This window comes from Paraburkholderia sp. RCC_158, assembly GCF_041355255.1.
GTDB classification, from domain to species: domain Bacteria; phylum Pseudomonadota; class Gammaproteobacteria; order Burkholderiales; family Burkholderiaceae; genus Paraburkholderia; species Paraburkholderia graminis.
On record NZ_JBFUPM010000001.1, the window covers coordinates 576716 to 807401 of the forward strand.

General features: G+C 61.9%; 222 protein-coding genes, 1 tRNA gene and 2 pseudogenes (2 of these 225 cut by a window edge). 119 read left to right on the forward strand and 106 right to left on the reverse strand.

The features are described 5' to 3' along the window. Positions 1-825, forward strand: partial view of an epoxide hydrolase family protein gene (locus AB6809_RS02545; protein ID WP_029966934.1) — the 3' portion only. 447 nt of this gene lie to the left of the window's left edge; 825 of the gene's 1272 nt are visible here — the last part of the coding sequence; its start codon lies off the left edge, out of view; its stop codon occupies positions 823-825. 96 nt (positions 826-921) lie between these two features. Here the strand turns inward: AB6809_RS02545 and AB6809_RS02550 are convergent, their stop codons facing one another. The 5 genes from AB6809_RS02550 to AB6809_RS02570 form a co-directional block, all read right to left on the reverse strand. Then, positions 922-1962, reverse strand: coding sequence for a sensor histidine kinase KdpD (locus AB6809_RS02550; protein ID WP_029966935.1), 1041 nt, complete (start codon positions 1960-1962; stop codon positions 922-924). Between the two features lie 295 nt (positions 1963-2257). After that, entirely contained in the window at positions 2258-3037 is a 780-nt protein-coding gene (locus AB6809_RS02555; protein ID WP_029966937.1) for an alpha/beta fold hydrolase, read from the reverse strand. Positions 3038-3103: 66 nt separating this feature from the next. After that, on the reverse strand, positions 3104-3439 hold the full coding sequence (locus AB6809_RS02560; RefSeq protein WP_029966938.1) for a DUF4148 domain-containing protein: 336 nt from the start codon (positions 3437-3439) through the stop codon (positions 3104-3106). Positions 3440-3678: 239 nt separating this feature from the next. Then, positions 3679-5187, reverse strand: a complete 1509-nt coding sequence (locus tag AB6809_RS02565) for a M81 family metallopeptidase (protein WP_029966939.1) — start codon at positions 5185-5187, stop codon at positions 3679-3681. A gap of 118 nt (positions 5188-5305) precedes the next feature. Further along, positions 5306-6595, reverse strand: coding sequence for an MFS transporter (locus AB6809_RS02570; RefSeq protein WP_107706968.1), 1290 nt, complete (start codon positions 6593-6595; stop codon positions 5306-5308). A 162-nt stretch (positions 6596-6757) separates the two neighbouring features. On the opposite strand from AB6809_RS02570, the gene AB6809_RS02575 reads away from it, so the two are divergent. Beyond that, complete coding sequence (locus tag AB6809_RS02575) at positions 6758-7702, forward strand: LysR family transcriptional regulator (RefSeq protein WP_029966941.1); 945 nt, start codon at positions 6758-6760, stop codon at positions 7700-7702. Positions 7703-7721: 19 nt separating this feature from the next. On the opposite strand, the gene AB6809_RS02580 is transcribed toward AB6809_RS02575, so the two are convergent. Next, positions 7722-8120 carry a BON domain-containing protein gene (locus AB6809_RS02580; protein ID WP_006047170.1) on the reverse strand — a complete coding sequence of 133 codons (399 nt, stop codon included), beginning with the start codon at positions 8118-8120 and terminating at the stop codon, positions 7722-7724. A 350-nt stretch (positions 8121-8470) separates the two neighbouring features. On the opposite strand from AB6809_RS02580, the gene AB6809_RS02585 reads away from it, so the two are divergent. From AB6809_RS02585 to AB6809_RS02625, 9 genes are all read left to right on the forward strand, one after another. Beyond that, positions 8471-9745, forward strand: a complete 1275-nt coding sequence (locus tag AB6809_RS02585; protein ID WP_029966943.1) for a sugar ABC transporter substrate-binding protein — start codon at positions 8471-8473, stop codon at positions 9743-9745. 28 nt (positions 9746-9773) lie between these two features. After that, on the forward strand, positions 9774-10652 hold the full coding sequence (locus AB6809_RS02590) for a carbohydrate ABC transporter permease (RefSeq protein WP_006047172.1): 879 nt from the start codon (positions 9774-9776) through the stop codon (positions 10650-10652). Continuing rightward, a complete protein-coding gene (locus AB6809_RS02595; RefSeq protein WP_029966944.1) occupies positions 10640-11452 on the forward strand; it encodes a carbohydrate ABC transporter permease in 813 nt (270 codons plus the stop codon). The genes AB6809_RS02590 and AB6809_RS02595 overlap by 13 nt, the downstream gene beginning before the upstream one ends. 10 nt (positions 11453-11462) lie before the next feature. Next, positions 11463-12497, forward strand: coding sequence for an NAD(P)-dependent alcohol dehydrogenase (locus tag AB6809_RS02600; protein ID WP_029966947.1), 1035 nt, complete (start codon positions 11463-11465; stop codon positions 12495-12497). A gap of 3 nt (positions 12498-12500) precedes the next feature. Beyond that, positions 12501-13676, forward strand: coding sequence for an ABC transporter ATP-binding protein (locus tag AB6809_RS02605; RefSeq protein WP_029966949.1), 1176 nt, complete (start codon positions 12501-12503; stop codon positions 13674-13676). Positions 13677-13720: 44 nt separating this feature from the next. Beyond that, positions 13721-14623 carry an AraC family transcriptional regulator gene (locus tag AB6809_RS02610; RefSeq protein ID WP_029966950.1) on the forward strand — a complete coding sequence of 301 codons (903 nt, stop codon included), beginning with the start codon at positions 13721-13723 and terminating at the stop codon, positions 14621-14623. A gap of 49 nt (positions 14624-14672) precedes the next feature. Then, entirely contained in the window at positions 14673-16133 is a 1461-nt protein-coding gene (xylB, locus tag AB6809_RS02615) for a xylulokinase (RefSeq protein WP_029966952.1), read from the forward strand. Positions 16134-16215: 82 nt separating this feature from the next. Next, on the forward strand, positions 16216-16485 hold the full coding sequence (locus AB6809_RS02620; RefSeq protein WP_307260189.1) for a hypothetical protein: 270 nt from the start codon (positions 16216-16218) through the stop codon (positions 16483-16485). A gap of 242 nt (positions 16486-16727) precedes the next feature. Beyond that, positions 16728-18227 (forward strand): GGDEF domain-containing protein, encoded by a 1500-nt coding sequence (locus AB6809_RS02625; RefSeq protein WP_029966954.1) that lies wholly within the window; start codon positions 16728-16730, stop codon positions 18225-18227. 41 nt (positions 18228-18268) lie between these two features. Here AB6809_RS02625 and AB6809_RS02630 read toward each other — a convergent pair. From AB6809_RS02630 to AB6809_RS02645, 4 genes are all read right to left on the reverse strand, one after another. Continuing rightward, positions 18269-18344: transfer RNA gene (locus AB6809_RS02630), tRNA-Lys, on the reverse strand. A 91-nt stretch (positions 18345-18435) separates the two neighbouring features. Continuing rightward, positions 18436-18999: an Hsp20/alpha crystallin family protein gene (locus tag AB6809_RS02635; RefSeq protein ID WP_371025976.1), complete on the reverse strand. Its 564-nt coding sequence runs from the start codon at positions 18997-18999 to the stop codon at positions 18436-18438. Between the two features lie 152 nt (positions 19000-19151). Further along, positions 19152-19583: an Hsp20/alpha crystallin family protein gene (locus AB6809_RS02640; RefSeq protein WP_029966956.1), complete on the reverse strand. Its 432-nt coding sequence runs from the start codon at positions 19581-19583 to the stop codon at positions 19152-19154. A 50-nt stretch (positions 19584-19633) separates the two neighbouring features. After that, positions 19634-20077, reverse strand: a complete 444-nt coding sequence (locus AB6809_RS02645) for an Hsp20/alpha crystallin family protein (protein ID WP_029966958.1) — start codon at positions 20075-20077, stop codon at positions 19634-19636. Between the two features lie 392 nt (positions 20078-20469). Here AB6809_RS02645 and groES point away from each other — a divergent pair, with 392 nt between their 5' ends. The 3 genes from groES to AB6809_RS02660 all read left to right on the forward strand — a co-directional run bounded on the left by groES (position 20470) and on the right by AB6809_RS02660 (position 22879). Beyond that, positions 20470-20787, forward strand: a complete 318-nt coding sequence (gene groES / locus AB6809_RS02650; RefSeq protein ID WP_029966959.1) for a co-chaperone GroES — start codon at positions 20470-20472, stop codon at positions 20785-20787. Positions 20788-20820: 33 nt separating this feature from the next. Further along, entirely contained in the window at positions 20821-22443 is a 1623-nt protein-coding gene (groL, locus tag AB6809_RS02655) for a chaperonin GroEL (protein WP_029966961.1), read from the forward strand. 175 nt (positions 22444-22618) lie between these two features. After that, on the forward strand, positions 22619-22879 hold the full coding sequence (locus AB6809_RS02660) for a hypothetical protein (protein WP_029966963.1): 261 nt from the start codon (positions 22619-22621) through the stop codon (positions 22877-22879). Positions 22880-22902: 23 nt separating this feature from the next. Here the strand turns inward: AB6809_RS02660 and AB6809_RS02665 are convergent, their stop codons facing one another. Further along, on the reverse strand, positions 22903-23934 hold the full coding sequence (locus AB6809_RS02665; protein WP_029966965.1) for a transporter: 1032 nt from the start codon (positions 23932-23934) through the stop codon (positions 22903-22905). Positions 23935-24270: 336 nt separating this feature from the next. Between AB6809_RS02665 and AB6809_RS02670 the strand changes: the two genes are divergently transcribed. Beyond that, positions 24271-25845, forward strand: coding sequence for a methyl-accepting chemotaxis protein (locus tag AB6809_RS02670; RefSeq protein WP_035569668.1), 1575 nt, complete (start codon positions 24271-24273; stop codon positions 25843-25845). A gap of 14 nt (positions 25846-25859) precedes the next feature. Here AB6809_RS02670 and AB6809_RS02675 read toward each other — a convergent pair whose 3' ends face one another. Next, entirely contained in the window at positions 25860-26822 is a 963-nt protein-coding gene (locus AB6809_RS02675; protein ID WP_029966969.1) for a substrate-binding domain-containing protein, read from the reverse strand. Between the two features lie 94 nt (positions 26823-26916). Beyond that, a complete protein-coding gene (locus AB6809_RS02680; protein WP_029966970.1) occupies positions 26917-28257 on the reverse strand; it encodes a leucine-rich repeat-containing protein kinase family protein in 1341 nt (446 codons plus the stop codon). Between the two features lie 155 nt (positions 28258-28412). On the opposite strand from AB6809_RS02680, the gene AB6809_RS02685 reads away from it, so the two are divergent. After that, the gene (locus AB6809_RS02685; RefSeq protein ID WP_029966971.1) at positions 28413-29015 is read left to right on the forward strand and encodes a methylated-DNA--[protein]-cysteine S-methyltransferase; all 603 of its coding nucleotides are present in this window, start codon (positions 28413-28415) and stop codon (positions 29013-29015) included. Positions 29016-29058: 43 nt separating this feature from the next. On the opposite strand, the gene AB6809_RS02690 is transcribed toward AB6809_RS02685, so the two are convergent. From AB6809_RS02690 to AB6809_RS02700, 3 genes are all read right to left on the reverse strand, one after another. Next, positions 29059-30642, reverse strand: coding sequence for a S9 family peptidase (locus tag AB6809_RS02690; RefSeq protein ID WP_029966974.1), 1584 nt, complete (start codon positions 30640-30642; stop codon positions 29059-29061). Between the two features lie 124 nt (positions 30643-30766). Next, entirely contained in the window at positions 30767-32404 is a 1638-nt protein-coding gene (locus AB6809_RS02695) for a methyl-accepting chemotaxis protein (protein ID WP_029966976.1), read from the reverse strand. 312 nt (positions 32405-32716) lie between these two features. After that, positions 32717-32863: a hypothetical protein gene (locus AB6809_RS02700; RefSeq protein WP_307260199.1), complete on the reverse strand. Its 147-nt coding sequence runs from the start codon at positions 32861-32863 to the stop codon at positions 32717-32719. Between AB6809_RS02700 and AB6809_RS02705 the strand changes: the two genes are divergently transcribed. Then, complete coding sequence (locus tag AB6809_RS02705) at positions 32862-33449, forward strand: hypothetical protein (protein ID WP_232292224.1); 588 nt, start codon at positions 32862-32864, stop codon at positions 33447-33449. The genes AB6809_RS02700 and AB6809_RS02705 overlap by 2 nt on opposite strands. Before the next feature lie 261 nt (positions 33450-33710). After that, a complete protein-coding gene (locus AB6809_RS02710) occupies positions 33711-35219 on the forward strand; it encodes an MFS transporter (protein WP_006047195.1) in 1509 nt (502 codons plus the stop codon). Positions 35220-35282: 63 nt separating this feature from the next. Here the strand turns inward: AB6809_RS02710 and kdgD are convergent, their stop codons facing one another. From kdgD to AB6809_RS02725, 3 genes are all read right to left on the reverse strand, one after another. Beyond that, positions 35283-36200 carry a 5-dehydro-4-deoxyglucarate dehydratase gene (gene kdgD, locus AB6809_RS02715; protein ID WP_006047196.1) on the reverse strand — a complete coding sequence of 306 codons (918 nt, stop codon included), beginning with the start codon at positions 36198-36200 and terminating at the stop codon, positions 35283-35285. A 98-nt stretch (positions 36201-36298) separates the two neighbouring features. Then, positions 36299-37648: a glucarate dehydratase gene (gene gudD / locus AB6809_RS02720; protein ID WP_029966982.1), complete on the reverse strand. Its 1350-nt coding sequence runs from the start codon at positions 37646-37648 to the stop codon at positions 36299-36301. A 45-nt stretch (positions 37649-37693) separates the two neighbouring features. Continuing rightward, positions 37694-39025 (reverse strand): MFS transporter, encoded by a 1332-nt coding sequence (locus AB6809_RS02725; RefSeq protein ID WP_029966984.1) that lies wholly within the window; start codon positions 39023-39025, stop codon positions 37694-37696. Positions 39026-39444: 419 nt separating this feature from the next. Between AB6809_RS02725 and AB6809_RS02730 the strand changes: the two genes are divergently transcribed. Further along, positions 39445-40164: a FadR/GntR family transcriptional regulator gene (locus AB6809_RS02730; protein ID WP_006047199.1), complete on the forward strand. Its 720-nt coding sequence runs from the start codon at positions 39445-39447 to the stop codon at positions 40162-40164. Positions 40165-40236: 72 nt separating this feature from the next. Here AB6809_RS02730 and AB6809_RS02735 read toward each other — a convergent pair whose 3' ends face one another. From AB6809_RS02735 to AB6809_RS02745, 3 genes are read right to left on the reverse strand one after another with little or no spacing between them, the layout of a single operon-like run. Continuing rightward, the gene (locus AB6809_RS02735) at positions 40237-40554 is read right to left on the reverse strand and encodes a hypothetical protein (protein WP_029966987.1); all 318 of its coding nucleotides are present in this window, start codon (positions 40552-40554) and stop codon (positions 40237-40239) included. 1 nt (position 40555) lies between these two features. Then, complete coding sequence (locus AB6809_RS02740) at positions 40556-41914, reverse strand: acyclic terpene utilization AtuA family protein (protein WP_029966989.1); 1359 nt, start codon at positions 41912-41914, stop codon at positions 40556-40558. A 26-nt stretch (positions 41915-41940) separates the two neighbouring features. Then, positions 41941-43245: a CitMHS family transporter gene (locus AB6809_RS02745; RefSeq protein ID WP_029966992.1), complete on the reverse strand. Its 1305-nt coding sequence runs from the start codon at positions 43243-43245 to the stop codon at positions 41941-41943. 99 nt (positions 43246-43344) lie between these two features. Here AB6809_RS02745 and AB6809_RS02750 point away from each other — a divergent pair, with 99 nt between their 5' ends. From AB6809_RS02750 to AB6809_RS02760, 3 genes are all read left to right on the forward strand, one after another. Further along, on the forward strand, positions 43345-44241 hold the full coding sequence (locus tag AB6809_RS02750) for a LysR family transcriptional regulator (RefSeq protein WP_029966994.1): 897 nt from the start codon (positions 43345-43347) through the stop codon (positions 44239-44241). A gap of 110 nt (positions 44242-44351) precedes the next feature. After that, on the forward strand, positions 44352-45170 hold the full coding sequence (locus AB6809_RS02755; protein ID WP_029966996.1) for an alpha/beta fold hydrolase: 819 nt from the start codon (positions 44352-44354) through the stop codon (positions 45168-45170). 381 nt (positions 45171-45551) lie between these two features. Further along, positions 45552-45779, forward strand: coding sequence for a hypothetical protein (locus tag AB6809_RS02760; protein WP_006047206.1), 228 nt, complete (start codon positions 45552-45554; stop codon positions 45777-45779). Positions 45780-45943: 164 nt separating this feature from the next. Here AB6809_RS02760 and AB6809_RS02765 read toward each other — a convergent pair whose 3' ends face one another. The 3 genes from AB6809_RS02765 to AB6809_RS02775 form a co-directional block, all read right to left on the reverse strand. After that, positions 45944-48172 (reverse strand): NADP-dependent isocitrate dehydrogenase, encoded by a 2229-nt coding sequence (locus tag AB6809_RS02765; protein WP_371025977.1) that lies wholly within the window; start codon positions 48170-48172, stop codon positions 45944-45946. Between the two features lie 334 nt (positions 48173-48506). Continuing rightward, entirely contained in the window at positions 48507-49556 is a 1050-nt protein-coding gene (locus AB6809_RS02770; RefSeq protein ID WP_371025978.1) for a TauD/TfdA family dioxygenase, read from the reverse strand. A 102-nt stretch (positions 49557-49658) separates the two neighbouring features. Beyond that, the gene (locus AB6809_RS02775) at positions 49659-49877 is read right to left on the reverse strand and encodes a hypothetical protein (RefSeq protein ID WP_029967002.1); all 219 of its coding nucleotides are present in this window, start codon (positions 49875-49877) and stop codon (positions 49659-49661) included. On the opposite strand from AB6809_RS02775, the gene AB6809_RS02780 reads away from it, so the two are divergent. The 5 genes from AB6809_RS02780 to AB6809_RS02800 all read left to right on the forward strand — a co-directional run bounded on the left by AB6809_RS02780 (position 49876) and on the right by AB6809_RS02800 (position 55101). Next, positions 49876-50184 carry a putative quinol monooxygenase gene (locus tag AB6809_RS02780; protein WP_371025979.1) on the forward strand — a complete coding sequence of 103 codons (309 nt, stop codon included), beginning with the start codon at positions 49876-49878 and terminating at the stop codon, positions 50182-50184. The genes AB6809_RS02775 and AB6809_RS02780 overlap by 2 nt on opposite strands. Beyond that, a complete protein-coding gene (locus tag AB6809_RS02785) occupies positions 50181-51344 on the forward strand; it encodes an iron-containing alcohol dehydrogenase (RefSeq protein WP_029967006.1) in 1164 nt (387 codons plus the stop codon). The genes AB6809_RS02780 and AB6809_RS02785 overlap by 4 nt, the downstream gene beginning before the upstream one ends. Positions 51345-51618: 274 nt before the next feature. Continuing rightward, entirely contained in the window at positions 51619-53367 is a 1749-nt protein-coding gene (locus AB6809_RS02790; protein ID WP_371025980.1) for a collagen-like triple helix repeat-containing protein, read from the forward strand. A 76-nt stretch (positions 53368-53443) separates the two neighbouring features. Beyond that, positions 53444-54712 carry an isoprenylcysteine carboxylmethyltransferase family protein gene (locus AB6809_RS02795; protein WP_371025981.1) on the forward strand — a complete coding sequence of 423 codons (1269 nt, stop codon included), beginning with the start codon at positions 53444-53446 and terminating at the stop codon, positions 54710-54712. A gap of 101 nt (positions 54713-54813) precedes the next feature. Beyond that, the gene (locus AB6809_RS02800) at positions 54814-55101 is read left to right on the forward strand and encodes a transposase (protein WP_006047215.1); all 288 of its coding nucleotides are present in this window, start codon (positions 54814-54816) and stop codon (positions 55099-55101) included. Positions 55102-55108: 7 nt separating this feature from the next. On the opposite strand, the gene AB6809_RS02805 is transcribed toward AB6809_RS02800, so the two are convergent. Together AB6809_RS02805 and AB6809_RS02810 are read right to left on the reverse strand one after the other, a co-directional pair. Then, on the reverse strand, positions 55109-56506 hold the full coding sequence (locus tag AB6809_RS02805) for a sensor histidine kinase (protein WP_029967016.1): 1398 nt from the start codon (positions 56504-56506) through the stop codon (positions 55109-55111). After that, complete coding sequence (locus tag AB6809_RS02810; protein ID WP_029967018.1) at positions 56496-57173, reverse strand: response regulator; 678 nt, start codon at positions 57171-57173, stop codon at positions 56496-56498. The genes AB6809_RS02805 and AB6809_RS02810 overlap by 11 nt, the downstream gene beginning before the upstream one ends. 241 nt (positions 57174-57414) lie before the next feature. Between AB6809_RS02810 and AB6809_RS02815 the strand changes: the two genes are divergently transcribed. The 5 genes from AB6809_RS02815 to AB6809_RS02835 all read left to right on the forward strand — a co-directional run bounded on the left by AB6809_RS02815 (position 57415) and on the right by AB6809_RS02835 (position 62387). Beyond that, positions 57415-58434, forward strand: a complete 1020-nt coding sequence (locus AB6809_RS02815; protein WP_029967020.1) for an ABC transporter substrate-binding protein — start codon at positions 57415-57417, stop codon at positions 58432-58434. A 38-nt stretch (positions 58435-58472) separates the two neighbouring features. Further along, complete coding sequence (locus AB6809_RS02820) at positions 58473-59267, forward strand: ABC transporter ATP-binding protein (protein ID WP_006047219.1); 795 nt, start codon at positions 58473-58475, stop codon at positions 59265-59267. Between the two features lie 16 nt (positions 59268-59283). Further along, entirely contained in the window at positions 59284-60147 is an 864-nt protein-coding gene (locus tag AB6809_RS02825) for an ABC transporter permease (RefSeq protein WP_006047220.1), read from the forward strand. Positions 60148-60374: 227 nt separating this feature from the next. Then, complete coding sequence (locus AB6809_RS02830) at positions 60375-61904, forward strand: alkaline phosphatase family protein (RefSeq protein WP_035569673.1); 1530 nt, start codon at positions 60375-60377, stop codon at positions 61902-61904. A 165-nt stretch (positions 61905-62069) separates the two neighbouring features. After that, entirely contained in the window at positions 62070-62387 is a 318-nt protein-coding gene (locus AB6809_RS02835) for a DUF4148 domain-containing protein (RefSeq protein ID WP_029967025.1), read from the forward strand. Between the two features lie 213 nt (positions 62388-62600). Here AB6809_RS02835 and AB6809_RS02840 read toward each other — a convergent pair whose 3' ends face one another. Next, positions 62601-62849 carry a hypothetical protein gene (locus tag AB6809_RS02840; protein ID WP_029967027.1) on the reverse strand — a complete coding sequence of 83 codons (249 nt, stop codon included), beginning with the start codon at positions 62847-62849 and terminating at the stop codon, positions 62601-62603. Positions 62850-62967: 118 nt separating this feature from the next. Next, positions 62968-64014 carry a squalene/phytoene synthase family protein gene (locus AB6809_RS02845; RefSeq protein ID WP_029967029.1) on the reverse strand — a complete coding sequence of 349 codons (1047 nt, stop codon included), beginning with the start codon at positions 64012-64014 and terminating at the stop codon, positions 62968-62970. A gap of 95 nt (positions 64015-64109) precedes the next feature. On the opposite strand from AB6809_RS02845, the gene AB6809_RS02850 reads away from it, so the two are divergent. The 3 genes from AB6809_RS02850 (at position 64110) to AB6809_RS02860 (ending at position 66652) form a co-directional block, all read left to right on the forward strand. Then, complete coding sequence (locus AB6809_RS02850) at positions 64110-64580, forward strand: MarR family winged helix-turn-helix transcriptional regulator (RefSeq protein WP_044020370.1); 471 nt, start codon at positions 64110-64112, stop codon at positions 64578-64580. Between the two features lie 243 nt (positions 64581-64823). Beyond that, the gene (locus tag AB6809_RS02855; RefSeq protein ID WP_029967032.1) at positions 64824-66296 is read left to right on the forward strand and encodes an ATPase domain-containing protein; all 1473 of its coding nucleotides are present in this window, start codon (positions 64824-64826) and stop codon (positions 66294-66296) included. 5 nt (positions 66297-66301) lie between these two features. Beyond that, positions 66302-66652, forward strand: a complete 351-nt coding sequence (locus tag AB6809_RS02860; RefSeq protein ID WP_006047227.1) for a response regulator — start codon at positions 66302-66304, stop codon at positions 66650-66652. 37 nt (positions 66653-66689) lie between these two features. Here the strand turns inward: AB6809_RS02860 and bla are convergent, their stop codons facing one another. Next, the gene (gene bla / locus AB6809_RS02865) at positions 66690-67637 is read right to left on the reverse strand and encodes a class A beta-lactamase (protein ID WP_029967034.1); all 948 of its coding nucleotides are present in this window, start codon (positions 67635-67637) and stop codon (positions 66690-66692) included. A gap of 99 nt (positions 67638-67736) precedes the next feature. Between bla and AB6809_RS02870 the strand changes: the two genes are divergently transcribed. Then, positions 67737-68615 (forward strand): LysR family transcriptional regulator, encoded by an 879-nt coding sequence (locus AB6809_RS02870; RefSeq protein WP_006047229.1) that lies wholly within the window; start codon positions 67737-67739, stop codon positions 68613-68615. Here the strand turns inward: AB6809_RS02870 and AB6809_RS02875 are convergent. Further along, a complete protein-coding gene (locus AB6809_RS02875; protein ID WP_006047230.1) occupies positions 68612-68866 on the reverse strand; it encodes a hypothetical protein in 255 nt (84 codons plus the stop codon). The two genes, AB6809_RS02870 and AB6809_RS02875, sit on opposite strands and share 4 nt — an antisense overlap. A gap of 40 nt (positions 68867-68906) precedes the next feature. Next, on the reverse strand, positions 68907-69401 hold the full coding sequence (locus AB6809_RS02880; protein ID WP_006047231.1) for a lecithin retinol acyltransferase family protein: 495 nt from the start codon (positions 69399-69401) through the stop codon (positions 68907-68909). 461 nt (positions 69402-69862) lie between these two features. On the opposite strand from AB6809_RS02880, the gene AB6809_RS02885 reads away from it, so the two are divergent. Beyond that, positions 69863-70150 carry a hypothetical protein gene (locus AB6809_RS02885; RefSeq protein WP_006047232.1) on the forward strand — a complete coding sequence of 96 codons (288 nt, stop codon included), beginning with the start codon at positions 69863-69865 and terminating at the stop codon, positions 70148-70150. 5 nt (positions 70151-70155) lie between these two features. After that, positions 70156-70926 (forward strand): PP2C family serine/threonine-protein phosphatase, encoded by a 771-nt coding sequence (locus AB6809_RS02890; protein WP_029967036.1) that lies wholly within the window; start codon positions 70156-70158, stop codon positions 70924-70926. A 19-nt stretch (positions 70927-70945) separates the two neighbouring features. Here the strand turns inward: AB6809_RS02890 and AB6809_RS02895 are convergent, their stop codons facing one another. The 9 genes from AB6809_RS02895 to AB6809_RS02935 form a co-directional block, all read right to left on the reverse strand. Continuing rightward, positions 70946-72304: a sigma-54-dependent Fis family transcriptional regulator gene (locus AB6809_RS02895; protein ID WP_006047234.1), complete on the reverse strand. Its 1359-nt coding sequence runs from the start codon at positions 72302-72304 to the stop codon at positions 70946-70948. Beyond that, complete coding sequence (locus AB6809_RS02900; RefSeq protein WP_029967038.1) at positions 72304-75360, reverse strand: peptidase domain-containing ABC transporter; 3057 nt, start codon at positions 75358-75360, stop codon at positions 72304-72306. The genes AB6809_RS02895 and AB6809_RS02900 overlap by 1 nt, the downstream gene beginning before the upstream one ends. A gap of 42 nt (positions 75361-75402) precedes the next feature. Next, on the reverse strand, positions 75403-76155 hold the full coding sequence (locus tag AB6809_RS02905) for a peptidylprolyl isomerase (RefSeq protein WP_029967041.1): 753 nt from the start codon (positions 76153-76155) through the stop codon (positions 75403-75405). A gap of 37 nt (positions 76156-76192) precedes the next feature. Further along, a complete protein-coding gene (locus tag AB6809_RS02910) occupies positions 76193-77566 on the reverse strand; it encodes an HlyD family efflux transporter periplasmic adaptor subunit (protein ID WP_371025983.1) in 1374 nt (457 codons plus the stop codon). Then, on the reverse strand, positions 77544-80171 hold the full coding sequence (locus AB6809_RS02915; protein WP_371025984.1) for an FHA domain-containing protein: 2628 nt from the start codon (positions 80169-80171) through the stop codon (positions 77544-77546). The genes AB6809_RS02910 and AB6809_RS02915 overlap by 23 nt, the downstream gene beginning before the upstream one ends. Before the next feature lie 259 nt (positions 80172-80430). Further along, positions 80431-81870 (reverse strand): efflux transporter outer membrane subunit, encoded by a 1440-nt coding sequence (locus AB6809_RS02920; RefSeq protein ID WP_044020371.1) that lies wholly within the window; start codon positions 81868-81870, stop codon positions 80431-80433. 215 nt (positions 81871-82085) lie between these two features. After that, on the reverse strand, positions 82086-82367 hold the full coding sequence (locus AB6809_RS02925) for a hypothetical protein (protein ID WP_006047240.1): 282 nt from the start codon (positions 82365-82367) through the stop codon (positions 82086-82088). A gap of 265 nt (positions 82368-82632) precedes the next feature. After that, positions 82633-83067: a DUF4399 domain-containing protein gene (locus AB6809_RS02930; protein WP_006047241.1), complete on the reverse strand. Its 435-nt coding sequence runs from the start codon at positions 83065-83067 to the stop codon at positions 82633-82635. A 38-nt stretch (positions 83068-83105) separates the two neighbouring features. Next, complete coding sequence (locus tag AB6809_RS02935; protein WP_029967044.1) at positions 83106-83609, reverse strand: DUF4399 domain-containing protein; 504 nt, start codon at positions 83607-83609, stop codon at positions 83106-83108. 379 nt (positions 83610-83988) lie between these two features. Between AB6809_RS02935 and AB6809_RS02940 the strand changes: the two genes are divergently transcribed. After that, positions 83989-85983 (forward strand): SUMF1/EgtB/PvdO family nonheme iron enzyme, encoded by a 1995-nt coding sequence (locus tag AB6809_RS02940; RefSeq protein WP_029967045.1) that lies wholly within the window; start codon positions 83989-83991, stop codon positions 85981-85983. 67 nt (positions 85984-86050) lie between these two features. On the opposite strand, the gene AB6809_RS02945 is transcribed toward AB6809_RS02940, so the two are convergent. Beyond that, on the reverse strand, positions 86051-88234 hold the full coding sequence (locus AB6809_RS02945) for a serine/threonine protein kinase (RefSeq protein WP_029967046.1): 2184 nt from the start codon (positions 88232-88234) through the stop codon (positions 86051-86053). Between the two features lie 482 nt (positions 88235-88716). On the opposite strand from AB6809_RS02945, the gene AB6809_RS02950 reads away from it, so the two are divergent. The 7 genes from AB6809_RS02950 (at position 88717) to AB6809_RS02980 (ending at position 93841) form a co-directional block, all read left to right on the forward strand. Next, the gene (locus tag AB6809_RS02950; protein ID WP_006047245.1) at positions 88717-88935 is read left to right on the forward strand and encodes a hypothetical protein; all 219 of its coding nucleotides are present in this window, start codon (positions 88717-88719) and stop codon (positions 88933-88935) included. 343 nt (positions 88936-89278) lie between these two features. Further along, positions 89279-89485: a hypothetical protein gene (locus AB6809_RS02955; RefSeq protein WP_029967048.1), complete on the forward strand. Its 207-nt coding sequence runs from the start codon at positions 89279-89281 to the stop codon at positions 89483-89485. 177 nt (positions 89486-89662) lie between these two features. Continuing rightward, positions 89663-90289 carry a TetR/AcrR family transcriptional regulator gene (locus tag AB6809_RS02960; RefSeq protein ID WP_029967049.1) on the forward strand — a complete coding sequence of 209 codons (627 nt, stop codon included), beginning with the start codon at positions 89663-89665 and terminating at the stop codon, positions 90287-90289. A gap of 76 nt (positions 90290-90365) precedes the next feature. Then, positions 90366-91595 carry a YbfB/YjiJ family MFS transporter gene (locus AB6809_RS02965; RefSeq protein WP_029967051.1) on the forward strand — a complete coding sequence of 410 codons (1230 nt, stop codon included), beginning with the start codon at positions 90366-90368 and terminating at the stop codon, positions 91593-91595. 143 nt (positions 91596-91738) lie between these two features. Continuing rightward, the gene (locus AB6809_RS02970) at positions 91739-91894 is read left to right on the forward strand and encodes a DUF3309 family protein (protein WP_006047249.1); all 156 of its coding nucleotides are present in this window, start codon (positions 91739-91741) and stop codon (positions 91892-91894) included. Between the two features lie 141 nt (positions 91895-92035). After that, positions 92036-92836 carry an SDR family oxidoreductase gene (locus tag AB6809_RS02975; protein WP_029967052.1) on the forward strand — a complete coding sequence of 267 codons (801 nt, stop codon included), beginning with the start codon at positions 92036-92038 and terminating at the stop codon, positions 92834-92836. 531 nt (positions 92837-93367) lie between these two features. Further along, entirely contained in the window at positions 93368-93841 is a 474-nt protein-coding gene (locus AB6809_RS02980; RefSeq protein WP_029967054.1) for an Lrp/AsnC family transcriptional regulator, read from the forward strand. A 124-nt stretch (positions 93842-93965) separates the two neighbouring features. On the opposite strand, the gene AB6809_RS02985 is transcribed toward AB6809_RS02980, so the two are convergent. The 5 genes from AB6809_RS02985 to AB6809_RS03005 all read right to left on the reverse strand — a co-directional run bounded on the left by AB6809_RS02985 (position 93966) and on the right by AB6809_RS03005 (position 99199). Beyond that, positions 93966-94667, reverse strand: a complete 702-nt coding sequence (locus AB6809_RS02985) for a 4'-phosphopantetheinyl transferase superfamily protein (RefSeq protein WP_029967056.1) — start codon at positions 94665-94667, stop codon at positions 93966-93968. Between the two features lie 69 nt (positions 94668-94736). Beyond that, positions 94737-96077: an MFS transporter gene (locus AB6809_RS02990; protein WP_307260238.1), complete on the reverse strand. Its 1341-nt coding sequence runs from the start codon at positions 96075-96077 to the stop codon at positions 94737-94739. A 102-nt stretch (positions 96078-96179) separates the two neighbouring features. Further along, a complete protein-coding gene (locus AB6809_RS02995; RefSeq protein WP_006047255.1) occupies positions 96180-96416 on the reverse strand; it encodes a DUF2783 domain-containing protein in 237 nt (78 codons plus the stop codon). A 48-nt stretch (positions 96417-96464) separates the two neighbouring features. Next, positions 96465-98174, reverse strand: coding sequence for an FAD-dependent oxidoreductase (locus AB6809_RS03000; protein WP_371025986.1), 1710 nt, complete (start codon positions 98172-98174; stop codon positions 96465-96467). Between the two features lie 65 nt (positions 98175-98239). Next, the gene (locus AB6809_RS03005) at positions 98240-99199 is read right to left on the reverse strand and encodes an MBL fold metallo-hydrolase (RefSeq protein ID WP_029967060.1); all 960 of its coding nucleotides are present in this window, start codon (positions 99197-99199) and stop codon (positions 98240-98242) included. Between the two features lie 277 nt (positions 99200-99476). Here AB6809_RS03005 and AB6809_RS03010 point away from each other — a divergent pair, with 277 nt between their 5' ends. The 3 genes from AB6809_RS03010 (at position 99477) to AB6809_RS03020 (ending at position 102978) form a co-directional block, all read left to right on the forward strand. Next, the gene (locus AB6809_RS03010) at positions 99477-100331 is read left to right on the forward strand and encodes an IclR family transcriptional regulator (protein ID WP_029967062.1); all 855 of its coding nucleotides are present in this window, start codon (positions 99477-99479) and stop codon (positions 100329-100331) included. After that, positions 100328-101194: an IclR family transcriptional regulator gene (locus tag AB6809_RS03015; protein ID WP_029967063.1), complete on the forward strand. Its 867-nt coding sequence runs from the start codon at positions 100328-100330 to the stop codon at positions 101192-101194. The genes AB6809_RS03010 and AB6809_RS03015 overlap by 4 nt, the downstream gene beginning before the upstream one ends. 245 nt (positions 101195-101439) lie before the next feature. After that, complete coding sequence (locus tag AB6809_RS03020; RefSeq protein WP_029967064.1) at positions 101440-102978, forward strand: Fic family protein; 1539 nt, start codon at positions 101440-101442, stop codon at positions 102976-102978. On the opposite strand, the gene AB6809_RS03025 is transcribed toward AB6809_RS03020, so the two are convergent. From AB6809_RS03025 to AB6809_RS03035, 3 genes are all read right to left on the reverse strand, one after another. Then, positions 102975-103835 carry a MurR/RpiR family transcriptional regulator gene (locus tag AB6809_RS03025; protein WP_006047261.1) on the reverse strand — a complete coding sequence of 287 codons (861 nt, stop codon included), beginning with the start codon at positions 103833-103835 and terminating at the stop codon, positions 102975-102977. The genes AB6809_RS03020 and AB6809_RS03025 overlap by 4 nt on opposite strands. 63 nt (positions 103836-103898) lie before the next feature. Further along, positions 103899-104975 carry an ABC transporter ATP-binding protein gene (locus AB6809_RS03030; protein WP_029967065.1) on the reverse strand — a complete coding sequence of 359 codons (1077 nt, stop codon included), beginning with the start codon at positions 104973-104975 and terminating at the stop codon, positions 103899-103901. 27 nt (positions 104976-105002) lie between these two features. Next, on the reverse strand, positions 105003-105776 hold the full coding sequence (locus AB6809_RS03035) for an SDR family oxidoreductase (RefSeq protein ID WP_307260244.1): 774 nt from the start codon (positions 105774-105776) through the stop codon (positions 105003-105005). A 277-nt stretch (positions 105777-106053) separates the two neighbouring features. Between AB6809_RS03035 and AB6809_RS03040 the strand changes: the two genes are divergently transcribed. The 3 genes from AB6809_RS03040 to AB6809_RS03050 all read left to right on the forward strand — a co-directional run bounded on the left by AB6809_RS03040 (position 106054) and on the right by AB6809_RS03050 (position 109123). Continuing rightward, the gene (locus AB6809_RS03040; RefSeq protein ID WP_006047264.1) at positions 106054-107286 is read left to right on the forward strand and encodes an ABC transporter substrate-binding protein; all 1233 of its coding nucleotides are present in this window, start codon (positions 106054-106056) and stop codon (positions 107284-107286) included. Between the two features lie 98 nt (positions 107287-107384). Beyond that, positions 107385-108275, forward strand: a complete 891-nt coding sequence (locus AB6809_RS03045; protein ID WP_029967068.1) for a carbohydrate ABC transporter permease — start codon at positions 107385-107387, stop codon at positions 108273-108275. Continuing rightward, positions 108272-109123 carry a carbohydrate ABC transporter permease gene (locus tag AB6809_RS03050; protein ID WP_006047266.1) on the forward strand — a complete coding sequence of 284 codons (852 nt, stop codon included), beginning with the start codon at positions 108272-108274 and terminating at the stop codon, positions 109121-109123. The genes AB6809_RS03045 and AB6809_RS03050 overlap by 4 nt, the downstream gene beginning before the upstream one ends. Positions 109124-109238: 115 nt before the next feature. Here AB6809_RS03050 and AB6809_RS03055 read toward each other — a convergent pair whose 3' ends face one another. After that, entirely contained in the window at positions 109239-109532 is a 294-nt protein-coding gene (locus AB6809_RS03055) for a DUF1330 domain-containing protein (RefSeq protein WP_006047268.1), read from the reverse strand. 352 nt (positions 109533-109884) lie between these two features. Here AB6809_RS03055 and AB6809_RS03060 point away from each other — a divergent pair, with 352 nt between their 5' ends. Continuing rightward, positions 109885-110652 carry a hypothetical protein gene (locus AB6809_RS03060; protein ID WP_307260250.1) on the forward strand — a complete coding sequence of 256 codons (768 nt, stop codon included), beginning with the start codon at positions 109885-109887 and terminating at the stop codon, positions 110650-110652. A gap of 161 nt (positions 110653-110813) precedes the next feature. Here the strand turns inward: AB6809_RS03060 and AB6809_RS03065 are convergent, their stop codons facing one another. Then, the gene (locus AB6809_RS03065; protein WP_029967070.1) at positions 110814-112127 is read right to left on the reverse strand and encodes an MFS transporter; all 1314 of its coding nucleotides are present in this window, start codon (positions 112125-112127) and stop codon (positions 110814-110816) included. Between the two features lie 250 nt (positions 112128-112377). Between AB6809_RS03065 and AB6809_RS03070 the strand changes: the two genes are divergently transcribed. The 6 genes from AB6809_RS03070 to glnQ all read left to right on the forward strand — a co-directional run bounded on the left by AB6809_RS03070 (position 112378) and on the right by glnQ (position 117799). Next, a complete protein-coding gene (locus AB6809_RS03070; protein WP_307260254.1) occupies positions 112378-113265 on the forward strand; it encodes a LysR family transcriptional regulator in 888 nt (295 codons plus the stop codon). Between the two features lie 146 nt (positions 113266-113411). Further along, a complete protein-coding gene (locus AB6809_RS03075) occupies positions 113412-114578 on the forward strand; it encodes a CaiB/BaiF CoA-transferase family protein (RefSeq protein ID WP_029967073.1) in 1167 nt (388 codons plus the stop codon). Further along, the gene (locus AB6809_RS03080; RefSeq protein ID WP_029967075.1) at positions 114575-115330 is read left to right on the forward strand and encodes an enoyl-CoA hydratase; all 756 of its coding nucleotides are present in this window, start codon (positions 114575-114577) and stop codon (positions 115328-115330) included. The genes AB6809_RS03075 and AB6809_RS03080 overlap by 4 nt, the downstream gene beginning before the upstream one ends. Positions 115331-115601: 271 nt before the next feature. Further along, complete coding sequence (gene glnH / locus AB6809_RS03085; RefSeq protein ID WP_006047274.1) at positions 115602-116354, forward strand: glutamine ABC transporter substrate-binding protein GlnH; 753 nt, start codon at positions 115602-115604, stop codon at positions 116352-116354. Between the two features lie 63 nt (positions 116355-116417). Beyond that, positions 116418-117074 carry a glutamine ABC transporter permease GlnP gene (gene glnP / locus AB6809_RS03090; protein ID WP_029967077.1) on the forward strand — a complete coding sequence of 219 codons (657 nt, stop codon included), beginning with the start codon at positions 116418-116420 and terminating at the stop codon, positions 117072-117074. Continuing rightward, positions 117071-117799 carry a glutamine ABC transporter ATP-binding protein GlnQ gene (gene glnQ / locus AB6809_RS03095; RefSeq protein ID WP_006047276.1) on the forward strand — a complete coding sequence of 243 codons (729 nt, stop codon included), beginning with the start codon at positions 117071-117073 and terminating at the stop codon, positions 117797-117799. The genes glnP and glnQ overlap by 4 nt, the downstream gene beginning before the upstream one ends. A gap of 92 nt (positions 117800-117891) precedes the next feature. Here the strand turns inward: glnQ and AB6809_RS03100 are convergent, their stop codons facing one another. From AB6809_RS03100 to AB6809_RS03115, 4 genes and pseudogenes are all read right to left on the reverse strand, one after another. Next, positions 117892-118332 (reverse strand): hypothetical protein, encoded by a 441-nt coding sequence (locus AB6809_RS03100; RefSeq protein WP_006047277.1) that lies wholly within the window; start codon positions 118330-118332, stop codon positions 117892-117894. 142 nt (positions 118333-118474) lie between these two features. Next, positions 118475-120162 (reverse strand): annotated as a pseudogene (locus tag AB6809_RS03105) (purple acid phosphatase family protein). Positions 120163-120287: 125 nt separating this feature from the next. Next, positions 120288-120716 (reverse strand): hypothetical protein, encoded by a 429-nt coding sequence (locus AB6809_RS03110; protein WP_307260260.1) that lies wholly within the window; start codon positions 120714-120716, stop codon positions 120288-120290. Positions 120717-120775: 59 nt separating this feature from the next. Next, a complete protein-coding gene (locus AB6809_RS03115) occupies positions 120776-122719 on the reverse strand; it encodes an EAL domain-containing protein (protein WP_029967083.1) in 1944 nt (647 codons plus the stop codon). Positions 122720-123062: 343 nt separating this feature from the next. Here AB6809_RS03115 and AB6809_RS03120 point away from each other — a divergent pair, with 343 nt between their 5' ends. The 6 genes from AB6809_RS03120 to AB6809_RS03145 all read left to right on the forward strand — a co-directional run bounded on the left by AB6809_RS03120 (position 123063) and on the right by AB6809_RS03145 (position 129090). Then, positions 123063-124157: an ABC transporter ATP-binding protein gene (locus AB6809_RS03120; protein WP_029967084.1), complete on the forward strand. Its 1095-nt coding sequence runs from the start codon at positions 123063-123065 to the stop codon at positions 124155-124157. After that, positions 124144-125268, forward strand: a complete 1125-nt coding sequence (locus tag AB6809_RS03125; protein WP_029967085.1) for an ABC transporter ATP-binding protein — start codon at positions 124144-124146, stop codon at positions 125266-125268. The genes AB6809_RS03120 and AB6809_RS03125 overlap by 14 nt, the downstream gene beginning before the upstream one ends. Beyond that, entirely contained in the window at positions 125265-126161 is an 897-nt protein-coding gene (locus tag AB6809_RS03130) for a carbohydrate ABC transporter permease (RefSeq protein ID WP_029967086.1), read from the forward strand. Before AB6809_RS03125 ends, AB6809_RS03130 begins: the two co-directional genes overlap by 4 nt. Further along, complete coding sequence (locus AB6809_RS03135) at positions 126151-126963, forward strand: carbohydrate ABC transporter permease (RefSeq protein WP_006047284.1); 813 nt, start codon at positions 126151-126153, stop codon at positions 126961-126963. Before AB6809_RS03130 ends, AB6809_RS03135 begins: the two co-directional genes overlap by 11 nt. Further along, positions 126963-127244, forward strand: coding sequence for a DUF2160 domain-containing protein (locus tag AB6809_RS03140; protein WP_006047285.1), 282 nt, complete (start codon positions 126963-126965; stop codon positions 127242-127244). The genes AB6809_RS03135 and AB6809_RS03140 overlap by 1 nt, the downstream gene beginning before the upstream one ends. 106 nt (positions 127245-127350) lie before the next feature. Next, positions 127351-129090: an ABC transporter substrate-binding protein gene (locus tag AB6809_RS03145; RefSeq protein WP_006047286.1), complete on the forward strand. Its 1740-nt coding sequence runs from the start codon at positions 127351-127353 to the stop codon at positions 129088-129090. A gap of 105 nt (positions 129091-129195) precedes the next feature. On the opposite strand, the gene AB6809_RS03150 is transcribed toward AB6809_RS03145, so the two are convergent. The 3 genes from AB6809_RS03150 to AB6809_RS03160 are packed head-to-tail and all read right to left on the reverse strand — an operon-like array spanning position 129196 to position 131355. Continuing rightward, positions 129196-129705, reverse strand: coding sequence for a DUF1697 domain-containing protein (locus AB6809_RS03150; protein WP_029967091.1), 510 nt, complete (start codon positions 129703-129705; stop codon positions 129196-129198). Positions 129706-129745: 40 nt separating this feature from the next. Further along, on the reverse strand, positions 129746-130579 hold the full coding sequence (locus tag AB6809_RS03155; RefSeq protein ID WP_029967093.1) for a DUF2182 domain-containing protein: 834 nt from the start codon (positions 130577-130579) through the stop codon (positions 129746-129748). Positions 130580-130587: 8 nt separating this feature from the next. Beyond that, complete coding sequence (locus tag AB6809_RS03160; protein WP_371025987.1) at positions 130588-131355, reverse strand: DUF899 domain-containing protein; 768 nt, start codon at positions 131353-131355, stop codon at positions 130588-130590. A gap of 123 nt (positions 131356-131478) precedes the next feature. On the opposite strand from AB6809_RS03160, the gene AB6809_RS03165 reads away from it, so the two are divergent. Next, positions 131479-132705: a hypothetical protein gene (locus tag AB6809_RS03165; RefSeq protein WP_029967097.1), complete on the forward strand. Its 1227-nt coding sequence runs from the start codon at positions 131479-131481 to the stop codon at positions 132703-132705. Between the two features lie 9 nt (positions 132706-132714). Further along, positions 132715-133368, forward strand: coding sequence for a PQQ-binding-like beta-propeller repeat protein (locus tag AB6809_RS03170; RefSeq protein WP_029967099.1), 654 nt, complete (start codon positions 132715-132717; stop codon positions 133366-133368). 41 nt (positions 133369-133409) lie between these two features. Here the strand turns inward: AB6809_RS03170 and AB6809_RS03175 are convergent, their stop codons facing one another. Beyond that, on the reverse strand, positions 133410-134780 hold the full coding sequence (locus tag AB6809_RS03175; RefSeq protein ID WP_029967101.1) for an MFS transporter: 1371 nt from the start codon (positions 134778-134780) through the stop codon (positions 133410-133412). A gap of 592 nt (positions 134781-135372) precedes the next feature. Here AB6809_RS03175 and AB6809_RS03180 point away from each other — a divergent pair. From AB6809_RS03180 to AB6809_RS03190, 3 genes are all read left to right on the forward strand, one after another. Next, the gene (locus AB6809_RS03180; RefSeq protein WP_029967103.1) at positions 135373-135720 is read left to right on the forward strand and encodes a hypothetical protein; all 348 of its coding nucleotides are present in this window, start codon (positions 135373-135375) and stop codon (positions 135718-135720) included. Between the two features lie 104 nt (positions 135721-135824). Then, positions 135825-136745 (forward strand): hypothetical protein, encoded by a 921-nt coding sequence (locus AB6809_RS03185; protein ID WP_051153897.1) that lies wholly within the window; start codon positions 135825-135827, stop codon positions 136743-136745. Positions 136746-136799: 54 nt separating this feature from the next. Continuing rightward, positions 136800-137411, forward strand: a complete 612-nt coding sequence (locus AB6809_RS03190) for a hypothetical protein (RefSeq protein WP_029967107.1) — start codon at positions 136800-136802, stop codon at positions 137409-137411. Between the two features lie 64 nt (positions 137412-137475). On the opposite strand, the gene catA is transcribed toward AB6809_RS03190, so the two are convergent. The 4 genes from catA to AB6809_RS03210 form a co-directional block, all read right to left on the reverse strand. Next, positions 137476-138411, reverse strand: a complete 936-nt coding sequence (gene catA, locus AB6809_RS03195; RefSeq protein ID WP_029967109.1) for a catechol 1,2-dioxygenase — start codon at positions 138409-138411, stop codon at positions 137476-137478. A 70-nt stretch (positions 138412-138481) separates the two neighbouring features. Next, on the reverse strand, positions 138482-138772 hold the full coding sequence (gene catC / locus AB6809_RS03200; RefSeq protein ID WP_006047295.1) for a muconolactone Delta-isomerase: 291 nt from the start codon (positions 138770-138772) through the stop codon (positions 138482-138484). Between the two features lie 24 nt (positions 138773-138796). Further along, on the reverse strand, positions 138797-139933 hold the full coding sequence (locus tag AB6809_RS03205; protein WP_029967111.1) for a muconate/chloromuconate family cycloisomerase: 1137 nt from the start codon (positions 139931-139933) through the stop codon (positions 138797-138799). Next, the gene (locus tag AB6809_RS03210) at positions 139905-140117 is read right to left on the reverse strand and encodes a hypothetical protein (RefSeq protein WP_307260274.1); all 213 of its coding nucleotides are present in this window, start codon (positions 140115-140117) and stop codon (positions 139905-139907) included. The genes AB6809_RS03205 and AB6809_RS03210 overlap by 29 nt, the downstream gene beginning before the upstream one ends. 106 nt (positions 140118-140223) lie before the next feature. Between AB6809_RS03210 and AB6809_RS03215 the strand changes: the two genes are divergently transcribed. The 7 genes from AB6809_RS03215 (at position 140224) to AB6809_RS03245 (ending at position 147471) form a co-directional block, all read left to right on the forward strand. Beyond that, positions 140224-141582, forward strand: coding sequence for an MFS transporter (locus AB6809_RS03215; protein WP_029967114.1), 1359 nt, complete (start codon positions 140224-140226; stop codon positions 141580-141582). 32 nt (positions 141583-141614) lie between these two features. After that, positions 141615-142829 (forward strand): acyl-CoA dehydrogenase family protein, encoded by a 1215-nt coding sequence (locus AB6809_RS03220; protein ID WP_029967116.1) that lies wholly within the window; start codon positions 141615-141617, stop codon positions 142827-142829. A gap of 21 nt (positions 142830-142850) precedes the next feature. After that, positions 142851-143354: a 4-hydroxyphenylacetate 3-monooxygenase, reductase component gene (hpaC, locus tag AB6809_RS03225; protein WP_029967118.1), complete on the forward strand. Its 504-nt coding sequence runs from the start codon at positions 142851-142853 to the stop codon at positions 143352-143354. A gap of 2 nt (positions 143355-143356) precedes the next feature. Next, on the forward strand, positions 143357-144046 hold the full coding sequence (locus tag AB6809_RS03230) for an EthD family reductase (RefSeq protein ID WP_035569714.1): 690 nt from the start codon (positions 143357-143359) through the stop codon (positions 144044-144046). Positions 144047-144094: 48 nt separating this feature from the next. After that, a complete protein-coding gene (locus AB6809_RS03235; RefSeq protein ID WP_029967122.1) occupies positions 144095-145015 on the forward strand; it encodes a LysR family transcriptional regulator in 921 nt (306 codons plus the stop codon). 142 nt (positions 145016-145157) lie between these two features. Then, entirely contained in the window at positions 145158-146462 is a 1305-nt protein-coding gene (locus AB6809_RS03240; protein ID WP_006047302.1) for an MFS transporter, read from the forward strand. Between the two features lie 40 nt (positions 146463-146502). Continuing rightward, positions 146503-147471 (forward strand): PDR/VanB family oxidoreductase, encoded by a 969-nt coding sequence (locus tag AB6809_RS03245; protein ID WP_029967124.1) that lies wholly within the window; start codon positions 146503-146505, stop codon positions 147469-147471. Positions 147472-147489: 18 nt separating this feature from the next. On the opposite strand, the gene AB6809_RS03250 is transcribed toward AB6809_RS03245, so the two are convergent. Continuing rightward, entirely contained in the window at positions 147490-148410 is a 921-nt protein-coding gene (locus AB6809_RS03250; protein ID WP_006047304.1) for a LysR family transcriptional regulator, read from the reverse strand. A 155-nt stretch (positions 148411-148565) separates the two neighbouring features. On the opposite strand from AB6809_RS03250, the gene AB6809_RS03255 reads away from it, so the two are divergent. The 17 genes from AB6809_RS03255 to AB6809_RS03335 all read left to right on the forward strand — a co-directional run bounded on the left by AB6809_RS03255 (position 148566) and on the right by AB6809_RS03335 (position 164149). Continuing rightward, a complete protein-coding gene (locus AB6809_RS03255) occupies positions 148566-149849 on the forward strand; it encodes a Rieske 2Fe-2S domain-containing protein (RefSeq protein ID WP_029967125.1) in 1284 nt (427 codons plus the stop codon). Further along, complete coding sequence (locus AB6809_RS03260) at positions 149846-150346, forward strand: aromatic-ring-hydroxylating dioxygenase subunit beta (RefSeq protein WP_029967127.1); 501 nt, start codon at positions 149846-149848, stop codon at positions 150344-150346. The genes AB6809_RS03255 and AB6809_RS03260 overlap by 4 nt, the downstream gene beginning before the upstream one ends. Before the next feature lie 54 nt (positions 150347-150400). Next, positions 150401-150775 carry a tautomerase family protein gene (locus AB6809_RS03265; protein WP_029967129.1) on the forward strand — a complete coding sequence of 125 codons (375 nt, stop codon included), beginning with the start codon at positions 150401-150403 and terminating at the stop codon, positions 150773-150775. A 53-nt stretch (positions 150776-150828) separates the two neighbouring features. Then, complete coding sequence (locus AB6809_RS03270) at positions 150829-151209, forward strand: hypothetical protein (protein WP_029967131.1); 381 nt, start codon at positions 150829-150831, stop codon at positions 151207-151209. 4 nt (positions 151210-151213) lie between these two features. Beyond that, the gene (locus AB6809_RS03275; protein WP_029967133.1) at positions 151214-151729 is read left to right on the forward strand and encodes a nuclear transport factor 2 family protein; all 516 of its coding nucleotides are present in this window, start codon (positions 151214-151216) and stop codon (positions 151727-151729) included. Then, a complete protein-coding gene (locus tag AB6809_RS03280) occupies positions 151726-152862 on the forward strand; it encodes an amidase (RefSeq protein WP_029967135.1) in 1137 nt (378 codons plus the stop codon). Before AB6809_RS03275 ends, AB6809_RS03280 begins: the two co-directional genes overlap by 4 nt. A 32-nt stretch (positions 152863-152894) precedes the next feature. Further along, positions 152895-153638 carry an SDR family NAD(P)-dependent oxidoreductase gene (locus tag AB6809_RS03285; protein WP_029967137.1) on the forward strand — a complete coding sequence of 248 codons (744 nt, stop codon included), beginning with the start codon at positions 152895-152897 and terminating at the stop codon, positions 153636-153638. Positions 153639-153756: 118 nt separating this feature from the next. Continuing rightward, entirely contained in the window at positions 153757-156129 is a 2373-nt protein-coding gene (locus tag AB6809_RS03290) for a bifunctional salicylyl-CoA 5-hydroxylase/oxidoreductase (protein ID WP_371025989.1), read from the forward strand. After that, positions 156126-156899 (forward strand): SDR family NAD(P)-dependent oxidoreductase, encoded by a 774-nt coding sequence (locus tag AB6809_RS03295; protein WP_029967139.1) that lies wholly within the window; start codon positions 156126-156128, stop codon positions 156897-156899. The genes AB6809_RS03290 and AB6809_RS03295 overlap by 4 nt, the downstream gene beginning before the upstream one ends. After that, the gene (locus tag AB6809_RS03300; protein ID WP_029967140.1) at positions 156896-157468 is read left to right on the forward strand and encodes a MarR family winged helix-turn-helix transcriptional regulator; all 573 of its coding nucleotides are present in this window, start codon (positions 156896-156898) and stop codon (positions 157466-157468) included. Before AB6809_RS03295 ends, AB6809_RS03300 begins: the two co-directional genes overlap by 4 nt. 31 nt (positions 157469-157499) lie before the next feature. After that, positions 157500-158351, forward strand: a complete 852-nt coding sequence (locus tag AB6809_RS03305; protein ID WP_029967141.1) for an enoyl-CoA hydratase family protein — start codon at positions 157500-157502, stop codon at positions 158349-158351. 1 nt (position 158352) lies between these two features. Continuing rightward, positions 158353-159585 (forward strand): acyl-CoA dehydrogenase family protein, encoded by a 1233-nt coding sequence (locus AB6809_RS03310; protein ID WP_029967142.1) that lies wholly within the window; start codon positions 158353-158355, stop codon positions 159583-159585. Then, complete coding sequence (locus tag AB6809_RS03315; RefSeq protein WP_029967143.1) at positions 159582-160025, forward strand: thioesterase family protein; 444 nt, start codon at positions 159582-159584, stop codon at positions 160023-160025. The genes AB6809_RS03310 and AB6809_RS03315 overlap by 4 nt, the downstream gene beginning before the upstream one ends. Continuing rightward, positions 160022-160417 carry a RidA family protein gene (locus AB6809_RS03320; RefSeq protein ID WP_006047318.1) on the forward strand — a complete coding sequence of 132 codons (396 nt, stop codon included), beginning with the start codon at positions 160022-160024 and terminating at the stop codon, positions 160415-160417. The genes AB6809_RS03315 and AB6809_RS03320 overlap by 4 nt, the downstream gene beginning before the upstream one ends. 61 nt (positions 160418-160478) lie before the next feature. After that, complete coding sequence (locus AB6809_RS03325; protein ID WP_029967145.1) at positions 160479-162119, forward strand: AMP-binding protein; 1641 nt, start codon at positions 160479-160481, stop codon at positions 162117-162119. Between the two features lie 43 nt (positions 162120-162162). Then, a complete protein-coding gene (locus tag AB6809_RS03330) occupies positions 162163-163386 on the forward strand; it encodes a dienelactone hydrolase family protein (protein ID WP_029967147.1) in 1224 nt (407 codons plus the stop codon). A gap of 91 nt (positions 163387-163477) precedes the next feature. Next, a complete protein-coding gene (locus AB6809_RS03335) occupies positions 163478-164149 on the forward strand; it encodes a glutathione S-transferase (RefSeq protein WP_029967149.1) in 672 nt (223 codons plus the stop codon). A 94-nt stretch (positions 164150-164243) separates the two neighbouring features. On the opposite strand, the gene AB6809_RS03340 is transcribed toward AB6809_RS03335, so the two are convergent. Next, positions 164244-164501, reverse strand: coding sequence for a hypothetical protein (locus AB6809_RS03340; protein ID WP_029967151.1), 258 nt, complete (start codon positions 164499-164501; stop codon positions 164244-164246). A gap of 468 nt (positions 164502-164969) precedes the next feature. On the opposite strand from AB6809_RS03340, the gene AB6809_RS03345 reads away from it, so the two are divergent. The 5 genes from AB6809_RS03345 to AB6809_RS03365 all read left to right on the forward strand — a co-directional run bounded on the left by AB6809_RS03345 (position 164970) and on the right by AB6809_RS03365 (position 170670). Continuing rightward, complete coding sequence (locus AB6809_RS03345) at positions 164970-165791, forward strand: DUF6531 domain-containing protein (protein ID WP_307260294.1); 822 nt, start codon at positions 164970-164972, stop codon at positions 165789-165791. A gap of 3 nt (positions 165792-165794) precedes the next feature. Continuing rightward, positions 165795-167411, forward strand: a complete 1617-nt coding sequence (locus AB6809_RS03350; RefSeq protein WP_371025991.1) for a hypothetical protein — start codon at positions 165795-165797, stop codon at positions 167409-167411. Between the two features lie 7 nt (positions 167412-167418). After that, complete coding sequence (locus AB6809_RS03355) at positions 167419-167853, forward strand: DUF3658 domain-containing protein (protein WP_081652983.1); 435 nt, start codon at positions 167419-167421, stop codon at positions 167851-167853. 273 nt (positions 167854-168126) lie between these two features. Next, on the forward strand, positions 168127-169638 hold the full coding sequence (locus AB6809_RS03360) for a DHA2 family efflux MFS transporter permease subunit (RefSeq protein ID WP_029967156.1): 1512 nt from the start codon (positions 168127-168129) through the stop codon (positions 169636-169638). A 198-nt stretch (positions 169639-169836) separates the two neighbouring features. Further along, on the forward strand, positions 169837-170670 hold the full coding sequence (locus AB6809_RS03365) for an AraC family transcriptional regulator (protein ID WP_029967158.1): 834 nt from the start codon (positions 169837-169839) through the stop codon (positions 170668-170670). Between the two features lie 90 nt (positions 170671-170760). Here the strand turns inward: AB6809_RS03365 and AB6809_RS03370 are convergent. Together AB6809_RS03370 and AB6809_RS03375 are read right to left on the reverse strand one after the other, a co-directional pair. After that, positions 170761-171238 (reverse strand): annotated as a pseudogene (locus AB6809_RS03370) (hypothetical protein). Between the two features lie 871 nt (positions 171239-172109). Further along, positions 172110-173126, reverse strand: coding sequence for a hypothetical protein (locus AB6809_RS03375; RefSeq protein WP_035569684.1), 1017 nt, complete (start codon positions 173124-173126; stop codon positions 172110-172112). A 416-nt stretch (positions 173127-173542) separates the two neighbouring features. On the opposite strand from AB6809_RS03375, the gene AB6809_RS03380 reads away from it, so the two are divergent. Then, on the forward strand, positions 173543-174070 hold the full coding sequence (locus tag AB6809_RS03380) for a GNAT family N-acetyltransferase (RefSeq protein ID WP_029967164.1): 528 nt from the start codon (positions 173543-173545) through the stop codon (positions 174068-174070). Here the strand turns inward: AB6809_RS03380 and AB6809_RS03385 are convergent. From AB6809_RS03385 to AB6809_RS03395, 3 genes are all read right to left on the reverse strand, one after another. Next, on the reverse strand, positions 173977-174576 hold the full coding sequence (locus AB6809_RS03385) for a flavin reductase family protein (RefSeq protein WP_029967167.1): 600 nt from the start codon (positions 174574-174576) through the stop codon (positions 173977-173979). The genes AB6809_RS03380 and AB6809_RS03385 overlap by 94 nt on opposite strands. A 67-nt stretch (positions 174577-174643) precedes the next feature. After that, positions 174644-175045 (reverse strand): hypothetical protein, encoded by a 402-nt coding sequence (locus AB6809_RS03390; protein ID WP_107707068.1) that lies wholly within the window; start codon positions 175043-175045, stop codon positions 174644-174646. Positions 175046-175244: 199 nt separating this feature from the next. Next, a complete protein-coding gene (locus tag AB6809_RS03395; protein ID WP_029967170.1) occupies positions 175245-176759 on the reverse strand; it encodes a PLP-dependent aminotransferase family protein in 1515 nt (504 codons plus the stop codon). A 116-nt stretch (positions 176760-176875) separates the two neighbouring features. Between AB6809_RS03395 and AB6809_RS03400 the strand changes: the two genes are divergently transcribed. Further along, positions 176876-177604, forward strand: coding sequence for a GNAT family N-acetyltransferase (locus AB6809_RS03400; RefSeq protein ID WP_371025992.1), 729 nt, complete (start codon positions 176876-176878; stop codon positions 177602-177604). Positions 177605-177666: 62 nt separating this feature from the next. On the opposite strand, the gene AB6809_RS03405 is transcribed toward AB6809_RS03400, so the two are convergent. Further along, on the reverse strand, positions 177667-178206 hold the full coding sequence (locus tag AB6809_RS03405) for a GNAT family N-acetyltransferase (RefSeq protein WP_029967172.1): 540 nt from the start codon (positions 178204-178206) through the stop codon (positions 177667-177669). A 135-nt stretch (positions 178207-178341) separates the two neighbouring features. Then, positions 178342-179208 carry a LysR family transcriptional regulator gene (locus AB6809_RS03410; RefSeq protein ID WP_029967173.1) on the reverse strand — a complete coding sequence of 289 codons (867 nt, stop codon included), beginning with the start codon at positions 179206-179208 and terminating at the stop codon, positions 178342-178344. A 137-nt stretch (positions 179209-179345) separates the two neighbouring features. Here AB6809_RS03410 and AB6809_RS03415 point away from each other — a divergent pair, with 137 nt between their 5' ends. From AB6809_RS03415 to AB6809_RS03425, 3 genes are all read left to right on the forward strand, one after another. After that, the gene (locus AB6809_RS03415; protein WP_006047336.1) at positions 179346-180290 is read left to right on the forward strand and encodes an AEC family transporter; all 945 of its coding nucleotides are present in this window, start codon (positions 179346-179348) and stop codon (positions 180288-180290) included. A 134-nt stretch (positions 180291-180424) separates the two neighbouring features. Next, positions 180425-181003 (forward strand): DUF4337 domain-containing protein, encoded by a 579-nt coding sequence (locus AB6809_RS03420; protein ID WP_307260310.1) that lies wholly within the window; start codon positions 180425-180427, stop codon positions 181001-181003. A gap of 12 nt (positions 181004-181015) precedes the next feature. Continuing rightward, positions 181016-181633: a LysE family translocator gene (locus tag AB6809_RS03425; RefSeq protein ID WP_029967175.1), complete on the forward strand. Its 618-nt coding sequence runs from the start codon at positions 181016-181018 to the stop codon at positions 181631-181633. 87 nt (positions 181634-181720) lie between these two features. Here the strand turns inward: AB6809_RS03425 and AB6809_RS03430 are convergent, their stop codons facing one another. The 5 genes from AB6809_RS03430 to AB6809_RS03450 all read right to left on the reverse strand — a co-directional run bounded on the left by AB6809_RS03430 (position 181721) and on the right by AB6809_RS03450 (position 185214). Next, positions 181721-182995 (reverse strand): RNA polymerase sigma factor, encoded by a 1275-nt coding sequence (locus tag AB6809_RS03430; RefSeq protein ID WP_006047339.1) that lies wholly within the window; start codon positions 182993-182995, stop codon positions 181721-181723. Between the two features lie 4 nt (positions 182996-182999). Continuing rightward, a complete protein-coding gene (locus AB6809_RS03435) occupies positions 183000-183407 on the reverse strand; it encodes a VOC family protein (RefSeq protein WP_006047340.1) in 408 nt (135 codons plus the stop codon). A 41-nt stretch (positions 183408-183448) separates the two neighbouring features. After that, positions 183449-183862: a YciI family protein gene (locus AB6809_RS03440; RefSeq protein WP_029967178.1), complete on the reverse strand. Its 414-nt coding sequence runs from the start codon at positions 183860-183862 to the stop codon at positions 183449-183451. Between the two features lie 143 nt (positions 183863-184005). Beyond that, complete coding sequence (locus AB6809_RS03445; protein WP_006047342.1) at positions 184006-184359, reverse strand: YciI family protein; 354 nt, start codon at positions 184357-184359, stop codon at positions 184006-184008. A 381-nt stretch (positions 184360-184740) separates the two neighbouring features. Beyond that, positions 184741-185214, reverse strand: a complete 474-nt coding sequence (locus AB6809_RS03450) for a hypothetical protein (protein ID WP_107707075.1) — start codon at positions 185212-185214, stop codon at positions 184741-184743. Between the two features lie 286 nt (positions 185215-185500). Here AB6809_RS03450 and AB6809_RS03455 point away from each other — a divergent pair, with 286 nt between their 5' ends. Next, positions 185501-185890, forward strand: a complete 390-nt coding sequence (locus AB6809_RS03455) for a hypothetical protein (protein WP_307260316.1) — start codon at positions 185501-185503, stop codon at positions 185888-185890. Positions 185891-186075: 185 nt separating this feature from the next. Here the strand turns inward: AB6809_RS03455 and AB6809_RS03460 are convergent, their stop codons facing one another. Beyond that, complete coding sequence (locus AB6809_RS03460) at positions 186076-186345, reverse strand: DUF1488 domain-containing protein (RefSeq protein WP_006047345.1); 270 nt, start codon at positions 186343-186345, stop codon at positions 186076-186078. 876 nt (positions 186346-187221) lie between these two features. Between AB6809_RS03460 and AB6809_RS03465 the strand changes: the two genes are divergently transcribed. Beyond that, positions 187222-187695 carry an N-acetyltransferase gene (locus AB6809_RS03465; protein ID WP_029967181.1) on the forward strand — a complete coding sequence of 158 codons (474 nt, stop codon included), beginning with the start codon at positions 187222-187224 and terminating at the stop codon, positions 187693-187695. A gap of 120 nt (positions 187696-187815) precedes the next feature. Here the strand turns inward: AB6809_RS03465 and AB6809_RS03470 are convergent, their stop codons facing one another. Further along, positions 187816-188133, reverse strand: coding sequence for a high-potential iron-sulfur protein (locus AB6809_RS03470; protein ID WP_029967183.1), 318 nt, complete (start codon positions 188131-188133; stop codon positions 187816-187818). 222 nt (positions 188134-188355) lie between these two features. Between AB6809_RS03470 and AB6809_RS03475 the strand changes: the two genes are divergently transcribed. After that, positions 188356-189351: an aldo/keto reductase gene (locus AB6809_RS03475; protein ID WP_006047349.1), complete on the forward strand. Its 996-nt coding sequence runs from the start codon at positions 188356-188358 to the stop codon at positions 189349-189351. A 56-nt stretch (positions 189352-189407) separates the two neighbouring features. Here the strand turns inward: AB6809_RS03475 and AB6809_RS03480 are convergent, their stop codons facing one another. The 5 genes from AB6809_RS03480 to AB6809_RS03500 all read right to left on the reverse strand — a co-directional run bounded on the left by AB6809_RS03480 (position 189408) and on the right by AB6809_RS03500 (position 197384). After that, the gene (locus tag AB6809_RS03480) at positions 189408-189941 is read right to left on the reverse strand and encodes a YbhB/YbcL family Raf kinase inhibitor-like protein (RefSeq protein ID WP_371025993.1); all 534 of its coding nucleotides are present in this window, start codon (positions 189939-189941) and stop codon (positions 189408-189410) included. Between the two features lie 72 nt (positions 189942-190013). Continuing rightward, a complete protein-coding gene (locus AB6809_RS03485) occupies positions 190014-190814 on the reverse strand; it encodes an ROK family protein (RefSeq protein ID WP_006047351.1) in 801 nt (266 codons plus the stop codon). Positions 190815-190849: 35 nt separating this feature from the next. After that, positions 190850-192469 (reverse strand): glucose-6-phosphate dehydrogenase, encoded by a 1620-nt coding sequence (zwf, locus tag AB6809_RS03490; protein WP_029967187.1) that lies wholly within the window; start codon positions 192467-192469, stop codon positions 190850-190852. Between the two features lie 88 nt (positions 192470-192557). Continuing rightward, positions 192558-195365, reverse strand: a complete 2808-nt coding sequence (locus tag AB6809_RS03495) for a glucosidase (protein WP_029967189.1) — start codon at positions 195363-195365, stop codon at positions 192558-192560. Positions 195366-195416: 51 nt separating this feature from the next. Beyond that, positions 195417-197384, reverse strand: a complete 1968-nt coding sequence (locus AB6809_RS03500; protein ID WP_371025996.1) for an amylo-alpha-1,6-glucosidase — start codon at positions 197382-197384, stop codon at positions 195417-195419. A gap of 176 nt (positions 197385-197560) precedes the next feature. Between AB6809_RS03500 and AB6809_RS03505 the strand changes: the two genes are divergently transcribed. Together AB6809_RS03505 and AB6809_RS03510 are read left to right on the forward strand one after the other, a co-directional pair. After that, positions 197561-197887, forward strand: coding sequence for a hypothetical protein (locus tag AB6809_RS03505; RefSeq protein ID WP_029967194.1), 327 nt, complete (start codon positions 197561-197563; stop codon positions 197885-197887). Positions 197888-197944: 57 nt separating this feature from the next. After that, positions 197945-200107: a phosphocholine-specific phospholipase C gene (locus AB6809_RS03510; RefSeq protein WP_029967196.1), complete on the forward strand. Its 2163-nt coding sequence runs from the start codon at positions 197945-197947 to the stop codon at positions 200105-200107. Positions 200108-200213: 106 nt separating this feature from the next. On the opposite strand, the gene AB6809_RS03515 is transcribed toward AB6809_RS03510, so the two are convergent. Both AB6809_RS03515 and AB6809_RS03520 read right to left on the reverse strand, forming a co-directional pair. Further along, entirely contained in the window at positions 200214-201329 is a 1116-nt protein-coding gene (locus tag AB6809_RS03515; RefSeq protein WP_029967197.1) for a succinylglutamate desuccinylase/aspartoacylase family protein, read from the reverse strand. Positions 201330-201369: 40 nt separating this feature from the next. Then, the gene (locus AB6809_RS03520; RefSeq protein WP_371025997.1) at positions 201370-202140 is read right to left on the reverse strand and encodes a transporter substrate-binding domain-containing protein; all 771 of its coding nucleotides are present in this window, start codon (positions 202138-202140) and stop codon (positions 201370-201372) included. 132 nt (positions 202141-202272) lie between these two features. On the opposite strand from AB6809_RS03520, the gene AB6809_RS03525 reads away from it, so the two are divergent. Next, a complete protein-coding gene (locus AB6809_RS03525) occupies positions 202273-203193 on the forward strand; it encodes a LysR substrate-binding domain-containing protein (protein WP_029967201.1) in 921 nt (306 codons plus the stop codon). A gap of 135 nt (positions 203194-203328) precedes the next feature. Beyond that, positions 203329-204177 carry an oxidoreductase gene (locus AB6809_RS03530; RefSeq protein ID WP_029967203.1) on the forward strand — a complete coding sequence of 283 codons (849 nt, stop codon included), beginning with the start codon at positions 203329-203331 and terminating at the stop codon, positions 204175-204177. Here AB6809_RS03530 and AB6809_RS03535 read toward each other — a convergent pair. The 4 genes from AB6809_RS03535 to AB6809_RS03550 form a co-directional block, all read right to left on the reverse strand. Beyond that, positions 204174-204626: a rubredoxin gene (locus AB6809_RS03535; protein ID WP_081652984.1), complete on the reverse strand. Its 453-nt coding sequence runs from the start codon at positions 204624-204626 to the stop codon at positions 204174-204176. The genes AB6809_RS03530 and AB6809_RS03535 overlap by 4 nt on opposite strands. 352 nt (positions 204627-204978) lie before the next feature. Next, positions 204979-206187, reverse strand: a complete 1209-nt coding sequence (locus AB6809_RS03540; protein ID WP_006047362.1) for an aromatic ring-hydroxylating dioxygenase subunit alpha — start codon at positions 206185-206187, stop codon at positions 204979-204981. A 144-nt stretch (positions 206188-206331) separates the two neighbouring features. Then, entirely contained in the window at positions 206332-207783 is a 1452-nt protein-coding gene (locus AB6809_RS03545; RefSeq protein ID WP_029967207.1) for a glycosyltransferase family 2 protein, read from the reverse strand. Positions 207784-207836: 53 nt separating this feature from the next. Further along, positions 207837-208436 carry a cytochrome b gene (locus AB6809_RS03550; RefSeq protein WP_029967208.1) on the reverse strand — a complete coding sequence of 200 codons (600 nt, stop codon included), beginning with the start codon at positions 208434-208436 and terminating at the stop codon, positions 207837-207839. Between the two features lie 339 nt (positions 208437-208775). Between AB6809_RS03550 and AB6809_RS03555 the strand changes: the two genes are divergently transcribed. The 3 genes from AB6809_RS03555 (at position 208776) to AB6809_RS03565 (ending at position 210836) form a co-directional block, all read left to right on the forward strand. After that, on the forward strand, positions 208776-208979 hold the full coding sequence (locus AB6809_RS03555) for a DUF3562 domain-containing protein (RefSeq protein ID WP_029967210.1): 204 nt from the start codon (positions 208776-208778) through the stop codon (positions 208977-208979). 153 nt (positions 208980-209132) lie between these two features. Beyond that, positions 209133-210236 carry an FAD-dependent oxidoreductase gene (locus AB6809_RS03560; protein ID WP_029967212.1) on the forward strand — a complete coding sequence of 368 codons (1104 nt, stop codon included), beginning with the start codon at positions 209133-209135 and terminating at the stop codon, positions 210234-210236. 138 nt (positions 210237-210374) lie between these two features. Continuing rightward, the gene (locus AB6809_RS03565) at positions 210375-210836 is read left to right on the forward strand and encodes a GNAT family N-acetyltransferase (RefSeq protein ID WP_029967215.1); all 462 of its coding nucleotides are present in this window, start codon (positions 210375-210377) and stop codon (positions 210834-210836) included. 118 nt (positions 210837-210954) lie between these two features. Here AB6809_RS03565 and AB6809_RS03570 read toward each other — a convergent pair whose 3' ends face one another. Genes AB6809_RS03570 through AB6809_RS03635 form a run of 14 tightly spaced genes read right to left on the reverse strand, consistent with a single transcriptional unit; the run spans position 210955 to position 224362 of the window. After that, positions 210955-212358, reverse strand: coding sequence for an MFS transporter (locus AB6809_RS03570; RefSeq protein WP_371025998.1), 1404 nt, complete (start codon positions 212356-212358; stop codon positions 210955-210957). Positions 212359-212383: 25 nt separating this feature from the next. Next, positions 212384-213649, reverse strand: a complete 1266-nt coding sequence (locus AB6809_RS03575) for an NAD(P)/FAD-dependent oxidoreductase (protein WP_029967219.1) — start codon at positions 213647-213649, stop codon at positions 212384-212386. Further along, positions 213642-214607, reverse strand: a complete 966-nt coding sequence (locus AB6809_RS03580; RefSeq protein WP_029967220.1) for a VOC family protein — start codon at positions 214605-214607, stop codon at positions 213642-213644. Before AB6809_RS03580 ends, AB6809_RS03575 begins: the two co-directional genes overlap by 8 nt. A gap of 27 nt (positions 214608-214634) precedes the next feature. Continuing rightward, positions 214635-216125, reverse strand: a complete 1491-nt coding sequence (locus AB6809_RS03585; protein ID WP_371026037.1) for an aldehyde dehydrogenase — start codon at positions 216123-216125, stop codon at positions 214635-214637. A gap of 48 nt (positions 216126-216173) precedes the next feature. Further along, positions 216174-217004, reverse strand: coding sequence for an aspartate dehydrogenase (locus AB6809_RS03590; RefSeq protein WP_029967225.1), 831 nt, complete (start codon positions 217002-217004; stop codon positions 216174-216176). Next, complete coding sequence (locus tag AB6809_RS03595) at positions 216997-218655, reverse strand: thiamine pyrophosphate-binding protein (protein ID WP_029967226.1); 1659 nt, start codon at positions 218653-218655, stop codon at positions 216997-216999. Before AB6809_RS03595 ends, AB6809_RS03590 begins: the two co-directional genes overlap by 8 nt. Next, a complete protein-coding gene (locus tag AB6809_RS03600; protein ID WP_006047374.1) occupies positions 218648-219460 on the reverse strand; it encodes an SDR family oxidoreductase in 813 nt (270 codons plus the stop codon). The genes AB6809_RS03595 and AB6809_RS03600 overlap by 8 nt, the downstream gene beginning before the upstream one ends. Beyond that, the gene (locus tag AB6809_RS03605) at positions 219457-220350 is read right to left on the reverse strand and encodes an IclR family transcriptional regulator (RefSeq protein WP_371025999.1); all 894 of its coding nucleotides are present in this window, start codon (positions 220348-220350) and stop codon (positions 219457-219459) included. Before AB6809_RS03605 ends, AB6809_RS03600 begins: the two co-directional genes overlap by 4 nt. Continuing rightward, positions 220351-221253, reverse strand: a complete 903-nt coding sequence (locus AB6809_RS03610; RefSeq protein ID WP_029967229.1) for an alpha/beta fold hydrolase — start codon at positions 221251-221253, stop codon at positions 220351-220353. It lies immediately after the preceding gene. Between the two features lie 33 nt (positions 221254-221286). Continuing rightward, on the reverse strand, positions 221287-221814 hold the full coding sequence (locus AB6809_RS03615) for a cupin domain-containing protein (protein ID WP_029967230.1): 528 nt from the start codon (positions 221812-221814) through the stop codon (positions 221287-221289). Positions 221815-221840: 26 nt separating this feature from the next. Further along, the gene (locus AB6809_RS03620) at positions 221841-222608 is read right to left on the reverse strand and encodes an SDR family oxidoreductase (RefSeq protein ID WP_029967231.1); all 768 of its coding nucleotides are present in this window, start codon (positions 222606-222608) and stop codon (positions 221841-221843) included. Further along, complete coding sequence (locus tag AB6809_RS03625) at positions 222601-223680, reverse strand: aromatic ring-hydroxylating dioxygenase subunit alpha (RefSeq protein ID WP_029967233.1); 1080 nt, start codon at positions 223678-223680, stop codon at positions 222601-222603. Before AB6809_RS03625 ends, AB6809_RS03620 begins: the two co-directional genes overlap by 8 nt. Positions 223681-223734: 54 nt before the next feature. Then, the gene (locus AB6809_RS03630) at positions 223735-224046 is read right to left on the reverse strand and encodes a recombinase-like helix-turn-helix domain-containing protein (protein WP_006047380.1); all 312 of its coding nucleotides are present in this window, start codon (positions 224044-224046) and stop codon (positions 223735-223737) included. Between the two features lies 1 nt (position 224047). Beyond that, positions 224048-224362 (reverse strand): non-heme iron oxygenase ferredoxin subunit, encoded by a 315-nt coding sequence (locus AB6809_RS03635; RefSeq protein ID WP_006047381.1) that lies wholly within the window; start codon positions 224360-224362, stop codon positions 224048-224050. Positions 224363-224792: 430 nt separating this feature from the next. On the opposite strand from AB6809_RS03635, the gene AB6809_RS03640 reads away from it, so the two are divergent. Further along, complete coding sequence (locus AB6809_RS03640) at positions 224793-225866, forward strand: porin (RefSeq protein ID WP_006047382.1); 1074 nt, start codon at positions 224793-224795, stop codon at positions 225864-225866. Between the two features lie 30 nt (positions 225867-225896). Here the strand turns inward: AB6809_RS03640 and AB6809_RS03645 are convergent, their stop codons facing one another. Then, positions 225897-226853 carry an IclR family transcriptional regulator gene (locus AB6809_RS03645; RefSeq protein ID WP_029967239.1) on the reverse strand — a complete coding sequence of 319 codons (957 nt, stop codon included), beginning with the start codon at positions 226851-226853 and terminating at the stop codon, positions 225897-225899. Positions 226854-226993: 140 nt separating this feature from the next. Between AB6809_RS03645 and AB6809_RS03650 the strand changes: the two genes are divergently transcribed. The 4 genes from AB6809_RS03650 to AB6809_RS03665 all read left to right on the forward strand — a co-directional run. Next, positions 226994-227281 (forward strand): hypothetical protein, encoded by a 288-nt coding sequence (locus AB6809_RS03650; protein WP_006047384.1) that lies wholly within the window; start codon positions 226994-226996, stop codon positions 227279-227281. A 129-nt stretch (positions 227282-227410) separates the two neighbouring features. Next, complete coding sequence (locus tag AB6809_RS03655) at positions 227411-229126, forward strand: acid phosphatase (protein ID WP_029967241.1); 1716 nt, start codon at positions 227411-227413, stop codon at positions 229124-229126. A 191-nt stretch (positions 229127-229317) separates the two neighbouring features. Next, positions 229318-229677, forward strand: coding sequence for a DUF3564 domain-containing protein (locus tag AB6809_RS03660; RefSeq protein ID WP_006047386.1), 360 nt, complete (start codon positions 229318-229320; stop codon positions 229675-229677). Positions 229678-229992: 315 nt separating this feature from the next. Further along, positions 229993-230686 carry the 5' portion of a DNA/RNA non-specific endonuclease gene (locus AB6809_RS03665; RefSeq protein ID WP_053859779.1) on the forward strand. 56 nt of this gene lie beyond the right edge of the window, so only the first 694 of its 750 coding nucleotides appear in the window; its start codon is at positions 229993-229995; its stop codon lies beyond the right edge, outside the window.

Consider the following 230686-nt stretch of genomic DNA (forward strand, 5'->3'; position numbering starts at 1 on the left):
CCGCTCACCGATCCGACCGCGTATGGCGGCAGCGCTGACGACGCGTTTCACGTCGTCGTTCCTTCGCTGCCCGGTTTTGGCTTCTCCGAACAACCGAAGAAGACCGGCTGGGGATCGGATCACATTGCGCGTGCATGGGGTGAACTGATGGCGCGGCTCGGCTACACGCGCTTCGTTTCGCAAGGCGGCGATTGCGGATCGGTGATCTCGCACCGCATGGCGATGCAGAAGGTCAAAGGGCTGATCGGTATTCACGTCAACATGCCGGCGACCGTGCCGCCGGACATCGCGACGCTGCTCACGCTGGGCGAACCCGCGCCGGCCAATCTGTCGCCGAAAGAGAAAGCGGCGTATGACTCGCTGAATGTTTTCTATCGCGACAATTGCGGCTATGCGCAGATGATGGTGACGCGGCCGCAGACCGTCGGCTACGCACTCGCGGATTCGCCTGTCGGCCAGGCCGCATGGATGTACGACAAGATTTCGCAATGGACGTATAGCGGCGGCGTGCCGGAACGCTCGCTCACGCGCGACGGAATTCTCGACGACATCTCGCTCTACTGGCTGACCGACAGCGCGACGTCCGCTGCACAAATCTACTGGGAAGATCATTCGAACAACTTCAACGCGGTCGATATCTCGTTGCCTGCGGCGGTGACGGTCTTTCCTGGAGAGATCTATCAGGCGCCGCGTAGCTGGACCGAGCGCGCCTATCACAATCTGATCTATTTCAACGAAGTCGATAAAGGAGGCCACTTCGCCGCGTGGGAACAGCCGCAACTCTTCGCGACTGAGGTTCGCGCTGCGTTCCGCAGTCTGCGTTAGGCGGCGCGTGAGTCACGGCGACTGCATTGCGCGTGCATTGCGCGCACATTGCGCGGTCGCCGTGACGTTTGCATGCCACCAAGGAACGGTGCGAGTTCACGCCGCGAGAGGCAGCGTCAATCTCGCTTCGAGTCCGCCGCTATGGCGATTTTCCAGTTGCAGTTCGCCCTGCATCGCGAGTGTCAGGCGCCGAGCGATTGCGAGTCCCAGGCCCGATCCCGGCGCACGCGCTGCCGTCTGCGGCGCACGATACCAGGGCGCGAATACCGCTTCCATTTCGGCCGGCACAATGCCCGGCCCCGAATCGACGACCGCGACCACCACGCGATGCGCATCGACGCGCACGCACAGGCGCACGTCGTTGCCATAGCGCAATCCGTTGTCGATCAGATTGACGAGCACACGGCGCAGCGCGTGCGGACACGTCACGACCGGATGGCCGACCTCGCCTTCGAGTTCGACGGAGCGGCCCATGTCCTTGTAGTTATCGACGAGCGCGCCAAGCAGTCCGTCCGCATCGAAGCGCCGCAGCGGAGCGCCGGCGCAGCATTGCATCCGCGCACAAGCGAGACTCGCTTCGACCAGTTCGTTCATCTCGGCGATGTCACGCTCTATTGCGCTGCGCAACTCTCCTTCGTCGACTCTCTCGCAACGCAGCGCCATGCGGGTCAGCGGCGTGCGCAGATCGTGTGCATAGGCCGCCAGCACGTCGAGCAGTTCGGCGACGCGCTCGGCCTCGCAGCGCTGCGCACCGTTGATCGCACGCGCGAGCCGCGCGACCGTGGGCGGCCCGAACTCCGGCAAACTTTGTGGCAAGGTGCCCGTGCTGCTGCGTTGCTCGATCGCGGCGGCAAGCCGCGCGATGCTCGAACGTTGCTCGTAAGCATGCACCGCCAAAGCCGCCGCGAGCAGCGCGAAGCCCGTTGCGAGCAGCCAGAGAAGCGGCAGCAGATAGCCGCCGGCGCGGTACGGCTGTGCGTAGAGCATCGCTGCATGGGCCGCGGGCATGCTTATCGCTATGAATACGGCAAGCACGCGAGCCGTCCAGAGCAATAAACGTCTTGCCGCGCGAGTTCGGATTTTCAGCAGGGAGTTGGGCGAGACTTCACGCGACACGGTCCAATGGATGAAGGTCATCTTCGTTCTCCTGGCACCGCCACGTCGGACGGCTTGGCAGAATAAGATCATGCGGGGCGGGGTTCGCACCATCAGACATGGGGTCGTCTACCCCCTACTAAGGTTTGCCCTCGTCATGCGGCGGTGTACTTTCGGTTAGCCGTGCCCGAGCGCGCGAGGCCGCTGGCGGCGGCCCGCACGGAAGGGATCATCGTCGGTAACGACAACGAGTTGTTCGGGCGCCCCGACATGCGGGCGCCCGAACAACTCATTAAGCTGACGTTTGTATGTGCACGGCCTGCAAGCCCGCCTGCTGCTATTGCGCCGCTTTCGCTGCCGCGATGATCGTGTCGGCGACCAGCTTGGGCTGGCTGACCATTACGACGTGGCTCGCATTAGCCATCGTGACGTGCGCGCCGATGTTCTTCGCCATCGCCTGTTGCAGATGCGGGTCGATCATGCGGTCCTGCCCGGTCACCACGAAATACGACGGCTTGTCGTGCCACGCCGCTTTCGTGACCTTCTCGCCGATACATGCGGAAGCCCACGGACCTTGCGTGGCCGCGATCACACGGCGTTGCGGCAAAGGCAGGTCCTGCGCGAAATCCTCGAGTACGGCTTTCGTCGATAGCGTCAGATAGCCGGCCGAGTCTTTCTGCAACTCGCCGGCCCACACGGGCGCCGGCTTTCCTTTGGTGATGTCGTCGATGGACTGACCGCTGTCCGGCGCGAACGCGGCGACATAGACGAGGTTTTTGACCTTCTCTTCGTTGCCTGCTTCACTGATGACCACGCCTGCCCACGAATGGCCGACCAGCACCACAGGTCCGTCCTGCTGATCGATCACGCGTTTGGTCGCAGCGACGTCGTCGGCCAGCGAGCTGAGCGGATTTTGCACGGCGACCACGTGCGCCCCTCGCGCTTCGAGTAGCGAAATCACTTTGTCCCAACTGGAACCGTCGGCGAACGCACCGTGCACGAGCACGACGTTCTTGCCCTTCAGGTCCTGCGGCGGCGCGGCGTGCGAAGCCTGCAGCGCGAACAGGCCGCCGAGCAACAGCGCGGCACCGGCGAATTTCTTGAGAAGTCTTGTCATTTGTTTTTCCGACGAGAGAGTTGACGACGCGCGCTTTACGCCCGGTTAAGCGCGCCGTCGCGTGAATCACGAATGCGCGTAGATCGGGCCGAGACCGACCACGTCTTGCTGCGAAGTCGACACGTGGCTCACCGACGAGTGCGAACCCGCCGCCGAACGGCTTTGCTCGACGCCGCCATATGCAGCGGATGCCGAGCCGTTCTGGGCGGCAATGCGGGCTTCGGCCGCTTCGATGTTGCTCGGATATTGCGTGTTGTCGCTGGCCGGGTTGTAGCCGGCCTTCTGCAACTGGACGAGTTCCGCGCGCACATCGGCACGCGTCAACGCGTGAGTCGATTGAGCGAACGAGACGGCAGGAACGGCAACGAGTGCTGCAACGAGAAGGGATTGAACGAGTTTCATGAGCTTTCTCCAGATAAAGACGGCATATAAAGGTCGAGGTTCGGTTGAAACACGCGGCAGCAGGAAGCTGCGAGCTAGCGTGTCACCCGAATCCGGCGCAGTGTTGCGAATCAACCTTGCGTGTAGACATTTAACCCCGCCGACGTATCTGCAATGTTTTCGCAAAGCCGTTTAATGCAACGGCGTTTATCTCGACACGGCGTGGATACACTGCGATACAAAAACCTCTGCGAATCGAATCAGCCGGCTACCGTATTCAACTCGCTGAACGACGGTCCGAGCGGCCGCACGCGCATGTCCGGGGCGAGATGTTCCCACGGCAGATCGGCCGGATCGGCGGCCATCGGGCCAGGCGCTTTGGCGACGAGAATCGCCTCGGCGATCGCTTCGAAATCCGCGCGAAAATGCACCGAACTCTTGTTGACGAGGATCTTCATTTGCTCCGGCTCGATGCCCGCCACGCGGAACAGGTTGCGGTCGAAGATCTGCATCTTCACGGAGCTCACGGCAATGCGCACGCCTTCTATCCGCAAGCAGGCGACCGGTCCCAATTCCCCTTCCATGCCGTTCAGCATCGGGCCGTCGAAGCGGAAGCGCCCGTCCGACAAGTGCTCGACTTCGAACTCGGCTTCGAGCGGCGAGTCGCCTTCCACACCGGAACCGCCGCCGAGCCGCAGCGCAATCTTCGCGCTGACACCCGCACGATGCGCCGCCGCCGCGGCCTGCGCGTCCCAGATCACGCCCACGGCCGCATCGGTCGCACCGTGGCGCAACAGCGCACGCACCATGCCCATGGTGTTCGAATCGCCGCCCACGCCGGGGTTGTCCTGCGTATCCGCGATGATGACCGGGCGCGTTGCGGACGCGCTCAGGCGGATCGCCTCGAGCGCGGCTTCATCGGGCGAGAGAAAGGGCACGTCCCAGCGCGCTTCTTCGCCGACGATCTTCGCGAACAAGGCATCGGCGGCTTGCGCGGCTGCTTCTTCGTCGAACGAATAGGCCCAGATCGTCGGGCCGCACTCGGGAAAATCCGCCGCCGGGAAACCCGGCGCGAACGACACCGAGACTACCGGCCGTTTCTCCAGCTCGGCGAGCATGCGATACATGTCGTTCGCGGGCTCGACGAGCGTGCACATGCCGTTCACCGGAATCAGGAAAGGAACGCGGCGCACCGCGCGATGCAACGGCCGCCGCTCGCGCATCAGGTCTTCGAGAATGCGCGCGGCGCGCTCGCCGGTTTCCGCCATGTCGACGTGCGGATACGTGCGATACGCGACGAGCGCGCTCGCGTGCGCGAACATGCGCGCGGTGACGTTCGCATGCAGATCGAGCGACACGACCACCGGCATCCGCTCGCCGACGACCCGCCGCACGCGCTCGAGCAACTCGCCCTCGCCATCGTCGTGTTGCTCGGTCACCATCGCGCCGTGCAGGTCGAGATAGATCGCATCGAAGCCGCCTTGTTCGACCGCCGCGATAATCTCGCCGCCGATGCGCTCGAAGGCGTCGGTGGTGACATGCGCCGACGCGCTCGCGCCCGCCCAGATCACCGGCTTCAACTCGCGGCCATTCGCTTCCATGACCTTGATGAAACCGCCGATCGGCACGTTGACGTCGCGCAGATTGAGCACGCTGGCGCCGCGCACCATCGGCGGGAATCCCTCGCCTTGAACGAAACTCTCGTACGATGCCTTGGTCGGCGCAAAGGTATTGGTTTCGTGCTGGAAACCGGCGATCAGGATTTTCATTGAAGTCACCTTGCTATGTTTGACTCGTGCGCGAACGCACTCGGGCGCATCCACGAATTAATTCGGATGCCTATTTGTCATGTCGTTAGAGATCTGAGCAAATACAGCTTCGAAGCAGCTATTCCTGCTTGAGCGTCAGCTTGCCCTTGAGGATGAGAACGGCGGCCAGCGCGGCCGCGCAAGCCATGACGAAGAGTCCCGCATGCATGCTGCCGGTCCCCGCCTTCGTCCAGCCGACTACTGCCGGGCCCCAGAAACCGCCCGACAATCCGACCGTATTGATGAGCGCGATTCCGCCCGCCGCGGCCGTTCCTTCGACGAGTTGCGACGGGATCGCCCAGAACACCGTGTAGGCCATCCACAGGCAAGCGGTGCCGAGCGTCAGCGCGACAAGCGTGAGCGGCAGATTGCCGTCGGCAAGGATCGCTGCGATCAGGAAGACCGCGGCGCCCAGTGCGGGAATCGCGAAGTGATAGCGTCGCTCGCCGAGCCGGTCGGAACTGCGGCCGGCGAGATACATGCAGACGGCCGCGGCCACATAAGGAATTGCCGTGTACCAGCCTAGCCGCAGCGTGTCTTTGACGCCCTGCTCCTTGAGCAGCGTCGGCAGCCAGAAACTGATCGCGTAGATCGGAAAAATGACGCTGAAGTAAGCCAGCGCAAGCACATACACGCGCGGGCTTTTCAGCACCGCCTTGAACGAATCCGCGCGATGCTGGGTCGGCGCGGTTTCGCCGTCGAGCAAGGCTCTTTCACGGTCGTTGAGCCAGCGTGCTTCGGCGGGCCGATCGGAGATCACGCGCAGCGTCAGCAGGCCGAGCACGATGCACGGCAAGCCTTCGACGAGAAACATCCACTGCCAGCCCGCGAGGCCGCCGACGCCGGCGAGATTCGTCATCAGCCACGCCGACACCGGGCCGCCGACAATGCCGCCCAGCGGTCCCGCGACGAACACGAGCGCAATGGCTCGCGCCATGCGCGCCGGTCCATACCAGCACGACAGGTAATAGATCATGCCCGGCGCAAAGCCCGCTTCGAATACGCCGAGCAGAAAGCGCATCGCGTAAAACGCCGGCACGCTGCGCACGAACAGCATGCACGCGGATGTGATGCCCCACAGCACCAGAATGCGGCTGAAGGTCTTGCGCGCGCCGACCTTCGGCAGCATCAGGTTGCTCGGCAATTCGAACAGCACGTAGCCGATGAAGAAGATGCCGGCGCCCACGCCGTACGCGGCGTCGGAGAAACCGAGGTCGGTCTGCATCTGCAATTTCGCGAAGCCGACGTTCACGCGATCCAGATACGCAAACATGTAGCAGGTCACCAGAAACGGCAGAAGCCGCCAGTTGAGCTTGCTGTACAGCGCGGCGGCGGGATCGCCGGCGGCCGATGGATGAATTGCTGACATGGTTGTCTCCGAATGTCTCACTGGACCCGTCGCAGGGGTTGAGTCGATGGTGGCAGCGCAAAAGTCGGCTAGCAAGAGCAACTAAGTTCACGTGTCGTTGCCTTTTAAGCAACGCAACGGCGATCGCCATGAAAACGCCAATGCGGCGTTAGGAGCGGTGAAATGCGAGAAATCAACCAGCAGCGTCTACGCTATTTCCATGAAGTGCTGACTCATGGCACCGTTCGCGGCGCGGCCGAGCACATCAACACGTCGCCGTCGGTCATTACGCGGCAGATCAAATTGCTCGAAGACGAACTTGGCGCCGTGCTGTTCGAGCGACAGGCGCGCGGCGTGAAGCCGACCGAAGCCGCGATGCATCTCCTCGAATTCTGGCGCGGCTATCGCTCGCAACAGGAGAAGCTCGAAGACCAGTTGCACGCGCTAAAAGGTCTGCGCACCGGGCAAATTCAACTGGCCGTCAGCGAAGGATTTGTCGATATCTTTGTGGACGATGTGCTGGCGCCGTTCTGCACGCGCTATCCCGGTCTCGAAGTCAGTATGACGATGCTGGCGGTGGACGCGTTGCTCGACGAGGTCGCGGAGAATCGCGCTCATATCGGGCTCGCCTATAACCCGCCGCCGCACGCGCGCATCGCATATCGAGCGAGTTCGGCGCAGCCGGTTGTGCTGTTGCTGAGAAAGGACCATCCATTAGCGAAACGGGGCGGCCCGGCGAGTCTCAATGACTTGCAGGCGTATCCGCTTGCGCTGATGCCATCCACGTTCGGCATCGGCCATGTCGTTTCGATGGCGCAGGTGGCCGCGAACGTGTCGATCCGCCCCACGCTCGTCACGAACTCGTTGAGCGCGCTGAAGCGCTTCGTCACCGCGGAAAACTTCATGACGCTGGTCGGAGAATTTGCCGCGTACCGCGAACTCGGAAGTGAGGAACTCACCACGGTTGCGGTCGCTCATCCGCTATTCGAGAGCGCGCAGGCGAGAGTGCTGGTCAAAGCGGACCGGCCGCTTGCCGCCGGGCCGCTGGAACTATTGAAATGGATCGAGGAACGCATGCCGATGTTCGCGCCGGTGAAACGGCCGGCGCGCCGGAAACCCATACGCTGAATCGAAACGCTGTGTTCGTTCAGCCTCCGCCTTGCTCGCGCAGCGTCAGTTTGCTGCTGACCGAGGTCACGCCTTGTACTTTCTTCGCGGCGTCTACTGCCAGACCTTCCTGATCGTCGCTCTCGATCTGTCCGGCCAGCGTCACGTGACCCGTCTTTGCGTTGCCGAACACGGCGATGGTTGTGTCTTCAAGACCCTTGGTCCGGAACAGGGCTTTCTGGACCGTCTTCGAAAATGTACGATTAGCTGCCCGAACTGATTTCTTGCTCGGCGCCGGGTTGCTGGGTGACACGCTGCTGGCGGACACGCTGCTGCCCGATGCCGCTGCTACGGCGTCCGCGGCGAATGCCGGCGTGTATGCGAATGCTGCTGCAGCTAACGCGAGGCCGCTGCTCACAACGAGATGTCGAAGTTTCATGATTGATCCTTTTGAGGTTGGAGAGAACAACGTTTTGGTTTTTTAGAACGATCACTGCAACTGGCTACGCTTGCGCCGTATAGACATTAGAAGCGCGGAATGTATCTGGTGTGTGTCGGCGACGTATCGGAACGTATCGCCCAGATACTGGCACGCGCGCGCCGCCATCACTGACACATTTTGTGCGCCGCATCCAACGCGCGAGCAAAAAGTATCAGCGCCTTCGACCTTTTGCAGTGGCCCGCACTCGACCGCGACTACTACAGTTCTCGTCACCGTACGTCTGCTCTGCTGCCAACCGCAGCGCCCGTATGGCGATGACAAGAACATTCCAAAATGCGGAGACGAGCATGAAAGCGATTCGATTGTTGACGGCCTGCACCGTGCTGGGCGCAGGCTTTCCCCTGCTGGCGGCGGCCCAGACCTGCAACGTTCCCGTGCTCAAGGTGCTCGCGCAAAAGAGCCTGGGCCTCACGGTCATGGAGAAGTCGCTGCCCGATTATCAGAAGCGCAGCGGCACCCGGATTGAAATCAATTACTTTGGCGAGAACGACCGTCGTTCGAAATCGCGGCTCGACGCGTCGACGGGTGCCGGTTCCTATCAGATCTACTACATCGACGAGGCGAACGTCGCCGAGTTCGCATCGGCGGGCTGGGTCGTGCCGCTTCTCAAGTACTACCCGAAAGACGCCGACTACGACGACTTTCTGCCCGGCCGCCGCGCGGTGGCAAGCTATAAGAACGTCGCGTATTTCGCTCCGCTGATCGGCGGCGGCGACTTTCTGTTTTACCGGCGCGACATCCTCGAGAAAGCGCATATACCCGTGCCGAAGACGCTCGACGAACTCGTCGCGGCCATCAAGAAGCTCAATGCACCGCCGAACATGTACGGCTGGGTCGCACGCGGTCAACGCGGCTCGGGCATGAACGTGTGGCGCTGGGCGCCCTTCATGCTCGCCGAGGGCGGCACATGGACCGGCAAGAACCAGGCGCCGGACTTCAATTCGCCGGCCGCGGTGAAAGCCACGCTGCTCTATCGCGACCTCTTCAAATATGCGCCTCCGGGCGCGGCGACCTACGACTGGAGCAACGCGCTCGAAGCGTTCCGTTCCGGCAAGGTCGCCTTCATGATCGAATCGACGCCGTTCGCCGACTGGATGGAAGACCCCACGAAATCCAGTGTGGCCGACAAGGTCGGCTACGTCAGGCCGCCCTCACCCTTGCCCTCCGCTGCCTATGGCCACGGTCTCGCGATTTCTTCTGTCGGCGCAAAGGACGAATGCACGCGCCAGGCGGCCGGCAAATTCATTGCGTGGGCGACGGGCAAGGACCAGGAGCAGGCGCGCCTGCGCGAGAACGTCTTTAGCGACTACAACCGCACGAGCACGATCAAAAGCGATTACTTCCAGAAGCATGTGAAGCCGCAGATCCTCGCCGGACTGAACGACACGAATCCGGTGACGAAGGTCACGATCTGGTCGAGTCCGCAATGGCCGGACATCGGCGACAACCTGGGCATCGCGCTCGAAGAAGTATTCACGGGCACGCAACCGGACGCTCAGGCAAGCCTCAACGACGCCGTTCAGTATGCCGAGGACGCGATGCAACACGGCGCGAAGAAGTAACGCCGACGCCACGCTGTTGGAGACGTCAATGTTCAATCGGGGCAAAACCAGCCTTCCGTTCGTGTTCCTTGGACCGCCTCTTGCCGTGATGGCGGTCCTCGGTCTCGTTCCTACCATCGCGGCCATCAATCTCGCGTTGAAGAACCGCGTGCTGCGCTACGCCGATAGCGACTACGTGTGGCTGCGCAATTTCGCGCGCCTGTTTTCGGACAGGCGCTTTGTCAACGCCATCGAAGTGTCGGCGATCTGGGAAATCGTCACCGTGCTGGGCGCGGTCGTGGTGGGCGTGGTGATCGCCATCTATCTGTTCGAGCAGGTGCATGGCCGCATGCGCGCCGTGATTTCGTTATTGCTGATCGTGCCGGTGCTGCTGCCGCGCGTGTCGGCGGCCTTCATCTGGAAGTTCATGTATTCGCCGCTGACCGGCATTCTTAGCTGGTTTCTCGGCTTGCTGGGCGTCGAGAACACCGCGTTTCTGTCCGATCCGCATCTTGCGTTGTATGCGGTGGCGCTAGTCGATATCTGGCAATGGGGGCTGTTCTTCGCCGTGGTCGTATTGAAACTGCTCGAGACGCTGCCGCCCGAGCCGCTAGAAGCTGCGCGGCTCGACTATGCGCGCACCTGGCAGGTCTATGCGTACATCGCGCTGCCGATGCTGAAGGTGCCGATCATGAGCCTCGTGTTCATCAAGATGGTCGAATCGCTGCGCTCGTTCGATCTCGTCTATGTGATGACCAAGGGCGGACCCGGCATCACCACGGAAACGCTGGACATGTATGCGTATTCGCAAGGCATCGGCTTGTCGGGCAAAGTCTCGTATGCGTCGAGTATGGCCGTCCTGATGATGGTCGCGACCACGCTCATCTTCACTTTCATCTGGAAGCGGGTGAACAAATGGGAAGACTGATTTCGCGCAGCGCCGCGTGGTCGTTCGGCGTGGCGCTCGCGCTCGTTGCCGTCTTTCCGGTGTTATGGGCTTTCCTCAATTCGTTGAAGAGCCTGCTCGCTATCGTCACGCCGACGCCGCGCTTTATCTTCTCGCCGACGCTCGAGAACTACCGGCAAGTCGTGTCGAGTCCCGAGGTGCTGATCGGACTCGGCAATAGCCTGTCTATCGTGGGCTTTGCCGTCATGCTCGGCGCGCTGCTCGGCGTACCGGCCGCGTATGTCATCGCTCGCTATCACGTACCGGGAAAGCGCGACATCCAGTTCTTTCTGCTGTCGCTGCGATTCCTGCCGCCTGTGGCCGTCGCAATTCCGCTGATCGCTATCTGGGTCGACCTCGGTCTGTACGACACGAAGTTGTCGATGGTGGTCACGTATCTGCTCGTCACGCTATCGACCATCACATGGCTGTCCATTCCGGTCTTCCAGCGTCTGCCGCGCGAAGTGGAAGAGGCCGCCACGCTCGACGGCTACGGCCCCTACGCGGTGTTCTGGCGGATCGCCTTGCCGATCAGCGCGACCACGTTGATGGGCGGCATCGTGTTCAGCTTCGTGCTGGTGTGGAACGAACTGATGATCGCGCTCGCCCTCACGTCGTCGAGAAGCGCCACGCTGCCGGTCGTCGCATCCGCGTTCACGTCGCTCGGACAGGAAGTGCCGTGGGGCGTGATCAACGCGTCGACGGTGCTGCTCGCGCTGCCTCCGATTATTTTTGTCGGCGTACTCGGCCGGCTGTTGAACTCAATGCTCAAAGGCAAGTAAGGAGACTCTTTTGAAAGCCCTCGTACTCGAAGAAGCACGGCAACTCGCGCTGCGCGATATCGACCTGCCGCTCGAAGTCGGTCCGCGCGATGTCAAGATCAAGATTCATACGGTGGGCGTGTGCGGAAGCGACGTGCATTACTACACGCACGGACGTATCGGTCCGTTCAAGGTCGACGCGCCGATGGTGCTCGGCCACGAAGCATCCGGCACGGTAGTCGAAACCGGAAGCGAGGTGACGCATCTGCGCGTCGGCGACCGCGTCTGCATGGAACCGGGCGTTCCGCAATTCGACTCGCCCGCCACCATGCGCGGCCTGTACAACCTGGACCCCGCCGTGCGCTTCTGGGCCACGCCGCCCATTCATGGCTGCTTGACGCCGTATGTCGTGCATCCGGCCGCTTTTACGTTCCGGCTTCCAGACAATGTGTCGTTCGCGGAAGGCGCGATTGTCGAGCCGCTCTCGATCGGCCTGCAAGCCGCGAAGAAGGCTTCGATGAAACCGGGCGATGTCGCCGTGGTCATCGGCGCGGGGACGATCGGCGCGATGACCGCGCTCGCCGCGCTCGCAGGCGGCGCGTCGCGCGTGATTCTCGCCGATGTCATCAAGGAAAAGCTCGCGCTGTTCGCCGGCAATCCCGCGGTGACGACCGTCGATGTACGCGAGCAGCGGCTCGCCGATGTGGTTCGCGAAGTCACCACAAACTGGGGCGCCGATGTGGTATTCGAGGCGAGCGGCAACGCGCGCGTCTACGACGACCTGTTCGATCTGCTGTGTCCCGGCGGCTGCGCGGTGCTCGTCGGAATGCCGGTGGATCGCGTGCCGCTGGATGTCGTCGCGATGCAGGCGAAGGAGGCGCGCCTCGAATCGGTGTTCCGTTATGCGAATGTGTTTGCGCGCGCTCTCGCATTGATCAGCTCGGGCATGATCGACGTGAAGCCGTTCATCTCGCGCAAGTTCGCTTTCGCCGACGGCCTGAAGGCATTCGAGGAAGCGGCGGCAGCGCGCCCGCACGATGTGAAGATCCAGATAGAGATGGACTGAGTCATGGCGAAGATCGTTTGCAAGGGCCTTACCAAGCGTTATGACGGCGGACCGCCGGTGCTGCATCCGCTCGACATGGAAATCGACGACGGCGAGTTCGTCGTGCTGCTCGGGCCATCCGGCTGCGGCAAGTCCACGATGCTGCGCATGATCGCGGGTCTCGAAGGCATCAGCGGCGGCGACCTGGCGATCGGCGACAAGGTCGTGAACGATCTGCCGGCGCGCGAGCGCAACGTCGCAATGGTGTTCCAGAACTACGCGCTGTATCCGCACATGACCGTGTATGAGAACGTCGCGTTCGGCTTGCGGCGGCTGAAGGTGCCGGCGGCGGAGATCGACCGCCGCGTGCGCGAAGTCGCCGCGATGCTGAATCTCGATGCCTTGCTCGACCGCAAGCCACGCGCGATGTCGGGTGGTCAGCAGCAGCGCGCCGCCATCGCACGGGCCATGATCAAGACGCCTGAAGTGTTTTTATTCGACGAGCCGCTGTCCAATCTCGACGCGAAACTACGTGCGCAGTTGCGCGGCGACATCAAGCGCTTGCATCAGCGGCTGAAGACCACAACGGTGTATGTGACGCACGACCAGCTCGAAGCCATGACGCTCGCCGACCGCGTGATCCTGATGCGAGGCGGACGTATCGAGCAGGCCGGCACACCGTCCGATCTCTACCACTTTCCGCATACGCTGTTCGCTGCGGGCTTCATCGGCACACCCGCGATGAACTTCATGTCCGGGACCATTGAACGCACCGGCGACACCTGTTTCGTTCAGGTGCAAGGTCAGCGCTGGGCGCTTGCCGGGCCGCGCTTTGCGAAGTTGCAGTCGGGCCAGGCGGTCAAGCTCGCGATCAGGCCGAACTATCTGAAGGTCGCCTCCGCGGACGACGACATCGCGATGCTCAAGCTGCGCGGCAAAGTGGAACTGATCGAACTGCTGGGCGCGGAGGCGCTCGTCACGCTCGAATTCGCCGGCGAACGGCTTGCGGCTCTTGTGCCGGCGAGTGAATTGCCGGCGCTGGATAGCGTGGTAACGTTTCAGTTCAAACTAGCCGACCTGCACGTTTTCGACGCGCAGACGGAGCAGAATGTGTCCTTGCCCGTTGCTCACATGAGAGCGACATCGCCGGTTGATCCGCTGCATCGGACCACGGGCGTGCAAGGAGCGGCTGTACATTGACGCAATAAGACGCGGCCCCGAGACAGCCGCCAAGGAGAAGCGCGATGAATCCGGACCTCGAACTGGTGCACACGCGGCGCGACGAGTCGTTCCGCGCCTGGGTGCATGACTATCCGCACACGGTGGCGAAGTGGCACTTTCATCCGGAGTACGAGATTCACGTCATACGCGCGTCGTCGGGCAAGTTCTTTGTTGGCGACTTTATCGGCGACTTTGCGCCAGGCAATCTTGTGATCACCGGGCCGAATCTGCCGCACAACTGGATCAGCGAAATCGGCGAACGCCAAACGGTGCCCTCGCGTGATGTTGTGCTGCAGTTTTCGCGCGATGCGATCGAACGCATGGCGGCCGCGTTCAATGAATTGCACTCCATTGTCAGTCTCGTCGACGACGCCGCGCGCGGCATCCAGTTTCCCGATGCCGTGGGTCTCGCCATCGCGCCGATGATGATGGAACTCGCCGCGTCGCACGGCTGCCGCCGCGTCGAACTATTGATGTCGATCTTCGACAGGTTGTCGTCGTGCAACGAGCGCACCTTGCTCGCAGGGCCCGCCTACGACGTCAACGCGCATCGCTACATGCAGTCCACGATCAACCAGGTGCTGTCGTACATTCAGCAGAATCTTCCGGGCACTTTGCGCGAGGCCGACGTTGCCGAACTCGCCGGCATGAGCGTGAGTACCTTCACTCGCTTTTTCCGCCGTCATACGGGGTGCACATTCGTGCAGTACCTGAACCGTTTGCGCATCAACGAGGCGTGCGAACTGCTGATGTGTTCGACGCTTAGCGTGACGGACATCTGCTATCGCGTCGGCTTTAACAACCTGTCGAATTTCAATCGCCAGTTTCTTTCGACGAAGGGGATGCCGCCGTCGAAGTTTCGCGCGCTGCATCAACTGAACGAACACGTGAACGAACACATCAACGAACACATGATCGCGGCCTGACGTCTTGCCTCGGCAACACACGACGGCCGCCACAACCGGGACGACACTCTTGACTTTCCTTGGAATCGACCTTGGGACATCCGAGGTCAAGGTACTGCTCACCGACGACGAATCGCAAACGCTGGCCACCGGCAGCGCACGGCTCGAAGTCGAAAAACTCCATGCTCACTGGTCCGAACAGAGCCCGCAGTCGTGGTGGCATGCCACGCTCGATGCCATCGCGCAGGTGCGGGCGTCGAATCCGGCGGGCTTCGCGGCGCTGCGCGGCATCGGCTTGTCCGGCCAGATGCATGGCGCGACGCTGCTCGATCGCGCGGGCCAGGTGCTGCGTCCAGCGATTCTCTGGAACGACACGCGCGCGGCTGCGGAATGCGTCGAACTCGAAGCGCTGGTGCCCGAATCGCGCTCGATCACCGGCAACCTCGCCATGCCGGGCTTCACCGCGCCGAAGCTTCTGTGGCTGTCCAAGTACGAGCCGGCCGTGTTCCGCGCAGCGCACAAGGTGCTGTTGCCGAAAGACTATCTCGCGTGGCGGCTCACGGGAGAGTTCGTCTCGGACATGTCGGATGCGTCGGGCACGCTATGGCTCGACGTGGCGAAGCGCGACTGGTCGGACAGAATGCTTCACGCCACCGGGCTTTCGCGTGAACATATGCCGAGGCTCGTCGAGGGCAGCGACGCAGCGGCACAGTTGAACGATACGTTGCGGCGCGAATGGGGCATCGCGAACCCGGTGCTGCTGTGCGGCGGTGCGGGCGACAACGCGGCGAGTGCGATCGGCATGGGCGTCGCCGAAGCCGGTAGCGCGTTCTTGTCGTTGGGTACATCGGGCGTTCTGTTTGCGGGCACCGACCGCTTTGCGCCGAATCCCGCGCAGGCGGTACACGCGTTCTGCCATTGCTTGCCGGACCGCTGGCATCAGATGAGCGTGATCTTGTCGGCGGCTTCGAGTCTCTCATGGTTGTCCGGCGTGCTGAAGACCGACGTCGCCGAGCTTGCGGCCTCGGCCGAAACCGCCGATGTACGCAGCGCACCGCTGTTCCTGCCGTATCTGAGCGGCGAGCGCACGCCGCACAACGACGCGAACGCGAAGGGCGTGTTCTGGGGACTCACCGGCGCTCACACGAACGCCGACCTCGCGTACGGCGTGATGGAAGGCGTGGCCTTCGCGATGGCCGACGGTTATGCGGCGCTACAGGGCGCGGGGACCACGCTGGACACCGCGTCGTTCATCGGCGGCGGCTCGCGTAGCCGCTTCTGGGCCCAGCTTTGTGCAACCGCTACGGGCGTTGCCATGCGCCGTCACCAGGGCGGCGATGTCGGCGGAGCGTTGGGCGCCGCGCGGCTTGCGCGTCTGGCCGTGACGAAGGAGAGCGTCGCGCAGGTGTGTACATCGCCGGCGACGATCGAAGTATGCGCGCCTGACGCGGCGCAACGAGGCTTAATCGAAGAGCGGCTTGCGCGGTATCGCAGGATCTATGCGGCGCTTAAGGACGAGTTCTCCCGATAGCGGTTCGTTACGTTCCAAGTCGCTCAATGTTTCGACAACGCAACCGCGCTTCAATGACCGAGGCGCGGCTGCGGTATTCCACATGGCAAGGGTTCCTGCCTACACCACACCGTTGACCCAACGCGGGCCACGGCTAAAGACTCCTGTCACCGAACGCCGCGAGAAGCATCGCGGCCTCCTCGCGAAGCTCCGCACACTGCCGCACCGCGTCGTCAGCGGGGTTCGCTCTTCCGATCGCGTCGAAAGCGGCCATCGCTACGCACAGTTCGTGGAGCAGGTCATCGGTTATGAAGGGGAGTTCGGAATCCATGCCCGCATTAACGACATTCCAACGGCCGACTTTAACGGCTAACTAGCCGGGCGCGTTTTTTCGGCGATATCCGCATTGCATGGGTGTCGCACACCGCTCCGCTAGAATGCGGGGGAACCCCACATGTAAAACCGGCGCTCTCCCCTGGTCGGTGAGCCGATCGATCGGCTCACCGACCAGGGCAAACCCGGCATCAAGGAAATCGCATCGATGTTCGGCATTCACCGGTCCACTCTTTTTCGTCTCCCGGGTCAGCGCCAGAGCCCAACAATAACGAGGTGAACATGCTGTCGCTGCGTAACAACAAAAACATCGCTGCATGGCACCTGGGACCGCGTGCCGTTTTTTATGGCGGCTTCTTCATCGCCATCGTGATGGTGTCGCTATGCGCCGCTTCGCTGTACCAGAGCCGGCAGGACGCGCTCGATCGGGCGCGCGAGACGTCGCGCAACGTCGCACTGATCGCGGAGCGTGACATCGAGCGCAATTTCGAGTTGTACGGGCTTTCGCTTCAGTCGGTGGTCGACGGGCTCGGCAACCGGGACGTGATGGCCTTGCCGCCCCGTCTGCGAAACCAGATCCTGTTCGACGGCGCCACCGCCGCAAAAAATCTCGGCTCGATGCTCGTGTTCGATGCGTCGGGCAAGATCATCATCGACGCGGGGAACGACGCGCCGCGCACCGGCAACTTTGCCGACCGCGATTACTTCGTCGTGCAGCGCGACAACCCCAACGCCGGCCTGTACGTCAGCGCACCGTTTCATTCGCGTCTGCGCAATGGTGCGCCCAGCATCGCGTTGAGCCGCCGCATATCGAACCCGGATGGTTCGTTCGCCGGCATCGCGCTGATGGCGATCAACCTCCAATATTTCCACGACCTGTTCGGCGGATTGTCGCTCGGACAGCACGGCGCCATTTCGCTGATCGCCCGCAATGGCCTGATGATCATGCGGCACCCTTACGATCCGAAGGTGATCGGACGCGACATCAGCAAGGCCAGCACTTTCAGGCAGTTCATGACCGCCGAGGAGGGCAGCTTTTCCGACACGTCGTCGATTGACGGCGTGCGTCGGCTCTACTACTTCCGCAACTTCCCGCACCTGCCGTTGATCATCATGGTGGCCGAAGCGGAGCCGGACATCTACGCGGCCTGGCATCGGCGGGCGCTCACAATCGGCTCGCTGATGAGCGCGTTCGCTGTGGGATTCGTCGCGCTGTCGTTCGTGTTGGGCACGCAACTGCAGCGTCGGCTGCGCGCCGAATCGGAGCTGCAATTGCTCGCCCGAACGGACAGTCTCACCGGTTTGCATAACCGGCGCACGCTTGGGGAGATTCTCGAACAGGAGTGGCGCCGCGCGAGGCGCACGCACAGCGTGTTCTCGCTGCTCTTTGTGGACATCGACCGCTTCAAGGCCTACAACGACACGTACGGCCATCAGGCCGGCGACGATGCGCTGGCCGCGGTCGCGCGCTGCATCGGCGATAACATCCGGCGGCCGGCCGACACTGCCGCCCGCTATGGCGGTGAGGAGTTCATTGTCGTTCTGCCGGATACGCCGCCGCAAGGGGCGTCCGTTATCGCGGAGAAAATCCGGTCCGCGATCAACGAACTCGCGATCGAGCATGCAGGCAGCGAATACGGACGCGTGACCGCGAGTATCGGGTCCGCAAGCTGGTCGCCCGACCACGACGCCGATGTGACAACGGTCATCAAGGCCGCCGATGAGGCGCTCTATAACGCGAAGGCGACCGGGCGTAATCGTGTTGCTAGCTGCTCGGAGTAAGGTGCGGGGTGCGGCTTCCTTGGACGCCATGAAAAAAAGATTGGTAGGCCGTGGCGGATTCGAACCGCCGACCAACGGATTAAAAGTCCGCTGCTCTACCAGCTGAGCTAACGACCCACTCTCAACACGCCCGTTCGCCGCGAGCGTTTTTCAGGCCAAGGCGAACAGACAGCCGACAGCCGATAGCCGATAGCCGATGCCGCCCGCGCTAGCCAATCTCGATTGTCCGGGTAGCGGTTCGCGGCCGCTCCTGCTTCGGCACCGTTAAAGTTAGCACGCCTTTGTCGAATTTGGCCAGTGCGCGGTCCGGGTCCGCCTCCTCCGGCATCGGGATCGTGCGCACAAAAGCGCCGTATGCACGCTCGAGCCGGTAGCAACCGTCTTCCTCGCTGTGCACGTCCTGCTTTTTCTCGCCGCGCAACACGAGCGCGCCATCCTCGACACTCACGGTCAGATCCTCGCGCGCCATGCCCGGCAACTCGGCGGTCACGCGCAACACCTTGCCTTCGTCGACCACGTCGATGCGCGGCTGGAAACGCGACGAACTAAAGTCGCCGAACCATCGTTCGAGCGCGCCGCGGCCCGCGAACGGATCGTGGAAAAACTCCTCGACCGCACGCCACGGATCGCGCGGAAAAAGCCGCGAAATATCGGGCCACGCGGCACGCCACTGCTCGCTCGCCGGCGTATCCGGCGCACTGTCCGCTTGCTGCTTGCGCGCCGAGCCGCGAAGAAACTTGAAAGGGTTCCACTTTTTCGGATCGGTGTTCATCGCATCCTCCTTTACGTCTGGTACGAGAACCGCATATTCACCATAGCGCCGACGCCATGCCATCGCAAACATGGCGGACGTGGCGGAAGTGGCGGAAGTGGCGACATAACGCCGCCACCCGTTTCTCCTGTCGTCGTTGCGAATGCGCCGGGTCAGTTCGTCCGCACTTCGATGCGGCGCGGACGCGCTTCGTCGTGACGCGGAATCGTCAACTTCAACACGCCGTCCTTCAGATTCGCATCGATCTTCGACGTGTCGAAGTCGGCGCCGAGCGAAAACGCCCGCGCAAACCGCGGTTCGCGAATTTCCGCGTGCTGCAGACGCAGCCCGGCCGGTGTCGGCACCATCGCCTCGGCCTCGATATACAGATTGCCATCGTGGACTTTCACACTCAACCGCTCCTTCGTCACACCCGGCAAATCGGCCCACAGCGTAATGCCCTGACTGTCCTCGGACACGTCGACGGGCGGCGTCAGCGTGACGCGGCTTTGCGCGCGCTCGTCGTCGCGGCGCGTCACCGCGGTTTCGCTCGCCGTTTCGCTCGTGGCTTCATCTTTTCTCGCAAGTTCGGTTGTGTCGCTCATGATTGCCTCCTTACTTCACGATCTTCACGATTCGGTTCTCACCCAAAACATCATTGAACGGCAATGGCGCGCGGCTTCGACGACTCGCGCTTCGCCACGCTCACGACCAGACAGCCGTCGACATAGCGTGCGCTGGCCTTGTCCGGGTCCGCATGCTGCGGCAATTCGATCGCGCGCCGGAACCGGCCGGCAAAACGCTCCTGCGCATAAGTGCGCGTGTCGTCGCCGGCGGCTTGCGTCTGCGGGAATTCGCGCTCGCCGCTGATCGTCAGCAGACGCTTGTCGATCGATACATCGAGTTTCGCCGGGTCGACGCCCGGCGCGAACGCGACGATCTCGATGGACTCGTCGGTGCTGCCGATATTGATCCGCGGAAACGTGCCTGAACCCGCGGCGCGAATGCTCGTGGGAAAGCCGTCGAAGAGACTCGCGACCTGCCGTTGCAGGCGTTCGATATCGCCGGTCAACCCGGCGCTTGAGAAGAGATCGCTCATGGTGTTGCTCCTTCGCCCTAGGGCGAACCGGACCACGCGCTCCAGTTCGCCCGCCAGGGACATTCATCCACTGACAAACAAATCGAAACACGCAGCGCGTGCAACGCGACTGCTGAGCCGACAATAAAATAGGTCGGCGCCGAACGAATTTCAAGTACGGTTTTTGCACAGTTGCCTGACGAAAAACCGGCGCGAAAACGCGCGACTCGCGCTGAAAAATTTTGTTACAAAGAGCCCGCTCGACACGCTCTTGAAGTCCCGCAACGAACCCCTATTTCGCTTTCCGCCAGGACACTGGCAACGGCTGCGCCCCAACGCGGGCGTCATCCATCTCGCTGTTCGCGCGCAGCCGGATTCCTTTTTGGTGATCTGTTATCGCACAGGAGATGGAAATGAAAATTCGTCCCCTCTACGACCGGGTTGTCGTCAAGCGAATCGAGCGGCAACGCACGACGGCATCCGGCATCGTCATCCCGGACTCCGCCGCCGAAAAGCCCGAACAGGGCGAGGTGATCGCGGTCGGTGACGGGCGTCTGCTGAAGGACGGCACCCGGCGTCCTCTCCAACTCAAGGTCGGCGACCACGTACTCTTCGGCAAATATGCAGGCCAGACCGTCAAGATCGACGGCGAGGAACTGCTCGTGATGCGCGAAGAAGACGTGATTGGCGTATTCGAAGCCGACGCGGCCGCGCAGCGCAAAGCCGCGTGATAAACGTTCAAAGACTTTTGCCGGAGCAACAAGATGAGTGCGAAAGATGTCAGGTTTCACGACAGCGCCCGTAACCGGATCGTCAAGGGCGTGAACGTGCTGGCCGATGCGGTGAAAGTGACGCTCGGCCCCAAAGGCCGCAACGTCGTTATCGAGCGCAGCTTCGGCGCGCCGGTCATCACGAAAGACGGCGTGTCGGTGGCGAAAGAAATCGAACTGAAGGACCGCTTCGAGAACATGGGCGCGCAAGTCGTGAAGCAGGTCGCGTCTAAAACCGCCGACGTGGCCGGCGACGGCACCACGACCGCGACCGTGCTCGCGCAATCCATCGTGCAGGAAGGCATGAAGCACGTCGCCGCGGGCATGAATCCAATGGACCTGAAGCGCGGCATCGACAAGGCGGTTGCGGCCGTGCTGGACGAATTGCTGAAGACGTCCAAGCGTATTTCGACGAGCAAGGAAATCGCGCAGGTGGCGTCGATCTCCGCGAACGCCGACGAAGCGATCGGCAAGATCATCGCCGATGCAATGGACAAGGTCGGCAAGGAAGGCGTGATCACGGTCGAAGACGGCAAGTCGCTCGACAATGAACTCGACGTGGTCGAGGGCATGCAGTTCGATCGCGGCTATCTGAGTCCGTACTTCATCAACAATCCGGACAGGCAGGCCGCGTATCTCGACGATCCGCTGATCCTCGTGTACGACAAGAAGATCTCGGCGATCCGCGATTTGCTGCCGATACTCGAAGCATCGGCGAAGGCAAGCAAGCCGCTTTTCATCATCGCGGAAGACGTCGAAGGCGAGGCGCTCGCCACGCTCGTCGTCAATTCGATGCGCGGCGTGCTGAAGGTCGCGGCCGTCAAGGCGCCGGGATTCGGCGATCGCCGCAAGGCGATGCTCGAGGACATCGCGGTGCTCACGGGCGCCACCGTCATCTCCGAAGAAACCGGCAAGCAGCTCGAGAAAGCGACGCTCGAAGATCTCGGCAGCGCGAAGCGTGTGGAAGTGCGCAAGGACGACACGATCATCATCGACGGCGCCGGTGACCAGCAGCAAATCGAGGCGCGCGTGAAGGCGATTCGCGCGCAGATCGCCGGGACCACCAGCGACTACGACCGCGAGAAGCTGCAGGAACGCGTGGCGAAGCTCGCGGGCGGCGTCGCGGTCATCAAGGTGGGCGCGGCGACCGAAGTCGAGATGAAGGAAAAGAAAGACCGCGTCGACGATGCGTTGCACGCGACGCGCGCCGCTGTGGAAGAAGGCATCGTGCCGGGCGGCGGCGTGGCGCTGTTGCGTGCGCGTGCGGCCATCGCGGACCTGAAGGGCGCCAACGCCGATCAGGATGCCGGTATTCGCATCGTGCTGCGCGCGCTCGAAGCGCCGCTGCGCGTAATCGCTTCGAACGCGGGCGACGAGCCGTCGGTGGTCATCGCGAAGGTGCTCGAAGGCAAGGGCAATTTCGGTTACGACGCGGCCACGGGTCAGTACGGCGACCTCGTGGAAGCAGGTGTCGTCGATCCGACGAAGGTGACGCGCACGGCGCTGCAAAACGCGGCGTCGGTCGCCGGCCTCATTCTCACGACGGATGCGACCGTCGCCGAAGCACCGAAGGAAGAGAAGCCCGCCGCGGCGAACGCGCCCGAACTCGAGTACTAGGCAGAGTACCAAGCAAAGTACTGAGCAGAGTACAAAGGAGAAGGTTCGGCTGCCATTGCCGGGCTCACGTCCGGCACGGCTCCAGTTCGGCTCCGCTGTCCGTTCGCGGCTGGCGGAGCCGCTTTTTGCATGAGCCGCAGCCGGTTTGCGTGGGATTCGAAACGATCGAATACGTATGGAACTGACGCTCACTATCGACTCGCGTCCACTGGCGCTCGAACTGGACGACGTGGTGGCGGGCCTGCTTGCCGCTCGCCTGAACCTGCCCTCGAACACCGACACGCGCGCGGCGCTCTCGCGCTATCTGAGCGATGCCGGCGGGCCGTGGATGCTCGACGAAAATCACATGCGCAAGCGCATCATGCGCCGCCTCATACTCGACATCGCCGATCCCGCGCTGGTGATCCGCTATCTGATGATCGAGCAACCGCATTGAACGGCGCGGGTCTGTCTATGCGGCTATCGTTCCTTCCTTCGACGAAACGCCCACCATGCCGCCAGTCCCGTGAAGCAGGCCACGAGCACGACCAACACCCAGAAGCCGTGATGGTTCTCGGCAAACGGAATGCCGCCCACGTTCATACCGAAGAAGCCCGCGACGATGTTGATCGGCATCGCGAGAACCGTGACCAGCGTCAGCGTAAACAGCGTGCGGTTATTCTGTTCTTCGAGCCGCGAAATAATCTCTTCCTGCAATAGCCTGACGCGTTCGATCAGCCCGGCCATGTCGGAGAGCACCACGGAGAACTCTTCCGTCGACTCGCGCAAATCCTGTACGTCTTCCGGATGAAGCCAGCGCGGCGGTCTCGCGAGCAGACGGAAGATCGCGCCCGGCTCCGGCGCGAGCATCCGTTGCAAGCGCGTCAGCATGCGTCGCATGGCGCCCAGATCGAGCCGGTTTTGCGTGGGCCGCTGCGAGAGAAAACGGTCTTCGATACGGTCGATATCGGCGCTCGTGCGTCGAACGATCTGCACGAGCAGATCCGCCTGATCGCGCATCAGATGAACCAGCAGTTCGACCGGCGAGCGGAAAATTTCGCCCTCTTTCACCGACGCGCGCAAGCGGTCCACCGAACGCAGCGGCTTGAGCCGCGCCGTCACGATGATCCGCTGATGTGCGTAAATCCAGAGTGTCGCAATCTCGGACGGCGTGAACTCGAGGTTGAACATCACGTCGTTGACCACGGCGCGCAATGCACCGTCGGCCTGCTCGATACGCGTGGAATGCGAGCCTTCACGCAACGCGTCGAAAAACGTCTCGGGCAGATCGAGTTGCGCGTGCATCCAACGCTCGGCCGCGCTGTGCGCGAGATTGAAATGCAGCCACAGAAATTCGTCCGCATGCGAAGCGCCGTTTTGCTGCGCGCGCAGCCATTCGAGCGCTTCGTCGGCGGAAATGGGCCGGCCCGCTTGCGTGGGCGAAAAGACGAAGCCGCACACAATGCCGGACGAATCCGAGCCATAGGTTTGCAGCAGAAGTTCAGATTTCATAAGTCTTTCAGACCTTGCTTTCCGCTTGCGGTTTGTGATGACACTCGCAATTTACCAGTCGAACATGAAGCCGCAATGGCCGTCATATTGCCTCAACTCGAGCGTCGCCACGACGCTTGAGCGATTGCTTCATAGCGAATATCAATCATGCGCAAACCTTTGCGGCCTCTTACCTGGGAGTAACCGCCCTACGGTCACGAAGAAGCGCGCCGTTATTGCGTGTGGCGCCAGCGAAAACCGATTTCCAACCGTCTGCTGCTGACCCCGGATTGTCCGGGCATCCGAAGTCTTCAAATAGTTTTCGGCCAAACATGTGGGCGACTGGAGTCCCGAATCATGAACTTTCATAATCTGTCGGAAAAGGCGAAGCTGACTGCCGCGTTCGGTTCGCTTGCGGTCGTCGTGATGATCGTCTCCGGCATATCGCTGATCGCGCTTAACGACGCGAACGAGCGCTTCGCCGGGTTCATCAGCGGCATCAATGCGCGTGCGCAGATGGCCGAGTCGGTGCGAAACGCGGTCAGCGACCGCGCGATTGCAGTGCGTAATCTCGTGCTTGTTTCATCGCCGGCGGATATCGATGTCGAGAAGGCCGCGGTGCTCGACGCGGAGAAGCGCGTCGAGAGCCGCCTCGACAAATTCAACGCGATGGTGGCCAGCGCGAAAGACATCAGCGAAAACGCGCGCACGCTCGCCGCGGAAATATCGCGTATCGAACAGCTTTATCGGCCCGTCGCGCTCGAGATCGACCGGCTCGCGGCGAGCGGACAGCGCGATGCCGCCATCGCCGACATCGCCAGCAAATGCCGTCCGCTGTTGACCGCATTGACGAAAGCGGCGAACGCGTACCTGGACGCCACGCATGAACGCGCTGTAGAAATGGCGAAGGAGTCGGCCGAGCGCCTGGCGCATGAGCGCAATCTGCTGATTGCCTTCTGCGTTGCCGCGATGGCGCTTGCAATCGGCGCCGGCATCGTCATCACGCGCGGTCTGATGCGTGCGCTTGGCGCCGAACCGGTCGCGCTCGCCGAAGTCACGCGGCGCGTCGCGGAAGGCGATCTGCGCGCGGTGCCCGGCGCCAGCAATGCGCCGGCAGGGAGCGTGCTTGCATCGATGGGCGAAATGCAGTCGAGCCTCGTTCGTCTGATCGGCAACGTTCGCCATGCCGCCGACAGCATCGCGACCGGTTCAAGCCAGATCGCGTCGGGCAACGTCGATCTGTCGTCGCGCACGGAACAGCAGGCGTCGTCCCTCCAGGAGACCGCATCGAGCATGGAAGAACTGACGACCACGGTGAAGCAGAACGCGGAAAACGCGCAGCAGGCGAGCACCTTGTCGGCCAATGCGTCCGACGTGGCGTCGAAGGGCAATGGCGTCGTCGGTGAAATGGTGGGCACGATGGGCGAGATCAGCGAAAACTCAACGCGCATCGCCGAGATCACCGGCATGATCGAAGGCATTGCGTTTCAGACGAATATCCTCGCGCTCAATGCCGCTGTCGAAGCGGCGCGTGCCGGCGAGCAGGGCCGCGGCTTCGCCGTGGTGGCAAGCGAAGTGCGCAATCTTGCGCAGCGTTCGTCGAGCGCGGCAAAGGAGATCAAAGATCTGATCAGCACATCCGTGCAGAAGATCCGCGACGGTTCGTCGCTCGCGGACAAGGCAGGCATGACGATGGCCGAAGTCACTCAGGCAGTCGCTCGCGTGACGGACATCATGGGAGAAATCGCGGCGGCCTCTGCGGAACAGAGCCGCGGTATCGAACAGGTCAATCAGGCGATCACGCAGATGGACGAGGTCACGCAACAGAACGCCGCGCTGGTGGAAGAAGCCGCGGCTGCATCGAAGTCGCTCGAAGACCAGGGCCGGCAATTGAATCAGTCGGTGTCGTTCTTCCGTCTTGAAGGCGTATAACGGCGGCTGCCGAACTACCGCTTCGCGGCGGTGACGAGCTGCAGTGGCGTCTCTATCGTTCGCGATAATTCGCCCTGCTTTCTCTGCTCCGTCACCGCCTTTAGCGCGACGTCCATGCCGAACACCGCTTGCCGGTCGGCGAACTGATTGACGGTGGCAAGTACGTGGCCGTCCGCGATCAACGGCTTGATCGCTTCAATCGCGTTATAGCCGGTGATGTACACGCCGCCCGTTCGGCCCGCGTCGCGAACGGCGTCCGCCGCGCCCATTGCCATGTTGTCGTTCGCACATAGCAAGCCGCGAATCTGCGGATGCTGGCCGAGTATTTTCGACGCAATGTCGCGGCCTTTGCCATATTCCCAGTCGCCGGCCTCGGTCGCGACGAGCTGCATGCCCGCCGCGTTCATCGCTTCCTTGTAGCCGGCCGTGCGTTGCTGCGCGTTGCGATCCGCTGCGATGCCTTCGATGATCGCGACCTGATCGCCGGGCTTCAGCCGCTCGACGAGATAGTTCGCCACCAGCATCGCGCCCTTGCGATTGTCGGGGCCGACAAACGGCACAGAGATTTTCGCTGCGTCCTGCAAGGCGTCGTCGAGCGGATTGTCGATGCTGACCACGATGATGCCCGCCTTGATCGCGCGCGCGACCACCGACGTCAATCCTTTCGAGCCCGACGGCGCAATCACGATCGCGTTCATCTTCGCGCGGATCAGGTCCTCGACAATGCGTATCTGTCCCGCCGTGTCGGGCTCCGTCGCGGTTCCGCGCACCGTCAACGCGAATTGCGACGCGTAGTGCTGTTGATAATTTTTGGCCGCGTTCGCCATCGCGGCGGTGAAGGGATCGCTGAGCGACTTCAGCACGAGCGCGATCTTCGGCATGCCGCCTTCCACGGTTGCCGCGCCGGCCGCACGCGTGAAACCGGCCGCAGCCAGTGCACCGGCGATCAGCACGCGGCGGCGCATTCTCTGCGTCATCGTTTCTCTCCTTCGTGGCGGCGCCCGTCAATTGCATGAACGCCAACGGATGAACGCGGACCGATAGGACCGCAAGCGGCTTGCCTGTTCGACATCAACGAGCTTTCAGCACGAGCAGCTCGGATGCGATCTGCTCGAATAACGGCCGCTTGTCGACGTCTTCGCTCAGGCAACTGTCGCGCAAGCTCGCGAGCTTGACGGCGACATCTGCTTGCACACGCGAATCGCTCCAGTGGCAGCGGGTCATCAATTCCTCGAGCAGGCAACCATATGCTCTCACTTCGAGACGCTCCAGCGCCACGCCTGCTTCGCGGTTCTCCGTCGAATAGAAAGAAGCCGCGCCGAAGTCTCCTAACAATACACGTGCCTGGCCGTCATGCAGAATGTTATGCGCGTACAGGTCGCCGTGCATGACGCCTCGCCGATGCAAATGACTGGCCGCCGATGCAATGCCGTGCGCCATGTCGACCACGTCGGCTGCGTTGAAACACACGTCGGCCGCGTAGATGTCGCGCGTGCACGATTCGAAGCTCGGCGGCCCCGCCAGATTGCGGTATTGCGGGTCGATCAGTTCCATCACGAGTCCGTGCGCGTTGTCCGGATGGTCCTTCACTTTTCCGGCTACTGCAATCAGGTTGGGATGATCGCCGGATCGAATGCAAGCGGCCATTTCGCAGTCGGGCAAACCATCGCTCGTAACGGCGCCCTTGAACAGCTTGACCGCGACGCGCCGCGCGGTGTTCTCGTGCGTGCGCAGTTCGGCGCGATAGATCACGCCCGAAGCGCCCTCGCCCAGTTGCTCATGCAAACGCAGATCGTTCCAGCCAATTTCGGCGATGGGCGTATCGTCCAAAGCCGCCGCTTCGAGTGCTTCGCCAAATGGGTTGCCCGCATAGGCGAGCCATGCGAGCCGCGGCATATGAAATAACCATGCCGGCAATTCATCGAGTCGATTGGCGGCAAGCCGCAGCAACTCGAGCCGCGAACACGCAGCCAGTTGTTCGGGAAGAAAGCGCAGACGATTGCCTGCCAGCATCAATTTCTGCAAATGCGTGCAGTGACCGATTTCTGGCGGCAGCGCGTCGACCTCGTTGTCGGTGAGAATCAGCCAGCGCAGACGCGGCGGCAACGCAGTCCCCGCGACGGTGCGAATGCGATTCGCCTTGAAGCCGATCATGCTCAATTGCGGGCATTGTCCGAGCACCGGCGGCAACTCGGTGAACGGGTTGTTCGACGCAAACAGAATGCGCAGTTTGCGTAGCCGCGCGAAATCGTCGGGCAAGGTGGTGAGCGCGTTGCCGGAAAGATCGAGAACTTCGAGCGTGTCGGCGAGATCGAAAATCTCACGCGGAAATTCGCTGAGCCCGCACGCAAGTTTCAAGCGGCGCGTGCCCGCGAGTTGTCCCGCTCTCAGTTGTTCAAGTGTCGTGGTCACAGTGGTAGAAATATCCGGTGGCTGCGGTCCGTCGTGCTGGTAGGGTCGATTTTACTGGGTGACGTGCGGCGCGGCTTGCGGCGTGATGGCAATGGCTCACCGTCTGCTGCACAAATCCTTCATACTTGACGACGAAAGTACGCAGGAGCAGACAAGTGACTTACGCCTACAAGCTGATGGATTCTCCGGTCGGCCAATTGAAGCTCGTCGCCCGCGGCGATCGGTTGACCGCCATTCTGTGGGAGAACGACAAGCCGAACCGCGTGCGGCTCGGTGAGTTGGTGCTCGCCGACGATCGGCCGATCCTGCTCGAAACCGAGCGTCAGTTGCACGAGTACTTCGCGGGCAACAGAGACGCGTTCGATCTCGCACTCGACTTTCAGGGCACCGAGTTTCAGAAGAAAGTGTGGGCCGCGTTGTTGACGATCCCATTTGGCCAGACACGTACTTATGCCCAGATCGCCGCGCAGATCGGCAATGTCAACGCCGTGCGTGCAGTGGGTGCCGCCAACGGTCGGAATCCTGTTTCGATTGTGGCGCCGTGCCACCGCGTGATAGGCGCATCCGGCGACCTCACGGGCTTTGCCGGCGGGCTGGCGAACAAGATGCTGTTGCTCTCGCTGGAAGCAGGGCAAACGTCGCTTGAAGCCGCCGCCGATGTGCAAACGCAAGTCACTGCAGCGACTACCAAAGCTGCCGCAAAACGCTCACGCGCTGCGGCGCCCCGCGGCATGCAGGGTTCGTTATTCGGCAATTGACGGCATCGGCGGAATGCGTGGCGGAAGCTAGAAACAGGCACGTTCAGAAGTTCGAGAAGAACGCCCGTGCCGCGAGCATGCAAGAGCCCGCAACCAGTTCTCCATGATAAGAACGCAATACCGCTGACGCGCCGCCGTCCGTTGCGCCTGCGGCCACCGCTTGTTTCGAAACGTCGGCCTTCGCGTTCGCAAAACCGCGCTTGAGCGCCGCGAACGAATCGTCGGCTCCGGTGACGGGCGAGTCGACATCCAGCACCGAAGTGAGTCCCGCCGGCACTTTCGCGTTGAGCCAATACGCCTGCTCGATGCGTGCGTTGAAGAAGTACACCATCGGATCGGCTCCGCCGCCGCACAGTAGCACTGGCGTCTTTGGCACCCAGTTGCGCAAATCATTACGCTTGAACGCCTGTCGCAGCGGATGCAGCGGATTTGCCGCGGGCTCGACGCTTGCCGTTGCGTTGGGGAACGCGCCGTCAGGATTCGCCGCGGCGTCTTCGAGAAGCGCGCGGCGATAGCTGTTGCGCACGAGATTGGCGTCGCCGAAACCGGCTACGAATAGCCGTGTCAACGGAGGTGGCGGGAGTGCCGGCGATGCGGGCGGCGTCATCGACTGAAACTGCGCGGCAGGCGGCGTGCTGCTGAAAAGATGCGACGGCGGCAACTTTCGCTGCGAGAAAATGGTGTCGAGCGATTGCTCGCTCGGCAGCAGTTGTTCGATGTTGGGTGCGTAGGCGGCTTCGAAGAAGTCGTCCGGCTTGCGGTACAGGTTCTTATAGGCATGCTGATAACCGGTCACGACCAATGTCGTGAAGAGCGTCGAGCCGAGACTGACCTGGCCTGCGCTGATGGCGTCGGCAGTAGCGGCAAGCGCATACGGGCCCGAACCTGGCGCGGAGGCTGTCACACTAACGCCCGCTGCCTGCAACGCGCGATGCGTTGCGAGCGCAACGAAACCGCCTTGCGAATAGCCGGTGATGAACAGCTTGCCGTTCTCGCGAATTGCTGCCCGTTTGCCTTCGTCGTTGAGCACGACGCGCGCCGCCCGCAGCGAGTCGATCATATCGGCGGACTGCTGGTCGGCGTTCAGATAAGGATGGTACGGAAGATCGGAACCGGCATAGCCCGCATAGTTGCTCGCCGCGACGATGTAGCCGTGAGCCGCGTACATCGCGGCGACGCTGAGGCCTTCGCCCGCGCCGCCGTTCTCCGGGTCGCTTTGCGTCACGTCGGCGAGGTTGTACTTGCGATACGCGGTGGTGCCGTGCGCATACAACATCATGGGACGCGGCCCGCTGCACGTCGCGGACTCGCCGTGCGGGATCATCAGTGCGCCGCTCGCTGTTGCCGGTTCGCCGGCAGCGCCGATGGTGCGATAACGGTAATAGACGATCTGCACGCCGCAAGCAGGCGCGCCCGCCATTTGCATGAGTTGCTGTCCGGAGGGGCTTGACGAAAGCAGCTTCGACAACGCTGCAGCATTCAACCGCGAGGTGACCCGATGATCGAGCAGTTGGCCGCGCGCGCGGCATGCTTTATCGCACGACGAGTCGGCTTGCGCTGGGCCGCCCGCGGTCAACGCAATACATGACAGCAGTGCCAGGGCTGCGATGCGGGTGGGTTGTGGCATGCGGGGTTGCTCCGGGACATGGATTGGCTTCACACGCGTCAATATGCCCGGTTGGTGCTGATGGGACAATACCGCTCGCTTCGTCCGATCGCCCTAACCCAATTCGCAACACCACCTTCCCCAATCACAACGCCCGAAGTCGCGAACCCGCCCACTTGCTTTTCCCCGCACGCCCCGCCGCCAAACCCGCCGCCTCCCCTCGCCCATCCGACTGAACCTGGAACGTATGAATCGACGCCTCCAGCAGCCTCGCCTGCTCGGTCAACGTCTGCGCGACCGCGGCGGCCTGCTCGACGAGCGCGGCGTTCTGTTGCGTCACGCTGTCCATCTGCGAGACCGCGTCGCCGACCTGATCGATGCCTGCGCTCTGCTCCGACGCAGCCGCGGCGATGTCGCGCATCACGCCCGAGAGCCTTCCAATCGCCTCGCTCGCCGCCTGAATCGTGGTGCCGGTTTTGTCGACCAGTTCGACGCCGTTCTCCACGCGCCCCACCGCGCGGCTGATCAGCGTGCGAATTTCCTTCGCGGCGGCCGCGCTGCGCTGCGCCAGCGTGCGCACCTCGCCCGCCACCACCGCGAAGCCGCGCCCCTCGTCGCCCGCGCGAGCCGCTTCGACGGCTGCGTTCAGCGCGAGAATGTTGGTCTGAAAGGCAATGCCTTCGATCACCGAGATGATCTCCACCATCTTGTGCGATTCCGTCGATATTTCCTGCATCGTCGACACCGCTTCGGCCGCCATCTGTCCGCCATGCGTGACGATCTGCTCGGCGCTCGCCGTCAGTTCGCTCGCCGTCTGCGCGTTCTCCGACGTCTGCCGGACCATCGCGGTCATCTGCTCCATGCTGGCCGCGGTCTCTTCGAGCGAAGCGGCCTGGCTCTCCGTCCGCGCGGACAGATCCGTATTACCGGCGGCAATTTCGCGCGCGCCCGTCGCGACCTTGTCGGCCGCGCCGCTGATCTGCACGATGGTGTTCGCAAGCGCGTCGCGCATCTGCCGCATGGTGTGCAAAAGGCTCGAATCGTCGCCGGTGCGAATGTCGATCGGAATGACGAGATTGCCTTGGGCGATTTCACCGGCGACATGCGCGACGTAGGCCGGGTCGCCGCCAATCGTGCGTTGAATGCTGCGATTCGTGAACGCGACGAGCGCGGACAGCAGCAGCGCCACCGAGGCGAACATGCCGCCAAGCACATAGAGCGACTGCATGAACGCGGCGTCGATATCATCGACATAAGCGCCGGTCGCGATGATCCAGTCCCACGGCGCGTAACGCACGACGTAACCGATCTTGCCGACCGCGGCGGACGGCGGATTGCCTGGATGCGGAAACACATAATCGACGAAGCCGCCCTCTGGCGCCTGCGCCACCGAGGCGAAGGTCACGTAGTGATGACGGCCGTCGGCATCCTCGACGCCTGCAAGGTCCTTGCCGTTCGTCGCGGGTTTCATCGCGTGCATGATCATGCGCGGCTTCGAATCGAGCACGAGGAAGTAGCCGTCCTCGCCGTAACGCACGTTGCGCAGACGCTCGAGCGCCTGCTTGCGCGCGTCGGCCTCGCTCAGCGCCCCGCTTTGCGCGAGCGACGCGTACTCCTTCACGATGCTGAGCCCGACGTGGCCCACGTTTACGAGGTCGTGCTTGCGCTCTTCGATGCGCGTCTCGCGCGACAACCACGCCGCCGACACCGACACGGCGAGCAGCGCGAGCAGGCTGACGACGAGCGGCAACCAGAGCTTCTGCTTGAAATTCAATCGGTGCATGCTCACGTCCCTGTTTCGTCCGGTTCAGGAAGGTCGATGACCGGCTGCACGAACCGCCGATGATTCCGGCCGCCATGCCGCATCACACGACCACTCGACCTGTTTATCGGCAGCGATAAGGGCGGCATGTGTAGAGACAAACCCTTTCGGTGCGCGCCCTCAGTTGAAAGCGCGCATTGCCGCGGACGCGACGCAAGCCGCTCGACGTTTTCGCATGAAGCAAACCCTTAAGTTCCATCAAGCGCTGTCGTTTACATGGCATGCGGCCGTTATTCGATATTCGCGTCGCATATGGAAACGTCAACAGTTCGCTCATCCGGCAGTTTCTTTACCGGATAAGAACATTAAAAAATAGTCCCTACTCGAAATGAAAAAACTCTTCGCCAGTTTCGCTATTGCCGGCACTTTGCTGACCACGGGTTGTGCAACTGTTGCGCCAATGTCGCCGACCACGGCCATGAGCTCCGTCGATACGAGCAAAAACTCCTACGCATTGATGACGGTGACGCTTAAAAACGCTTATCACACGAGCTATCAGCCGAGTCCCATCGTCGTGCACATGGAGCGCGGCGCCGCGGATAGCCGCGCCGACCGCCTCAATTTCAAGTTCGACGATCAGGCGACCACGACGAGCGACAACGGTAATCACTATTTCGTCCGAATTCCGCTCGCGCCCGGAAAATATGTGATGCGCGGCATCACCGGACAAAGCGGCATATTCCCATTTCACGGCATGTTCTTTACGCCGCTTCACGAAACCGTGGAAATCAAACCGAATTCGATCGTGTACCTTGGCCACGTCGACGCCACCGTGGTCGAACGCAAGGACGGTGAGTTGCGCGCGGGGCCGGTTATTCCACTAATCGATCAGGCAGCAACCGGTTTTAGCGGCGGCACCTGGGATATTCGCGTCAGCGACGAGTTCGATCAGGACGTGGCGGAATTCAAAAAGGATTTCCCGGCGCTGACGAACGCTTCGATCGAGCGCGAAGTTCTCCCCGCGTGGGACAAGCAGAAAGCGACCGAATGGTGGGCCAATCACTAAAGCCTTTGCCTGATCGATGAACCGCGTGCGAGCGCGCTGCTGGTTTGATGCGCTCGCACGCTTTCCTCTGAACAAAAACCCACCACCAATAGTTTCAATTAAGGGCTAACCCGTATAATGACGAAGTGGTCAGACAACTCGGCTCACGGTTGTCTCGATCTCGCGCGGTCCCGCGCTCCATCGTCAATCGTTCTCCTGCCCAGATCCGTGACTACCACTGCCGCTGCTGCCGCGCTGCCCTTCCGGAACGCCCTCTTCGCGATGCTCGGCATCGGTCTCGTCAACATGCTGGTCGCGCTCGATCAAACGGTCGTCAGTACCGCGCTGCCGTCGATCGTCGCGGAACTGCACGGCTTCGAGTACTACGCGTGGATTGCGAGCGCGTATCTGCTGGCGTCGGTCGTGACGGTGCCCGTGTTCGGGCGTCTCGGCGATTACTTCGGCCGCAAGCGCTTCGTGATCGCAGCGGTCATCACGTTCACGGTGGCGTCGGTGCTGTGCGGCGTCGCGAACGACATGCTGTTTCTCGTGATCGCGCGCGGCCTGCAAGGCGTGGGCGGCGGCATGATGGTCGGCACGGCGTTCGCGTCGATACCGGACCTGTTCCCCGATCCGCGCGCCCGCGTGCGCTGGCAAGTGGTGATGGCCGCGGCCTACGGCATCGGCACCGCCGCGGGGCCGTCGCTTGGCGGCTGGATGAGCGAGCATCTCGGCTGGCGCTCCACGTTCCTGATCAATCTGCCGGTGGGCGCCGCGGCGCTGTACTTCATCTGGGCGCATCTGCCGAGCTTTCAGCGTCCGCATGAAGGCGAAGTCAAGATCGACTGGCTCGGCGCCGGACTGGTGGCGGCTGTGTTGGGCGGCCTTCAGGCGTTTATCGAAGCCGTGCCGAAAGACGGTCTGACCGCGGGCAACGTGACGCTCGCCGTGTGCGTGGTCGTCGGCGCGATCGCGTTGTTCGTGTGCGAGAAGCGCGCCACGCATCCCATCATTCCGCTCGATCTCTTCAAGGACTCGCAGCTCGTCACGCTGTTCACGCTCGGCATGCTGTCGGGCTTCGTGATGTTCTCGCTGATCTTTTTCGCGCCGCTGCTTCTGCAAGGCGGGTTCGGTCTTTCTCCGCAACAGGCCGGGCTGCTTGCCACGCCGATTGCCGCATGTATCGCGCTTGGCAGCGTGCTCAATACACGCATCGTTATTCACATGAAGAAGCCGACGCGCATTCTTTCCATTGGCTTCGGGCTACTGTTGTTCGCGTCCGTCGGCATTGCGTTCGCGAACGCGGACACGCCGCATCTATGGCTTGAATTGCCGATGGCCGCGGTCGGCGTCGGCCTCGGCTTCATCCTCAACAATCTGAATGTGTTCGGCCAGGAGATTGCGGGCCGCGAGCGCTTCGGCATCACGACCGCGCTGTTGCAGTCCACGCGAATGGTCGGCGGCATGCTGGGCACGAGCATCGTGGCGACTGTCGTGCAGCATCACTATCGCGATGTGGTCACGCGCACGATGAGCGTGCTCGGTGAGCCGGCGGCCTCGCAATGGCGGCCGCGTTTCGTCGATCTGCGGATTCTGATCGACGACGCTTCGCGCCTGAAGCTGATCGCGGACATGAAGCCGTCGGGGCTCAACACGCTCGCCTTGATCGACACGGCGCGCGATGCGCTCGTGCAGTCGATTCACATCGGCGTATGGCTGACGGCCGTCGCGGCGCTTGCCGCCGCATTGCTCGTGCAGCGGATTTCGCATGTCGTGTTCCGCCGCGGTTGAACGTTGGCTCGAAGCATAAGCATCGCGCTTTGTGCCTCGAGCTGGCGGAACACGTGGCCCGCCTTACTGCGGGCCGAGCTTCCTTATCAGCGCGTCGAGCTGCGCGAGTTCTTCTTCGGTGAGATCGGTCAGCGGGGCGCGCACAGGACCGGCGTCGCGCCCGACGAGTTTCGCGCCCGCCTTCACGATACTCACCGCATAACCCGCGCGACGATTGCGAATCGCCAGATACGGCAGGAAGAATTCGTCGATCAAACGTGACGTGGTCGCGTGATCGTCCGCGGCAATCGCGCGATAGAACTGCATCGCGGTCTTCGGAATAAAGTTGAATACCGCCGACGAATACACCGGCACGCCGAGCGCCTTATACGCTGCCGCATAAACTTCCGCGGTCGGCAGGCCGCCGAGATACGAGAAGCGATCGCCCAAGCGACGGCGAATCGTCACCATCGCTTCGATTTCGCCGACGCCGTCCTTGAAGCCGATCAGGTTCGGGCAGCGATCCGCGAGCCGCTCAAGCATGTCCGCGTTCAGCTTCGAATTCGCGCGGTTGTACACGATCACGCCCATGTTCTTCACCGCGTTGCACACCTGCTCGACGTGCGCGGCAATGCCTTCCTGCGAAGCCTCGGTCAGATAATGCGGCATCAGCAGCACGCCGCTCGCGCCGAGGCGCTCCGCTTCCTTCGCATATTCGATCGCCACGCGCGTCGGGCCGCCTGCGCCCGCGAGAATCGGCACCTTGCCTTTGCAGGTTTCGGTCGCCGTGCGGATCACGTTCGTGTAGTCGGTTTTGGTGAGCGAAAAGAATTCGCCCGTGCCGCCCGCCGCGAACAGCGCGGTCGCGCCATACGGCGCCAGCCATTCGAGCCGCTCGGCGTACGTGTCGGCGCGGAAGTCGCCTTGCGCGTCGAAGTCAGTGACGGGAAAAGACAACAGGCCTTCGGATACGATCGCTTTGAGTTCTTGCGGTGAAGTCATGATTGGGTTGCGTGAAGATCGTCAATAGTGGAATGAGCGCGCCGCTCGTTCGCGTGGTTCACGTGGTTCACGTGGTTCGCGTGGCGCGCAGGCACGCATCAGCGCACGAGGCACGGACGCTTGTTGTCGAATGTCCAATTAGGAATCAGGTACTGCATCGCAACGCCGTCATCACGCGCGCCCAGGCCGTGCTGCTGATAAAGCGCGTGCGCTTTCTCGAGCTCGTCCATATCCACTTCGACGCCGAGGCCCGGCTTCTGCGGCACCTTCACCTTGCCGCCGACAATCTGCAACGGCTCGCGCGTCAAACGCTGGCCGTCTTGCCAGATCCAGTGCGTGTCGATCGCGGTGATCTTGCCGGGCGCGGCGGCCGCGACCTGCGTGAACATCGCAAGCGAGATGTCGAAGTGGTTGTTCGAATGCGAGCCCCACGTGAGGCCCCAGTCGTTGCACATCTGCGCGACGCGCACCGAGCCTTGCATGGTCCAGAAGTGCGGATCGGCAAGCGGAATGTCCACGGACTGCAACTGGATCGCGTGACCCATCTGGCGCCAGTCGGTTGCGATCATGTTGGTCGCCGTCGGCAAGCCCGTCGCGCGGCGGAATTCGGCCATCACTTCGCGGCCGGAATAGCCGTTCTCCGCGCCGCATGGGTCTTCTGCATACGCGAGCACGTCGTGTTTGTCGCGGCACAGGCGCACGGCTTCGGCGAGCGACCACGCGCCGTTCGGGTCCAACGTGACGCGCGCGTTCGGGAAGCGTTCGGCGAGGGCGGTCACCGCTTCGATTTCGGCGTCGCCCGACAGCACGCCGCCTTTCAACTTAAAGTCGTTAAAGCCATAGCGCGCTTGCGCGGCTTCGGCGAGGCGCACCACCGCTTCCGGCGTCAGCGCTTCTTCAGTGCGCAGGCCCTCCCAGTCGTCGCGCCCTTCAGCGCCGCTTGCGTACGGCAAGTCGGTCTTCTTGCGATCGCCGATATAGAACAGATAGCCGAGCATTTCCACTTCGTCGCGTTGCTGGCCTTCGCCGAGAAGCGCCGCAACCGGCACGCCGAGATGCTGACCGAGCAGATCGAGCAACGCTGCTTCGAGCGCGGTCACCGCGTGAATCGTCGTGCGCAGATCGAACGTCTGCAAGCCACGGCCGCCGGCATCGCGGTCGGCGAACTGCGTGCGCACTTTGTTCAGGATAGCTTGCAAATTACCGATCGACTGGCCGACGACGAACGGACGCGCATCGTCGATCGTCTTGCGGATATTCTCGCCGCCCGGCACTTCACCCACGCCGACACGACCGGCGCTGTCGCGCAGAATCACGACGTTGCGCGTGAAGAACGGACCGTGCGCGCCGCTCAGATTCATCAGCATGCTGTCGCGGCCCGCAACGGGCACGACGCGAAGTTCGGTGACGGTGGGCGTATCGTTTGAATTCGAAGGTTTCGTGGACATATCAACTGGACCTGGTAAGTGAATGGGCCTGACGGTGACGAGCGGTCAGTGTGCGTTGCCTCGCAGCGGATCGCGCAAGGCGTTGCCGTCGCCGCGCCGGTTGCGCGCGAGGAACGCCGCCGCGGCTGCGATCAGCGACGCAACGCCGAGGCCATAAAGACCGCCGGTAATCGAACCGGTGTGCTGCTGCAAATAGCCGAACGTGGCGGGCGCGAAGAAGCCGCCCAGATTGCCGATGGAATTGATCAACGCGATCACCGCCGCGGCGACGCGTGCATCCAGATAGCCTTGCGGAATCGGCCAGAACAGCGAGGCGGCCGCCTTGAAGCCGATCGCTGAAAAGCAGATTGCGACGAACGACAGAACCGGATTACCCGACGTCGACGCGAACAGGCCGCACGCAGCGATCACGAGCGCGACGGCCAGCCATGCCTGCTGGAAACGCCACTTCGCCGAGAGCAACGCGAAGCAGTACATCGCGACCATCGCGATGAGCCAGGGAATCGCGTTGAGCATGCCGACTTCGAAATCGGACAGACCGCCGATCTTGCGGATGATGGTCGGCAGCCAGAACGTGGCCGCGTAAATCGTCAACTGGATCGCGAAGTACAGCAGGCAGAACAGAACGATCTGCGGGTCCTTCAACAGCTTGATGGCCGGCAGATGCGCGCCGCCGTGCGCGACGCGCTCGGCCTGTTCAGCGGCGATCGCGCCTTCGAGCACGCGTTGCTCGTCGGCCGTGAGCCACGACGCGTCGCGAATGCGCGACTTCAGGAAGATCCAGCTCACCGCGCACAGCGCGATTGAGAAGCCGCCTTCGATCAGGAACATCCACTGCCAGCCGTGCAGGCCGAGTCCGCGAATCGACAGAAGGCTGCCGGTGATCGGACCGGACACCACCGACGCGATCGCCGAGCCGGACAGGAAAATCGCCACGGCCTTGCCGCGCTCTTTCTGCGGCAGCCACTGCGTGAAATAGAACACCACGCCGGGGAAGAAACCTGCCTCGGCCACGCCGAGCAGGAAGCGCAAGACATAGAACGAGGTTTCGTTGGAGACGAAGGCCATGCACGCCGCGACGACGCCCCACGTGCCCATGATGCGAGTGAGCCACGCGCGCGCGCCGTACTTCTGCATCAACACGTTTGACGGCACTTCGAACAGCGCATAGCCGATGAAGAAAAGGCCGCTGCCGAGGCCGTATGCCGCCGCGCCGATGCCGAGGTCGGTCTTCATGTGAGCGTTGACGAAGCCGATGTTCACGCGGTCGATATAGTTCGCGATGAACATGATCAGGAAAAGCGGCAACACGTGCCGCTTGACCTTCGAGACGGCGGACGCGAGAGGATCGAGTGCCGTGGTGAGAGCAGAGTTCAAGGGAGTCTCCGGTGTCGGCCGTCGGGCGGCCGTGGTCTGACGTCGCGTGCGGTTTGACGGGTCTGCTGAGGCCCAGTCAGGCCGCACGAGATATGTTGTCTGATGACAGTCTACAGCCGTTCGGAGTGGGTTTCCAATGTGGTGTTTACCCTGCGTTTCGCCGTGAATACGCTTGGTTGCAGCGTCGGCGCGGGTCTTGTCCCAGCGGAAATGGCGGCCCTTTGGCAAAATAAGACGTCTGATGTCTAGTTGAGTACCAGCCCGTCGAGAATTGCCCGGTCAATTCGCGCGCTTCATCCAACGCGTCATGGATTTTCGCGACAGACGCTATGATGGCTAATGTCCAGACGTCACCAGACGTCGCGCGCGCACGCGAGGCGCGCGTTTTCAGCCAATGATCAACCAGCCACAACACAGAAATGAGCAGCCTGACTGAGAAAGTGGTGGCCACCCTTTCCGATGAAATCCGTCGCGGCGTCCTGAGACCCGGCGACCGCATACCCACAGAAGTCGCGATGATGAAGCAGTTGTCGGTGAGCCGCTCCGTCGTCCGCGAAGCGATCTCGCGCCTGCAGGCGGCGCGGGTGGTCGAAACGCGCCACGGCATCGGCACGTTTGTGCTCGCGCCCGCCGCCGAGAAAACCATGGAACTGCCCGCCGCCGATCTGTCGAGCATGCTCGACGTGATGGCGATCATCGAATTCCGTATCGATGTGGAAGCGGCGTCGGCCGCGCTCGCCGCAGCGCGGCGCACCGAGCAGAGCCTGAAGCAGATGCGCGCGGCGCTTCTGCGCTTCGAGTCGGAACTCGAGCGCGGCAGTACCGACACGCTCGCGCATGACGTCGAGTTTCATTTGCAGATTGCGCGCGCAAGCGGCAATCGTTATTTTTTCGACGTGTTGAGCCAGTTAGGAAGCGGAGTCAGTCCGCGCACGCGCCTCGGGTCAGCGGAGATCGCGAAGCTCGATCAGATCGAAACCCTGCGCAACGTGCTCAACGAGCATCAACTGATTTATCGCGCGATCGAGCGTCAGGACCCCGACGACGCGCGCGCCGCCATGCGCATGCATCTGAGCAACAGCCGCGAACGGCTGCGCCGCGCGCATGAGTCGAGTGAGGCGGAGAGTAGGGGGCGGTGATGCGGCGAGGGCCGACCGTTTCGACTTACGGCAAGTTTGTGCAGCAAGCTGCTGCACAAACTTGCCGTGGTTTCATGTCGCAACCGGCGCCTCCACATCCAGCCCCATCAACGCGGAACTCAGCGATTTGCCGTGCGCGTCGAGCGCCAGCGAACGCGTCACGCCGCCGCCGAGCGCATCGCCGAGCACAAAATTGAATGCGGCAATGGCGGGCAGTTCATAGCGCATCACATTGCCACGCACGACGTCGCCGAGATGCGCTTTCACGCGCTCCGGCGTCAGCACGGCGCGCAAATGCTCGTAGTGCCGCGCGTCGTAACAGATGACCGAAATGTTCAGCGTGTTGCCCTTATCGCCGGTTCGGGAATGAGCAAGCTCACGTAGTTTCATCTCACGCCTCCACCATCGTGAACGCCGGCTTCACCTGCGCGCGCGGCAACAGCACCGACTGAACCGCAACCACTTCGCGCGCCGACTTCGTCACGCCGCCGCCGCCGGCCGGACCATTCGTGTACAGCGTCTCGACTTCATTGCCGATTCGCACGGCCTGCGCGAGCGATGCAGTGCGTCCGGTCACGCGCGCCCGCACTTCGTACGGCTCGCCGGAACCGGCAGCGAGCGCTTCGCCGTGCAACGCATTCACGCCGATCAGATCGAAGCGCAATTCATGCGTCTGCACGCCGGTCAACGCAAGCCGCTCGCGCACGATGTGGAGCGCGAGGCGAGCACGCGCGAGCGCACCCGGACCCGCATACGAAATCTGCCCCTCGCCGATGAAACCGTCGAAATAAGCCACCGACACTTTCAACGTATCGGTGCGCGGCGCGCCGTTGCCGCCGCTCACGCGCACACGGTCGGGGCCTTCCTGCTCGATATGCACGGCCGAGAAGTCCGCGACCACGTCCGGTTGCAAATAGCGCCGCGGGTCGTGAATCTCGTATAGCAACTGCTCCTTGCAAGTCGCCTCGGTCACGCGTCCGCCCGCTTGCGCGAGCTTCGTGATGACCACCGCGCCGTCCGGCCCGACTTCGGCGATGGGAAAGCCGAGTCTCGCGAGCGCGGGCACGTCCTTGAAACCTGGGTCAGCGAAGTAGCCGCCGGTGACCTGGCCCGCGCATTCGAGCAGATGGCCGATCACCGTCGCCTGCCCGAGCGTCGGCCAGTCGTCCATGCGCCAGCCGAATTCGTGGATCAGCGGCGCGACGAATAGCGATGGATCGGCCACGCGTCCGGTCAGAACGATCTGCGCGCCGGCCGACAGCGCGTCGACGATCGCGCCAGCGCCGAGATAAGCGTTCGCCGAGACAAGCCGCGTGTCGTAGTCCGCGACGCGCTCGCCCGATTCCTCGAAGCGGTAGTCGCCGCTGCGCACGGCGTCGAGCACATCGTCGCCCGTGATCGCTGCAATACGGATGCCGCCGAGGCCGAGCGAGCGCGCGATTTCGGCCGTCTTGCGCGCCGCCGCGAGCGGATTGGCCGCGCCCATGTTCGAGACGATGCGCACGCCATTGCGCGACGCCGCGGGCAACACCGCGTGCATGCGCGTTTCGAGCAATGGGTCGTAGCCGAGTTCGGGATCTTTGCTGCGCGCCTGTTGCGCGATAGCGATGGTCCGTTCGGCGAGACATTCGAACACGAGGTAATCGAGCGCGCCGTGTTCCGCGAGTTCGACTGCGGGCTCGATGCGATCGCCCGAATAACCGGCGCCCGCGCCGATCCGGACAACACGTTCATGCTGAGTGACTGTCATGCTGCTCACACCTGTTTGCGTCAAGCTCACAATGAGAATATCCCCAGCGCAACGCACGCAATCGTCATCACGATGCTCGCGCCGAACAACAAGGGGAACGTGAACCGCTGATGGTCGGCGAGATCGATGCCGCACAAGCCGACAACGAGAAACGTCGCGGGCGTCAACGGGCTCACCGGAAAGCCGGTCGTCATCTGACCGAGCAGCGCGGCCTGGCCGACCTGCACGGCGGGCACGCCAAGCTGCCCCGCCACTTCGGCGATGACCGGCAGGACCCCGAAGTAAAACGAGTCGGGATCGAACAGCATGCTCAGCGGCATCGACAGAATGCCGAGCGCGACCGGAATGTGGCTTGCCATCGCGGGCGGGACAAAGCCGACCGCGGCTTGCGCCATCGCCTTCAACATGCCGCTGCCCTGCATGACGCCGGTGAAGACACCGGCCGCGAGCAGAATGCCGGCCATCATCAACGCGGCGCGCGCGTGTGCGTCGATCCGTTTGCGCTGCATGTCGACGTTCGGGTAGTTGACCATCAACGCGACGCACAGGCCGACCATGAACATGATGGCGGGCGGAATTTTTTCGCCCATCACGACCATCGTGCCCAATACGACGAGCGTCAGCACGATGTTGAACCAGAAGTTTTTCGGACGACGCAAGGCCTGCTCGTCGGCTGTCAATTCGCGCTTTGGCATCGGCACCGAACCGCTTGCGGCGGTAAGACCAAGCCGCTTTTCCTCGCGGCGTCCGAGCCAGAATGCGACGCCGAATACGAACACGAGGCCGATCGCCTGAACCGGAATCAGCGGATTGAACAGCGATGAGATGGGCAGATGCAATGAAGCGGACGCGCGGATCATCGGGCCGGTCCACGGCAGAAAGTTGATGCCCGCGGCCATCGACACCGCCGCGGCCAGCACGCGCCGGTCCATCTTCAGACGATCGTAAAGCGGCAGCATCGCCGGAATGGTGACGAGAAAACAGACCGCGCCGGAGCCGTCGAGATGAATCAGCAGCGCAAGCAGCGTCGTGCCCATCACAATGCGCGTCGGCCGCGTGCCGACCGCGCGCAGAATGCGGTCGATGATCGGGTCGAGCGTGCCCGCGTCGGTGATGGTGCCGAAATAGAGAATCGCGAACACGAACATGCCGACGACGGGCGCAAGGCCCTTCAGTCCGTCGATCACGAACTTGCTCGTTTGAAAACCGAATCCGCCGATCAGCGACGCGGCGATCGGCACGATGATGAGCGCCACCAGCGGCGACATGCGTTTCGACAGAATGGCGCCGAGCAGCACGACGATGGTGGCCAGCCCCAGGAATGGCAGCATGTGCTTGTCTCCGATGTTGTTTTTTACTGCGATCCAGCGTAATTTCCATGCAGCGATAAATCAATTGAAATGAATTGATCGCAGCAATTACGGGTTGATATGGATCTGAACCTCCGGGACATTCGCGCCTTTATCGCCGTCGCGCAAACGGGCAGCTTCACGCAGGCGGCCACGCGCCTGCATCTTTCGCAGCCGGCGCTGACGGTGCAAATCCGGCGGCTCGAGGAAACGCTGGGCTTGCGGCTTTTCGACCGCAACAGCCGCAAGGTGGCGCTGACGCCCACCGGCCGCGACGTGCTGCCGCTTCTGCAGAAGTCACTGCACGACATGGAGCATGTGCTGATCGACGCGCGGGCGCTCGGCGACGGCGCGAGCGGCACCGTGCGTATCGCGTGCCTGCCGACGTTCGCGGCGAGCTCGCTGCCCGAGCTGGTGCAGGCGCTAAAGGAAGCGGTGCCGCGTGTGAGGTTTCAGGTGCGCGATGTCGTCGCGAGCATGGTCAATACGCTGGTGCGCAATGAGGAGGCTGACATTGGACTGACGGGCGGCGAACTCGACGACGCGAATCTCGAAGTGCTGCATGCGGGCATCGACAGGCTCGTGGTTGTTTGCCCGAAACGCCATACGCTCGCTAAACAGCGGCGCAAGATCACGCTCGCCGACCTTGCCGCGACGCCGCTCGTGCTGACCGCGCAAGGCACGAGCGTGCGGGCGGTTGTCGATAGCGCGTTTGCCAATGCGCGTTGCGTCCCGGAGATTGCCTGCGAGCCGACTTACATGATGAGCGCGGTCGCGATGGTTCGCGCGGGGCTCGGCGTGACGATACTGCCGGCGTCCGCGCGCGAAGTGCGAGCCGAGCCGGAGCTGGTGGCGCGTCCCGTCGACGATCCCGCGTTCACGCGGCCCATTGCGCTCATCAAGAAGCGTGGCCGAACGTTGCCGCGTGTGACGGAAGCCTTCGTTGCGATGCTGATTGCGAAGCTTGATGCGGAGTGAAGCGCGATCCGGCTAGCTAAATCTCGTAGGCTTGTTGCTTTGCGTGCCGCGATGCTGGCACGCTGGCGTATCCAGCCGCCAACCCAGTACAAAAAACGGAGACAGCCGCGATGACCTCTTTAGCCGATCCACACGACGACGCCCTCGAACATTTCGAAGCGCACGGCGCGCCGCCGCTGCCGGCATCGAACGAGTCGGGCTGGATCGAGCACGAGGGCGCGCGCATCTGGTACGCGTCTCATGGCAAAGGCGCGCCGGTGATTCTGCTGCATGGCGGCCTGGGCCATAGCGGCAACTGGGGTTATCAGATGCCGGCCCTGCTCGATGCAGGCCACCGTGTGATCGTGATCGACAGCCGCGGTCATGGCCGCAGCACGCGCGATGCGCGGCCATACAAATATGAGCTGATGGCTTCCGACGTGCTCGCGGTCATGGACGCGCTGTCGGTCGAGCGAGCGGCAATCGCCGGCTGGAGCGACGGCGCTTGCGTGGCGATGGTGCTGGGCATGGCGGCGCCCGAGCGCGTCGCGGGCGTGTTCTTCTTCGGCTGCAATATGGACCCGAGCGGCACGAAGGAATTTGTGGCGACGCCGGTGATCGATCGGTGTTTTAGCCGTCATCGCCAGGACTATGCGCGGCTATCCGCTACGCCCGACAACTTCGATGCGTTCGTCGCGGCCGTCAGCGAAATGATGAGGACCGAGCCGAACTACGCCGCGCCTGATCTCGCTCGCATCCGCGTGCCGGTGCTTATCGTGCAGAGCGAGCACGACGAGTTCATCAAGCCGGAGCACGCCGAATATCTCGCGCGCAGCATTCCCGGCGCGCAATTGCGCGTGCTGCCAGGCGTGAGTCACTTCGCGCCGCTGCAGCGGCCCGCGTTGTTTAATAAGGTGATGCTCGGGTTCGTCGCGCGCGCGTTTTCGTGAAGTTTTCACGAAGGCCGCGTTCACGGCACATACCTGTCCGCATCGCGCAGGCCCCAAATTTCACGATGTGACACGCGCCCTTGCTTCGTAAAAAACCGTGGTGCGTGGCACAAATCCGCCATTTCGCAATGCCGCCCCGCGTTGCACATTGCAAAACGAAGCGCGTAAGTCACTGTTTCTAAGGCGACTTTTTACTTCGAACCAACCATCTAACTCCGGCTTGCGGCCCCGACTGCTGACGTAGACTCTTTTACAAGAGCACGCGGTTCATGCGGTGCAGTGAGTTCGATGGGACGAAACGCAATCTGACGACCCCTCGCACTCCCACCCATGACGCCGCCAACGCACCACGGTTTTTTATTGGCAATTGGGAGACGAAAAATGAAAGGCTTTCGCTTTGGATCGGCTCAGGGAGCGTTCTATATTCTGCCCGGCCACGACGGTTGGGAAGCAACCTACGGCAACGACAAGCTCGGCGAGTTCTCGAGCCCGCAACAGGCGGCCGACGATCTCGCGCGCGGCTTGACCTGCCCGCATCTGTCGGAAGTCGATACGTCGACGCTGGAAATTCCCGAGAAACTGAGCGACTGGGAAATCGTTCACGTTTGAGGGACCGCATGACGCGCGTCCGCTTGGTGGAGCCAGAAACGACGATGGCGCTCGAGAGCGCCATCGTCTTGCTTACCGCTTACTTTTGGGCGTGCGTAGGTGCGTGCACCCGTGCTTTGGCGCGCGCGTCATTCCGCACACCCGTCAGCACATCGCCCAACACATCACGCGATCGAGTCGACGATCTGGTTCAGCGTCGCGCTCGGGCGCATCGCCTTGCTCGTCAGGTCGACGTTCGGACGGTAGTAACCGCCAATGTCTACCGGCTTGCCTTGCGCTGCACGCAGTTCGTCGAGAATCTTCGCTTCGTTGTCGGCCATTGCCTTCGCCACGCCGGCGAACTGAGCCTGCAACGCGGCGTCTTCGGTTTGCGCGGCCAATGCTTCGGCCCAGTACATCGCGAGGTAGAAGTGGCTGCCGCGATTGTCGAGACCGCCAACCTTGCGCGCTGGCGACTTGTCGTTATCGAGGAACTTGCCGGTTGCCTGATCCAGCGTCTTGGCCAGAACCTGCGCCTTCGGGTTGTGATACGCGTTGCTCAGATGTTCGAGCGACGCGGCCAGCGCCAGGAATTCACCCAGCGAGTCCCAACGCAGGAAGCCTTCTTCGACCAGTTGCTGAACGTGCTTCGGCGCCGAACCGCCCGCGCCCGTTTCGAACATGCCGCCGCCAGCCATCAGCGGGACGATGGACAGCATCTTCGCGCTCGTGCCCAGTTCCATGATCGGGAACAGGTCGGTCAGGTAGTCGCGCAGCACGTTGCCGGTGACCGAGATAGTGTCCTTGCCGGCGCGGATGCGTTCGAGCGAGAACTTCGTTGCGTCGACCGGCGTCATGATGCGAATGTCGAGACCGTTCGTGTCGTGATCTTTCAGATACTGCTCGACCTTCTTGATGATCTGCGCGTCGTGCGCACGAGCCGCGTCGAGCCAGAAGACGGCCGGCGTGCTGGTAGCGCGCGCGCGGTTCACGGCGAGCTTGACCCAGTCCTGCACCGGGGCGTCCTTGGTCTGGCACATACGCCAGATGTCGCCCGCTTCCACCGCCTGCTCGATCAGCACCGCGCCGCTCGCGTCGGTCACGCGGACCACGCCGTTCGCCGGAATCTGGAACGTCTTGTCGTGCGAGCCGTATTCCTCGGCGGCTTGCGCCATCAGGCCGACGTTCGGCACTGTGCCCATCGTGACCGGATCGAATGCGCCGTTCTTCTTGCAGTCTTCGATCACTGCCTGATACACGCCCGCATAGCAGCGGTCCGGAATCACCGCCTTGGCGTCGTGCAGCGCGCCGTCGGCGCCCCACATCTTGCCCGACTCGCGAATCATGGCGGGCATGGATGCGTCGACGATCACGTCGCTCGGCACGTGCAGGCTCGTGATGCCCTTGTCCGAATTGACCATGGCCAGTTGCGGACGCTGTTCGTATTGAGCCTTGATGTCGGCTTCGATCTGCGCGGCGGTCTCAGCCGGCAGATCCTTCAGGCGCGCGTACAGATCGCCGATACCGTTGTTCGGGTTGAAGCCGGCTTGCGCCAGCGCGTCGGCATGCTTGGCCAGCACGTCTTTATAGAACACCGATACCACCTGGCCGAAGATGATCGGATCGGACACCTTCATCATGGTGGCCTTCAGGTGGACGGAGAACAGCACGCCCTTCGCCTTGGCGTCGTTGATTTCCGACTCGATGAAGCTGCGCAGCGCGTTCTTGCTGAGCACCGAAGCGTCGATGATCTCGCCCGCCTGCACCGGCGTCTTTTCCTTCAGGACCGTCTTCGTGCCGTCGGCGGCCGTCAGTTCGATCTTCACCGTGCCGGCCGCTGCGATCAGCGCCGACTTTTCGCTGCCGTAGAAGTCGCCGCCGCTCATGTGCGCCACATGCGACTTCGAGTCCGCGGACCATACGCCCATCTTGTGCGGATGCTTGCGTGCGTAGTTCTTGACCGACAGCGGCGCGCGGCGGTCCGAGTTGCCCTCGCGCAGCACCGGGTTCACCGCGCTGCCCTTGATCTTGTCGTAGCGTGCCTTGACGTCTTTTTCAGTGTCCGTCGTGGCGACGTCCGGATACGGCGGCAGCTTGTAGCCCTGGTCGCGCAATTCGGTGATCGCGGCCTTCAGTTGCGGCACCGAAGCGCTGATGTTCGGCAGCTTGACGATGTTCGCTTCAGGACGCGTGGTAAGTCCACCCAGCTCCGCCAGATCGTCGGAACCCTTTTGTTCCGCGGTCAGGTAGTCCGGAAATGCAGCGATGATCCGGCCAGCAAGCGAAATATCGCGCGTTTCAACGATCACGTCGGACGAGCGCGTGAACGCCTTGACGATCGGCAGCAGCGAATAAGTCGCCAGAGCAGGCGCTTCGTCGGTGAGGGTGTAGATGATCTTCGGCGGTGTGGACATGTTTGATGCTTTGCTAGGTGAAGTGAGAGACACAGCGTGGGAAGCGCTGAGCCAGCGAGTTGCGACGAAGCAGCAAAACGCAGCGCGACCCGCGGCACTACTTTTTACGGCCCGACCGTGAGTATATGCGTGTTTTCGTCCGTCCGCTGCTAAACAAACAGGCCGAAGAACCGGGTCAAACTAGCCGGATCCCCGCCAGATAAGGGTTTTAACGATTTGCCCTAGGCCGAAAGACATATGTCTTATAGATGACTCAGCACCCACAAGCTCGCGATCAATGAGAATCGCTCTCAACTATCGCCGCCCACCGCGCCTGGATGATGTAATCGGCCGCTTAACAGTCGGCGGAATGTCCGACCGCACCTTCAATCGCACCTTCGACCGCATCGCGCTCGCGGTAGCTCTGCGCCATCGCGACCACCACCTTGCGCGGTCCTTCGAACGGATCGCGCGCGTGCGCCGTCAGCATGTTGTCGAGCATCAGCACGTCGCCGGTCCGCCACGGAAACACGATGCGCTGTTCGTCCAGCACGCCGCGAATCTGCGCGAGCGCGTCGGCTTCGAGCGGCGCGCCGTCGCCGTAATAGACATTGCGCGGCACGTTTTCGATGCCGACGGAATCGATCAGCACCTCCTGCATGTCTTCATCGAGCGACGAAAGGTGGAACAGGTTTGCCTGATTGAACCAGACGCGCTCGCCCGTGCGCGGATGCCGCGCGACCGCCTGGCAGCGCTCGCGCGTGCGCAGAAGCAGTTCGCCGTCTTCGCTGTTGCGCCATTCGCATTCGATGCCGCGAGCGCGGCACACGCGCTCCACCACGCGCGGATCGTCCGAGCCGAACGCTTGCTGCCACGGCAAGTCCAGCCCTTGTCCGAAGTTGCGCACGTAAAGCAGTTCGCGGCTCGCAAAGCGCGCGACCAGCGCCGGATCGAGTGCGCGGTAGATCGCGCGGCTATCCACGATCGGCGTCGCGCCGCCGGAACGGGCGGCGAGCGCGCAGTGAAACCAGATGCGCAACGGCCATTCGCGCGTGTACGATTGTTCGTTATGCAAAGGAATCGAACGATGCGGCGGATATTCCGTCGACGTGTACACCGCCCCCTCAACCTGGCTGCGCGGCGTCGACGCAAATTCATAGCCGATCAGCGGATGCCCGAACGACGCCGCGAAAGCCTGAAACGCGTCGATCGATTCGACGCGGAAGCCGGTGAAGAGCACGCCGCCCGCGCGCTCGAGGTGTTCATCGACGATTGCATGCAGCAGCGGCGCCGCCTCGTGCAGCGACATAGTGGCGGCGCCCGCGCGCGGCGAAACGACGGCCGGCAGCCCCGGCTCGATGGAGAAATCCGCGAGCGAGGGCCGCGGCATCGAAAGCATGGTCATACGAGTCCTCTTGCAGAAGCGGCGCGCCGGCTGCATCCAGAGCCGCAGACGAGCAACTGCGCCGACGATACGATGACAATCTAACGCAAACGCGAATCATTCTCAATAAACATGTGAAATAAACTTAAACTCCAACACCCTTTGGCTGAAGAGAATGTCGAACAGCGTCGACTTCGCGGCCGAGCTGCCTAGCGGCGGATTCGAATCTGGTACAACTGAGAACTGCGCGGCGCTTTCGCCGCCTGCCCAAACTACCGTGGCGAGCGGATGCCGCGCGCTGCCCACAAAAAGACCCACTACGTTCTTGCTGGAGTAAGTCATGGCTAATGCCTACCTGCAGGTAATCGCGCATTTCTTCGCGAAGCCCGGCCACGGCGACGCGATCGTCAAGCATCTCGCCGAACTCGCCGAGGCGACCCGCGCCGAGCCGAAGAATCTCTACTACGAATTTTTCCGCTCGCCGCTCGAGCCCGATCATTTTGTGATCCTCGAGCAGTACAGCGACGCGAACGGCCTCGCCGAGCATCGCGAGACCGAACATTTTCAGCATCTTGGCTTCGGCGCGATCATTCCGTTGCTCGAGCGGCGCGAGGTGTCGAGCCACATGGTGCCGGGAGACGCAGCATGACGAACGCATTCCGTTTTCAAACGGTGCCGACGCTCGTCGTCGAATTCGGCGTGGCGCGACGGCTGGGCGCTTTGTTGCGCGCGCAATTTCCCACGCTTCACACTGTGTGCGTGGTGACCGACGGCTTTCTGCACAAGAGCGGCCTGCTGAAGCCCGCACTCGCGGACCTCGCGGCGCATGGCTGGAATGCGACCGTGATCGACGACGTCATCGCCGATCCGCCCGAACATATCGTGCTCGAAGCGACAGCGCGGGCGCGCAGCGCCGGTGCCGAGATCGTGCTCGGGCTGGGCGGCGGCTCGTCGATGGACGTCGCCAAGCTCATCGCCGTGCTCGCGCCACAGCAGGAGCAGCCGCTCAGCGACATGTATGGCGTGAACAAGGTCACGGTGTCGCGCTTGCCGCTCGTGCAGATGCCGACGACCGCCGGGACCGGCTCCGAAGTCACGGCTGTGTCGATCGTGACCATCGGCGAGGCGAAGAAGATGGGCGTGGTTGCCCCGCAGTTGATCGCGGACCTCGCCATTCTCGACGCCGAACTCACGCTCGGGCTTCCGGTGGCGGCAACGGCCGCGACGGGCATCGACGCGATGGTTCACGCGATCGAAGCCTATACGTCCGCGCATTTGAAGAACCCCATCTCGGACATGCTCGCGATCAAAGCGCTGGACCTGCTGTCGCGCAACCTGCTGCCCGCCTGCGAAGACGGCAGCAATCGCGGCGCGCGCGAGGCGATGCTGCTCGGCGCGACCTTCGCCGGACAGGCGTTTGCGAACTCGCCGGTGGCCGCCGTGCATGCGCTCGCGTATCCGATCGGCGGCATTTATCACGTGCCGCACGGGCTTTCCAACGCGCTCGTGTTGCCGCATGTTTTGCGCTTCAACGCTGAATCGGCGGCGACGCTTTATGCGGAACTCGCGGATGTCGTGGTGCCGGGCGTAACGGGCAGCGCTGAAAGCAAGACGAATGCGCTGATCGAAAAGCTCGAGCAGATGATCGCCGCCACGGCGATTCCGGCCCGATTGCGCGATGTCGGCATCGAGCGCGAAGGCCTTCCGCGGATGGCCAGCGACGCCATGTTGCAAACGCGCCTGCTCGTGAATAATCCGCGGCCGGTCGCTGAAGAAGATGCGCTGGCGATTTATACCGCTGCGTTTTGAGGTTCCGTTGGGCTTCGCGGTTTGACCGTGGGCTCACGCGCTTAGTGCTGTCGGTAGGTGCGCGCGCCGTTACGACGGAGCTGGGCGTTACGTAGCGTGCGCGGGAACATCGGCGCGTGGACCTTTGGTTTTCAGATCGTTTTTGGCATTTAATTCTATGCGTGGCGCCGAAACATTGTTTTGATGCCTCGTTTGTGCAATTTCGCGCCAGGCTCAGCCTATGGCGCGGAGCTTGCAGATATGTCCCCGTTAATAGTCGTTCAACGGGGACATCATGCTCAAATTTGCCAGCCGCACTGCTATCGCCGTCGCGGCATCGACATTACTCGCGCTCTACGGCTGCGGTTCCACGCTTAATACGCCGACCAAGAGTCCGCTTACGCCCAACACCAGTGGACTCGGTGGCGGAGGACTTGGTGGGACTTCGGGGAGTTCGGGCGGGTCGGGGACGTCTGGAAGTTCGGGGACTTCGGGGACTTCGGGGACTTCGGGGACTTCGGGGACTTCGGGGACTTCGGGGACTTCGGGGACTTCGGGGACTTCCGGTACTTCCGGTACTTCCGGTACTTCCGGTACTTCCGGTACTTCCGGTACTTCCGGTACTTCCGGTACTTCGGGTACTTCCGGTACTTCGGGGACTTCCGGTACTTCGGGGACTTCAGGTACTTCAGGTACTTCAGGTACTTCAGGTACTTCAGGTACTTCAGGTACTTCAGGTACTTCAGGTACTTCGGGTACCTCAGGCACTTCCGGCACTTCGTCCGGCACAACCTCAGGCACTGGCACTTCAGGCACTTCAGGTACTTCCGGCACCTCCTCGACGCCGATAGGCCAGGTCGTCATCAACGCCAGCAACCTCATTACCGCTGTCGGCACAACCGTCGCCGATACCGGCAGTAAAGTCACCGGCACATCCGTGCCCGGCGTCAACAACGCAACCACCGCGGGCCTCGGCAACGCCGTGACCGATCTTGGCAATGCCGTCAAAGCTCTCGGGGACGGCAGCGCCGCCGGCCTCGGCACGTTGGGCAGCTCGGCCAATCCGCTCAACCCGACACTCGGTTCGACGTCAGGCGTCGTGTCCAACGCGGCCGCCGCGGTGACGTCGCTTGGCAACGCGGTCACGAGCATCGGCAGCGGACCGCTCGCGCCGGCTTCGCCGCTGACGTCGACGCTCGGCAGTGTCGTCGGCGGTGTCGGAAGCGGCCTGAATGCGGTCGGCTCGGGGCTCGGCACCACGCTGGCCGGCGCGCCCGTGCAACAGGTCGAGACTCAACTCAGCTCGGTCATCAATCCGATAACGGTCGCCGTGTCGAATACGACGCAGACCGTCGGCAATGCAACCGGCCTCGGCTCGCCGCTCAACGCGCTGCTGAACACGGTCGGCAATGGACTCAACTCCGCGGGACTCAGCGTGTCGGCCGCGACCGGCGATCAGGTCGGCAAAGACGTCGGCGGAGTCGTGAGTCAATTGGGCAAGACAGTCACGACCACGGGCGGACTGCTCACGGGAGCGACGACAAATCCGCTTGCGCCACTGACCGGCGTGCTCGGCCCGCTAGGCGGCGCGAGCGCAAGCGGCAGCGTATCCATCCCGCCGTTGACGGGCCTGATCGGCAACCTGGGCTCGCTCGGCGGCAATGCAGGCGCGAGCACGCCAGGCAGCGCTGCGGGGCTGCTCGCGCCCGTGACCGCGCTTCTCGGCACTGCGGGCTCGCTCGGCGGCGCGGGTGGCGGGACGGGTAGCACGGGCAGCAGCGCAAGCGGCCCGCTTGCCCCCGTCACGACGCTTCTGGGATCGCTGACATCGGCAGTCGGCGCGGCCGGCGCGACCGGTGCAACGGGTGCCCCGGGTGCGGCCGGCGGTTCGCAAGCCGGCACGGCCGCGAATCCGGTCACCGGCCTCATCACCGGATTGACAGGCGGTTCGAGCGGCGGCACGTCGTCCAGCACCAACCCGCTTGCGCCAGTGACAAACCTCGTCGGCGGATTGCTCGGCGGCGTCGCGCCTGCGAAGAAATAACCACTAGCCTGAAGCGGCCGGGACCCAAAACAAAATAACGCCCGGCCGCCGCTTATGTCATGACGACGAGGATGACATGACCTCCAGCATCGAGACCTTTGCGCGTGCCGACGATCCGGCTCCGCGTTCGGCAACGCCGTTTTCCGTGGGCTTATTGGGCATGCTCGCCGGCCTGCTGACGCTGTGGCTCGTGCGCGATAGCACCGCGCTGGACGGCGCCACGCGCAGCACCGTGGCCTGCTTCGCGATCATCGCGACCGTGGGCGCTTACGAGCTGCTTGTCGCGCGCGTCTATTTGCGTCCGAGCGCGGGGCTCACGCGTCGCGCGCTACGGTCGCTCAGCATCGCGCGTGTCGCAATGCGTCTTGCGTCCCTGGCCTGTATCTATGCAGGCATCGGCGCGCTTTACTGGCTATTGCCCGAATACCACGGTTCGTTCTATCACCCGTTCTGGTCGCTGATTGGAACGCTCGCACCTTACGTGGCAGTGGCCGCGCCGTTTTACTTTGCGTGGATGGACACGCATCAGCGCGAAACCGACGACGCCTATCTGCTGCTCGCGCGTCTGCTGTTACGCGGCGAACGTCCGTCGAACTGGCGGCCCCTACGCGAAATGCTGGCCGGCTGGATGGTGAAAGCGTTCTTCCTTCCGCTGATGACCGTCTATCTCTCGACCAACGCAGCCCAACTCAACGCTTCGCTTTCCGCCGCATTGAACGCGCCGTTCTCTCTTGCAACGTTTCGCTTCATGTACGACCTCTCGTTTGCAATGGATCTGATGTTCGGCACCGTCGGCTATTTATGCACGCTTCGCATTCTGGACAGTCATGTGCGCAGCGCGGAGCCGACCACGCTCGGCTGGCTCGTTGCGCTCATCTGCTATCAGCCGTTCTGGTCGCTGATTTCCAGTCAGTACATTCGCTACGAAGGCTCGATGTTCTGGGACAACTGGCTTATTTCGATGCCGGTATTACGGATAGTTTGGGGCTCTGTGATCGTTGCGCTACTGCTGTGCTATGCCTGCGCCACGATGTCTTTTGGCTTGCGCTTCTCGAATCTGACCAACCGGGGAATCATCACCTCCGGACCTTATCGCTTGACGAAGCATCCTGCCTATATTGCCAAGCACCTGTCGTACTGGATGGTGAGCGTGCCGTTCATCGAGCCTTTGGGTTGGCAAGTCGCACTCATGCATTGCGCAGCACTCGTTGCAGTCAATCTTCTCTATTTCGTGCGGGCGAAAACAGAAGAAAAGCATCTGATGAACGACCCCGACTATCGTGCATACGCCGAATGGATCGCGAGAAACGGCGTCTTTGCAAAGATAACGCGCGCGTTCCGATAGAAGACGCAGGAGGCAATTTGACCGGACACAGAACTTTTACTAGCATCGTCAGCCACGCAACTCAACGACTGCGTCCTGCACACAGTCAATCAAGCTGGCCGATGCTAGAAATTCCCCTCTCCGACGCCGATTGGGCGCGAGTCCAGAGTCTATTTCCGGAGCCGGTTGCCACTCGCGGGCGCCCGCGCCGCAGCGACCGCGAGATTCTCAATGCAATACTCTGGTTGCAGCAGAGAAATGAAAAATGGCACCGGCTGCCCGCAACGTTTCCGCCACAGCAAACGTGTTATCTCCGGTATATGGCGTGGAAGAAGTCGGGCGTGCTCGATCAGGTGAATGAGCGCTTGCCTGAGTGCAATGCGGAATACGCTGACGGCTGCGATACGTAACGCATTATCAAGCGGCGCGTGAATGCACTGCCGCTGCCGCACGCGGAAAAGACACGCGCATATGCACGCCCTTGCCGCCCTCGCCCGTGTCGAGTGCGATATTGCCTGCATGTGCGTCCGCTATTTCGCGCACGATGGCGAGTCCGAGACCGGTGCCCTCCGTATCCGTCGACGCGCGAAAGAACGGTTCGAATATGCGGCTACGGGACTCAGCGGGAATGCCTGGACCGTCGTCGACCACGCTAACGGTGACGCTATCGGCATCGGCTTTCACTGACACGGTGACATGCCCGCCGCTGCCGGTATAGCGAATCGCGTTCTCCACGAGGTTCGCAATCAGCGCTTGCAACAGGCCGCGGTGTCCTGCCACTGGCGCGCTATCGCAAAGCTCCGCGCCCAGGTCAATCTCGCGGCCTTGTGCGAGCAGCGCGAGATCTTCGACTACTTCAAGGGCTAACGGCAGGAGGTCGACTGTCTCGACAACGAGCTGACTGTTGTCCGCCGCCTCTGCTTGCGCAAGCAACAGCAACTTGTTGGTGAGCCCGACCATCGACCGGTTACTGCGATGCATGGCGGCGAGCGCTTCGTCGAGCGCGGGATTGACGCCGCCCTGTTGCCGCGCAAACTGCAATTGCGTGCCGAGCAACGTAAGCGGCGTGCGCAACTGATGCGCGGCGTCGGCGATAAAACGGCGTTGCGCGGCAACCTGCACGCCGAGGCGCGCAATGCATTGGTTAATCGCCTCGACAATGGGCCGCAATTCAGTGTGCAAACGGTCTACGCGAATCGGTTCGAGTTGCATCGGGTCGCGATCGGCAACCTCTTCTTTCACCTTCATCAGCGGACGCAGTTCGAACGTCAAGCCGATGCACACGAGCGCAACGGCCAGTGCGATCATTTCGATCTGCCGCACGAGTTGCGGTTGCCATAACTGCTCGGCCATCGCGTCGCGCGAACGCACGGTCTTGCCGACGGTGACGCGCACGCGGCGTGTCGCGCCGTTGTCGTACATGAGCCGCACGATTCCCACAGCACGCACGTCCTGGCCGTAGAGCGTGGTGTCGTAGTGGTCGGGCGTATCGGCCGCTTGCGTGGGGCGCGGCGGAAAGTCCGGCGTGCCCGCAAGCAAATGCCGGCCGTCGACATTGACGCTGTAGAACACCTGATCGCGATAAGGCGACGCGAAAATTTCGAGCGCCGCAGGCGGTACATCCACGCGCAAAAAGCCGTCTACCCATTCCACTTCGCCGGCAATCATTCGCGCGGAAGAAATGAGCTGATTGTCCTGCACGAGATCGGCGGTTTGCCTCGCATTGTCGTAGGCTGCCTTGCCGGTCACGAACACGTACAGTGCAAGCGGCACCAGCAACCACCATAACAAGCGGACCCGCAAACTATTGGTCATCTTCTTTCTTGCGCAGCAGATAACCGAGTCCGCGCAGCGTGACGATAGCCGCCGAACTGCCGTCGAGCTTCTTGCGCAATCGCGAGATGTAGATCTCCACCGCGTCTTCGCTCGGCTCATCGGCGAGCGTGAAAATGGCGTCGACGAGCGCGGGCTTCGTCACCGTTTTGCCGAGCCTCAAGATGAGCGTTTCGAGCACCGAGCGCTCGCGCGGCGTCACATTGAGCGGCGCACCCCTCAGCGTGAACTGGCGCGTGTCGATGTCGAACGCGAGATCGCCGCACACCACTTCGCTCGCCTTGGAGGGCGACTGCCGCCGGATCGCCACCTTGATTCGCGCGATCAGCTCGCGCACTTCGAATGGCTTCACGAGGTAGTCGTCCGCACCGGCGCCGAGCAATTCCACTTTTTCGTCGATGGAACCGCTCGCCGTCAGAATCAGAACCGGCGTGGCGTCACCTCGTTGACGCAGCCGACGCAGCACGTTCTTGCCCGACAGCTTCGGCAGATTCAGGTCGAGCAGAATGACGTCGTAGTGATTCGACTGCAGCAAACGGTCTGCCGCGTCGCCGTCCTGCACGGCGTCGAGCGCGAATGCCTCCTGCTCGAGCATCTTCGCGAGCCAGTGCGCGAGCGTGGGATTGTCTTCGATGAGCAGCAGCTTCATGGCGGGAACGGCAAAAGTCAGGGCGTCGATTGTGCCGCAAAAAAAGGGCTTTGCGCGTATTGCGAGCCGATGTGCCGCGCGGCGCGCGACGCACGCCTCGCGGCACTTCGGGGTTAACACTCATGGTTTCCCTACAGCGCCGAAAGCTCGCAGAAGGTTTTCAATTTCTATAATCGCCGTCATTCATCCAAAAAGCGCCGCGCGCAACATCGGGCGGCGACTAAACCCAGGAGACTGCCTCATGCGTACCTTGCGCCAGATTGCCGCCGTGTCCAGTGTTGCGTTTGCCCTCGCCGCTGCTTCGACCGCCGCTCATGCGGAGAAAATCACGATCATGGTCGGCGGCGCCGCCAAGATCATCTACCTGCCGGCGCGGCTCACCGAGCAACTCGGGTACTTCAAGGACGAAGGCCTCGACGTCGAAATTCTTTCGCAGCCGGCCGGCGTGGACGCGGAAAACGAACTGCTCGCGGGCGCGGTGCAAGGCGTGGTGGGCTTCTACGATCACACCATCGACCTGCAGAGCAAAGGCAAGGAAGTCGAGGCGCTGGTGATCTTCGGGCAGGTGCCCGGTGAAGTGGAGATGGTTTCCACGAAAGCCGCGGACAGCTTCAAAAGCATGGCCGACGCAAAGGGCAAGACGCTGGGCGTAACGGGCCTGGGCTCATCGACGAGTTTCCTCACGCAGTACCTCGCACAACGCGCGGGCGTGCCGTCCACGCAATACACGCTGCTGCCGGTGGGCGCGGACAACAGCTTCATCGCGGCCATCAAGCAGAACCGGATCGACGCCGGCATGACCACGGAGCCGACAGTCTCGCAGTTGCTGAAGACCGGCGATGCAAAAGTACTGATCGACATGCGCACGCTCGAAGGCACGCGTGCCGCGCTTGGCGGCACCTATCCGGCTTCCAGCTTCTACGTGCAACGCGCGTGGGCCGAATCGCACAAGAGCGACGCCGCCAAACTCTCGCACGCTTTCGCAAAGACGCTGAACTTCATCGCCACGCATAGCGCCGAAGACATCGCCGCGAAGATGCCGAAGGACTACTACGGCAGCAACAAGGATCTGTATATCGGCGCATTGAAGGCCTCGCTGCCGATGTTCACGAAGGACGGCAAGATGCCCGCCGACGGCCCAGAGACCGTGCTGCGAGTACTTTCCGCATTCAATCCTTCGGTGAAGGGCAAGCATATCGACCTCGCCAAGACCTACACGAACGACTTCGTGGCGGCGCCGGTCAAGACCGCGGCGAAGTAACGCCGATCAACAACAAGAGAACTGCGAGGCATCAGCCGATGAATCAACCCATGTCACGCGAGACGCCTGCGATTGAGTTGCGCAACGTGTCTTGCCGTTTCATTTCTCCGGACGGCAAGGCCACCGTTGCGTTGCGCGACTTCAGCATGTCGGTGGCGCGCGGCGAGTTTGTCGCTATCGTCGGCCCGACGGGTTGCGGCAAATCCACGACGCTCAGCATGATTACCGGCTTGCTGAAGCCCACTACCGGCGAAGTTCGCGTGATGGGCGCGCCCGTTGACGGCATCGATCCGCGCATCGGCTTCGTGTTCCAGGCGGACGCGGTGTTCCCGTGGCGCTCGGTCATCGACAACGTCGCGGCCGGTCCGCTGTATCGCGGCCGCTCGAAATCCGCCGCCTACGACGAAGCGAACGAATGGCTGCGCCGCGTGGGCCTCGACAAGTTCAGCAAGCATTATCCGCATCAACTTTCGGGTGGCATGCGCAAACGCGTGGCGCTCGCGCAGACCTTCATCAACCGCCCCGAGATCCTGTTGATGGACGAGCCGTTCTCGGCGCTCGATATGCAAACGCGCACGTTGATGCAGGATGAACTGCTGCAATTGTGGGGCGGCGCGGGGTCGGTGGTGTTCGTCACGCACGATCTCGAGGAAGCGATTGCACTCGCCGATCGCGTGTTCGTGCTGACCGCGCGGCCCGCTACGCTGAAGAAGGTTTACGAAATCGACCTGCCGCGTCCGCGCGTCACGTCGGAAGTTCGCTACGACCCGCGTTTCATCGAAATCTCGCGAGACATCTGGCACGACCTGCGCGAAGAAGTGCAGATCGGTTAATCAAGGAAAGGCAAACATGTCGACAACTCCTCAACAGACCATGCCTACCGGCATCGACACTGCTTCGCTCGAACACGTCGAACGGGTCGCGCAAAAACGTATTCGCCAACGTCAACTACTGGTGATTTCTCTGCGTATCGCGGTGCTCGTGGTCGTGCTCGGCGGTTGGGAACTGTCCGCTCGCCTGAAGTGGATCGACCCGTTCTTCTTTTCGATGCCGAGCGCGATTTTCGATCAGATCGTCGACTGGTTCGTGAACGGCACCTCGCAAGGGCCGCTTCTCACGCAGGTCTGGGTCACGCTTGAAGAGACCGGACTCGGCTTCATTATCGGTTCGGTTGCCGGCATATTCTGCGGCATCGTGCTCGGACGTAACAAGCTGCTGTCGGACGTGTTCAGCCTGTACATCAAGATCGCGAACTCGATTCCGCGTGTGGTGCTGGGTTCCGTATTCGTGATCGCGTTGGGCCTCGGCATGGCTTCCAAAGTCGCGCTCGCGGTGGTCATGGTGTTCTTCGTTGTGTTCGCGAATGCCTTTCAGGGCGTGCGCGAAGCGGATCGCTACATGATTGCGAACGCGCAGATTCTCGGTGCGTCTCGCCGCCAGGTGACGACGTCGGTTGTGATTCCCTCGGCATTGAGCTGGATTCTCGCGAGCTTGCACGTGAGCTTCGGCTTTGCGCTCGTCGGCGCAGTGGTCGGCGAATTCCTGGGCTCGAAGCAAGGTATTGGCCTCCTGATTTCCACTGCGCAAGGCGCGTTCAACGCAAGCGGCGTGTTCGCGGCGATGATCGTGCTCGCCGTCGTCGCACTCGCAGCGGACTATCTGTTGACGGCCGTCGAACAACGCTTGTTGAAATGGCGCCCCGCCGCGGTTTGAAGTTCAGCCGCGTTGCCGTGGTGTAAAAGCACGGCTTGGCAGTAAAAGAAATGCCGTTCGGTCGCCGACCGAGCGGCATTTTTTCTTTGCATCGTTGAGTTGTTGCAAGCGCCGCGCGCGTGCGGGCCTTTCCATGGGACGCTTTCACTAGCGTGCGTTTTGCGCTACGTTTGCAAGCTCACGCATGACAAGTTCAGTCTTGCGTACTTCCTGCTGGAGCGATGCACATGGACGACGTCCAATTCGGCAAAGCGGCACAACAGCAAACCCCTGAGCAGAACGACCCGATTCGCCACGTAGTCGTTCTGCTCATGGAAAACCATTCCTTCGATCAGATGCTCGGCTGCCTCGACGAAGTCCACAAGGATCTGGACGGCGTACGCAACGCTGCGGCGAAAACAAATGACGACGGCAAAGGCCACGTCTTCTCACCTCGCCCCACGTACGCGCGACAAATGAAGCTCGATCCGGATCACCGGCATTCGGCGGTGTTAAGGCAGATCGACGGGGACAACAGCGGCTTCGTGCACTCCTTCACGGACGATTATCCCAAGAGCAGTCTTGCCGCGCGGCAAGACATCATGGGCTACTATCCACGCGGCTTCCTGCCGGCGCTGCATACGCTCGGCGAGCACTTCACCGTTTGCGACCGATGGTTTTCGTCGATGCCCGGCCCGACCTGGCCTAACCGCTACTTCGCGCTTAGCGGCACTTCGAAAGGCCGGGTTGGTATGCCGTCCGGCCTCGATGCACTTAATCCGAAGTGGTACACCGAACAGGATCAGGACACGATTTTCGACCGCCTGAACGAGGCGCAAAAAAACTGGCGAGTTTATTTCTACGACTTTCCCGCGTCGTTGTTGTTGAAGAATCAACGCAAGCCCGAGAACCTCGCGAATTACCGCTACTTCGATACGTTCTTCCGCGATGCCGCCGGGGCCGAAGACGCATTTCCCGAGTTTGCACTGATAGAGCCGAAGTACTTCGGCGAGGCGCAAAACGACGACCATCCGCCGCACAACATCATGAAAGCGGAAAAGCTGATCGCGGATACCTACAATGCACTGCGCTCGAACCAGCCGTTGTGGGAAAGCACTTTATTTGTGATTCTTTACGACGAGCATGGCGGCTTTTATGACCACGTCGTGCCGCCGCCAGATGCAGTGGCGCCGGACGAACATACAAACGCGTTCGACTTCAAGCGCCTCGGCGTGCGCGTGCCCGCCATTCTCGTTTCGCCGTGGTGCGATAGCGGCGTCTGTGATGCGCAATTCGATCATTGCAGCCTGCTGAAGTATCTCTGCGACAAGTGGAAGATGGCGCCGCTCGGCAAGCGCACTGAAGCTTCGGCAAGCGTCGGACTCGCAATCCGCGCGACCGGCGCGGCGCGTGCCGATACACCGCCGTTCATTCGCGTGAGCAATCAATCGCTCATTCCGGAGCACGTGGAACTGGAAAAGAAGTCGTCGAATAACAATCAGCAGGGGCTGCACCATTTCGCGGACTTTCTGCACGCGGAACTGGATCGATTGACGACGGAGGCGGTCGTGTCGGCGGCGAATGTCGCGCGTGCGCAGAACGGCTGGGTGCGCATGAAAAGCGCATTAGGTTCGGCGATGATCGGCGTCGGACAGTGGCTTAGCAAAGACTTCTATCGGGCGCGCGATCAACGCGACGCGCGCACGAACCACGCATTCACACGGCTGTCGGAAGTCGCGCATGAGGCTCATGACGCTCTCAATACGCGCGGCGATTGAGAGCGCATATAGGCACGATAGCTCCAGACGTTTATCTCATTTCCAGCAACGAAGTTTACCGAAATGCGCCATTACTCTCTCCAGTTTGCGAACCTACAATGTAATCACTGGCTGCGAACAACAAGGTTCGTAGCGCAATAAACACCGAACTGGAGGTAGTTAATCATGAAATCGCTCATTCAAGCCGTTGTTGTCGCCACCGTGTTGGCCGCTCCTGTCGCTTCGTTTGCGCAGTCCAATGAGCCGGTGACTCGCGCTCAAGTGCGCGCCGAACTGGTTCAACTGGAAAAGGCCGGCTACGAGCCGAGCCGTGCCGACCGTTACTATCCTGCCGATCTACAGGCTGCACAAAACCGCGTTGCCGAGCAAAATGGCACCGCGCAGCCGGCGATATCGAGCTACGGCGGCGCGACCACCGGCTCATCGCAATCGGGCCGCACGGGGTCTGCTAATGGCGCGAAGTCCATTTACTTCGGCAACTAAGAAGGAACGGTTCGCGGTTTATCGCGCCGCCAGGGCGCATCCCGTTTGATCCGTTCCAAACGAACTGGCCCGCGACCGGTTGTTCCGATCGCGGGCCAGTTCGTTATGTGTTACCTCCGTCATCGGCTACCGATGACTTCGCCTGGATCGCACCGGTCCAGGCGCTTTTTTGCCAATGCCGACAGTTGTGCGTGCAACGAGCCGACTGGCGAATCAGTCGCGAGCGATCAGCTCGCCCACCTGGCCGCGGCCCGTGACGAGGCAGTTCGACAGGAAATTTTCACCCTGGCTGCTTGCGCCGGCTTCTCCGAAACCCTTCTTGAACGCGTTTGCCTTGACGAGTTCCGCGCCCTGATGGCACGTGATCGTCCCTACTTCACCGGCCTGCGCGCGCATGAGCGCGCGGTCGGCCAGCAGATAGCCAAGCAACAGCACCACCGCAATATTGAACGCCTGTCTCATGGATCGTCTCCTCCTTCGAGGAGACTAACGCGAACCCTCTGCGCGCGGTGTTAGGGGTTTCCCGATTCTCGGGTGTCTTCTGACGCAGGTTAAATCGCGCGATCACAGGGAGGCCGCGTCAGAAGCGCGCTTCGATGTCCCGAATGCGCTGCTCGATTGATCGACGCACCAATGTATTGGACGAAACCAAAACCAGCGACGACGCGATGATCCCATACACCTTGTTTCGCCGCACCTTGGAGACCTGCTGCGGATCGAGCCACGCCTTGTTGTCCACGAGCAGCAGCAGCGTTTCGAGGCCGATCAGAATCGGCCACAAGCATGCGAGCCGCAGACGCACGGAAAAAGCGGGAATCGCGAGTGTGTAATCGAGCGCCTCACGGAAATGATCGAGCGTCTTGCGCAACAACTCGACCATCAGCGGACGCGCGCGCAGCGAATTGGCCGGCAGCAAAAGATCTTGCGGGCTAAGGCCGTGCTGTTCCAGCATCGTTTGCGGAAGATAGCAGCGGCCGATCCGCAGGTCTTTGCCGCAATCGCGCAATACGTTGGTCATTTGCAGCGCCTTGCCGAAGCGCACACCGCGGGCGGCCATGATGTCCGGCCGCTCCTTCAGCGTGCCGGGCATATGCGCGTAGGTCATCGTGGTCCAGAATTCGCCGACGCAACCCGCCACCAGATACGTATAACGGTCGAGCTCGCCATATTCGCGCAGCGCCGCGATGCGGCCCGAGCGTTCGTCGGGGAACGTGCGCAGATCGAATTCCATGCCTTCGGTCAACGTCGACACAATCGCGCGCACGGCGTTGCGGTCCGGCTCGCTCAATTGCGTCAGCACGTCTAGCGCGGGACCGAGCGATTCGAGCAGCAGCTTCTCGTCCGACTGGCTCTGCTGACCCGCCACTTCAGCGGCCATGCGCTGAAACAGCGCGCCGTCGTTTGCCGCGCCGTTGATCTGATCGCGCAATGACAGCAGCAATTGGAGCCGCTGTTCCGGCGCGATCAGTGAGGTATCCGCGATGGTATCGGCGGCACGCGCGAGCAGATAGGCGAGGCCGATTGGATCGCGCATGCCCACCGGCAACACGCGAAGCGTAAGGTAGAACGAGCGTGATACGCCTTTCAGGAGCGGACCGAGAAGAAAGGCCCGGGTCGGAGTCGGCATGGGTGCGATATCAGTATTGGCAAAATTCAGGCGGTGGGCAATTGTATACGGCAAGCCGCGCTAAGATGCGGGATAGCCTGAATCTCGTGCCGACAATGAGCAAAAACCAGAATTCGACTCTTGAACCCAGCGCCACGCGTACTCGCCGACCCAGCCTGCGGCTCACCTATGTGATCGGCAGCCTCGACCGTATCTTGCGGCGTCGTATGAGCGAAGCCCTCGCGCCGCTCGGCTTGACCCTCGCGCAATTTACCGCGCTCTCCGTGCTTGAAGCGAAAGGGCAAGCGTCGAACGCGCAGCTTGCCGAGCGCTCGTTCATCACACCGCAATCAGCCAACGAAGTGATGAACGCGATGGCGAGCCGCAACTGGGTGAGCCGCGAGCCCGATCCCACGCATGGCCGCATCGTGCTGCTGCAACTGACCGACGAGGGCCGTACCGTACTGCGCCAATGCGAGCAGGCGGTGAAAGCCATTGAAAAGCAGATGCTCGAAGGCATCGAACTGGAAACAGCCGGCACGGTGCAGCGGCACCTCGAAAGTTTCGTACGCAATTTGCGCGGGTAGCGTCGGCAAGCAGTGGCGTCTGATAATGGCGATGGACTTCATGCCTCCGCGCCCGATATGCCACGTCGCACGTACTTCTTTTGTACTTTCGGGCGTTTGCCGAACACAACTTTTCAATCTTCGCTGCTTCGTATTCACGCCACTGCGGGTAAACAGCGGGAACGCACTTTGCTGACGTAGTTAGCTTAAGCAACGCACTGACGTCAGCGAGCGCCGCTAGTCGCAGTCCAACCACACACGATAATGAACATTCACGAATCGCCGCCCCTCTCTCGCACTAACGTCGAAACGGGCGTGCCCGGCCTTGACGAGATCCTGGGCGGCGGTCTCGTGCGCGGCGGCGTTTATCTTCTCGAAGGCATGGCCGGCGCCGGCAAGACGATCCTGTCGAGCCAGATCGGCTTTCATCGCGTAAGCCGCGGCGAGAAGGTGCTGTACATGACGCTCATCGCCGAATCGCACGACAAGTTGCTCGCGCACCTGAAAGGCCTGACTTTCTTCGACGAAAAAGCCGTCGCGCAGCAAATGCTTTTTGTCTCTGGCTATCACGAACTGATGCAGGACGGCCTGGACGGCTTTCTGAAACTCATTGCGTCGAGCATTTACGATTACCGCCCGAGCCTGATGATCATCGACGGCTTTCGTAGCGCCCGCGAGTTCAGCGAGACGGAGCTGTCGTTGTCCAAGTTCATTCATGAGTTGAACGCTCTCGTCGCGGCAATGGACTGCACGACGCTGTTGCTCGCGCCGCTGTCCGGCAACGAGCCGCATCCGGAACATACGCTTGTCGACGGTCTGATCGAACTCAACCGCTATAGCGACGGCATGCGCCGCGCGCGCGAAATCGAAGTGCACAAGATGCGTGCGCGCAATCATCTGATGGGCAAGCACTACTTTCGCATCGCCGAAAGCGGGCTTCTGATGTTCCCGCGTCTCGAAGCACAATGCGCCGCGCCGAGTGGACCGGTCGATCTTAAAGCACGGGTCGGTTTCGACTTGCCGCATCTCGATGTCATGTTCGGCGGCGGTCTGTCGCAAGGCTCGACCGCGACGTTGATTGGACCGTCGGGCGTCGGCAAGACGATGCTCAGTTTGCAGTTTCTCGCAGCGGGCGTCGCGCGCGGCGAACGTTGTCTGTATCTCGGCTTTTACGAAGGACCGCAACGGCTCCTCGGCAAAGCCGAGGCCGTTTCGATCCCGCTGAACGAAGCGTATGAAGACGGCCGTCTCCTGATTCAATGGCAGCCCGCCATTGAACTCGCCGTCGACGAAATCGCCGCGAAGGCGCTCGCCACCGCGAAGAACATGAGGGCGACGCGCATGGTGATCGACGGAGTGGAAGGCTTCCGCGATTCCGCGTTGCGCGTCGAGCGCTTCGGGCTGTTCCTTAACGCATTGCTGCATCAATTGCGCGAGGCCGGCATCACGACGCTGGTCATAGAAGAAATGCCGCTCCATTCCGATCACGGCCATTCGAGAACCACGCGCGTTTCGGCACTCACCGAGAACCTCGTGCTGCTGCGTTACGCTGAGACAGACGCGGGACTGCGGCGCGCGATCTCCATCGTCAAGCAGCGCGAAAGCGCACATGATCCGTCCACGCATGAGCTGGTGATCTCATCGCAAGGGCTCGATGTTATCGAAAGCCCGCTCAGCGCCACGGTTTCTTCGGCATCAGGTCTGTCCGCGACGTTGCAGCCGCGGCGACCGGCGTAGCACCCATGAAAACCATTCTGGTCGTGGATGACGAATTCGACATCCTCACGGTATGGCGGCTGCTGCTCGAGCGCCACGGCTATACGGTATTGACCGCATCGAATGGCGCCGTCGCGCTCGAGCAGATACGCAGAACGAGGCCCGACATCATCGTATCGGACTGCATGATGCCGGTCATGTCGGGGCTGCAACTGTGCGCGGCGCTTTACGCCGATCCCGAACTGCGCGACATTCCGATCATTCTATGCAGCGCGGCCGCGGATATTCCGGTGCAACCCAATCCGTCTATCGAATACGCGCGCAAGCCGATCGCGTTCGACGCGTTGCTCGCAATGCTCAAGCGGATGTCGGTGTAGCGCTTCTCTTACTGCGGCTCACCACCGCCTTGCAGCGTCAAACCGACTCCACCACCAGCGCGCCGACGTTTGCAATCGCCGCGTTGTTGCGCGCGGCGTCGCCCGCAGTGCCGGTCAGATAAACGGCCACGAGAACCGGGCCGCGTCCCGGCGGCCAGAAAATCGCCACGTCGTTCGCGGTGCCGTGATCGCCCGTGCCGGTCTTGTCGCCCACGCCCCAATCTTTCGGCAGCTTTGCGCGCAGACGCGCGCCGCCGGTCTCATTGCCCGCGAGCCACGCGAGCAATTGCACTCTCGATGACGACTTCAAACGCTCGCCAAGCAGGAGTTCGCGCATATTGCCGAGCATTGCATTCGGTGTCGTCGTATCGCGCGGATCGCCAGGCGTCGCCTCGTTCAACGTCGGCTCATTGCGGTCCAGCCGCGTGATGCCGTCGCCGAGACTACGCGCGAATGCAGTCAGTGCAGCAGGACTGCCGAAGCTTTGCAGCAGCAGATTAGCCGCGGTGTTGTCGCTGAGCGTGATCGCCGCCTTGCACAACTCCGCGATACTCATGCCCGCGTTGCCGGTGCGCTCGCGAGTGTGCTTCGACGTCGCCGGCGAGTACGGCACCAGTTCGCTTTCCGGATAGACGATGCGCCGCTGCAGATCTTCTTCGCCGCGATCGACACGCGCGAGGATCGCCCCCGCGGCGAGCAGTTTGAACGTGCTGCACATCGGAAAGCGCTCGTCCGCATGCAAGCCGGCGTGCAGTCCCGAGGTCGTGTCGACGATCGACACGCCGAGCCGTCCACCGCTTTGTGCTTCGATCTCTTCGAGCCGCGCGCGAATCGCATCGGCTTTCGCGAACTGTCGCCGCTGCCGCGTTCCATTGATTGCCTTGCCCGATTCCGCGTTCTTGGCCCACGCGCCGCCGTTGCCGAACGCAACCCCAGCTATCGAAACGCCCAGCATCGTACCCGCGAATTTTCTTCTCGTGATCATTGCCGCTCCTTGTGTGAAGCCGCAACTATCGGTTTTCCCGCCGCCGCTGACAAACGATGATAAGTTAATGCGCTCACAAGAAAAACTTATGCCTCGGCCATGAGACCTTATCTCCCGCTTAACGCGCTGCGCGCTTTTGAATCGTCCGCCCGGCACTTGAGCTTTACGCGCGCGGCACTCGAACTGAATGTCACCCAGGCCGCTGTCAGCCAGCAGGTCAGATCGCTCGAAGAACGTCTCGGCACCACGCTATTCAAGCGCTTGCCGCGCGGTCTCGCGATGACCGACGAGGGTCTTGCATTGCGTCCCGTCCTGACTGACGCATTCGATCGCATCGAAGCCGTGCTCAAGCAATTCGAAGGCGGCCACTTTCATGAAGTGCTGACGGTCGGCGTGGTGGGTACGTTCGCGGTCGGCTGGCTCATGCCGCGGCTGAAATCGTTTCGAGAGGCTCATCCCTTCGTCGAATTGCGGCTTCTGACGAACAACAATCTCGTGGATCTCGCGACCGAAGGGCTCGACTTCGCAATCCGTTTCGGCGACGGCACGTGGCCCGGTTCACTCGCGACGCGCCTGCTCGATGCACCGCTCGCGCTCTTATGCACGCCGGAAATTGCAGCGCGTCTGTCGACGCCCGCGGATCTCGCCGACCAAACGCTGCTGCGTTCCTATCGCGCGGATGACTGGAGCAACTGGTTCGCCGCTGCGGGCATTCCACCGCGGCCCATTCGCGGACCCGTGTTCGATTCTTCGCGATTGATGGTCGAAGCGGCGATGCAGGGCGCGGGCATCGCACTCGCGCCCGCGCTGATGTTCGATCGAGAGATCAATACGGGCCGCCTCGTGCGTCCGTTCGATGTCGAAGTCCATGCCGGCAGTTACTGGCTCACATGGCTAAAGGGCAAGCCGATGACGCCCGCGATGCTGCTGTTCAGTCAATGGCTCATCAAGGAAGCGGCCACACACACGCCGGATTAGCACAGGCCCGTGCGGCGATAGCCGTTCATCGCGGGGCGCTCGGCTTGCGGCGGGAATACGTTCCACGAGCCGTCGTCGTGACGGAAGAAGAAGATGGACAGCAGGCCGCCCGGACGCAGCGCCTCAACGCGCACGAAACGCTGATGCAGTGACGCGCGGTGGCAGAACTCGACCACTCGTGCCGGCATCGACGGCGTAGGTGCAAGCCATTTGTCGACGGCCCAGTGCAAGGTCTTTTCGGCAGCAGCCATGATGTTCTCCTCGGTTCCTTCACTCATCTCTTTCGATAACTCACGCCACTTGCGCGGCGAACTGCCTGTTCTTCGCGCCGGCCTCGACGAATGCCTTCACGAGGCACATCAGCACATGCATGCCCGTGCGCGGATGGCGCAAGCTGCAATGCACCTGTTCGCTGCGGCTTTCGCCAAGCAGCACCCACGCGCAGAAGTGTTCGCAGTTGTTGGTCAAGAGGCGGTAGCGGTTCTCGCCGAGACGTGAGCGCGCGCGGCGCACTGCTTCTTCGCCGAGGTAGCGCGCGCCGAGCGTCGCTCTGATCGTCAGCGGATGCCCGGCGGCGAAGCGGTCGAGTTCGACTTCTTCAACCGGGCCGCGATGCGCCGAACCGGCAAAGCCCGCGTAATGAACCACACGGCCATTGCCCACATAAATGCCGTGATGTTCGTAACCGCAGCGGGTGGAGACCAGATGCGAACCGATCGGCAAGTCGATGGTGGACGACGGTTCATCGGCCGCATCGCTTGTCGTCTGAAGAGAGTTCGTGTTCATGGCTTGCCTCGTTTGTTTCCAACACTGTTGCGAGGTCTTTTGCATCATCCGGGCCATGCGCTCGGAAGCCCTTGTTTATAGGGCTTTGCGCGAAAATGCGCGGCTTTTAACGACGCGAGTGTGTGCGCTGAACCGACAGAAATCGGGTCGATGTGTTGGCGATTCCCGATCTTTTGTCACGTCACGAGCTGTGCTTTGGAGAGCTTTTTGGAAGCCTCGCGATGCGTTGAGAAAGTGTTGGGCGCCACACCGGTTGCGGCGCATGGATGTTGGCTACCGCCCGACCTATCGCTTTGCACGCGACTCGCCTAACACGCTCCGAGCGGCCCGCAGTCCCACGCCAGTCAACGCATCACAGAAGAACGCAGGACGTCGCGTACGAATTGGCATAGCGCTTGCACTATCTCGCCCAGATCCATAAAAACCGCGCGCGTCGCGCACGCGGTCAACCGGAGAACGACATGGCTTCTATTTCTGTGAACGATCTTTCGCTGAACCTCGCACTCGACCGCAAAGCAATGGCGGCGATTCGCGGCGGAGGCGGTGCGCCGTGGGTCTATGGATGGATTCAGCCTTATGTGCGGGAAACGCCGAGCATTGGGCCGGTCGTGAACCTGTACGAGGTGTCCAACAACTTCTATGCTAACCAGATGATCAACCAGTTCCAGTCGGTCGACGTGCGCAATACCGGCGCGAACTCGAACATTAGCGTCGCTCCCGACGCACGCAGCAGAAACGATATGGTGTAGCCGTTGTGACTTGCGCGAGCCAATTCCGCTGGACGTCGTGCGCGCGTTCCGACGCGGGATGCGTGCGCGAAGTCAATGAAGATGCCTGCCTCGACGACGCCGAACTGGGACGCTGGGCCGTCGCGGACGGCATGGGCGGGCACGCGGTCGGCGACCTCGCGAGCCGCCTCGTGATCGACGCGCTAAAGCGGCTCGCGCCGCCCGTCAGCATGAAGGCGTTTATCGCGGACGCACGCGCGCATTTGCAGGTCGCGAATCGTCAGTTGAGAGAAGAGGCCGCGCGCCGCCAGGTGCAGCGCATCGGCAGCACTGTCGTCGTGCTTCTCGCGTGCGATCGCTTTTGCGGCTATGTGTGGGCCGGCGACAGCCGCCTCTATCTCGTTCGCGACGGACAACTGCGCCAACTCACGCGCGATCACAGTCAGGTTGAAGCACTCAAGTCGCTCGGCGTGATTACCGATGAAGAAGCGCGGCATCATCCCGCGCAGCATATGATTACGCGTGCCGTGGGCGCGACCGATCTGCTCGAACTCGACGACGATGCAATCGAAGTCGCGGACGGCGACATCTTCCTGCTGTGCAGCGACGGCCTGAGCAACGAGGTCGACGAAGCCGACATGCTGGCGGTGCTCAACACAGCCGCCCACGCCGACGCGCCGGATCTACTCGTGAGCCTCGCGCTCGAGCGCGGCGGCCGGGACAACATCACGGCAGTCGTCGTGCGCGCGGAAGATCCTTATGCCGCCGACAAAACGCTGCTGAATCCCGCGCCATGACAGAGCGGACATCGTCGCTTTATGTCTCGCCATCGTCTTCTTCGCGCTCGTCTGCGCCGTTCCGGTCCAAAGGCACGACATTGCGATTGCGAAACTCCTTCGAATGAAGCCCGTGTTTTTTCAGCAGCATTTGCAGATGCGAGCGGTTCATGTCGATACGGCGCGCCAGTTCCGCGACGGTGCCATTCACTTCGCGTAGTCCGCGTTCGAGAAAGGCTTTTTCCGCGTCGTCACTCGCCGCGCGCTTTGCGTCGCTGAGCGACATGAGATTCGCCACGCTGATCGGCTGCTGTCCCGAGCCATTCGCGACGCCTTGCAAGGCCGCCGCCGAACCTGGCGCTGCGGGCCGCATGTCGGTCGGCAAGTGGTCGACATCCGCCATGTCGCCGGCGAGACACGAGATGCGGTACATCACGTTACGCAATTCGCGGATATTGCCGGGATAAGCGTAGTTAAGCAGAAAGTCCCGTAAACGAGGGGTTAATCTCACTGGTCTGCGCTTGAGCGTGCCGGCAGCTTCGTCGCCGAACCAGGCAATCAGCAGCGGAATTTCATCGCGCCGTTCGCGCAGCGGCGGCAACGTGACGTGAATCACACTAAGCCGGTAGAACAGATCTTCCCGGAATCTGCCTTCCTCGCTCAGCTTGCGCAGATTGCGATTCGTTGCCGCGACAATGCGCGTATCCACCGCAATGGTTTCGTCGGAGCCGACGCGTTGAATCTCGTGCGCTTCGAGCACGCGCAACAGTTTCACCTGACCGGCGAGCGGCAACTCGCCGATCTCGTCGAGAAAAATCGTACCCGTGTGGGCACTTTCGAATTTACCTTTGCGGTCATTCGAAGCGCCCGTAAACGCACCCTTGCGATGCCCGAACAATTCCGACTCCAATAGATTGTCCGGAATCGCACCGCAGTTCACGGAAATAAATGGCTTATCCGCACGCGAGCCGTTGGCATGAATGACCTTCGCCATCAGTTCCTTGCCGGTGCCGCTTTCGCCGTCGATCAGAACCGGCAAGTCTGTCGGCGCGGCCTTCTCGGCAATTTCCAGCGATTCCAGGAGCCGCGCATTGTCGCCGAACGTGCCTTCGAAAATGAAGCTGCGCGCGAGCAGTGCCTGCCTGCGCGCCCCGCGCGACTGCTCGGCGCGCTGCTCCGGCTCCGCCGACGTCGCGGCCTGCACGAAGCGCTCCTTGTGCGATAGCTGCATGACTTCATCGCGCAGCGACGTGGCCTGCCTCAACAGCTTGTCGATGTCGGTGCGTTCGAGTCGCGACGACCATCGCAGCGTCGAGCGCAGAATTTCAATCCGCTCGATTAAACCCGCATACGAAATCGCCGGACTGATGTCTTCAATCTGGTCGAGTATCTTCATCATCACGCACTCAGTTGTTTCTGCACGAGTTGGTAGTACATGCCACCGCGTTGCAGCAGTTCTTCGTGACGGCCCTGTTCGACAATCGCCCCTTCATAAAGAACAAGGATCTTGTCGGCACGCATGATCGTACTCAGCCGATGCGCGATGATCACCGCCGTGCGGCCTTTCAGAATGTCATGCATATTGCCGAGGATGTTGCTTTCCGACTGCGAATCGAGCGCGGACGTCGCCTCGTCGAATACGAGCAGACGCGGATCGTGATACAGCGCGCGCGCAATGCACAGCCGCTGTATCTGACCGCCCGACAAACCAATTCCGCGTTCGCCGACAATCTGCTCATAGCCCAGCGGCATCTTGCTGATGAACGCGTGCGCGTCGGCCATTCTCGCGACTTCTTCTATACGGCGGCGGTCGGGTGCGTCGTCGCCGCTTGCGATGTTCTCGGCAATCGTGCCGGAAAAAAGCAGGTTGCTTTGCATCACATAGCCAATCTGCGCGCGAAAATAGGCTTTGTCGACTACGCTGAGGTCATAACCGTCGATCGACATCTTGCCTTCGCTCGGCGCATAAAAGCCCACCAGCAACTTCGCGAGCGTGGTCTTGCCCGAGCCGCTGCGCCCGACAATCGCGACCAGTTCGCCGGGCTTGATGTCGAAACTGATGTTCTCCAGCACATAGGCGGAATCGTTCTCGCCATAACGGAAGTACACGCCGTTCAGGCTTATTTCGCCTTGCAACTCGGGCAACATCACGCGTGAGGGCAGATCTTCCGGCTTCTGTTCTGGCTCGATGTCGAGCACGTCGCCGAGCCGTTCCATCGCGACGCCCGCATCGTTCAGCATGCTCCATAAGCCGACGAGTCCCATCAACGGGCCTAACACGCTGCCCATGAATGCGTTGAATGCGATCAATTGCCCGATTGTCATTTCGCGCGCAAGCACGAGATTCGCGCCGACCCATAGAATTGCAATCGTCGTGGCGGCGTTCAGCAATTGGCTGCCGAGCCCGACAAGAATATTGAAAGCGTGCGCACGGTACTGCACTTCCAGTGCTTTCGCGTATTTCTTTTCCCAGCGCAAACGCACGGGCCGCTCGATGCCCATGCCCTTGACCGTCTCCACGCCGGCCAGCGCCTCCATGAGAAACGACTTGGATTCCGTCGACGCCGTGAACACCTCGCGTGCATAGTTCTTGATCTTCGGCGTGGCCAACGCGGTCAGCGCCATGATAGGAATAACGAATCCGATCAACACGAGCGTCATCTTCACGTTGTAGACGAACATGATCGTGAAGTAGATGAACACCATCAGCAGGTTCAGTGCGGTCGTCACCGTCGATTCGGTGAGAAATGCGCGAATGGTCTGGTTCTCCTGAAAGCGCGCAAAGATGTCGCCGGTTTTGCGCTTGGCAAAGAACGAGAACGGCAGCGACAACGTGTGCTTGAAGAACTGCGACATCATCGCAAAGTCCATATTGCGCACCATGAAATTCGCGAGGTACGCGCGAATCGACGACATGAGCTGCGAGAACACATTGGCAATGATGAGCCCGCCAATCAGCAGATGCAGCAGGCTCACGTTCTGATGCACGATCACACCGTCAAGAATGTTCTGGATGATGAGCGGCGGAATCACACCCAGCACCTGAATCACGAATGTGGCCAGAAACAGGTGCCCGAGAATCTTTCTGTACGGCTTCAGGTAGCCGACAAAGCGTATCCACGGCGAACGCGCCGCCGACATTTGCACGAGTTGCGGACCGCCCGTAAACAGCAGACATGTGCCGCTCCAGCCGCGCTCGAAGTCTTCGACCGTCAATTTGCGAAAGCCGAGCGCCGGATCGGCGACCCATACATATTCGGTAGAGAGGCCGTACACCACGACATAGTGATAGCCTTCCCAATGCACGATGAACGGCAAATCGAAACCACGCAGCGAATCGAACGTGCACTGCACGCCACGCGCGGTGAAGCCAAGCGATTCGCCCGCGCGCGCGAGACTGTCGAGCGTCGCGCCTTGCGTGGTCACATTCGCGAGCTCGCGCAATTTGCCGAGCGTCATCGGAATGCTGTAATGGCGGCAGATCATCGCGAGACACGCGGCGCCGCAATCCATTTCTTCCGCTTGCTCGACCAACGCGAAGCGCTTGATTATCTTCTCGCCCAACGCGGGCTTGCTCTGCAAATCGAGCATAAGCGGCAGTTTTCGGCGTTGCTCGAGCCGCTTTTGCCGCTGCAATTCGCGATCGCCATAACGAATGCGCTCGTCCAGTACTTCGCGCAGCTTCGGATTGCGTTCGAGTATGAAGTGCACGGTGCGCTCGGGAATCACCAGCAGCCGCGCGTCTGTCGACGCAATCACCGAAGCCATTTGCTCCTGGCGCATCAAGCACGCCTTTTCGCCGAATATCTCGCCTTCGCCGAGCGTGGCGAGCGTGTAGTCGCGCCCTTCTTCGTGCCGGACAATGCGTACCTCGCCTTGGCGCACCACGTATAAGCGCCGGTCGTCGCGTGCGTCCTGCCGCAGGATTTCCTTGCCCGCCGCCACGCGTTTAACGCCGACGCTACGCACGTATTCTTCGAGTTCGGCCTTGTTGAGTTTGCCGCGCAAATCGAATAGCTGCGCGACAAAGCCACCCGCCGAATTGATCGCCACATAGCTCGCGACAAACGCGAGCGCCGCCTGATTTCCGGCCATCACGGGCTCGATTGCCGCGCGCGGAATAAACAGCAATTCCGTTTTCGCCGACGCCCGCACCGACGCCTCATGCACATACGTCCGCAGCATTGCAATATCGGCGAAGATCTCGCCCGACTTGCGCACGCCCATGCTCGTTTCCTTGCCATGCTCCTCGACGAAGATGCGTACCGAGCCCGAGCGGACTATGTATAAACCGTCGGCTGTCTCGCCTGTCGAGCACACGGTTTCGCCAAACGAATAGAAGCGCGCTTGCGCATATTCGGCTAGACGTTCGATCTCGTCGCGCGAGAAAGGCGACAGTATCTCCACCGAGGCAAGAAATTCGGCGGCGGACGGCGCGGTCTGGGGTGCATCCATAAGCGTGCGGACCTCGGTTCTACTTCTGACGGTGGCGCCCGGTTAGCGCGCTTCGATCACATGCTCCTGCGCACGCGCGATCAGCCAGCTTTCGCGCAAAAGGCACCTGACTTCAGCGGCCACGTCGGCGTCGAGCGTCGCTGGGTATTTCGCGGTCACCGCGAAGATCTCGAAGCACGAGCGATCCGCCGACGGAAACGGCCCGAGCAGATCGCCCACCGCCGCGTTAAAGATCTTTGCCTCGATGTCCGGCTTTAACGAGCCACGCAGTACTTTGCCGATCACACCGCCCGCTTCTCGCGTATCGGCAATCGAATGCTCGCGCGCCATGTCGGCGAAACTATCGGGATCGTCGCGCAGATACGAGATCATTTCCTTCGCTTTGCCTTCGCTGTCGAGCACGATATGGCTCACTTCGATTGCATCGAACTTCGGCGAATTGAGCGCGAAGTAGTCTCTGACGGCCGCTTCGTTGCCGACTTGGTCGAGCATCTTCTCCTGATACAGGCCGTCCGTGATGAACGCCTCGAATTCGTCGAGGCTCACGTTCAGCACGTCGAGATACTGGTTCATATCCGTCGCGCGATGCAGCCCTCGCACGCGGCGAAACTGATCGGCGCGCTCCTGAATGTCGTCGGCGGTGACGACGATGCCCTGCTTCTTCGCCGCGTGCACCGTCAGCTTGTCGCGCACTATCTGCTCTATCAGGCTTTCGAACTGGCCAGTCAGTTTGAGAAGCCGGATGAACTCGCCCACATCCACGACTTCATCGTCAATTCGCACTATTGCGGTCATGTTGTCCGCTCCTTTGGTTGATATGTGATCCGCGCGGTCAACCCGCCACCTGTCTGAACGGATCGAGGCCGAGGTCGATCAGGCGCCGCTCGCGCACGACGATTTCCGCGCTCGCGGTCATGCCGTAACGCAACGGATAGTGCGTACCGGCGATCTCGTAGTAGCTTTTGTCGAGCGTGACGCGGCCTTCATAAACCGGCTGCTTGTCCGTCAATGACGGCTTGGTGGCCGGCGAAATATAGGCCAGCGTGCCGTTGATCAATCCATAACGCTGATACGGAAATGCGTTGAACTTCAGTTTGACCGGCAATCCTTCGTGAAGAAACGCGCGATCGTGTTCGGCGATTTCGATCTTCAACACCGGCTTCGCGTCTTTTGGCGCGATGCCTCCGAGCGGCGAATTGGCCTGAATCTTGTCGCCTCGCTGCGTCGACGTGACATCGGTAATCACACCGGAAACGGGCGCGAGAATCAGCAGAAAGTTGTCCTTGTCGATGTTCTCGAAGCGGATTCGCGCGGCGGCTTCCGAGACGAGCCGTGCGCTTTGTAGTTGCAGCCGCACCTTGCCTTCCGCGTCGGCGACGTCGCGCACTGCTGCGTCGTATTGAAGCTGGAGATCCGTAGCTTGCTGCCCGCTCGTTTCCAGTTCCGCATTCGCTTTCGCGTATTCGTGACTCAAGCGGAAATCGAGTTCGGCGAGCTTCGATTGCGCGACACGGTACGCGTTATCCGCTTCCATCGACGCGGTTCTCTTTTGCTCCACCTGCAATTCCGCAATACCGCCGCCGCCCGGCTGCGCGAATAGCCGCGAATAGCGGTCGAGTTCCTGGTGTGCGGCCTCGCGCACCCGTCGCGCGTTGTCGAGCGCGCTGCGCGCTTCGTCGAGTTCGGCCTTCTGTCCTTCGGCGAGCTTGGTCGTGCCTTCCGAAACGCGGTTCTCGTGCAGACGTGCCTCTACTTCCATTTGCGCCTTTAATGCCGCGGCTTTTCTCTCCATCAGCGCTTTCTTCTGCGGAAACTGCTTCCAGTCGCGCTCGGCGTCTTCGAGTTTTAATTGCGCCTGCAATGCATTGCTTGCGGCCTCGATCGCGCCGCGTGCGTTCAATCGCGCGAGTACATCGCCCTTCGACACGGGCTGGCCTTCCGCGATATAGAGGTCGGCCAGTTCGCCGTCGATAGGCGCATAAATGCGGCGCACTTCCGATTCCGGCGATAGCGTGCCCTGTGCGCTGACGATCACATCGGCACGCCCCACGAACGACCACAGCAAGCCTGCGACCACCAGCGCGACCATCGCCCAGATCAGCGCACGCGCGATCCGCACCGGCTCCGCAGTGAGTATCGCAATGCCTTCGACACTGTGGTCTTCCAGCGCTTGCGCCAGCGACCTAGGGTAACTGTCGCGCTTCACTCTGCTCGCCTCCAATTAACGCCAGCTTCGCTTTTAGCAGCGCGGGATCCAGCACCATGCGCAACTCGGTCAGCGAGCGGCGCTGCAATGTTGTTTCCGCTTCTATATCGGCGAGCAAACGGTCGAAATCCGCGGGATATTCCGCCTTCAACTGCGAATAGATGCGCATACCCTGCTGTGCGGCCGTTTGCGCATCGGACAGCAAGCGCGCCTCGTTGCGAAAGCCCGGCGAGATGCCTGCTTCAAGGCGCTGCGTGCCGCCAATCGGACCGCTCGCGCGATACTGCTTCCACAGGCTCTGTGCGCGCAGCATCAGATCTTGCGCGCGTGACAGCGCTTTATCGTGCAACGCGGCGACGTCTTTCTGAATAGACTGGGCGAACCACACATCCGTTGACGAATCGAGGCTCGCATAGAAAGAAAGCAGACGCTGGTCGTAATCTTTTCCGTTGCGCGTTTTCTGCAAGTCGTTGTACTGATCGAGGAGTGCTTTCTTGTGAGCAAACTCGGCGGCCAGTACATCGGACCACGGCCCCGCCGGCATCGACTGCAATCCGGTCAGCGCCTGTTGCGCGTCACCGCGCCGCCACGCAGCGGCGATTGCGTCGTGCCGCTGAACGACATCGGCCGATGGCAAACGCGTCGCGGCCAATTGCCGATATTGCTCCTGAAACGGCGGCGTACTGAAGCGCGCGGTTTTCATCAGCGCGAGCAGAGTACTCAATTGACGGCCAAGCGCGGCTTCCAGCAAAGCCGTGTATTGGCGCAAATCGTCGCGCACGCGGTCGACTCCCGCGAGACGCGGATAGCGCTGCGCATAATCGTCGAGTACCGATGGCAATGCCGCCGGTTTGTCGCGCGCCAACTCGGTGCGAATCGCGCCGTCCAGACGTCCGATTGCCGCGAGATAAACGGAGTCGTCGCTCTCGAGCTTGCGCAAATGACTCATGGCTTGCGCGTACGGTTCTGTGAAGACCGGCACATATGACGCGATTCTGTCGAGCGCGCGCTGATGACTCTTCGGATCGTCGTCCCAGCGTTGCAGCAAACCACCGATAGCCGCTTCATCCTGATACATGCGGATCGGTGCCTCAACACCGCCGCGCCCCGCGACGAAGCGTTCGAGATCGCCCACCCATTGCAATTCGCCGAGAAGCGAAAGTGCGTCGGCGTTATTCGCGGTCAACGACTTCATCTCGGCGAGTTGCGCATCGGCCTGATCGAATTGCGACTTTTGCAGCACGTTGAGCCAATCGGGAAGCTTTGCCTTCAGCAGCGCTTCGCTTGCAAGCGCGCTCACCTTCGTGTCCGCCGGATGAGTCACCAGGTAGTTCTTCGCGGATTGCACAGCACTCGTATAGTCGCCGCTCGCCAGCAGGTTCTTCAGTTCACGTTCGGACGAACCGCGCATGTAAAGCGTGAAGGCGATGGCGCCGAACAACACGACGCCCGCGCCGCCCCACATGGCGATGCGTCGCATGCTCGCGCGATCGTCGCCTGCGAAAGCCTTGCTCAACTCGCTTGCGATGAGGCGCCAGCGCCGCTGCTTGCGCCTGGAAACGCCGGCGACGCGGCCGCCATTCGATTCATTCGTGGCGCTGTCCGCACTATGCGATCCGTTCGCGCTTTTTGCCGATGCAGCAGTCGCTCCGCCACCAGCCGACGGCGTGCGTCCCGCATGTCCAGATGTAACGTGCGCCGCCTCGTTGATTTCGTCCTCGCGTTGCCTCGCTGGGTCGACGCAGAAGATGTCGAGAAACGAATGCGCCGCGCCCACGAACGTCGTTTTGTCGGCGTCGACATCGGCGACATCCGCGAGTTTGGCGACTGAGGGATTGAGGAGCAGCTGAGTCACGGTCGGCTCGACTTCGGGCGGTTTTTGCAGCGTCACCCTGTAGACGAAGTGGTCGCCGCCAAATGCAACGACGTCGCCATCGGCAAGCGGCAGCGCGGATTCGCCGAGCCGTATTCCGCCGACGAATGTGCCGTTCGTGCTGCCGAGATCTTCGACGTAAAGCTCCGCGCCCTTCAGAAAGATGTGCGCATGCCGACGCGAGATGTAATTGACCTGATGCGGATAGCGGTCCTTGTAGCGAGAAAAGACTTCGTCCGCTTTACTGACGAGAAACGGAAACGCCTGCACTTCAACCGGCTGAAGCCCGAGATCGCCGCGCTGCGGCACGAGCAGCAGGCGCGGCGCGACCACCGCGCTGCTTTTCGCGACGATGCGGGCGCGCGGCTCGATACTCACGCGATAACAGAGATCGCCGCCAAAGCACAGTTCGTCCCCTGCTCGCACGCGCGCGGGCGTCTCGCGCACGGCAACGCCGTTGACCGTGGTGCCGTTCTTGCTGCCGAGATCCGCGACATAAACCGCGCCGTGCTCGATGAAAACGCGTGCATGACGGCGCGACAGACGCGCGATCCACTCGGCGGGGTAGTCGTTGAACGGCGCTTCGCTGCGCCCAATGGCGAACAGGCTATCGACAATGCGGATCGCGTCCAGTGCCGGGCGTTGCGCGGACGCAAGCGGAGACAGCAGCACGTCGAAAGCGGTTTCGACTGTCGCGCGCTTCTCGGCAATGGATATTTCGCCGTCGGCCATTTTATCCGGATCACTAATCGTTTACCCGTTGCTGCGAGAGCGCAACGGAGTCAGCACGAAGGACGACGGCGAGAAAATCTTGTTTGAAAGAACCGGCGGAAACACGGTTCCTCAACGATTGTAAGTCACGCATTGCGAGTGTCAATTCCCGGTCGTCGGTGATAAGCCGCTGCACACGATATGAGAAACCGCAACGGGTTTCACATGCGCGCCTGAGCGGATTAGCTCAATGCTCCTTTACTTCTGCTCTGCCTCTTTTCTACTTCTCTTTCACTTGCGCCTGCACATCGACATTCGGCCAGCCGCCGCCGAGCGCCTTATAAAGCAGCACCGTATCGGACAAAATCAGTTGATGATTCGCCAGCAACGACAACTGGGCCTCGAGCAGCGTGCGCTCGGTTTCGAATACTTCCAGTTGCGACACCACGCCGAGCCGCAGTTGCGACTGAATCTGATCGGCCACGATTTGCAGACGATCCACCTGTTGCTGCAATTCAACGCGCTGCGCCTTATGCGCGTTCAGATTCACCAGCGCGTTTTCCACTTCCTCGAACGCGCCCATTACAGTCGCACGGTACTGCTGTTCCGCCACCGTCGATTGCGCCTGCGTCACCTTGACGTGTGCGCGCACACCGGGATCGAGCAGGGGAATGTTGATGCTCGGCATGAAGCCGTAGGTGAACGATTTCAGCAAATCAGTCAGCGCGAAACTCGCCGTGCCGCCGTGCCCGGTCAGGCTGATGGTCGGCAATTGCGCGAGTTTGGCCTGACCCACGAGGTCATACGCCTCGAGTACTCTGAATTCCGCGGCGACCAAGTCTGGGCGCCGCGCGAGCAGTTGTGCGGGCAGACCGTCGGGCACTCCCGGCGATTGCACGCGCTGTTGCAGATGGCCTTTGGGCAATTGAAACTCACCGGCAGGTACACCGGTCAGCGTGCACAGCGCGTTATTCGCGAGGTCACGCGAGCGACGCAGTTCAAGCAACTGATTCGTCAGTCGATTGATTTCGGCCTGCTGCCGCAGCACCTGCGTCTGCGGAACAAGTCCGCTGCGGCGCTGGCCTTCGTAGATCGAGAGAATCTGGCGATTGGTGACGAGTGTCTTTTGCTGCTGTTCGATCTGGTCGTCGAATTGAAGGATCTGGAAATAGGTACTCGACACGTTCGACACCAGTTCGAGATAACCCGCACGCCAGTCGGCTTCGCTCGCGTGGAATTCGGCTTTCTGTGCCTGCACGCCCTTTTCCACTTTGCCCCAGATGTCGATGTCCCAGTTCACCTGCGCCGCGACGTTGTATTGCTTCGCGAAGGTCTGTCCGGTTGTTTTCTGGAAACTCGCGCCGGCGCCGAGGTCCATGGTCGGCAACGCGCCGGCCTTGGCTTCGCCGATCTGCGTGCGCGCGACGTCGATACGCGCAGCCAGTATCTTGATGTCGAAGTTGCCGCCTATGGCTTTGGCAATCAACGAGTCGAGAGCCGGATCGTTAAAGCCTTTCCACCAATCCGGTTCAATGGTGGCCGCCGCGGAAACCGGCGCGCCGCTCTGTCCCGTCCAGGAAGTCTTGCCAGGCGTATCGGGCCGCTTGTAGTCGGGCATGCCGACGTCGACGCAAGCACACAGTGAGGCCGCGCAGATCGTTGCCGCGCACAACCCGCGCAACGCCGCCGTTGTCGAGTGGTTGAAGAAGCGCTGAACCATCTTTGAATCAGGCAACGCTGACACGATTTTCTCCGATGACGCCGACTTCACTGCACAATCCGCGCGCACCATTTAAGTAAAGCATCTCCGACGCCGCTTCACCATCGAAGCGGCGCATGACAAAAGCTCGGGAGATGTGCGGTGAGGAAGTGTCGCGTGAAAAGAACGATTGGGTGCGCGAACTTTTTGAGGACCGCAGCTAGCGGACGCGCCGCTTACGGCATGTAGATGTTGTTGCTCGCGGTCACATGCGGATTGAGGTTGGTCGTCGCGCCCTCAATGAACGCGCCGTTGCTGCCATTGACGCTCTGGATGTTCATCGTCGTGCTGATCAGTTGAGTGGCGTCGACGTTCCTGCTGAAGTTCGGCGCATAGATCGGCGCGAAATTCAGATACGACGGCGGTAACAGGTGGCCGGTGCCGCCGCGCACGGCGCTCATCGCCTTGCTGTCGAGTTGTTCGGTGATGGACAGGTCTTTGATCGTCAGCGTGTTCATGGCAAATCTCCGGAACGGAAGGTCACAGTCTTGCGGTTGGTTTCGAGCAACTTGTCTACTCGAACGTAACTAACGCATGGGCTGTGCCAGTTTCGTTTCCCTATCCAAAGAAATCTATGGAAGTGCCGTGAATAAAGGCTTTGGACAATACGTCGACCGGGCAATACAGCGTGTGACCAGAAAGCATCAGCGTCGATGTGATGGATCGGGGCCAACAGCAGGTGTGAAATGGTTGGCTGCGGCATGACATCGGCGCTAACTAACGTCAACGCGCAATGACCGTGATCTTCTTCGAGTACACCGGTGGGTTGTGCGGAACGTGCATGTCGTCGCCCATCAGCAATTGCAATGTATGTTTGCCGGGCGGCAGTTGAATCATCGTCTCGGTTTCGCCCGCGCCGAAATGCAGGTGATTGCGATCCGAGGGTATCTCCTGGTCCATCGGCGGCAAGTCGGTGTCGATCAGAAGATGATGATGTCCCGTGTTCGGATACTTCACGCCTTTCGGCGCGACGCCCATATAGCGCAAACCGAACCACACGCGAAACGGCTTATTGGCCGTAACCACCTGGCCGTCGTTCGGATAGCCGATATAGGCATGTGCGCCGGAAGGCGACGCCGCCCCAGCCGCCACGGCGAAATCCGCCGCGCCCCATGTCGCCGACGCCACCAGCGCCGCGACTGCAATGAACTTATACATGAAGGTTTCTCCGTCCTGAGCAGGCCGCGATGAACGCGCTAGTCTTTCTGCACGGTGATGGTGATCTTTTTCGAGTACACGGGCGGCGCATGCGGCACGTGATTGTGGTCGCCGAGAATCAGCTGCAACGTGTGCTTGCCTGGCGGCAACTCGATACGCGCGTCGGTCTCGCCCGCGCCGAAGTGCAGGTGATTGCGGTCCGACGGAATCTCCTGATCGAGCGCGGGCAGGTCCGTATCGATCAGCAGATGATGATGCCCGGTGTTGGGAAACGCGACGCCTTTCGGGCACACACCCATATTGCGCAGGCCCATGCGCACCCACAGCTTGCCGCCGTGAATCACGGCGCCGTCGGGCGGCCAGATGATGTACTCCTCCGCACCGGCAGGCGATGCCGTGGAATCCGCGAATGCCGCCACCGGCAAAACCATGCCGACAATCGACACGGCGAGCACCGTCCGCGAAAGCGCACGCAATGCGCACAGCCGCAGCGTGTTTCTTGAACTCGGGTTGGGAACAGCGGGGACGTCGGTTCTTCGCATGGCGCACTCTCCCGAAGAGCGGTCGTGACCATCTCGACTGCGCAAGGCAGCGATGGGTGATTGTGCTTGATCGCGGGCGCGCGCGATGCGCCAGCCGCGTAGTTAAAACGACCGTGCCACGTTGCTTTGTGAATTAGCTTAGGACGTAACTTGCCAAAAAGATACGCCACACTCGTTAACCGTATAGCGCACTCGGTAAAAGTGTTGGTTGTTGCCCGCCATGCGCGTGCTATGGTTGTTGATACGTTGCAACGCGGATGATCGAAAGCGCGTCGATGCTTCGCTTTTCGGGCGGGGGTATCGGCGAATCGCAACGTATTCCAGCGGCAATGCGGTGCGCGAATACCTATGTTCTGTCCGGAACAAACAGGATGCGAAGATGTGGCGAATATTCCTGCTGATGTGGATGGCCGGGGCCATTCTGGTCAATTGCGGCGGTGCATTTGCCGCAACGCCGGGTGAGAGTGCGAGCGTGACAAATTTAGCCGCACCGGCTAATAGCGTGATCGCGCCGTTCGCTCCGCAGCACGACCATGTTGGCGCTTCGCGCATCGCGCTCGTTATCGGCAATGGCGCCTATGGTCCCGATGCGTCGAAAGTCATCGAGCGAAACGCGCCGCGTGATGCTCAAGCGCTGGGCAAGCAATTGCGCGCGCTCGGCTTCGACGTCGTCGTGCTTGCCAATGCAACGCCGCTGCAAATGCGGCGAGCGATTGGCGAATTCCGCGAGCGTCTGCGTGCGGGCGATGTCGGTCTGTTCTATTTCGCCGGTCATGGCATGCGGCTCGGCGGACAAACGCTATTGATTCCTGCCGGTCTCGACGTGCGCTCGCCGGCCTCGCCAATTCGCGAGGGCATCGATCTAGATGACGTGTTGCAGGCAATGCACACGTCGCGCAATGCACCATTGAACATCGCGATTCTGGACACCTGTCTCGACAATCCATTCACGCGCGATGTCACGCAGGCGGCGCCAGCACTGCCGCCGAACACGGTCGTTGCCTATGCAACGGCGCAAGGCGGCTTTGCGGCCGACGGCTACAGCCACGGCATCTATACGCAAGCGTTACTGCGCGCACTCGACGAGAAGCCCACGCAGCCTTTGATGAGCCTGCTCGCGAGCGTCGCTGCGCAAGTAAAAGAGGCGACTGGCGGCGAACAACAACCTTGGGTTGAGTCGTCGTTGCCCGATTCCACCTTAACGACAAGCAACGTAAAGGTTAGGGATACGCGACTCATCGCCAGTAACGAGCATGTCGTCACACTGCACAGCCGAGGCATTCTGCCGAAAGACAGCACCGAGCAATACGAAATCACCTTCTGGAATTCGATCAAGGACAGCAATTACCCCGCCGATTACGAAGCGTATTTGAAGGCCTATCCGAATGGGCGCTTCGCCACGCTCGCGCATGCGCGAATCGATAGGTTGCGGGCGGCGTCGGCGAATGCGCCTGCGCCGAACGCGTCGACACAGCAGGTTGCGCCGTCAGTTGCGCCGCCGCCGACAGCGCGGCCGGCGACACCTGCTGCGCCCACTGCATCGGCGGCGCAAGAGCGCCCGCGTGCCGCTTCCGCACCGCCAGCCGCGAGCACCACTCCACCGCCAGCACCGCCCGCTGCAGCCACCGCGCAAAAGCCTGCAACGCGTGCGCCAGTAGCAGGCGAAAGCCGCGACTGTGCCACGTGTCCGATCATGATCGCGTTGCCCGCAGGCTCGTTCTCGATGGGCAGCAACAGCGACGATCCGTCCGAGAAGCCGGTTCATCACGTGACGATTGGTACGCCGTTCGCTATCGGCAAATACGAAGTGACAGTCGAGCAGTGGAATGCCTGCGTCGCGGCGAATGCATGCCCGAAACTCTCGCCGGAAACGAATGCCAATAAGTCAGCTCCCGCGCGCGACGTGAGTTGGGACGACGCGCAGCAGTACGTGAAGTGGCTCACGCGAACGACGGGCAAACCGTACCGTCTGCCCACGGAAGCCGAGTGGGAATACGCGGTGCGCGGCGGCACGACGAGCGCGTACTGGTGGGGCGATCAGATGCGCAAGGGCAACGCCAATTGCAAGGACTGCGGCGAGCCGTGGCACAAGGAAGGCCCCGAAGCCGCAGGTTCTTTTGCGCCGAATCCGTACGGCCTCTATGACATGAACGGAAGCGTATGGGAATGGACCGCCGACTGCTGGCACAACTCGTATCAGTCAGCGCCCGTCGACGGCCGCGCGTGGGAAAACCCCGGTTGTGACATGCGCGTGATTCGCGGCGGTTCCTGGCGCGAAGGCGGCGGCTACATGCTGAGCGCGACGCGCTTCAAATACAGCGCGGGCGTGCGTCAATCGCAGGATGGTTTCCGCGTAGTCAAAGATCTGAAGTGATCCGCCGCGCCGGCAATTAAACTCATTGCATCAAGCTCCGCAGCACTCGGCTCGCTCGACGAAAACATCATGGCGCATGCGGCTTCGTGGTGATCGGCGCGAAGTCCGCCACGATCCGCTCGCGGCCATACTTCGCGGCTATTTGCGCGAGCCGTGTGTCCAGTGCGCGCAGATAGTCGGCGCGCGATTCGGCTTCCGGGCGCGGCTTGTCGAAGAGCGGCGCGGGCGTGATCAGCAGCACGACCATCTCCGAACCGAACGGCTTTGAAATGACCCAGTCGCCCGCGCTGCCGACCGTCGCCGAATAGTGCGGCGGCGCCTGGTTGTCCTTCGCGCGCGGACTCGGCACCATATGAACGACATTGCCGTCGAGCTGGTAGTAGTCCAGATTCACATACGAGTCGTAGCCGGGCGTGCTCACGTCGACAACCAGTGGATCGCCCTCGTTCAATTGGCCGCTCGGCGGCCGCACCTGCAAGCCCGCGATGTGCCCGGCTTGCCAGTTCTGCGTCCAGTACGGTGCAAGCGCCTTCACGGTGTCGCATTTGTCGTCCGCGACCGGTTCGACGTCGAGCTTTAGCGTGTCCACGCCGGGTAGCGCCGTGAGGCCGTCTTTTAGTCGCGCGACGCCATAGCGTTGCGAAAGATAGCCGCGCACCGTCAGTGTGTGATCCTGCGTCGATGCAGATAACGCCGAGCACGGCACTTGCGCGAGCGTCGGAGCAACCGCTGCGAGTGTCAGTGCGGGCTTGGGTTTGGGTGCAGCAGGCGGGGTGGGGGCTACTACTGCCGCTGAAGCGGTCGCGGATGACGACGTTGCTGTGGTCGGATTCGTTGTTGCTGCACTTGCGGTGCTGGTCGCCGCTGTCGCCGCTGCCTCGCTCGCTTGTGTCGCCGACGACGCCGCTTCCTCCACCCGCCCCTGCGACGTGCCCGTACCCAGTTGCGTTTCGCTATGACGGTTCGGCGCGGAGCGCCACGCATAGACGGCGACCGCCGCCGCGCAAATCACCGCGAAGCCGGCGAGTCCCGCCTTCGCCAATGTCCCCGACTTTTCCGCGCGCGCCTCGTTGTCGAACTCGGCGATGAAGCGCGTGACGCTCGGCATGCGCGTCGCGCGGTCGAAGGAAAGCGCGGCCCGTAATGCACGCCATTGCGTCGCATCGAGATTCGGCGGACGCTGCAGCTTGAATTCGGCATTGCGCGCCTGCGTCGCGGACAAGCGGTCGAACGGATGATGCCCCGTCAGCAACTCATACGTGATACAGCCGAGCGCATAAATATCGTCACGCGGATCGGGCTCGCGATGCTCGATCATCTCCGGGCTCGCATACGCAGGCGTCAACGCGCCGAGGCTGCCTGGATCGAACACGGTTGCATCGCTTTCTTCTTCGGGCCGCTGAAACACGCGGGCAATACCGAAGTCGATGACCTTCACTTCGGCATTCGTCGTGAGAAAAACATTGGCGGGTTTGAAATCGCAATGCACGAAGCCGCGTTCGTGTGCATACGCGAGCGCGCTGCACATGCCGCGCACGATCGGCAGCGCGGCGCGAACCGGCATGCCCTGATAGCCCGGCGTGCGCAGCAACTGGCTGAGCGGCTTGCCCGACAGGTACTCCATCGTCAGATAAACGATGGGGCCGTCGCGATCGAAGTCGTACACCGTGATGATGTTGCGATGCGCGAGCACCTGCGCCTTGCGCGCCTCGCGCTGCAACGCGACGAGCGAATTCGGATTGCCGCGGAACTGAACGTTGAGCACCTTGACGGCAAGGTACGGTTTTCTGTCGGACGCCTCGAGCTTGCGCAGATCGAGCGCCTTATAAACCGTCCCCATTCCGCCGACGCCGAGGCACTCTTCGAGAACGAAGCGGTTATTCAGCGTATCGCCGATACCTTTGATCTGGTCGAAGCCTGCGCCGTTGGGCACGTTCGCGCTACTTGCGGACGCGCCTGTGCGTCCCGCGCCGGCCGGCACCACCGAGGGCATCTCCACCGTGGTCTGTATGCCGGTTTCCTCGCCGCCGGCCACCACATTCGACACGCGCAGTTGCTCGATGCGCCGCCGCACTTCGATATAAAGGTCCTCCGGCAGCGGGGCTTTACGATGCGCGGCGCCAAGCGTCTCCAGCAGCTGCGTCGGACCGAGGCCTTCGGTCACCAACGTGCTGTCGAGTTGAGCGACGAACTCGTCACGCGACAGCTCGCCGTTCTGGAAGTCGTGAATCACACGCGCAAGGCTAGCCATGTTGTGCGAATTGCCGCCGTTGCCGTGAGCCCCGATCGCGTTCGACCAAGGCTCTGCCGGCCGTTAGGAAAGCTGTCGTAACCAGTTACATGTGCCGCTTCGATACTAGCTCCCGGCCTGTTCTTTCGCAAACCAGGATTGCCCCGCGCGATGCGCGGCTCGCGCTTGTCGCGCGTCGTCCAACATAATGCGGCGCGTTGTCGGGTGAATGCCACCACTCGCCTTGCTCGTCGCAGCTTCGACGGATAGGAAAAGACGCGCGGCTTAGCGCTGCAAGCCTTATCCATAAAGGCACCATAACTTTTATTAGGAACCTTGAATAAATCTGGCGCAGGCCGTGCATCCTTGAATCGGGCAGGCAGATTAAAAACAGATTTCCTATACTCATAGTGCGACGAGACCTCAGCACATCTGACGACACCCGCGAGCGCACGCCGGATCATCGCACCGGCCAATCGCTCGACTTTCGCGGCGAACACATCATGGCCAAGCTTCTCATCAACGATCTCGCAGACAACGTCGAACTCGACCGTGAGGCGATGGCCGCCATTGTCGGCGGCGCACGCATTGGGGCGCGGCTCTCGAGCGCCGCGCCGCTCGTGCCGACCGCGACTCGCGTCGTCGAATATCCGCCCGGCTTTCCCGCGGCGCATCAAACCATCGTGAAAGTGGCGGCGACGCGCAATACACGGCGCAGCTAGATTCGCGTTTATCAAGGCAGTACAGCGGCACGCGTCATCGACGCGTGCCGCTTTTGTTGTTGCCGCGACGCGTTTCGGGACGCGTGCGTGTCGCGCGGTGTTCCGCGTACACGCGGCCCAACAGTTCGGGTGCGTTCTGTCTGCTGTGTCCATACATCTGGCCGCTGGTTTTGCATCGTCGCGCTTTGCGATTAAAGGCCGCGCAATGCACATCCTTGCCTGGCCTGGCATCGGCGGACGCGTTGCGGATCGGCTCTTTATCGCGTGCAAATTGGCATATCCCTTGCAGGAACATGAGCGAGCACTCCGCCGTGCTCGCCCATTCACCTCAAGGAGTATCGCCATGAAATCCACCGTCATCATCAAGGACCTGCCTCGCGGCGCCGAGGCCGCCCACGAAGAAGTCACGCTCAGCGCCGAGCAGTTGAAGCTGGTGCGCGGCGGCCGTTCCGTCGTCGTCACCGTCGACGGTGGCGCGCTCGGCCATGTCGACGACTTCTCGATCAACACCGCCATCTTCGAAGGCCGCATCAAAGGCACTTATCTGTAGGACGCTCGAGATGTCCTCAATTGGAAACCGCCGCGCCACGTCATTGCGCTCGTGACGCGGCGGCGTCCATGCGCGCCGCCGCACATCGTCCCTTGCATTCTGTGTCGATCGATATATAATGCGGTTCTATATCGATTGATACAAAACCACCGACGCAGGCGGTAAAGGACACTCATCATGGCGCGACCCCGCGGATTCGACGAGCAAGAGGTGCTCGAAGCAGCAAGCGCAACGTTCTGGCTGAAAGGCTACGAGGCGACGTCCACGCGCGATCTCGTCAAATGCACGGGTCTCACGCAGCCGAGCCTTTACAACGCCTTTGGCGACAAACGCGGGCTGTATCTGCGCGCGCTCGAGCACTACCTGGATCATTCGCTGCGCGAGCGCATCAAGCGCTTTGAAAGCACCATGCCGCCTGCCGATGCCATTACCGGTTTCTTCGAAGAAACCATCGAGCGGTCGGTGTCCGATCCGCACAAGCGCGGCTGCATGCTGGTTAATTCGGCGCTCGAAATTTCATCGGAGGACGAAGCATTTCGTCAGCTCGTCGCAACCGAACTCGCCGAGATCCGCGAGTTCTTTTATCGCTGCCTGGTCGCGGCGCAAAAGAGCGGCGCGATTGCCAAAACCGTTTCCGCCGACGAAACCGCCACTCATCTACTCGCCACCGTGCTAGGCATGCGTGTGCTGGCACGCGTCGATCCGCAGCGTGCCGTGCTGACGAGCGCGGTTGCCGGCGCGCTGAAGCTGCTCGGCTTGCCGGCGCTGCCGGCCAAACACGGCGCGTCAAAGACACGCGTCTAACCTAACGAGCGATCCCTTCGCACTTTCACCGACATCCGGCGCGGCGTCATGCACGTTGGCCGGTAAAGGAACCGTCATGTCCACAGCGCCCTCCTTGTCCTCGTCGAGCTCGACATCGCTCGACGCCCGCGCGCTCTTTGCCACTTTCGCCGGGCTTTCCGGCAGTCTCGTTGCCATCGGCCTCGCGCGCTTTGCGTACACGCCGCTCATTCCGTCTCTGATCCAGGCGCACTGGTTCACGTCGTCGCAAGCAGTCACATTGGGCGCCGCGAATTTCGCGGGCTATCTGATCGGCGCGCTGATCGGCCGTCCGCTTGCGTCCGCGTTATCGAACCGGACCGCGTTGCGCATGCTGATGGCCGTGGTGACCGCGGCGTTCTTCGCGTGTGCGTATCCGCTGTCGATAAGCTGGTTCTTCGTGTGGCGTTTGCTGTCGGGGATCTCCGGCGGCGCCATCATGGTTTTGGTGGCGACCTCGATTCTTCCGCATATTCCCGCAGCGCGCCGTGGCTTTGTCAGCGGCATGATCTTTCTCGGACTCGGGCTCGGCATTGCTGCGTCCGGTACGCTGATTCCCGAGCTGTTGCACTTCGGCCTGCAAACCACATGGCTCGGCCTCGGCGCTGTTGCACTCGTATTGACAGTAGTGAGCTGGTTCGGCTGGCCGTCGACGAATCCGCCTGCTGCCGCCGCGGCGCCCGCTCATCATCATGGCGCGCAGACCAGCACGCTCGCGCTTCGCGTGCTGTACGCGCAATACGCCGCGAACGCACTCGGACTCGTGCCGGCGATGATTCTTCTCGTCGATTACGTGGCGCGCGGTCTGGGCCGAGGCGCGGCAATCGGCGCGAACTATTGGGTGTTGTACGGGCTCGCCGCCATCGCGGGGCCGCTGATCGCGGGCAACGTTGCGCATCGTATCGGTTACGGCAAGGCTTATCGCGTGGCTTTGTTGCTGCAGGCAGTGGCCGTCGCGATGATCGCGCTTTCCGGCAATGCGTGGGTGCTGACACTATCGACCGTTATTCTCGGAGTCTTCACGCCCGGCATCGTGCCGCTCGCGCTCGGTCGCATTCATGAACTCGTGCCGCACGATCACACGGAACAGCGCGCGTCATGGAGCCGCGCGACGACAGCGTTCGCTCTCTTCCAGGCGCTCGGCGGGTATGGCTACTCGTATCTGTTCTCGCATTCACACAACAACTATGCGTTGATCTTCATGTGTGGCGCCGCGGCGCTTGGCGTCGCGTTCATCGCTGATCTGATTGTTTCGCGCATCAGAACCGCGGGTTCTTTAGCGGCGTGACACCGTGTATGTTCCGCGTTGGGCACATGCCTTGCTCCTCAAAGGTGACGATGCTGTCCGGTCCGTCTTCTCTTTGCGCGCTCACTATGTAAGTGCGCAAAGCCGCGGACAGGAGAGCTTCATCAACCAAGCGGAGGTCATACATGTTGGGAACTATTCTTCTGGTTGTGCTGATTCTTCTTCTCCTTGGCGCGTTGCCGACCTGGCCGCATAGCCGTTCGTGGGGCTATGGGCCGACGGGTGGTCTTGGCGTCGTGCTGATCGTCGTGATCGTGCTGCTTGTCGCCGGCGTGATATAGCGATTGCGGTGACACGTTCACATCAGTAAGTCAAACGCAGGCCCGGCCGCCGGATTGCGATGCAGTGAACTGCTCGCAGATCCGGCGGCCTCGCTACATCTGAAGCTAGACGAATGCGCTTTTCAGCGCCGAGGAATTGCGATGGAAAAGTTACTCGCCAATCAGTTTGCGTTGGTCACGGGCGCGAGCTCCGGCATTGGCTATGGCGTTGCGCGAGCGCTTGCGGATGCGGGCGCGTCCGTCGCGCTGAACTATCACTCGCATGCGGAATCGGCGGAGAAGCTCGCTGACGAGATCAACCAGTCGGGTGGCACCGCGTTCGCAGTTAAAGCCGACGTATCGAATCCGGCCGATGTCGATGCGATGTTCGACGCGTGCCGCGCGCGCTTCGGCACACTGGACATCGTCGTCGCGAATTCGGGTTTGCAGAGGGACAGCGCTATTGCCGATATGTCGATGGAAGAATGGCAAACCGTGCTGGGCACCAATTTGACGGGACAGTTTCTCACTGCGCAAGCCGCTGTCAAAGAGTTCCGGCGACGCGGGCCGACCTCCGCATCCAAAGCACTCGGCAAGATCATTTGCATGAGTTCGGTGCACGAAGTCATTCCGTGGGCCGGGCATGTGAACTACGCTGCGTCGAAAGGCGGGATTCAGATGTTCATGAAATCGCTCGCACAGGAAGTCGCGCCCGAGCGCATTCGCGTCAACTCGATTGCGCCCGGCGCGATTCGCACGAAGATCAATCGCGACGCGTGGGAGACTCGCGCGGCAGAGCAAAAGCTACTGCAATTGATTCCTTATGGCCGCGTGGGTGAAGTCGAAGACATCGGCAAGGCGGCCGTGTGGCTCGCATCGGATGAAAGCGACTACGTTGTGGGCACAACGTTATTTGTCGACGGCGGCATGACGCTCTATCCTGGGTTCATCGACAACGGCTAGACGGTGGTGCGGCTTTGACAGACTGATCGCACGAATCCGCGGACACCTCAGGCACGGCCCATGCTGAATGCTCTCCGTATTCCAACTCGATACGAAAGGAGATACATCATGCCTTACCTACTCGGCTGGCTTCTCGGTGTTCCGGTGATCGTGCTGGTCATTCTGTACCTCATCTTCCATTGATCATTCGAAACACGCTCCGTGGCGCGGCCCTTCGGTGGCCGCGCGTCTCTTTCATGTAGTGCAATACATGCGTTCGGGCCCGAGCGAGCGTTCGCTGCGACGGGGTAGCGTCGCGGTTTCCGCTCAGGCTGCTTCGGTAAAAGCAGTGTCATACCGGTAGCGGCTTGTGGCCGCGCGTGGACGCCATAAGATCGGCGATCCGGACGGTTCTCCCGGGCGCGAATGCACCCTAAAAATATACCGGGACGCTCGCTGGATAGGCTTCCTAAAGCGGTGTGCCACGCGGCGACTAACGGAACGTTCTTCCGATAGAATCACGTCTGAACGAACAATCTTCCGAGTCAGCCCATGAACAGCCGGACCCGCGAGCTGGACAATCAGGACCGCAGAATCCTCCGCGCATTGCAAAAGAACGCACGCGTGAGCAATGCGGAACTCGCCGAACTCGTCGGCATGTCGACCACGGCATGCTGGAACCGCACACGCCAACTCGAAACCGAAGGCTACATTCGCGGCTACGTCGCGCTGCTCGATCAGCAGAAGCTCGGCTTGGCGGATATTGTTCTGCTCGAAGTCACGCTCGATCGACACGACGACGACGCGCTCGCGCGTTTCGGCGCGGAACTCGCGACACTCACCGAAGTACTCGAGGCGTATCTCGTCTCCGGCGATTACGACTATCTGGTCAAGGTGGCTGTGGACGGCACGGCGGGTTATGAGCGCTTCCTGCGCGAGAAGCTGTACAAGATCGCGGGCATTCGTCATAGCCGCTCGATGTTCGCGCTGCGCTGCATGAAGAGCATTCCGTCTGTGCAGGTTTAATGCGCGCTGACGAGTCGTTGCGAGCGCTTCCTGCCGTTGTCCGGAGGCGCCGGGCGGGGCTGACCGTTAGTTGCGTCATGGGCGCAATGACAGACGCCGCAAAACGGTCTCAACAGTGGGTTTGCTACGAAGCAAGCGGCGTCGACGACCACGCGACGCATGCCGCGTAGCCGCGCGGCGCGGCTATCCATTGCGCGGCGATCGCACGCATATCATCGGGAATCGGGCCGCGCAGCGTCACGCGCTGGCCCTCGCGCGGCAGCACGCTCAAATGCTGCAACCCGCGCGCGATGCCCGCGCCTGTCGTTTTGACGAGCGCTTCCTTGGCGGTCCATGCATCGTAGAACGCGGCCATTTGCGCGGAACGATCAAGGCGCTCGGTCCACGCCGCCTCGTGCGGATCAAGCGTCAACGTGACGATGGAGCGCCAATCGAACGTATCGCTGCACTGCTCTATATCGACACCCACGCGCCGCGCCGACGACATCGCGATCAAGCCACATGCGCCCGCGTGCGACACGTTGAAGTCGAATGCCGTCGAATCTGCGAGACGCGGTCGCCCGTTTGCATCGACCGTAAAGCGCAGAGCGTGCGCATCGGCGTCAATACGTTCTGCAAGCAACTCGCGCAACGCAGCGCGCGTTGTGGCGAAGCGCAGCGCGTCTTCGGCGCGGCGGAAGCTGCGTGCTCTCGCGCGCTCGTCGTCGGAAAGCGATGCAAAGGACGCGGCGTCGAGCGACGTGTCGAATGACAGATCGACACGCCACAACGACAGGTCATGCGGGCCTTCATGCTGCAGCGGAACGGGGGCGATAATGGCGGACATCGCAAGAGTCGAGGCGCAATGGAATTACCGCGACTCTACACGATGGTCCTTTTATAAAGCACCGCGCCGTTAAACCCGTCTGGATTCCTTCGGCACGCCGAGCAGCAATGCAATCCCGCTTGTGAACAGCAACACGGTCAGCAGATAAAGCGCGTTGTCCATGCTGCCGGTATGCGTCTTGATCTGCCCGATCACCCACGGGCTCACAATGCCGCTCGTAATGCCGATGCTGCTGATCAGCGCAATGCCGCCCGCCGCCGCGGTGCCCGACAGATAGCTCGCCGGCACCGTCCAGAAGATCGGCAACGCGGCGAAAATGAGCACGGCGGCGAGCGAGAGAATCGCGAGCATCGCAGGAAAACTGCTTAAATGCAGGGTCAAAAGCGAAAGCGCGATGCCGCCGCCGATCGTGCATACCGCGAAATGCCGGCGCCGTTCTCCGCGCCGATCGGAATGGCGAGCAATCAGAATCAGCCCGACCGCGCCGACTGCATTTGGAATGACACTGTACAGACTGATCGCAAGAACATCGCGAATGCCGAAGTCGCGGATCATCAACGGCATCCAGAAATTGAGCGTCAACGACGCGCACGTCAGCGAGAAATAGATGAACGCGAACAGATAGACGCGCGGATTACGCAGCGCCTGCGTGAACGAGCGCGATGAATGCGATGCGTGCGACGGCTGCGATAAAGCCGCGCGGTCCTCGTCGCGTTGCGCGATCAATTGCGCTTTCTCATCAGCGGTGAGCCATTGCGCGTGCTGCGGACCGTCGACGAGATAAACCGCGGCGATGAGACCGAGGATAAGCGCGGGCGCCCCTTCGATGATGAACATCCACTGCCAGCCGAACAGGCCGAGCACGCCGCCCATATCGCGCATGATCCAGCCCGACACGAGCCCGCCGAGCACGCCCGCGACCGCCACGCCGGCGAAAAATATCGACAGCACCGCCGCACGCCGCCGCGCCGGATACCAGTACGTCAGATACAGCACGATGCCGGGAAAGAAGCCCGCCTCGAACACGCCGAGCATGAAGCGAAGCACATAGAAATGCGCGGGCGTCGACACCATCATCATGCCGACCGACGCCACGCCCCACAGCAACATGATTCGCGTGAACGTGCGGCGCGCGCCGAACTTCGCAAGCAGCAGGTTGCTTGGCACTTCGCACAGTACATAGCCGATGTAAAACACAGCGGCGCCGAGTCCGTACATTGCGTCGCTGAACCCGAGGTCGTGCTTCATCTGCAACTGCGCGAAGCCGATGTTGATGCGGTCCAGAAACGACACGACGTAGCAAAGAAACAAAAATGGAATGATGCGCAGCGATACCTTGCGGTATAGCAGATCGTCGTGCGCAGCGGCGCTTGAACCAGGCTCGAGCGCTGGCGAGAGGGACTGACTCATCGGTTATCTCCAGACATGAGGCGTGATGGGTCCAACGGACCCGCGGGTCCGGCGTCTTGATGCGCCGCGTTGTGGTTGTCGCTGAGGTGCGCGTGCGGCGGCTCAGGCCGCCAGCGGATGAACTTCGCCGCCTTCCGGCGACACGTCCGCCACGCCTTCGCGCGCGTGCCGGATTGCTTCGAGCAGCGTCGCGTGATCGCCGATATGGTTCGCGAGCAGCAGAATGAGTTGCGCATTCGCCGACTGACTGCGCGCATCGTCGAGGCCGCGATGCATGTCGATCAACGCCTCGTAAAAGTCATCGGGACGCGCGAGGTTCGGTTGCGTGATCAGTGCCATGATGTGTCTCCGGATTCTATTTTTTTGCTGCGAACGCGGGGCGTTCTTTCAGGCTGTGCCTTGCACGCACAACGCGCGCTTTAACGCATGCTCCACAGCGAGCGGTTCGAGTTGCCGCCAACGTGCGCACACATGCTGGTCCGGCCGGATCAGATAGAACGTGCCGGGTCGCGCGTCGTAGCGCGCGCTCGCGAGACCCTCGGCGTCGCGCAGAATCGTCGCATCTGCTATTGCTGCCGGCGGCGTTTCGCTGCGCGCGATCACCACGAGCTTCAACGGAATAGTGCTTGTACGAAGCGCTTTCAGCGCAGTTTCGGTCGCGGCGTCGATGCCTTGATCGCCGCAAAAAAGCACGCCTGTGAATTGCTGACCGAGATGCTGAAGCAGCCACGTCGATTCGCCGGCCGCGTGCACGGGTGCATCGACACACGAGGCGCCCGGCACCATGAGGCCCTCGAAGCTGTCGCTATCCGGCGTATTCAGCGGCGAATCGCTCAACACCGCCGGCACCGACAGGCGACCGCTATTCGTCAGTTGCCGCGCAAACGGATGGTGACGCGCGAGCTTCAGCACGGCATCTCGAAACACGCGGCTAACCGGGCTCTTCGGCGTGATGAAGTCAGTAGAACGCGTGGAGTTGCGGATGTTTTCGTCGGCGGCAAACTCGCGCTCGCTGGCATACGTGTCGAGCAACGCATCCGATGCGTTGCCCTCCAATACCATTGCCAGTTTCCATGCGAGGTTCTCCGCATCCTGCACGCCGCTATTCGCACCGCGTGCGCCGAACGGCGAGACGCCGTGTGCGGAATCGCCCGCGAACAGCACGTTGCCGTGCCGGAAGCGTTCCATGCGCAAACACGAAAACGTATAGACGCTAACCCATTCCAGTTCGAACTTTGCATCCGGTCCGAGCAAGGCACGCACACGCGGAATCACGCGCTCGGGCGTTTTCTCAAGCACCGGATCGGCGTCCCATCCAAGCTGAAAGTCGATTCGCCACACGTTATCCGGCTGACGATGCAGCAACACCGATTGGTTCGGATGGAATGGCGGATCGAACCAGAACCAGCGCTCGGTCGGAAAGTCCGCTTCCATCTTCACGTCGGCGATCAGGAAGCGGTCCTTGAACGTCACGCCTTTACTATCGAGTCCCATCAGATTGCGGATCGGACTGCGCGAACCGTCGGCGGCGACGACATACCGGCCACGCAACGCATATTGCCCGTCGGGCGTTTCCACCGTCAGCGTAACCGACGCGTCGCGCGCGCCTGGCGTTCCGCACTGCTCGATACCGACCACCTTGCTTTTCCAGCGAATCTCGATGTTTGGCATTTGCTGCGCGCGTTCGAGCAGAAAGCCTTCGACGTAGTACTGCTGCAAATTGATAAACGCCGGACGATGATGACCTGCTTCGGGCTGCAGATTGAACGAGTAGACGAGTTCATCCTTGAGGAACACTTTGCCGACATTCCAGCTAATGCCCTTGTCCACCATTCGCTGCCCGCATCCGAGGCGATCGAAAATATCGAGTGAGCGCTTCGAGAAGCAGATCGCGCGCGAACCCGTGGACAACGAGCAGTCGTCGTCCACGAGTATGACGGGCACGCCCTGCTGCGCGATGTCGATTGCGGTGGCAAGACCCACCGGCCCCGCACCGACCACGATCACCGGATAGACCGTCTGCTCCGCGCCGTGGCGCGCGTCCTGTTCGCGGCACGGCTGATATTCGAACGACAGCGTCTGGTAGTTGATGCTCATGTTGTGTCTCCGTCCTGCTCCGCTTTGCTGTGCTGCGCTTGCCTGTTCTTTTGTATGCGATGCCGTCAGGCTTGCAGCGCGTCCCACATTTCCTTGTCGCGCTGCGCGGTCCAGATGCGCGGATGCGTGATGCCGCTTGCTTCGTCGAAAGCGCGCGAAACGTCGAACGGCAAGCAATGTTCGTAGATGAACACGTGGCCGAATTTCGGGTCCATCGCCTTGCGCGTGTGCGCCATCGCGGCCTTCAGATCGAGCTTCTGCTCGACCGCTTCACGGCCTTGCTGCAGCAACGTCGTCACGAAATCCTTCGTGTAATCGAGACCTTTGTTGACGTCTTCCGGCGTGGTCAGCGCGGGGCCGCGGCCCGGCACGAGCTTCTCGGCATTGAGCGCGCGCAGTGCTTCGAGCGTCGCCGGCCATTGTTGGAGCTGCGCGTCGCCGCAATAGCACGCCGCGTCGTATTCGACGAGATCGCCGGAAAACAGCACCTTTTGCGACGGCAGCCACACGACCGTATCGCCCTTCGTATGACCCGCGCCGAGATGCGCGATGCGCACTTCGAGCTTGCCGAGGAACAGCGTCATTTCCTTTTCGAAGACGAGCGTCGGCCACGTGAGGCCCGGCACCGTTTCGACGCCGGCAAAAAGACGCGGAAAGCGTTCGATCTCCGACTTCATGTCCGCTTCGCCGCGCTCGACGATCATCTCGTACGTGCCCCGGCTCGCGATGATTTCCTGCGCGCCTTCCTCGAAATACGCCGACGCGCCGAGCACGCGCACCGCGTGATAGTGCGAGAGCACGACGTATTTGATCGGCTTGTCGGTGACGCTGCGAATCTTCGCGATGAGGTCTTGCGCCATGGCCGGCGTGGCGGTCGTGTCGACGATCAGCACGCCGTCGTCGCCGATGATCACGCCCGAGTTCGGATCGCCTTCGGCCGTGTAGGCGTAGGCGTTCTCGGACAACTTCGTCCACGTGACTTTCTTGACTTCCAGATCGGCCTGCGATGCAAATGCCTTTGCCATGCTCGTCTCCCTCAAAAGTTGGATATGAGGCGAGACGGCCGGCTGCGCGCTGCGGCGCGGGCTGGCGGTATTGAAGGTTGTCTCGCCCCGTTTTTGACTCTGTGACTGCGCCGGTATGTCGGGGTGATTGCATCTTATGGCCGCGCCTGTTTATTTGTCAATAGCGAAATGTATCGCTATACGCAAATCACCAAACGCCTAACATTGAAGCGTGGACGGTGACAGTTCGCAGTCGCGGTTCGGTTAACATGGACCCTTTTTACGGACGAGCGCAGGCGTGAGCAAAGCAGCGAAAGCGGCCCCCGGCAAAGGCGCGAGCGGTACTGAAATAGCGGAAGGCGGCAAGACGCAGCGCGGCATTCAGAGCGTCGAAGTCGGCGGCCGGCTGCTGCTCGCGCTCGCGCAGGCGCGCATGCCGCTCGCGCTGTCGGACCTCGCCATCGCCGCCGATCTGGCGCCCGGACAGGCCCATGCTTATCTCGTGAGCCTAAGCCGGCTTGGTCTCGTCAAGCGCGACGAGTTGTCGGGCCGTTATGAGCCCGGCCCGCTGTCGCTGCGGCTGGGTCTATTGCATCTGGAAAATCAGCCGGCGTTTCGCGCCGCCGTGCCGCGCGTGGCGGCGCTCGCCGAAGCAATCGGCTTTAGCGTCGCGATCTGTATCGCCGGGCCGCAGGGGCCGACCATCGTTCGCTATGAACATGGGGGCTTTCCGCTGCATGTGAATCTGCATGTCGGCACGGTCATGTCGCTGCCGGCGACGTCGACGGGACGCGTGTTCTGCGCATACCTGCCGCGCGAAACGCTCGACGCGATGTGGGCGAATCAGTCGGGCGCCGACCAAAGCGCGACGGCCGCGCCGCGCGACGCCGCGTTCCAGACGTCGCTCGAGAAGATTCGCGCGCGCGGCCTCGAAAGCAGTGTCGATGCGCCGAGTCCTGGCATCAGCAGCCTGAGCGCGCCCGTGTTCGATCCGGACGGGCGACTCGCGCTGGCGCTGACGGTGATCGGCTCGACGGGCTCGATCGACGTGGCCGCCGATGGCCGCATCGCCCGCGCGTTGCTCGGCGCGGCTCGCGAGATCGGCGCCGAGCTTGCCGCCCAACCCTCACTGCTTGCATTGTCCGCATCGTGACCGCTCGTACTGACAACCCTTCTTCCACGCCGCTTTCCGCGCCTGCTTCCACGGCTGTTTCCACGGATACAAAGCCGCAGCGCGGCATCCAGTCGCTCGACAGCACCGGCGAACTGCTGGCCGCGCTCGTCGCGGCGGCGCGGCCGCTGACCTTGCGCGACCTCGCCGCCGCAGCCGGCATGCCGCCGGCGAAAGCGTTTCCGCATCTGGTGAGCCTGCTCAAGACCGGCTTGCTGAGCCGCGGCGCGTCCGGCTGTTTCGAAGCCGGGCCGCTTGCGCTGGAGCTTGGCTTGATCGGCCTGCAGCGTCTTTCGCCGACGCGCGAGGCCGAGCCCGAAGTGGTCGAACTGGCGGCATCGACGGGAATGAGCGTCGCCATGGCGGTGCTCGGTCCGCTCGGACCGACGGTCGTGCGGCTGGAGGAATCGCCGCGTCCCTTGCATGTGAGCTTGCGGGTGGGCACGGTGATGTCGCTGGTGAATACGGCGATCGGGCGCGTTTTCGCCGCCCATGTCGCCGACGACGTGCGTGCCGGGCTGCTCGCGCAGGATCACTTGCGGCTCGCAGGAGCGAACGAGGCCGATGTTTTCGCCGGCAAAAGCGCGCCGCCCACGCTGAACGCAAGCTATGCGCAGCGTCTCGCGCAGATTCGGGCCGACGGAATCGATACCGCGCTGAGCCGGCCCGTGCCGGGCATCGACACGCTCGCGGCGCCCGTGTTCGACCACACGGGCAGCATTTGCCTCGTGCTCGCGCTGATGGGACCGAGCGGCAGCTTCGACAGCGCCGCGGCGGCCGGCCCGGCGCAGACGCTGCGTGCGGCGACGCTGCGGTTGTCGCGGCGGTTTGGCTGGATGGGCTGAATCAAGGGTTCCTGCGCGGCGTCGGCCGCGTCGTCGGCGGCTTCGGCCCGGTAATCGTTTTTTTCGAAAACCGTCGATTTGTAATCGTTTCGGCAGAGAAATAATCGAAACGATGCGGACGGCCGGGGCCAGAATAAGCGTTTTTTTGGAAAAAGCCCTGTTTGTAATCGTTTTGAACGTGGAATAATCGAAACTGATGCAGACGACCTGCTTCCCGCCATCTCAAGCGCACCCGGATCGACCCCATGCCGCACATCGGATATCAATGGCTGGCCAACACGTACGGCGTCGTACCGGTCCACCCGTTCGCCGTTCAGAGCGAAATCGGCCGCACGCGCTCGAGCGCCACCGACGGCGACATCAGCCGCGAGATCTATCCCGCCGCCTATCGCCCCGTTTCGAGCCTGACCGATCATCTGACATTCGCCTTCCGCCACGAAGGCATCCATCTGGAATTCCTCGCGCGGCTGTTCGCGCTGAAGTCCGTACGTGGCGAACTGGAAGCGTGGATCGCAAGAGAACCGACCGGCGCGTATGCGCGCCGCGCGTGCTTTTTCTACGAATGGCTGCGCCCCGAGCGTCTTGATGCGCAAGGCGCATCGCGAGGCAATTACGTCGATGCGCTGAACCCCGACGAGTTCGTCGTGGGCACGACCGTCAACAACTCGCGCTGGCGCGTGCGGGACAATCTGCCGGGCAATCGCGACTTCTGCCCGGTGATCCGGCGCGCGGAGTCGGTGCGGCGCGCCGAAACGTACGACCTTGCGTCGCCACTGGCCGAACTCGAAGCCGATTACGGCGTGGATCTCATCATGCGCAGTGCCGTCTGGCTGACGGTGAAGGAGAGCCGCGCGAGTTTTCTCATTGAGCATGAACAGGACAAGGAGGACCGCATCCGCCGCTTTGCCGCGGTCATGGAAAGCGAGTGCGGCCGGCATGCCAATCCGTTCGATGCCGAGACGCTCGTTGCCCTGCAACGCGGCATCCTCGGGGAGTCGGCGTTGCGCTATGGCATTCGCCGCTCGCCGGTCTATGTGGGACACGTCGCGCGCTATGAGCCGGTGGTCGATTACATTGCTCCGCATTGGCAGCAGGTCGAAGCAATGCTCGCGGGCTTGGGCCAGTTCCTTCAACGCACGCAAGGCGCTGCGCCGATTGTTCGCGCGGCGGCGGCATCGTTCGGCTTTGTCTATGTGCATCCGATGGCCGACGGCAACGGCCGCATCTCGCGCTTTCTGATCAACGACGTATTGCGCCGCGATGGAGCCGTGCCCGCGCCGATCATCCTGCCTGTGTCCGCGACGATCACACAAAGCACGCGCGATCGCGCCGCTTACGACAAGGTGCTCGAACGGTTTTCGCGCCCGCTGATGAAGCACTACGCGGATCAGTACACGTTCGGGAAAACGGAAACGGCCGACGACGGCGTCGAGTTCAACCTGCACTTTCGCGCCTACGACGACGCGTTGCCCGCGTGGCGCTACCCCGATCTCACCGCGCACGTCAGCTATCTCGCGAATGTCATCGACGTGACGCTGCGCCACGAGATGCGCAACGAAGCGCGCTTTCTGCATGCGAACGACACGGCGCGGCGTGCGATCAAAAATTTCCTGGAAGCACCGGACAACGATCTCGACAGCATCATTCGCAGCGTCCGGCAAAACGGCAACAGCATTTCCAACAGCTTGCGCAAACGCTATCCGCTTCTCGATGAGCGGCCGAATCTGGCCGCGCAAATCGTCAATGCGATCACCGAAGCTTTCGCCGAAGAGAACATTCCCTAATCGCCCGTTTGCGGTTCATGCGACGACAACCTCGCCTTCGCATGCCGCATCTTCTCCAGCGTCTTCGGACCCGCTTTGAGTGCGACGCCGATCGCGAGCGCGTCCATGATGCAAAGATGCACGAGGCGCGATACGCCAGGCGTATTCGGATCGATTGGACTCGGCACGCGCAGCAGCAGCGCAATATCCACGAGCCATGCAAGCCGCGAGCCGACATTGGTCAGCGCGATCGTCGTCGCGCCGCGTTCCTTGGCAATCTGAATGCTCTCGTTCACCTCGACGCTGCGGCCCGAATGCGAAATGGCAAAGGCGACGTCGCCGGGCTCCATCATCCCGGCGTAGAGGCGCTGCAAGTGCGCGTCGGTAAACGCAGTGGACGCGATGTCGAGCCGTAGGAACCGCAACGCCGCATCTTGCGCGACGAGACCGGACCCTGAGCCGACGCCGAAAAAGAACACGCGCCGCGCGCTGGACAGCGCTGCAATCGCGCTTTCGACCACCGCCGGATCGAGCGCGCCGCGCGCGTGCGTGATGCCGTCGACGGCGGCTTCGCCTACCTTGTCCATCAGCGTCTGCACGTCGTCGCTGCGCGCAATGGCCGCCGACGAATACGGCATTCCGCCCGCCACGCTCTGCGCCAGTTGCATCTTGAAGTCGCGCAGACCATGCGCGCCGATCGCGCGGCAAAAACGCGTGACCGAAGGCTCGGAGACATCGGCGCGCTGCGCGAGTTCGGTGATGCTCGCGCGCATCGCGAAGTCCACGTCGTTCAGCACCATGTCCGCGACCTTGCGTTCTGCGGGCCGCAAACTGGCGAGTGCGCTGCGGATATGGGGAATCAAGTTCGGTGCGGACACCCGGTGTTCCTTAAGGGTTAAATGAATCCGCGTCGCTCGCAGCTTCAATCGGCAACACGCGGCTCAAACCAGTCTGCGTCCACTCTCCGTATCGAACAGATGAATATGAGCAGCCGGCAAGCGCAACGCGACGCGCTCGCCGGGCTCAACCTTCGAGCGTTGACGCGTCGTCACGCACCACGTGTTGCCGCCTATTTTCCCGTACAAATGCGTCTCGGCGCCAGTCGGTTCGACCACCTCGACTTCCATGATTGCGTCGGGCGTCTGCGTGATCGTCTCGATGTGTTCGGGCCGCACGCCCAACGTGACCCTCGCGCCGACACTCGCCGACAGCGGCGCGCCTTCGAGCACGACCTCGCCACCGTCCGCGAGTTTCAGCGCAAGTCCCTGCGAGTGATCCACTACGATGCCTTCGGCGAAATTCATCGACGGCGAGCCAAGAAAGCTCGCGACGAAAAGATTGGCCGGGAGGTCGTACAGTTCGAGCGGACGCCCGATCTGTTCGATCCGCCCCGCGTTCATCACGACGATGCGGTCGGCCATCGTCATGGCTTCGATCTGATCGTGCGTAACGTAAATCACCGTGTTTTTCAGGCGCTGATGCAGTGCCTTGATCTCCGTGCGCATTTGCACGCGCAGCTTCGCGTCGAGATTGGACAGCGGCTCGTCGAACAGAAACAGCGACGGCTCGCGCACCACCGCGCGGCCCATCGCGACACGCTGACGTTGACCGCCCGACAACGCGCGCGGCAAGCGGTCGAGGTAGCCGCCGAGATTGAGCATCTTCGCCGCGGCCTCGATGCGCGGCTTGAAATTCGCCGGCGACTCTTTACGAATGCGCGGCCCGAACGCGATGTTCTCGTAGACCGAAAGATGCGGATACAGCGCGTAGCTTTGAAACACCATCGAGATATTGCGCTGCTGCGGCGCGAGATGGTTCGCACGCGTTCCGCCGATCATCAAATCGCCGCCGCTGATTTCCTCGAGCCCGGCCACCATCCGCATCAGCGTGCTCTTGCCGCAGCCCGACGGGCCGACGAGCACGACAAACTCACCGTCGTCGATATGAAGGTCGATGCCGTGCACCACCTGCGTGTCGCCGTAGCGTTTGAAGATGCCGCTCAGTTGCACTGCTGCCATGCTGTCCTCGTCGTCTGCAGGTTTCGCTCAAAGCGATTCGAGCGTCAGTTCTTGCGCCATCAGCCGGTTGCCTGCCATCAAGCCACCGTCGACGGGCAGCGCGACGCCGGTAATCACGCGCGCCATAGGCGACGCGAGAAACAGCACGGCATCGGCGATGTCGTCAGGCGTGGCGAAATCGCGCAACGGATACCACTTTTTCAAATCTTCGAAGACCTGCGGGTTCTTGTCGACGCGCGCCTGCCATGCCGGCGTCTTCACCGTGCCCGGACATACGATGTTCGCGCGAATGCCATAGCGGCCCAGTTCGAGCGCGAGCGCCTTCGTGTAACTGATCAAGCCCGCTTTGGCCGCGCTATACGCGGGATGCCCGAGCGCGGCCATGCCATTCACCGAGCCGATCAACACCAACGCGCCCTGCTCGCGCTCGATCATCGACGCGCGCACGGCTTCGACCGTGTTGTATGTGCCGTTCAGGTTCAGATGAATGTCGCGCTGCCAGCTTGCGGCGTCGGTGGTGGCGAGCGTGAGGCCCTCGGCTGCGCCCGCGTTGGCGACCAGCACGTCGACAGGTCCGCACTCGGCCACCGCCGCGGCGACGGCTTGTTGCACCGCGGCGGCGTCGCCGAGATCGACGGCAAGCGGCGTGACCTGCGTTTCACCGAGTTGCTTCGCCAGGCGATCGAGCGCGGCCCCGTCGATGTCGAGCGCCAGCACCGTGTCGCCTTCCTCCACGAAACGCTTGCACAACACGCTGCCGATGCCGCCGCAAGCGCCCGTCACTAATACGACTCGATTCATTTTGCCCTCGCTTTTCCGCACGCCCGGCACTTCGCAGACCGCGTAAATTTCTTACAGCGCGACGCACCGCACAAGCCGCTTCGTCCCGGATATTGGGTAACGGGCGCGCAGCCTGCATCGAGAATATCCCTGTTTTACAGGCATCTTATGCACAAACGCGGGCCAGAAAAAATATCGCAGACCCTACGTGACAACGCATTTTTAGCCGTGTAGGATTTTTTCAAACAATTCAACCCACAGCAGCCGGCGACGGCAGCGGACCTATGAGGAGAGAGAGATGTCGTTGCATGCCCGTGCTTCCCTCGCGCTTGGCAAAGTCGCCGTGGCGCTCGCGTTTGCAGGTATTGCCGTATCGGCTCAGGCCGACACGGTTCGCGTGACCGTCGCGCATTACAGCGACGCAACCGCGCCGTACTTCGAAAAGATGGCTCGCAATTTCGAAAAGGCCAATCCCGGCACCACCATCAAGATCGAAGACGTGAACTGGGACACGTTGCAACAGAAACTGCAAACGGACATCTCCGGCAACGCGAACGCCGACCTCGCGATTGTCGGCACGCGCTGGCTGCTCGACTTCGTGAAGGACGACGTGGCCGAACCGCTCGACGGCTATATGGACGCCAACTTCAAGGGACGTTTTATCGGTCCGTTCCTGGCACCTGGCGAAATCAACGGCAAGGTGTACGGTTTGCCGATCGCCGCGTCCGCACGCGCGCTGTACTACAACAAGGATCTGCTCGCGAAAGCCGGCTATCCGGACGGCCCGAAAACATGGAACGACGTGATTGAAGCGTCGAAGAAACTGAAGGCGCAAGGCATTGCCGGCTTCGGTCTGCAAGGCAAGGAAATCGAAACGGACGTCTATTTTTACTATGCGCTGTGGACGAACGGCGGCGAAGTAGTCGGCAAGGACAACAAGGCGGCGTTCAACTCGGCGGCGGGCGTCAAGGCGGCCACGCTGTATAAATCGCTGATCGATCAGGGTCTGACGCAACCGGGCGTTACCGGTTACAGCCGCGAAGACGTACAGAACCTCTTCAAGCAAGGCCGCGTGGCGATGATGATTTCGGCGCCGTTCCTCGCGAAGCAGATCAAGAAGGAAGCGCCTAACCTGAAGTACGGCATCGATCCGATTCCGATGGGCACCACGCACGCCACTTACGCAGTCACGGACTCGATCGTGATGTTCAAGAACTCGAAGGTGAAGAAGTCCGCGTGGAAGTTCCTCGACTATCTGTTCACCAAAGAACCGCGCGTCGAGTTCACGACGACCGAAGGTTTCCTGCCGACCACCAAGGCGGAATCGTCCGACCCGGCGTTCAATGATCCGGATACCAAAGCATTTGTCGCCTTGCTGCCCACTGCGCGTTTTGCACCGACCGTGACCGGTTGGGAAGACACCGCGAAGGCCGTGACCGACGCGATGCAGTCCATCTACCTGGGCAAGGCCAAGCCCGCCGATGCGCTGAATGCGGCGGCTACGCAAGCCAACAAGTCGCTCGGCCATTGATCGGGGCGACGCTCTGACGTCGCGGTAAGCCGTCACTATCCGGCCCATTCCGACGCGCCCGCATGCTTCATGCGGGCGCGTCTCACGATCGAGCATGTATGAGCCGTTCCGCCTCTTCGCGTCTGCAAGCGCCGTGGTTACTGATTGCACCGAGCCTGGTGCTGGCGCTTTTTATCATCAGCTATCCGATTTTCAACATCGTGTGGCAATCGCTGCATGAAGTATCGCGTTTCGGGGCGATTCGCGACTTCACGGGCTTGCAGAACTTCTATTCGATCTTCAGCGACCCGACGTTTCTGGCGGCCGCGCGCCGCACGATCGTGTGGACCGTGTTCGTGGTGGGCGGCACAGTCGCCATTTCGGTGCCTGTTGCACTGGTGCTGAATCAGGACTTCTATGGGCGCGGCGTCGCGCGAACCATCGTCATGCTGCCGTGGTCGGTTTCCCTCACCATGACCGCGGTTGTCTGGCGCTGGGCGTTTAACGACGACTACGGCATGGTCAATGTCACGCTGCAACGCCTCGGCTTGATCGGCGGCCCGATTCATTGGCTCGCGACTCCGGAACTCGCGTTTCCCGTGGAAATCGCGGTGGGCATTCTCGTGTCGATTCCATTCACGGTGACGATTCTGCTCGGCGGATTGTCCTCTGTGCCCGGCGACATTTACGAAGCGGCGCGCATCGACGGCGCGAGCGCGTGGCAACAGTTTCGCAAGCTGACGCTGCCGTTGATGCGGCCGTTCATCAACATGACCATTCTGTTGAACGTGATCTACGTGTTCAACTCGTTCCCGATCATCTGGGTCATGACGCAAGGCGGCCCGGATAACAGCACGCATATTCTCGTCACGTATCTGTACGAACTCGGCTTCAGGCTCGGACGACCGGGCGAGGCCGCGGCCGTGTCGCTGATCATGCTCGTCATGCTGTTCGTTTTCTCGATGGCGTATTTGCGCATGCAGCCGGCGAAAGAAGGAGAACCGTCATGACGCTCAGCACGAAAACGAAACGCTCCCTGTGGTGCTGGCTCGCGTTGTCGCCGCTGGTGATCGTGGTGCTGTTCCCGTTTGCGGTGATGCTCTTCACCGCACTCAAACCTGCTTCGGAGATTTTCGTTTATCCCGCGCGCTGGTTGCCGGTGCATTGGCAGTGGAGCAACTTCGCCGATATGTGGCAAGCGGCCAATTTCGGCGTGGCGCTGCGCAATAGTGCGGTTATCAGCTTGCTGTCGACATTGCTGGCACTCGCGGTGAGCTTGCCCGCCGCTTACGCCTTGGCGCGCTTCCCGTTCCGTGGACGCGGACCGTATCGCCAGTTCCTGCTCGTCACGCAGATGCTGTCGCCTATCCTGCTGGTCGTCGGGCTATTCCGGCTTGCCGCCATGATCCCTTATGGCGACGGCAATCTCGTCGATTCGAAAATCGGCGTGATCGTTTCGTATGCGGCGTTCAATATTGCGTTCGCCGTATGGATGCTCTCTTCGTATTTTCAAACGGTGCCGCGCGATCTCGAGGAAGCGGCGTGGCTGGAAGGATGTGGACGAACGCGGGCGGTTTTCAAAGTGTTTTTACCGCTTGCCGTGCCGGCAATTGTCGTCACCGCGATCTTCACGTTCATCAACGCGTGGAATGAATTCGCCGTTGTGTATACGCTAATCCGCTCGCCGGAAAACAAAACACTCACGGTGCAGGTCACCGACATGGTCGCCGGCAAGTATGTGGTCCAGTGGCATCTCGTGATGGCCGCGACGCTGTGCGCAACACTACCGGTTTCGGTCGTGTTTGCGTGGTTGCAGCGGTATCTGGTGAAGGGCCTGGCTTTGGGGGCGGTGAAGTAGTACGTTTTTGCGGACCGCGCCGAGGTTTGCAATCTTCGGCGCGGTCATGGTGATGCTGGTGGCCATGGCGGTCAGCGCGTGTTCCGCTGAACCCGCTTGCCGTTATTCCTTGTGCTTATTCCGCGCCGCGCACAATGCGCAGATCGCGTTCTACTGCGTCGCCCAAAGCGTCGAGCGCTTTCTTGTAGTCGTCGCGTGAATACGCTGCGACTGCATCTTCATACGACGGAAACTCGATCACCACCGTCCGCTCCTTCAAGCCCTGCTCATGAACTTCGTCCGCGACGCCGCGCACGAGGAACTTGCCGCCCGCAGCCGCTACTGCCGGCCCGGCCAACTGACCGTAGGCGGCCAGCTTCGACGGATCGTTGATCTTGCGATACGTGGTGACCCAATACCCCTTGCTCATTTGACGCTCCTCGTTAGTGACGGTCATGAATGCAGGAGCGTAACAGAGAACGCCCCGGAGAATACGTGGCGGCCAGTCATGGCCCTATGGCGCAAAGGACTATCGGCGCGGCGGGCCGATCCGAATGTTTGCCCTGCGAATCGCGCCACATGTCCGAAAAAGATGGCCCAAAAAGTTGAACCACGGCGCATGACAAACGGCCAACTTGTATGGAAACTCTTCCCTGCGATCCACGCGACGTGTCGATGGCTGGCCGCTCGTGTTTGAAACGCAGCGACCGCTGTGCGCGGTAAGGCAACGAGTCGTCGTTTATCATGAACCTGTGCCTTTCGATGAAGATTCAGTTTTAGATATGACCAATACCGGAAAGACGTTGATCATCGGCCTTGTGCTGGCTGACCTGGTGATCTGCGCCTATTTGCTCTATCCGCGCGAGGAAAAGAAGTCGGCTGCCGCGCCCGAGGCCGCGCTGACCGCGCCCGAGATTACCGATTCGCGACCTGCCGAGACCCACGTGATTGCGGGCAGCATTGCTCGCCCGGCGTCGCCGGAGACATCGGCGAAGGCCAACAGCAACGCGCCTGGCGGCACGAAGGTGAGCCGCATGGACGTGCGGCCGTCGCCGGCTCCGACCCCGACCGTTGCGCCGCAGCCTGCGCTGCCGGCGGCACCGGCGTTGCAGGGCGTTCCGAACACCAGCGTCGCGAACGTGCCCGCGGCAGACATGCAAACGCAGGCGCTACTCCCACAGGTTCAGCAACCGACGCAGCCGATACAGCAGCAACCGGTGCAAGCGCAGCAGCAGATGCAACCACAACAACCGCAACACGCAAACAACACCAGATCGAAAACCGCGCAGCGCGGTGCCGAAGATTCGCGTGGTCATGATGACCTGCGCCGCCGCGGTTCAAGCGACGTTGGTGCGTTGATGACGGAACTGCTCGTGCGCGAGTCGGCGAAACTCGATCCGTCATTGCCCCCGCCGCCGCCGACCGCTCCGGTCGAACTCAATCGCCGCAGTTCGAACCCGGTCGCGGACGCGATGACCGATCAACTGGTCAAGGAGTCGGCACGAGTTGCGCCCGCGTCCGGCGCGCAAAAGCAGCCGGGCACGCAGTAGACGCGGAGCGCGTTGTGCGCTCGCGCGTCTGGATGGAATCGGCAGATATGCGTTCTCCCGATTCCATCCACTCGCGCCCACACGCATCGAGCGCCACCACGACTCCGCAATACCGCAACGGCGAACTGCCCACATGCCAGTGGTTATCGCCGCGCTACCGCTTACGCAGCCGCATCATCGACAATCGGTTCGCGAGCCATGAACCAGTAGAACAGCGCCGCGCACCCCGCAATCGCGCCGCCTGAAATAAACGCCAGCGCATACGAGCCGGTGCGGTCGACAATAAATCCCGCGACGACCGGCGAAAACGCGCCGCCGAAATAACCGCCGAAGTTCTGGATCGCGCTGACGGAGGCGATCATCGACGAAGGCGCGATGTCCGCCGCGAGCGCCCACGCGGAACCCACCACGGCCGCAATGAACGCCAGCCCGACGGTGAAGAGTGCAAGCGTCACGTTCAACGTATGGCTAAACGGCAACGCAATCGCGCATACAGCGGCGCCCACCGCGCAGCATGCAATCAACAGACGCTTTGCGGCAATCGGCGAAGCGATCTCGCGGTCGACCATCTTCTTCGCCAGATAGCCGATGGCAATCTCGCCCAGCGCGCCGCCTGCCCACGGAATACCCGCATACACGCCAAGCTGTGCGAACGAAATATGAAAGCGGTCGAGTAGATAGAGCGGCAAGAACACGAGGAAAATATTCCACAGCCAGATCGTGCAGAAGTAGCCGAGAATCATGCCCCACACGCTGCGTCGCGCGAATAGCGAACGCCACCGCAGCGATGAATTGGCGAGTGAGCGTTCGTGCCCGCCGCCGCCCGCCTCGATGTACTCGCGCTCATCCTTCGAAAGACGCTTGCTGTCCACGGGGTTGCGATACAACATCAGGAACAGCAACGCGAAGGCAACACCCACCGCGCCTGTCACATGAAAGAGCGAGCGCCAGCCGAATGCGACCATCAACGCGACGAGTACAGCCGGTGCAATGGCCGGTCCCCATTTCGAAGACGAGTCCCACACGCCCGTCGCGAATCCGCGCTCCTTCGCGGGAAACCATGCAGCGGTAATTTTCGCGGATGTCGGCCAGCACGGCGCCTCGCCGACCGCGAGCAACGCGCGCATCACCAGTAGCCCCGAAATGGAACCGACCACGCCAGTGAGCCATGTCGCGACGCTCCACCAGATCATCGCGAGTGCATAGGCGCGCTTTGCGCCAAAGCGGTCGATCACCCAGCCGGCCGGCAATTGCATGACCGCATACGTCCACGCAAACACACTGCCGAGCAGGCCGATTTGCGTGCGAGTCAGTCCGAGTTCGGCAATCATGCCCGGCGCCGCAATCGAAAGACTCGCGCGGTCCATGTAGTTGATAATCCCGCCGATCAGCAGCCAGATAAGCACATGCCAGCGGAAATTGAGGCGAGCGGGCCGCACCGCGGCGGCCGTGAGCGAACCAGTGGGCTTGTCCAAAATCGTGTCTCCGTCCAGATGGCCATCAACGTTGATAAAGGCCATTCGTCGTTGTCGATATGCATCGTGCCGCAGAGCGCGGCACTTGTATGCAGGTGCTGAAGGACAAGTGTACGGATGCAGGCGCGAGAGCTCCAATGTCGAAACCGCATGCCGTGATAGCGTTTTCGTTATTGCCGCAGTTCGCGGCGCACTAAACTAGCGGGCGGCGCATGCACCGATTCATCGTTGAATACCCATTGGAGACCAAGTGAAATTCGACACGACAACTGTCCGGCTGATCCTTGCCATTGCGGAAGAAGGCAGCATCTCGCGCGCCGCGGACAAGCTGAACCTGGCAGTCGCGGCGGCATCGCGGCGCGTGTCGGATCTCGAAGAGCAACTCGGCGCGAAGCTCTTCCAACGCGTGCCGCATGGCGCGCAAATCACCGAGTCCGGCGCGAAGCTGCTCGAGTACGTTCGGCAGATCGACAACCTGATTGACCGCATGGAAGGCGATGCACAGGCCCTCAATCATGGGCTCGAAGGGCGCATCATCATCGGTGCGCCGAAGGCGGTCGTCATTCAGTTTCTGGCGCGTGAAATCGCCGGGATTCAGCGCAAGTATCCGCGCATCGCGCTGAAAATCGTCGAGGAAAACAGCAAGATCGTGCAGCAACTGCTGCGCGACAAAGTGATCGATGTCGGCATCTACGAGAAGAAAAGCGGCTTTCTCGATCTGGACAAATGCGCGTATCGAGAAGATCGCCTCGTGCTGGTTTATAGCCGCGCGCATTTTGAATTCGGCAATGGACCAGTGGGCATCGACGACATTCTCGATCTTCCCATTGTGAGCCTCGGCAAGGGCTCGGCCGTGCTGTCCGCCGTGGAGCGCGCGTATCGCAGCCGCGGCCGGCTGTTTCCGGACAACCTGACCGTCAACGGCTTCGACACCATGCTCGCGATGGTGCGTCACGGCCTCGGCGTCGGCTTCATGCCGCCCGATGTGTTGCAGAGCTTTCATCCCGAGGCATCGCTCGCATCGGTCGAACTCGACGGAGACTGGTCGCGGCGCAGTTACGTGCTGTCCTGCGTCGAGGGGCACGCGCAGGAGCAAACGCTGCGCAACGTCGTCGCGGAGTTGCTGGCGGGTGCCTAGCAGTCTAGCGGTCTAGCTGGAGCACACACGCGCGACGGTTTCGCGATCCGCGAAACCAGCCATGACGTAGCGATTCTTGCGGCAACGCTTCCGCCCGGCGACAGTGGAGTCACAACATGACTCACCGACCGAGGAGGAAGCCCGACATGACGCAATCAACGCATCTACCGCTGCAAGGCATACGCGTGCTCGACGTGAGCCAGGTCATGGCGGGGCCGTTCGCCTGCATGATGCTGGCCGACCTCGGCGCGGACGTCATCAAGGTCGAGCCGCCCGAGGGCGACCAGACGCGCAGTTCGATGGGCTTCAAGATGAAAGGCCCCGACAGCATGGGTTTTCTCAACCTCAACCGCAATAAGCGCTCCGTCACGCTCGATCTGAAAAGCGACGAAGGGCGCGAGATGTTCTACAAGCTCGCGAAAACCGCGGACGTCATCGTCGAGAACTATCGGCCGGGCGTCGTGCAGCGGTTGCGGATCGATTACGAGTCGATCAAGGCGATCAATCCGAAGATCGTCTACGTGAGCATTTCCGGCTTCGGGCAAAGCGGGCCGTGGGCGTCGCGGCCCGGCTTCGATCTGATGGCGCAGGCCATGTCGGGCGTGATGAGCGTGACGGGCTACAAAGGCGGCAAGCCCGTGAAAGCCGGCGTTCCGGTCGCGGATATCGGCTGTGCGATGTTCGCGGTGTTCGGTCTGCTGTCGGCGTATATCGGCGCGCAGCGAAGCGGTGAAGGCCAGCATATCGACGCGTCGCTGTTCGATTCGATCATGGCCTTCTCGATCTGGGACATGTCCGACTATTGGGGCACCGGCGTGCCGCCGACACCGCTCGGCACGAGCAACAAGATGAGCGCACCCTATCAGGCCGTGAAGGCGCGCGACGGTTACTTCGTGATGGGCGCAACCAACCAGAAGCTATGGACCCGGCTGTGCGAAACGCTGGATCGGCGCGATCTGATCAATCACGCGGATTACGCGAGCGTGTCGCTGCGACTGAAAAATCGCGAGGCGATGATCGAAGTGCTGGAACAGGAGTTCGGCAAGCGCGACAGCAGCGAATGGGTCGATCTGCTGCTCGCGGCCGGCATCCCCGCAGGACCAATTCTTTCGTATCCCGAAGCATTTGCAAGCGCGCACGCACAGCATCGCAACATGTGCATGGAGATCGATCACCCGAACGAGGGCAAGGTCAAGAACATCGGCTTTCCGGTCAAACTGCTTGGCACGCCGCCGACCGTGCGCCGCCATCCGCCGCTGCTCGGCGAGCACAACGACGAGATCTTCGCCGAAATCAACGGAGCCGCGTCATGAGCGAACCGGTTCGTCTGACCGTTCACGCTTCGGGCGCGGCGGAAATCCTCATAGACAGACCCGAGCGGCACAACGCGATGACGCTCGACATGTACGAGTCGCTGCTTGCACTCGTGGCGCAATGCGAAGCGAACGACGACGTGCACTGCATTCTGCTGCGCGGCGCGGGCGGCAAGTCGTTCATTTCCGGCACGGACATCGGCTATTTCAAGGACTTCCGCGACGGCCGCGATGGGCTCGCATACGAAGCGTTCGTCGAGCGCGTGATCGACACTGTCGAGCGAATTACCATGCCGACCATTGCGGTGATAGACGGCTGGGCGGTGGGCGGCGGTCTCGCGCTCGCGACGGCCTGCGATTTTCGCGTGTGCACCGACGCTTCGCGCTTCGGCGCACCGATTGCGAAGACGTTGTCGAACACGCTGTCGTCGCGCAATATCGCGCGGCTTCAGGCAGCCTTCGGCACACCGCGCGTGAAGAAGATGCTGATGCTCGCAGACTATCTGAGCGCCGAAGAAGCGCTCGCGTGCGGATACGTGCACGAAATCTGCGGGCGAGACGCATTGCAGGAAGCGGCGCACTCGCTCGCGCAACGTTTGATTGCGCTTTCGCCCGTCACGCAGCACGCGGTGAAAGAAAGCCTGCGCCGCATCGTGATCGATCAGCGGCTCGACGACGAGGATCTGATCGAAAGCGTGTACGGCAGCAGCCGTTTCAGGGAAGCGGTCGCGGCGTTCACGTCGAAGTCATGACGGCGTAGCCGCAGTCGCGATACCTTTGCATAAGAGACTCGCTCGAGGCGCCGCAACAGCGGCGCTTTTTTTATGCCTTTGTTTCGCACGAGCGTCCACCGCGGCGGGCACGTGGCGTCACGCCAGGGTTTTCATCGACAAAAATTCCTGTTGCCAAACTTTTTGATGTCGTAGTATCCGCATTGACAACATATGTTGTCGCTTATGCCGACGGAACACCGCATGTTGTAGACACAACGCGTGTTCATCGTCAATCAATGCGGAGAAAATCATGGTACGTCGCGTCTTCCTCATGTCCGTCGTTGCGGCCGCGCTATTCGGCAGCGCGCTCGCCCGCGCAGACACCAAAGAACTCGTGGTCGGCACGGACACGTCGTTCATGCCGTTCGAATTCAAGCAGGGCGACAAGTACGTCGGCTTCGACCTGGACCTGTGGGCCGAAATCGCGAAAGACCTGGGCTGGAAATACAAGGTCCAGCCGATGGATTTCAGCGGCCTCATTCCCGCGTTGCAGACGCAAAATATCGACGTCGCGCTGTCGGGCATGACGATCAAGGAGGAGCGCAGGAAAGCCATCGACTTCTCCGACCCGTACTACGACAGCGGCCTCGCCGCGATGGTCCAAAGCGGCAACACGAGCATCCGGTCCATCGACGATCTGAACGGCAAGGTGATCGCGGCGAAAACAGGCACGGCCACTATCGACTGGATCAAGGCGCATCTGAAGCCGAAGGAAATCCGCCAGTTCCCGAACATCGACCAGGCGTACCTCGCGCTCGAAGCGGGCCGCGTCGACGCCGCGATGCACGACACGCCCAACGTGCTGTATTTCGCGAGCACGGCCGGTAAAGGCAAGGTCAAGGTCGCCGGCACGCCGGTGAGCGGCGACAAGTACGGCATCGGCTTTCCGAAGGGCAGTCCGCTCGTTGCGAGCGTCAACGCGGAACTCGCGAAGATGAAGGCCGACGGCCGCTATGCGACGCTCTACAAGAAGTGGTTCGGCTCCGAGCCGCCCAAATCGTAATCGTTGCGACGTCCCGTGCGGCAGTTCCCGCCGCGCGGCAGACGCACACCTAAGGAGCGGTTCGTGGAATTCGATTGGACAGTTATCTGGAGTGCGCTTCCAGATCTGATAGACGGCGTGGAGCTGACTGTATTCATCGCCTTCGTGGGCTTGATCGGCGGCTTTATCGTCGGTGTCGTGGCGGGCACGTGCCGCGCCTACGGCCCGCTTGCGCTAAACGTGATTGCGCAGGTTTACGTCGAACTGATACGCGGCACACCGATTGTGGTTCAGGTGATGTTTCTCTACTTCGCGTTGCCGTTGCTTGCGCATTTGCGAATCGACGGGCTGACCGCCGCCATCATCGCCATTACGGTGAATTCGGGCGCCTATCTTGCCGAGGTGGTGCGCGGAGCCTTGCTGTCGATCCCGAAGGGCTTGATGGAAGCAGGCCTCGCGATGGGACTCTCGACGCCGCGCGTGCTGATGAAGATCATCGGGCCGCTCGCATTTCGACGCCTGATTCCGCCATTGGGCAATCAGTGCATCGTCAGCTTGAAGGACACGTCGCTGTTTATCGTGATCGGCGTCGGGGAACTGACGCGCAAGGGTCAGGAGATCATCGCCGGCAACTTTCGCGCGGTGGAAATCTGGTCCGCCGTCGCGGTCATTTATCTGGTCCTGACCGGTGTCATGACGCTGTCGCTGCGCGTCGTCGAAAGAAGGATGCGAATTCTATGAGCATGATCGAATTTCAGCGCGTCTCAAAGAGCTTCGGCCATCTGCCGGTGCTCAACAACATCGATCTTCGCATCGAGAGTTCGGAAGTCGTGGTGGTCGTCGGGCCGTCGGGCTCGGGCAAGTCGACCATGCTCCGCTGCATTAACGCACTCGAAAAAATCAGCGGCGGCGAACTGCTCGTGGACGGCCTGAGCGTGAAAGGCAATGCGTCGGACATCCGCGCGATCCGTCTGGAAGCGGGCATGGTGTTTCAGCAGTTCAACCTGTTCCCGCAAATGACCGCGCTCGAAAACGTGATGTTCGGCCCGATTCAGGTGCGCGGCGCATCGCGAGCCGAAGCGCGCGATCAGGCAATGGCGCTGCTCGACAAGGTCGGGCTCGAATCGCGCGCGAATCACTATCCGTCCGAGTTGTCCGGCGGACAGCAGCAGCGCGTCGCAATTGCGCGCGCGCTGGCGATCAGGCCGAAGCTAATGCTGTTCGACGAGCCGACTTCGGCACTCGATCCCGAGCTTCGTCATGAAGTGCTGAAGGTCATGCAGGATCTCGCGACGGAGGGCATGACGATGATTGTCGTCACGCACGAGATCGGCTTCGCCAAGCGTGTCGGTACGCGCCTGTTGTTCATGGACAACGGCGGCATCGCGGAAGATGGCGCGCCGGGCGAGCTGATCGACAACCCGCCCACGCCGCGCTTGAAGGACTTTTTGAAGCACGTCGGCTGAAAAAGCCCGGCCTCGATTCACCGAAGCAAGCGCCGCTCGCGCGGCGCACCAGGCTTTCGCGGCCTTCACCGCACTACGTTACCACGTGCTGCTTAATCGTAGTGGCGATGCTTATGACGCTTCTTGCCCGAACGATAACCGCGCGAATAGTCGTCGGAATACGAGTTCGAGCGCGAGATGTTGCCGCCGAGCGCCGCGCCCGCGCCGCCACCCAGGGCTGCGCCGACGAGGCCGCCGCCACGGCCGCCCATTGCATTGCCGGCCGCCGTGCCGGCGCCGCCGCCCAGCGCGCCGCCGACGATCGCACCCGTGCGCTCACGGCGGTTCGACGTCACCGCGCCGCCCGCGCCGCCGCCCACGGCGCCGCCGATCACGGCACCCGTGCTGCCACCGACCGCGCCGCCCAGTGCCGCACCCGCAACGCCACCGAGCGCGCCGCCCAGCGCATTGTTCATGTCGCCGGCCACAGCCGACAAGGACGCCGCGCTCGCAAGCGCCGCGACAGCCACAATCTGGAGGATTTTTCTGGACATAAAAGGTCTTTGGTTTTTATGAGACGGCGCCGAGTATAACCGGTGACATGAAAGCCCTCTGTAACCACTGCACGGCTTACCGGTAAGACGTGTAACAAATGATGTAGCGCCGTCATTTTTACCTTTTTACTGTCCGCTGGCCTCAGCGCTTGCGCTTCTTTTTTAGCTCGATCGTTTCGAACAATTCGTAGTTGGCGGTCGGCGTCTGATCGGCGCCGGGCGCATGGTAGTAGTTCATCGTGATCGTCGTCTCGCCGCCCGCGTGACCCGGATCGTGATCGAACACGGCGATGCCGTAGCCCGTGCCCGTATCGCGTTGCGCGGACCAGATCGCATCTTCGACGGCATCGGCGCTCGCACGAACGAAGGTGCCCGCGGCCGTGCCCGGCACCGGACGATTCGGCCGCGTGAAGATGCGCGCTTGCGGCAGTCCGGTGCCTGCATCGACGCCATAGACGTCGAGCGGCGCGCTCGTGCCGCCGCCGCCGAGAATCAGGTGGATCGTGCCCTGGCTCGTATCGAACGTGGACGCGCCCGCAGAGATCGCCGACATCACCGGCTTTGGCTGCAAGGTATCGACCGGATGGCCCGTGGCGATGTCGGTGCCTTGTGATGATTGCAGCCGCGCACGGGGTAGCTGCGCTCGTAGTCGTGATCGTGGCCGCACAGCACGAGGTCCACGCCGTAGCGGTCGAAGAGCGGCAGCCACGCCTCCCGAATGCCTTTGTCGGAACCGTTGCCTGTCTTCGACGAACTCAGCGCGTCCTGGTGCATCTGCACGACGATCCAGTCGATGTCGTGATCGTCGGCCGCGTGGCGCAGTGTCTTTTCGAGCCAGCGCGTCTGTTCGCCATCGCTGTAGCCTCGCACATAAAACGAGGTGCCTGGCTGGATCGGCGGATTGCCGGTGCTTGCGGCCGGCACAAGCGGGGCCGGTCCGGCGACGAAGGCGGCGGCGTCCTGATAGACGACGTCGTCGGCATCGAGCGAAATGAACAGCACCGAGCTTACGCGGAAGCTGTACCAGCGGCCCTGAAAACGCGTGTGATTGTCGGGCAGCGCATAACGCGCGAGATACGACGCGAAGCCTTGCTCGCCGTTATGGAACTCGATTTCATGGTTGCCGGGGCACGGCATCCACGGACGATTCGCCGCCGAGTTCTGGCAGTTGTTGCCGAAGTCGCGCCACACTTGCGGCTGTTGCGTCGGGTTCAGGTTCGCATAGCACAGGTCGCCGTTGAGCAGATGAAACAGCGGCTGAAAGCGCTCGACGGCCTGCACCGCGAAGCGGCTTTGCGGCGACGACAGCACCCAGCCGGTGTTCGGCGTCGCGAGATCGCCATAGCTCGTGAAGCGGAAGGGCGCGCGGCCGCGCGGCGCGGTGCGGAAGCTGCCGGTGAAAGGCTGCGCGGCATTGTTGTCGTTCTCGGCCGTGACCTCGTATTCATAGCTCGTGTCGGGCTTCAGGTCGCGCAGGCGTGCGTGATAGTTGAACACGACGTCGCCGTTCAGGCCGTCGGTGTAAGTGGTCTGCACGCCATGCACGATGTGCTTCGCGTCGCCGATGCGGCCAATGCGCAGATGCGGCTTCACGGCAGCCGCGAGCGACGCCCACGACACGGTGACGTCGCTCGAAGGATCGTTGCCCCACGTCAGATGGATCTGCTCGGGCGTGCCGTCCGGCGTGCTGCTCGCGGCGCGTGCCGTCGACAGCGCGTTGGCCGCGCCGGCAAGACCCGATGCGCCCGCGAACTTCAGAAACCCGCGACGCGAAACGATGGATGCGCCTTGATCGGCTGGCGAGGCATTAGCGTTCTTTGTATTCGACATGTCTGTGTTTGTGGGTAGGAAGGACTGGCGGCTTTGACCAGTGATCCTAGTCGCGAAACGGTGACAGTTGAATGAAAAGAGCTAACCGCTAATGAGCAAGCGACGGGCAAATGACGCGCAAGCGGCTAACGCTTTGGCGGCTGCGGACTATTCGCGGGATTGGTGTCGAACTTCGAAACGCTTTCAATGCCGCGCGGGCTGTCTACGCCGGCGAGTTTCAATAGTTCGTTCTCCATCGCATCGGCGATCTGCTTGTCGTAGATCTGCTCGCCCTTCACATAGACCGTGAACGATCGCAGGTACTTTGCTTTCTTCTCCGGATTCCGGATCGTTTCGCGCGTCCACTGATAAAGCGAGTACTTCTCGGTGCCGAGCCGCTCGGCCTCGCTCACGTAGTCCGCGAATGCGTCGTACTGGCATTTCAGCGTCGCATCATGCCGACGCAAGATCCGTTGCAGTTCCGCGTGCGCCGCGCCCGAACGGGCGGTGCGCAGCGCATCGGCAAGTTCCGGCGATACGGTAAGCCGTAGCTGGAATTTCAAGGTCGAATCCACATTTGCCTCGCCGTTCGCTGTTGGATAAGAACCCTCGCGTTTGCAATACAGGCCGTGGCTCAGGACTGGTTCACGGAGCGCACGGACTGCACGGGCAGCTTGTCGTCGATACGCGCGATCTCACAGCCTTGCACCGGCCTGCCGAGCAGGAAGCCTTGCGCATGCGTGCAGCCGGAGCGCCGCACGAAATCGAGCTGCTCCTGCGTTTCGATGCCTTCGGCCGTGGTCGGCATGCCGATCTCGCGCGCCAATGCGACGATCCCTCGCACCACTGCCGCGGATTCGCGCCGATGCACTGACTCCTTCACGAACGAGCTGTCGATTTTGAGCTTGTCGAACGTGAAGCGCACGAGTGTCGACATGGTCGAGAAGCCGGTGCCGAAATCGTCGAGCGCAAGACCGATGCCCAATGCACGCAGCCGCGAGATGTTGCGCCGGGTCACGACGTCGTCGTTCAGCAGCACGGTCTCCGTCACTTCGATGTTCAGGCGCTCGGGCGGAAGCCGCGTCTTGCGAAGCACGCCCGCCACGATCGACGCAAATGCCTCCTCGCGCAATTGCACCGGCGACACGTTGACCGCGACCGGCACCTTGTCGCGCCACATGACCGCTTCCTTGCACGACTGCAGCAACGCCCACTCGCCGAGCGCGAGGATCAGCCCGGTACGTTCGGCAGTCGGAATGAAAGCGGACGGCGAGAGCTCGCCGCGCGTCGGATGCGTCCAGCGAATCAGCGCTTCGCGGCCCGTCACTTCGCCGCTCGCGAGGTCCAGGATCGGCTGATACTCCATGCGCAGTCCGATGAACGTGCGCAACGCGCCTTCCAGGTCGCTGCGCAACAGGCTCAGGCTTTCGTCGGAGACATGTTCGTGTGCGTCGAAAATCAGATAAGCGCTCTTGCCGCTGCGCTTGACCGCGTACAGCGCACGGTCGGCGCAAATCAGCAATTGCGGTCCCGTGCACGCGTGCTCGGGATACAGCGCCACACCCACGCTCGCGCCGATATGCACGAGCGCTTCCGTCAGTACGAAGGGGCGCGCCAGCGTCTTGACGATGCTGTCCGCGATGAGCCGCACATCGCGGGACGGCTCGGGCGCTTCCGAGATCACCACGAACTCGTCGCCGGCCAGGCGTCCGACGATGTCGGTGGCCGGCATCACTTCACGCAGGCGAACCGCGGCTTCCTGAAGAATCTGATCGCCCGCGGCATGGCCGAGACTGTCGTTGATCGCCTTGAAGCCGTCGAGGTCGATCAATAGAACAGCGAACAATCCGTCGCGTTGCGACGCGCTGACCGCCGTGCGCTCGAACAGCAGTTCGTTGATGCGCGCACGATTCGGCAAGCCGGTGAGGCTGTCGTGATGCGCGAGCCGCTGACTGCTTTCGCGCGCGAGCAGCAGCGCCACCGTATCGCGATTACTGCGCAGCGCAACCGTGAGAAAGCCGGCGGCGCAGAACGGCGCCTGAAACAGAAGCACGAGTTTTCCGGAGCCCGGCGACAGCGCCGCGCCGACGCCCAGCAAACCGATGATGAAGACGATCTGCAGCATCACGAGCCGCGGCGTGGCCGCATTGCGTCCCGCGAGTCCGCCGACAACGCCGACCGCGCAAACATTGCCAAGCAGAAAGAGCGTTGCGTCTCCGCTGATGTTGCACAGCAAAGCGCCCAGGCCAAACAACGCGCTCCACAGAACGCTTGCAAACAGGAAGGCGGCGGTAGGTGTCGGCAGACCCAGCGCGCTGCGGCGGCGGCACGACCAGATGAGCGCGAGCCGCACAATCAGCAGCGCGACGACGGCGCCCGTCCACGTCGCATACAGCAAGCTCGGGTGCAGATAGTAAGCGGTCGCGCAGACGCTGATTTCGCAAATGGATGCGAAGACGATGGACGCGGTGCGTGTGAAAAGATTGGCGAGAAGTATCTGGCGGTTCTCCGCGCTCAGATTCTGAGCCGAAGACACGAGCCACCGGAAAAATGGAGACCTTGGTTCGCTAAAAGCCATGACCCGCGCATTTTTAGTGGTTAGTGGTTCGAAACCGGCAGCGTGCGTACCGATTATCACGTAAACGTTCGGCAAAAGGTTAATTCCGCCAAATAGTGGCGCGAATCCGCTTTCCCACTTGCTGGGTATATGCCCGACAGAAAACGGCTTGGTAGGCCCTTTACGGAGACCCGTATCGACGAGATTCTCTATTTCGGCCTTTCGTAAGGTTAACCCCGATTTAAACGCAAACCAACAAAAGGGAAATTCTGTCTGCTGCGTGTAATAAAAGTGCAACCCAATCGATGCCATCGTCAAGCTGCGGTTTGACGGTCGCATCGCGCGCGCCTGAAAGGAGAACAATTTGGTCCTGGAACTGGAGCAAGTCAGTGTCGTTTCTGGCGGGCAACCGTATCTGTACGGCGTGGATTTGCGTCTTGTGCCAGGCGCTATCAATGTGCTGCTGGGTCCGACCCAGGCGGGAAAGACCACGCTGATGCGCGTGATGGCGGGACTGGACAGGCCGAACGCGGGCCGCGTGCTGGTCGACGGCCAGGACGTGACAGGCGTCAGCGTGCGCCAGCGCAATCTGGCGATGGTCTATCAGCAGTTCATCAATTATCCGGCGATGACCGTGTTCCAGAACATCGCGTCGCCGCTCCAGTTGCAGAAGACCGATTCGGCGGAAATTCGCCGGCGCGTGCTCGAGGTCGCGGGGAAACTGCATATCGAGCATCTGCTCGAGCGGCGGCCGAGCGAACTGTCGGGTGGTCAACAGCAGCGCTGCGCACTCGCGCGTGCGCTCGTGAAGCGCACGTCGCTCGTGCTGCTCGACGAACCTCTCGTGAATCTCGACTACAAGCTGCGCGAGGAATTGCGCATGGAGTTGACCACGCTTTTCGCGGACGGCAAGACGACCGTGGTCTATGCCACCACCGAACCGCTCGAAGCGCTGCTGCTCGGCGGCTATACCGCGATCATCGATAAAGGCCGCGTGCTGCAATTCGGTCCGACGCTCGACGTCTACAACGCGCCGGTCAACGTCGATGCAGCAGCCGTCTTCAACGATCCGCCGATGAACATGCTGACGAGCGAACTCAACGGCAACGGCCGCGCGCGTCTGCCGATCGGCGTCGACGTTCCGCTCCGGCAAGGCACCGCTGCGAACGGCGCATGCCGCATCGGCATACGGCCAGGGCACTTGCGCCTTCACGCGAAAGCGCCGCATGCAGTCGCTGTTCCCTGCCGGCTCGAACTGGCCGAGTTGAGCGGCTCGGAAACCTATCTGCATTTGCGCACGCTGACGGGCGGCATCGACCTCGTCGCGCAGTTGCAGGGCGTGCATCAAATCGAGCTCGGCACCGAACTCAACGTTTTCATCGACCCTGACGAACTGTTCGTGTTCGGCGCGGATACGAAACTGGTATCGAGCCCGGAGGCCGCTCATGGCGCGCATTGAGTTCCAGAATCTCGCGCACGCATATCGTCCGAAGCCCGCGACACTCGACGACTATGCGCTGCAGCCCATGAGCATGGTGTGGGAAGACGGCGGCGCTTATGCGCTGCTCGGGCCGTCGGGCTGCGGCAAGACCACGTTGCTCAATATCGTGTCGGGCCTCGTCAAGCCGTCCGAGGGCAAGGTGCTGTTCGACGGACGCGACGTGACCGCGCTCGGCGCGCGCGAGCGCAACATCGCGCAGGTGTTCCAGTTCCCGGTGATCTACGACACGATGACCGTGTTCGACAACCTCGCGTTTCCGCTGCGCAATCGCAGGATGCCCGCCGCCGAAGTAAAAAAGCGCGTGCACGAAGTCGCGGAAATTCTCGACATGACGCGCGATCTGCCGCACAAGGCCAGCAATCTGGCGGCCGACGCGAAGCAGAAAATATCGCTTGGACGCGGGCTCGTTCGCCAGGACGTCGCGGCGATTCTGTTCGACGAACCGCTGACCGTGATCGATCCGGCGATGAAATGGATGCTGCGCCGGCAGTTGAAAAAGATCCATCAGCAACTGAAGCTCACGCTGATCTACGTCACGCACGATCAGGTCGAGGCGCTCACTTTCGCCGATGAAGTCGTCGTCATGACGAACGGTCGCGTCGTGCAGAAAGGCGGCGCCGATGCGCTGTTTCTGCGGCCGGATCATGCGTTTGTCGGCTACTTCATCGGCAGTCCGGGTATGAATCTTTGTCCGATCGAACTCGACGCCGACGGCGCGCGAATCGGCTCACAGCGTCTCACGCTCGGCGCCGCCACCCTCGCGGCGCTGGGCGACGCGCATCAGCAGGCAAAGAGCCCGCTTACATTGGGCATTCGCCCCGAGTTCGTGCGGCTCGCCCACGAAGGCGAAGCCGGCGCCGTCAGAGTCGAGGTGCTGCGCGCGCAGCAACTCGGCAATTACCAGCTCGTGACCGCGCAATGCGACGGCCATCTCTTCAACGCGAAACTCGAGCCGCATGTGCGCGTGGTGAACGGGCCCGCCTGGCTGCGCGTGGCCGCGCCAGAAACGGTGTTCTTCTGCAATGACGAAAGAATCGATGCACGTAACGCAGAAGGAGCCGCGCAATGAACAAGCCCGTCAATCAGAAAGCGTGGCTGCTCGTAATACCCGTGTTCATCTGCGTGGCCTTCTCCGCGATCTTGCCGCTGATGACGGTCGTCAACTATTCGGTGCAGGACATCATTAGTCCGACGCAGCATGTGTTTGTCGGCACCGAATGGTTTCGCAACATCATGACCGATCCCGATTTGCGCGACGCGCTCGGCAGACAGATCATCTTTTCCGCTTGCGTGTTGCTGTTCGAGATTCCGTTGGGCGTGGGCCTCGCGCTTTCGATGCCCGCTTCCGGATGGCGCGCATCGGCGGCGCTCGTCGTGCTCGCCATGCCGTTGCTGATTCCATGGAACGTGGTCGGCACAATCTGGCAAATCTTTGGACGCCCGGATATCGGCCTGCTCGGTTACTGGCTCAATAGCCTCGGCTTCGATTACAACTACACGGCAAGCCCCACGGCCGCATGGATCACCGTGCTGGTGATGGACATCTGGCACTGGACGCCACTCGTCGCGCTGCTCTGCTACGCGGGCTTGCGCGCCATTCCCGATGCGTTCTATCAGGCCGCCGAAATTGACGGCGCGAGCCGCTTCGCGGTTTTCCGCTACATCGAACTGCCGAAAATGCGCGGCGTGCTGATGATCGCCGTGCTGCTGCGTTTCATGGACAGCTTCATGATCTACACCGAACCGTTCGTGCTGACGGGCGGCGGCCCCGGCGATTCGACAACTTTTCTCAGCCAGTACCTGACGCAAAAAGCGGTCGGCCAGTTCGACCTCGGCCCCGCCGCGGCTTTCTCGCTGATCTATTTCCTCATCATTCTGCTGCTGTGCTTCATTCTCTATAACTGGATGAGCCGCGTAGGCAAAGGCGGCCCCGCTGCGGAAGGAGACGAACATGCAGGATAAGCGCCGCTGGATGCGCACGTTGGTGCTCGTCGTCTATATGCTGTTCGCACTGATTCCGCTTTACTGGATGTTGTCGATCTCGCTGCGCACGAACGAAGAAACCATGTCGACGTTCGCCACGCTGCCGCAGCACATCACGTTCGACAACTACAAGATCATCTTCACCGATCCCTCCTGGTACTGGGGCTACATCAATTCGATCATCTACGTGCTGATGAACACGGTGATGTCCGTGCTCGTCGCGCTGCCCGCCGCTTACGCGTTCTCGCGTTATCGCTTTCTCGGCGACAAGCACATGTTCTTCTGGCTGCTCACCAACCGGATGACGCCGCCCGCCGTGTTTTTACTACCGTTTTTCCAGCTCTATTCGAGCGTCGGTTTAACCGACACGTATATCGCCGTCGCGCTCGCGCACATGCTGTTCAACGTGCCGCTCGCCGTGTGGATTCTCGAAGGCTTCATGTCGGGCGTGTCGCGAGAAATCGACGAGACCGCGTACATCGACGGCTATACGTTCCCTGCTTTCTTCGTGAAGATCTTTCTGCCGCTGATCAAATCGGGCGTCGGCGTCACGGCGTTTTTCTGCTTCATGTTCAGTTGGGTCGAACTGCTGCTCGCGCGCACGCTGACGTCGGTCAACGCGAAGCCGATTGCGGCCGTGATGACGCGCACCGTATCGGCGGCCGGCATGGATTGGGGCGTGCTGTCGGCGGCGGGCGTGCTGACCATCGTGCCTGGCGCGCTGGTGATCTACTTCGTGCGCAACTACATCGCGAAGGGCTTTGCGATGGGGAGAGTCTGATGTTCACGTGGATGTACTGGACGCCCGAGGTGGCGATCTTCTTCGTCTGCATCGTCGTGATGCTGGCCGGCATGACCGTGTGGGAACTGCGCTCGCCGACGCATGAACGCAAGGGCTTTCTGCCTATCGCGACCACGCGCGGCGATCGCCTTTTTATCGGCCTGCTCGCGGCCGCGTATGTGAATCTCGCGTGGATCGGCATTAGCGCCGAAGGCTCGACTTCGTGGCCGGGCTCGCTGGCTTCGCTACTGGTTCTGCTCGCGATCATGTGGAAAGGTTGAATAGAAACGAAACGCACGCAATGAGCACTCGCAATTGCCGGTTCCGCTGATGCCCCAAGCGGGCGCCGGAAAGATCGAAGGGGCACGAAGGACACAGGAGAAGACCATGCAACAGAGGAGACGGATCGTCGCGCTCGCAGTGGCAAGCATCGTGTCGGGTGCCTTTGGGAACCAGGCTATGGCGGGCATACCTGAAGCGCAGAAGTGGGTCGATAGCGAGTTTCAACCTAGCACGCTCTCGAAACAGCAGCAGATGGACGAAATGAAATGGTTCGTCGACACCGCGAACAAACTGAAGTCGCAAGGCGTCAAGGAAATTCACGTCGTGTCGGAAACGATCGACACGCATATCTACGAATCCAAAACGCTCGCGAAAGCCTTCACCGAAATCACCGGCATTCAGGTGAAGCACGACATCATTCAGGAAGGCGATGTCGTCGAAAAATTGCAGACGTCGATGCAATCCGGGCAAAGCATTTACGATGGCTGGATCTCGGACTCCGATCTGATCGGCACGCACTATCGCTATGGCGTCATCATCCCGCTGTCCGATTACATGGAGGGTGAAGGCAAGCAATACACGAATCCTGGGCTCGATATCAAAGACTTTATCGGCACCAGCTTTACGACCGCGCCGGACAAGAAGCTCTATCAACTGCCCGATCAGCAGTTCGCCAATCTTTACTGGTTCCGCGCGGACTGGTTCGCCCGCAAGGACCTGCAGGACAAGTTCAAGGCGAAGTACGGCTATGAGCTGGGCGTGCCGGTGAACTGGTCCGCGTATGAAGACATCGCCGAGTTCTTTACGAATGACGTGAAGAACATCGACGGCGAAAAAGTCTACGGCCATATGGACTACGGCAAGAAAGACCCGTCGCTCGGATGGCGCTTTACCGACGCATGGCTTTCAATGGCGGGCGAAGCCGATAAGGGCATTCCGAACGGCATGCCCGTCGACGAATGGGGCATTCGCGTGACGCCGGACGGTTGCCATCCGGTTGGCGCATCGGTGTCGCGCGGCGGCGGCACCAACAGCCCGGCGGCCGTCTATGCGACGACCAAATACATCGACTGGCTCAAGAAATACGCGCCGCCTGAAGCGTCCGGCATGACCTTCAGCGAGGCCGGCCCCGTGCCCGCGCAAGGGAAGATCGCGCAGCAGGTGTTCTGGTACACCGCGTTCACCGCGTCGATGTTGAAACCCGGCAACGTGACGAACCCGGACGGCACGCCGAAGTGGCGCATGGCGCCCTCGCCGCACGGCGCGTACTGGAAGGACGGCATGCAGAACGGCTATCAGGACGTCGGCTCGTGGACCTTCTTCAAGTCGACGCCGGCCAATCAGCGCGCCGCCGCATGGCTGTATGCGCAGTTCGTGACGTCCAAGAGCGTGTCGCTGAAGAAGTCGATTGTCGGTCTCACGTTCATTCGCGACTCCGATATTCATAGCGACTACTTCACGAAGAACGCGGACAAGTACGGCGGTTTGATCGAGTTCTATCGCAGCCCGGCACGCGTCGCGTGGACGCCGACCGGCAACAATGTGCCGGACTATCCGAAGATGGCGCAGCTCTGGTGGAAGAACGTAGGCACCGCCGTCGCTGGAGAAAAGACGCCACAGGCCGCAATGGATAACCTCGCCAAGGAGATGGACCAGGTGTTGTCGCGCTTGCAGAGAGCCGGCATGAAGGCATGCGCGCCGGAGATGAATGCGGCAAGCGATCCGTCGAAGTGGTTGTCCGATCAGCACGCGCCGTGGAAAAAGCTCGCCAACGAAAAGCCGAAGGGCGAGACGGTCAAGTACGATCAGTTGCTGTCGGCGTGGAAGGCAGGCAAGGTGCGGTAAGCGGCTGACGTCGCGATTGGCAATCCGCAGTCAGTTTGTGAAAGGGCGGCACGATTGATTGTGCCGCCCTTTCCTTTCTTATTAGCGCCGATTGAAGACTTTAAGCTACTCGTTCGCCATCTCGACTAGCTTTGCAACCGTGTTCATGTTGCGCGCGGTTCCCGTTTTGGCCGCGGGAATTTTGAGCTTCGTGTCGGCCATTCCGTTGTTGTAGTGCACGTAAATCTCGCGCGTGCCGAGCGCCATTTCTTCGTCGCGTTGGCCGCTTGCGTGAGCGAGTGCATCGGCGGGCGGCGGTGCGTCGAGAAAGATCGCGACCGTACGATTCGCTGGGGCCGACTTGAACGGATTCGCTGCGAGTACCTGCGCAAGTTCCGCGCTCGTGCGCACCGCGACGCCGACCGGCTTGCCCGCATACGCTTCGAGACAACGCTCGAGCCGGCTCTTCACCGACGCTTCGGCAAGCTTGCTGTCGAACACGACATTGCCGCTCGCGATATACGTGCGGACATTCGTGAAACCAACGGATTCGCACATACTTCGCAACTCAGCCATTGGCAGTTTTCCGGTGCCGCCGACATTCACGGCGCGCAGAAGAGCGATATATCGGGTCATCAGTGTCTTTGTGTTTTATTGAGCGTTGCAACGGATGCTTTTACATGAGCGAAGCGGCTCGCGCGATCATCAGCAAACCCATGCCGACGATTGAATACCCAATACCTCGCGCGACAAGCGGACCACGCGGCGCGAGACGCTCGAGCGTGATCGCCACAGTAAGCGCGGCCATCGCAAGAAGATCCATCACGCCGATCGCGACGAGTACCGCAGTGAAGCTCGCGCAGCAATAGCAGCAATGGAGCCCGAGGCGCAAGCCGTATCGTAACGCGGCGTCCGAGCGCAGCGGCAATACAGCGTGACCGCATTCCTGTGGCTGTTGGCACCAGTCGAGATAATGCGCCTTCCATGCGGAGGATTGCAACGCGCCTGCGAGCAGCACCATTACACCGGCTATAACGGGCACAGCATGCGAAAGCGCCGGCACTCGCATTTGAAGCGTGGCCAAGGCCGCGCCGAGCGCGAACACCACCGCGCCCAATGCAGCCCATACGGCGAAATAGCCGATGCCTGCGAGCCAGGTCAACCATGTGAGCGCGGGTGCCCGCGCGCGCCCGTGCCGCGCGCTGTCGAGCGCTTCGCGATAACGCCACAACACAGGTGCAACGGAAGGCAACATCATCGCGGTCATCATCGCGATCCACATGCCGACGAACGACGCCGCGACGCGCAGCCACGTCTTTCCGCACATGGGCATCCACATCATCGACAAGCTCCAACCGCCGCGCATCGGCAACTCGCCCATTGCCGACATCGACAGACAAGCCGCGATGGTCGCGCCCGCACTGATCGCGAACAGCAAGCCGCAGACGCTGTAGAAAACAGCGCGCGCAGAGCATCGCGCGCCGCTTTCGCCGACGCTAACGAGGTCCATCACGCGCCTCAGCGCTTCTCGTATTCGTCGTGACGGCGCCACCAGATGCCCGTCTCGTTGCGCCCTTTCGGCGCGCGGTCGAGCCATTGGTACATGCCCCACAGTCCGTCGAGTCCGCGCGCATAAGTCGAGTACGTGTGGTACACGTGGCCGTCTTCGAGCACGAACGCGCTCAGTCCTGGCCGGTCGCGCGCGTACGTCGACGGGTCGGTTCCGCAAGTCTCCGCAAACTGAGCGACGGGTTCGGGCGCCGGCACGGCGTCCATTGCGTGACGGCCGCGCTGATAGTTATATTCGACGGTGCCCTCGCGCTGCTGCTGCTCGGTGAACGAGATGTTGAAGTCGAAGTTGAAGTCGCTGCCCGCCGACGACGCCCACGGAAACGTCCAGCCCATGCGCCGTTTATATTCCTGAAGCTTCGCAAGCGGGGCGCGCGAAATCGCCATCAGCCTCACGTCGTGATTCGCGAGATGAACCTCGAAGCCGTCGAATCCGTCCGCAATCGACGAGCACGACGGGCAGCCCGCCTTGTAGTCCGGCCCGAACATGAAGTGATAAACGAGAAGCTGCGAGCGTCCTGCAAACAGATCGGCAAGCGTTGCACTGCCTTGCTCGGTTTCAAATCGATACGTCTTGTCGACGCGAACCCAGGGCGATTCCTGGCGTTGCCGAGCGATCTCGTCGCTGCGCCGCGTCAATTCTTTTTCCGCGTTGAGCAGATCGAGGCGCGCGGCCAGCCATTCTTCGCGTGTCCCGGTCTTATGTGTCGTGGTCATGGCTCTCTCCGTTCGGTTTCCTTCGTCGTTCGATCGCTTTCGATACGACGTACTGGTTAGCGGTCGTGCTAGATTAGTACCGGGATTCCTGACCGTGGGAGTGACAAGTGTGGCGCGATTTCAATGAAGACCGATCCGCTCATTCAAGCCGCGGCGCAGGCACTCGCGGCCGGTGATCCGCTCGGCGCATTGAAGCGCGTCGCCTTGCGCGACGACGCGCCGGCGCTCGCCCTTCGCGGCATCGCCATGGCGCAGCTCGGTGATCTGATTCGGGCGAAGGCGCTGGTGCGAAGTGCCGCGCGCGCGTTCGGCGCCCGGCAAGCCGTCGCGCGTGCGCGATGCGTGGTGGCGGAAGCGGAGATCGCCCTCGCCTCACGCGATCTTGCATGGCCAGCCAAAGCGCTCCGCGACGCGCGCGCGATTCTCGAAGCCCACGGCGACCGCGCCAATGCCGCGCATGCAGCGTATCTGGAGGTGCGGCGGCTCGTGCTGATCGGTCATATCGACGACGCCGAGCGCCTGCTTGCCGCGCTCGATCCCACGCCTTTGCCGCCTGCGTTGCGGGCCGCGCATGAGCTGGTCGTCGCAGGCGTCGCGCTGCGGCGCTTGCAGACTGCCGCGGCTCGCGTCGCATTCGCACGCGCGAAACAGGCCGCCTATGAAGCGCGTATTCCCGCGCTGATCGCCGAAGTGGAAAGCGCTTCGCACACGCTGAAGCTGCCGGCCGCGCGTTTGATCGCAAGCGGCGAAGAGCGGCTTTTACTGCTCGACGAAGTGGAAGCGTTGCTCGCGTCAGAGGCGCTCGTGGTCGACGCATGCCGTCACGTCGTGCAGAAGACCGGCGCGATCGTCTCGCTGACGCGGCGGCCCGTGCTGTTCGATCTCGCGTATCAGCTCGCCGAAGCGTGGCCCGCCGATGTCCCGCGCGACGCGCTGATCGCGCGCGCCTTCAGGACGAGCCACGCCGACGACTCGCATCGCGCGCGCCTGCGTGTAGAAATGGGCCGCTTGCGCACGATGCTCGGCGCGCTCGCCGAAGTGAGTGCAACGCGGCGCGGCTTTGCGTTGATGCCGCGTCACGGGCATCGCGTTGTGCTGCTCGCGCGTCCCGTCGAAGAAACTCACGCGGCCATGCTCGCACTGCTCGCCGATGGCGAGTCGTGGTCGAGTTCCGCGCTTGCGCTCGCACTCGGCGCAAGCCAGCGCACCGTTCAGCGCACACTCGATTCGCTCGCGGCCGCAGGCAAGGCGCAGTCTTTTGGCCGCGGACGCGCGCGCCGCTGGATGGCGCCGCCCGCATCCGGATTCGCGACAACGTTGTTACTCTCCGCACCGCTCGCGCTCAATTAGGATGACAGCATGAATCGATCGAACGCCACCATCATCCGTGAATACGGTCCCTTTCCGGACGTCGAGCAAGTGGGCGGCGTCACATATGACGGCCAGCATGTCTGGATCGCGGCCGGCAAGACGCTGAACGCATTCGATCCCGCGAGCGGTGACACGCTGCGCAGCATAGAGATCGCCGCCGACGCGGGCACGGCCTTCGACGGCCAGCATCTGTACCAGATCGCCGAAGGCCGCATCCACAAGATCGACCCGGCGAGCGGCCGCATACTCTCGTCGATCCCCGCGCCTGGCGGCAACGGCGCTTCGGGACTTGCGTGGGCGGAAGATTCGCTGTGGGTCGGCGAATATCGCGAGCGCAAGATTCATCAGGTCGATCCCGAGACCGGCGCGGTGCTGTCCACCATTCAATCGAATCGCTTCGTGACGGGCGTCACGTGGGTCGACGGCGAGCTTTGGCACGGCACCTGGGAAGACGACGCGAGCGAGCTGCGTCACATCGATCCGGGTACCGGCGAAGTTCTGGAAAGCCTCGAGATGCCGGCGGGCGTCGGCGTGTCCGGTCTCGAGTCGGACGGCGGCGAGCAGTTCTTTTGCGGCGGCGGCAACAGCGCAAAAGTGCGCGCCGTGCGCCGCCCCGAACGCGAGACTGGCGAAGTCAGATAGCAGCAGTTGCGGCGCGCGGCATGCTGCGGCGCACCGCATGTTCACGCATGCCGATGACCATGATCGCCGCTGCTCATCGACTGCGGCTCGTCGTATTCCTGCGAGATGTCCTTGTTCGTGTAGTCGCCCAGACGCGATGCAGCAATGAGGCTCAGCAGCCCGCAAACGAACACATAGATGGCAATGGCGTAGCCCGAGTGATAGTAAGCGAACAGCGCCGTCGCGATCAGCGGCGCGGGACCGCCCGCGATCACCGACGCCAGTTGATAGCCGAGCGACGCGCCGCTATAGCGCAGCCGCCCCGTGAACGACTCGGCGATCAATGCGGCTTGCGGCCCGTACATCATCGAGTGCGGTACGAGCGAGAGCACGATGGCCACGAAAATCCACGTCGGATCGCGCGTGTCGACCATGGCGAAATAAACAAAGCCGAAGAGGCCCGCCGCGGCCGCGCCGATCATGTACATGCGGCGGCGCCCGATCAGATCGGACACATGGCCGAACAGCGGAATGGTGCCGAATTCGAGCACGGAAGCGACCAGCACCGCCGTCAACAGCAGATCGCGAGACGCGCCGAGTGTCGTTACGCCATACGTGAAAACGAACGCCGTGAAGATATAGAACGGCGCCTGTTCAGCCATGCGCGCAATCGCCGAAAGAAGAATGTCTTTTGGCTGACGGCGAATGACTTCGAGCATCGGCGTCTTTTCGATTTTGCGCTCCGCGAGGAGCTTCGCGAAGATCGGCGTCTCGAGAATGTTCAGTCGAATGTAGAGGCCGATTGCGACCAGAACAATGCTCAGGAAGAACGGCACGCGCCAGCCCCAGGTCAGGAACGCGTCGCCGGAAACGGCGCTCATTGCCAATACCGCGAGGTTCGCGATAAACAGCCCGGCCGGCACACCGAACTGCGGCCACGACGCGACGAAGCCGCGGTGCGCGTTGGTGCGCGCCCATTCCATCGACATCAGCACCGACCCGCCCCACTCGCCGCCCACACCCACGCCCTGAATGAAGCGCAGCACCGTGAGTATCACCGCGCCCCAGATTCCGATTGACGCATACGTCGGAACAAACGCGACCGCGAAAGTCGCGAGTCCCATCAGCAGCAGCGTGACGATAAGCGTGGCCTTGCGGCCGATACGATCGCCGTAATGCCCGAAAATAGCCGCGCCCACCGGCCTCGCGATAAAGCCGACGGCGTAGATGAGAAACGCCTGGAGTGTGCCGACAAGCGGGTCCGATTGCGGAAAGTACAGCTTCGCAAATACCAGACCCGTTACCGTGCTGTAGAGAAAGAAGTCATACCATTCGATCGTCGTGCCGATCGTGCTGGCGATAACGGCGCGGCGCAGTTGGCGCCGTGCGTCCTCGTCGGAGAGGGGCACCGCCCCTGGTTGCGTGGCAGTCATTTCGCACCCCCGATTGAATGCGCGACATTGCTGTATTGACATGTCGCGCGGGGAGAGGTTCCGGCTTGCCATCGCATCGCCCGATTGTTGCCCTCACGCCGCTGATATTGAGCGCTTGCCCACAAAGCGCGCGACGTTCCCCCTGTGGCGTGACCACATGTGTTAGTTCGCCCACGGTTGAACCTGTCCCTCTTGCCTAAAGTCCACTCAGAAGCACGAAATCAAAAGAACAGAAACACATCAAGCATCAATCATTAGATGCGTCGGGGAGACAGTCATGAACACCAATACAAACCGCATGCGGGCGGCCGACACGGCCGCGCCGACATGCGCGAACGCTGACCTGTGTGTGCCGATTAAACATGGCGCCACACGGCACTGTCTTCTTCCACGACAACACCACTTCTTCGCAGCGAACTCTTCCGCGACTTGTGCAGTTGCATCACGCGACGGCCACGGGTTGCCTCCATGACGTTTGCCCGCTGCCCGCACGCCTGAAACAGGCGTCAATCCAAAAATTTTCTTGCAGTACCTGCTACATATCCGCGCCGATGTAGCGGGATAACCACGCGCGTCCTATGGGAGATCAATTATGAAACGCAACCTTATTGCAGCAGCAGTCCTCTCGTTCATTTCCGTCGCCGCTTTCGCTACCGGTACAAGCTCCACCTCGAGCTCGACGTCGGGCGGCTCGACCACCGCCGCGGTGATCGGCTTCGGCCACTTCACCGCCACCGATGCCGGCGCCGCCAACGGTCACGCGTCCGCCACGGCCGGTTCGGGCTATGGCGTCACGGGTAACACGACGAATGCAACGACGAGCCACATCAACACGTCGCAAGCAGGCGGCTTTGGCTTCGGCGGATCGACAGCCGGCGGCCTCTCGGGCGCCGATGCAGCGGCCAATGCATGGAGCAAGCTCGGCAGCGGCTGGCACTAAGCAACTCATTCGAGGCGGTGCATGGGCCGATTGCGGCCCAATGAGCACCGCCTCATTTGCACGCCGCCTCGTTTGTAGTGAAGAAGGGTTTGGGGAGAACAAAAGTGAACAAAACTATCTTGCATCTGGCATGCGCCATTGCGCTTTGCGCCGCGCACGCCGCTAACGCCGATACGACCGCCGATTCGTCGTCGGGCTCCGTATCGGGCTCCAGTTCGATCGGCATCGGCCAGGGCGGCGGCTCGAGCCTGAACAACATCGGCACATCGTCGAACTCATCCGCCACGACGAACTCGACGTCGACTTCGGTAGGCGGCATTGGGCGAGCCACCGCTTCGGGCGGCTCGTCCAACGTGAATGTATCGGTCACGATGCCGACGATGACCGCGTCGACGGGAGCTTTATCGGGCAGCGGCACAGGCGCCGACACGACCAGCAAAGCTTCGGCAGGTCCGGGAACGAACGCGTACGACACGCGAGCGACGGTCGACTACAACCAGAGTTCGTACTCCGTGCGCACGACGCCGAGCATCGCCGCGCCCGCACTGACGACGACGCTCTCGGACACCTGCATGGGATCGACCAGCTTCGGCATCTCGGTGACGGGCTTCGGTCTGACGGGCGGTACGACACAAGTCGATCAGGCTTGCGTCCGGCGACTCGACGCACGCGAATTCCGCGCGATGGGCCTCACCGACGTCGCGCTTGCATTGCTGTGTCAGAGCGACGCGAACCGCAAGGCTGTCGAATCGACGGGCCATCTCTGCCCCGGCACGACCGCGCCTCTTGCACGCACGCCCGACGCGGCGCAATACTCAGAGGACGAAAAGTATCGCGATCCGATTGTTCGCGCCCGGCTCGGTCTGCCTGTGGCTGCAACGAACGAACGCACGGCGCCGGTGAAGGCCCAACCTGCAGCGGAAACGCGCAAGGCGCCATCGCTCAACGTTGGACACGACGAACTCTCTGATGGAAAGCCGGCATCGCCCGCGAGCGACAACTTCAAGGTTTCGCTAATCAAATAGGGCTTTCTTTGCGCATGGCAAAGTGGACCGAAGAGAGAACAGTCGAGGCACTGTATGAAGAGCCATTTGATATTCGCGATGCTGACGCTCGCCGCGGTGACTGGTGCGAATGCCCTGGCCGCGGCGCCACCGGCGAGCGTGTGGGCTGGCGAGCCGGGCGCAGTGTCGGCAACGTCCAGCGTGTCGGCTCCTGCATTGCTGCAATGGAGCGGCGCCATTCCCCTAAGTACTGCAGGCGGCGAAAAATGCCTGCTCGTTGCTCGTCGGCAATCGCATATCGTGGCTATCGAATTGTCGCCGCTGCTCGTCGGGCCTGGCGTAATCGGCTGGGCACCGAATGGAATCGGCACGAGTACCGCGAGCTCAGAGCAGGCTAATGCCGCTACTGCACGGGACGGCAATCCGCCGCGCTTCAGCAATCCGGCGACTGCTGCGATCACGGCATCGAATCATGCGATGCCGCGACAAAGCGTTACGCCCGAAACTTTTTCGAAGTCCGGCTCGTGGCGCAATAGCAGCGTCGAAGCCGACCGGAAAGCCGCGGCTGCGAAAGAGTCGGTGGAAGTAGTGACCGTCAAAGGCAAAACATACAGGACGTATGGTCACTTCAAGACTGCGCCGAAAGAAGTTCCGACTGCAGTCTCCGAGGAAAAGGTCTGTCAATAATGGGCTGCCGCCGTGGCGGCTAGTTCAGTTCTTGTTGTCGTTGCGCGATGTCTTTCGCAGCGAATCACGCCGCCGCCGATGCACGCAGCCGATTGACCAACTGGTTGTCCTTGCCCTCTACGCGCGGCGTCAAGCGCACATCGAACACGATTTCCTTGTACGCGTCAGTCTTGAGACCCAACGCCTCGCCGCCGGTCTTCTCGACCACATGGGGAATAAGTTCTTCGCGAGTCGCATAGGCGAAGTCGTCCCACATCAGCGGATCGCCTTCGATATTGATCTGCGTAGTGAGCTTGCGGTGTTGATTGCTTGTGACGAAGAAGTGCACATGCGCCGGACGATTGCCGTGACGGCCGAGCGCGTCCAATAGTTGCTGCGTTGCGCCATGCGGCGGGCAGCCATAACCGACCGGCATCAAGGTGCGGAACTCATAGGTTCCGTCCGTACCGGTCTTTACTGCACCGCGCAAATTGAAGTCGCTCTGCGTCCCGGTCGGATCGAAGTGCGAGTAGAAGCCCTTCGAATTCGCGTGCCAGCACTCGACCACCGCACCCGCGACAGGCTCGCCATCGCGCCCAGTGACAGTGCCGCGAATGACTAGCGGGCCCGCTTCGTTGTCTGGATCGAGGTCGATTTTCGACGCGCTGTCGCGCACAGGCGCACCGGCCACATACAGCGGACCTTCGATAGTACGGGGCGTGCCGCCGTCGAGTCTGGCCTGCCTGTCGGCAGCATCCATGCGGATGTCCAGGTACTTTTCGAGGCCAAGGCCGGCAGCTAGCAAGGCCGCTTCGCCGTCTCGTCCCAGCTTGTTGAAGTAGTTCACGCCAGTCCAGATTTCATCCGGCGTCATGTCGAGATCGTCAATAGCATTGAACAGGTCGCTTAGCAGGCGATGTGTGATCTGTCTCGCGCGCTTATCGCCGCTATCGCTATTGAGATTCGCGGCCGCCGTCAGCAGGTCTTGCACTTCCTGTGTTGCAAATACTTTGATACTCATGATTCTGTCTCCATGTTGTATTGGGAAAGCGGCGTGGGCGCGCGTCAGTACATCGCGCGCTTTGTCGGCCTCACGCGTCGCCGGTACGAACGGAAGAAGGATGACGGCACAACGGCGTGACGGAAATCTTCATATACGGATACAACGGCAAGGCCATCAGAATGTCGTGAAGCTCAGCGTTGCCTTCCACGTCGAACACGCTGTAGTTGGCGTACTCGCCTGCAATGCGCCAGATATGGCGCCACTTGCCACTACGCTGCAATTCCTGCGAATAACTCTTCTCGCGTGCTTTCAGTTCATTTGCCTTATCGGCCGGCATGTCGGGCGGAATGCTGACATCCATGCGTACGTGGTAGAGCATTGTTCTCTCTCACTCTTTAGGGAATTACTGTGTGACCTTCTCGGAGCCATCGCGCGTAAAGCGCTTTATCCTGTCTTTGTCCAGTTCGATGCCAAGGCCGGGACCATCCGGCACGGTCAATTCGAAATCGCTGTAATCGAGCGGCTTTACGAGAATTTCCTCGGTAATCAGCAACGGACCGAAGAGCTCGGTTCCCCATTGCAGATTCGGAATGCTCGCAAACAGATGCGCCGATGCAATCGTGCCGACCGCGCCTTCGAGCATCGTGCCGCCATAAAGCTCTATACCGGCGGCGTCCGCGATAGCAGCGACACGCTGTGCCGCGAAGAGTCCGCCGCTTTGTTCTATCTTGATCGCGAATACATCGGCGCCCTCGTTCTTCGCAATGTCGAAAGCGCTCTGCGGGCCTTGGAGTACTTCGTCGGCCATCAATGCAACAGGGAAGCGACGCATTAGCCGCTTCAGCGCTGCCGCGGAGTTCACCGGTTGCTCGACCAGTTCGCATCCCGCATCGGCGAGTGCAGGAATGGCCCACGCCGCCTGTGTCTCGCTCCACGCCATATTGACGTCGACGCGCACTGCGCCGCGGTCCCCCACTGCTTTCTTGATGCGCGCTACGTGTTCGATATCCACCTTGGGATCTCTTGCGCCAATCTTTAACTTGAAGGTCTTGTGCCGGCGTAATTCGAGCATCTTCTCCGCTTCGACGATGTCCTTTTCGGTGCTTCCCGAAGCGAGCGTCCATGCAACCGGCAGACGATCGCGGCAACGCCCGCTGAGCAGTTCGCTGACCGGCACGCCAAGACGCCGTCCATGCGCATCGAGCAACGCTGTTTCGACGGCGCTCCTGGCGAAGTGATTCACTTTGACGAGCTTACTCAAATGCGCCATCAAAGCCTGAACACGCGAGGCGTCTTTGCCGATCATCGCGGGGCCCAGGTATGCGTCGATTGCGAGCTTCATCGACTCCGGGCTTTCAGGTCCATACGCCATGCCGGCAATCGTCGTCCCTTCGCCAGTACCGACACTGCCATCGCTGCAATAGACCGTCACGAGCATCAGCGTCTGGCCGTGCATGGTGCCGACTGACAGCTTGTGCGGCCGGATCGTCGGCAAGTCGACGAGGCGCGTTTCAATACGTTCGATTGTCGGTTGAGTCATGGCCAATGAAGTGAACTGATAGCTGCGTCACAAGGTAAGGTCGCCCGCAACGCCGGTCAAATAAATCAATATCGCGCGCCGCATCCATATCGCTGATTTGCCTATTAATGCCGAGGGTTTTCACGGACAGCTCATGCACCAAATTCATATCGCGCATTTTTGGCTCGAATTTGACCGGTGTCATGGCGGCTTATATCGTTCGACGCATGCCGTTTCCGTGTCGATTGAAAGCGCCGCGCCGTCTTCGAGCAATTTGAAGCGGGTTAAAAACCTTCGTTATCCGAATGACTATGAACCCTGACGCCGTGAATCCCGATCTGAGCGCGCCGACGCTCGCCGCGAGGCCTGCGCCTCGCGGCGTGAGCAACGTGCAGCGCGCCGTCACGACTGCCGTGCTTGGGCAGATCCTCGAGTGGTACGACTTTTTCCTTTACGGCACTGCTGCGGCGCTCGTCTTCGGCAAGCTGTTCTTTCCTGTCGGCACCGATCCGTTGACCGGCACCATCGCTGCATTTGGCGGCTTTACCGTGGGCTTCATCGCACGGCCGATAGGCGGCGTACTGTGCGGCCATATCGGCGACCGCTACGGCCGCAAGGTCGTGATGATGCTCACGCTTCTCACGATGGGCTCGGCCACGATGCTCATGGGCCTGTTGCCCACGTATCACCAGATCGGTATCGCAGCGCCGGTGCTGCTCGTGCTGTTGCGCATCTTGCAGGGGCTCGCGGCGGGCGGCGAATGGAGCGGCAGCATTCTGCTCATCCACGAAAACGCGCCGCAATCGAGGCGCGGCGCGCTCGCCGCGTGGAGCCCATGCGGCGCCGCGCTTGGTTTTGTGCTGTCGACCGCTGCGTTCCTGCTGGTCCAGAATCTTCCGTCCGGCGACTTCCAGAGCTGGGGCTGGCGCATACCGTTCGTCGCGAGCGCGGCACTCGTCGCCCTCGGCTTGTGGATGCGCCGGTCGGTCGGCGAAAGCGCCGCCTTCGCGGAAGTCAAGGCGACGCGCCACGCAAGCCGGATGCCGGTGATCGAAGTCCTCAAGCAATGTCCGCGTGAAGTGCTCACCGTGTTCGGCCTGCGTTTCGGCGAAGGCGGCGCGTCGTACATCTTCTTCGCGTTCTCTATTGCATACGGACAGTTCCTCGGCATCAAGTCGAGCTGGATCCTGGGCGGCCTCACCATCTCCATGCTGCTGATGATCCCGGTCTCGCTGCTGTCCGGCCACATCACCGACAAAGTCGGGCGCAAGCCGGTCTACCTCGTGGGCGCTATCGCGATGGTGCTGGTCGCATGGCCTTACTTCTCGCTGTTGGGCTCGGGCGAATACTGGAAGGTCATCGCCGCGCTGCTGCTGGCGAACAGCCTCACGCTGGGCATTCTGGAAGGCGCACAGCCTGCCTTCATCAGCGAAATGCTGCCGGTACACCTGCGCTTCTCGGGACTTGGCATTGGCCGCGAGTTGTCGTCGGTACTCGGCGGCGGTCTCTCGCCGATGATCGCGACCGCGATGCTGGCTCACTATCGCAGCGCCGTGCCGGTTGCGATCTATCTCGGCGGCCTGGGCATCGTCACCGTGATTGCGACGCTGCTCGCGCGCGAGACCTATCCCAAAGCGATGCGCAGCGCCGCGCATCAGCGATCCGAATGACGCATCACTTCATTGACCAAGAGGTACTTCGCATGCAAGCCCTTCATAGCGGATCGATTAGCCGATCGATTAGCGAATCGATTATCGACTCGCAGAACGACTACCCCGAATACGCCGCGCCCCTTTCGCTCGACGCGCTGATCGACGAGGTCGAGCGCCGCCGCGATGAATTCGATGCACTCTCGCATGTGCCGCGCGATATGGTCGCCAAGATGAAACGCGCAGGCATTTTTCGCGCGAGTACGCCGAAGCGTTTCGGCGGCGACGCACTGCCGCCGCCGCGCTTTCTCGAGATGCTCGAGCGCATCGCCATTGCCGATGGCTCCACCGCATGGGTCGCCGCGTTCGGCTCGGCAAACACCTATCTCGCGTCATTGCCCGTTGAAACGCAGGCGGAAATTTATGCGTCCGGTCCCGATCAGGTCTTTGCCGGCGGGCTTTATCCACTGCAAAAAGCCGAGCGCCTGGAAGGCGGTTACCGCGTGTCCGGGCAATGGCGCTTCGCGAGCGGTTGCAAGGGCGCGGACTGGATCGGCGTCGGCATCGGCGGCGCTCCCGCCGGCGCTGACGATAAAAACGCGGGCAAGCCGTTCACCGCGGTTTTTCCTGCAAGCGAAGTCGAAATCGTCGAGAACTGGAACGTGGTCGGCATGCAGGGCACCGGCAGTCACGACTTGCGCCTGAAGGACAAGTACGTCGACGAGCGATGGACCTTCGTTCGTGGCGGCGTCGCGCTGATCGACGAGCCGTTGTATCGCTACCCTGCCGTCAGTTATCAAGCGCAGGTGCATGCCGCCGTCAACGTCGGCCTCGCGCGCGCGGCGCTCGACCTGCTGGCGGGCATGTCCGGCGTGACGAAGACCACCACGGGCGCGCCGCGTCTCGCCGACCGCGCCTACTATCGCTCCGGCCTTGCGCAAGCGGAAGCGCAGTGGCGCAGCGCCCGCGCGTTTTTCTTCGACGCCGCGGAAGCATCGTGGCGCACCGTGCTCGCAGGCGACCCCGTGCTGCCCGCGGAAGCGAACCTGCTACGCCTCTCAGCGACGCACGCGGCGCATACGTGTGCCGACATCGTGATGCAGGCGTACAAGATGGCGGGCGTTGGTGCGATCTACCGCGAAAGCCGCATGCAACGGCTCGTGCGCGATTCGATCGTCGTGACGCAGCACGCGTTTCTCGGCGAAGGAACCTACGACGCATCGGGAGCCGTCTTCGTCGGCATTCCGCCTGTGACGCCGTATCCCTGAGCCGTGAGAGGAGCGATGGCCATGACGCACGACGAACAACGCACCCAGTTCCGCAACGCGATGGCGAGCCTCGCGGCGGCGGTCAACGTGATCACCACCGACGGTCCGCACGGCAGATGCGGCATCACGGCAAGCGCGGTCTGCTCGGTGACGGACTCGCCGCCGACCATGCTCATCTGCATCAATCAGTCGAGTTATGTGCATGACGTGCTGCACGGCAACGGCCGCGTATGCATCAACGTGTTGGGCGCGCAAGGCCAGGAACCGGCGCGCGTGTTCGCGGGCATGACCGGTTGCTCGATGCAAGCGCGCTTCGATCAATGCGCGTGGCACGCGGGCCGCCTTGCGGTCCCCGTGCTCGACGATGCAATCGCCACGCTGGAAGGCACGATCATCGACAGCAAAACGATGGGCTCGCACTCCGTGATCTTCGTGCGGATCGAGCATATCGATCTGTGCGGCGAAGGCAACGGCCTCGTGTACTTCGGCAGACGATTCCACCAGCTCACAGGCGAGGCCGCATGACGATGCAAGTTTGCCTTTTCGTGATCGGCGCGCCGCGCATGCAGCCGCTGCTTGACGGCGCCGCGCTGCAAAAGGCGGCGGAAGGCGTCGAAGGTCTGAGCAGGCTCATCGTTCACGAACCGCTGGCGCAGCACGTCGACCCGCGCATCGCGGCCTCGAGCGATGCGCCGTCGACCGTACTGCAGTGGTACTTCGACGATCTTGCGCCGCTCGAAGCCGCCTGCGCGGAAGACGGCGCGATTCATCGCGCGTTGCAGGCTGCGGCACATCACGCATTGAGCCGGCAATCGTTCGCGCAGCAGGTCATGGCGGTTCGCACGCACAAACGCACCGCGCGATTCGACGCCGAGCGCTGCACCTATCTGGTCGCCTACGAAGGCATCGCCGACAACTTCAACGCGTGGCTTTCGCATTACCTGGAACATCACCCGCCATTGATGCTGCAACTGCCGGCGCTGCGTGAGCTGGAGATCTATACGCGCATCGACAGCAGAAGCGGCTTGCCCTTTGCCCAAGCCACCGCGATGCAGCGCAACAAGGTCGTATTCGACGATGCCTCGGCACTCGCGACCGCGCTCGCCTCTCCGGTTCGCGACGCGATGCGCCGCGACTTCCACGCGCTGCCGCCTTTCACGGGCGCGACGCCGCATTTTGCAATGCGCAGCAACTACGGTAATCTCGGGACACACTGACCGGCGTCGCGAGATGCGCGTTGCCCCCTTTGTCCGCGAGCGAAGCGCATGACCAAGCCGCATGTCGGCATCGCCGATCTGAACCTGCTGCGCGTTTTCCTTGCGATCTGGGATCTGCGCAGCCTCACTGCCGCCGGTGATCGCCTGGGTTTGACGCAGCCGGCCGTGAGCCACGCGCTGCGTCGTCTGCGAAATCTTTTCGAAGACCCGCTGTTTCTGCGCACGCCCGGCGGCATGGTGCCCACCGATGCCGCCTACCGCCTTTATCCGCCGCTCGCCCAGGCGTTCGCGATCATCAACGACGCGGTACAGCAGCTCGCGAAGTTCGACCCCGCCACGGCGCAGCGCGTGTTTCGCGTGTCGATGTCCGACATGTCGGAGTTTTATTTTCTGCCGCCGCTCGTTTCGATGCTGGATCGCGAGGCGCGCGGCATTCGCATCGAAGTGGCGAATATCCCTGTTCAATCGGTGAGCGCCGCGATGCGCGCCGGCGAGATCGACCTGGCGCTCGGCTATGTGCCCGGACTCGACGCAGGCTGCGTGAGCCAGACGCTGTTCGTCGACGAACATGTGTGCGTGGTGCGCGCGGGTCATCCACTGCGTAAGACGAAGCCGACACGCGAAGACCTCGCCGCGCTGCGCTACGTCTATGCGACCACCAACGCGACCGGGCACCGCATGGTCGAGCAGTGGCTCGACGAACTCGACGTCAAGCGCGAGGTCGTCGTGCGGCTGCCGCATTTCGTCGTCGCGCCGGAGATTGTGATGAACACCGACCTCGCCGTGATCTTTCCGAAGAGCATCGCGCGCCGGTTCAATCGCGGCAAGGCGTTCCGCGTGCTGCCGTTGCCGTTCTCCTTGCCGCCGATCGAAATCAAGGTGCATTCGCATACGCAGTCCGCGTCCGACCCCGGCATTGCATGGCTGCGGGACGCGCTGTTCGCGATGTTCCATCAGCCGCAAGCCTGACGCGCGGGCCCGCCCGGACTATTTGCCGCGCTGATATTCCCCGCCCTTTTCGGCCGATTTGACGCAGTTATCCGGCGCTTTGAAACTGTCCGCTATGCGAAGCCCGAGAGGCGCGCGCCACCTACCTACCCAGCGAGCAGACATGTCCACGGTTCAATCCTCCTCGGCAGCCGAACGTATTCCAGCGACGCCGGATCGCGCACTCAGACGTATCGTCGTCGCGTCCGTCGCGGGCAATGCAATGGAGTGGTATGACTTTTTCGTCTACGGCACGGCCGCGGCGCTCGTGTTCGGGCAACTGTTCTTTCCGGCCAACGCGGACCCGCTGGTCGGAACGCTCGGCGCTTTCGCGGCGTTTGCGATGGGCTTTGTCGCGCGGCCGCTAGGCGGCGTCGTGTTCGGACATATCGGCGACCGTTACGGACGTCGCGCGTCGCTGGTCTGGACGCTGCTCATCATGGGTGTCGCGACGTTCGGAATCGGCCTGTTGCCGACCTACGATCACGTTGGCCTGTGGGCGCCCGCCGCGCTGGTCGGCCTGCGTCTGCTGCAAGGCATTGCCTCGGGCGGCGAGTGGGGCGGCGGGGTGCTGATGATCAGCGAAAGCGCACCGCCCGAAAAACGCGGCTACTACGCGGCGTGGAGCCAACTGGGCGTGGGCGGCGGCTTCGTACTTTCGTCGGCGGCATTTCTCGGCGCTCAAGCGTTGCCGCACGATCAGTTCATTTCGTGGGGCTGGCGTCTGCCGTTTCTCGCGAGCATCGCCATCTTCGCGATTGGTGTCTACATCCGCCACAACCTGCCTGAGAGCCACGATTTCGAGGAAGCGAACAAGGCGGGCAAGACCGCGCACATGCCGGTGATCGAGGTCATCAAGCGTCACCCGAAAGAGATTCTCATGGCGATGGGCCTGCGCGTCGCGGAGAACGGCGGTGCTTATATTTTTCTCGCGTTCTCATTGGTCTACGGAAAGTTTGCCGGTATCTCCAACTCGATCATGCTCACCGGTGTGATGCTCGCGATGATCATCGAGATGTTTGCAATGCTTCTGTGGGGCAAGCTCTCCGACCGCATTGGACGCAAGCCCGTCTACATGATCGGCGCGGTGTCGCTCGTGGTCATGGCGTTCCCGTTCTTCTGGCTGCTCGACACGCATTCGACACCGCTGATCTGGCTCGCGCTGGTGCTCGGAACGGCCGTCTGCCACGGCGCGATGATCGGCACGCTGCCCGCGCTGGTCGGCGAATTGTTCAGCACGGAAGTGCGCTATTCAGGCGTTGCACTCGGACATGAGGTTGCGTCGATCTTCGCGGGCGGGCTGTCGCCGCTCATCGCGACGGCGCTGCTCGTGCGGTATCACGCTTACTGGCCCGTCGCCTTATTCCTCATCGGTCTGGGTCTCGTCACCGTCGTGACGCTCAGGTTCACGCATGAGACGCGGCGCTAACCTCGACTCATCGTTTTCGAAATTGTCATCGGAAAGCATCATGCAAGCTCAAGCCCTCAAGGTCCGCGTCGACGCCCTGTCTGAAGAAGCGCACGGCGTGCGCTCGTTCAAGATCTCGCGCCTCGACGGCATGGACTTCGAACGCTTCGAACCGGGTGCGCATATCGACGTCACGAGTCCCTCGGGAATCACGCGGCAATATTCGTTATGCGGCGATCCCGAATGCGTATCGTCCCAGGTTTTCGCGGTTAAAAAAGAAGAGCAGTCGCGCGGCGGATCGCGCTCGCTGCATGAGGAAGTGAGTATCGGCACTGAACTGCAAGTCGGTGCGCCGCGCAATCTGTTCCAACTGAACGACAGCGCCAGCGAGCATATCCTGATCGGCGCGGGCATCGGCATTACGCCGTTGCTCTCGATGGCCTATCGCCTCGCTGCACGCGGCGCGCGCTTCACGCTGCACTACTTCGCGCGTAGCGAGGCACATGCCGCCTTCATGACGCTGCTCACGCGCGCGCCGTTCGACTCCCATGTGAGATTGCACTTCGGTGTGCGGCGCGACGCGCTTGCCGCCGAACTCGACATCTGCCTGAGCGAAGCGGGCCCCGACGCCCATGTCTACACATGCGGTCCCGCGCCGTTCATGGACCTCGTGGTCGACACCGCGCAAAAGCGCTTGCCCGCCGATGCCATTCATCTCGAACGGTTCAAGGCCGAGCCCGCAAACGAAACGGGAACCTCGCTCGCGAGCTTCCAGGTACAACTGGCGAGCACGGGTCAGACCGTGAAGGTGGACGAAAAAACATCCATCGTCGATGCCCTCGCTTCGATCGGCATTGAAGTAGACACATCATGCGGCGAGGGCGTGTGCGGCACTTGCATGGTCGACGTAATAAGCGGCGAGCCCGAGCATCGAGATCATTGCCTGAGCAAGGCGGAACGCGCGAGCAACAGCGTGATCTGCTGCTGTGTATCGCGCTCGCGTACGCCGGTGCTGGTGCTCGACCTGTAGCTCTGCGACCTGTACTTCTCACATCTTCGTGAAGCCGGCGAGGATGTCGGTGATGAGACCTCGCATCCAGACAATGCCTTCGTCGTCGTTGAAATGCTCGTGCCAGTGCATCGTGACAGCCGCTTTCGGCACATGCACCGGCAACGCGTAAATACGGAAAGCGTCGCCGCGATTCAGGATATGCGCGAGCCGCTCCGGCAACGTCGCCAGTAAATCCGTTGCAGCGAGCACGCCAGGCACCGCCACGAAATGCGGCAGCACGAGCGCGACATTGCGCCCGACGCCTTGCGAACGCAGCGCATCGTCGAGCGCATGATGACTGTGTTCGAGCGAATTGATCTGCACATGCGATGCGGTCAGGAACTGCTCGAGCTTCAACTCATTTCCGCGCGGCAAATCCGGCCGGTTGCGCGTCATGCAGACATACGATTCCTCGAACAGCAAACCATGCTTCGTGCGTGGCAACAACAACGGCAGGTTGCCAATCGCGAAGTCGAGGCGGCTGGAACGCAACGCCTCTTCCATCTCTTCCACGCGCATCGGCTCGACCACCAGCTTGACGCGCGGCGCGGCTTTCTGGAGCGCGGCACATAGCGCCGGAAGATACGCCATTTCGCCTGCATCCGATAGCGACAGACGAAACGTGCGCGTGCTCGTCGCCGGATCGAAACGCTCGGCGTATCGCAGCGCCTGCCGCACGGTATCCAGCGCACGTCCCACGATGTCCGCGAGTTCCAGCGCAACGGGCGTCGGTTGCATCCCGGCTCTCGTGCGAATGAAAAGCGGGTCGTCGAAAAGCGTGCGCAGTCGTCCGAGCGAGTAGCTGACTGCGGGCTGCGACAGCGCAAGCCGCTCGCCTGCTTTCGTCAGACTGCGTTCCTCCACGATGGCCTGGAACACGCGCAGCAGATTCAAATCGATGTGGTCGATGGAGGTCATGGGGACTCGCGTTAAATCGGCCGCGTTTATCGGGCGACCTGTTTTTAATCGATTTGACGCATGATCTTCGCAAAGCGAGACTGATGTCAACGAGACGATGCGCTCACGTCGCGCTGCCTCTCCCCTCTCAGCCACTCAACCTCCCCCCGATTACGATGAGTACGCCGACCTATCAAACCATCGACACCAGCGCGCTCGCGAAGCGCGCGGAAGCCGACCGCATCGCGCCTTCGCTTTACTACGATCCGCAACTGTTCGAAGAAGAACTTGAGCGCATTTTCTACAAGACGTGGGTGTGGGTCGCGCATGACAGCGAGTTGCCAAAGCCAGGCGACTTCGTGACGACGACGATCGGCCGGCAGCCGGTCATCGTCGTACGCGATAAGACGGGCGCGGTGAATGTGCTGCAGAACCGCTGCCGTCATCGCGGCGCGACCGTGTGCGAAGAGCACAAGGGCAATGCAAAAGGCTTTACGTGCCCGTATCACAGCTGGTCGTATGCGCTCGACGGCACACTGCGCGCGCTGCCCTATGGCGACGGCTACGAAGGCGTTTGCGAGAAAGGCGATCTGCCGCTCAAGAAGCTGCGCGTCGGCGTGTACCAGGGTTTGATTTTCGCGAGCTTCAACGAAAACATCGAATCGCTGGAAGACTTCCTCGGCGGTGCAAAACCGTGGATCGACCTTTTCATGAAGCAAGGCGCCGGCTATCCGATCAAGGCCAACGGCGAGCACAAGTTCAAGTTCAAGGGCAACTGGAAGATTCAGCTTGAGAACACGACTGACCTGTATCACTTCCCCGTCGTTCACAAGTCGTGGATGAAGTCGATCGACGACGAAACCGCCGCCGCCATCACCAGCTTCATGACGAGCGAAGACGCGTTTTGCCGCTCGCTCGGCAATGGTCACAGCCTCGCGGTGCTGGTGCCCGAGATCGTCGATCTGGATAAGGACGACGGCGCGCCGTTGCCCGAGCGCTTTAACGAACTCGCCGCGCAACTCGCGCACAAGCACACGCCCGAAGAAGTGCGCCGCATTGTGCGATCGCTGATGGGCGTCGGCTTCAACCTGAATCTGTTCCCGAACCTCGCGTTGTCGATGGCTTTCTTCCGCGTGCTGCGCCCGATCTCCGCGGAAGAAACGGAGATTCGTCACGTCGCGCTCGCGATGGACGGCGGCCCCGAAGAAGCGAACCGCGTGCGGCTTCGCATACACGAGCACTTCCAGGGCCCGTTTGGCTTCGGCAGTCCCGACGACGCGGAAGCATGGGAACGCGTGCAGCGCGGCTCGTACGCGGGCCCTGACGTACCCATTCTCGTGAACCGTGGCCTCAACCGCGAAACGACCGCGCCGAACGGCGAGAAGACTGCGCACGCAACCGACGAAACCGGCATGCGCGAAGCCTACCGCCAATGGCGCGCAATGATGGAGCAAGCATGATGGACGAGCGCAACGCACTTTTCTCGCACCAGACCTTTGCACGCGCGATCGAGTTTATCTGGCGCGAAGCCGAGCTTCTCGACCGGCGCGACTATCACGCGTGGTTGCAGATGTGGGACCCGAAAGGCGTTTATGTCGTGCCGATCGATCCCGATACGACCGACTACGCATCCACGCTCAACTATGCATTCGACGATCAGCACATGCGCGAATTGCGCGTGCAACGCATGACGTCGGGCTACTCGGCATCCGCATCCGATGCGGCGCGCACGGTCCGCACGGTATCGCGCTTCACGCGGTCGTCGGAGAGCGCGGACCTCGTTGAAGTGAAGTCTTCGCAGATCATCATCGCGTACAAGCGCGGCGTGTCGACGATCTTCGCGGCCGATCTCACGCACAAGATCAGCATGGCCGACGGCGAGCCGCGTCTCGTCGAGAAAGTCATCCGCCTGATCAATTCGACGGAAGCGCTGAACGCGATCGGCTTCCTGCTTTGATGTTCAATCGCGCATCGGCACATGCACGCGCCGATGCGCTTTCGCCTTTTCATCATGCCGACACTCGAAGTTTATTTGCCGCAAGGTCACAGCGACGACCGCAAGGCATCGCTCATTCATGGCCTCACGCAGGCTACCGTCGATGCCATCGGCGCGCCCGCCGAATCGGTGCGCATTCTATTGTCGGAGTTGCCGCTGTCCAATATCGGGCTGGGCGGCAAGCTCACGCCAGCCGCGTTGCCGGTGATCGTCGCGATACTGATCGCGGGCCGCACCGACGCGCAGAAAGAAGCGCTGATCGCACAGCTTTGTGAAACCAGCGCCGCTGTGCTTGACGTGCCGTTGCAATCCACACGCGTGATGATCAAAGACATTCCGAATACGGATTTCGGTCTTGGCGGTAAAACCGCTCGCGCTTTGGGCCGATAGCGACGCGATGCGTGCGCGCGGCTCACCAACCCGCTGTCACTTCAAAGAACATGATGACCGACACTCGAGAACTACCGTTGCGCGTGCTGTTTTGCTGCGGCGTCACGCAGAACTTTTTCGACCTGCCGCGCGACGAAATCGGTGAAGTATGGCAAGCCTACAGCACCATGCTCGCCGCGATTGAAGCAATGGAAAATGTACGCGTGCTCGGCGTGATGGACGACGACAGGCTGGTCGCCGGCAACGCTGACGGCGCGCCGTGGACCTTCTACATCATGGCCGATGTTGCCGACTTCGACACCGCCGTTGCGGTCTGCAATCTGTATCGCACGACGCCTGTCGGCCGATACAACCTCTGGCGCTACGGCAAGATCGAAGCGCGTGTAGGCCGACCACTGACCGCGCCGCCTGTCTCCGCCAACAAAGATATATGACGCGATGATCGACATCACTCTCGAACGACTGCAGGCGCGCCTGCACGCACTCGAAGCGCAAAACGCCGTGCGCAATACCATCGCGCGGTATATGGCACTGTGCGATGTACCGGCACGCGCGCTCGAACACGAATCACTCGCGGCACTATTCACCGATGACGCCGTGTGGGAAGGCATCGGCCCGCAGTATGCGAACAAGTTCGGCCGCTTGCAGGGACCGGCGGACATCGTCGCGATGTTGCAACGCTATCTGCCGCCCACGCCGCACTTCGCGACCAACGTTCATTTTCTGACGAGCGAGCATATCGAAGTAGACGGCGATACAGCCAAAGGCCGCTGGGTCATGTTGCAGGCTTCCGGCTATGTCGGTGCCAACGCCGAGCTCATCTCGGCACGCCTCGAAGTGGATTTCACGCCGTCGCCGCGCGACAACGATAACTGGCTGATTCGCCACTTCCGCACCGAGCGTCTGTTCAGTGCGCCTTGGCACGTCAACCCCGTTCAAGGAGCGTGCGCATGAGCGCTTTCCTGCAACAGTTCGATCTCGTCGCGCAACCGCGCGCGAATGCGCCCACGATCGCGATCAAGGACAGCATCGATATTGCCGGCTACTCAACAACCGCTGCAAGCCGCGCGCTCGCCGATACGCCGCCCGCCTCGCGTCACGCGGAAGTTGTGCAGCGCCTGCTCGATGCAGGCTGGCGCATCACGGGCAAAACGAACATGCACGAGCTGGCGTTCGGCATGACCGGCATTAACGACTTCAGCGGCACGCCGCGCAATCCGCAAGACATGGCGCGCATTCCGGGCGGCTCGTCGAGCGGTTCCGCGTCGGCTGTTGGACTCGGGCTCGTCGATGCCGCGCTCGGAACAGATACCGGCGGCTCGGTGCGCGGTCCCGCTGCATGCTGCGGCGTGATCGGATTCAAGCCGACGTTCGGGCGCGTGTCGCGCGAAGGCGTGTCGCCTCGGGTTACCACGCTCGACTGCGTCGGTCCCTTCGCGCGCGACATGACGACGATTATCGACGTGATGCTCGCCATCGACCCATCGTTTGAAGTCGACCGTGCGCGCCGTGACGCAAGAACCGCGCGTATCGCCATGCTCGATGTCGAAGCCGATGACGAAATCAGCCGCGCCATCGCGGCCGCCGTGACACGCAGCGAACTTGGCTCGCATGACGTGCGGCTGCCATCCATGCGCGATGCGTTCGCGGCAGGTCTTGCGGTCATCAACGCGGAGACATGGCGTGCGTTCGGTCATCTGGTCGACGGCGGGAAGCTCGGCGCGGATATCGAAGCCCGTCTGCGTGCCGCGGCGAACACCAAAGCGGCTGATCTGGATTCGGCCGAACGTATCCGCCACATCTTCACCGACGAGGTCGACCGCGCACTCGAGCACGCCGACGTGCTTATCCTCCCGACAATGCCCGCGCTGCCGATTACGATCGAAGCCGCGCGTGCCGACACGTCGGTGATCGGCATGTCGTCGCTTATCCGGCCGTTCAATCTCAGCGGACATCCGGCGCTCACGTTGCCGGTTCCGATCGTCGGGTCGTCGCTTAAAGCGGGATTGCAGGTCGTGGGTCGCACGGGCGAAGATGAAACGGTGTGCGCGGTTGCGGCACATATCGAAGCCATGTTGATGCGCTGAGCGCGTCGAACGCACATTCAGGAACCGCGCTTATGTCCAGTAGAGTCGTACTCGTTACAGGCGCTGCGAGAGGATTGGGCGCAGCGGTCGCGCGCCGCTTTCTCGATGCCGGGTATCGGGTCGCGTTAGGCGACATTGCCGTCGACGCCGCTCAAGCGCTCGCGCGCGAACTGAGCAGCGATGGATCGCGTGCGTTTGCGATCAGGCTCGACGTCACATCGAAGGCGGATTTCGAGGCCGCACGCGATGCGATGCTCGAGCGCTGGGGCGCGATCGATGCGCTCGTGAACAACGCGGGCGCATCGAAAATCGTTCCGGTCATGGACATTACGGCCGAGCAGTTCGATCAGGTCATCGACGTGAATCTGCGCAGCGTGCTGTTCGGCTGCCAGGTTTTCGGACAGCACTTCGCGACAAAGGGCGCAGGGCGCATCGTGAATATCGCTTCGCTCGCGGGACAAAACGGCGGCTCGGCGACCGGCGCGCATTACGCCGCGGCAAAAGGCGGCGCTCTCACGCTCACGAAAGTTTTCGCTCGCGACTTAGGCCCGCTTGGCGTGACTGTCAATGCTATCTCGCCGGGTCCGCTCGATTTAGCCATCGTTCACGAAACGGTGCCGGCAGAGAAGCTGGAGAAGATCATCGCAGGCATTCCGGTGGGGCGCCTCGGCTCTGCAACTCATATCGCGGACGTCGCCGTGCTGCTGGCATCGCCAGATGCCTATTTCACCAACGGTGCTTGCTGGGACATCAACGGCGGGCTTTTCATGCGTTAAGCGTTGAGCGTTAAGTGGATCATGGGCTGGCCGCCTGGTCGCGCAACGTCTTTTACTTGACATCTAAACTATCTAGACCTAAATTAACCCCACAGCAAAGTCCACAGTGGGGAACAGCATGCGCATCGTCTGTATCGGCGGCGGCCCGGCGGGGTTGTACTTCGCCCTGTTGATGAAGAGCCGCAACCCGGCGCACGATGTCACCGTCGTGGAACGCAACCGTCCATACGACACTTTCGGCTGGGGCGTCGTCTTTTCGGATCAGACGCTCGGCAACCTGCGCGCCGCCGATGCGCCAAGCGCCGACGCAATACTGAACGCGTTCAATCACTGGGACGACATCGAAATCCATTTCGGCGGGCGCAAAGTGCGCTCGTCCGGTCACGGCTTTTGCGGCATCGGCCGTAAACGTCTGCTGAATATCTTGCAGGCGCGTTGCGAGGAATTGGGCGTGAAGCTCGTCTTCGAAACGCAGGTCACAGACGACACCCAGTACGAAGCCGACCTGATCGTCGCGTGCGATGGAGCGAACAGCGCTATTCGTCAGAAGTACGCGTCGGCCTATAAGCCGAACGTAGACATGCGCGATTGCCGCTTCGTGTGGCTCGGCACGCGAAAGCTCTTCGACGCGTTTACCTTCGCATTCGAAAAGACGCAATTCGGCTGGTTTCAGGCACACGCCTATCGTTTCGACGACGAGACGTCCACGTTCATTGTCGAAACGCCGGAGCGCGTATGGCGCGCCGCCGGACTCGACGAAATGAGCAAGGAAGAAAGCATCGCATTCTGCGAGAAACTCTTCGCGAAGTACCTGGACGGTAATCCGTTGCTCTCCAACGCCGCGCATTTGCGCGGCTCATCGCAATGGATTCGCTTTCCGCGCGTGGTCAACGAGGAATGGGTGCACTGGCGCGGCAACGCAGACGGCACGCAAACGCCGGTCGTGCTCATGGGCGACGCCGCGCACACCGCGCATTTCTCGATCGGCTCGGGCACCAAGCTCGCACTCGAAGATTCGATCGAACTCGCCAACAGCATCGGCGCGCATCGCGACGATTTGCATGCGGCGTTGGAGCACTACACGCAAGTGCGCAGTGTCGACGTATTGCGCATTCAGAACGCCGCGCGCAATTCGACGGAATGGTTCGAGCACGTCGAACGCTACACATCGTTCGAGCCCGAACAGTTCGCGTACTCGCTGCTCACGCGCTCGCAGCGCATCTCGCACGAGAACCTGCGCGAGCGCGACGCGCGTTATGTGTCCAGTTTCGAAGACTGGCTCGCGCGGCGTTCGGGCTTCGAGCGCGCGCCGCAAAAGCATTCGGTCCCGCCCATGTTTACGCCGTTCACGTTGCGCGGCGTCACGCTGAAAAACCGCGTGGTGGTGTCGCCGATGGCGCAATACTCGGCCGTCGACGGAATTGCCGGCGACTATCACCTGATGCATCTCGGCGCGCGCGCAATGGGCGGCGCCGCGCTCGTCATGACGGAAATGACCTGCGTGTCTCCCGAGGCGCGCATCACGCCAGCGTGTCCCGGCATGTACGCGCCCGAGCATCTCACCGCGTGGAAGCGCATTGTCGATTTCGTGCATCGCCAGTCCGATGCGAAAATCGGCATTCAACTCGGCCACTCCGGCGCAAAAGGCTCGACGCGCGTCGCATGGGAAGGCATCGATCAGCCGCTCGACGAAGGCAACTGGCCGCTCATTTCCGCATCGCCGCAGCAGTATCTGCGCGGCGTCAGCCAGCATTCGCGCGAAGCAACACACGACGACCTGCGCGAAATCGAAGCGCAGTTCGCGCGCGCAACGCAAATGTCCGCGGAAGCCGGCTTCGACTGGCTCGAATTGCACTGCGCGCACGGCTATTTTCTGTCGAGCTTTCTGTCGCCGCTCACCAACCGTCGCACCGACGAATACGGCGGCTCGCTCGAAAATCGTCTGCGTTATCCGCTGCAAATCTTCAGGGCCATTCGCGCGGTGTGGCCGCAAGACAAGCCCATTTCCGTGCGCATTTCCGCGAACGATTGGGTCGAAGGCGGCACGACGCCCGACGACGCCGTGCAGATCGCGCGCGCATTCAAAGCCGCGGGCGCCGACATGATCGACGTGTCGTCGGGTCAGGTCAGCAAGGAAGAAAAGCCCGTCTATGGCCGCATGTTTCAGACGCCGTTCGCCGATCGCGTGCGCAACGAAGCGGGCATCGCGACCATCGCCGTCGGCGCGATTTCGGAAGCGGACCACGTGAACAGCATCATCGCCGCCGGCCGCGCCGACCTGTGCGCGATCGCGCGCCCGCATCTCGCCAATCCATCGTGGACGTTGAATGAGGCCGCAAAGATAGGCTATTTCGACGTAACGTGGCCCAATCAATACATCGCCGCGAAGTCGCAACTCGAACGCAACCTGGAACGTGAACGCGCACAGGCTGTGGCCAATGCGGGTTTGTCGGCGCAAGAGCGCGCACAGCGCGCGGAAGGAACCACGTGAATTCAAACCATTCGTCACTCGCGGGACAACATGCCGTCGTCACTGGCGGCGGCAGCGGTATCGGCGCCGCTATTGCCGAAGCACTGCTGCGCGCCGGCGCGCGCGTCACCTTGATGGGCCGCAATGCAGAGCGGCTCGAAATGCAGCGCGAAAAATGCCACACATTGGGCGACGTCGCGAGCATCACCGTCGATGTCACGCAAGAAGAGTCCGTCGCGAAGGCTTTCAGTAAAGCGGGCGCGGTGGACATACTGATCAACAACGCGGGCCAGGCCCAGGCCGCGCCGTTCACGCATACCGACATGACGCTATGGCAGCGCATGCTCGACGTGAATCTCACCGGCGTCTTTCTCGGCACGCGCGCGGTGTTGCCGGGCATGCTCGAACGCAAGAGCGGACGCATCGTCAATGTCGCGAGTACGGCGGGGCAAATCGGCTATGCGTATGTGGCCGCGTATTGCGCGGCGAAACACGGCGTGATCGGTCTTACGCGCTCGCTTGCACTCGAAGTCGCGACCAAAGGCATCACCGTCAATGCGGTTTGTCCCGGTTACACCGAAACGGAACTGCTGCATGCGTCGCTCGAACAAATCACCAGCAAGACTTCGCGCACGGAAGAACAGGCGCGCGAGAGTCTGCTTCGCTCGAATCCGCAGCATCGTTTCGTGAGTCCGGAGCAGGTCGCGAATGCGGTGCTGTGGCTGTGTCAACCGGGCTCGGACGCGATCACGGGGCAGTCCATTTCCATCGCCGGTGGAGAAGTGATGTGAGCAAGTCATCCAACATCAAGAAGATTGCCGCCGGCGACGCGAAGGCTGCAGAAGCCAAAGCGCCGCGCAAAGGCGTCGCGAAACCTGCGGAGAACGTCGTGGATCTGGAAATGAGCACCGGCGCCGACAGTCACATGGGCTTGCGTTTGTGGCTGCGCATGCTGACCACGACGAATCTCGTGCAGGCGGAATTGCGCAAGCGTCTGCGTAACGAATTCGACACCACGTTGCCGCGATTCGACTTGATGGCGCAACTCGAGCGTCATCCTGAAGGGTTGAAGATGACCGAACTTTCGCGTCGGCTGATGGTGACGGGCGGCAATGTGACTGGCATTACCGATCAGCTCGAGAAAGAAGGGCTCGTCTCGCGCGATAACGATCCTAACGATCGCCGTTCGATTAGCGTGTGCCTCACGCCTGCGGGCCGCAAAGCGTTCGACAGGATGGCGGCCGCGCATGAGCAATGGGTTGTCGAGCTGTTCGGCGGCTTGAGTCTCGAGGAGAAGTCGCGCACGCATCAGCGGCTTGGTAAGTTGAAGAAGCATCTGCTGGATAGTCTGAAGGACTAAGGCCTCGCGCATTCAAGGAGGACACACGCATATGTCAAAAGCAAACGCCGACGCGCTATTAGCAGGCAACCGCGTCACACTCGCGAATTACCAAGCGCGGCACTTCGGCTGGTCGGTCGCGAACAAAGTCGCGACGATCACGCTCAATCGCCCCGAGCGCAAAAACCCGCTTACCTTCGAATCGTATGCGGAGTTGCGCGACCTGTTCCGCCAGCTAGCGTATGCGACCGACGTGAAGGCCGTCGTGATCCACGGCGCAGGAGAGAACTTCTGCTCGGGCGGGGACGTGCACGACATCATCGCGCCGCTGATCGATCTGCCGATGCCCGAACTGCTGCTTTTCACGCGCATGACGGGCGACCTCGTCAAAGCGATGCGCCATTGTCCGCAACCGGTGATTGCCGCCGTCGACGGCGTGTGCGCCGGCGCAGGCGCGATTCTCGCGATGGCGTCCGACATGCGCCTTAGCACCGCGCGCAGCAAGCTCGCCTTCCTGTTTTCGCGCGTCGGTCTCGCGGGTTGCGACATGGGCGCTTGCGCGATTTTGCCGCGCATCATCGGTCAAGGGCGCGCCGCCGAACTGCTTTTCACGGGACGCTCGGCGAGCGGCGACGAAGGCTATGCATGGGGTTTCTATAACCGGCTTTGCGAGCCGGCCGCGCTTCTCGACGAAGCGCAGAAGCTCGCCGCCGATCTCGTCGCCGGTCCGACATTCGCGCACGGCATCACGAAGAAGATGCTGCACCAGGAATGGAGCATGAGTATTGACGAAGCGATCGAATCCGAAGCGCAGGCACAGGCCATCTGCATGAGCACTCGCGATTTCGAGCGCGCATATCAGGCGTTCGCTGCGAAATCGCGCCCTGTGTTCGAGGGAGATTGACGTGAGCGCCGATAAGCACATCGATTTGCATAGCGCGCTTGCGTGGCCTTTTTTCGAGCCGCGTCATCGTGAACTGGCTGCGGGCATCGAGGCCTGGTGCCGCGAAAATCTATCGCATGCCGAACACACGGCAAACGTCGAGCGCGATGATGTCGATGCGACCTGCCGCCGGCTCGTGCGCGAACTCGGCGCAAGCGGATGGCTTAAGTATGGCGTCGGCGGCGTCGCTTACGGCGGCCACGGCGACACCATCGACACGCGCGCGGTCTGCCTGCTGCGCGAAACGCTGGCCAAACATTCGGGCCTCGCGGATTTCGCACTCGCGATGCAAGGCCTCGGCTCAGGCGCGATCTCGCTCGGCGGCACGCATGAACAGAAAACTCGCTACTTGCCGCGCGTGGCGAACGGCACCGCGATTGCGGCCTTTGCGTTGTCGGAACCGGAGGCGGGCTCGGACGTCGCCGCCATGTCGCTGGCTGCGCGCGAAGACGGCGACGCCTACATACTCGACGGCGACAAGACGTGGATTTCGAACGGCGGCATCGCCGATTTCTATGTCGTGTTCGCACGCACCGGCGAAGCGCCGGGCGCGCGCGGCATCAGCGCGTTTATCGTCGACGCGGATACGCCTGGACTCGAAATCGCCGAACGCATCGACGTGATTGCGCCGCATCCGCTCGCGCGTCTGCATTTCGCGGGCGCACGCGTACCGCGCAGCCAGATGCTCGGCGCGCCTGGCGAAGGCTTCAAACTCGCCATGCGCACGCTCGATATTTTCCGCACGTCGGTTGCGGCCGCGTCGCTCGGATTCGCGCGGCATGCGATGGCCGAAGGACTCACGCGCGCCGCGTCGCGCAAGATGTTCGGCCAGACGCTCGCCGATTTTCAACTGACGCAAGCGAAGCTCGCGCAGATGGCGTTGACCATCGACAGCAGCGCGCTCCTCGTCTATCGCGCGGCCTGGTTGCGCGATCAGGGCGAAAGCGTGACACGCGAAGCGGCAATGGCGAAATGGCACGCGAGCGAAGGCGCGCAACAGGTCATCGACGCCGCCGTGCAGCTTCATGGCGGTATGGGCGTGCAAAGCGGCGTGCCGGTCGAAATGCTGTATCGCGAGATTCGCGCGCTGCGCATTTACGAAGGCGCGACGGAGGTGCAGCAATTGATCGTCGGCCGTGATCTGTTGAAGGCGCACGCAGCCGCAAGCGCCGCCGCTGGAGAGAGCGCGAAATGACCACGCACTTCGAAAGGCCCGTACGTATCCGCTTTTCGCACTGCGATCCTGCGGGCATCGTGTTCTTTCCGCAGTATCTGGTGATGACGAATGCGCTCGTCGAAGACTGGTTCAACGAGGGCTTGCACATCGACTATGCGCAGATGATCGCCCAGCGCCGCATCGGGTTGCCTATCGTCAAACTCGACTGCGAGTTCTCGCGCCCGAGCCAGATGGGCGAAACGATCATGTTGACGCTGAGCGTGAGCGCGATCGGCCGACGCTCGATCAGCATCGACATTCTCGGTCATTGCAACGGCGAGACACGTTTCCGCGCGAAACAGGTACTCGTGACGACGTCGCTTGAAAGCGGCCGGTCGATCGACATTCCCACCGACATCGCCAACGCACTCGCGATGTTCGCTCCCCAGCCCGAATTCAGCGAGGCGCAACGCTCATGAAAAAAGCACTTCTTCCCGCCGGCTGGATCAAGCCACGCGGTTACGCAAACGGCGTCGCGGCAACCGGCACGCAAGTGTTCATTGCAGGCCAGATCGGCTGGGACGAACAGGCGCAGTTTCAGACCGACGACTTCGCCGGCCAGGCGATTCAGGCGCTCAGAAATGTACTCGCCGTGCTGCACGAAGCCGGCGGCAAACCCGAGCATCTCGTGCGAATGACGTGGTACGTCACCGACAAACGCGAGTACCTGGACTCATTAAAGGAAATCGGCCGCGCGTTTCGCGAGTTGATCGGCGACTACGACATCGCGATGAGCGCGGTGCAAGTCGTCGCGTTGATCGAGGACGAAGCCAAGGTCGAGATCGAAGCCACCGCCGTCATTCCGCAGTAAGGACACGCAAGCTCTCGTCAACTGAAGCGCATTGAGCCGGCTCGATACCGGGGAGACCACGATGGAACCGTCAGCACACGTCGATACTTTCGCGCGCGACAATCTTCCGCCGCAGGATCAATGGCCTGTTTTTCTGCTGGACAACCCCGACGTCGCTTATCCGGCGCGTTTCAATTGCGCAACGGAGTTGCTCGATGGCACGATCGAAGCAGGTCACGGCGAGCGTCCGGCTGTTTGGTCGCTGGTGGACGGCGAGCCGCGCGCCACCACGTATAACGAGTTGCTCGCGATGGTGAATCGCAGCGCGCATGTACTCGTCGATGAAATGGGTTTGCATCCTGGCAATCGCATTCTGTTGCGCGGGCCTAATACGTTGCAGATGGCGGTCGCCATGCTTGCGTCGCTGAAGGCCGGGCTTGTTGTCGTGCCGACCATGCCGCTGTTGCGCGCGAAGGAGTTGAAGCAGATCATCGTGAAGGCGCAGGCGAGCGCCGCGCTTTGCGATGCGCGCCTGACCGAAGAACTCGCGCGCTGCACAAATCCACAAGACGAGTTCTATTGCGCGGAGTTAAAGCAAACACTGCTGTTTCATGACGATGCAGCCGATTCGCTCGATACGCTCGCCGTCAATAAGCCCGACGACTTTACCGCATGCGATACCGCAGCCGACGACGTCTGTCTGATCGCGTTCACGAGCGGCACGACAGGCGCGCCAAAAGGCTGCATGCATTTTCATCGCGACGTGTTGGCGATGTGCGATCTGTTTCCGCGTCATGTGTTGCGCCCTTCCGCCAGCGATATTTTCTGCGGCACGCCCCCGCTCGCTTTCACATTCGGGCTTGGCGGCTTGCTGTGTTTTCCGCTGCGCGTGGGGGCGTCGACGGTATTGATCGAGAAACTCACGCCCGAGACGTTGTTGCAGACCGTCGAGCGTTTTCACGCGACGATCATGTTTACAGCGCCGACTTTTTATCGGCAGATGGCGCCGCTCATTCCGCATCATGACGTGTCGAGTTTGCAGAAGACCGTATCGGCCGGCGAGGCATTGCCTGATTCGACGAGGCGTTTATGGCACGACGCGACGGGCATCGACATGATCGACGGAATTGGCGGCACCGAGTTGATCCACATTTTTATTTCGGCGCAGGGCAGCGAGATACGCCCGCATGCCATTGGCCGCGCGGTGCCGGGCTACGTCGTGCAAGCCGTGGACGACGCGATGCAACCGGTTGCGCCGGGCACCATCGGCAAGCTCGCGGTGCGCGGGCCGACCGGCTGCCGTTATCTCGCCGATGACCGGCAATTGAAATTCGTGCGCGACGGCTGGAATCTGCCGGGCGATTCGGTTTATATCGACGCAGACGGCTACGTGTTCTACCAGGCGCGCGCCGACGACATGATCGTTTCAGCCGGCTATAACATCTCCGGTCCGGAAGTGGAAAGCGTGTTGCTGCAACATGAAGCCGTGGCCGAATGCGGCGTGATCGGCGTGCCGGACGACACGCGCGGGCAGATCGTGAAGGCGTTCATCGTGGTCAATCCCGGCTATACAGCCGACGACAAACTCGTCGCACAGTTGCAGGAATTCGTGAAGAATACGGTGGCGCCGTATAAGTATCCGCGCGTTATCGTGTTCGTCGATTCACTGCCGCGCACCGAAACAGGCAAGCTCAAGCGCTTCGAATTGCGTACGATGGCGTAGCCCTCTTCCTCGCCAATCTCGAAAGACCTCAGGAGACACACGCATGGCCGGCTCTTTCATCGAAGTTGTCGCCCAGGACGGCGGCCGTTTCAATGCCTACGTGGCGCGTCCGGCGCAAGGCTCGGGCCCTGGGCTCGTTCTGCTGCAGGAAATTTTCGGCATCAACGAGACCATGAAGGGGACGGCCGAGCGCTTCGCCGAAGAAGGCTATGTGGTGCTGGTGCCCGATCTGTTCTGGCGCATCAAGCCAGGCATCGAACTCGGTTATGGCGACGCCGACATGAAGCAGGCGCTCAACTATCTGGCGCAATTCGACACCGATCTTGCCGTCGACGATATCGCGGCCACCGTTGCCGCGTTGCGCGCGATGCCCGATCAGGCCGGCAAGGTCGGCGCGGTCGGATACTGCCTCGGCGGCAAGCTCGCGTTTCTGAGCGCCGCGCGTACCGATGTGGATTGCGCGGTGAGTTACTACGGCGTGGGCCTCGACGCGTATCTGGACGAAGTACCGGCCGTGCGTTGTCCGATGGTGTTTCACTTCCCCGAGAACGATGCGATGTGTCCGCCGGAAACGCGCGAGCGGATCAGCGCTGCATTGCGCACGCGTCCGCAAATCGAGCAGTACGTGTACCCCGGTTGCGATCATGCGTTTGCCGCGCCTACGCGTCCGCAATACGATAAGCCGGCTGCAATGATGGCGTACTCGCGCACGCTTGCGCTGCTGCGCAAAGTACTCAGGCCTGTCTACGATCTCAACGCGTTGTGGGAAGCGCATTGCTATCACGAGTTCGCGACGCGCGACGTGGAAGCGGTCATGCCGACGATGGTCGCCGAGCCTTACGTCAATCACGTGCCGACGATGACCGGCGGTGTCGGTCATGACAATCTCAAGCGCTTTTACACGCATCACTTCGTTAACTCGAATCCGCCCGACACGAAGCTGATTCCGATTTCGCGGACTATCGGCGCAGATCGTATCGTCGATGAATTCATTTTCAGTTGCACGCATAGCTGCGAAATCGACTGGCTATTGCCGGGCGTCGCGCCGACGGGAAAGTACTTTGAAGTGCCGATGCTGGCTGTGGTGTGCTTCCGCGGCGACAAGCTTTATAACGAGCACATCTACTGGGATCAGGCGAGTGTGCTGGTGCAGGTGGGCTTGCTCGATCCCGAGGGATTGCCGGTGGCGGGTATTGAAAGCGCGCGTAAGTTGCTCGATGAGAGCTTGCCTTCTAATGAGTTGATGGGTAGCAAGTCGCGCGTGTGACTCTTTGTTTCGTGCAAGCGTGTGGCTAGAGGCCCGCCTCTGCACAATAGCCCTATGATGTGACGTTCCATTGGCCACCGTTTATCGATCCATGCTGACTGTCCATCATTTGAATAACTCGCGCTCGCAACGCGTCTTGTGGCTGCTCGAAGAACTCGGCGTTCCGTACGAGATCAAGCGCTATGAGCGCGATCCAAAAACGATGCTCGCGCCGCCCGAGTTGCGCGCGGTGCATCCGCTCGGCAAGTCGCCGGTTATTACCGATGATGGGCTGACCATCGCCGAGTCGGGCGCGATTATCGAATATCTGGTCGACAAGTATGGACAGGGGCGCTTTGCGCCAGCGGCCGGCACCCCCGAGCGTTTGCGTTACACGTACTGGCTGCATTACGCGGAAGGGTCGGCGATGCCGCCGTTGCTGCTGAAGCTGATCGCGCTGCGTATCGCGAGTGCGCCGATGCCCTTCTTTGCGAAGCCGATCGCGCGAAAGATTGCCGGGACGCTGCAATCGGGTTTCGTCGATCCGCAGTTGAAACTGCATCTTGGGTATATCGAGGAGCAGTTGAGTAAGAGCGCGTGGTTTGCTGGCGATGAGTTTTCTGCCGCCGATGTGCAGATGAGTTTTCCGCTTGAGGCGGCGACGGCGCGCGGTGGGATGCGGCTGCCTGCTGTGACTGCTTTTTTGCAGAGGATTCATGCGCGCGCGGCGTATCGGCGGGCTTTGGAGAGGGGTGGGGAGTATGGGGTTGTGGGTGGGGGGTGAGGGACGCTCAGGACCAGGCTAGCCAAGCGCGACGAGAAGCAAAAAGGGCAGGCAATGTGTCTGCCCTTTTTACTTGCGGCTCCAAGTCATTTTCTTATGAATTGTCGCTTGGGTTGGCGAGCCAGACATCGATCTCGGCATCGGTGATGGTTTGCGGATAGGCTCCCTTCGTTGAAACTATCGCCGTACGTTTCGATACGCTGCCATCCGGACCGTAACCATACTGAACCGCCAGATAGCGCGCCTGTTGGCCCTTGGCGGCGCTCGGTTTCTCGTTGTATTCGAAAGAAGATACACGCCCGCGCACGTCATAGCTGACGCCTGCCTGACCGCTATTTTCAGCAATCTGCATCGCTATTCGAGGCGTCACGACGCAGCGTTCTCATTTGCCAACCCGACACAGCGTCGCGCGTTGTTGCGATGTTTCCTCGTATGTCGTACGTGTAGCGCCAATCTTCAAGCGTCTTGCCATCTCGCACGACTCTGACCGGCAGAAGCCGGCCGGTGCCATCGCCTACGCGAGAGCCGGCGGCAATCGACTAAACGGCTCCTCAGTCCGATGGCTCGGTTGGCAACGGTCTGGCTCATTCGCTTCATTCTTTCCGTCCTATTCGCTCGAGCCGCGCGGTCGCCCGCGATCTGAGCGTCGTATAGGCGCACCGTCGAGGCGTCCTCCCGTTCTCGCATCGACGTGCAAGAAAAACCAGTGGTCATGGCCCAAACGAGAACGCTCGCTCCTCGCGGGACCGTCGCTCATCCTCCGACTCTGACTGTGCAGAAAAACCGCCTCATCGTCGGCGGAAATTTCCAATGTTTTTAAATGAAACGTCCGCGAAATCGCGGGCAACAAATAGCTCAAACTATTACGGAAAGCTTATCGAATAAAACAAGGACAAAAATGAAGCGCCGCAAATATCCGGTCGCATGTTTTGCGATGCTGGGCCGAATTCTCGCTGCATTGATATTAATTTTCGGCGCTTCGGTAGGACGGGCAGATGGGGGAGACTCCTCATGTCTATCTTTGTACCCGCAGTCTGGGGCGGTACAAGGAACGCCGTCTTGCCGACTTACGACGACTTCGAACACTCCATCGGGAATGGGATCGTATGGCTGCCGCAATAACGCCGACCTGATCACGCAATGGTGCAATTCTCCGCCTGACGGGACGCCGGAAGACAGTTGCCCTGTAGGCGATCCCGTCTATCCCGCGACTGGCTCGACGACAATAGCGGAAACCGATTTCATTAGCGGTGACGATGTGCCCTTAGCCTTTCGGCGCACCTATCGCGCACAACCCATGACGCGCAACGATGCAGGAGTCGGGTCTCTATGGGTTCATAACTGGCAGATGAAGCTCGGGCTGGCCAACGCCGCTAGCAGCAACGCACAAGTCTTCGCTTATCGCGCCGACGGCAATCGCATTACCTTCAACAAGGTGGCGGGCGCATGGCGAACGGCGGGGTTCAGCGGCTTGGCGCTCGCACAAACCGGCTCGGCGTGGACGTTGAGTGATCTGGCGGCCGGAATTGTCGAGACTTACTCATCCCAAGGCACGTTGCTATCCGTCAACATGAGTAATCGACGCATGATTACGCTTACCTATAGCGATGCTGCCACGCCGTTAACCATCGCGCCGGCTTAGGGGTTGCTCATATCGGTCACGCAACATGCGATTGGCTATCCCGTTTTTTTCGATGTCACCATCCGGCTGGCGTATGACAAGAAGTGGAGGCTTTCGCAGATGACTGACCCAACGGGTGCAGTCACACAGTACGCCTATGACTCACTAAACAATCTCGTATCGGTAACATGGCCGGACGGAAATGTGCGCCGCTACCTCTACGAAGATTTGCGCTTCGGTGGGGCACTAACGGGACTTATCGACGAAAGCGGAACGCGGGTTTCCACGTGGACGTATGACAGCAAAGGCCGGGCAACGGGGGTGAGGCATCCCGATGCTTCGCGTAACGTGCAGTTGTTTTACGGGAATGGAACCAGCACCGTCTCCGACGCTACTGGCTCGAATACGTTGAACTACTCGTGGCTTGGCAACATGCTGCGCAACGTCACCGGAAGTTCGCCGACAGGAGCGAATACTTCGACGTACGACACTTCCGGCAATTTGCTTACGCAGAACAATCCGGCCGGTGGGGCCGAGTACGTCTATGACGATGTAGCACGACCGGTGCGGGCAGTTGTCCATGGAGCTTCCGGCACGACGGTAACATCAGTGCGCTATGCCGACGCTAGCACTCTACGTCCGTATATGATTGCCTCGCCGGGGCGAATGCGCGCATTTGTCTATGACGCGCAAGGGAACACCACAGGTATCAGCGATCTGCCGACCGACGACCCGACGGGCGAACAGGGATTCGACGCGCATACCGCGAATGGACCGCAAATCACCTATGGCGCGGTCTACGAAGCAGGCAACAACCTTGCCTACCTCGAGATGTATCAGGACGGTGTTCTGACAGGTGCATGGTTGGTCACATACGGTCCTACCGGCAATCTGCGGTCAGTAGGAAATCGTTTTCCGAGTCAAGGTCAACCATTGCAACCAATGGTCAGGGCGCGCGACGCCGCGAATCGGCCTGTGGGCATATCAGTTAATGACTTCGCCACGGGCGTCGTCTATGACGGTCGGGGACGAGTCACCAATTTCTCGCTCTATGCGACTCCGAAACCGGAGAGTGGCAACGTTAAGCGAAGATTGTCAATTGCATACGGATATGGTCCGACCGGAAAAGTAATTTCACGCGTCGGCACGTTGGAGACGAATGACGACGGTGGGCTGCCCATAAGCAACGATGAAATAGATCGGTGGTTAAATAACTATGAGAACGGCGTCTCACCCATCGTCCCATCGCCTGCCCTTGTTGGAATCGTCAAAGGCGCGGGGTCCCAGACAGAGATCCGTCCGGTATGCGTGGAGTGCTATTTCAACGCTGGTGGATGGCCGGCCGTCGGCCCGGACCCACGGGCGTTCTACAATTCTCGGACGGGTAAATTGACTGGGGGCGGCCCTGTCGACATCATGAGCGCGCCACCGCTGCAAGGCCCTGCTGGATATTCATCGTTCGATGCGATCGATGGCGGCGGAATGATCAAGTGCAACGACAATGGATGTGCAGAGGAGAAAGCGGCTTGCCGCGTGACCTGCGCGCGCGCGGCAGGCGACTTTAATCAGACCCACGTCTGGACGGGCAAGTTTGCGACTTGCATGAGGAGTTGCATACCGGCGAGATGCGGAGGATTTTGAAGGTGTGATGACGAGTGCCAGGCAATTGACTCAACGATTTACGAAGAATGGAGGGCGCAAGCCAATGATAAGGTCAGTTCATAAATACCCGGAAAACTACGATCCGCACGCCGACAATGCGCCTTTGACAGCCGCACAGCAGGAAGCGGTCAATCGGCTCACAGAGGCCGATCTGCATGCTATAGACGCTGCGATCATCGCCAACATTGTCGACAATTGGCGGAAGGTCGCCAGAGTCGTGGGGACTACTATGAACGAATTCGCCGACCAGTCGTTATACCCGGGTTTGGGCGATGTCTTCTACGCGCAGCGGATAAGGCTGATGGTCGAGAAGGGTCTTGTCGAGGCGGTCGGCGATCTGAAGCGCATGGGCTATAGCGAAGTCCGTTTGCCACAGCCGACTAGTAGCGAGTGCGCGCCGGCATCGACCGACGGGACATAACCTCATTGCCGCTTTGACAGAGAGGCGCGGCAAACGGCGCGGCTGCTAACCATTGCGCGCCCCACCCGCCCAGGAATTCGTAGTTGTGACGCAAAACTCGCGGGTGCTAGACTGAAAAACCCCTCGTCCTCAACAACTTGCCAATACGTTGGTCAACCTCGGGTTGATCAACATCGCGCCGGGCGGCGGGCCCGTCCGGCATCGCATTGAAACAGCCCACGTTTGCTCGAAGCCGCCGGCAATTTCAAACGATCGCGGCACAGGAGCCTTCGCATGACCCATTCCATCCACGGCAATAAACGCTGGCTCGCGCTCATGGTGCTGTGCCTCGGTGTGCTGATGATCGTGCTCGATACGACCATCGTGAACGTCGCGTTGCCTTCTATCGCTGCGGATCTCGGCTTCACGGAAACATCGCTCGTGTGGGTCGTCAACGCGTACATGCTGACGTTCGGCGGCTGTCTGCTGCTCGGTGGACGGCTCGGCGATCTGTACGGTCATCGCAGATTGTTTCTCGGCGGCATTACGCTCTTCACCGTGGCATCGCTCGCGTGCGGCCTCGCCAATTCGCAGATCCTGCTGATCTGCGCGCGCGCCGTGCAGGGCCTGGGCGGCGCTATCGTATCGGCCGTGTCGCTGTCGCTCATCATGAATCTGTTCACCGAGCCCGGCGAGCGCGCGAAAGCGATGGGCGTCTATGGCTTCGTCTGCGCGGGCGGCGGCAGCATCGGCGTGCTGCTCGGCGGATTGCTGACCAACCTGCTGAGCTGGCACTGGATCTTCCTCGTCAATCTGCCTATCGGCATTGCCGTGTACGCGCTGTGCGTCGCGCTGCTGCCGTCCGCGCGCGGCCACGCGCATGGCGAACGGCTCGACGTGGCCGGCGCCGTGTCGGTCACCGTGTCGTTGATGCTCGCCGTCTATGCCGTGGTCAACGGCAACGAAGCCGGCTGGACGTCGGCGCAAACGCTCGGCTTGCTGCTCGTCGCGCTTGCGTTGCTCGCCGCGTTCCTGATCATCGAGTCGCGCGTGCAGCATCCGTTGATGCCGCTCGGCCTGTTCCGCTTGCGTAACGTGGCGACCGCGAATGTCGTCGGCGTGCTGTGGGCCGCGGCGATGTTCGCGTGGTTCTTCATTTCCGCGCTGTATTTGCAGCGCGTGCTCGGGTATCGGCCGCTGCAAGTCGGGCTCGCGTTTTTGCCGGCGAACCTCATCATGGGATTCTTTTCGCTGGGGCTGTCGGCGCGCGTCGTGATGCGCTTCGGTCTGCGGATTCCGCTCGCGGTGGGTCTGCTGGTTGCCGCGTGCGGTCTTGCGCTGTTCGCGCGCGCGCCGGTGGGCGGCAGCTTCATCGTCGACGTGTTGCCCGGCATGATGCTGCTCGGCTTCGGCGCGGGCATCGCGTTCAATCCCATGTTGCTCGCGGCGATGAGCGACGTCGATCCCGCCGATTCGGGGCTCGCGTCGGGCATCGTCAATACGTCGTTCATGATGGGCGGCGCACTCGGCCTCGCGGTGCTCGCGAGTCTCGCGGCCGCGCGCAGCGGCGAGATGCTGTCGACGCAAAACGCGCTCGCCGCGCTAAACAGCGGCTATCACGTGGCGTTTGCGGTCGGCGCGATCTTCGCGGCGGCGGCGGGCGTGATCGGCGGTGTGATGCTGCGCGCAGGACGGCCGGGCGCTGCGGATGCTGGCGCTCATGCGGATGCGGGTGATGGACATGGCGTGTCCGCTGCCGAACGTCCGCGTTCGGCGGGGAATACGGCGGCGACGGAGAACGTTTGATCGGCGGGCGGTGCGTGATGCGCGGCACGCGGCTCGCTGGCTGCTGAGCGAGGGCTGGCTGTCGCGCTCACGCTGGTCGCAGTGGTCACAACGCTCGCGCCGCTTGCATCGCGTGCATGAATTGCAAAACCGCAAGCCCGATCAAACGCACGCGTTCGCAGCTAGCTATGCTGGCTTCATGTTGACATGAGAGCCGCTATGAATCCGGTAGGAAAAGCGCTGTGGTTTATCGAAAGCCACTTTGCCGAAGAACTCACGCTCGACGACATCGCCCACTGTGGATGCGTGTCGCGCTTTCACCTCGCGCGTGCTTTCGAAGCGGCGACGGGCGTGCCGGTCATGCGCTACGTGCGCGGGCGTCGCTTGAGTGAGGCTGCGCGTCGGCTCGCGGACGGCGCGCCGGACATACTGACGGTTGCCATCGACGCCGGTTACGGCTCTCACGAAGCATTCACGCGCGCGTTTCGCGAGCAATTCGGGCTCACGCCCGAAGCGCTGCGCGCGCGTGGTCATCTCGACAATCTTGTCATCGTGGAGCCGATCAAAATGGACGAAACTCTTCTCACGCATCTGGAGCCGCCGCGCTTTGAAGACGGCAGGCCGTTTCTCGTCGCGGGTCTGAGCGAGCGCTATACGTGCGAGAGCGCCGCCGCAATTCCATCGCAGTGGCAGCGCTTTAACGAGTACTTCGGCAAAGTGCCGGACCAGGTGGGCAACGTCGCGTATGGCGTCTGCTACAACGCGGACGATGCCGGCAACATCGACTACCTGTGCGGCGTCGAAGTCAGCGATTTCTCGGCCTTGCCCGCCGAATTCAGCCGCTTGCGGATTGCCGCGCAGCGCTATGCGGTGTTCAGCCATCGCGAGCATGTGTCGACGATACGACGCACGTGGAACACGATCTGGAACACGTGGCTGCCGGCATCGGGACACCTTCCCGCCGATGCGCCCAACTTCGAGCGCTATGACGAGAAGTTCGACCCGGTTAGCGGGATGGGCGGGTTGGAGATCTGGTTGCCTTTGAAGGCGTGATGCGGGTTGGTTTGTGGATGGGCGCGGTCGGCGGGCATTTTTATGCTGCCCGCCGTGGTCCTTGGCTTCCTTTGCCTTTGTCTTTGTGACTCAGTGAGGCGCGGCGGGCGGCTGCGGCGTCGAGTCCACTCCCAATGCAGCGGCGTTTTTCGCGAACGACGTTTTTGCCGCGTTTTCCGTTTGCCGTAGCCTCCTGCGACGCGCCGCCTTTCTGCGCTGCCTCCGCCAGCAGATTCGCCGCATGGCGCGCGGTGATGCGGCTGTGCGGGACGCCCTTTGCATCCAACGCGATGACCTGAAAAAGCTCGCGGTCGCATTCGAGTTCCTGCTGATATTGCTCTGCCGTGTCCACCAGCAATTCGATCAGCTTCTGGCGACGCTGACGCTCGTCGCGCGTGAGCGCAGGATTCCTATGTATCGACGACGCGAGTGTGATCAGTGTGTCCAATTGTGTCAGGCTCCGGTCGCAGAGGTCGAAAGCTGACAGGGCGAGCTTTTCGTACTGAAGGGCGTCGACGGGGGGACGGGTGGGCGTCGTGGGTTGAAGCTTGAGTGACTTTTTGGTCATGGTGCGATCTCCCTGTGTTTCGGTAGGTCGCCCGGGCACTCGGTTTAGCGTGGGTGAGCGGGCGCGAAGTAGGGTTGACAGACCGGGACATAAACAAACCGGCGAGCCTTGCGGCTCCCCTACCAAGGCCCGCCCATTGAAATATAGACGTGCAGAGGTAGACGCACGACCCGCGTGAGCGGGTGTGCGGTTTATGCCGCAGGCTGTCAAACCTGGCCGCTGAGTGTTTCCCAGCGACTGGATGATTATAAGGGAGGCAGGCCAGGACATTGCCGAGCAAATGAATGGAACGCTCTCATTGGGGAACCGAACAAGGCGAGCAGGGTTCGGATTATTAGGAAAGGTCACTCGCTCGTGTAGTCCGCGCTTGTGGGATAGTCTGGCGGCGGAGGCTGGAACTGTTCTGAAGTGCACGGAAATTTCACACGCTCTCTCAGTGGGCGGCGATGAGCATGATCTGACGCCTTGAAACCCAGATTTTCTGGCATTCGACCTCGTTCTTATATTTTTCGCTTCTTGCTGCTTGGGCTATTGTTTGGGATGGCGGGTAATGGGCTATGGGACGTGTTTAAACCAGGAGCGGACAGTTACCTAGATACACTGAGGAGTCAGCGCCATTCGCTTATGTTTATCTTCGGGATATTTGTTTTGAGCTTCCTGTTGATGCTTCTGCCTCTGGACAAAATACGCTTAAAACTGGGGCGGATAAAATAGGCGCCGCTCTTGACAGATTAGCCGACGGGAGAGCCGATGTAAGGAAAAACGTCGTGCACGCCAGACAGCGGTCGAACCGTCGCAGCACCAAATAACCGGCGAGGCAAATTTGGCCTATAAGTTTCCGCTGTCGACGTCTCGTGAGAGACAAATAAGACTACGACGGCTGATCGCAAGCGGACTGCGAAAAGACCGGTGTCCCGTTCTCAATAGTTAAAACAGAGACCTGCTTATCCCCGAGATGTTGCGTCAGGACACCAGTGGGAATGTTTTTGCACGCACGATCATCTACATATTCGGTCCGCGCCAGGACGAGCGCGGGAGCACTGAATTTCTGTAGAGCGGCGATTCCTAGCTGCGGCAGTTCCAACAACTGCGAGGCAACCAACAGCAATCCGACCGGGGTCAAAAGTGAAATTGCATCGGGTAGGACATTCCGACGGCGGTGCTCGTCGTTACCTTGCGATAGACGTTGGCGGGAGAGGCCCGTACGCAACATTCTTCCAATAATTCTCGGCCACGACGCGAACAACAATAGCACCGCACAGACCGATATTAACGCGCTACCGAACTGGAGCATTCGAAAGATGCTGTATGGTCCTGACATCACACCAACAAAGATTGGAAAGTACTTCGCATCCGCATGGGTCAGCTGCCGAACTGCCGCCGCTGCGTCGCTCCGTCCGAGCCATAAGGCAACGGAAAAAAGACTCGCATAGAGCAACTTTCCCAGTGTACCGCTCCAAGTTAGCTTGGCTATGGTTCTAATTGCAACCAAGCCGTGTCTAAAAGCCCCCAGCCCGATAATCCACTCCGTAGCGATCATGAATGACATTGCTGACTCGGTCGGCTTCATGAACGCACCCAGTACCGTCCCGGCCAACGAGAGCATGAGCGCAATGCCATAAAGGAACGGGACATCGGGTGGAATGCGTGCCAACCTCTTCACGAACCGCCGGGCGCGAATGCCATGGATCACATATAGCGTGCGAACCGGCCTTAAATATTCTTTCCATTCTCGGTACAACCCAACCGCGAGGAATAAGACCAGTCCGGCTCCGAGCATCTTCCCACCGTTCGCCGGAAAATAGTGCAGTACGAGCAATGCAATGATAATGAACAGTGCACCACGTGCCCTGCCATTGCGCCACAATAAGGAAACGACCTCAAGCAATCGAGAATTCATTTAGTACTTTAAAATTGGTCGTACGGAAAAGCTCGCGGCCTTAACCCAACTGCATACGGACGCGAAGCGAGTGTCTTTGCCAAGAAAAGCTTGACACCATCTATTTGACGGCCCGAATGCTCCATACTTGAGCGCTGGCTCACGTTTCGGTCGGCAACTTTGCGGCGCGATCTCAACCGTGAGCCGGTCTGAACTGAAGCGGCCATCTTGGTTCGTATATCAATCGTCTAATGTCTGACGCTCTTCCGATCTGCAGCCGTCAGCAGAGCGTCCCGATATTCTTGGCATCAACTCGGGAAAACGGCAGCGTGCGCTCGTTATTTTTCGTTGAATGGCCGCTACGGCATGATGCGAGAGCGAACGCTAAACTCTACTCCTTAACTCCACAGATCACCTATCCCCCCTTGACCACCCACCTCCGCCCCGCCACCACCTCCGACGCCCCGCTCATCCTCCACTTCATCACCGAACTCGCGGTGTACGAAAAGGCCGAGCATGAAGTCGTCGCCACCGTCGCAGACATCGAAGCAAGCCTGTTCTCCGACGCATCGACAGCAACCGCGCTCATCTGCGAAATGAACGGCGAGCCCATCGGCTTTTGCGTCTACTTCTTTTCTTACTCCACGTGGCTCGGCAAAAAAGGCCTGTATCTCGAAGACCTGTACGTGTCGCCGAAAGCGCGCGGCAGCGGCGCGGGCAAACTGATGCTGCGCCACCTCGCGGCCATCGCATGCGAGACCGGCTGCGGCCGCTTCGAATGGAGCGTGCTCGACTGGAATGCGCCCGCCATCGGTTTCTATGAATCCATCGGCGCGAGCGCGCAAAGCGAATGGGTTCGCTACCGGCTCGCCGGCGAAGCGCTCAAGGCATTTGCCGCAGGCGACACGTCGAACGCTTCGCCCGTGGCAAAAAACGTCCCGCCCGCGACGTAATGGCAGGTGCGAAGCTCGGGGTCGTCGCCGAAATGCCAGCGGTTGTTCGAGTAGACGCGGCTGTCCGCGTACGCCGCCACCACTTCGCCGATAATCAGATCGTGACGCTGGCTGTCGTCGGGAATCACCTTGCACTCCATCCACGCGATGCAACCGGCCAGCATCGGCACATCGATTTTTTCGGCGGCGAAAGTTCCGAGCTCAAAGGCTGAGAACTTGTCGACTTCGAGCCCCGCGTTCGTGCCCACGGCCAGCGTCTGTGCGGCGAACTTGCGGCTCGGCAATTGCAGCCCGAACACGCCGCTCGCTTCGATCAATTGACGCGTGAGCGTGCGGCTGTCCACCACCACGATCACCTTCGGCGGGTCGAAGTCGAGCGGCATGGCCCACGAAGCCGCCATCACGTTCGAGCGCCCGCCATGCGCGCTGGTGATGATCGTCACAGGTCCATGATTGAGTAACTGCGTGGCCCGCGGCAATGCCACGGGTTCCCGGGTAGCTTGCATACTTGGTTTTTGCCCGAAGGTCTGGTTTTGTCAGGGCGGCAGCCAGCAAGCCGCCGCCCTTCATGCGTCAATGCGGCGCTTTGCCGTTGGGAACGGCGTCCACCGGCTTATGCTGCTCTTCCCCGAGGCCGGGGAAAAACGCGTTCCATGCGGCTCGCACGCCGTTTGCCGCAGTGGCCTCGGCGTCGATGGGTTCATCGGCGCCTTTGGCCTCGGCTGCGGGTGCGGCTTCGGCGCCGTCGGCGGTCGCCTCGGCGTCGCCCTGCGCCTTGCCGTCAGCCGCCTGCGATGGATCGGCGGACAGCCCGCGCCAGTGCGTGAACGCGTCGTCCGGCTTGTCGGTCCACTCGCCCTCGCCGAATTTCGCAAAGGCCGTGTCCCCGCTCGTCAATTGCACCTCGTACCAGCCGTCGCGCGCGGGCGAGTGAGCGGCCAGTTCAAACCACGGGGTCGGTTCGATTTCCTTCATGTCATCTCCACTCGGATAAATCGTCATAGAAAACACACCAAAGGGAAGCTTCATGCCCGGACTGCACAACCATCCGGCGACGCGCACCAGACGGCGCGCGGAACATGATGCGGGCGATCGGTCGACATCGCCTGTCCGGTGTCGCCGCGCATAAACGACACGATAGCGCGACATGGGCCGCGCGGACAAACCCAAAAACTTATGCGCGACGCCGACGCGGTTTTTCGATGCCCGCAGCCAGTTCCGCGAGCACGCGGACGGCCGGCGTGAGCTGCTCCGCGGCGGTGTTGCCGTAGCCGATCACAAGGCCGTTGGTGCCCGCTCGCTGCTCCAGCGCGAAGCTGGACAGCGGCCGCGGGGCGAGGCCTTTGGCGAACGCGCGTTCGGTCAGCGTGTCGTCGTCGATGCGGGCCGGCAGGCGCAGCGTCAGATGCATCCCGCAGTCGCCGCCGAGAATTTCAGATGCGGCGAAGTGCTCCGTAAGCGCTTCGCGCAATGCCTGCTGCCGCTCGCGATAAAGCCGCCGCATGCGCCCAAGGTGCCGCCCGAATTCGCCGCCTTCCATGAAATGCGCGAGCGCAAGCTGTTCCAGACGATGCCCGCCGCGCAGCATCTCGTACAGCGCGACTTCGGCATGCGCGGCGATGGGGGGCGGCAACACCACGAAGCCGATGCGCAGCGCCGGAAACATCGTCTTGCTGAACGAGCCGACGTAGAGAACCGGCGCGTCGTCCACGAGCCCTTGCATGCTCGCGATCGGCTCGCCGGAGTAGCGGAATTCGCCGTCGTAATCGTCCTCGATCACCCACGCGCCGCAGCGCCGCGCCTCGGCAATCAGCTCGAGCCGCCGCGCCACGGACAACACTGCGCCCGTCGGATACTGATGCGCGGGCGACGTGTAAATCAGCTTCGGCGGATGTGCGGCCCACGCGCCGGGCGGCACGCACATGCCTTCTTCGTCGACGGGAATCGGCTGAACGCGCACGTCGCCCTGTCTGAACGCGGCCTTCGCGCCGCGATAGCCGGGGTCCTCGATCCACGCGACGTCGCCGGGATTGGTGAAAAGCCGCACGCACAGGTTCAGCGCCTCCTGCGCGCCCTCGGTGATGATCACCTGCGAGCCCTCGCAGCGCACGCCGCGCGCCATCCGCAAATGCGCGGCAATCGCGTCGCGCAAGGCCGGTTCGCCGGCCGGCGTGCCGTAGCCGAGCGCGAGCGGCAACGCGCGCTCCATCGAACGTTCGAGTGCGCGCCGCCATGCGGCCAGCGGAAAGCGGTCGAGAGCGGGCGTGCCGGGCGTCAGCGGCAACGCGCCATCCATGTAGGTGCGCGTCGCCTTGAATTCGCCGACGCGAGCCGCGTAGGCCACTTTCGGCGCGGCGGGTCGCGCGGGCGGCTCGGCGCGCGCCGCGCGGCTCGAGAGCGCGGTCACGCGCGTGCCCTTTTTGTCGGCGACCACATAGCCGACCGCCGCCAGGTGCTCATACGCGATGACGACGGTGTTGCGCGACACGCCCATTTCCGCCGCCAACAGCCGCGACGACGGCAGCAGCGATCCGGCCGGCAGGCGTCCGCCGAGAATGGCCTGCTGCAGGCGCTCGATCAGCTGCTTTTGCAGCGGGGCGGTTTTCCCGGCGGCGTTGCCAGCCGCGCTGCGGTCGCTGTTGCCACGGTTCGCGGCCGTATGAGCAAGCGGACCAATAATCTCGATCATGACGGCTGGACCTATCGAATTCGATTGAGCTGGATCTTTTTAACATACCACGATTGCCGTATCGTTCTTCCATGATTTCCACGATCAACGACAACCACGACGCGAGGAGTGCACACATGGAACCGCAACGTAACGCCTTCGACCAGCCGATCGGCGCGCCGCTGCCCGAGTGGCGCGGCGCAAAGCCGCCAGGGCGCGCGCAGTTGGCGGGCCGCTATTGCCGGATCGAACCGGTCGACGTCGACGCCCATGCGGCGGATCTGTTCGACGCCTACGATTCGGCCGACGATGGCCGCGACTGGACCTATCTCGGCGTCGGTCCGTTCGAGAGTGCGGAGGCGTATCGCGAGCATTTGGCGCGGCTCGCCGAATCGGCTGATCCGCTGCACTACGCGGTGATCGACAGCGCGAGCGGAAAAGCGGTCGGCACGTTCGCGCTGATGCGCATCGACCCGGTCAACGGCGTGATCGAAGTGGGGCACGTCGTTTATTCGCCGCGTCTGAAGCGAACGCGCATCGCAACCGAGGCCATGTTTCTGCTGATGCAATACGTATTCGACGAGCTCGGCTATCGGCGCTTCGAATGGAAGTGCGATTCGTTGAACGGACCGTCGCGCACGGCGGCGCTGCGTTACGGCTTCACGTTCGAAGGCATCTTCCGTCAGGCGATTGTTTATCGTCAGCGCAATCGCGATACGGCGTGGTTTTCGGTTATCGACAGCGAATGGCCGGTGTTGCGGCCGAGTTATACGCGTTGGCTGAGTGATGCCAATTTCGATGCCGAAGGCGGGCAAGTGGAAAGGCTGGCTGATTTGATTGCGCGGGGAAGAGCGGCGTCTGATTGAGGCCCGCTGATATCAGTTCGAACGATGAATTTTATAAGCCGGCTTTCGCGCCGGCTTTGCTTTTACATCGCCGCGCCTGGCTCGCGCTTGAACATGATGGTCGGCTGACCTTTATACGTGGTGCGAAGCTGCTCGCGATAGCCGGCCTTGTGCGCGACTCGCAGCGACGCTTCATTCTCCGGCGCGACGATGCATGCCGTTGCAGCGCCCGGCCATTTTTGATCGGCCCATTCCAACGCGGCGCGCACGGCTTGCGTCGCGTAGCCTTTGCCGTGCATCGCCGGACTCAAAGCCCAGCCCATTTCCGGCGTGCCCGCCAATGACGGCTCGATCTCGCGCTGAAAATCGGCGAAACCAACCTCGCCGACAAAGCGCCCGGTGTCCGTTTCGCGGACTACCCAATAGCCGTAATCGAGCAGCGCCCAGTGACCGGCATAGCGCAGCAGACGCGCCCACACTTCTTCACGCGTAAAAGGCTTGCCGCCGATGTACCGGACGACCTCGGGATCGGACCACATAGAGAAGCTGTCGAGGAAGTCGTCGCGCGTGTGTGGGCGGAGGGTGAGGTGGGGGGTGGTGAGGGTGGAAGGAGGCGTGGGCATTTGACTGAGCGGCGGGTCGGCGAGTGAGCTTGAAGATTGAGAAGTTGAACGTTGACGCTCAAAGACGTTGCGCTTGCATCATCGCAGATTCCTCGCGTCTGCAAATTATTGCAGCGATTAGTTGCCGCCGGCGGCTCACGCCAACTCCAAAAACCGCCCCAAACAAGGATTACGATTCGCCGGCGACCACGCCAGCACCTGCTCGACCAAAGGCGCATCCACGAGCGGCTTGAACACCACGCCAGCCAACTGCGCCTTGCGCATTGAAGCCGGCACGAGTGCGACACCCACGCCTTCATCGACAAGACTCAGCACCGTCTGCTGCAATTGCACTTCGAAGCGGATGTCGGGCTCGAAGCCGCCCGAGCGGCAATGCTCGAGGATCGTCGCGCGCAACGTGGGCGCCACTTCCTCGGATGCCAGCACGAACGGTTCGCCGGCCAGTTGCGCGATCCTGAGCCGCCGCGCGCGGGCTCGCGGATGACCACGCGATAGCGCCACGCACAACGGTTCGCGCAGAATCGTGCGCGTCGCGAGTCCCTTGCCCGGCACATGCGGAAACATGATGGCCGCGTCGATATGCCCGGCCACCACCTGCGCGGCGAGATCGTTCGAGACGACCTCGCGCAGACTCAAAGCGACTTCGGGATACGCCGCGCCGAATGCGCGCGCATAACCGGGCACCACGTTATAGGCCGCGCACATCGTGAAGCCGATGGCGAGCTTGCCCGCTTCGCCCGACGCCGCTGCCTGCGCATTGCTCACCGCCTGCTCGACCGACGCGAGGATCGCCTTCGCATCGGCGTAGAAACGCTCGCCCGCGGCGGTCAGCGTGACGCTGCGCGGGCTGCGCTCAATGAGCGTCACGCCGAGGCTCGCTTCCAGCGCCGCAAGTTGGCGGCTCAACGGAGGCTGCGACAAGTTCAGGCGCGCCGCCGCACGCCCAAAATGGCGCGTCTCGGCAAGCATCACAAAATAGCGCAGCGGCTTGATGTCGATCACGTTGGTATCCCCCTTTTCCAACGATGCATAAAAGGTATCGTCGAAGGCAAAAAACGGTATTTGATTGTATCAACGCAAATCACTACGCTGACGGCTCGCCCTTCTATCCGCGTTTATTGCCCGCGCGTTCCACACCGATGTTAGCCACTCTCGAGATTCTGCTTCCCGTCTTCGGCCTCATATTCGCGGGCTTTGCGTGCCGCCGTCGCGGCGTGCTCGGACCGAACTCGGCATCGGAACTGAATCGCTTCGTGGTCTGGCTGGCGTTGCCGGCGCTCCTCTTCGACACGATGGCGCGCGCCACGTGGGAGCAGTTGTATCAGCCGGCGTTCGTCGTCACGTTTTCCGTTGCATGCGCGGGCATCTTCGCGCTGATACTCGTCGTGCGCCTGCTGAACGGACGGCATCTCGCGGACGCGAGTGTCGATGCGATCGCCGCCTCGTATCCGAACACGGGCTATATCGGTTTTCCGCTGGGCATGATCGCGTTCGGCCAGGCGAGCCTCACGCCCACCACCATCGCGACGATCCTGGTCGCGTGCGTACTGTTTGCGGGCGCCATCGTGCTGATCGAAGTCGGCTTGCAGACGGAGCGCACGCCGCACAAACTCGGCCTGAAAGTGCTGGGCTCGCTGGCGCGCAATCCGCTGATCGTGTCGCCGATTGCCGGCGCGCTTTTCGCCAGTCTTCATGTGCCGTTGCCGCCGAGCGCGGAGACCTTTCTCAAGCTGTTGAGCGGCGCGGCCAGTCCGTGCGCGCTGGTGAGCCTCGGCTTGTTTCTCGCGGAAAAGCGTCCTTCCGAATCGGGCACGCGCGGCATTGCGTGGCTGCTCACGCTCGTCAAGCTGATCGTGCAACCGGCGCTCACATGGTGGCTCGCGGCGCGCGTCTTTCGCCTCTCACCCGCGCTCGTCGAAATGGCGGTCGTGCTCGCCGCGCTGCCCACCGGTACCGGCCCGTTCATGCTGGCCGAGTTCTATGAACGCGAGGCGCACATCACATCGCGCACCATTCTGTTGTCAACGGTAGGCTCCGTCGTGACGCTCTCGCTGCTGTTGCTATGGATGGGTCATCGCGCCTGAATCCAAACGCACGCGCACCCACAGCCGCAAAACAACGCGCGCTTTTCCAGCCACGCCGCATCACACGCTAAGATTGAGGCCGCCGGGCCCGCGCGACGCCCGGCACGACAAGACAGTTTGCCTCGGAGAATCTGATGCCTGAAGAGTATGAAGTGCATGGTCCGCACGACCATGCGGTGCAGCACGCCGGTCACCACGACGCGGACTCTTTCGGGAGCCGCATGGCCGTGATCACGGCAGTGCTCGCGACGATCGGCGCGCTGTGCGCCTATCAAAGCGGCAACAGCGAAAACCTCGCGCTGTACTACAAGAACGAAGCCGCGATCAAAAAGACCGAAGCATCGAATCAATGGAATTACTATCAGGCGAAGGGCGAGAAGCAGAACCTCGCGGAGTTGGGCGCGGCGCTGTCCACGGGTCAGTCGGACGAACACGCAAAGTTTCTCGCGGACGTCGGCAAATATAAGCAGCAGAAAGAACCGATCCGCGCCAAAGCCGAAGAGATCGAAAAAGAAGTCCTCGATAACAATGCGAAGAGCGAAGTGCTGCTGCACGGTCACCATCGCTGGGCGCAAGCTACTACGCTGATTCAGGTGGCCATCGCGCTGTGCGCAATCACGTTGCTGACACGCAAGAAGTGGCTGCGCAATCTGTCTTTCGTGGTCGCGGCCGTGGGTGTCGCCACTGGCGCGCTCGCATTTTTCTCGGCTTGATGGGAGCTTCGTGTGATCGATAGTTCAGCCGTTCTCGGCGTGTTATCCGTGTATGTGGCCGGCGTCGTGATTCCAGGGCCGAACTTCGTGGCCGTCGCGCATAAGGCAGCCTCGACCACGCGCACCGAAGCGCTCGCGGTCGTGGCGGGCATCGTGCTCGTTAATCTGTTCTGGGCAAGCTGCGCGATTCTCGGCGTCGGTATCGTGTTTGCGGCGTTTCCGTGGCTGGCGTTTGCCGTGAAGATGGCCGGCGCGGCTTATCTGATCTGGTTCGGCGGACGGCTGATCTTCAAAGCCTCGGCGGGCAACTCGCAACAGATCGCGCAAGCGCCTGGCGGCAGCTTGCGTCAGGCATTCGCGCAAGGCTTCGCGACCAATATCGCCAATCCGAAGTCGGTCGCGTTTTTTGCCGCGGTGTTTTCGTCGGCGGCGCCGCCGCACGAGAGCGTCGGCACGTTCCTCGCGATGCTCGGCATGGTGTTCGTCGTGGCAAGCAGCTGGTATGGCTTTGTCGCGCTGACGTTGTCGCATGCGCGAATTGCATCGGCGTATCGGCGCAGCAAGGCGTGGGTCGATCGCGTGTGCGGCGGCGTGATTATCGCGTTGGGTGTGCGGCAGTTGATACGGTAGGGGGTTGGTGGGGGCGTATGTTCGCGGACGTCGCCGCATGACGCCGCGCCGCGTCCACCCCAGTTTATGCGCACAAACTACGGCACCCTACTGCATCGCCGAGCGGGCGCGCTCCAGCAGCAACTCACGCTCTCGCACATTGCGCGTCATCGCCGCGGCGCGTTCGAACTCCGCGCGCGCTTCGTCCAGGCGGCCGAGTTTCGCGAGCAGATCGCCGCGCACACTCGGCAGCCAGTGATAGTTCGCGAGCGTGGCATCGGCGGCAAGTGCATCGACAATATCGAGCCCGGCCGCCGGCCCGAACGCCATGCCCACCGCGACCGCGCGATTCAATTCGACGACCGGCGAAGGCGCCACCTGCGCAAGCGCGTCATATAGCGCGACGATCTGCGCCCAGTCGGTTTCTTCCGCGCGATGCGCGCGTGCGTGACACGCGGCCAGCGCGGCTTGCAGCGCATACGGCCCGCTCGCGCCGCCAAGCGCATGCGCCGTGTTGAGCGCAGCCAATCCGCGACGAATCAGCAGCGGGTCCCAACGGCTGCGATCCTGGTCCAGCAACAGAACCGGGCGGCCCTGCGCATCGGTTCGCGCATGCGTGCGCGAGGCCTGAATCTCCATGAGCGCGACAAGGCCATGCACTTCGCTTTCATCGGGCACGAGACCGCTCAGCACGCGCCCGAGCCGCAGCGCTTCTTCGCTGAGCGCCGGGCGCATCCAGTCGTCGCCGGCCGTGGCCGAATAACCTTCGTTGAAAATCAGATAGATCACTTGCAGCACCGACGCGAGCCTCGGCGCGCGCGCGTCGGCCTGCGGCACCTCGAACGGCACTTTCGCCGCCGACAGCGTGCGCTTCGCCCGCACGATCCGTTGCGCGATGGTCGGCTCGGGCACGAGAAACGCGCGCGCGATTTCATCCGTCGTCAGACCGCCGAGCAGGCGCAGTGTGAGTGCGACGCGCGCGTCCGTCGACAACACCGGATGACACGCGGTGAACACGAGCCGCAGCAGATCGTCGCCGATGTCGTCGGCACGCGCCGCATCCAGTGCATCGACGAAATCGGGCACCAGATGCGCCTCGAGTGCGTCCATGTCGTGGCCCAGTTCCTGGCGCTTGCGCGCGTGCAGCGCTTCCTGCCGCAAGCGGTCCAGCGCGCGATTTTTTGCAGTCGCCATCAGCCACGCTCCAGGATTGTCGGGCACGCCCGCGTCCGGCCAATGTTCGAGCGCGGACACGAGCGCGTCCTGCGCCAGTTCTTCGGCGAGCCCGACGTCGCGCACCATCCGCGCGACGTGGGCGATGACCTTGGCGGACTCGATCCGCCAGACGGCCTCGATGGCACGATGAGTGGCCAGTTTCGTCACAGGCTCAGCCCGCCGCCTTGGCGTTCGGGTCCATGTAGATCAGCTCCCAGATATGTCCGTCGATGTCCTCAAATCCGTGGCCGTACATGAAGCCGTAGTCCTGCGGCGCGCGCGGCACGCTGCCGCCCGCTTCGACTGCTTTGGCGACCAGCGCGTCGACTTCGCCCCGGCTTTCGCACGACAGGCCGACGAGTGTTTCCGTACTTTCCTTCGGATCACAAAGCGATTTACGCGTGAACGACTTGAAGAGGTCTTTCACGAGCAGCATCGCGTAAAGGTTTTCACCGAGGATCAAACATGCGGCCTGATCGTTGGTGAATTGCGGATCGAAGCCGAAACCGAGCGCGCTGAAAAATGCCTTCGACCGTTCGAGATTACCGACGGCGAGATTCACGAAAATTTGCTTGTGCATGATGGAATCCAATAATCGGTTCGCGGCGGCTCAGCGGCAATTTAGCGGCGGCCCGCTTCCAGTTCACGGAAACGCTCAAGCTCCGGACCCGGCTCGAAGTCCTCGAGTTCGAAGAGTTGCCGCACTTCGATTTCGCCATCGGCGTTTTCGCCGAACGGCGCGGGAAAACGCCGCGCCCATTCCATCGCTTCCTCGCGCGAACGCACCTGGATCAGCGTGTAGCCGGCAATCACCTCTTTGGTATCGGCAAACGGACCGTCGATCACCGAACGCTGGCCGCCGCTGTAGCGAATGCGCCACCCTTTCGAAGTCGGCTGCAAGCCGGTGGCGTCGAGCAGCACGCCGGCCTTCGCGAGTTCTTCGTGATACGCGCCCATCGCGGCCATGAGGGACGCTTCGGGCATTTCGCCGGCTTCGCTTGCGGCGGTTGCCTTCACCAGGATCATGAATCGCATCGCGGTTACTCCTTTTGTCGTGATGTTGTAGAGAGCGTGCGGCGCCTTGGCCGCTCTTACTCACACGACGAGCAATGCACGAACGATTCGACAGCTATGATGCGTCGCCTGGGGAAAACCCCGAGTCAAAAGCCGTCGCTCGCTTACATGAAGCACGGGCCGAGCTTGCGTACCTCGACGGTGCACCACGTCGCCGCCGGACAGGCTTGCGCAATCGCCACGGCTTCTTCGCGCGATTCGCAATTGAGCAGGTAGAAGCCGCCGATCATTTCCTTCGCTTCGGCGAACGGTCCGTCGACCAGTTTCGGCTGGCCGCCGCGCACCTGCACGCGCACGGCGTCGCTGGAGGATGTGAGCGCTTCGGCCGCCAGCAGTTTGCCGCGCTCCTTGAGATCCGCGCCGAAGCGCACCATCTCGTCGTAGACTTCGCGGCCCTTGGCCTCGCCGCGTTGCGCGCGTTGTTCGGGGGGTTCGACGATCAGCAGCATATAAGACATGGCGTCTCCAATGAATGACGCTGCGGACCGTCAGCCCGGCAGTCGTATGACACAAATGGACGCGCTCATGCGAGCGCGGAAAGCCAGTCTAACAAGCGCGGATCGTTCCGGTAAACCTGCCTTGGTGGGTAATCGGCCGTCGGCCGTTGAGTTTTACGAAGACTCGTAATAGATGGACGGCAGGCGAATTGACTTTCGCTGTGCGCGTGGCATTGCGCCGATTTGAAGCGGTTGCGAACGCGCTAACGTCTGCTTCAAACTAAGCGGCAGTCGGAAGAAGATTGAGCACTTCAATGTGCCGCAGCACAACGATCAACAGACGCAAAACAGACACAAAAAAACGCCCCACGTGGGGCGTTCTATCGTCTTCAACTTACCGACTCAAAGCACCGCTTCCGCGATCGCTCTCGTCCGCGCGGACCGCATCAAGCCTTCGATCATGCGCGCCTGCGCGTTCGCGATCTCGCTCAACGACGCCACGGAAAGTTGCGCATCGAGAATCGCCAGCGCCGTGCAGAGTCGCGCGTATTCGTCGTCATTCAATTTCCATGCGCCGGTTCGCTGCTCGCGCTCGTCGAGGTGAACCATCGCCGCGTGTCCGCTCTGAATATCGTCGAGCGTGTCTTCGCCGAGGCCGAGGCGCGCCAGTTCCTGCGACACCAATAAATGCCGGCTCAACATCATGTGTAGATCGCGCGAACCGTGGCCATGCTGGAACGCGTCGAGCGACGCATAGCACTGCAGGATCATCGCGGCGGTAACGGGCTCGTGTGCGCTGCGGCTGTGAGTGAGTGCACGCAATAGCGGCGACATGGCCGGCACATTGTGTTTGCGGACTCGCGCTTTACTGGACATAGATTCAACCTCCTTCGCTAACTCTCGGCTTCGTCGCCACATCGGTACGATTTTCCGGCGACGAATGCCGCCGATGCGCCGGCGGCTCGACAGCCTCTAATGTGAGTCTGTGTAAGCATGATGGCAAGCCTTTATTAAGACCGGCTTAAACGGCGAAATTCCCAGTCGTCCACCGCAAGTACGAAAAAAAACCCTGTTCCCGCGAGAGAACAGGGCCGGACAGGATGGAAGTCGTGCTTGCGCGTGGATGCTCGCCGACCTTTAACCATCGAAACTAACCAAGCTGTTGCTGCTTGTGCTGCTACTGCGAAAAGCAAAACGTTTGCTGCCTGCTTTACCGCTACTGCGAAGACTTTTGTTGCGACGTCAACTGCTTGTGTTATTGCTGCTCAAGCTATTACCGGTGCTGCAAAAACTGCAAACTGCAAACTGCAACTTGAAAAAAAACGATCTGCTACTTCACCTGCCACTGCGCCATTTGCTTCTACTTCCTACTGCTTTACTGCCCTGCCGTGTCGACTGCCACGGCAAACTGCCATCAACGGTACGGTTCAAAACAACGCGGGGGAAGACCGCGTCGATGGGCTCGGTGATTTGTCGCTCCATGGAAAACAGTTTATGCGAGCGAGCGCTCGAGCAATTGGGCAAAAGGAAGGGCATTGCCACGCCTGTTTGACGAATGGACGTAACAATCGGGGACGCATGTGGAAGAGCACTGTGGGGAACGACGCGACCGGACACCGCCGCGCGCAAGTCAGAGCAACTCGGCGCGAATCAGAGCAACTCAGCGCAAGCAGACACAGCACAACGAATGCGCACGCAGCATCACGTAGACGCTGCGTGCGCAACGATCAATCGACATCAGCGCGCGGCAAAGTCGCTGATCGTCAGCAGGACTTTTTCGCCCGGACGCGCCAGCATCTTTCTTTCGGCCACAGCGGTGATGCGCTTGCGGCCATCGGCGAAAGTTTTCAGCATGCGGTCTTCCGCGGCGCCGCGTTGCAGCCAGAAATACTGCTCCAGTGCTTCACGCGTGACGGCGCATTCGAGTTCCCGTCCTCGCGCCGAAAGCTGGAAAATCACCGCGCGCCCGTCTGGGGAGACGCTTGGTTCAAGCTCGATAATCTCCATGGCCCACCTCGCAAAGTTGCTTATGCCGCCCGTCGTACTCAACGAGCGACGCCGAACAAAACTGAATAGACACGCAAGCCCGCATCGGTCTTTCGGCTGATGAATCCGCTACTGCGCCGCCGCTACCTCAATCGTAAGCGAACGTGAAAACGCGTGCATGTCAGCGTGCCCCAACCGAAGCGCAGGCGAAACTGCACGCGCGTGCGTCAGCTCGGGCATACATGGCGTCGCGCTCATCCACCGCGAGCGTTTCACACAGAAGTCATGCAATAGCGTACTCAAACCTTCGGACATCGCGTGTGTCCCGCCGCGCACTCCGCGCGACGCGGACGCAATCGCGAACCAGGAATGCGGCGGCCGCAATTCGTGGGACGTCACACCACGCGAATCGCGGAAACGCATGCAGCCCGTGTCGGGATAGAAGACGAGCGTCGTCACGTCGCCCTCGATTGCGCGCGTCAGAACTTCGGTTCTCGGGTTCAGCATTGTTCGTCGTATGCCAGGTGGCGCCGTCTGTCGGCGTTTCGGCGTGTCGCGCCGCGAGGTCTCGACCTGCGCGCGTATCAATCCGCGGGTAAGGGCAAAAGCAAGGCACATGCCAATCTGTGTCGAACGCGCCGCGTCCGGTTTCCGTCGAGCACCATAAAGTGCAAACGTAGCGCGGTCTGCGAACGGCGAAGCATCGGCGGCGCTTGATGCGTCGCGGGTAAAGCCGCTGCGGCGCATCGTGTTGTCGACAGTCGCGTGAGCCGCGATACACGTCGATCAACTGCGCAAGCGAGCACGTTCACACGCCGATGCATGGTAAAAACGCGCTGGCAGCATGACAATTCGCGCCCATTCTTACTAACGGCCCGCGCGCCCGCACGCCTCGACATGTCCGACCACCAACCTGCGATAACCCTGCGCCCCGCTTCCGCCGACGACGAAACTTTTCTCTTCGAACTGCGCAAGGCGACGATGACCGAGCATCTCGCGCGCGTCGGCGAACCCGCGGACGACGCCGAGCATCGCGCTCGTTTGCTGCATCGTTACGACGCGGCGCGCGTGATTTGCGTCGACGGCACGCCTGCCGGTTTGCTCAAGGCGCATCGTTCCGATACCGAATGGCGAGTCGTTCAATTGCAGATCGCGCCGGCACTGCAAGGGCGCGGCATCGGCGAACGGGCGCTGCACACGGTGCTGCGCGACGCCGACGCCGCGACCTTGCCCGTCACGCTGAAGGTGCTCAAGGGCAATCCGGCGCGGCGTCTTTACGAACGGCTCGGCTTCGAAGTCGTGAGCGAAGATGAAAGAGAGTTTCACATGAGGCGCGCGCCACGGGCGTCGGCGGAAACTGAAGCAGAATGAATGGCGGATAAGAACTGACACCGCACGAGCTGACATGACCATTCACGAACGCGCGTGCCGACAGATGCGTTGATGTGAAGCTGATCCCAAGCTGATCCGACGAATATCGGCCCGCACGCGTCACATATTCGTATACGAACTGCACCATCCTGGCGCGGCGACCTGCTTATCGCCGAACAACGTACAGCCGCCGTAGGCATCCGCAGCCTTGCCCTGAAACAGCGAACATGTGCTGCACTTCTGGTCTGCTGCGTATTGCGGATACTTCGCCTTGTCGACCTTCGACGCGTCTTCCTTATAGCCGAGCGCTAGCGCTTGCGGGTCCCTCTCGCTGAGTACATTTGCGTTTGCGCTCGCGGCGAATCCCACGCGTGACATCACGAGCGAAGAGCCGGCGCTCACGCTCATCAATAGAAAATGGCGGCGCGACGTTTTCATTGTTGTGCTCCGATGGTGGTCATGGCGCGTGTCATCGCGGGGATGAATCAACTGCAACGATTCTAGCGTGAGCGGCCATTCGCACGCACGCAACCACGCATGCTTACGATTTGAATGCACGCGGAGCGCTCGCGAACGCGACTCTCGTTTTGCGTTTATCCTCTTTGCTCGTTTCTCGCAGTGTTCTCCATCGCAATCGTTTGGTCCCATTCGGAGTTGAGCATGCAATACCGCAAATTCGGCCGCACAGGGCTGACTGTTTCCCGCCTGTGTCTCGGCACCATGACGTTCGGCCTGCAAACCGAAGAAGACGCTTCGCGCCGCATTCTCGACACAGCCGCCGATGCCGGCGTGAACTTCATCGACACCGCCAACGTTTATCCGCTCGGCGGCGGCGAGGACAACGCGGGACGCACCGAAGAAATCGTCGGGCGCTGGCTGAAGGGCAAGCGCGATCGCTTCATCCTGGCCACCAAGGCAGTCGGCAAAATGGGCCCTTCCGCGTGGGATCAGGGCGCGTCGCGCAAGCATCTGCTCGATGCCATCGACGCCTCGCTAAAGCGCCTCGGCACCGACTACGTCGACCTGTATCAACTGCATTCCGACGACGCCAACACGCCACTCGACGAAACGCTCGAAGCGCTGGACGTGATCGTGCGTTCGGGCAAGGCGCGCTACATCGGCGTGTCGAACTTTCTCGCGTATCGGCTCGCGCGCGCACTCGGCCGCGCGGACGTGCTGCGCGTCGCGCGCTTCGTCTCCGTGCAGCCGCGTTATAACCTGCTGTTCCGCCAGATCGAACGCGAACTGCTGCCGCTCGCCGCCGAAGAGGAACTCGCCGTGATGCCATACAACCCGCTCGCGGGCGGCTTGCTGACCGGCAAGCACAAGCTCGATGCAGCGCCTGCGTCGGGCCGCTTCACCGAAAGCGTCGGCAAGGCGGGCGCGATGTATCAGGAGCGCTACTGGCATCACCGCGAATTCGAAACGATCGAGCGGCTCAAGAGCATTGTCGAGCCGACCGGCGAATCGCTCACACGCGTTTCGCTCGCGTGGGTTCTGGCGAATCCACTCATCACGTCTGCGATTATCGGTGCGAGCCGCGCCGAGCAACTGAGCGACACGCTCGCCGCATCCGAACTCGTGCTCGACGACGACATCAAGAAGCAACTCGACGAAGCGAGCGTCGAATATCGTTGGGGCGATGCGGCGCGCTAAACGTGGCGGTCAGCCGACATGGCGAGTGATCGCGAGCCGCAACACGCGCGCTGCGATCACCGCCCGTATCTGAGCACCGTGCTGGTGGCCGCAATCACATGGTCCTTCATGGCGGCAAGCAGTGCGTCTCTCGTCAGACCGGCCGGCAACGCATCAGGCGCGAGATCGAGCGCGTAGATCTGCACGACATAGTGATGCGGCACCTCGCCGACCGGCGGACACGGGCCGTAATAGCCAGGGCCGCCCGTGCGGTTCGTTCCGGCGACGCTTCCAGGCGGCGGCGCGGCTCCCTCGCCAAGCGCGGTCACGGAAGACGCAATGCCGTATAGCACCCAATGCACGATGCCGAGACCTTTGGCGCCATCGGGATCGAAGATCGTCACTGCATAACTCTTTGTGCCGGCCGGCACGTTGCGCCATTGCAGCGCGGGCGACACGTTGCCGCCGCCGCAGTTATTCGCGCTGGCCGCATGCGTCGATTCGAGTGTGCCGCCATCGGCCAAACCGGGCGAGCTCAATGTGAAAGCCTCGGCCGCATAGGCGTGAGCAACGGCGAACGTCAGCATCGCGCCGACGCTCAACGAAATCATGCGCCGCGCAGCGCCAACGTAAGCCCGTCGAATCATTGTTGTTTGCTCCCGGCCATTCGCGCCAGTTGATATCTATTTGAACTTACCCGTTCGTGCATTCGCTTCAGGCAATTGCCGCGTTTCGCGCACCGACCGCGGATGCCATAAGCGCGCGCCGCCTTCAATACCCGCATCGTTCGAAACGGTTGCAACGTTCGCGGGCAAATCGAATGTCAGCCGCGCCGCGTTGCCGCCGCCAATCCATAGCTTGTCGTAATTCACGAGCGATTCGAGAATGCCGATCACTTTGTGAACACGCTTATTCCAGCGTTTATTCCCGGCTTTTTCGCGCGCCGCGTCGCCGATGTACTCGTCATAAGCCACGCCTTTCTTGCTGACCGGATGATGCGCGAGTTCGAGATGAGGCATCAACTCGCCGTCGCGAAAGAGCGCGGTTCCCGCGCCGGTGCCGAGCGTCAACACGAATTCGATGCCCTTGCCTTCTATCGCGGCGAAGCCCTGCATTTCGGCGTCGTTGATCATGCGCGCGGGCAAGCCGCCCAGTTTTTGCGCGAGCAGATCGGCAAGCGCAAAGTCGCGCCATCCTTCCACGCCGAAATGCGGCGCGGTCAGAATGCGGTTATTGCGGACCACGCCGGGAAAGCCGATCGACATCAACTGCGCCGGCGCCTTCGCGATCAACGGCTCGACGAGTTTTGCCAACGCATCGACGAGTTGCTGCGGCGTGCACGGATGCGGCGTCGCCACGCGCAAGCGCTCGGTTTGCATCTGACCGTTCGCATCGATGATCGCTGCTTTCAATCCAGTGCCGCCGACGTCGATTGCAAGAATCCGTTCGTTACGCGTTGCTGCCTTGTCTTTCGATGCCGCCATGTTGCCCCCCGTTGATGTGGTTTTACCCAGCGCGTTCACTTCTTTTCGATTGCATTGGTCTTTAATGGCCGCCACGCGCGGCCGTCGCGTGCGAGCAGCGCATCGGCTTCGGCGGGCCCTTCACTGCCGGCCGCATAGCCGTGCACGGGCATCGCGCCGCCCGTTTTCGGATGCAGCACATCGTCCACCGCGCACCAGCTCGTCTCGATGCTGTCGGCGCGCTGAAACAGCGTCTCGTCGCCGAGCATGCAGTCGTACAGCAGCGTTTCATAGCCGACGTTCGCGCGCTCCGCGAAGAAGTCTCCATAGTTGAACGAAGACTGCACGGGACCGATCTGCATCACCGGGCCCGGCGTCTTGACGTTGAAGTCGAAGCTCGTGCCGTGCGCGGGATCGATACGCAGCGTCAGCACGTTCGGCGTGAGCGCGTCGACGGGCGTGTCGCGAAACAGACGGAATGGCACCGGCTTCAGTTGCACGGAAATTTCAGTGCGCCGCACCGCAAGCCGCTTGCCCGTGCGCAAATAGAAAGGCACGCCGGCCCAGCGCCAGTTTTCGACGAACACGCGCGCGGCCGCATACGTTTCTGTCTTGCTGTCCGGCGCGACGTCCAGTTCCTCGCGATAACCCACGCCCGCAGCGCCTTTTTCGTATTGACCGAATACGACGTCGTTCGGCGTGAGCGGCAAGATCGCGTCGAAGATCTCGGCTTTTTTATTGCGCACGGCTTCTGCGTCGAAAGAATTGGGCGGCTCCATCGCGACCATGCCGAGCAACTGGAACAGGTGGTTCGGCACCATGTCGCGAAACGCGCCGGTCTGCTCGTAGAACTTGCCGCGCCCTTCCACGCCGATTGTCTCGGCCGCCGTGATCTGCACGCTGTCGATATATTCGCGCCGCCACACAGGCTCGAATAACGCGTTCGCGAAGCGCACGGCAAGAATGCTTTGCACCGTGTCCTTGCCGAGAAAATGATCGATGCGATAGATCTGCGATTCCTTCGCCTGCGAAAGAATGTGCGCGTTCAGATCGCGCGCCGATGCGAGGTCGGTGCCGAACGGCTTCTCGATCACGATACGACGAAAGCCGCCGTCCTCTTTCAGCAAACCGGTCTCGCCCAGATGTTCGACGATCGGTTTGAAGAAGCGCGAGCCCACGGCCAGATAAAAAATCACATTGCCGCCGGGCGCCTGAGCGAGCTTTTGCTTCAGACGCGCGAAGGTGTCGGGCGTGTCGAAATCGCCGGCCATGTAGGTGAGGCGCTGCGCGACCCAATCCCATGCGCTGTCGTCGAGCTTACCGGCGTGGAAAGTGCTGGCTTTGTCGGCGGCGAATTTTTGCAGCGACTGGTGCAGCTCCTCGCACCATGCGCTCGTTTCGCGCTCGCCGTGATTCACGCCGACAATCTGCATGCCGCCGTCGAGCAGGCCATCCACGGCGAGGTTGTAGAGCGCGGGCATCAGGAGGCGCTTGGTGAGGTCGCCGCCCGCGCCGAAGATGACCAGCGTGCAAGGCGGCGCCGGGCGCTTGCCGGCGGGCGACGGCGGCTCGCCGTGCGCACTCGCACTCACTTTGCAACTGCGCGGCGCGGCAAGGTTGCCGTTAGCATCCGCATTCGGAGAATTAGCGGCTTGGGGATTCGATGGAGTCGACATGGGATTCACTCGAGTAAGCCAATGAAACGGACGTGGGAATAGAGAAAAGACCGCGCCCGCCCCCACACAGTTCAACAACGGTCACGCGCTATTTGACCGCACTGCTCGCCAGCGCGGAAACCGTTTCGGGTTCGACCGCGGGCTCCGTGGGCCGCGCCGGAGCCGACGGCGCTGCCGGAATCGGCGCGCGCCCAGGCTCGCCCGCAAGCGGCACGCTGCCCGATGCGGCCATCTCACGCGGTTGCAGCAGCAATGCGACAAGCCCGGTCCAACCGGTTTGATGCGAAGCGCCGACGCCGCGTCCGTTGTCGCCGTGGAAGTATTCGTGGAACAGAATCAGATCGCTCGAACGCGGGTCCGCTTGCAGCAACGGGTACGCGCCCATGACCGGACGCTCGCCGTCACGGTTCTTGAGGAACAGCGTGGTCGCGCGGCGCGCGAGTTCATCGGCGATTTCGGACAACGACAAGGTCTTTCCCGAGCCCGTCGGATATTCGACGCGGAATTCGTCGCCGTAATAGCGGTGAAATTCGTAGAGCGATTCGATCAACAGATAATTGACGGGCATCCACACCGGACCGCGCCAGTTCGAATTGCCGCCGAACACGCGCGTATCCGATTCAGCCGGCAGATATTTGACCGTGAAGCTATTGCCGTTGTGATCGAACACGAACGGATGATCGCGGTGGTATCGCGACAGTGCGCGCACGCCGTGATCGGAGAGAAACTCGCTTTCGTCGAGCGCGCGCCGCAACAGCGCTTTCATCCGGTGTCCGCGCAACACCGACAGCAACAATGCATTGCCCTTACCCGGCTCGTTCCAGCGCGAGACGAGCTTCGCGAGATCCGGCCGATGCTTGAGGAACCACACGAGCCGCTCGCGCAATCCGGGCAACTCGCCATGCAGGCGCTCTTCGAGTACATGCACCGCGAAAAGCGGAATGAGCCCGACGATCGAGCGCACGCGCATTGGAACACTGGTGCCGTCAGGCAGGCGCAGCTTGTCGTAGAAGAACTCGTCCTCGCTGTCCCATAGTCCGGTATCGCAGCCGTCGTCGCAACTCACGGCTTGCGCGATATACAGGAAGTGCTCGAAGAACTTTACGCCGATGTCGACAAACACATGGTTCGCATACGCAAGTTCCAGCGCGATACGCATGAGGTCGAGTGCATACGCGGCCATCCACGCGGTGCCGTCCGCCTGATCGATGTGGCCGCCCGTGGGCAGCGGCGACGAACGATCGAAGATGCCCACGTTGTCGAGCCCAAGAAAACCGCCCTGAAAGATGTTGTGACCGTCCGCGTCCTTGCGGTTCACCCACCACGAAAAGTTGAGCAGCAGCTTGTGAAAAATGAGCTCGAGAAAATCGCGATCGGGCTTGCCGGTGAGCGCGCGGTCGATCTCGTACACGCGCCACGCGGCCCACGCGTGAACCGGCGGATTGGCATCGCCTAGCGCCCACTCGTAAGCGGGCAGTTGTCCATTCGGATGCTGATAGCGGTCTTTCACCAGCAGCAGCAATTGACGTTTCGCGAAGGCGGGGTCGATTAACGCAAACGCCGCCGCATGAAACGCGAGATCCCACGACGCATACCACGGGTACTCCCACTTGTCCGGCATCGACACGATGTCCGCATTGCACAGGTGCATCCAGTCCGCGTTGCGTCCACGTTTGCGCGCGGCCGCCGGTTGAGGCTGCAACGGATCGCCTTCGATCCAGCGATGCACGTCGTACCGGTAGTACTGCTTCGACCACAGCATGCCCGCGAGCGCCTGGCGCTGCACGAGACGCGCGTCCGGATCGTTCATGTCGCGTTGCAGCGCGCCGTAGAATTCGTCGGCTTCGGCGATACGCTTTGCAAAGAGTGCGTCGGCGTCGAACGGCACTTCGTCGGGCGTCGCCTCGGGACGCCAGCGCATATACACGACCGCGCGCCCATGCGGACCGAGTTCGATTGGCGCATGCGCGCCCGCCTTCGTGCCGCGATCGCGACGCACCGCGTGCTGATCGCCATGCACGAGGTAATCGTTGAAGCCGTCCTTGAACGGACCCTCGCCTTCCATATTGAAGAGGCGCTTTACGTTCGTGTCGTTCTCGCAGAATAGCCACGCGATTTGCGGCGCGTCGTGCGACCACGCGGTGACGACAATCGGTTCATGCCCATGCTGATGGCCGATCAACTGCGCGCGGCCTTCGTGGTCCGTGCCTGCTGCAAGCGACGGCTTGTCCGTGTTCGGTTTCCACGACCACGAATTGCGCGCCCAGATTTGCGGCAGTACATCGAGCGATGCGGGTTCGTCCGCGCGATTCTCGATTGCGACGCGCATCACGATGTCGTCGGGCGCGTGCTTCGCGTATTCGACCTGAACGTCGAAGTAACACAAGTCGTCGAACACGCCGGTATCGAGAATTTCGTACTCCGGCATGTCGCCGCCGCGCCGCGCGTTTTCCTCGATCAGATCCTGATACGGATAGGCCGCGTGCGGGTACTTGTACAGCATGCGCATGTACGAATGCGTCGGCGTGCCGTCGAGATAGAAGTACAGCTCCTTCACGTCCTCGCCGTGATTGCCCTGCGCGTTCGTGACACCGAAGAGCCGCTCTTTCAGGATCGGGTCTTTGCGATTCCACAGCGCAAGCGACACGCACCAGCTCAGCGTGTCGTCGCCGAAACCGGCAATGCCGTCCTCGCCCCAGCGGTATGCGCGGCTGCGCGCATGGTCGTGCGGAAAGTAGTCCCACGCAGTACCGTCCGCGCTGTAATCCTCGCGCACGGTGCCCCATTGACGCTCGCTGAGGTAAGGGCCCCAGCGCTGCCAGTGGGCACAATCCGCCGAATGCAGACGTGAACCTTCAACAGTGGCGAACAGATTCGCAGCGCGCAGCGGTGGCATGACAGCTTCCTTGCGTCGGGCTTGGCGGTGGGACACACATCGTAGCGCGGTTTACGCGATGTGGCGATCCAACCCGGCAAGCAAATGCTCGACGCGCAGCAATTCGCCGAGCGACCACGCCTGCCACGGCGTGCCGGCGGGCGCGTGCGGCAAATCGCCGTCGGCGATTTCGGAAAGGTGATCGAGCCCCGCGTGATCGAGATGCGCGTACAGCGGATCGAGAAAACGCGTTCGAGCTTCGCGGCGCGTTTCGTCAGTATTGCCGCGCACGCGCAGCCAGGCTTCGACGAATGGACCGAGCAGCCACGGCCACGCCGTGCCCTGATGATAGGCGCCGTCGCGTTCGTACGGGGCGCCCGTGTAGCGGCCGCGATAAGCCGGGTCCGACGGCGCGAGCGTGCGCAAGCCGAGCGGCGTCAGCAATTGCGCTTCGACCTCATCGACCACGGCGCGCGCCGCCGCGCCTTCGAGCAACGGGAACGGCAGCCCGCCGACCGCGAAAATCTGATTGGGACGAATCGCGCGGTCCACTGTGCCGCTGACATGATCGACGTCGATGTTATCGAAAAGCGCCTGTGTCGACGGGTCGACGAAACGCTCGCGGAACGCCTGCCATGCGCGCTCGGCCGGTTGTTGCCATTGCGCATTCCACGTTGCTGCAATGCGCAATGCGTTGATCCACAGCGCCTGCACTTCGACCGGCTTGCCGATGCGCGGCGTCACCACCCAGTCGCCGACCTTCGCGTCCATCCACGTGAGCTGCATGCCTGCGACGCCCGCGCACAGCAAACCGTCCTCCGCCGATGCCTTGATGTTAAAGCGCGTGCCTTGCGTGTAGCCCGCGAGGATCGCGTCGGCGGCGGCCTGGAGACGCGCCCTGGTTGCCGCGCCCGCGTGATCCGTCGACAGATAGTCGTGCACAGCGACGATGAACCACAGCGACGCATCGACGGAATTGTATTCGGGCGTGTCGCCGTAATCGGGGAAACGATTGGGCAGCATGCCCTCGGACAACGTGCCCGCCCATTCGAGCAGGATCGCCTCGGCGGCATCCAGACGGCCCGACGCGATCAGCAAGCCGCGCATCGCGATGAACGTGTCGCGGCCCCAATCGGTGAACCACGGGAAGCCCGCGAGTATCGTGCAGCCCTCGTTACGCTGGACGACGTAGGCGTCGGCGGAACGTTGCAGGCGCGAGCCTAATGCTTCGCGGCGTTGTTGTTCGGTTTCGGCGAGGGTTTCTACGTGGCGCGATGCGGTTACGTGTGTTTGTGTCGCATCCGATGCGCTGAGAATCATGACCGCTTGCTCATTCGCGAGATTGAAGCTGAATACGCCGGGCGTCGCGAGGTCTTCGCTGAAATCCAGCCCGCGCTCGCGCTCGCGAACGTAGCAGAAGTTGCGATACCAGTCCGGCGCGTGCGCGTAGCTGCCATTCGTCGCGGCATGAATGCGCGGCAGATCGCCGTAGGGTTGCCAGCTTACGTTGCGCGCGTCGTCGCTGATTTGCGCGCCAAAGTTGAACGCCGCGTTCTCGTGATGCAGCGCGTGATAGTCGCGGCCGGACAGCAACGGCCTGACCTTCAGCGTAAGCGCGCCTGTTGGCGTCGCCGCCTGCGGGCGTTCCCATTGCCAGCGCAATACCGTTTCGCACGTCGCCTTGCTGACGAACACTTCGGCCGTGATGACGATCTGCGCATTGAACTGAAAGCGCCATGTCGGCCACGGCTCCGTGGCGAACTCGAGCAGATTCGCGCTCGCATCGGGATACAGCAGGTCGGGCACGTAGCGCTGCATGCTGAGCGGATAGCGCTCGCCGTCCGCTTCGAGCCAGGCTTCCACGCCGTTGACCAGCACGACGCGCCCGCCTGGCGCGCGCGTGGCCGCCAGCAGCAATGCGTGATAGCGGCGCGTGCGCTCGGTGCCCACGGTCCCCGACGCGAAGCCGCCGAAGCCGTCTGCCTCGAGCCATTCGTCTTCGAGCCGCTGCGTGTCGAAAGGTCGTTCAATGCGTGTCATGGCGTGAGTGATCTTGCGATGGAAGGCATTAGCGTGTCCATTCTCCTACTTATCACTTTCCGGTTCCTTTCGAAGAACTCACAAACGCGAGTCATTTTTCCCACTCGCAAACGTTTCACAATTATTTCTTGAAAGGGTTGGAGACTGCATCCGCTTTCACAAAACCGGATGCCGACATGAGAAGAGACAAACGCCTCGTGAGTGCCCTTTTCGTTGCGCTCGCAACGTGTGCATTAACGGGTGCATTAAGCGGCTGCGGCGCGGATGACTCCGCATCGGCCAATGCGTCTTCTTCATCGAATGTTGATGCTTCGCTCGATGCGCCATCTTCTGCGGCATTGTCCGCAGCCGCTATTCCGAATGCATCGTCGGCGCTCGCCGCGAATCCCGCTCTCGCATCCGACGCCATCACGCAGAACGTGCAAGCCAGCCTCGCCGCCGACAGCCAGCAAGTCGCGCCCGTCATGCGTTATGCACCCGGCGACAGCGCGAACAGCAACTGACCAATTCCCCTGGCGCGCGTGGCGCGCTATTCTTCCCCCCGCAGAAGGTGATATTCCATGACATCAAATAGCCGTCGCCGTTTCCTGCAGACCGTGGCTTCATCCGCCGGCGCTGCCGCTGCGCTTACCGCGCTGCCCGAGTCGATTCGCAATGCGTTGGCCGTTCCCGCGTTTTCGCGCACGGGCACGATTCACGATGTCGAGCACATCGTCGTGTTCATGCAGGAAAACCGTTCGTTCGACCACTACTTCGGCCATATGCGCGGCGTGCGCGGCTACAACGACCGCTTCCCGATTCCGCTGCCGAACGGCAAGCCGGTCTGGTATCAGCCGTCGAAGGCGGACCCCACGAAGCCTGTGCTGCCCTTCCATCTGGATACGTCGACCACAAGCGCGCAATGCGTGGGCGACCTCGATCATAGCTGGTACAAGACGCATGCCGCGATAGACGGCGGCCGCTACGACCAGTGGCCCGCGACCAAGACCGACATGACGATGGGCTATCACCTGCGCAGCGACATTCCGTTCCACTATGCGCTCGCCGATGCGTTCACGATCTGCGACGCGTATTTCTGCTCGATGCCGGGACCGACGCATCCGAACCGCTCGTATCTGATGAGCGGCACGGTCGACCCGACGGCCAAGTTCGGCGGACCGCTGCTCGACAACAACGACTGGGTGGACGGCGACGGCCCGCCGAACTATCAGTTGCTTTCGTGGACCACGTACCCCGAGCGCCTGCAAGCCGCCGGCATTTCGTGGCAGATCTATCAGCAGGGACTGACCGGCGCCGATCCGCTGAACGGCAACTACGGCACCAACATCCTGCAAAACTTCAGCAACTTCATCAACGCGCAGCCTGGCTCGCCGTTGTATGAGCGCGCCCAAACCGTGCGCACCATCGACGATCTGAAGGCCGACGTGCTCGCGAACAAGCTGCCGCAAGTGTCGTGGCTGTGCCCGCCCGCCGCGTACTCGGAGCATCCAAAATACACGCCGGCGTATGGCGCCGAATATACGTCGCAGATTCTGGATGCGTTGACGTCGAACCCCGAGGTGTGGAGCAAGACCGTGCTCTTCATCATGTACGACGAGAACGACGGCTTCTTCGATCACCTCGTGCCGCCGCAACCGGCGACGACGGCTACGCAAGGCAAGTCGACAGTCAGCACCGAAGGCGAAATTCACAACGTGGTCAATCCGGGACGCGGCGGCAGCTATACGGCCGACGGCCTGCCCTACGGCCTCGGCCCGCGCGTGCCGATGACGATCGTCTCGCCGTGGAGCAAGGGCGGCTTTGTGTGCTCGCAGGTGTTCGATCACACGTCGGTGATTCGCTTCATCGAAACGCGCTTTGGCGTGTACGAGCCGAACATCACCGCATGGCGTCGCACGGTGTGCGGCGACCTGACGACAGCGTTCGATTTCCGCACGCCCGACTCGCGCATTCCGCCGCTGCCCGACACGAGCAATTACAAGACCATTGCCGACAACCAGTGCGCGACGCAGCCGAAACCGACCGTGCCCGCGACGCCCGGCTCAATCGATCCGCAGGAAAGCGGCATTCGTTTCGCGCGCGCCTTGCCGTATGAATTGCATGTGAACGGCCACGCGGACGCGAAGCAGAACGCGTTCGAAATTTCATTCGGCAATACCGGCGACCAGGGCGCGCATTTCTATGTGTACTCGACGAATCGCACGGACGGTCCGTGGCGTTACACCGTTGAAGCGGGCAAGTCGCTCAGCGAGTCGTTCGATCTGACATCGACGAACGGCGTCTACGCTTTTCAGGTGTTCGGTCCGAATGGTTTCGTGCGCAAGTTCGCGGGCAATGTCGGGAGCAATGTCGGGAGCAATGCGCACGCAGAGCAGCTTGCGGGTGGCCATCACAACGGCAAACCGGCGGAGCCTGAAGTGAAGGTGCAATACGACGTCGCGAACGGCAACGTGTTCCTCAGGTTCAGCAACAAGGGCGGCAGCTTTGCGCGTTTGACGGTGACGGATAACGCGTATGGCGCACGTCCGCGTCCGGTGATGGTGCCGCCAGGCGCGCATATCGAAGAGGCTTGGGTGCTGGCAGCGAGCCATCACTGGTATGACTTGACGATAACCAGCAACGACGACGACAGCTTCTCGCGCCGCGTTGCGGGTCACGTCGAAAATGGGCGGCCGAGTATTAGCGATCCGGCTGCGATTGCGCCGGTGTTGGTGGCAAGTTAAGGCGGGTTAGGTTGAGGCTGCGGTTGCGGTTGCGCGTGCGTGGTGTTGGCGCGTCTGGCCGCAGCCTCTGTTGGTTGCAAGCAGAGTTCGCACGAAGCTGCTGTCATCACGCCCCCAACAACACCCCCGTCCGAAACGCCCGCGTCCCCGTCACACGCCCCAGCGGCGCGCCCGCCGTCACAAAGCGAATCGCGCGACGCATGTAAAACACGCCTTCCGTATTGCTCGCCAACGTAGTGGTTTCGTCCGTCAGCGGATCGACGATATCGAACAACGGTTGACCAACGCGAATCGTCTCGCCGATCTTCGCGCGATGCACGAGAATGCCGCTCACGGGCGCATAGAACTGCTCGCTTCCGGCGAGCGGCGTCGCAGGAGTCAGCAACGGCGGCAGCGGCTTCGCTTCCAGCCGAATCGCCTTGCGCCACATGAGATAGTCGACGATCGCGTCGGCGTCGTGCTGTGCCGCTTCGTATGAAACGTCGCGCTGGCCGCGGCATTCGACAGTCACTGCAATCGTGCCGGTAGGCACCGGCTTGTCGGCGGGCATGTGTTGCTGCAACTCCCACCACAGCAGGCTATGCGTTTCGTCGAAGGCCTCGCCGCCCGAGTTCGTCGCCAGCAGCGACGCTTCTGCGCCAAGATAGCGCGCGAACGGTTCGACTTGAGGCCACGCCGCCTCGCTCGTGTAGAGATGCATCGCGGCCTCGAGCGAACAATGCAGATCGATCACCACGTCTGCATCGAACGAGAGCTTCAGCATCGCCAATTGCAATGACTCGAACTCGGTCAACGGCTTTTGCGCGGCGAGTTCGTCAGCAATCAGACGACGAACGATCCGCACGTTTTCTGCGGCGTCCGAACCTAGCGCTTCGCGCGCCTGTGCGACAAGTTTCGTCAGCCGCAGAAAATGCCGGTTGAAGTTCTTGCCGCTTGCAAGGTCGAAGCGCCCGATAAATTGTCCGAGTACGTACTGCCCGAGTCCGACGGGATTAGCCACGGGCACCAGCACGATCTCCGCATTGAGCGCGCCCTGCTTTTCAAGTTCGATCAAGCGACGCTTCAATAGAAGCGTGGTCAGCATCGCTGGCGTTTCGTCGGCATGCAGCGACGACTGGATATAAATCTTCTCGCCGCTGCCTGGCGCGCCGAAGTGAAACGATACGAGTTCGCGCTGGGTGCCGATTGCCGGCGAAATGAGCGGATGCGATTGCCTGTTCATGAGAGACGAGCGTGGAGTTAAAGAGCGGAACGCGCGGGCATCAATTGCCGTACGGGTCGAAGTCGAAGTACTTTTTCGCGATCTGCGCATACGTGCCGTCTTTCAGCATCGAGGCAATCGCGGCGTTCATCGACGCCTGCACTGCCGTCTCGTCCTTGCGCAAGCCGATGCCCGTGCCGCGATCGCCCATCGAAAGCGGTTCGCCGACAAACGCAAAGCCCTTGCCGGACGGCGTGCGCAGAAAGCCAAAGTCCGCTTCCACCGAGCCGAGCAACGCGCCGTCGAGGCGTCCGTTCTGCAAGTCGGCGAACACCTCGTCCTGGCTCTTGTACGCGACGACATGCGCGCCGAGCGGCGTCCAGTTCTTCAACGCATAACCTTCGAACTGCGTGCCCGATTGCACGCCGATCTGTTTGCCTGAGAGCGCCTGCAAGCCCGCGGCGAGCGGCGAGCCTTGCCGCGCGATCAGCCGCGATTTGAATTGAAAGAGCTTCGACGTAAATAGAATCTGCTGCTCGCGCTTCTGCGTGATCGCCATCGACGAAAGAATCGCGTCGATCTTGCGTGCCTGCAGCGCGGGAATCATCCCCGAAAATTCGAGCTCGACCCATTGGCAACGCGCTTTAATGCGGCGGCAAATTTCATTGCCGAGGTCGACGTCGAAGCCTTTGAGGCTGCCGTCGGGCGACTTTGAATCCATCGGCGGATAGCTTGGGTCGATGCCGAGGCGCAGCGTGCCGGACCCGGCGGCAAACGCGCCGCTGCTGAGGGCCAGCGCGGCGCTTACGATCATCATCAGAGGCAGTTTCATGGGAGCGGAAGTTGTCGAGGTGGACGGAACACGGCGAACCCATCGTATGCCGCTGCGCCGCTTCATAGAAGTCAGCTTCGGACTATCATGATCACCTTTGCCGATCGCTGGCAGTGAACCACGGACGCTCCAATGGCGTTGACGATCTCCCAACTGCGGGCCTTCAAGGCCGTCGCCGAACATGGCAGTTTGCGCGCGGCCTCGCGTGCACTCGGCGTCGCGCAAAGCGGCATCACGCAGCAGTTGCAGAACCTCGAATCGATGTTGGGCGCAACGCTTTTCATCCGCACGAATCGCGGCATCGCGCTCACTGCGCTCGGCCAGCGGCTGTTGCAGCGAGCGGGCGCGATTATCGGCGAATGCGAACGCGCGGAGCAGGAGGTGCAGCAATTGCGCGGCGACTACGCGGGCGAGGTCACGTTCGGCATGACGACCGAACCGTTAGTCGATGCATTGGCGCCCGTGCTGATGCAGTTCCGCACGCGCTTCGAGCGAGTGGCGCTGCATCTGCGCACCGGCACATCGCGCATGATGATTTCGTGGATTCGCGAAGGCACGCTCGACTTCGCAGTCGCACTGGTGTCGAAGCACACGGATACCGCTGATCTTTCCGTCGCGCCGCTGTATCGCTCCGATCCAGTGATCGTCTGCCGCAAGGGTCATCCGAAGGCGCTGGCTCGCTCGCTTGCCGATCTCGCCGATTGCACATGGATCGCCACGCGCTCGCCGAATCTCACCGACGATCCGCAAGTCAATCGACTGAATCATCTGTTCGAAAGCCACGGTTTGCCGCCGCCGAAAATCGTCGCGACCGTTGAAGGTTTGTACGAGACGCTGCATCTCGTCGGCGCGACGGATTGCCTGTCGCTGGAGTCGTCGATTGTCGCGACACAGGGCGCGTTTGCCGGCGCGCTGACCACGATCGAGGTCCGCGAGCGCGCGATCGAGCAAACCGTCTGCCTGTTGCAACGCGCCGCCATTCCGCTCACGCCCGCCGCGCAGGAACTCGCCACGATGATCGCGTCGTACACGCGCACCGTGCGGGCGCGTTGATGGAGGCGCTGCAAGCAGGCTTGCCGCGCTGCGACTAGAATCAAAGCCCCCTTCTTCGCGCGAACAACTTTCGAGGCGTCAGTAAAAAGAAAGGCGCGAGGCTATGTCGCAGACCATCAACAGGAGTTTTCCCACATGATGAATCGAGACAATCCCGTCTGGCTGATCACCGGCTGTTCGACCGGCTTTGGCCGCGAACTCGCGAAGCTGGTGCTCGAGCGCGGCTGGCGCGCCGTGGTCACGGCACGCGATGCATCGAAAGTAAAAGACATTGCCGAGCCGCACGGCGAGCGCGCGCTCGTTCTGCCGCTCGACGTGACGAACCGCGCGCAGATCGCGGAGGTCGTCGTACAGGCAAAGCAGCGTTTTGGCCGCATCGACGCGCTCGTGAACAACGCCGGCTACGGCTATCTGGCGGCAATCGAAGAAGGCGAAGACGCGGAAGTGCGGGCGATGTTCGAGACCAACGTGTTCGGTCTCGTCGACATCACGAAAGCCGTGTTGCCGGTCATGCGCGAGCAGCGTAGCGGTCTAATCGTCAACGTATCGTCGATTGGCGGGCTCGCGAGTTTCGCGGCGACCGGCTATTACCACGCGACGAAATATGCGGTGGAGGGTCTGTCGGAAACGCTCGCCGCCGAGGTCAAGCCGCTCGGCATCGACGTGCTGATCGTGGAGCCCGGTCCGTTCCGCACGAATTGGGCCGGTGCGTCGATGAAGCAATCGGCCACCGTCATCGACGACTACGCGGCCACCGCCGGCGAGCGGCGCAAGCAGACCGAAGCGCGCAGCGGCAATCAGGCGGGCGATCCGGTGCGCGCGGCGCAAGCGATTATCGACGCCGCGCTATCGGACAAGCCGCCTCTGCGTTTGCTGCTCGGCAAGACCGCGCTCGAACTCGCGCGCAAGAAGCTCGACTTCATGCGCGGCGATTTCGATGCGTGGGAAGCGACCACCGTGGGCGCCGATTACCCGGACGCCTAGAACTCGACGAGCGCGAAGTCTTCCTTGCCCACGTCGCACAGCGGGCAACGCCAGTCGGCGGGAACGTCGGCCCAGCGTGTGCCCGGCGCGATGCCCTCTTCGGGCAAGCCGGCGGCTTCGTCGTAAATCCAGCCGCAGATCACGCAGACCCACTGCTTGAAGTCGTCGGCGGAAGCGGGGTTGGCGGCGTTGGCGGCGTTGGTAGCATTCACGGCTGGCGAATTCGGCGCGTTTTGCTGCTGTGAAGCCGGCGTCTCGTCCAGGCTGACGACGAGCGGCGCCTCCGTGCTCGCGCCGCTTACGCTGCTCGCTGCGAGGCGCGCCTGCAGGCTGTCGAGCAGGCGTTGCGCTTCGTCTTGCGTGAGGTCGATCCAGTACGGATCGCCTGCGCCGTCGTTGAGCCGTTCGAGGGAAAACTGGATCTCCAGCGCTACGCCCTTCTTGTACATGACGGCGTTACACGACCAGATTGAGCACGATGGCCGCGATAAGCGCAGTGCCGCCGATCAGGCCGAGCAATTGAAGCAGAGTGAGGGATTTGCGGGATGCGGTGGGGAGTTGTTGCGTGGTCACGAGACGGTCTTCGGAAATCGGAAAAAGCGAAATGGTACACGGGTCGCGCGGCGGCGCATGCCGATTTGCGCAAACCCGTGTGTGATCTTGGGCAAGCGGTGGCTCGCCTGATTGGCGAGCAGTTGCCATTATCGCAGCGCGAACGCGCCGGATTATTTACGGCGCGGAGATGAACTCATTCGCGGCGAGGCGCAAAGCCGCCCGCGGTAGGCCGCCCCGCGCTTCCGCTCAGCTTTTCGCCAGCGGGCTGCCGTGACGCGAGTCCCAGAAGCGGATCACTTCGGTATCCCCGGTGCCCGCGCCGACCACCTGATCCGGCGAGCCGCATTCGCGCAGCAGCGCGCGCAGGTCGTTGATAACGGGAAACACCTCGTGATTCCAGTCCGCGCCCTGCGAATCGTGCGCGCGCTGCTCTGCCTCGACGATTTCGCGGTCTTCCTTGAAGATGCGCTCGGTGAACCACACCAGCAGCGGCCACGCGAGATTCAGTGCGCCAGGAATGCCCGGCTTGCGAATCGACAGCAGCCCGAATGTGCGATTGGTGCGCTGCTCGCGATCGAGCGGCACATAGACGATCCACAGATCCATCACGAGTGTCTTTTCCGACGTGCGAATCTGCAGCGTCTGATACGGATACTCGGTGCGGATCGTCATCACGTCCTTGTCGTTGTCGCCACCCGTTTTACGGCTCTGGCCGAACACGATAGCCTCGCCGATCGGCTGCTGGCCGGCCATGCGCGCAAACGTATAGTCGACCTCGACCCAGCCTTCGCCGCGCCGCCGCCCGAGCGAGCGCGCGCGCATCTGTCCCATTTGCCGGCGATGCAAAAACTGATGGTTCATGTCCATCAGATTCTCGTGCATGAACGAGTAGTGGCAATTCACCGGACGGCCGAAGCGCCGCGTCTTGTACTTCTTGTCCGACACGGAGCCGAGCGTGGGCAGCGGACGAACCTCGGCCATTGCCGGGTCGCCGGGGAATACGAAGATCAGTCCTTCCACTTCGCGGCACGGATACGAGCGCACGCCGTTCGGCAAACGCTCGCGCCCGAGATAGGGCACGTCGATGCATTTGCCCGAGCAGTCGTAAGTCCAGCCGTGGTAACCGCAACGAATCGATTCGCCATCGACCACGCCCTGGTGCAACGGCACCTGCCGATGCGCGCAGCGGTCTTCGAGCGCGAACACCTTGCCGGACTCGGTGCGCGCGAGCACGATCGGATCGCCCGCGAACGTCACCCCATGCGTCTTGCCGCGCTTCACCTCATGTGACCACGCGAGCGGATACCAGTAGTCCGGGTGAATCCCGACGCGGCGCAGGTCGCGAACCGGCGCGTCGTTGGCGGCCTGGCCCTGTGTGGGAGCGGCTTTTGGCGATGCCGCATGCGTTGGCGACGCCTCGACGGTGTTTTGTTCGAGCGGGGGAACAGCATGCATAGTGTGGAGCCTCCGTGCACGTGCGGATAGAGTAGGAGGCCGCGTGTGGCGGCCGTTATCGCCGTCAGTCTACTCGAACCGGGCGGAGCCTGGGGCGGGCGGGACATCGCGCCGCGCCCGGCGGCCGGGTGCTCGGGGGTGTCGCTACGCGTCGTCGCGGGCTATCAGGCCGGTGCGGCGCTGCACGCCCCACGAGCGTCCGCCGCGCAAAAAATGCAGCCAGCCGAGCGCCGCGCCCAGGTGCCGCAGCAACTGGAAAGTGAACGGCTCCGCGATTGCCGCGAGCATCGCCATCCCCATGCCGGCGCTGCTGCGCGTGCCGGTCCAGCGTCGGTAAAGATGGATGCTCCACAGGTAAAAGGCGAGATCGATCGCCGTTTTGAGGCCGATCACGCCGAAGATCGACGCGACGATCGCGCCGTGCCCGCCCAGCAAAAAAGCGAGCAGCAATCCGAACGCCGTCAGGCCGTAGATCGGCTGCATCGTGTCGAGCGCCTTGACGGGCAGCATCAGCATGCCGAGCATTCCATAGCGCGGATTGCCGGTCATGTCGCGATTCCAGTACTGCGTTTGCAGGAAGCCCGCGAACCAGCGGCGGCGCTGGCGCAGGAAACTGGCGAGGTTGTCGGGCGCGTCCGTGTGCGCGTGCGCGTTGCCGATCACGCGCACGTCCCAGCCGAGGCCGTGATCGACGGAATGACGGCGCAGCCGGTGAATCAGCTCGTAGTCTTCGACCAGACACTGCGGATCGAAACCGCCGACGTCCAGCAGCGCCTCGCGTTTGAACGATGCGAACGCGCCCGACACGAGCAGCAGACTGTCGGCGCGCATCCACGCAAAACGCGCGATGAAATTGCGCATGTATTCGTAGGTCTGGAACCATTGCAGCACGCGGCCCGACACCGACTTGCCGCACACCGGCACCAGAATGCCGGCCGCGGCGACGAGCTTCGCGTCGCTCGCAAAAGCGGCGCGCATCGCGTAGGTGGCGTCGTCGTCGAGCAGCGTGTCGGCGTCGACGGTCATCACGGTTTCCGTTGTCATCAACGTGATGGCCGCGTTCAACGCGCGCGCCTTGCCGCCGTGCGGCATGCGCAGCCAGAAGAGATTCGGATGCAGCGCGCTCGGTGCGCTCAGCGTGCCCTCGGCAGGCGCGGTGAGACCGAAGCGTTCGGTGAGGAGCGAGTGCGTTTGATCGGTCGAGCCGTCGTCGGCAATGACGATTTGAGCCGGGCCGTGCACCTGCCGCAGCAGCGCCGCGATCGTGACCGGCAGCACGGCCGCCTCGTTATGCGAGGCGACGATCACGCCCATGTCCGGCAGAGTGCGCCGATCGTAGTCGGGCTCGAGCGGCGGCACACGGCGCATCAACGGCAAGCTTTTCCAGGTGACGAACGCGAGCAGCAACGTGTCGTAGATCACATAGGCGATACCCGTCGACCACGCAACCACGCCGTGCAGAAAGAATGCACGCGCAAACAACAGCAGCCATGCAGCGACGACGGCCGTATGAATCAGCGTGCTCAACCACGTCGTGCCGCGCGGCACGATGCGGGGCGATGCAAGCGCGAACGCCTGTTCCAGGGTCTTTTTCAAAATTGCTAAGCGTCGATGATTGCTACCGTTTCAGAAAATGAGCGATGCGGTTGTCACGGCACCATGCGCTTCAGAACCGATTTACGATCGATCCACTCATGCTTCAGCGCGCCGCCGATATGCATGGCGAGCAACGCGTACAGCGCATAGCCGAGCCATGTATGCAATGCGCCGAAGCGGTCATGCAGCGTCTCCTTCAACGCCGGCTCGAGGTTCATCACGTAGCCGATGCGCGGCCAGGGAAACAGATCGAAAAGCCGCATGGGGTGCGTGGCCGCGTCCTTCCATGCCGAGTCGTGCAGCCAGCCCGAGAGCGGCAGCGCGATCATCAGGAAATAGAGAACGAAGTGCGCGACATGCGCGGCCACTTTTTCCCACGACGGAAATTCGCGCGGCAGCGGCGGCGGCTTGTGCGATACGCGCCACAAGATCCGCATTAGCGCGAGGCCCAGTACCGTGATGCCGATGGACTTGTGCGTATTGATCACGGGACGCACCCAGTCGTCGGGCAACGAGTCCGCGCTCAAGGCCAGCACCACGTTGCCGATGATCAGCAACGCGATGAGCCAGTGCAGCGCGATCGCCGTGCGCGTGTATCGCGGGGCCGCCGAAGCGTGGGTCTGGTTGGCCAGACGTTGAGTGTGCGTATTCATGAGTGATGTGATCGGCGAGAGAATCGTTGCAATGTCTTTGTAATGGCGCGTTCAGCGTGTTCAGCGGCTTAAGCGACGCACCATTCACGGACAAGAACTGCTGAGTGTGCCGTTTTATTCCATGACGTGCTTAATGATGTGTTTCGGTTTATTTCACGTCGGCAGGCCTCGGCGAGTTTGCGCTAGACCCGAGAACTTCGTGGCGCAAGAAAAATATCTCTGTGGCGTGCAACCCGCGATAGGCCAATTCAATTGGCATCGGCGGAAATCGCATCCTCTAATAAAAGCCCTGTGTTTGGCTGCATTCGCCTATCGACCGTCGCTTAACCGGAGACATCAATGTCGCAACCCGAGCCAAATGTGGAAGAAGTGGTGAGAAGCATCGCGGAAGAGACCGATACGCCGACCGAGACGGTCTCGAAGATGTACGCGGACACGTTGGCCGACTATCGCCATCAAGCCAAGGTGCAGGATTACGTGCCGCTCTTCGCGGCCAGGAAAGTGCGCGACCAGCTTCGCGACGCGTCACATCGTAAGCATTGAATATCGCGGCGCGTGTGTCATGCGATTCGTCGGTTGATTTAGCCTGATACATGCGGCGATATACGCCGCGATACCCGCGCCATTGCACGTAAAACACCGCTTATTTTTTCCCGCTGCTAGACTGAACTCCGTTCAACCGACCGGGGGATTGGCATGCGTGTGGCAATCGTTGGCGCGGGAATCGCCGGGCTGAGCACGGCATGGTCGCTCACCAAACTGGGGCATGACGTCACGCTGATCGAGCAGGGCTCGATCCCGAATCCGCTCGCCGCATCGGGCGACCGGCATCGCATGATTCGCCGGGCATATGGCGAAGCCGACGGCTATGCGCAAGCCATCGCCGAAGCGTTCGATAGTTGGGACATGCTATGGGACGATCTCGGCGTTTCGCACTATGCAAATTGCGGCGTGCTCGGTATTTCGCAGTTTGCCGGCGATGGCGCCGAGCGGTTCCGCATCGGTCTTGACCGCATGGGCTTCGAGTACGAACGGCTCGATCCGCGCGAGGCCGCCGAGCGTTACCCGTTTCTCGATGCCGATACGTTTCGCTACGCCTACTTTGATCGCGACGGCGGCACGCTTTTCAGCGAGCGCATTGCGCATGATCTGAAAGCATGGCTCCGCATGCGCGGCGTCGACGTTCGCATGCACACGAAGGCCGTGGCGATCGATCCGCAGAACGCGAGCGTGCGCATCGAAAGCGGCGCGACGGTTCACGCGGACCGGCTCGTCGTGACGGCCGGTGCGTGGACGCTGCGGCTCTTTCCGTCGCTCGCGGAAAACCTCTCGATCTATCGCAACGCCGTTGCTTATCTGACGCCGCCCGCCGATCTCGACGATGCGTGGTCGAACGCGCCGGCAATCGTCGACATCGGCGGTTCAAGCGACGGCTATGTATTGCCGCCCAGCGACGGTATTGGTCTGAAGTTCGGTGCGCGTGCATTCAAACGGTCGGTGCCGGATGCGGAAACCGACCGCATCGCCGGGCCCGACGAAGGCGACCGTTTGCGACGGCTCTTTGCGCCGCCGCTTAGCCGCATCGACGAATATACGGTCACGGAGGTGAAGACCTGCGCGTACACGTTCACCGCGGATGAGCGGTTCTTTTCGAAGCGCATCGGCAAGACGCTCGTGGTGTCGGCGTGCTCGGGGCACGGCTACAAATTCGGCGCGGCCGTGGGCCAGCGAGTCGCGCATGCGCTCGAAACCGATGACGACGCCACGCTCGTTCAGTGGCTCAGAGCGGAAACGGTGTGAGGACGTTGTGAGCGACGGCGCTTGATCTTGCGCTGAGTGAGTGCATGGTTCCAAATTCTGCGCATGCGCTGGAGCTAACAATCGCGGCCCGATTTTCTTATGCTGACGGTTTGCGTCGATATAACAAAGGAGCCGCGCATGTCCGACACGATTCAGATCCGCCCCGTCAAACACGACGATTTCAATGCATGGCTGCCGCTATGGGACGCGTATAACGCGTTCTACGGCCGCTCCGGCGAGACCGCATTGCCGCGTGAAATCACGCAACTTACGTGGGGCCGCTTTTTCGATGTATATGAGCCGATGCATGCGATGGTTGCGGAACGCAATGGGCAGTTGGTCGGCATCGTGCACTTTCTGTATCACCGGCACACGACGCTCGCGGGACCGATTTGTTATTTGCAGGATCTGTACACGTTGGAATCGGAGCGCGGCAAAGGCGTCGGGCGCGCGTTGATCGAGGCAGTGTATGCGCGCGCGAAAGCAGACGGTTCGCAGCGCGTGTATTGGCAAACGCACGAGACGAATCACACGGCGATGAAGTTGTACGACGCGGTGGCGGATAAGTCGGGGTTTGTGGTTTATCGGAAGCAGGTGTGAGCAACGCCCCGCTGCTTTAGACATTCACGCGGCTCGCCCCAAAACAAAAAGCGCACCACCCAGTGCGCTTTTCATCCCCGCAATTACGGCCTCACATCACCGCCCACCTAACCCGCCCTCAAGCCTCCAACTGCTCGAGCACCTTACCCTTGGTTTCAATCCCGAGAAAATGCACCGCCACCGCCGCAAGAAACGGCACAGCCGCGAGAATATAAAACGCGATCTGTAAATTACCGCCGATCATCGTCTTCGACACAATCGCCGGCGCGAAAATCGCCGCCACTTTCAGCCATGCGCCGCCGACGCCGCAACCCATCGCGCGAATGCTCGTCGGGTACAGTTCCGGCGTGTACACATAAGCGGTGATGAAGCCGCACGCGAGAAAGCCGAGCGACAACGCACAGCACGTCGCCACCACATACACCGACGAATCGTGCAACACGCCCGCCATCAGCAGCGAAACTGCGCACGCCAGAAACGACAGATTAATGATCGGCTTACGCCCCACCTTGTCCACCAGCAGCGCGCAAGTCAGCGACCCCACCACGCCCAGCACCGAAGCCGCCACCGCAAGGTTCAACGCCAGTTGCAACGGCGCGTGATAGATCGTGCGATAGATGGTCGGCAGCCACGTCGACAGACCATACTGAATGAAGCCGCAGGTGATCCACAGCATCGCAACGGCCAGCGTTCGCTTCAAATACGCCGGACCAAACAGATCGCCCATGCGGCGCTTCGGATGACGATTCGCCATTGCTTCAAATTCGGCCGAATGCACGACCGGCGGCAATGGGCCCTTCGCGGCACGTTCGAATGCATGGACTGCTGCATCGGCATCGGCCATGCGTTCGCGTTCGGCGAGCCAGCGCGGCGACTCAGGCACGAGCTTGCGCAGCACGAAGAACAGAATCAACGGCATGCCGCCGATAAAATACATTGCCTGCCAGCCGAAACGCGGCACGATCCACGCGCCAAGCGCATTCGAAGCCAGCAGCCCAACCGGAAAAACAATTTCATACAACAGCACGAAACGACCGCGCCCATGCGCACGGCTAATCTCGTTGATGTAAGTCGCGGCAACCGGCAATTCGCCGCCGAGTCCCAGGCCCTGAATCACGCGCAACACGACAAATGCCGCGAACGTCGGCGCAAATCCGCACGCAATGCTCGTGACACCGATAATCCCCGAGCTCAGCGCAATCGCCCGAACGCGCCCATGACGCTCGGCATACCACGGGAACACAAACGCACCGATCAGTTGCCCGACCGACCCCGAGCCGATCAGAAAGCCGATTTCCCACGGCGTCAGATGCCACTTCACGATCAGCACCGGCAGCGTGGCCGCAATCGCGATCACGTCGAAGCCGTCGAAGAACGTGGCGAGCCCGATCAGAATCCGCGCGCGCATCTGCATCGCGTTCTTCGGCAGTCGCTCGAGCCGCGCGATGATCGAGCCTCTCGTGACAGGGCCCGAAACGCCTGCGGCGCTGCGGTCTCCAATGGTGTTGTCGATGGTTCTCATGCCGTGGTGCCGTCCGTAGATGTGGTTAGGCAAGCGCCGTTGAGGCGTCGGTCAGTGTGGCAAGGTCGATGGTCCGGCCTTGATTCATCCACTTGCGCGAGAGCTTCAGTTCGCGCGGAGTGTTGATGGCGATCACGCCGCGAATCGCGCCGTCTTCCAGATGAAAAAGCGTCGCGCGCTTGCCCGGCAAATCGCCGCGTATCGCGAGCTGCGCATCGGCGGGAATGTCGCCGAGAATCTGCAGATTGACGTCGTATTGATCGGACCAGAACCACGGAATGTCCGCGTATGGTTCGAACTTGCCGAGCAGCGCCTTGGCCGCGCCAATCGCCTGGTTCTGCGCATTGGCCCACGATTCGAGGCGCACGCGCCGCTTCAGCCACGCGCTCGGATGATTCGCCACGTCGCCGCAAGCGAAGATGCGCGGGTCGTCGGTCGCGCCGAAATGATCGACCACGATGCCGTCTTCCACCTTCACGCCCGCCGCTTCGGCCAACGCCGTATGCGGCGCGAGGCCGATGCCGGCGACCGCGAAATCGGCGTCCAAAGTCGAGCCATCCGCGAAGGTTGCACGAATGCGATCCACGTCGTTCGGATGATCTTCGAGCTTCGTGAGCGCGGCTTTGAGGCGCACGTCCACGCCATTTGCACGATGCAGGTCGAGCAGGAAGTCGGAGACCATCGGCGGCAATGAACGGGCGCATAGACGCGGCGCGCCTTCCACCACGGTTGCATCCACGCCGAGCTTGCGCGCGGTCGCGGCCACTTCGAGACCGATCCAGCCGCCGCCCACCACGAGCACACGCTTGCTCGCACGCAGCCGTTCGCCGAGCGCAACGGCTTCGTCAAGCGTGCGCAGATAAGTCACGTGCGAGGTCTTCACCAGCGCATCCGGCAAGCGACGTGCCGCGCCGCCCGTCGCGATCACGAGGCGGTCGTATTGCACTTCACGTCCCGCTTGCGTGCGAACAACACGCTTCTCGCGATCAATCGACGTCGCGCAATCCGGCTGCCACGCTTCGATCTTCAGCGCGTCGAAATCGTCGGGCTTGACGAGACGCACGGTGTCGATAGTCGCTTCGCCGGAAAGCACGGCTTTCGAAAGCGGCGGACGTTCGTAGGGCAAATGCACTTCGTCGGCGATCATCACGAGGCGGCCGTCGTAGCCTTCCTTGCGCAGCGTCTTCACGACCCAGCCCGCCGCCTGGCCGCCGCCGATCACGACAATCGTGCGCGGCACTTCAAGCTCGGCGTGCGCGGCTCGCGCCTTTTCAGTAGCAGCGTCAGTCATTTTTGCGCTCCGTCATGAACTTGCCTTCCGGCGCCTTCGCGTTTTTCTGCCGACGCGTATTGCCGTCGATGCCGCCGTCGATCGCCCATTCGGCGAACACGGTCGGGCCCGGTTCGAAATCGCGCGGCTGCCATTCGGGCGTGAGCTGGTCTTCGTCGGCGTAGTACTCGATCAGGCCGCCGGCGGGATTCTGGAAGTACCAGAAGTACGCCGACGAAACCGGATGACGTCCCGGCCCAAGCTGCGTATCCCAACCGCAGCGGCTGATGTGCATGCCGCCGCCGAACACTTCATGGATGTCGCGAACGGTGAACGCGACGTGATTCAGACCGCGCTTGCCGTTCGGCAACGCGAGCAGAAAAATGTCGTGATGGCCGCCGTGCGGCGCGCAGCGCATGAATGCACCGCGGCCCGGATAACGGTCCGACATTTCGAAGCCAAGCAGTTCCTGGTAGAACTTTTCCTGTTCGGCCAGCCTGTTCGTGAAGAACACGACATGACCCACTTCGACGGGTTCGGCGCGCTCGTAAATCGGCGACGGCTGATCCACGCGCAGCGTTTGGCCCCACACGTTCGAAGGCGAGCCGTGAATATCGAGCGCACGTTTGCGCGTCACTTCAACGCGAATCGCCATTCCATTCGGATCGATGCAACCGACTGCATCTTCGGTTTCGAAATGGCCCGGCTGACCCGCAAAGCGTCCGCGCAATTCGTCGAGTTCCGCTTGAGTCCCAACGCCCCACGTGACTTCGCGCAGCGTCGGACCTTCCTCGAATGCGGGCGGCAGCGACGGATCGTTTGCATCGACGGCAAGAACCGTGCAGCCGTTGAGCGTTTCGAAGCGCGCATGCGTTTCGTCGTGCGCGACTTCCTTCAAGCCCCAGTCCGCGAAAAAGCGTCGACAGGTAGCGAGATCCGTCACGCCGTAGATAATCTGTTCAATGCCGAGAATCGTCATAACGTGCCTCTTGCGTATCGTGTGTCTTCAGTCAGCCCACGCCAGCGGCGCGTCGTTCAAGCCCCAGTAGAGGCTCTTCTGCTGCATGTATTCGCGGATGCCGAGCCGGCCTTTCTCGCGTCCCATGCCGCTCTCTTTCCAGCCGCTAAATGGCGTCGAGATCGAGAACAGCTTGTAGGTGTTGATCCAGATCGTGCCGGCTTCCAGCGCGCGGGCGATCCGATAAGCGCGCTTGTAATCGCGCGTCCAGATGCCGGCGGCGAGGCCGAACACACTGTTGTTGGCTTCTTTGAGCAGCGACGCTTCGTCGTCGAACGGCATCGCGACCAGCACAGGGCCGAAGATTTCTTCCTGGCAGATGCGTGCGTCGTTGGTGAGACCTTCGAGAATCGTCGGCTGAAAATAGGTGCCTTGTTCGCGACCATCGCCGACCGGACGCTCGCCGCCGCACAGCAGGCGTCCGCCTTCTTCAAGACCGAGCGCGACGTAACGCTCGACCGTTTCGCGATGCGCCTGCGTGATCAGCGGACCCATCTGCGTTTCCACGCGCGACGGATCGCCGACGCGCAACTTGCGCGCGCCTTCTACCAGACGCTTCATGAACGCATCATAGACAGAGCGCTGCACGAACAGACGCGAGCCCGCGATGCACGCCTCGCCCGACGAACTGAAAATGCCGTACAGCACGCCGTTCACCGCGTGATCGAGATCGGCGTCGTCGAAAACGATGGTCGGCGATTTGCCGCCGAGTTCCAGCGAAACCGGCATCAGCTTGTCCGCTGCAATGCGCGCGATGCCTCGGCCTACTTCGGTGCCGCCGGTGAACGACACTTTCTTGACGAGCGGATGACGCACGAGCACGTCGCCGATCACCGAGCCCTTGCCCGGCAACACGCTGATCACGCCCTTCGGCACGCCCGCTTCCTCGCAGATGCGCGCGAGCGCCAACGAGGTCAGAGGCGTCACTTCCGCGGGCTTGAGCACGACGGCGTTGCCGCCTGCTAGTGCGGGCGCGAGCTTTTGCGCGTCCGAGGCAATCGGCGAATTCCACGGCGTAATTGCAGCGATCACGCCGATGGGTTCATACACGCTCATCGTCAGATAATCGCCGCGCGAAGGCGTGACTTCTTCGTCGAGCGTTTCGAGGCACGCCGCGAAATAGCGGAACGTGTTGGCCGCGCTCGCCACGAGCACGCGCGTCTCACCAATCGGCTTGCCGTTGTCGCGGCGCTGCAACTGCGCGAGCGCTTCGTGACGCGCCATGATCAGATCGGCGATGCGATACAGAGTCAGCGCGCGTTGATGCGGCTTCAAACCGGACCAGTCCGCGCGACGCCATGCGATATCCGCGGCTTCCACTGCTTCGCGCGCGTCGTCGGCGTTCGCGGTCGAGATTTCCATGTTGACCGACTGGTCCGCCGGATACAGGCTTTTATACGGGTTGCCGCGCCCTTGCCGCCATTCGCCGCCGATAAAAATATCGCCGGTCGGCACAAGGCTGGTATCGAAGTGAGTCATGTCGGTCATTCCGGTTTGCTTCAGCTATTCAACTATTCGGCCAAGGTCTCAAATCACGCAGCGCGCCGCGCGATTGCGTAACGCGCGAATCGCGCTGTACGCGGTCAACGCAGATGTTTTCGGGTTGTCGGGCAACGGCTTGCCGCACATTTCCAGCGACATCTCGCCGAACGCGCCGCGCGCGAGAATCCTATGCACGTTGCGCGTCACATTCGGATCGGCGATCAGGCGAACGGTCGTGTGATCGAGGCCGAGACCAGCGAGCGCAATCGTCGCGGCCACGTTGGCGTTCTTCGGATAGAGACGCGCCGCTTCGCGCGCGCTGCCTTCGAAGATCACCTGCTCGACTTTCAACGTGTTCAGATCGCAGACCTGTTCCGCGGGCGTGCCGAGCCAACCGGTCGGCGGCTTGCGGCCCGTGTACAACACTTCGTCGAGACCACCGAGCTTCGCCGCAGCCAATGCATCCACGCCGCCGATTGCGCCCGAGAGCAACGTCAGCGTCGCGTCGCCTTCGTCGGCTGCGGCGGACAACGCGTCGAGCAACGTCATATCGGATAACGCACCGATCGACGCGACCGCGCAATCCGTGCCGGCCTTCAGCAGCGGCACAACGTGATCGACCAGTGCGCTGTGTCCCGCGCATTCCAACGCGAAATGCGGGCGGCTGCTCAATGCGGACACTGAAGCCACTACGTCCACCGTCGAGCCGACCACTTCGCGCACCGAAGCCATATGACGCTCCGGCACGATCACGTGCGACACGCGCACCGCCGGATCGGCGGCGACCGAGCGGTACACCGCCTGGCCGATCGCGCCGAAGCCGATCATCGCGACATCGACGGGAGCGTGGTGCCCCGCGTAGCCCGCATCACGCATGTTCCGGCTCCTCTTTCTTGACCGGCGGCCCCGCGAACGCGGTCGCGAACGACCCGACCGAGAGCATGTCCACTTCGACCAAGACCGGACCGGTCTTCGCCATGCCTTCGCGAATGATGGCGTCGGCTTCATCGAGCGATTTGATGCGGTAGTGCGTGAGCTTCAGGCTTTCGCAGAACTGCGCGAAGTCCGGCTGATGCAGATCGACATAGCAGCGGCGGCCGCCGTATTGCGCGTCCTGAATGTTGCGGATCACGCCGTAGCATTGATCGTTCATCAACACGATCATCACGTTGGCGTTTTCCTGCACGGCCGTCGCGAGTTCGCCGACGTTGACCATCAGGCCGCCGTCGCCGACGAGGCACACGGTCTTGGCAGCGCTACCCGCAAGCGCCGCGCCGATGCCCATCTGCATCCCCTGGCCGATGCCGCCGCCGAGTGCATGCACGCCCGCGCGCGGCGAGAAAATCTTCAGCATGCGGTTGCCCCACGTGCTGTTCGAGATCGTGACGTCGCGCACCCAGTTGTAATCGCGGCCCACGGCTGACTGCAATGCGTCGACGAGACGCTTGTACGGACCAAGGCCCTTGCCTACATCGGCGACTGCGCTTTCGCGCGCCGCGGCCAGATCCGGTCCGAATGAAGGATCGACCTTCATGCGTCCTTCGAGCAGCGTCGCGAGTTCTTCGAGCACCGCCGACGCATCGCCGTGAACGAACATCTCGTTGCGATAGCCGCGGTTATCGGCGAGCGCGTCGGCGTCGATGCGATACAGCGGTTGCGGCAATGCGAGCTTGTACTTGAGCGTTTCATTGCCGCGCAGACGCGATCCGACGACGACCAACGCATCGCACGTCTTATAGAAACTTTCGACGGCCGAATGCACGTTGAACGCGCCCAGCGTCGCGGGATGATCTTCGGGCAACACGCCGCGGCCCTGCACGCTCGTCACGACGCCGAAGCCAAGGGCGACCAGACGCCCGACCGCGTGAGTCGCATGACGCGCGCCGCCACCGAGCCACAACAGCGGACGCTTCGCCTTCGCGAGTTGCTCGGCGAGTTGCGCGACGCGCTCGCTGCAATGCGTGAGCGTGGTGATATGCGGCGCGGCCATGTCGGCAGGCCATTCGATTTCGGCGGCCTGAATGTCGATGGGAATCTCGACGCTCACCGGACCGCTCGGCGCGGTTTGCGCAACGCGCACGGCTTCGCGGATGGTCGGCAGCGCGGTCTCCACCGAACGCACGCGATATGCGGCCTTCGAGATGGACTGGAGCATCGACAGTTGATCCGGCGCTTCGTGGATGTACGCGAGATCGCGGTCGAGATATTCGGTTTCGATCTGGCCGGTCACATGCAGCAGCGCGGTGCCTGCGGTCAGTGCTTCGACCATCGCGCCCGCTGCATTGCCTGCCGCCGTGCCGGTGCTCGTGAAGGCCACACCGAGTCCGCCCGATACGCGCGCAAGACCGTCGGCCATATTCACAGCGCCCGCTTCGCCGCGCGCGCCGACATAGCGAATCTTGCCGCGGTTGTGGATCGCGTCGAGGATCGGCATGTTGTGGATCGAGATCACGCCGAACGCGGTTTTTACGCCGCACTGCTCGAGAAAAGCGGCGATCAGTTCGCCAACGGTGGTTGTGTTAGACATGTCGTGCAACGCCTCCAGAAACATCGATGTGACTGCCCGTCGTATAGGACGACAGCGTCGTAGCCAGATAAAAGAGCGCTTGAGCGGCTTCTTCGGGTTTGCCGAAGCGGCCTAGCGGAATGTTTTTCTTGCGCGCGAGTTCGGCGGTCCAGTCGTCCCAGCTCTGGCCCGGCTGCGCTTCTTTCGCATAGCGTCGGCGCCATTGCCCCGATTCGACGATGCCGATCAGAATCGAATTGACGCGCACACGCTGCGGCGCGAGTTCCACCGCGAGCGACTTGATGAGGTTCTGCACGCCCGCACGCGCCGACGAAGTCGCGACCATATGCGGCTCCGGTTGCAGCGCGAGCAGCGAATTCACGCAGACCACGGCCGCGTTGCCCGCGCCGCCGTTGGCTGCATCGCGCAGCATCGGCAGAAAGGCGCGCGTGGGGCGAATCACGCTGAAGTATTTGAGGTCGAGTTCCTCGCGCCATGCTTCGTCGCTTGTATCGGCGAAGGTCGACACGCGGCCCTGGCCCGCGTTGTTGATCAGCATGTCCGTGCGGCCGAAGCGTGCTTGCACCGCTTGTGCAAACGCGTTGACGTCGTCGGCGTTCAGCACGTCGCAGCGGCGAGCGAGCAATCGCGCGGCGGGAAACTGCGCGTTCAATGCGGCCTCGGCTTGCGCGAGACGTTCGGTATCGCGGCCGCAGATGGCAACCGAAGCGCCCGCTTTCAGGAACAGTTCGGCGCACGCGAGGCCGATGCCGGACGAGCCGCCCGTCACCACCGCTACTTGCCCGCTGAGATCGATTTGAATCATTTGAGTCCCAATGCCTTCATGTATTTGCTGCCCGCATTCGAACCGTTGCCCGGCCGGTAATTGAGCCGCTGCGAAAGCTCGTCGGCTGCGCGGCGCACCTTGTCCACGAGGCCGCTGTCCAGCAGCGATGCGTCGATTTCCTGGCGCGGAATCGTCGTCGTGATCACGGCGACGATGCGCCCCGTGTCATTGCGCACCGGCGCGCTGACAACCGAAATGCCGCGCTCGAACGACGACTCGCTGATCGCGAAACCGCGCCGCGCGTCGTCGCGAATCCGTTCGTAGAGGTCGTCTACCGTCGCGGGCGTCTGTCGGGTGAAACGTTCAAGTTCCGGCTCGGGATAGAGCTTTTTCAACTCGTCTAGCGTCATGTCGCCCATCAGCACCTGACCGTGCGTCGTTGCATATGCGGGCAGGCGCGTGCCGACGTTGACCTTCACGGAACTGAAAATCGGCGCGTGGCTCTGCGCCTTTGCAACGAAAACGACATCGCGTCCATCGCGAATCACAATGTGCGCCGTGAGACCCGTTTCGTCGCGCAAGGCTTCGATGATCGGCAAGCCGAGATCGGTCAATTCAAGCGAGCTCAGATATTCGAAGCCGAGGCGCAACACGGCGACGCCGAGTCGATAGTTACGGTCTTTATCCGCGCGTTCGAGAAAGCCGAGCGATTCCAGCGTTTGCAGCAAGCGGAACACTGTCGTGCGAGGAATCTGCAGGCGTCGCGACAATTCCGGCGCGCCGAGAACCGGCTCGCGCGGTGAGAATTCGGTGAGGATCTTCAAGCCGCGTTCCAGACCGGGCACGCGGTAACTGCTATCGCTGTTGCTATCGCTGCTGTCGTTGCGGTCTTCGTCCGCGTCGCGCTCGTTGAGGGTGTCGGGCGTCATTCATTGGCTCCGTTGTCCGGCGCTTGCGCGGCAGAACGTGTCGATGATCGCGGTGTACGCGGCGCTTGCTTCGATATAGCCGGCGTGCCCCGCGCGTGGCACGACTTGCAGTTGGGTGTCCGCGGCGAGCGCGAGTCGCTCGCAGGCCGCGGGTGTCGTAATGGTGTCGTCCGCGCCGACCGCGATATGCAGGCGGCCGTTATAGCGGCCCTTCAACCGCGCGAGGTCGCTGGCGAGGTCCGCGTTGGCGAGCAGATGCGTGGCCTGCGCGTAGCCGTGCCGAATCACGCGCGACATGTTCCAGCGCACCCATGCACGCGCTTCGTCGCTTGCATGCGCGGACAACATATTGGCGCTGCGCTTTTCCGCGAGACCTTGCGGGCCGAGTTCGTTGAGCATCGCGAGCCGTTGATCGCGCTTCGTCTCGCGCACTTCCGCGGAAGCCGCGCCATAGCCGCCGGCCGGCGACAACAGCAACAGACCCGCCACACGCTGCGGATGCATCGCGGCAAACGAACCGGCGATGATCGCGCCGAGCGAATGACCAACCAGCACGCAACGTTCGACGCCGAGCTTTTCCAGCCATTCGTTGAGCACATTCGCGTAATCGGTGGCTGCGGGAGAAGCGGCGGCAACCGGCGTCGATTCGCCATAACCCGGCGCGTCCCACGCCAGCACGCGACGGCTCGCGCTCAATGCCTCGAACTGCTGCACCCACGAAGCCGCGCCCGAGCCGATACCGTGCAACAACACGAGCGGCAATGCATCGCTCGTCTCGCATGCTTCGCGATAACTCAGCACGCGCTGCGATGCCAGCTCGACCTGCCGCGCAGGAAAGCGCGCAACGCGTGCTTCGAGCGTGGCGTGTGAAGCTGCGGCGGTAGCGGACGGGACTGCGGACATGATTTCCTTCGTGGACGTTTTGACGAAAAGCGCTTAGCGCTTGAGCGCGGCGAGCGGCGAATCCGGCGGATACGTCGGCGTGATCGGCTTCGGCGAACCGAGCATCACGCACATCAGCGCGTCTTCTTCGCCGATGTTGATCTCCGTGCGATACACGCCCGGCGGCACCGAAATGAGATCGCGCTCGCCGAGCACGGCTTCCCACGTTTCGCCGTCTTTCTCGCAGATCACTTTCATCTTGCCGCGCAGCACGAAGAAAATTTCTTCGACGTCCATATGAATATGGCTCGGGCCGATGTTGCCGGCCGGAATCACCATCGTCGAAAACGTGAAGCCGCCTGCGGGCACTGTGTTCGAATCTTTGGCGACACCTGTGCCGCCCGTGCCGACGTAGCGCATTTGCGCACGGCGATACTTCGGGTCGTAGTCGGCCTGGAATTTCAGCGCGTCCCAGTCGTAGCGACGCGTTTCAAAGCGCGCGACGCGGCTGTCGAGCCACTGCGCAAAGCTCGCGTCCGCGGGTTGGTCCCACGATTTGCGTTCGATATCGGCGTCCGCCATCTCTTTCTCCTTTCGATTCGACAAGATCAATTCATCACGAAGCCGCCGTTCACCGGCAGCAACTGGCCGGTCACGAAGCGCGCGGCATCGGACAAGAGGAACAGCACCGGCCCGGTCACGTCGTCGGGCACTTGCGCACGCGTCAGCGCGCGGCCTTGCAGGTAATACTGATGACGCTCGGCGGGCACATACGCGGTCGCCTCGACTTCGGTGAGGCCGGGCGCAATCGCGTTGACGGTCACCTGATGCGCGCCGAATTCGCGTGCGAGCGAGCGCGTCATCGAGATCACGGCGCCCTTGCTCGCCACGTACGCGAGCAACTTGGGCGCGCCCCACATCGCCGTATCCGACGCAATGTTCACGATGCTGCCGCGGCCCGAGTCGCGCAGATAAGGCAGCGCGGCGGTGCTCATCAACCAGGTGCCGCGCACGTTCACATTCATGACGGCGTCCCAGGTATCGACAGAAAGCTCGTCGGCAAACTTGCCGCCCGAGTTCGTGATGGCCGCGTTGTTGATCAGCGCGTCGATGCCGCCGAGTTGCGTCGCCGCCTGGTCGGCGAATTGCGCGATGCTTTCGGGGTTGGCCAGATCGAGCGGAAGGTACGTCGCCGCATGGCCTTCGCCAGCAAGCGATGCCGCCAGCGCGCGTCCTTCGTCGTGCAGCACATCGCCGAATACGACTTGAGCGCCGGCTTGCACCAAGGCCCGCACGAACGCCGCGCCGAGACCGCGCGCGCCGCCCGTCACGAGGACGCGCCGGCCGTTGAGCATCGCGGACGCGTCGTTATGCATGGTTCTGGCCCGCTGCTTCGGTTTGCGCGGCTTGCGCCTGATGCGCTTCCAGCGCAGCGAAATCCTGTTGCGCGCGCTGACGCAGCATGCGCCGCACACGCGTCATGCCTACATCGTGCTGATAGAGAAACTCATGCTCGCGCGCATTCGGCGCCATGCTTTCGAGCACATAGCGGTCTTGCTCCAGCACGGCCCAATGCAGACCTTCCAGCCGATTGCGATACATGAAGCGCCACGCGTCGCGCTGCCAGCCCTGCACCTTGCGGGTCCGCCAGAAATAGACCTGGCAGTTGTTTTCGTCGACGGGAACCGCGAAGCCGATGATCCCGAAGTTGCCGCCGGGGCCGAACTTCTTCTTGTACGGAATCGCGAGGCGCATCCACAGGCAACCGGTTTCGCCGAGTTCGACCCAGTCGAAGTTCACGTCGCGCTGGCCGACCTTTTCGAACATCAGACCGGTTTCGGTTTTGCGCACGCGCATGTCGGCCTGCTTGTCGCCTTCGGCCATCGAATGCGAAGTCGCGTGCAGGTAGGCGCCGTGCATCGGGTCCATCACGTTGTCGATCGCGTACTGGTAATTGCACTTCCAGTTCGACATGCAGAGGAAGCTCGCGTATTCGTCGCCGACGAGTTCTTCCGGCAATTGCAGCGGCGCGGGTTCCTTGTGGGCGTCGTCGCCGAACCAGAGGAAGATCGCGCCCGCGTGTTCTTCGGCGGGATACGACTTCACGCACTTCTGGCCTTCGAGCGGACAGTTCGACACGGCCGGCACTTTAGTGACCGTACCGCCGCCGTTGACCTCGATCCCGTGATACCAGCACGCGACGCTGCCGCCGAGGTTCCAGCCGAGCGACAGGCGCGCGCCGCGATGCGGGCAGCGGTCTTCGAGCGCGTGGACTTTGCCTTCCTTGTCGCGCCACAGCACGATCTGATCGCCAAGGCGCGTGATGCCGATGGGCGCATCGCCGACTTGCCAGCTCGGCGCGACGGGATACCAGTAGTTGCGCAGGCCGCGATCCAGATACGACTGGATGGGATCGGCTGCGGGTTGACTTGTAGCGGGGGACGTCATGAAGAGACTCCGGATGCGAATGCGGACGCAGTGAGCGTGGTCGAAAAAGCGCGCTTATTCGGCGAGCAGGCGAAATTCGGCGGCGAGGCGTTCGGCGTTCCACGCATTGCCTTCCGGCGTGCGAAAGCCAATGCCATTCAAACCGTCGACGACTTCCTGCAACTCCACCGCGCCGGCTTCGAAAACTTTTTCGAGCGCATCGCCGAAGTCGTTTTCGTATTGCGTCGGCTCGGCCTTGCGCGTTTGCCAGATGAAGTTTTCCGTCTCGCCCGGCTTCTCGATCACGCCCTTGCCGGCGACGTTGTTCGGCTGCGGCGCGAGCCACGGCTTCAGGAAGGGATTGAAGTTCACGGCTACTTCTCGCATGTCATTCCACCTTGATCTGGATTTCTTCACCGGCGAGGCGCACCGAATACGTCTTCAGGTCGCGGCCGCCGGGCTCTTTCAGGCACTTGCCCGTCGGAATGTGAAACACGGCTTCGTGCAGCGGGCATTCGACCGTGTCGCCGTCGATAAAGCCCTGCGTCAGCAGCGCGTATGCATGAGGACAGACGTTTTCGAGCGCATAGAGCGCATCGCCCACCTTGTAGATGCCGATTTCCGTGCCGTCGAGCTTGAACTCGAGCGGCGCGTCGTCGGAGAGGTCGCCGGCATGGCCGGCGCAGCGCCATTGTTCAGTCATTTCTCGCCTTCTCCTGAAGCTCTATGTTCCATATAAGGAACATCAGTTCGTGTATGGATAATTATAGGAGTGACTCTAGCCGCGACAAATAAAAATCTCAAGCGTTAGGGGAAAACACTGACGGTCACTGACTACGCCCAGCAATGCTCTGGTCGGCACACACCCCCAGAACGCTTTGCCGGCGCGGTTTCGGCCGTAAAACCAGCGCATCCGACGAAGCCCAGACTCGGGTTTCTACGGACACCGAAAATTTATTTTGACCACTTTCGAAGTCACTATACTTTCCATAGGCGATACACACGCCCATAGGTGGAACATAAAGCGCGGCAGATTTGGCGGCTCGACCAAAGCTGCATCAACCCAAAAAGCAAGCGATCAGGGACGACGAAACTGGCCCGAGCCACGCGTCGTGTGATCAGGAGAACCAACGGTGAAGCACATCATTGCAGCCGGTTTGACGGCAATCTGCGTAACGACAGGCGCATGGGCGCAGAGCAGCGTGACGCTGTACGGCAGCCTGGATGCCGGCATCGCGTACATCAGCAACGTGGGCGGCCACGCGAAGTGGATCGAGGAACAGGGCAACATGCAGCCCGACCGCTGGGGCCTGAAAGGCGTCGAAGATCTCGGCGGCGGCCTGAAGACGATCTTTCAGTTGGAGAACGGCTTTTACACGAACACCGGCGCGTTCGCGAAGGCGGGCACGCTGTTCAATCGGCAGGCGTTCGTGGGTTTGAGTTCGGACAAGATCGGCACGCTGACTTTCGGCCATCAGACGCCGTTCAGCTTCGACGTGCTGGGTCCGCTCAGCACGGCCTATCTCGCGGCGAGCTGGTATGCGTTCCATCCGGGCAATATCGACGAACTCGCGGACACGGGCGTCGTGCCGTTCGACAACTCGGTGAAGTTTCGCTCGGCCACATTCAACGGCTTCAGCGTCGGCGCGATGATGGGCCTGGGCAACACGACGAACTTCTCGACCGGCAAGACGCTGAGCTTTGCGCTTAGCTATGCGAACGGTCCGTTCAAGGCCGGCGCGGCGTATGCGAACGAGCACAACCGCACGCCGTCGATCGTCACCACGGGCATCACCAGTTTCCAGGGCGTGCCCGCCGCCAGCTACAGCGCGGACAAGGTGCAAAACATGGGCGCGGGCGCGTCATACCAGTTCGGCAAGCTGCTCGTGCACGGTCTTTACACGCGAGTGAAACTGGAGTCGGCCGGGCACTCGGACACGTATCAGAGCTACGACGTCGGCGCGAATTATCAGTTCACGCCGTTCAACAGCGTGTCGGGCGGCGCCGCGACTACCACGCTCGCCGGGCACCGCTGGACGCAGTTCGAGATCGGCGACATCTACGCGTTGTCGAAATCGACGCAACTGTATGTGAATGCGCTCTATGAGCGTGCGGGTTCGAATACCGACGCTGCGTTCTTCACTGCGGGCGTGTCGAGTGGCCGCAACCAGACGATCATTCTGACCGGCATCCACCACTCGTTCTGAGCGGAAGATCGGAACCTCGAAGCCTCCGAACTAGCTCGCCGTGACCGGTTTGCGGCGAGCCTGCGACGCGGTAGGGTCGTCCGCGCGCGGACGATAGCCCAGCCGCTCCGACAATTCGAGCGCGGCCTGGCACACGGCGCTAATGAGCGGCTCGCGCTCCTCGCTCTCGCCCAGGTCGGAACGCGGAATCGTGACCGTCAACGCGGCGGCGATCTTGCCGCTCTGGTCGCGCACCGGGGCGCTCACTACTGAAATGCCCCGCTCGAACGACGCCTCGCTCAGCGCATAGCCGAGCGCCGCGCTTTCGCGCACTCTTCCGTACAGTTCTTCGACAGTCGCGGGCGTGCGTTCGGTGAACCGTTCAAGCTGCGGCTCGGGATATAGCTGACGCAGTTCGTCGAAAGTGAGATCGCCCATCAGCACCTGGCCATGCACCGTGGCATGCGCGGGCAGACGCGTGCCGACGTGCACCTTCACCGAACTGAACATGGGCTCATGAGTTTGCGCTTTGCCGACGAACACCACGTCGCGCTGATCGCGAATCAGCAGATGCGAACTCAAACCGGTGACGTCGCGCAGACGTTCGAGAATCGGCGTGCCGACGTCGGTCAATTCGAGCGAGTTGAGATATTCGAAACCGAGCCGCAGCACCGCGACGCTCAGCCGGAAATAACGGTCGCCGTTGACGCGTTCGAGAAAGCCGAGCGCCTCGAGCGTCTGCAACAGACGGAAGGTTGTGGTGCGCGGAATGCCGATGCGCCTGGACAATTCGGGAGCGCCGAGCACAGGCTCACGCGCGCTGAATTCGGCGAGGATACGCAGGCCGCGCTCGAGGCCCGGCACGAGATAAGTCGAGCCGCCGGCGCTGTCTTCGTCCGCGCCGCTTTCCTGCGCCGAAGGCATGACATCGTCCTGCGAAACCGGCGCTGCCGCAGCGCGGGGCCTGGTCTGCTTGCGTGCCGCTCCTGTCTGCTCTTCTTTTGCCATCTTGGCTGCCGTTTTTCTGCTGTTCATCGAGGTCAGATCAGCATGATAGCGTCTTTGCGGTGCTATGCTTTGATGCGGTCCGCTGCGCGAGGCCTCGTAGCCTCGCCTTCGTTCCGCTCAAGCGTCCGGAGACTACGCTCATGCCTAATTCCGTGCAGATTCAGGTTGCCGATTCGCATCTCTATCCTGGCTGCGCGGTGCACATCGCGCACTTGCCGGAGCCGGCGCGAGCGGCCGCCGCAATCGTCGAATTCGCGGATGGCTCGGGCGCTCATGCCACCTGTCATCTGCGGGCGCACGACGAACTCGAACTGACCGTCGACGGTTACGCGACCCAACAGCGCCATCCGGTCAATTCAAGGCATTGGCTGCTGTTTGCCGTCGATGCAACGCACAACAGTTGGCGCGTGAAGCGCCGCTTGCCTTAGTTGCCGCTTAGTTGCGCCTTAGCTGCAAACCCCCGCCGCACCATCAGCACGATCGTAGCTTTCGCCGGCGTCTCGCGCGCCGCCCCGAGCCGCATTTGACGCTCGTCACGCCCACCTGGGAACCGACCGATGACAGACCACGACTCCTCGCCGCCGAACTCCAATAGCGCCGACAGCGCCGATCACCCCGCCAACGCCGCGGACGACCCTCTCAATCCCGAGCGCCGCCGTGTACTGACGGGCCTCGCCGCCGTCGGCATCGGGCTCGCGCTGAGCGGCTGCAAGACCGAAGAGATGGCGAGCGCCGCCGGCCCGCGCAGCGCGGCGGATATACGGCTCGATGCCGCACTGCGCGACCAGGTGAAACAGATCGTGGTGATCTACGCGGAGAACCGCAGTTTCGCGAACCTCTACGGCAATTTTCCAGGCATCCAGCATCCACTCGATGCCGTCACCGCCGAGCGCTATCTGCAACTCGACCGCGACGGCAAGACGCCGTTGCCGCGACTGCCGGCCATCTGGGGCGGCCTCGTTCCGCAAGCCCAGGAAGTGGACGGCAAGCGCTACATGATCGGCCAGAAGGACCTCGGCAATCTGCGCAACGGGCCTTTTCATCTCACCGACGCGCAAGGCGCGCCGCTGCCCACCGGCGTGATCACGCGCGATCTCGTGCATCGCTTCTATCAGAACCAGATGCAGATCAACGCGGGGCGCAACAACCAGTTCGCCGCGTGGGGCGATTCGGGCGGCCTCGTCATGGGCCATTACCGCAATTCCGCCGATACCCTCAAGCTCTGGAGTCTCGCGCAGCAATACACGCTGTGCGATAACTTCTTCATGGCCGCGTTCGGCGGCTCGTGGCTGAACCACATCTTTCTGATTTCGGCGCAGGCGCCGTTCTATCCGGACATCCATAACAGTCCGGCGAAGAAAATGGTGTCGGTGGTCGAAGGCGACGATCCGACCGGCGTGCGGCTGAAGCCCGCGCCCGACTCGCCGGCATCGGCATTGGACGGTCCGCCGAAATACGTCAACGACGGCGCCTTCACCGCCGACGGCTACGCGGTCAACACCATGGCGCCGCCGTATCAGCCGAGCAACGTGCGCCCGGCGGAAGGCGGCGACCCGGCATTCGCGGACGCGTCGAATCCGCGCGTGCTGCCGCCGCAGCATTACGCGACGATCGGCGACCGTCTCTCGGATAAAGGCGTGGATTGGGCGTGGTACAGCGGCGCGTGGCAATACGCGCTGGAGCATCAGGACACGGGCGCGGTGCCCGACTTCCAGTATCACCATCAGCCGTTCAACTACTTTGCCAACTACGCGCCGGGCACGGCGGCGCGGCGCAAATATCTCCGCGATGCGGGCCTCGGCAGCGAGCCGTCGACGAACCGTCTGATCGCGGACATCGACGCTGGCCGTCTGCCCGCCGTCACGTTCTATAAGCCGCAAGGCGATCTGAATATGCACGCCGGTTACGCGGACGTCGAGTCGGGCGACCGGCACATCGCGCGCGTCATCGAGCATATCCAGCGCGGTCCGCAGTGGGCCAATACGGTCGTAATCGTCACCGTCGATGAAAACGGCGGCTGGTGGGACCCGGTCGCGCCGCCGAAAGGAGACCGGTGGGGGCCGGGCTCGCGAATTCCCGCGCTGGTGATTTCGCCGCTTGCCAGAAAGGGCTACGTCGATCACACCGTGTACGACACGAATTCGATTCTTCGGCTGATCAGCCGCGTGCACGGACTCGCGCCGCTCGACGGCGTGATGGCGCGCGATCGCGCGTTCGCCCGTAACGGCCTTGTGCCGCCTGGCGATTTGACGGCGCCGCTGGACCTCGCGTGAGCTCGTCGAAGGACGCGCCGCGCGAGCTGCGCGTTCGTGTCGCAGGCAGGCGTTTGCGCGTCCATCCAGGCGTGTTTCCGCGCGGGCTTCGGCGTCGCTTTTTAACGCCGAAACTCATAGCTTCGCCTTGAATAACCGGTGCCGCGACATAGACTGTTAAAGCAATTCTTGGCACTTTGCACGGAACTGATATGCGCCTGACTATCCTTATCAACGGTTCCGATCCCACCGTCAGTCACGACTACGCTGTTCTATGGCTCGACACCGACCAGCACCGGTGGTCGAGGGAAGCGCATCAAGGGATCGATCTGCCCCCGTGGGGCGAACTGCACGACGAAGACGGCGTGACGACACTGTGCGCGCCGAGTAACGACGCGCCGCTTTGCACGCTACGCGGCTTGCATGTCGACCGAAAGCAGCGTGTGAGCGCGGCGCAAGGCGACGCGGCCTGGACCGCGATGCACAATCGCGCGCCGACGAGCGGCTTCTGGCGTTTGCAAGCGGTCGATCGTCAAGACGTGCACGCTGAAAATAGCGTGTTCGGCAATTAATTCCCGCGGCTCTTTCTGCTCGGTCGAAATTCCACGCGCGGGTCGTTCAGGCTCGCGCGGTAGAATTTTTTTGTTCGCGCGCTGGCGCGAAGTGAGCATGATGTGAGCGCGATATGAGTGCAAGCGCACCAAACGCGTTTCCGCGACGCATGCCCTTAAGCCGGCCTTAAGTTTGCGTGCGTAGAGTTGGAAATCCACGCATTCGGGTCGCTGCAAGGCGGCCCATTTTTTTTGCCCGCGCGAATCGCATTGCATCGCCTCATGCGTGCGCGCGACGCTATACTTTGCGCCCCTTCCCTCTCCACCGTTCGACACATGAAGAAGTGGTTCGCCTGTCTGCTCGTCGCGTTTGCCGCTCACGCGAATGCAGCGCCTTCCTGTACCCAGTTCACACCGAATGCGCAATGGCCCGTTCTGACGAATCAGAAGATGGCGCCCAAAGCGCGCATGCTTTGCTATAGCGATTTCGCCGTCATGCATTCCGGTATCACGCATGGTCCGTTGTGGTCCGCGGAACATCTGACGCGCGACCATATCGAAGCCGCGAAAGACATGGTGCGCACCAACAAGTTCTTCGAAGACGCGCGCTTGCCCGACGGCGAAGGCGCGACGCTCGCCGACTACAAGCGCAGCGGCTTCGACCGCGGGCATATGAGCCCCGCGGGCAATCGCTGGAATCGGGACGCGATGGCACAATCGTTTTCGCTTGCCAACGTGGTGCCGCAAAATCGCGAGAACAATCAGCGCTTGTGGGCGCGCATCGAAACGTCGGTGCGTAAAATCGCGATGGCGTATGACGACACTTACGTCGTGACAGGCCCGATGTTCAGCGGACAGCAGTTGCAGACTATCGGCTCCTCGCGCGTGTTCGTGCCGACGCAGTTGTTCAAGGTGGTCTATGTGCCTTCGCGGCAACTCGCGTTCGCGGTCGTGGTCGACAATGTATCCACGAACCGCTATGACATCAGGACGATTCACGAACTCGAGGCAGTATCGGGCATCCGCTTTC

Coding starts and splice junctions, on each gene's coding strand:
- AB6809_RS02900 (WP_029967038.1), bottom strand. CDS start 75,360: ATGGATGCACCCCAGACCGCGCCGTCCGCCGCCGAATTTCTTGCCTCG.
- AB6809_RS03530 (WP_029967203.1), top strand. CDS start 203,329: ATGATGAATCGAGACAATCCCGTCTGGCTGATCACCGGCTGTTCGACC.
- AB6809_RS02640 (WP_029966956.1), bottom strand. CDS start 19,583: ATGAGCGACACAACCGAACTTGCGAGAAAAGATGAAGCCACGAGCGAA.
- AB6809_RS03030 (WP_029967065.1), bottom strand. CDS start 104,975: ATGGCAGCAGTGCAACTGAGCGGCATCTTCAAACGCTACGGCGACACG.
- AB6809_RS02700 (WP_307260199.1), bottom strand. CDS start 32,863: ATGGCCGTGGTCGGCGACATTGGCGCAACAGTTGCACAACCCGTGGTC.
- AB6809_RS03555 (WP_029967210.1), top strand. CDS start 208,776: ATGTCGCAACCCGAGCCAAATGTGGAAGAAGTGGTGAGAAGCATCGCG.
- AB6809_RS02855 (WP_029967032.1), top strand. CDS start 64,824: ATGAACATTCACGAATCGCCGCCCCTCTCTCGCACTAACGTCGAAACG.
- AB6809_RS02935 (WP_029967044.1), bottom strand. CDS start 83,609: ATGCGAAGAACCGACGTCCCCGCTGTTCCCAACCCGAGTTCAAGAAAC.
- AB6809_RS03395 (WP_029967170.1), bottom strand. CDS start 176,759: ATGATCGAGATTATTGGTCCGCTTGCTCATACGGCCGCGAACCGTGGC.
- AB6809_RS02580 (WP_006047170.1), bottom strand. CDS start 8,120: ATGAAACTTCGACATCTCGTTGTGAGCAGCGGCCTCGCGTTAGCTGCA.
- AB6809_RS03510 (WP_029967196.1), top strand. CDS start 197,945: ATGACATCAAATAGCCGTCGCCGTTTCCTGCAGACCGTGGCTTCATCC.
- AB6809_RS03230 (WP_035569714.1), top strand. CDS start 143,357: ATGCAAGTTTGCCTTTTCGTGATCGGCGCGCCGCGCATGCAGCCGCTG.
- AB6809_RS02980 (WP_029967054.1), top strand. CDS start 93,368: ATGAACAGCCGGACCCGCGAGCTGGACAATCAGGACCGCAGAATCCTC.
- AB6809_RS03660 (WP_006047386.1), top strand. CDS start 229,318: ATGCGCCTGACTATCCTTATCAACGGTTCCGATCCCACCGTCAGTCAC.
- AB6809_RS02705 (WP_232292224.1), top strand. CDS start 32,862: ATGAGCTCCGTCGATACGAGCAAAAACTCCTACGCATTGATGACGGTG.
- AB6809_RS03005 (WP_029967060.1), bottom strand. CDS start 99,199: ATGGCAAAGGCATTTGCATCGCAGGCCGATCTGGAAGTCAAGAAAGTC.
- AB6809_RS03500 (WP_371025996.1), bottom strand. CDS start 197,384: ATGACACGCATTGAACGACCTTTCGACACGCAGCGGCTCGAAGACGAA.
- AB6809_RS02740 (WP_029966989.1), bottom strand. CDS start 41,914: ATGACAGTCACTCAGCATGAACGTGTTGTCCGGATCGGCGCGGGCGCC.
- AB6809_RS02755 (WP_029966996.1), top strand. CDS start 44,352: ATGACCTCTTTAGCCGATCCACACGACGACGCCCTCGAACATTTCGAA.
- AB6809_RS03460 (WP_006047345.1), bottom strand. CDS start 186,345: ATGGAGATTATCGAGCTTGAACCAAGCGTCTCCCCAGACGGGCGCGCG.
- AB6809_RS02690 (WP_029966974.1), bottom strand. CDS start 30,642: ATGCCACAACCCACCCGCATCGCAGCCCTGGCACTGCTGTCATGTATT.
- AB6809_RS02850 (WP_044020370.1), top strand. CDS start 64,110: ATGAGCAAAAACCAGAATTCGACTCTTGAACCCAGCGCCACGCGTACT.
- catA (WP_029967109.1), bottom strand. CDS start 138,411: ATGAGTATCAAAGTATTTGCAACACAGGAAGTGCAAGACCTGCTGACG.
- AB6809_RS02570 (WP_107706968.1), bottom strand. CDS start 6,595: ATGTCAGCAATTCATCCATCGGCCGCCGGCGATCCCGCCGCCGCGCTG.
- AB6809_RS03290 (WP_371025989.1), top strand. CDS start 153,757: ATGCGCATCGTCTGTATCGGCGGCGGCCCGGCGGGGTTGTACTTCGCC.
- AB6809_RS03565 (WP_029967215.1), top strand. CDS start 210,375: ATGTCCGACACGATTCAGATCCGCCCCGTCAAACACGACGATTTCAAT.
- AB6809_RS02550 (WP_029966935.1), bottom strand. CDS start 1,962: ATGACCTTCATCCATTGGACCGTGTCGCGTGAAGTCTCGCCCAACTCC.
- AB6809_RS03280 (WP_029967135.1), top strand. CDS start 151,726: ATGAGCGCTTTCCTGCAACAGTTCGATCTCGTCGCGCAACCGCGCGCG.
- AB6809_RS02925 (WP_006047240.1), bottom strand. CDS start 82,367: ATGAACACGCTGACGATCAAAGACCTGTCCATCACCGAACAACTCGAC.
- AB6809_RS03160 (WP_371025987.1), bottom strand. CDS start 131,355: ATGACCACGACACATAAGACCGGGACACGCGAAGAATGGCTGGCCGCG.
- AB6809_RS03335 (WP_029967149.1), top strand. CDS start 163,478: ATGCTGACTGTCCATCATTTGAATAACTCGCGCTCGCAACGCGTCTTG.
- AB6809_RS02805 (WP_029967016.1), bottom strand. CDS start 56,506: ATGACCAATAGTTTGCGGGTCCGCTTGTTATGGTGGTTGCTGGTGCCG.
- AB6809_RS03360 (WP_029967156.1), top strand. CDS start 168,127: ATGACCCATTCCATCCACGGCAATAAACGCTGGCTCGCGCTCATGGTG.
- AB6809_RS03610 (WP_029967229.1), bottom strand. CDS start 221,253: ATGTCCGCAGTCCCGTCCGCTACCGCCGCAGCTTCACACGCCACGCTC.
- AB6809_RS02560 (WP_029966938.1), bottom strand. CDS start 3,439: ATGAAACTCGTTCAATCCCTTCTCGTTGCAGCACTCGTTGCCGTTCCT.
- AB6809_RS03415 (WP_006047336.1), top strand. CDS start 179,346: ATGTTAGCCACTCTCGAGATTCTGCTTCCCGTCTTCGGCCTCATATTC.
- AB6809_RS02970 (WP_006047249.1), top strand. CDS start 91,739: ATGTTGGGAACTATTCTTCTGGTTGTGCTGATTCTTCTTCTCCTTGGC.
- AB6809_RS03635 (WP_006047381.1), bottom strand. CDS start 224,362: ATGACTGAACAATGGCGCTGCGCCGGCCATGCCGGCGACCTCTCCGAC.
- AB6809_RS02845 (WP_029967029.1), bottom strand. CDS start 64,014: ATGCCGACTCCGACCCGGGCCTTTCTTCTCGGTCCGCTCCTGAAAGGC.
- AB6809_RS03155 (WP_029967093.1), bottom strand. CDS start 130,579: ATGGACCTCGTTAGCGTCGGCGAAAGCGGCGCGCGATGCTCTGCGCGC.
- AB6809_RS03045 (WP_029967068.1), top strand. CDS start 107,385: ATGAGCCGTTCCGCCTCTTCGCGTCTGCAAGCGCCGTGGTTACTGATT.
- AB6809_RS02790 (WP_371025980.1), top strand. CDS start 51,619: ATGCTCAAATTTGCCAGCCGCACTGCTATCGCCGTCGCGGCATCGACA.
- AB6809_RS02955 (WP_029967048.1), top strand. CDS start 89,279: ATGAAATCCACCGTCATCATCAAGGACCTGCCTCGCGGCGCCGAGGCC.
- AB6809_RS03475 (WP_006047349.1), top strand. CDS start 188,356: ATGCAATACCGCAAATTCGGCCGCACAGGGCTGACTGTTTCCCGCCTG.
- AB6809_RS02960 (WP_029967049.1), top strand. CDS start 89,663: ATGGCGCGACCCCGCGGATTCGACGAGCAAGAGGTGCTCGAAGCAGCA.
- AB6809_RS03240 (WP_006047302.1), top strand. CDS start 145,158: ATGTCCACGGTTCAATCCTCCTCGGCAGCCGAACGTATTCCAGCGACG.
- AB6809_RS02940 (WP_029967045.1), top strand. CDS start 83,989: ATGTGGCGAATATTCCTGCTGATGTGGATGGCCGGGGCCATTCTGGTC.
- AB6809_RS02965 (WP_029967051.1), top strand. CDS start 90,366: ATGTCCACAGCGCCCTCCTTGTCCTCGTCGAGCTCGACATCGCTCGAC.
- AB6809_RS03115 (WP_029967083.1), bottom strand. CDS start 122,719: ATGGCTTTTAGCGAACCAAGGTCTCCATTTTTCCGGTGGCTCGTGTCT.
- AB6809_RS03275 (WP_029967133.1), top strand. CDS start 151,214: ATGATCGACATCACTCTCGAACGACTGCAGGCGCGCCTGCACGCACTC.
- AB6809_RS03210 (WP_307260274.1), bottom strand. CDS start 140,117: ATGACACCGGTCAAATTCGAGCCAAAAATGCGCGATATGAATTTGGTG.
- glnH (WP_006047274.1), top strand. CDS start 115,602: ATGGTACGTCGCGTCTTCCTCATGTCCGTCGTTGCGGCCGCGCTATTC.
- AB6809_RS03215 (WP_029967114.1), top strand. CDS start 140,224: ATGAACCCTGACGCCGTGAATCCCGATCTGAGCGCGCCGACGCTCGCC.
- AB6809_RS02840 (WP_029967027.1), bottom strand. CDS start 62,849: ATGAGACAGGCGTTCAATATTGCGGTGGTGCTGTTGCTTGGCTATCTG.
- AB6809_RS03265 (WP_029967129.1), top strand. CDS start 150,401: ATGCCGACACTCGAAGTTTATTTGCCGCAAGGTCACAGCGACGACCGC.
- AB6809_RS02595 (WP_029966944.1), top strand. CDS start 10,640: ATGGGAAGACTGATTTCGCGCAGCGCCGCGTGGTCGTTCGGCGTGGCG.
- AB6809_RS03165 (WP_029967097.1), top strand. CDS start 131,479: ATGAAGACCGATCCGCTCATTCAAGCCGCGGCGCAGGCACTCGCGGCC.
- AB6809_RS03170 (WP_029967099.1), top strand. CDS start 132,715: ATGAATCGATCGAACGCCACCATCATCCGTGAATACGGTCCCTTTCCG.
- AB6809_RS02575 (WP_029966941.1), top strand. CDS start 6,758: ATGCGAGAAATCAACCAGCAGCGTCTACGCTATTTCCATGAAGTGCTG.
- groES (WP_029966959.1), top strand. CDS start 20,470: ATGAAAATTCGTCCCCTCTACGACCGGGTTGTCGTCAAGCGAATCGAG.
- AB6809_RS02930 (WP_006047241.1), bottom strand. CDS start 83,067: ATGTATAAGTTCATTGCAGTCGCGGCGCTGGTGGCGTCGGCGACATGG.
- groL (WP_029966961.1), top strand. CDS start 20,821: ATGAGTGCGAAAGATGTCAGGTTTCACGACAGCGCCCGTAACCGGATC.
- AB6809_RS03485 (WP_006047351.1), bottom strand. CDS start 190,814: ATGGCGGCATCGAAAGACAAGGCAGCAACGCGTAACGAACGGATTCTT.
- AB6809_RS03080 (WP_029967075.1), top strand. CDS start 114,575: ATGAGCGAACCGGTTCGTCTGACCGTTCACGCTTCGGGCGCGGCGGAA.
- AB6809_RS03385 (WP_029967167.1), bottom strand. CDS start 174,576: ATGCAAGCTACCCGGGAACCCGTGGCATTGCCGCGGGCCACGCAGTTA.
- AB6809_RS03245 (WP_029967124.1), top strand. CDS start 146,503: ATGCAAGCTCAAGCCCTCAAGGTCCGCGTCGACGCCCTGTCTGAAGAA.
- AB6809_RS03130 (WP_029967086.1), top strand. CDS start 125,265: ATGAACAAGCCCGTCAATCAGAAAGCGTGGCTGCTCGTAATACCCGTG.
- AB6809_RS03330 (WP_029967147.1), top strand. CDS start 162,163: ATGGCCGGCTCTTTCATCGAAGTTGTCGCCCAGGACGGCGGCCGTTTC.
- AB6809_RS02665 (WP_029966965.1), bottom strand. CDS start 23,934: ATGAAATCTGAACTTCTGCTGCAAACCTATGGCTCGGATTCGTCCGGC.
- AB6809_RS03620 (WP_029967231.1), bottom strand. CDS start 222,608: ATGCATAACGACGCGTCCGCGATGCTCAACGGCCGGCGCGTCCTCGTG.
- AB6809_RS03535 (WP_081652984.1), bottom strand. CDS start 204,626: ATGTACAAGAAGGGCGTAGCGCTGGAGATCCAGTTTTCCCTCGAACGG.
- AB6809_RS02765 (WP_371025977.1), bottom strand. CDS start 48,172: ATGTCCACACCGCCGAAGATCATCTACACCCTCACCGACGAAGCGCCT.
- AB6809_RS03220 (WP_029967116.1), top strand. CDS start 141,615: ATGCAAGCCCTTCATAGCGGATCGATTAGCCGATCGATTAGCGAATCG.
- AB6809_RS03505 (WP_029967194.1), top strand. CDS start 197,561: ATGAGAAGAGACAAACGCCTCGTGAGTGCCCTTTTCGTTGCGCTCGCA.
- AB6809_RS03250 (WP_006047304.1), bottom strand. CDS start 148,410: ATGACCTCCATCGACCACATCGATTTGAATCTGCTGCGCGTGTTCCAG.
- AB6809_RS03605 (WP_371025999.1), bottom strand. CDS start 220,350: ATGACGCCCGACACCCTCAACGAGCGCGACGCGGACGAAGACCGCAAC.
- AB6809_RS02835 (WP_029967025.1), top strand. CDS start 62,070: ATGAAATCGCTCATTCAAGCCGTTGTTGTCGCCACCGTGTTGGCCGCT.
- AB6809_RS02565 (WP_029966939.1), bottom strand. CDS start 5,187: ATGAAAATCCTGATCGCCGGTTTCCAGCACGAAACCAATACCTTTGCG.
- AB6809_RS03600 (WP_006047374.1), bottom strand. CDS start 219,460: ATGATTCAAATCGATCTCAGCGGGCAAGTAGCGGTGGTGACGGGCGGC.
- AB6809_RS02735 (WP_029966987.1), bottom strand. CDS start 40,554: ATGAAACTACGTGAGCTTGCTCATTCCCGAACCGGCGATAAGGGCAAC.
- AB6809_RS02830 (WP_035569673.1), top strand. CDS start 60,375: ATGGACGACGTCCAATTCGGCAAAGCGGCACAACAGCAAACCCCTGAG.
- AB6809_RS02995 (WP_006047255.1), bottom strand. CDS start 96,416: ATGGCACTGATCACGCAACCGAACCTCGCGCGTCCCGATGACTTTTAC.
- AB6809_RS03040 (WP_006047264.1), top strand. CDS start 106,054: ATGTCGTTGCATGCCCGTGCTTCCCTCGCGCTTGGCAAAGTCGCCGTG.
- AB6809_RS03050 (WP_006047266.1), top strand. CDS start 108,272: ATGACGCTCAGCACGAAAACGAAACGCTCCCTGTGGTGCTGGCTCGCG.
- AB6809_RS03405 (WP_029967172.1), bottom strand. CDS start 178,206: ATGCCCACGCCTCCTTCCACCCTCACCACCCCCCACCTCACCCTCCGC.
- zwf (WP_029967187.1), bottom strand. CDS start 192,469: ATGTCGACTCCATCGAATCCCCAAGCCGCTAATTCTCCGAATGCGGAT.
- AB6809_RS02770 (WP_371025978.1), bottom strand. CDS start 49,556: ATGACCATGCTTTCGATGCCGCGGCCCTCGCTCGCGGATTTCTCCATC.
- AB6809_RS02555 (WP_029966937.1), bottom strand. CDS start 3,037: ATGACAAGACTTCTCAAGAAATTCGCCGGTGCCGCGCTGTTGCTCGGC.
- AB6809_RS03595 (WP_029967226.1), bottom strand. CDS start 218,655: ATGTCTAACACAACCACCGTTGGCGAACTGATCGCCGCTTTTCTCGAG.
- AB6809_RS02675 (WP_029966969.1), bottom strand. CDS start 26,822: ATGACGCAGAGAATGCGCCGCCGCGTGCTGATCGCCGGTGCACTGGCT.
- AB6809_RS03340 (WP_029967151.1), bottom strand. CDS start 164,501: ATGCAGATTGCTGAAAATAGCGGTCAGGCAGGCGTCAGCTATGACGTG.
- AB6809_RS03445 (WP_006047342.1), bottom strand. CDS start 184,359: ATGTCTTATATGCTGCTGATCGTCGAACCCCCCGAACAACGCGCGCAA.
- AB6809_RS02645 (WP_029966958.1), bottom strand. CDS start 20,077: ATGAGCGATCTCTTCTCAAGCGCCGGGTTGACCGGCGATATCGAACGC.
- hpaC (WP_029967118.1), top strand. CDS start 142,851: ATGACGCACGACGAACAACGCACCCAGTTCCGCAACGCGATGGCGAGC.
- AB6809_RS02660 (WP_029966963.1), top strand. CDS start 22,619: ATGGAACTGACGCTCACTATCGACTCGCGTCCACTGGCGCTCGAACTG.
- gudD (WP_029966982.1), bottom strand. CDS start 37,648: ATGTCCACGAAACCTTCGAATTCAAACGATACGCCCACCGTCACCGAA.
- AB6809_RS03305 (WP_029967141.1), top strand. CDS start 157,500: ATGTCAAAAGCAAACGCCGACGCGCTATTAGCAGGCAACCGCGTCACA.
- AB6809_RS03495 (WP_029967189.1), bottom strand. CDS start 195,365: ATGCCACCGCTGCGCGCTGCGAATCTGTTCGCCACTGTTGAAGGTTCA.
- AB6809_RS03435 (WP_006047340.1), bottom strand. CDS start 183,407: ATGCACAAGCAAATTTTCGTGAATCTCGCCGTCGGTAATCTCGAACGG.
- AB6809_RS02810 (WP_029967018.1), bottom strand. CDS start 57,173: ATGAAGCTGCTGCTCATCGAAGACAATCCCACGCTCGCGCACTGGCTC.
- AB6809_RS03320 (WP_006047318.1), top strand. CDS start 160,022: ATGAAAAAAGCACTTCTTCCCGCCGGCTGGATCAAGCCACGCGGTTAC.
- AB6809_RS03650 (WP_006047384.1), top strand. CDS start 226,994: ATGCCTAATTCCGTGCAGATTCAGGTTGCCGATTCGCATCTCTATCCT.
- AB6809_RS02670 (WP_035569668.1), top strand. CDS start 24,271: ATGAACTTTCATAATCTGTCGGAAAAGGCGAAGCTGACTGCCGCGTTC.
- AB6809_RS03150 (WP_029967091.1), bottom strand. CDS start 129,705: ATGACCCGATATATCGCTCTTCTGCGCGCCGTGAATGTCGGCGGCACC.
- AB6809_RS03365 (WP_029967158.1), top strand. CDS start 169,837: ATGAATCCGGTAGGAAAAGCGCTGTGGTTTATCGAAAGCCACTTTGCC.
- AB6809_RS03450 (WP_107707075.1), bottom strand. CDS start 185,214: ATGTCCAGTAAAGCGCGAGTCCGCAAACACAATGTGCCGGCCATGTCG.
- AB6809_RS02880 (WP_006047231.1), bottom strand. CDS start 69,401: ATGAACACGAACTCTCTTCAGACGACAAGCGATGCGGCCGATGAACCG.
- bla (WP_029967034.1), bottom strand. CDS start 67,637: ATGATCACGAGAAGAAAATTCGCGGGTACGATGCTGGGCGTTTCGATA.
- AB6809_RS02985 (WP_029967056.1), bottom strand. CDS start 94,667: ATGTCCGCCATTATCGCCCCCGTTCCGCTGCAGCATGAAGGCCCGCAT.
- AB6809_RS03020 (WP_029967064.1), top strand. CDS start 101,440: ATGCCGCACATCGGATATCAATGGCTGGCCAACACGTACGGCGTCGTA.
- AB6809_RS03615 (WP_029967230.1), bottom strand. CDS start 221,814: ATGGCGGACGCCGATATCGAACGCAAATCGTGGGACCAACCCGCGGAC.
- AB6809_RS02635 (WP_371025976.1), bottom strand. CDS start 18,999: ATGAACACCGATCCGAAAAAGTGGAACCCTTTCAAGTTTCTTCGCGGC.
- AB6809_RS02780 (WP_371025979.1), top strand. CDS start 49,876: ATGGCTAATGCCTACCTGCAGGTAATCGCGCATTTCTTCGCGAAGCCC.
- AB6809_RS03515 (WP_029967197.1), bottom strand. CDS start 201,329: ATGAACAGGCAATCGCATCCGCTCATTTCGCCGGCAATCGGCACCCAG.
- AB6809_RS02605 (WP_029966949.1), top strand. CDS start 12,501: ATGGCGAAGATCGTTTGCAAGGGCCTTACCAAGCGTTATGACGGCGGA.
- AB6809_RS03140 (WP_006047285.1), top strand. CDS start 126,963: ATGTTCACGTGGATGTACTGGACGCCCGAGGTGGCGATCTTCTTCGTC.
- AB6809_RS03580 (WP_029967220.1), bottom strand. CDS start 214,607: ATGACGATTCTCGGCATTGAACAGATTATCTACGGCGTGACGGATCTC.
- AB6809_RS02870 (WP_006047229.1), top strand. CDS start 67,737: ATGAGACCTTATCTCCCGCTTAACGCGCTGCGCGCTTTTGAATCGTCC.
- AB6809_RS02795 (WP_371025981.1), top strand. CDS start 53,444: ATGACCTCCAGCATCGAGACCTTTGCGCGTGCCGACGATCCGGCTCCG.
- AB6809_RS02905 (WP_029967041.1), bottom strand. CDS start 76,155: ATGACCGCAATAGTGCGAATTGACGATGAAGTCGTGGATGTGGGCGAG.
- AB6809_RS02585 (WP_029966943.1), top strand. CDS start 8,471: ATGAAAGCGATTCGATTGTTGACGGCCTGCACCGTGCTGGGCGCAGGC.
- AB6809_RS02620 (WP_307260189.1), top strand. CDS start 16,216: ATGGCAAGGGTTCCTGCCTACACCACACCGTTGACCCAACGCGGGCCA.
- AB6809_RS03590 (WP_029967225.1), bottom strand. CDS start 217,004: ATGCGTGATGCGGGCTACGCGGGGCACCACGCTCCCGTCGATGTCGCG.
- AB6809_RS02825 (WP_006047220.1), top strand. CDS start 59,284: ATGTCGACAACTCCTCAACAGACCATGCCTACCGGCATCGACACTGCT.
- AB6809_RS03420 (WP_307260310.1), top strand. CDS start 180,425: ATGCCTGAAGAGTATGAAGTGCATGGTCCGCACGACCATGCGGTGCAG.
- kdgD (WP_006047196.1), bottom strand. CDS start 36,200: ATGACTTCACCGCAAGAACTCAAAGCGATCGTATCCGAAGGCCTGTTG.
- AB6809_RS03055 (WP_006047268.1), bottom strand. CDS start 109,532: ATGAGCAAGGGGTATTGGGTCACCACGTATCGCAAGATCAACGATCCG.
- AB6809_RS03285 (WP_029967137.1), top strand. CDS start 152,895: ATGTCCAGTAGAGTCGTACTCGTTACAGGCGCTGCGAGAGGATTGGGC.
- AB6809_RS03655 (WP_029967241.1), top strand. CDS start 227,411: ATGACAGACCACGACTCCTCGCCGCCGAACTCCAATAGCGCCGACAGC.
- AB6809_RS02875 (WP_006047230.1), bottom strand. CDS start 68,866: ATGGCTGCTGCCGAAAAGACCTTGCACTGGGCCGTCGACAAATGGCTT.
- glnQ (WP_006047276.1), top strand. CDS start 117,071: ATGAGCATGATCGAATTTCAGCGCGTCTCAAAGAGCTTCGGCCATCTG.
- AB6809_RS03480 (WP_371025993.1), bottom strand. CDS start 189,941: ATGATTTCGTTGAGCGTCGGCGCGATGCTGACGTTCGCCGTTGCTCAC.
- AB6809_RS03345 (WP_307260294.1), top strand. CDS start 164,970: ATGAAACGTCCGCGAAATCGCGGGCAACAAATAGCTCAAACTATTACG.
- AB6809_RS03260 (WP_029967127.1), top strand. CDS start 149,846: ATGATGGACGAGCGCAACGCACTTTTCTCGCACCAGACCTTTGCACGC.
- AB6809_RS02920 (WP_044020371.1), bottom strand. CDS start 81,870: ATGGTTCAGCGCTTCTTCAACCACTCGACAACGGCGGCGTTGCGCGGG.
- AB6809_RS03570 (WP_371025998.1), bottom strand. CDS start 212,358: ATGAGAACCATCGACAACACCATTGGAGACCGCAGCGCCGCAGGCGTT.
- AB6809_RS03145 (WP_006047286.1), top strand. CDS start 127,351: ATGCAACAGAGGAGACGGATCGTCGCGCTCGCAGTGGCAAGCATCGTG.
- AB6809_RS02760 (WP_006047206.1), top strand. CDS start 45,552: ATGAAAGGCTTTCGCTTTGGATCGGCTCAGGGAGCGTTCTATATTCTG.
- AB6809_RS02785 (WP_029967006.1), top strand. CDS start 50,181: ATGACGAACGCATTCCGTTTTCAAACGGTGCCGACGCTCGTCGTCGAA.
- AB6809_RS03390 (WP_107707068.1), bottom strand. CDS start 175,045: ATGAAGGAAATCGAACCGACCCCGTGGTTTGAACTGGCCGCTCACTCG.
- AB6809_RS03645 (WP_029967239.1), bottom strand. CDS start 226,853: ATGGCAAAAGAAGAGCAGACAGGAGCGGCACGCAAGCAGACCAGGCCC.
- AB6809_RS03440 (WP_029967178.1), bottom strand. CDS start 183,862: ATGCGATTCATGATCCTGGTGAAGGCAACCGCCGCAAGCGAAGCCGGC.
- AB6809_RS03465 (WP_029967181.1), top strand. CDS start 187,222: ATGTCCGACCACCAACCTGCGATAACCCTGCGCCCCGCTTCCGCCGAC.
- AB6809_RS02775 (WP_029967002.1), bottom strand. CDS start 49,877: ATGACTTACTCCAGCAAGAACGTAGTGGGTCTTTTTGTGGGCAGCGCG.
- AB6809_RS03585 (WP_371026037.1), bottom strand. CDS start 216,125: ATGACTCACTTCGATACCAGCCTTGTGCCGACCGGCGATATTTTTATC.
- AB6809_RS02750 (WP_029966994.1), top strand. CDS start 43,345: ATGGATCTGAACCTCCGGGACATTCGCGCCTTTATCGCCGTCGCGCAA.
- AB6809_RS03190 (WP_029967107.1), top strand. CDS start 136,800: ATGAAGAGCCATTTGATATTCGCGATGCTGACGCTCGCCGCGGTGACT.
- AB6809_RS02610 (WP_029966950.1), top strand. CDS start 13,721: ATGAATCCGGACCTCGAACTGGTGCACACGCGGCGCGACGAGTCGTTC.
- AB6809_RS02945 (WP_029967046.1), bottom strand. CDS start 88,234: ATGGCTAGCCTTGCGCGTGTGATTCACGACTTCCAGAACGGCGAGCTG.
- AB6809_RS03035 (WP_307260244.1), bottom strand. CDS start 105,776: ATGAATCGAGTCGTATTAGTGACGGGCGCTTGCGGCGGCATCGGCAGC.
- AB6809_RS02860 (WP_006047227.1), top strand. CDS start 66,302: ATGAAAACCATTCTGGTCGTGGATGACGAATTCGACATCCTCACGGTA.
- AB6809_RS02895 (WP_006047234.1), bottom strand. CDS start 72,304: ATGATGAAGATACTCGACCAGATTGAAGACATCAGTCCGGCGATTTCG.
- AB6809_RS02710 (WP_006047195.1), top strand. CDS start 33,711: ATGCTCGGCATCGGTCTCGTCAACATGCTGGTCGCGCTCGATCAAACG.
- AB6809_RS02885 (WP_006047232.1), top strand. CDS start 69,863: ATGGCTTCTATTTCTGTGAACGATCTTTCGCTGAACCTCGCACTCGAC.
- AB6809_RS03060 (WP_307260250.1), top strand. CDS start 109,885: ATGACCAATACCGGAAAGACGTTGATCATCGGCCTTGTGCTGGCTGAC.
- AB6809_RS03355 (WP_081652983.1), top strand. CDS start 167,419: ATGACGAGTGCCAGGCAATTGACTCAACGATTTACGAAGAATGGAGGG.
- AB6809_RS02625 (WP_029966954.1), top strand. CDS start 16,728: ATGCTGTCGCTGCGTAACAACAAAAACATCGCTGCATGGCACCTGGGA.
- AB6809_RS02745 (WP_029966992.1), bottom strand. CDS start 43,245: ATGCTGCCATTCCTGGGGCTGGCCACCATCGTCGTGCTGCTCGGCGCC.
- AB6809_RS03470 (WP_029967183.1), bottom strand. CDS start 188,133: ATGAAAACGTCGCGCCGCCATTTTCTATTGATGAGCGTGAGCGCCGGC.
- AB6809_RS03625 (WP_029967233.1), bottom strand. CDS start 223,680: ATGACGTCCCCCGCTACAAGTCAACCCGCAGCCGATCCCATCCAGTCG.
- AB6809_RS03325 (WP_029967145.1), top strand. CDS start 160,479: ATGGAACCGTCAGCACACGTCGATACTTTCGCGCGCGACAATCTTCCG.
- AB6809_RS02975 (WP_029967052.1), top strand. CDS start 92,036: ATGGAAAAGTTACTCGCCAATCAGTTTGCGTTGGTCACGGGCGCGAGC.
- AB6809_RS02815 (WP_029967020.1), top strand. CDS start 57,415: ATGCGTACCTTGCGCCAGATTGCCGCCGTGTCCAGTGTTGCGTTTGCC.
- AB6809_RS03525 (WP_029967201.1), top strand. CDS start 202,273: ATGGCGTTGACGATCTCCCAACTGCGGGCCTTCAAGGCCGTCGCCGAA.
- AB6809_RS03255 (WP_029967125.1), top strand. CDS start 148,566: ATGAGTACGCCGACCTATCAAACCATCGACACCAGCGCGCTCGCGAAG.
- AB6809_RS03000 (WP_371025986.1), bottom strand. CDS start 98,174: ATGAGCATCAACTACCAGACGCTGTCGTTCGAATATCAGCCGTGCCGC.
- AB6809_RS02990 (WP_307260238.1), bottom strand. CDS start 96,077: ATGAGTCAGTCCCTCTCGCCAGCGCTCGAGCCTGGTTCAAGCGCCGCT.
- AB6809_RS03125 (WP_029967085.1), top strand. CDS start 124,144: ATGGCGCGCATTGAGTTCCAGAATCTCGCGCACGCATATCGTCCGAAG.
- AB6809_RS03560 (WP_029967212.1), top strand. CDS start 209,133: ATGCGTGTGGCAATCGTTGGCGCGGGAATCGCCGGGCTGAGCACGGCA.
- AB6809_RS03135 (WP_006047284.1), top strand. CDS start 126,151: ATGCAGGATAAGCGCCGCTGGATGCGCACGTTGGTGCTCGTCGTCTAT.
- AB6809_RS03180 (WP_029967103.1), top strand. CDS start 135,373: ATGAAACGCAACCTTATTGCAGCAGCAGTCCTCTCGTTCATTTCCGTC.
- AB6809_RS03540 (WP_006047362.1), bottom strand. CDS start 206,187: ATGCATGCTGTTCCCCCGCTCGAACAAAACACCGTCGAGGCGTCGCCA.
- AB6809_RS03235 (WP_029967122.1), top strand. CDS start 144,095: ATGACCAAGCCGCATGTCGGCATCGCCGATCTGAACCTGCTGCGCGTT.
- AB6809_RS03400 (WP_371025992.1), top strand. CDS start 176,876: ATGGAACCGCAACGTAACGCCTTCGACCAGCCGATCGGCGCGCCGCTG.
- AB6809_RS03100 (WP_006047277.1), bottom strand. CDS start 118,332: ATGTCCAGAAAAATCCTCCAGATTGTGGCTGTCGCGGCGCTTGCGAGC.
- AB6809_RS02730 (WP_006047199.1), top strand. CDS start 39,445: ATGAGCAGCCTGACTGAGAAAGTGGTGGCCACCCTTTCCGATGAAATC.
- AB6809_RS02695 (WP_029966976.1), bottom strand. CDS start 32,404: ATGCACCGATTGAATTTCAAGCAGAAGCTCTGGTTGCCGCTCGTCGTC.
- AB6809_RS03550 (WP_029967208.1), bottom strand. CDS start 208,436: ATGAATACGCACACTCAACGTCTGGCCAACCAGACCCACGCTTCGGCG.
- catC (WP_006047295.1), bottom strand. CDS start 138,772: ATGCTCTACCACGTACGCATGGATGTCAGCATTCCGCCCGACATGCCG.
- AB6809_RS03520 (WP_371025997.1), bottom strand. CDS start 202,140: ATGAAACTGCCTCTGATGATGATCGTAAGCGCCGCGCTGGCCCTCAGC.
- AB6809_RS03630 (WP_006047380.1), bottom strand. CDS start 224,046: ATGCGAGAAGTAGCCGTGAACTTCAATCCCTTCCTGAAGCCGTGGCTC.
- AB6809_RS02800 (WP_006047215.1), top strand. CDS start 54,814: ATGCTAGAAATTCCCCTCTCCGACGCCGATTGGGCGCGAGTCCAGAGT.
- AB6809_RS03315 (WP_029967143.1), top strand. CDS start 159,582: ATGACCACGCACTTCGAAAGGCCCGTACGTATCCGCTTTTCGCACTGC.
- AB6809_RS02950 (WP_006047245.1), top strand. CDS start 88,717: ATGGCCAAGCTTCTCATCAACGATCTCGCAGACAACGTCGAACTCGAC.
- AB6809_RS02820 (WP_006047219.1), top strand. CDS start 58,473: ATGAATCAACCCATGTCACGCGAGACGCCTGCGATTGAGTTGCGCAAC.
- AB6809_RS02590 (WP_006047172.1), top strand. CDS start 9,774: ATGTTCAATCGGGGCAAAACCAGCCTTCCGTTCGTGTTCCTTGGACCG.
- AB6809_RS02915 (WP_371025984.1), bottom strand. CDS start 80,171: ATGGCCGACGGCGAAATATCCATTGCCGAGAAGCGCGCGACAGTCGAA.
- AB6809_RS03205 (WP_029967111.1), bottom strand. CDS start 139,933: ATGACTCAACCGACAATCGAACGTATTGAAACGCGCCTCGTCGACTTG.
- AB6809_RS03575 (WP_029967219.1), bottom strand. CDS start 213,649: ATGACTGACGCTGCTACTGAAAAGGCGCGAGCCGCGCACGCCGAGCTT.
- AB6809_RS03075 (WP_029967073.1), top strand. CDS start 113,412: ATGACGCAATCAACGCATCTACCGCTGCAAGGCATACGCGTGCTCGAC.
- AB6809_RS03270 (WP_029967131.1), top strand. CDS start 150,829: ATGACCGACACTCGAGAACTACCGTTGCGCGTGCTGTTTTGCTGCGGC.
- AB6809_RS03175 (WP_029967101.1), bottom strand. CDS start 134,780: ATGACTGCCACGCAACCAGGGGCGGTGCCCCTCTCCGACGAGGACGCA.